General features: G+C 37.1%; 200 protein-coding genes, 5 tRNA genes, 1 other RNA gene, 2 pseudogenes, 1 riboswitch and 1 other annotated feature. Of the genes and pseudogenes, 94 read left to right on the forward strand and 114 right to left on the reverse strand.

Annotated features, from left to right (window positions below; genetic code table 11):
• The first annotated feature begins 109 nt into the window (after positions 1 to 109).
• The gene (gene rpe / locus BUE08_RS06690) at positions 110 to 763 is read left to right on the forward strand and encodes a ribulose-phosphate 3-epimerase (protein WP_059033836.1); all 654 of its coding nucleotides are present in this window, start codon (positions 110 to 112) and stop codon (positions 761 to 763) included.
• A 38-nt stretch (positions 764 to 801) separates the two neighbouring features.
• Here the strand turns inward: rpe and rpmB are convergent, their stop codons facing one another.
• Positions 802 to 990: a 50S ribosomal protein L28 gene (gene rpmB / locus BUE08_RS06695; protein ID WP_059033838.1), complete on the reverse strand. Its 189-nt coding sequence runs from the start codon at positions 988 to 990 to the stop codon at positions 802 to 804.
• A gap of 225 nt (positions 991 to 1,215) precedes the next feature.
• Between rpmB and BUE08_RS06700 the strand changes: the two genes are divergently transcribed.
• The 7 genes from BUE08_RS06700 to BUE08_RS06730 all read left to right on the forward strand — a co-directional run bounded on the left by BUE08_RS06700 (position 1,216) and on the right by BUE08_RS06730 (position 7,927).
• The gene (locus BUE08_RS06700) at positions 1,216 to 1,569 is read left to right on the forward strand and encodes an Asp23/Gls24 family envelope stress response protein (protein WP_059033840.1); all 354 of its coding nucleotides are present in this window, start codon (positions 1,216 to 1,218) and stop codon (positions 1,567 to 1,569) included.
• A 20-nt stretch (positions 1,570 to 1,589) separates the two neighbouring features.
• On the forward strand, positions 1,590 to 3,257 hold the full coding sequence (locus BUE08_RS06705; RefSeq protein ID WP_213995890.1) for a DAK2 domain-containing protein: 1,668 nt from the start codon (positions 1,590 to 1,592) through the stop codon (positions 3,255 to 3,257).
• Positions 3,258 to 3,269: 12 nt separating this feature from the next.
• Entirely contained in the window at positions 3,270 to 5,303 is a 2,034-nt protein-coding gene (gene recG / locus BUE08_RS06710; protein WP_213995889.1) for an ATP-dependent DNA helicase RecG, read from the forward strand.
• 67 nt (positions 5,304 to 5,370) lie between these two features.
• Positions 5,371 to 5,910, forward strand: coding sequence for a 16S rRNA (guanine(966)-N(2))-methyltransferase RsmD (gene rsmD / locus BUE08_RS06715; protein WP_213995887.1), 540 nt, complete (start codon positions 5,371 to 5,373; stop codon positions 5,908 to 5,910).
• Positions 5,911 to 5,915: 5 nt separating this feature from the next.
• Positions 5,916 to 6,407, forward strand: coding sequence for a pantetheine-phosphate adenylyltransferase (coaD, locus tag BUE08_RS06720; protein WP_059033847.1), 492 nt, complete (start codon positions 5,916 to 5,918; stop codon positions 6,405 to 6,407).
• Between the two features lie 22 nt (positions 6,408 to 6,429).
• Positions 6,430 to 6,876, forward strand: a complete 447-nt coding sequence (locus tag BUE08_RS06725) for a hypothetical protein (protein WP_059033849.1) — start codon at positions 6,430 to 6,432, stop codon at positions 6,874 to 6,876.
• A 46-nt stretch (positions 6,877 to 6,922) separates the two neighbouring features.
• Positions 6,923 to 7,927, forward strand: coding sequence for a YlbL family protein (locus BUE08_RS06730; protein ID WP_083497744.1), 1,005 nt, complete (start codon positions 6,923 to 6,925; stop codon positions 7,925 to 7,927).
• On the opposite strand, the gene BUE08_RS06735 is transcribed toward BUE08_RS06730, so the two are convergent.
• Entirely contained in the window at positions 7,906 to 9,165 is a 1,260-nt protein-coding gene (locus tag BUE08_RS06735) for a nucleotidyltransferase (protein WP_213995886.1), read from the reverse strand. The two genes, BUE08_RS06730 and BUE08_RS06735, sit on opposite strands and share 22 nt — an antisense overlap.
• 245 nt (positions 9,166 to 9,410) lie before the next feature.
• Here BUE08_RS06735 and pta point away from each other — a divergent pair, with 245 nt between their 5' ends.
• The 9 genes from pta (at position 9,411) to BUE08_RS06780 (ending at position 18,999) form a co-directional block, all read left to right on the forward strand.
• On the forward strand, positions 9,411 to 10,397 hold the full coding sequence (pta, locus tag BUE08_RS06740; protein WP_059033857.1) for a phosphate acetyltransferase: 987 nt from the start codon (positions 9,411 to 9,413) through the stop codon (positions 10,395 to 10,397).
• Between the two features lie 31 nt (positions 10,398 to 10,428).
• Positions 10,429 to 11,634 carry an acetate/propionate family kinase gene (locus tag BUE08_RS06745; RefSeq protein ID WP_274964095.1) on the forward strand — a complete coding sequence of 402 codons (1,206 nt, stop codon included), beginning with the start codon at positions 10,429 to 10,431 and terminating at the stop codon, positions 11,632 to 11,634.
• A 73-nt stretch (positions 11,635 to 11,707) separates the two neighbouring features.
• Entirely contained in the window at positions 11,708 to 12,217 is a 510-nt protein-coding gene (locus BUE08_RS06750; RefSeq protein ID WP_273038669.1) for a YceD family protein, read from the forward strand.
• 18 nt (positions 12,218 to 12,235) lie between these two features.
• Positions 12,236 to 12,427, forward strand: a complete 192-nt coding sequence (gene rpmF / locus BUE08_RS06755) for a 50S ribosomal protein L32 (RefSeq protein ID WP_059033860.1) — start codon at positions 12,236 to 12,238, stop codon at positions 12,425 to 12,427.
• A 209-nt stretch (positions 12,428 to 12,636) separates the two neighbouring features.
• Positions 12,637 to 15,162 carry a single-stranded-DNA-specific exonuclease RecJ gene (recJ, locus tag BUE08_RS06760; RefSeq protein ID WP_274964094.1) on the forward strand — a complete coding sequence of 842 codons (2,526 nt, stop codon included), beginning with the start codon at positions 12,637 to 12,639 and terminating at the stop codon, positions 15,160 to 15,162.
• Between the two features lie 31 nt (positions 15,163 to 15,193).
• Complete coding sequence (locus BUE08_RS06765; protein WP_059033863.1) at positions 15,194 to 15,712, forward strand: adenine phosphoribosyltransferase; 519 nt, start codon at positions 15,194 to 15,196, stop codon at positions 15,710 to 15,712.
• Positions 15,713 to 15,727: 15 nt separating this feature from the next.
• Positions 15,728 to 17,890: a RelA/SpoT family protein gene (locus BUE08_RS06770; RefSeq protein WP_059033865.1), complete on the forward strand. Its 2,163-nt coding sequence runs from the start codon at positions 15,728 to 15,730 to the stop codon at positions 17,888 to 17,890.
• 11 nt (positions 17,891 to 17,901) lie between these two features.
• The gene (gene dtd, locus BUE08_RS06775) at positions 17,902 to 18,348 is read left to right on the forward strand and encodes a D-aminoacyl-tRNA deacylase (protein WP_059033867.1); all 447 of its coding nucleotides are present in this window, start codon (positions 17,902 to 17,904) and stop codon (positions 18,346 to 18,348) included.
• Between the two features lie 72 nt (positions 18,349 to 18,420).
• A complete protein-coding gene (locus BUE08_RS06780) occupies positions 18,421 to 18,999 on the forward strand; it encodes an MBL fold metallo-hydrolase (protein ID WP_286680675.1) in 579 nt (192 codons plus the stop codon).
• A gap of 71 nt (positions 19,000 to 19,070) precedes the next feature.
• Here BUE08_RS06780 and BUE08_RS06785 read toward each other — a convergent pair whose 3' ends face one another.
• Positions 19,071 to 20,240: a S1C family serine protease gene (locus BUE08_RS06785; RefSeq protein ID WP_238142712.1), complete on the reverse strand. Its 1,170-nt coding sequence runs from the start codon at positions 20,238 to 20,240 to the stop codon at positions 19,071 to 19,073.
• Between the two features lie 461 nt (positions 20,241 to 20,701).
• On the opposite strand from BUE08_RS06785, the gene aspS reads away from it, so the two are divergent.
• The 11 genes from aspS (at position 20,702) to BUE08_RS06840 (ending at position 31,455) form a co-directional block, all read left to right on the forward strand.
• On the forward strand, positions 20,702 to 22,474 hold the full coding sequence (aspS, locus tag BUE08_RS06790) for an aspartate--tRNA ligase (RefSeq protein WP_286680627.1): 1,773 nt from the start codon (positions 20,702 to 20,704) through the stop codon (positions 22,472 to 22,474).
• 206 nt (positions 22,475 to 22,680) lie between these two features.
• Positions 22,681 to 22,866: non-coding RNA, 6S RNA (ssrS, locus tag BUE08_RS06795), on the forward strand.
• 26 nt (positions 22,867 to 22,892) lie between these two features.
• Positions 22,893 to 23,579, forward strand: coding sequence for a tRNA threonylcarbamoyladenosine dehydratase (locus tag BUE08_RS06800; protein WP_213995882.1), 687 nt, complete (start codon positions 22,893 to 22,895; stop codon positions 23,577 to 23,579).
• A gap of 78 nt (positions 23,580 to 23,657) precedes the next feature.
• Positions 23,658 to 24,080 (forward strand): SoxR reducing system RseC family protein, encoded by a 423-nt coding sequence (locus tag BUE08_RS06805; RefSeq protein ID WP_213995881.1) that lies wholly within the window; start codon positions 23,658 to 23,660, stop codon positions 24,078 to 24,080.
• 112 nt (positions 24,081 to 24,192) lie between these two features.
• Positions 24,193 to 26,835, forward strand: coding sequence for an alanine--tRNA ligase (gene alaS, locus BUE08_RS06810; RefSeq protein ID WP_213995880.1), 2,643 nt, complete (start codon positions 24,193 to 24,195; stop codon positions 26,833 to 26,835).
• Positions 26,836 to 26,862: 27 nt separating this feature from the next.
• Positions 26,863 to 27,120: an IreB family regulatory phosphoprotein gene (locus BUE08_RS06815; RefSeq protein ID WP_059033879.1), complete on the forward strand. Its 258-nt coding sequence runs from the start codon at positions 26,863 to 26,865 to the stop codon at positions 27,118 to 27,120.
• 27 nt (positions 27,121 to 27,147) lie between these two features.
• Positions 27,148 to 28,095 (forward strand): aldo/keto reductase, encoded by a 948-nt coding sequence (locus tag BUE08_RS06820; RefSeq protein WP_213995879.1) that lies wholly within the window; start codon positions 27,148 to 27,150, stop codon positions 28,093 to 28,095.
• A 15-nt stretch (positions 28,096 to 28,110) separates the two neighbouring features.
• The gene (gene ruvX, locus BUE08_RS06825) at positions 28,111 to 28,542 is read left to right on the forward strand and encodes a Holliday junction resolvase RuvX (protein ID WP_059033883.1); all 432 of its coding nucleotides are present in this window, start codon (positions 28,111 to 28,113) and stop codon (positions 28,540 to 28,542) included.
• Between the two features lie 51 nt (positions 28,543 to 28,593).
• Positions 28,594 to 28,905, forward strand: coding sequence for a DUF1292 domain-containing protein (locus BUE08_RS06830; protein WP_059033885.1), 312 nt, complete (start codon positions 28,594 to 28,596; stop codon positions 28,903 to 28,905).
• 66 nt (positions 28,906 to 28,971) lie between these two features.
• Positions 28,972 to 29,168, forward strand: a binding site (T-box leader).
• A 184-nt stretch (positions 29,169 to 29,352) separates the two neighbouring features.
• Positions 29,353 to 30,924 carry a phosphoglycerate dehydrogenase gene (serA, locus tag BUE08_RS06835; RefSeq protein ID WP_059033887.1) on the forward strand — a complete coding sequence of 524 codons (1,572 nt, stop codon included), beginning with the start codon at positions 29,353 to 29,355 and terminating at the stop codon, positions 30,922 to 30,924.
• Positions 30,925 to 30,975: 51 nt separating this feature from the next.
• Positions 30,976 to 31,455, forward strand: coding sequence for a Fur family transcriptional regulator (locus tag BUE08_RS06840; protein WP_213995939.1), 480 nt, complete (start codon positions 30,976 to 30,978; stop codon positions 31,453 to 31,455).
• A gap of 61 nt (positions 31,456 to 31,516) precedes the next feature.
• On the opposite strand, the gene BUE08_RS06845 is transcribed toward BUE08_RS06840, so the two are convergent.
• Entirely contained in the window at positions 31,517 to 31,918 is a 402-nt protein-coding gene (locus BUE08_RS06845; protein WP_059033891.1) for a bacteriohemerythrin, read from the reverse strand.
• 190 nt (positions 31,919 to 32,108) lie between these two features.
• Positions 32,109 to 34,814 (reverse strand): calcium-transporting P-type ATPase, PMR1-type, encoded by a 2,706-nt coding sequence (locus BUE08_RS06850; RefSeq protein ID WP_213995876.1) that lies wholly within the window; start codon positions 34,812 to 34,814, stop codon positions 32,109 to 32,111.
• A 438-nt stretch (positions 34,815 to 35,252) separates the two neighbouring features.
• On the opposite strand from BUE08_RS06850, the gene BUE08_RS06855 reads away from it, so the two are divergent.
• The 61 genes from BUE08_RS06855 to BUE08_RS07155 all read left to right on the forward strand — a co-directional run bounded on the left by BUE08_RS06855 (position 35,253) and on the right by BUE08_RS07155 (position 84,066).
• Positions 35,253 to 35,810 carry a QueT transporter family protein gene (locus tag BUE08_RS06855; protein WP_059033895.1) on the forward strand — a complete coding sequence of 186 codons (558 nt, stop codon included), beginning with the start codon at positions 35,253 to 35,255 and terminating at the stop codon, positions 35,808 to 35,810.
• A gap of 16 nt (positions 35,811 to 35,826) precedes the next feature.
• Entirely contained in the window at positions 35,827 to 36,903 is a 1,077-nt protein-coding gene (gene mltG, locus BUE08_RS06860) for an endolytic transglycosylase MltG (protein WP_286680628.1), read from the forward strand.
• Between the two features lie 27 nt (positions 36,904 to 36,930).
• A complete protein-coding gene (locus BUE08_RS06865) occupies positions 36,931 to 37,449 on the forward strand; it encodes a YqeG family HAD IIIA-type phosphatase (RefSeq protein WP_059033898.1) in 519 nt (172 codons plus the stop codon).
• 25 nt (positions 37,450 to 37,474) lie between these two features.
• Positions 37,475 to 39,115, forward strand: coding sequence for a GspE/PulE family protein (locus BUE08_RS06870; protein WP_059033900.1), 1,641 nt, complete (start codon positions 37,475 to 37,477; stop codon positions 39,113 to 39,115).
• Positions 39,116 to 39,131: 16 nt separating this feature from the next.
• Positions 39,132 to 40,337: a type II secretion system F family protein gene (locus BUE08_RS06875; RefSeq protein ID WP_286680629.1), complete on the forward strand. Its 1,206-nt coding sequence runs from the start codon at positions 39,132 to 39,134 to the stop codon at positions 40,335 to 40,337.
• A 23-nt stretch (positions 40,338 to 40,360) separates the two neighbouring features.
• The gene (locus BUE08_RS06880; protein WP_059033902.1) at positions 40,361 to 40,825 is read left to right on the forward strand and encodes a prepilin-type N-terminal cleavage/methylation domain-containing protein; all 465 of its coding nucleotides are present in this window, start codon (positions 40,361 to 40,363) and stop codon (positions 40,823 to 40,825) included.
• A complete protein-coding gene (locus BUE08_RS06885; RefSeq protein ID WP_273038681.1) occupies positions 40,800 to 41,180 on the forward strand; it encodes a type IV pilus modification PilV family protein in 381 nt (126 codons plus the stop codon). The genes BUE08_RS06880 and BUE08_RS06885 overlap by 26 nt, the downstream gene beginning before the upstream one ends.
• Entirely contained in the window at positions 41,155 to 41,616 is a 462-nt protein-coding gene (locus BUE08_RS06890) for a prepilin-type N-terminal cleavage/methylation domain-containing protein (RefSeq protein ID WP_213995874.1), read from the forward strand. Before BUE08_RS06885 ends, BUE08_RS06890 begins: the two co-directional genes overlap by 26 nt.
• A 48-nt stretch (positions 41,617 to 41,664) precedes the next feature.
• Entirely contained in the window at positions 41,665 to 41,946 is a 282-nt protein-coding gene (locus BUE08_RS06895) for a late competence development ComFB family protein (protein ID WP_059033906.1), read from the forward strand.
• 12 nt (positions 41,947 to 41,958) lie between these two features.
• Entirely contained in the window at positions 41,959 to 42,891 is a 933-nt protein-coding gene (gene pilM / locus BUE08_RS06900; protein WP_286680630.1) for a type IV pilus biogenesis protein PilM, read from the forward strand.
• Between the two features lies 1 nt (position 42,892).
• Positions 42,893 to 43,429 (forward strand): PilN domain-containing protein, encoded by a 537-nt coding sequence (locus BUE08_RS06905; protein WP_286680631.1) that lies wholly within the window; start codon positions 42,893 to 42,895, stop codon positions 43,427 to 43,429.
• A 7-nt stretch (positions 43,430 to 43,436) separates the two neighbouring features.
• The gene (pilO, locus tag BUE08_RS06910) at positions 43,437 to 43,985 is read left to right on the forward strand and encodes a type 4a pilus biogenesis protein PilO (RefSeq protein ID WP_213995870.1); all 549 of its coding nucleotides are present in this window, start codon (positions 43,437 to 43,439) and stop codon (positions 43,983 to 43,985) included.
• A gap of 136 nt (positions 43,986 to 44,121) precedes the next feature.
• Positions 44,122 to 44,679 (forward strand): elongation factor P, encoded by a 558-nt coding sequence (gene efp / locus BUE08_RS06915; protein WP_353682101.1) that lies wholly within the window; start codon positions 44,122 to 44,124, stop codon positions 44,677 to 44,679.
• A 21-nt stretch (positions 44,680 to 44,700) separates the two neighbouring features.
• Positions 44,701 to 45,096 carry a CD1247 N-terminal domain-containing protein gene (locus BUE08_RS06920; protein WP_059033917.1) on the forward strand — a complete coding sequence of 132 codons (396 nt, stop codon included), beginning with the start codon at positions 44,701 to 44,703 and terminating at the stop codon, positions 45,094 to 45,096.
• Positions 45,097 to 45,431: 335 nt separating this feature from the next.
• The gene (locus tag BUE08_RS06925) at positions 45,432 to 45,818 is read left to right on the forward strand and encodes an Asp23/Gls24 family envelope stress response protein (RefSeq protein WP_059033919.1); all 387 of its coding nucleotides are present in this window, start codon (positions 45,432 to 45,434) and stop codon (positions 45,816 to 45,818) included.
• Positions 45,819 to 45,874: 56 nt separating this feature from the next.
• Entirely contained in the window at positions 45,875 to 46,414 is a 540-nt protein-coding gene (gene amaP / locus BUE08_RS06930; protein ID WP_273038683.1) for an alkaline shock response membrane anchor protein AmaP, read from the forward strand.
• Positions 46,415 to 46,417: 3 nt separating this feature from the next.
• Complete coding sequence (locus tag BUE08_RS06935; RefSeq protein ID WP_373877519.1) at positions 46,418 to 46,645, forward strand: DUF2273 domain-containing protein; 228 nt, start codon at positions 46,418 to 46,420, stop codon at positions 46,643 to 46,645.
• A gap of 13 nt (positions 46,646 to 46,658) precedes the next feature.
• Positions 46,659 to 47,063 (forward strand): transcription antitermination factor NusB, encoded by a 405-nt coding sequence (gene nusB, locus BUE08_RS06940; RefSeq protein ID WP_059033926.1) that lies wholly within the window; start codon positions 46,659 to 46,661, stop codon positions 47,061 to 47,063.
• Between the two features lie 27 nt (positions 47,064 to 47,090).
• Complete coding sequence (gene xseA / locus BUE08_RS06945; RefSeq protein WP_286680633.1) at positions 47,091 to 48,308, forward strand: exodeoxyribonuclease VII large subunit; 1,218 nt, start codon at positions 47,091 to 47,093, stop codon at positions 48,306 to 48,308.
• Positions 48,305 to 48,547, forward strand: coding sequence for an exodeoxyribonuclease VII small subunit (locus BUE08_RS06950; protein ID WP_059033931.1), 243 nt, complete (start codon positions 48,305 to 48,307; stop codon positions 48,545 to 48,547). The genes xseA and BUE08_RS06950 overlap by 4 nt, the downstream gene beginning before the upstream one ends.
• A complete protein-coding gene (locus tag BUE08_RS06955) occupies positions 48,540 to 49,430 on the forward strand; it encodes a polyprenyl synthetase family protein (RefSeq protein WP_286680634.1) in 891 nt (296 codons plus the stop codon). Before BUE08_RS06950 ends, BUE08_RS06955 begins: the two co-directional genes overlap by 8 nt.
• Positions 49,431 to 50,109: 679 nt before the next feature.
• The gene (locus BUE08_RS06960; protein WP_059033937.1) at positions 50,110 to 50,736 is read left to right on the forward strand and encodes a hypothetical protein; all 627 of its coding nucleotides are present in this window, start codon (positions 50,110 to 50,112) and stop codon (positions 50,734 to 50,736) included.
• Between the two features lie 5 nt (positions 50,737 to 50,741).
• Positions 50,742 to 51,545 carry a TlyA family RNA methyltransferase gene (locus BUE08_RS06965; RefSeq protein ID WP_213995868.1) on the forward strand — a complete coding sequence of 268 codons (804 nt, stop codon included), beginning with the start codon at positions 50,742 to 50,744 and terminating at the stop codon, positions 51,543 to 51,545.
• Positions 51,546 to 51,554: 9 nt separating this feature from the next.
• Positions 51,555 to 52,079: a hypothetical protein gene (locus BUE08_RS06970; protein WP_274964091.1), complete on the forward strand. Its 525-nt coding sequence runs from the start codon at positions 51,555 to 51,557 to the stop codon at positions 52,077 to 52,079.
• The gene (locus BUE08_RS06975; protein WP_059033940.1) at positions 52,076 to 52,933 is read left to right on the forward strand and encodes an NAD(+)/NADH kinase; all 858 of its coding nucleotides are present in this window, start codon (positions 52,076 to 52,078) and stop codon (positions 52,931 to 52,933) included. The genes BUE08_RS06970 and BUE08_RS06975 overlap by 4 nt, the downstream gene beginning before the upstream one ends.
• 38 nt (positions 52,934 to 52,971) lie before the next feature.
• On the forward strand, positions 52,972 to 53,421 hold the full coding sequence (locus BUE08_RS06980; RefSeq protein WP_059033942.1) for an arginine repressor: 450 nt from the start codon (positions 52,972 to 52,974) through the stop codon (positions 53,419 to 53,421).
• A gap of 10 nt (positions 53,422 to 53,431) precedes the next feature.
• Entirely contained in the window at positions 53,432 to 55,156 is a 1,725-nt protein-coding gene (gene recN, locus BUE08_RS06985) for a DNA repair protein RecN (protein WP_213995867.1), read from the forward strand.
• Between the two features lie 17 nt (positions 55,157 to 55,173).
• The gene (locus BUE08_RS06990) at positions 55,174 to 55,713 is read left to right on the forward strand and encodes an NUDIX hydrolase (protein ID WP_281795406.1); all 540 of its coding nucleotides are present in this window, start codon (positions 55,174 to 55,176) and stop codon (positions 55,711 to 55,713) included.
• Position 55,714: 1 nt separating this feature from the next.
• Complete coding sequence (locus tag BUE08_RS06995) at positions 55,715 to 56,902, forward strand: endonuclease Q family protein (protein ID WP_286680635.1); 1,188 nt, start codon at positions 55,715 to 55,717, stop codon at positions 56,900 to 56,902.
• The gene (gene xerD / locus BUE08_RS07000; RefSeq protein ID WP_059033949.1) at positions 56,887 to 57,774 is read left to right on the forward strand and encodes a site-specific tyrosine recombinase XerD; all 888 of its coding nucleotides are present in this window, start codon (positions 56,887 to 56,889) and stop codon (positions 57,772 to 57,774) included. The genes BUE08_RS06995 and xerD overlap by 16 nt, the downstream gene beginning before the upstream one ends.
• Positions 57,775 to 57,918: 144 nt before the next feature.
• A riboswitch (Lysine riboswitch) is annotated at positions 57,919 to 58,108 on the forward strand.
• Positions 58,109 to 58,188: 80 nt separating this feature from the next.
• Complete coding sequence (lysA, locus tag BUE08_RS07005; RefSeq protein ID WP_213995847.1) at positions 58,189 to 59,523, forward strand: diaminopimelate decarboxylase; 1,335 nt, start codon at positions 58,189 to 58,191, stop codon at positions 59,521 to 59,523.
• Positions 59,524 to 59,756: 233 nt separating this feature from the next.
• Entirely contained in the window at positions 59,757 to 60,380 is a 624-nt protein-coding gene (locus BUE08_RS07010; RefSeq protein ID WP_059034344.1) for a site-2 protease family protein, read from the forward strand.
• Between the two features lie 31 nt (positions 60,381 to 60,411).
• Positions 60,412 to 61,398 carry a tryptophan--tRNA ligase gene (trpS, locus tag BUE08_RS07015; protein ID WP_059033954.1) on the forward strand — a complete coding sequence of 329 codons (987 nt, stop codon included), beginning with the start codon at positions 60,412 to 60,414 and terminating at the stop codon, positions 61,396 to 61,398.
• A 19-nt stretch (positions 61,399 to 61,417) separates the two neighbouring features.
• Complete coding sequence (locus BUE08_RS07020; RefSeq protein ID WP_059033955.1) at positions 61,418 to 62,185, forward strand: segregation and condensation protein A; 768 nt, start codon at positions 61,418 to 61,420, stop codon at positions 62,183 to 62,185.
• Positions 62,172 to 62,702 carry an SMC-Scp complex subunit ScpB gene (gene scpB, locus BUE08_RS07025; protein WP_213995850.1) on the forward strand — a complete coding sequence of 177 codons (531 nt, stop codon included), beginning with the start codon at positions 62,172 to 62,174 and terminating at the stop codon, positions 62,700 to 62,702. The genes BUE08_RS07020 and scpB overlap by 14 nt, the downstream gene beginning before the upstream one ends.
• 93 nt (positions 62,703 to 62,795) lie before the next feature.
• Complete coding sequence (locus BUE08_RS07030; protein WP_059033959.1) at positions 62,796 to 63,218, forward strand: DUF6917 domain-containing protein; 423 nt, start codon at positions 62,796 to 62,798, stop codon at positions 63,216 to 63,218.
• A 43-nt stretch (positions 63,219 to 63,261) separates the two neighbouring features.
• On the forward strand, positions 63,262 to 63,720 hold the full coding sequence (locus BUE08_RS07035) for a RidA family protein (RefSeq protein WP_059033962.1): 459 nt from the start codon (positions 63,262 to 63,264) through the stop codon (positions 63,718 to 63,720).
• Positions 63,721 to 63,738: 18 nt separating this feature from the next.
• The gene (locus BUE08_RS07040) at positions 63,739 to 65,205 is read left to right on the forward strand and encodes a hypothetical protein (RefSeq protein WP_213995852.1); all 1,467 of its coding nucleotides are present in this window, start codon (positions 63,739 to 63,741) and stop codon (positions 65,203 to 65,205) included.
• A 95-nt stretch (positions 65,206 to 65,300) separates the two neighbouring features.
• Positions 65,301 to 66,584 (forward strand): FAD-dependent oxidoreductase, encoded by a 1,284-nt coding sequence (locus BUE08_RS07045; RefSeq protein WP_281743425.1) that lies wholly within the window; start codon positions 65,301 to 65,303, stop codon positions 66,582 to 66,584.
• 160 nt (positions 66,585 to 66,744) lie between these two features.
• Positions 66,745 to 67,506: an FCD domain-containing protein gene (locus BUE08_RS07050; protein WP_059033969.1), complete on the forward strand. Its 762-nt coding sequence runs from the start codon at positions 66,745 to 66,747 to the stop codon at positions 67,504 to 67,506.
• 24 nt (positions 67,507 to 67,530) lie between these two features.
• Positions 67,531 to 67,764 carry a hypothetical protein gene (locus BUE08_RS07055; RefSeq protein ID WP_213951182.1) on the forward strand — a complete coding sequence of 78 codons (234 nt, stop codon included), beginning with the start codon at positions 67,531 to 67,533 and terminating at the stop codon, positions 67,762 to 67,764.
• A 15-nt stretch (positions 67,765 to 67,779) separates the two neighbouring features.
• Entirely contained in the window at positions 67,780 to 69,603 is a 1,824-nt protein-coding gene (locus BUE08_RS07060; RefSeq protein WP_286680636.1) for a cobalamin B12-binding domain-containing protein, read from the forward strand.
• Positions 69,604 to 69,631: 28 nt separating this feature from the next.
• Positions 69,632 to 70,720, forward strand: a complete 1,089-nt coding sequence (kamB, locus tag BUE08_RS07065; protein ID WP_286680637.1) for a lysine 5,6-aminomutase reactivase subunit KamB — start codon at positions 69,632 to 69,634, stop codon at positions 70,718 to 70,720.
• Between the two features lie 36 nt (positions 70,721 to 70,756).
• A complete protein-coding gene (locus tag BUE08_RS07070) occupies positions 70,757 to 71,428 on the forward strand; it encodes an NAD(P)-binding domain-containing protein (RefSeq protein WP_059033978.1) in 672 nt (223 codons plus the stop codon).
• A 76-nt stretch (positions 71,429 to 71,504) separates the two neighbouring features.
• Entirely contained in the window at positions 71,505 to 72,254 is a 750-nt protein-coding gene (locus BUE08_RS07075; protein ID WP_353682102.1) for a pseudouridine synthase, read from the forward strand.
• Positions 72,255 to 72,263: 9 nt separating this feature from the next.
• Positions 72,264 to 72,740 (forward strand): GNAT family N-acetyltransferase, encoded by a 477-nt coding sequence (locus BUE08_RS07080; RefSeq protein WP_238142717.1) that lies wholly within the window; start codon positions 72,264 to 72,266, stop codon positions 72,738 to 72,740.
• Positions 72,741 to 72,833: 93 nt separating this feature from the next.
• Positions 72,834 to 73,667, forward strand: coding sequence for a polyamine aminopropyltransferase (speE, locus tag BUE08_RS07085; RefSeq protein ID WP_213951186.1), 834 nt, complete (start codon positions 72,834 to 72,836; stop codon positions 73,665 to 73,667).
• An 8-nt stretch (positions 73,668 to 73,675) separates the two neighbouring features.
• Positions 73,676 to 74,539 (forward strand): agmatinase, encoded by an 864-nt coding sequence (gene speB, locus BUE08_RS07090; RefSeq protein ID WP_286680638.1) that lies wholly within the window; start codon positions 73,676 to 73,678, stop codon positions 74,537 to 74,539.
• A 6-nt stretch (positions 74,540 to 74,545) separates the two neighbouring features.
• The gene (locus tag BUE08_RS07095) at positions 74,546 to 75,814 is read left to right on the forward strand and encodes an ABC transporter ATP-binding protein (protein WP_059033984.1); all 1,269 of its coding nucleotides are present in this window, start codon (positions 74,546 to 74,548) and stop codon (positions 75,812 to 75,814) included.
• A gap of 25 nt (positions 75,815 to 75,839) precedes the next feature.
• Positions 75,840 to 76,301, forward strand: coding sequence for a hypothetical protein (locus BUE08_RS07100; RefSeq protein ID WP_059033986.1), 462 nt, complete (start codon positions 75,840 to 75,842; stop codon positions 76,299 to 76,301).
• A 17-nt stretch (positions 76,302 to 76,318) separates the two neighbouring features.
• Complete coding sequence (locus BUE08_RS07105; RefSeq protein WP_059033988.1) at positions 76,319 to 77,554, forward strand: BaiN/RdsA family NAD(P)/FAD-dependent oxidoreductase; 1,236 nt, start codon at positions 76,319 to 76,321, stop codon at positions 77,552 to 77,554.
• 15 nt (positions 77,555 to 77,569) lie between these two features.
• A complete protein-coding gene (cmk, locus tag BUE08_RS07110; protein WP_286680639.1) occupies positions 77,570 to 78,229 on the forward strand; it encodes a (d)CMP kinase in 660 nt (219 codons plus the stop codon).
• Positions 78,219 to 78,812, forward strand: coding sequence for a lysophospholipid acyltransferase family protein (locus BUE08_RS07115; RefSeq protein ID WP_059033992.1), 594 nt, complete (start codon positions 78,219 to 78,221; stop codon positions 78,810 to 78,812). Before cmk ends, BUE08_RS07115 begins: the two co-directional genes overlap by 11 nt.
• 102 nt (positions 78,813 to 78,914) lie before the next feature.
• A complete protein-coding gene (locus tag BUE08_RS07120; protein WP_286680640.1) occupies positions 78,915 to 80,951 on the forward strand; it encodes a bifunctional 4-hydroxy-3-methylbut-2-enyl diphosphate reductase/30S ribosomal protein S1 in 2,037 nt (678 codons plus the stop codon).
• A gap of 97 nt (positions 80,952 to 81,048) precedes the next feature.
• Complete coding sequence (gene fni / locus BUE08_RS07125) at positions 81,049 to 82,095, forward strand: type 2 isopentenyl-diphosphate Delta-isomerase (RefSeq protein ID WP_286680641.1); 1,047 nt, start codon at positions 81,049 to 81,051, stop codon at positions 82,093 to 82,095.
• Positions 82,096 to 82,228: 133 nt separating this feature from the next.
• Positions 82,229 to 82,603, forward strand: coding sequence for an adenosylmethionine decarboxylase (speD, locus tag BUE08_RS07130; protein ID WP_059033995.1), 375 nt, complete (start codon positions 82,229 to 82,231; stop codon positions 82,601 to 82,603).
• 202 nt (positions 82,604 to 82,805) lie between these two features.
• Positions 82,806 to 83,594, forward strand: a complete 789-nt coding sequence (locus BUE08_RS07135) for a CheR family methyltransferase (protein WP_286680642.1) — start codon at positions 82,806 to 82,808, stop codon at positions 83,592 to 83,594.
• A gap of 129 nt (positions 83,595 to 83,723) precedes the next feature.
• Positions 83,724 to 83,800, forward strand: a tRNA-Ile gene (locus BUE08_RS07140).
• Positions 83,801 to 83,803: 3 nt separating this feature from the next.
• Positions 83,804 to 83,879, forward strand: a tRNA-Thr gene (locus BUE08_RS07145).
• A gap of 18 nt (positions 83,880 to 83,897) precedes the next feature.
• Positions 83,898 to 83,982: transfer RNA gene (locus tag BUE08_RS07150), tRNA-Tyr, on the forward strand.
• Between the two features lie 8 nt (positions 83,983 to 83,990).
• A tRNA-Lys gene (locus tag BUE08_RS07155) sits at positions 83,991 to 84,066 on the forward strand.
• A gap of 100 nt (positions 84,067 to 84,166) precedes the next feature.
• Here BUE08_RS07155 and BUE08_RS07160 read toward each other — a convergent pair.
• Positions 84,167 to 85,813: a putative manganese-dependent inorganic diphosphatase gene (locus tag BUE08_RS07160; protein WP_286680643.1), complete on the reverse strand. Its 1,647-nt coding sequence runs from the start codon at positions 85,811 to 85,813 to the stop codon at positions 84,167 to 84,169.
• Between the two features lie 336 nt (positions 85,814 to 86,149).
• On the opposite strand from BUE08_RS07160, the gene surE reads away from it, so the two are divergent.
• From surE to lexA, 5 genes are all read left to right on the forward strand, one after another.
• A complete protein-coding gene (gene surE / locus BUE08_RS07165) occupies positions 86,150 to 86,950 on the forward strand; it encodes a 5'/3'-nucleotidase SurE (RefSeq protein WP_059034001.1) in 801 nt (266 codons plus the stop codon).
• A 1-nt stretch (position 86,951) separates the two neighbouring features.
• Complete coding sequence (locus tag BUE08_RS07170) at positions 86,952 to 87,140, forward strand: YpmA family protein (RefSeq protein WP_213951192.1); 189 nt, start codon at positions 86,952 to 86,954, stop codon at positions 87,138 to 87,140.
• 92 nt (positions 87,141 to 87,232) lie between these two features.
• A complete protein-coding gene (locus BUE08_RS07175) occupies positions 87,233 to 88,429 on the forward strand; it encodes a pyridoxal phosphate-dependent aminotransferase (RefSeq protein ID WP_213951193.1) in 1,197 nt (398 codons plus the stop codon).
• 88 nt (positions 88,430 to 88,517) lie between these two features.
• A tRNA-Trp gene (locus BUE08_RS07180) sits at positions 88,518 to 88,593 on the forward strand.
• Between the two features lie 374 nt (positions 88,594 to 88,967).
• Positions 88,968 to 89,594: a transcriptional repressor LexA gene (gene lexA / locus BUE08_RS07185; protein ID WP_213951194.1), complete on the forward strand. Its 627-nt coding sequence runs from the start codon at positions 88,968 to 88,970 to the stop codon at positions 89,592 to 89,594.
• Between the two features lie 15 nt (positions 89,595 to 89,609).
• On the opposite strand, the gene BUE08_RS07190 is transcribed toward lexA, so the two are convergent.
• The 108 genes and pseudogenes from BUE08_RS07190 to BUE08_RS10945 all read right to left on the reverse strand — a co-directional run.
• Entirely contained in the window at positions 89,610 to 90,851 is a 1,242-nt protein-coding gene (locus BUE08_RS07190) for a methionine gamma-lyase family protein (RefSeq protein ID WP_353682105.1), read from the reverse strand.
• A 148-nt stretch (positions 90,852 to 90,999) separates the two neighbouring features.
• Positions 91,000 to 91,256 (reverse strand): annotated as a pseudogene (gene hfq / locus BUE08_RS07195) (RNA chaperone Hfq).
• 55 nt (positions 91,257 to 91,311) lie between these two features.
• Positions 91,312 to 92,262, reverse strand: coding sequence for a tRNA (adenosine(37)-N6)-dimethylallyltransferase MiaA (gene miaA, locus BUE08_RS07200; RefSeq protein ID WP_286680645.1), 951 nt, complete (start codon positions 92,260 to 92,262; stop codon positions 91,312 to 91,314).
• Between the two features lie 23 nt (positions 92,263 to 92,285).
• Positions 92,286 to 93,599 carry a tRNA (N6-isopentenyl adenosine(37)-C2)-methylthiotransferase MiaB gene (gene miaB, locus BUE08_RS07205; RefSeq protein WP_286680646.1) on the reverse strand — a complete coding sequence of 438 codons (1,314 nt, stop codon included), beginning with the start codon at positions 93,597 to 93,599 and terminating at the stop codon, positions 92,286 to 92,288.
• Positions 93,600 to 93,639: 40 nt separating this feature from the next.
• Positions 93,640 to 94,404 (reverse strand): uracil-DNA glycosylase, encoded by a 765-nt coding sequence (locus tag BUE08_RS07210; protein WP_286680647.1) that lies wholly within the window; start codon positions 94,402 to 94,404, stop codon positions 93,640 to 93,642.
• 170 nt (positions 94,405 to 94,574) lie between these two features.
• Positions 94,575 to 95,975 carry an oxaloacetate decarboxylase subunit alpha gene (locus BUE08_RS07215; RefSeq protein WP_502689436.1) on the reverse strand — a complete coding sequence of 467 codons (1,401 nt, stop codon included), beginning with the start codon at positions 95,973 to 95,975 and terminating at the stop codon, positions 94,575 to 94,577.
• A 63-nt stretch (positions 95,976 to 96,038) separates the two neighbouring features.
• Positions 96,039 to 97,160: a sodium ion-translocating decarboxylase subunit beta gene (locus BUE08_RS07220; RefSeq protein WP_174221096.1), complete on the reverse strand. Its 1,122-nt coding sequence runs from the start codon at positions 97,158 to 97,160 to the stop codon at positions 96,039 to 96,041.
• A gap of 26 nt (positions 97,161 to 97,186) precedes the next feature.
• Positions 97,187 to 97,579: a biotin/lipoyl-containing protein gene (locus BUE08_RS07225; RefSeq protein ID WP_059034021.1), complete on the reverse strand. Its 393-nt coding sequence runs from the start codon at positions 97,577 to 97,579 to the stop codon at positions 97,187 to 97,189.
• Complete coding sequence (locus BUE08_RS07230) at positions 97,576 to 98,004, reverse strand: OadG family protein (protein WP_059034023.1); 429 nt, start codon at positions 98,002 to 98,004, stop codon at positions 97,576 to 97,578. The genes BUE08_RS07225 and BUE08_RS07230 overlap by 4 nt, the downstream gene beginning before the upstream one ends.
• Before the next feature lie 12 nt (positions 98,005 to 98,016).
• Positions 98,017 to 99,570, reverse strand: coding sequence for an acyl-CoA carboxylase subunit beta (locus BUE08_RS07235; protein WP_213997402.1), 1,554 nt, complete (start codon positions 99,568 to 99,570; stop codon positions 98,017 to 98,019).
• A 19-nt stretch (positions 99,571 to 99,589) separates the two neighbouring features.
• Positions 99,590 to 99,988: a methylmalonyl-CoA epimerase gene (gene mce / locus BUE08_RS07240; RefSeq protein ID WP_059034027.1), complete on the reverse strand. Its 399-nt coding sequence runs from the start codon at positions 99,986 to 99,988 to the stop codon at positions 99,590 to 99,592.
• Positions 99,972 to 100,928: a methylmalonyl Co-A mutase-associated GTPase MeaB gene (gene meaB / locus BUE08_RS07245; protein WP_286680649.1), complete on the reverse strand. Its 957-nt coding sequence runs from the start codon at positions 100,926 to 100,928 to the stop codon at positions 99,972 to 99,974. The genes mce and meaB overlap by 17 nt, the downstream gene beginning before the upstream one ends.
• Before the next feature lie 21 nt (positions 100,929 to 100,949).
• Positions 100,950 to 101,354, reverse strand: coding sequence for a coenzyme B12-dependent isobutyryl CoA mutase small subunit (icmB, locus tag BUE08_RS07250; protein ID WP_059034032.1), 405 nt, complete (start codon positions 101,352 to 101,354; stop codon positions 100,950 to 100,952).
• 13 nt (positions 101,355 to 101,367) lie between these two features.
• Positions 101,368 to 103,044: an acyl-CoA mutase large subunit family protein gene (locus tag BUE08_RS07255; protein WP_059034034.1), complete on the reverse strand. Its 1,677-nt coding sequence runs from the start codon at positions 103,042 to 103,044 to the stop codon at positions 101,368 to 101,370.
• A gap of 169 nt (positions 103,045 to 103,213) precedes the next feature.
• A complete protein-coding gene (locus tag BUE08_RS07260; protein ID WP_286680650.1) occupies positions 103,214 to 104,458 on the reverse strand; it encodes a Glu/Leu/Phe/Val family dehydrogenase in 1,245 nt (414 codons plus the stop codon).
• Between the two features lie 34 nt (positions 104,459 to 104,492).
• Positions 104,493 to 105,026, reverse strand: coding sequence for a 2-oxoacid:acceptor oxidoreductase family protein (locus BUE08_RS07265; RefSeq protein WP_286680651.1), 534 nt, complete (start codon positions 105,024 to 105,026; stop codon positions 104,493 to 104,495).
• Positions 105,019 to 105,846, reverse strand: a complete 828-nt coding sequence (locus BUE08_RS07270; RefSeq protein WP_286680652.1) for a 2-oxoacid:ferredoxin oxidoreductase subunit beta — start codon at positions 105,844 to 105,846, stop codon at positions 105,019 to 105,021. The genes BUE08_RS07265 and BUE08_RS07270 overlap by 8 nt, the downstream gene beginning before the upstream one ends.
• On the reverse strand, positions 105,839 to 106,987 hold the full coding sequence (locus BUE08_RS07275) for a 2-oxoacid:acceptor oxidoreductase subunit alpha (protein WP_286680653.1): 1,149 nt from the start codon (positions 106,985 to 106,987) through the stop codon (positions 105,839 to 105,841). The genes BUE08_RS07270 and BUE08_RS07275 overlap by 8 nt, the downstream gene beginning before the upstream one ends.
• Positions 106,980 to 107,189: a 4Fe-4S dicluster domain-containing protein gene (locus BUE08_RS07280; RefSeq protein ID WP_083497748.1), complete on the reverse strand. Its 210-nt coding sequence runs from the start codon at positions 107,187 to 107,189 to the stop codon at positions 106,980 to 106,982. Before BUE08_RS07280 ends, BUE08_RS07275 begins: the two co-directional genes overlap by 8 nt.
• Positions 107,182 to 108,012, reverse strand: a complete 831-nt coding sequence (locus tag BUE08_RS07285; protein WP_213997404.1) for a PHP domain-containing protein — start codon at positions 108,010 to 108,012, stop codon at positions 107,182 to 107,184. Before BUE08_RS07285 ends, BUE08_RS07280 begins: the two co-directional genes overlap by 8 nt.
• 100 nt (positions 108,013 to 108,112) lie before the next feature.
• Positions 108,113 to 108,373 (reverse strand): stage V sporulation protein S, encoded by a 261-nt coding sequence (locus tag BUE08_RS07290; RefSeq protein ID WP_059034048.1) that lies wholly within the window; start codon positions 108,371 to 108,373, stop codon positions 108,113 to 108,115.
• Between the two features lie 107 nt (positions 108,374 to 108,480).
• The gene (locus BUE08_RS07295) at positions 108,481 to 109,239 is read right to left on the reverse strand and encodes a TIGR00282 family metallophosphoesterase (protein WP_213951282.1); all 759 of its coding nucleotides are present in this window, start codon (positions 109,237 to 109,239) and stop codon (positions 108,481 to 108,483) included.
• 83 nt (positions 109,240 to 109,322) lie between these two features.
• Entirely contained in the window at positions 109,323 to 110,852 is a 1,530-nt protein-coding gene (rny, locus tag BUE08_RS07300) for a ribonuclease Y (protein WP_309297992.1), read from the reverse strand.
• A gap of 217 nt (positions 110,853 to 111,069) precedes the next feature.
• On the reverse strand, positions 111,070 to 111,753 hold the full coding sequence (locus BUE08_RS07305; RefSeq protein ID WP_059034054.1) for an ATPase: 684 nt from the start codon (positions 111,751 to 111,753) through the stop codon (positions 111,070 to 111,072).
• Between the two features lies 1 nt (position 111,754).
• Positions 111,755 to 111,997 (reverse strand): hypothetical protein, encoded by a 243-nt coding sequence (locus tag BUE08_RS07310; protein WP_059034056.1) that lies wholly within the window; start codon positions 111,995 to 111,997, stop codon positions 111,755 to 111,757.
• A gap of 24 nt (positions 111,998 to 112,021) precedes the next feature.
• Positions 112,022 to 113,464, reverse strand: coding sequence for an AAA family ATPase (locus tag BUE08_RS07315; protein WP_286680654.1), 1,443 nt, complete (start codon positions 113,462 to 113,464; stop codon positions 112,022 to 112,024).
• Position 113,465: 1 nt separating this feature from the next.
• On the reverse strand, positions 113,466 to 114,461 hold the full coding sequence (locus tag BUE08_RS07320) for a metallophosphoesterase family protein (RefSeq protein WP_059034062.1): 996 nt from the start codon (positions 114,459 to 114,461) through the stop codon (positions 113,466 to 113,468).
• 1 nt (position 114,462) lies between these two features.
• Positions 114,463 to 115,500 carry a recombinase RecA gene (recA, locus tag BUE08_RS07325; protein ID WP_059034064.1) on the reverse strand — a complete coding sequence of 346 codons (1,038 nt, stop codon included), beginning with the start codon at positions 115,498 to 115,500 and terminating at the stop codon, positions 114,463 to 114,465.
• A 79-nt stretch (positions 115,501 to 115,579) separates the two neighbouring features.
• Positions 115,580 to 116,137: an RNA 2',3'-cyclic phosphodiesterase gene (gene thpR, locus BUE08_RS07330; RefSeq protein WP_213951209.1), complete on the reverse strand. Its 558-nt coding sequence runs from the start codon at positions 116,135 to 116,137 to the stop codon at positions 115,580 to 115,582.
• Between the two features lie 28 nt (positions 116,138 to 116,165).
• The gene (locus tag BUE08_RS07335; RefSeq protein ID WP_059034068.1) at positions 116,166 to 117,422 is read right to left on the reverse strand and encodes a competence/damage-inducible protein A; all 1,257 of its coding nucleotides are present in this window, start codon (positions 117,420 to 117,422) and stop codon (positions 116,166 to 116,168) included.
• 62 nt (positions 117,423 to 117,484) lie between these two features.
• A complete protein-coding gene (rimO, locus tag BUE08_RS07340) occupies positions 117,485 to 118,840 on the reverse strand; it encodes a 30S ribosomal protein S12 methylthiotransferase RimO (RefSeq protein ID WP_213951283.1) in 1,356 nt (451 codons plus the stop codon).
• A gap of 57 nt (positions 118,841 to 118,897) precedes the next feature.
• Positions 118,898 to 119,809, reverse strand: a complete 912-nt coding sequence (locus BUE08_RS07345) for a helix-turn-helix domain-containing protein (RefSeq protein WP_286680655.1) — start codon at positions 119,807 to 119,809, stop codon at positions 118,898 to 118,900.
• A gap of 24 nt (positions 119,810 to 119,833) precedes the next feature.
• Positions 119,834 to 121,996 (reverse strand): FtsK/SpoIIIE family DNA translocase, encoded by a 2,163-nt coding sequence (locus BUE08_RS07350; protein WP_213996980.1) that lies wholly within the window; start codon positions 121,994 to 121,996, stop codon positions 119,834 to 119,836.
• Between the two features lie 100 nt (positions 121,997 to 122,096).
• A complete protein-coding gene (locus BUE08_RS07355; protein WP_059034073.1) occupies positions 122,097 to 123,773 on the reverse strand; it encodes a ribonuclease J in 1,677 nt (558 codons plus the stop codon).
• A 144-nt stretch (positions 123,774 to 123,917) separates the two neighbouring features.
• Entirely contained in the window at positions 123,918 to 124,370 is a 453-nt protein-coding gene (gene dut, locus BUE08_RS07360; RefSeq protein ID WP_059034075.1) for a dUTP diphosphatase, read from the reverse strand.
• Positions 124,371 to 124,410: 40 nt separating this feature from the next.
• Positions 124,411 to 125,541, reverse strand: coding sequence for an alanine racemase (gene alr / locus BUE08_RS07365; protein WP_059034077.1), 1,131 nt, complete (start codon positions 125,539 to 125,541; stop codon positions 124,411 to 124,413).
• A gap of 114 nt (positions 125,542 to 125,655) precedes the next feature.
• Positions 125,656 to 127,764: a polyribonucleotide nucleotidyltransferase gene (locus tag BUE08_RS07370; protein ID WP_059034079.1), complete on the reverse strand. Its 2,109-nt coding sequence runs from the start codon at positions 127,762 to 127,764 to the stop codon at positions 125,656 to 125,658.
• Between the two features lie 114 nt (positions 127,765 to 127,878).
• Positions 127,879 to 128,148: a 30S ribosomal protein S15 gene (gene rpsO, locus BUE08_RS07375; RefSeq protein WP_059034081.1), complete on the reverse strand. Its 270-nt coding sequence runs from the start codon at positions 128,146 to 128,148 to the stop codon at positions 127,879 to 127,881.
• 124 nt (positions 128,149 to 128,272) lie between these two features.
• Entirely contained in the window at positions 128,273 to 129,214 is a 942-nt protein-coding gene (locus BUE08_RS07380; protein ID WP_213951285.1) for a bifunctional riboflavin kinase/FAD synthetase, read from the reverse strand.
• A gap of 18 nt (positions 129,215 to 129,232) precedes the next feature.
• Positions 129,233 to 130,126, reverse strand: coding sequence for a tRNA pseudouridine(55) synthase TruB (gene truB / locus BUE08_RS07385; protein ID WP_286680656.1), 894 nt, complete (start codon positions 130,124 to 130,126; stop codon positions 129,233 to 129,235).
• On the reverse strand, positions 130,114 to 131,100 hold the full coding sequence (locus tag BUE08_RS07390; protein ID WP_286680657.1) for a DHH family phosphoesterase: 987 nt from the start codon (positions 131,098 to 131,100) through the stop codon (positions 130,114 to 130,116). The genes truB and BUE08_RS07390 overlap by 13 nt, the downstream gene beginning before the upstream one ends.
• Positions 131,100 to 131,486, reverse strand: coding sequence for a 30S ribosome-binding factor RbfA (gene rbfA / locus BUE08_RS07395; protein WP_059034086.1), 387 nt, complete (start codon positions 131,484 to 131,486; stop codon positions 131,100 to 131,102). Before rbfA ends, BUE08_RS07390 begins: the two co-directional genes overlap by 1 nt.
• A gap of 24 nt (positions 131,487 to 131,510) precedes the next feature.
• Positions 131,511 to 133,529 carry a translation initiation factor IF-2 gene (gene infB / locus BUE08_RS07400; protein WP_059034088.1) on the reverse strand — a complete coding sequence of 673 codons (2,019 nt, stop codon included), beginning with the start codon at positions 133,527 to 133,529 and terminating at the stop codon, positions 131,511 to 131,513.
• A gap of 60 nt (positions 133,530 to 133,589) precedes the next feature.
• Positions 133,590 to 133,856 carry an RNase P modulator RnpM gene (rnpM, locus tag BUE08_RS07405; RefSeq protein ID WP_059034090.1) on the reverse strand — a complete coding sequence of 89 codons (267 nt, stop codon included), beginning with the start codon at positions 133,854 to 133,856 and terminating at the stop codon, positions 133,590 to 133,592.
• The gene (gene nusA, locus BUE08_RS07410; protein WP_059034093.1) at positions 133,846 to 134,919 is read right to left on the reverse strand and encodes a transcription termination factor NusA; all 1,074 of its coding nucleotides are present in this window, start codon (positions 134,917 to 134,919) and stop codon (positions 133,846 to 133,848) included. The genes rnpM and nusA overlap by 11 nt, the downstream gene beginning before the upstream one ends.
• Positions 134,916 to 135,389 carry a ribosome maturation factor RimP gene (gene rimP, locus BUE08_RS07415; RefSeq protein ID WP_213951214.1) on the reverse strand — a complete coding sequence of 158 codons (474 nt, stop codon included), beginning with the start codon at positions 135,387 to 135,389 and terminating at the stop codon, positions 134,916 to 134,918. Before rimP ends, nusA begins: the two co-directional genes overlap by 4 nt.
• 132 nt (positions 135,390 to 135,521) lie before the next feature.
• On the reverse strand, positions 135,522 to 139,820 hold the full coding sequence (locus BUE08_RS07420) for a PolC-type DNA polymerase III (protein WP_213951215.1): 4,299 nt from the start codon (positions 139,818 to 139,820) through the stop codon (positions 135,522 to 135,524).
• A gap of 18 nt (positions 139,821 to 139,838) precedes the next feature.
• Positions 139,839 to 140,492 carry a glycosyltransferase family 2 protein gene (locus BUE08_RS07425; protein WP_286680658.1) on the reverse strand — a complete coding sequence of 218 codons (654 nt, stop codon included), beginning with the start codon at positions 140,490 to 140,492 and terminating at the stop codon, positions 139,839 to 139,841.
• Between the two features lie 45 nt (positions 140,493 to 140,537).
• The gene (proS, locus tag BUE08_RS07430; RefSeq protein ID WP_286680659.1) at positions 140,538 to 141,974 is read right to left on the reverse strand and encodes a proline--tRNA ligase; all 1,437 of its coding nucleotides are present in this window, start codon (positions 141,972 to 141,974) and stop codon (positions 140,538 to 140,540) included.
• 46 nt (positions 141,975 to 142,020) lie between these two features.
• Positions 142,021 to 143,100, reverse strand: coding sequence for a flavodoxin-dependent (E)-4-hydroxy-3-methylbut-2-enyl-diphosphate synthase (gene ispG / locus BUE08_RS07435; protein WP_213951217.1), 1,080 nt, complete (start codon positions 143,098 to 143,100; stop codon positions 142,021 to 142,023).
• 45 nt (positions 143,101 to 143,145) lie between these two features.
• The gene (rseP, locus tag BUE08_RS07440) at positions 143,146 to 144,171 is read right to left on the reverse strand and encodes an RIP metalloprotease RseP (RefSeq protein ID WP_373877521.1); all 1,026 of its coding nucleotides are present in this window, start codon (positions 144,169 to 144,171) and stop codon (positions 143,146 to 143,148) included.
• A gap of 10 nt (positions 144,172 to 144,181) precedes the next feature.
• Positions 144,182 to 145,261 (reverse strand): sporulation integral membrane protein YtvI, encoded by a 1,080-nt coding sequence (gene ytvI / locus BUE08_RS07445; RefSeq protein ID WP_059034104.1) that lies wholly within the window; start codon positions 145,259 to 145,261, stop codon positions 144,182 to 144,184.
• Complete coding sequence (locus BUE08_RS07450; RefSeq protein WP_059034106.1) at positions 145,261 to 146,070, reverse strand: phosphatidate cytidylyltransferase; 810 nt, start codon at positions 146,068 to 146,070, stop codon at positions 145,261 to 145,263. The genes ytvI and BUE08_RS07450 overlap by 1 nt, the downstream gene beginning before the upstream one ends.
• 13 nt (positions 146,071 to 146,083) lie before the next feature.
• Positions 146,084 to 146,833, reverse strand: coding sequence for an undecaprenyl pyrophosphate synthase (gene uppS / locus BUE08_RS07455; RefSeq protein ID WP_213951286.1), 750 nt, complete (start codon positions 146,831 to 146,833; stop codon positions 146,084 to 146,086).
• Between the two features lie 82 nt (positions 146,834 to 146,915).
• Entirely contained in the window at positions 146,916 to 147,449 is a 534-nt protein-coding gene (gene frr / locus BUE08_RS07460; protein WP_059034361.1) for a ribosome recycling factor, read from the reverse strand.
• Between the two features lie 30 nt (positions 147,450 to 147,479).
• The gene (gene pyrH, locus BUE08_RS07465; protein WP_059034109.1) at positions 147,480 to 148,193 is read right to left on the reverse strand and encodes a UMP kinase; all 714 of its coding nucleotides are present in this window, start codon (positions 148,191 to 148,193) and stop codon (positions 147,480 to 147,482) included.
• 98 nt (positions 148,194 to 148,291) lie between these two features.
• Positions 148,292 to 148,918 (reverse strand): translation elongation factor Ts, encoded by a 627-nt coding sequence (tsf, locus tag BUE08_RS07470; RefSeq protein ID WP_286680660.1) that lies wholly within the window; start codon positions 148,916 to 148,918, stop codon positions 148,292 to 148,294.
• A 67-nt stretch (positions 148,919 to 148,985) separates the two neighbouring features.
• Positions 148,986 to 149,687: a 30S ribosomal protein S2 gene (rpsB, locus tag BUE08_RS07475; RefSeq protein WP_286680661.1), complete on the reverse strand. Its 702-nt coding sequence runs from the start codon at positions 149,685 to 149,687 to the stop codon at positions 148,986 to 148,988.
• A 278-nt stretch (positions 149,688 to 149,965) separates the two neighbouring features.
• The gene (locus BUE08_RS07480) at positions 149,966 to 150,262 is read right to left on the reverse strand and encodes a hypothetical protein (RefSeq protein WP_162781001.1); all 297 of its coding nucleotides are present in this window, start codon (positions 150,260 to 150,262) and stop codon (positions 149,966 to 149,968) included.
• A gap of 9 nt (positions 150,263 to 150,271) precedes the next feature.
• Entirely contained in the window at positions 150,272 to 151,723 is a 1,452-nt protein-coding gene (locus tag BUE08_RS07485; RefSeq protein ID WP_273039499.1) for a flagellar assembly protein A, read from the reverse strand.
• Positions 151,724 to 151,741: 18 nt separating this feature from the next.
• On the reverse strand, positions 151,742 to 152,485 hold the full coding sequence (locus BUE08_RS07490) for a FliA/WhiG family RNA polymerase sigma factor (protein WP_286680662.1): 744 nt from the start codon (positions 152,483 to 152,485) through the stop codon (positions 151,742 to 151,744).
• Between the two features lie 14 nt (positions 152,486 to 152,499).
• On the reverse strand, positions 152,500 to 152,964 hold the full coding sequence (locus BUE08_RS07495) for a chemotaxis protein CheD (RefSeq protein WP_353682106.1): 465 nt from the start codon (positions 152,962 to 152,964) through the stop codon (positions 152,500 to 152,502).
• The gene (locus BUE08_RS07500) at positions 152,951 to 153,589 is read right to left on the reverse strand and encodes a chemotaxis protein CheC (RefSeq protein WP_059034121.1); all 639 of its coding nucleotides are present in this window, start codon (positions 153,587 to 153,589) and stop codon (positions 152,951 to 152,953) included. Before BUE08_RS07500 ends, BUE08_RS07495 begins: the two co-directional genes overlap by 14 nt.
• A 12-nt stretch (positions 153,590 to 153,601) precedes the next feature.
• Positions 153,602 to 154,057 carry a chemotaxis protein CheW gene (locus tag BUE08_RS07505; RefSeq protein ID WP_059034123.1) on the reverse strand — a complete coding sequence of 152 codons (456 nt, stop codon included), beginning with the start codon at positions 154,055 to 154,057 and terminating at the stop codon, positions 153,602 to 153,604.
• A gap of 12 nt (positions 154,058 to 154,069) precedes the next feature.
• Positions 154,070 to 156,100: a chemotaxis protein CheA gene (locus BUE08_RS07510; protein ID WP_059034125.1), complete on the reverse strand. Its 2,031-nt coding sequence runs from the start codon at positions 156,098 to 156,100 to the stop codon at positions 154,070 to 154,072.
• A 39-nt stretch (positions 156,101 to 156,139) separates the two neighbouring features.
• The gene (locus tag BUE08_RS07515; protein WP_286680664.1) at positions 156,140 to 156,781 is read right to left on the reverse strand and encodes a flagellar brake protein; all 642 of its coding nucleotides are present in this window, start codon (positions 156,779 to 156,781) and stop codon (positions 156,140 to 156,142) included.
• Positions 156,782 to 157,678 (reverse strand): MinD/ParA family protein, encoded by an 897-nt coding sequence (locus BUE08_RS07520; RefSeq protein WP_059034126.1) that lies wholly within the window; start codon positions 157,676 to 157,678, stop codon positions 156,782 to 156,784.
• A 1-nt stretch (position 157,679) separates the two neighbouring features.
• A complete protein-coding gene (flhF, locus tag BUE08_RS07525) occupies positions 157,680 to 158,819 on the reverse strand; it encodes a flagellar biosynthesis GTPase FlhF (RefSeq protein ID WP_281743467.1) in 1,140 nt (379 codons plus the stop codon).
• Complete coding sequence (gene flhA, locus BUE08_RS07530) at positions 158,816 to 160,849, reverse strand: flagellar biosynthesis protein FlhA (protein ID WP_286680665.1); 2,034 nt, start codon at positions 160,847 to 160,849, stop codon at positions 158,816 to 158,818. The genes flhF and flhA overlap by 4 nt, the downstream gene beginning before the upstream one ends.
• Positions 160,850 to 161,926, reverse strand: coding sequence for a flagellar biosynthesis protein FlhB (gene flhB, locus BUE08_RS07535; RefSeq protein ID WP_281795306.1), 1,077 nt, complete (start codon positions 161,924 to 161,926; stop codon positions 160,850 to 160,852). It abuts the gene before it with no gap.
• The gene (gene fliR / locus BUE08_RS07540) at positions 161,923 to 162,699 is read right to left on the reverse strand and encodes a flagellar biosynthetic protein FliR (RefSeq protein ID WP_281795303.1); all 777 of its coding nucleotides are present in this window, start codon (positions 162,697 to 162,699) and stop codon (positions 161,923 to 161,925) included. Before fliR ends, flhB begins: the two co-directional genes overlap by 4 nt.
• 27 nt (positions 162,700 to 162,726) lie before the next feature.
• Complete coding sequence (gene fliQ, locus BUE08_RS07545) at positions 162,727 to 162,996, reverse strand: flagellar biosynthesis protein FliQ (RefSeq protein ID WP_059034136.1); 270 nt, start codon at positions 162,994 to 162,996, stop codon at positions 162,727 to 162,729.
• A gap of 26 nt (positions 162,997 to 163,022) precedes the next feature.
• The gene (fliP, locus tag BUE08_RS07550) at positions 163,023 to 163,643 is read right to left on the reverse strand and encodes a flagellar type III secretion system pore protein FliP (RefSeq protein ID WP_059034367.1); all 621 of its coding nucleotides are present in this window, start codon (positions 163,641 to 163,643) and stop codon (positions 163,023 to 163,025) included.
• A 151-nt stretch (positions 163,644 to 163,794) separates the two neighbouring features.
• Positions 163,795 to 164,349, reverse strand: a complete 555-nt coding sequence (locus BUE08_RS07555) for a flagellar biosynthetic protein FliO (RefSeq protein WP_273039494.1) — start codon at positions 164,347 to 164,349, stop codon at positions 163,795 to 163,797.
• Between the two features lie 18 nt (positions 164,350 to 164,367).
• Positions 164,368 to 164,727 (reverse strand): response regulator, encoded by a 360-nt coding sequence (locus BUE08_RS07560; RefSeq protein WP_213951226.1) that lies wholly within the window; start codon positions 164,725 to 164,727, stop codon positions 164,368 to 164,370.
• Between the two features lie 16 nt (positions 164,728 to 164,743).
• A complete protein-coding gene (gene fliY / locus BUE08_RS07565) occupies positions 164,744 to 165,907 on the reverse strand; it encodes a flagellar motor switch phosphatase FliY (protein WP_213951227.1) in 1,164 nt (387 codons plus the stop codon).
• The gene (fliM, locus tag BUE08_RS07570; RefSeq protein WP_286680666.1) at positions 165,900 to 166,892 is read right to left on the reverse strand and encodes a flagellar motor switch protein FliM; all 993 of its coding nucleotides are present in this window, start codon (positions 166,890 to 166,892) and stop codon (positions 165,900 to 165,902) included. Before fliM ends, fliY begins: the two co-directional genes overlap by 8 nt.
• Positions 166,893 to 166,910: 18 nt before the next feature.
• Positions 166,911 to 167,390, reverse strand: coding sequence for a flagellar basal body-associated FliL family protein (locus BUE08_RS07575; protein ID WP_286680667.1), 480 nt, complete (start codon positions 167,388 to 167,390; stop codon positions 166,911 to 166,913).
• Positions 167,391 to 167,407: 17 nt separating this feature from the next.
• Complete coding sequence (locus BUE08_RS07580) at positions 167,408 to 168,088, reverse strand: OmpA/MotB family protein (RefSeq protein WP_238142724.1); 681 nt, start codon at positions 168,086 to 168,088, stop codon at positions 167,408 to 167,410.
• Between the two features lie 37 nt (positions 168,089 to 168,125).
• Complete coding sequence (locus BUE08_RS07585; protein ID WP_059034148.1) at positions 168,126 to 168,941, reverse strand: motility protein A; 816 nt, start codon at positions 168,939 to 168,941, stop codon at positions 168,126 to 168,128.
• Positions 168,942 to 168,970: 29 nt separating this feature from the next.
• Entirely contained in the window at positions 168,971 to 169,156 is a 186-nt protein-coding gene (locus BUE08_RS07590) for a flagellar FlbD family protein (protein WP_059034149.1), read from the reverse strand.
• A 60-nt stretch (positions 169,157 to 169,216) separates the two neighbouring features.
• Entirely contained in the window at positions 169,217 to 170,464 is a 1,248-nt protein-coding gene (locus BUE08_RS07595; protein ID WP_213951233.1) for a flagellar hook protein FlgE, read from the reverse strand.
• 75 nt (positions 170,465 to 170,539) lie between these two features.
• On the reverse strand, positions 170,540 to 170,929 hold the full coding sequence (locus tag BUE08_RS07600) for a TIGR02530 family flagellar biosynthesis protein (RefSeq protein ID WP_213951234.1): 390 nt from the start codon (positions 170,927 to 170,929) through the stop codon (positions 170,540 to 170,542).
• Between the two features lie 15 nt (positions 170,930 to 170,944).
• Positions 170,945 to 171,337, reverse strand: a complete 393-nt coding sequence (locus BUE08_RS07605; protein ID WP_213951235.1) for a flagellar hook capping FlgD N-terminal domain-containing protein — start codon at positions 171,335 to 171,337, stop codon at positions 170,945 to 170,947.
• A 12-nt stretch (positions 171,338 to 171,349) separates the two neighbouring features.
• The gene (locus BUE08_RS07610; RefSeq protein WP_286680668.1) at positions 171,350 to 172,678 is read right to left on the reverse strand and encodes a flagellar hook-length control protein FliK; all 1,329 of its coding nucleotides are present in this window, start codon (positions 172,676 to 172,678) and stop codon (positions 171,350 to 171,352) included.
• 34 nt (positions 172,679 to 172,712) lie between these two features.
• On the reverse strand, positions 172,713 to 173,291 hold the full coding sequence (locus tag BUE08_RS07615) for a MotE family protein (RefSeq protein WP_213951237.1): 579 nt from the start codon (positions 173,289 to 173,291) through the stop codon (positions 172,713 to 172,715).
• Positions 173,278 to 173,748: a flagellar export protein FliJ gene (fliJ, locus tag BUE08_RS07620; RefSeq protein WP_213951238.1), complete on the reverse strand. Its 471-nt coding sequence runs from the start codon at positions 173,746 to 173,748 to the stop codon at positions 173,278 to 173,280. The genes BUE08_RS07615 and fliJ overlap by 14 nt, the downstream gene beginning before the upstream one ends.
• 4 nt (positions 173,749 to 173,752) lie before the next feature.
• Positions 173,753 to 175,075, reverse strand: a complete 1,323-nt coding sequence (gene fliI, locus BUE08_RS07625; RefSeq protein WP_083497753.1) for a flagellar protein export ATPase FliI — start codon at positions 175,073 to 175,075, stop codon at positions 173,753 to 173,755.
• Positions 175,068 to 175,826, reverse strand: a complete 759-nt coding sequence (locus tag BUE08_RS07630) for a FliH/SctL family protein (RefSeq protein WP_286680669.1) — start codon at positions 175,824 to 175,826, stop codon at positions 175,068 to 175,070. Before BUE08_RS07630 ends, fliI begins: the two co-directional genes overlap by 8 nt.
• Positions 175,819 to 176,829 (reverse strand): flagellar motor switch protein FliG, encoded by a 1,011-nt coding sequence (fliG, locus tag BUE08_RS07635; RefSeq protein WP_213951240.1) that lies wholly within the window; start codon positions 176,827 to 176,829, stop codon positions 175,819 to 175,821. The genes BUE08_RS07630 and fliG overlap by 8 nt, the downstream gene beginning before the upstream one ends.
• A gap of 10 nt (positions 176,830 to 176,839) precedes the next feature.
• On the reverse strand, positions 176,840 to 178,414 hold the full coding sequence (gene fliF / locus BUE08_RS07640; protein ID WP_213996568.1) for a flagellar basal-body MS-ring/collar protein FliF: 1,575 nt from the start codon (positions 178,412 to 178,414) through the stop codon (positions 176,840 to 176,842).
• A gap of 31 nt (positions 178,415 to 178,445) precedes the next feature.
• Positions 178,446 to 178,739: a flagellar hook-basal body complex protein FliE gene (fliE, locus tag BUE08_RS07645; protein WP_059034171.1), complete on the reverse strand. Its 294-nt coding sequence runs from the start codon at positions 178,737 to 178,739 to the stop codon at positions 178,446 to 178,448.
• Between the two features lie 34 nt (positions 178,740 to 178,773).
• Positions 178,774 to 179,202: a flagellar basal body rod protein FlgC gene (gene flgC, locus BUE08_RS07650; protein WP_059034173.1), complete on the reverse strand. Its 429-nt coding sequence runs from the start codon at positions 179,200 to 179,202 to the stop codon at positions 178,774 to 178,776.
• Positions 179,203 to 179,204: 2 nt separating this feature from the next.
• The gene (flgB, locus tag BUE08_RS07655; RefSeq protein ID WP_286680670.1) at positions 179,205 to 179,609 is read right to left on the reverse strand and encodes a flagellar basal body rod protein FlgB; all 405 of its coding nucleotides are present in this window, start codon (positions 179,607 to 179,609) and stop codon (positions 179,205 to 179,207) included.
• Between the two features lie 251 nt (positions 179,610 to 179,860).
• Positions 179,861 to 180,646: a GTP-sensing pleiotropic transcriptional regulator CodY gene (gene codY, locus BUE08_RS07660; protein WP_059034177.1), complete on the reverse strand. Its 786-nt coding sequence runs from the start codon at positions 180,644 to 180,646 to the stop codon at positions 179,861 to 179,863.
• A 63-nt stretch (positions 180,647 to 180,709) separates the two neighbouring features.
• The gene (hslU, locus tag BUE08_RS07665; RefSeq protein ID WP_286680671.1) at positions 180,710 to 182,107 is read right to left on the reverse strand and encodes an ATP-dependent protease ATPase subunit HslU; all 1,398 of its coding nucleotides are present in this window, start codon (positions 182,105 to 182,107) and stop codon (positions 180,710 to 180,712) included.
• Between the two features lie 14 nt (positions 182,108 to 182,121).
• On the reverse strand, positions 182,122 to 182,655 hold the full coding sequence (gene hslV / locus BUE08_RS07670) for an ATP-dependent protease subunit HslV (RefSeq protein WP_059034182.1): 534 nt from the start codon (positions 182,653 to 182,655) through the stop codon (positions 182,122 to 182,124).
• Between the two features lie 20 nt (positions 182,656 to 182,675).
• The gene (gene xerC, locus BUE08_RS07675) at positions 182,676 to 183,581 is read right to left on the reverse strand and encodes a tyrosine recombinase XerC (RefSeq protein WP_059034184.1); all 906 of its coding nucleotides are present in this window, start codon (positions 183,579 to 183,581) and stop codon (positions 182,676 to 182,678) included.
• A 73-nt stretch (positions 183,582 to 183,654) separates the two neighbouring features.
• Complete coding sequence (trmFO, locus tag BUE08_RS07680; protein ID WP_059034186.1) at positions 183,655 to 184,998, reverse strand: methylenetetrahydrofolate--tRNA-(uracil(54)-C(5))-methyltransferase (FADH(2)-oxidizing) TrmFO; 1,344 nt, start codon at positions 184,996 to 184,998, stop codon at positions 183,655 to 183,657.
• Positions 184,999 to 185,014: 16 nt separating this feature from the next.
• On the reverse strand, positions 185,015 to 187,087 hold the full coding sequence (gene topA, locus BUE08_RS07685) for a type I DNA topoisomerase (protein WP_213951245.1): 2,073 nt from the start codon (positions 187,085 to 187,087) through the stop codon (positions 185,015 to 185,017).
• A gap of 74 nt (positions 187,088 to 187,161) precedes the next feature.
• The gene (gene dprA, locus BUE08_RS07690) at positions 187,162 to 188,259 is read right to left on the reverse strand and encodes a DNA-processing protein DprA (protein ID WP_286680672.1); all 1,098 of its coding nucleotides are present in this window, start codon (positions 188,257 to 188,259) and stop codon (positions 187,162 to 187,164) included.
• A gap of 18 nt (positions 188,260 to 188,277) precedes the next feature.
• Positions 188,278 to 188,808 (reverse strand): cob(I)yrinic acid a,c-diamide adenosyltransferase, encoded by a 531-nt coding sequence (gene cobO / locus BUE08_RS07695; RefSeq protein ID WP_286680673.1) that lies wholly within the window; start codon positions 188,806 to 188,808, stop codon positions 188,278 to 188,280.
• 20 nt (positions 188,809 to 188,828) lie between these two features.
• Positions 188,829 to 190,367, reverse strand: a complete 1,539-nt coding sequence (locus tag BUE08_RS07700) for a YifB family Mg chelatase-like AAA ATPase (protein WP_059034194.1) — start codon at positions 190,365 to 190,367, stop codon at positions 188,829 to 188,831.
• 21 nt (positions 190,368 to 190,388) lie between these two features.
• Positions 190,389 to 190,742: a YraN family protein gene (locus BUE08_RS07705; protein WP_059034196.1), complete on the reverse strand. Its 354-nt coding sequence runs from the start codon at positions 190,740 to 190,742 to the stop codon at positions 190,389 to 190,391.
• Positions 190,742 to 191,377 (reverse strand): ribonuclease HII, encoded by a 636-nt coding sequence (gene rnhB / locus BUE08_RS07710; RefSeq protein ID WP_059034198.1) that lies wholly within the window; start codon positions 191,375 to 191,377, stop codon positions 190,742 to 190,744. The genes BUE08_RS07705 and rnhB overlap by 1 nt, the downstream gene beginning before the upstream one ends.
• A gap of 37 nt (positions 191,378 to 191,414) precedes the next feature.
• Positions 191,415 to 192,251: a ribosome biogenesis GTPase YlqF gene (ylqF, locus tag BUE08_RS07715; RefSeq protein WP_286680674.1), complete on the reverse strand. Its 837-nt coding sequence runs from the start codon at positions 192,249 to 192,251 to the stop codon at positions 191,415 to 191,417.
• Between the two features lie 36 nt (positions 192,252 to 192,287).
• Positions 192,288 to 192,629, reverse strand: coding sequence for a 50S ribosomal protein L19 (rplS, locus tag BUE08_RS07720; protein WP_059034203.1), 342 nt, complete (start codon positions 192,627 to 192,629; stop codon positions 192,288 to 192,290).
• Between the two features lie 96 nt (positions 192,630 to 192,725).
• Positions 192,726 to 192,862: pseudogene (locus BUE08_RS10945) on the reverse strand (tRNA (guanosine(37)-N1)-methyltransferase TrmD); the annotation flags it as partial.

The raw sequence follows: 192,862 nt of genomic DNA on the forward strand, positions 1-192,862 counted from the left end.
AGGGTTAATCGAAAGTGGGTGCGATGAACAAGGAAGGAAACATAAACTTTGTAGAGTTTTGAAATACCTTATAAAGTTTTATAAGTTTTCTGTAACGGCTTGATGGTTTATGACAAAAATTGCACCTTCAATTTTATCTGCAGATTTTAGTTGCTTATTAGAAGATATAAAAAAAGTAGAAGACGGTGGAGCTGATCTGTTACATATAGATGTAATGGATGGACATTTTGTGCCAAATATAACAATTGGCCCCCCAGTTATATCATGTCTTAAAGGAAAAACTAATCTGCCCTTTGATGTTCATCTAATGATCGAAAACCCCGAAAGATATATTGATGAATTTGCTAAGGCAGGAGCAGACATTATTACGGTTCACGAAGAGGCAACGGTTCACTTGCATAGGGTATTAGGTTATATAAAGGATAAGGGAATGAAAGCAGGAGTTGCTCTAAATCCGTCGACTCCTATTTCGAGCCTGGAATATGTAATAAATGATATTTATATGGTGCTGATAATGAGCGTTAACCCTGGGTTTGGTGGACAAAAATTTATTCCTGCAATGATGGAAAAAATAATGGATTTAAAAAAGATGATTAGACAAAAGAACGCAGATGTCTTAATAGAAGTTGATGGTGGGATCAATGAGGATAACGCATCGGATATAGCAAAAGCCGGAGCGGATATATTAGTAGCAGGTTCTGCTATTTACCAATCTCATTGCCCTGCAGAAACGATAAGAAAGTTAAAAAACAATAATATTTGACAAAATAAAGAAGCGTGCTTTACCGGCACGCTGATTCTTTATTTGGCTCTTTTTACTTTTCCGGAGCGTAAGCAGCTGCTGCATACATTTATCCTTTTTATGCGGCCATTTAAATCAGCTTTTACTCGGAAAATATTCGGAGCCCATGTGCGTTTTGACTTTCTATGAGAATGGCTAAGCTGTATACCTCTCCTTGGGGCTTTGCCACAAATCTCACATTTTGCCATTACTACACCTCCCTATTATCTTTTGACAATCCACGCTCCATATATTTTTTTAAAAATTAGCATGGTCATGGTATGATTAAATACGCCAAAAGTATTGTATCATATAAAAAACAGCACTGCAATAAAAATGTCTTTCAATGGTTTTGCTTTTAATGGATTATGAAAAACCTATAAAATATATTATAATAAATCTAAAGTATTTATAATGCTTGGAGGGAGGCAATCTTGAAAAATATAATAAAGACTTCATTGGGAGAAATAGAAATATCCAAAGATGTTATAGCTGTGCTTGCCGGCAATGCGGCTGTTGAATGTTATGGTTTAGTAGGCATGGTTTCCAGAAAAATGAGCGATGGCCTGACTGAACTTTTAGGAAGAGAAAATCTGCACAAAGGCGTAGAAGTAAGGCTTGAAGGAGATTTGCTAATTATCGATTTACATGTGGTAGTACAATATGGCATAAAAATCCATGAAGTTGCAAATAACGTTATTGAAAAAGTAAGTTTCACATTGGAAAACTTCTTGGGATTTGAGCCTGACAAAATTAATGTAATAGTTCACGGCGTCAGAACAAAGTAAGGTACGGGGAGGTTGTAGCATTGGCTATTAAAAAAATCGATGGCAATTTGCTAAGAAAAGCTATAATAAATGCAGCTTTTGTTTTAAGGCAAAATAAGAAAAATGTAGATGCACTAAATGTATTTCCTGTGCCTGACGGAGATACGGGAACGAATATGTCCCTGACAATGGACCAGGCAGTAAGAGAATTGGAAAAAGTGTCATCAAATGATCTAAAAAAGATCGCTGACGCCTTGGCATGGGGTTCATTGATGGGAGGAAGGGGCAATTCCGGAGTTATTCTTTCTCAGCTCTTTAGGGGCTTTGCCCAGGGCATTCCTTCCAATAAGAAAAGCATTACCCCTTATGAACTTGCCACGGCATATAAAAATGGAGTTGATGCGGCATATCGGGCAGTAATGAGACCGGTGGAGGGAACGATCCTTACGGTAGCTCGAGAAACTGCTGACAAAATGATTATGGAAGCAAGACGGTATGAAGATTTGGAAACCGTGCTTGAAAACACTATAAAATATGGCGAGAAAGTCCTTGAAAAAACACCAGACATGTTAAAAGTCCTTAAGGAAGCAAATGTAGTAGATGCCGGAGGAAAAGGTCTTATATTCTTAATGAAAGGCTTTCTTGAGGCAATAAAAAATCCAAATTTAGATGTTGCGTCCCTTAAGGAAAAGAATTATGAGTCTTCATATAAAACTGCTTACGAAAGTGAAAAAATTCCTCAAGAAATAAAATATATTTATTGTACAGAGCTACTTATAATCGGAAAAGAAATAGATATAAATTCACTAAAACAAGAATTGGATGGCATAGGAGATTCTATGATAGTAACCGGCATGGGTGACCTCGTGAAGATACATATCCATACTAATAATCCAGATAGGGTCTTAAATGCTGCATTAAAAAGAGGAGAACTATCAAAAATTAAAATTGATAATATGAAAATACAGCATAATGAGATTATCAATAATGAAGTAGTAGAAGAAAATAAAGCTGATATCAAGATTTCTGAGAATAAGGAAACGACATCAAAGAAAAAAGTAGGCGTAATCGCGGTATCTCAAGGCAAAGGTTTAAATGAGATCTTCAAAAGCATGGGCGCCGATATAATCGAAGGCGGCCAATCTATGAATCCTAGTACAGAAGATATACTTTCCGCTATAGAAAATAGTAGTTATGAAGACGCAATTATTTTACCAAACAATAAGAACATAATATTGACTGCCCAGCAAGCAAAGAGCATTTCAACTAAAAACGTGTATGTTGTTCCTACCAAATCAATTCCGCAGGGTATTGCGGCGCTGTTGGCTTTTAATCCTGATTTTTCAGTACAAGAAAACATTTCGAATATGGAAAGAAATATTCAAAACGTAATTTCCGGTGAAGTTACTTATGCAGTCAGAGATACATCATGGGACGGAATCAAGATAAAAAAAGGGGATATTATCGGGATAAAGGAAGATGATATAGTCGTTATTGGAGATAACAAGGAGAAGGTTTTGCTGGATCTTGTAGATAAAATGGCCGAAGGTGCAATCGGCGGGATAATTACAATCTATTATGGCGATGATGTAAGCGAAGATTCGGTAAAAGAGGCAGTAGAAGCTTTAACAGAAAAGTATAAGGATTTTGATGTGGAATACTATTTTGGAGGCCAAAGCCTATATTATTACATTGTTTCTCTGGAATAAGGGTGTGATTGATTGGATTTAAACTCTAATGTTCAGAATATTAAAGGTGTTGGTCCTGCGCGGGCAAAACAACTTTCTAAGCTAGACATATATACCATTAAAGATGTGCTGTTTTATTTTCCCAGGGATTACCTGGATATGTCACCACTAACGTTTAAACAGGGAGCAGAAGATAAAACAGGAGCCTTTCCCTGTGTTGTAACAGGAAGAGCTGCAACTACAAAAACAAACTCCGGCCTTTACATTACAAAAGTGCCGGTTAGTGATGGCCAAAATAAAGGCTATGCTGTGTTTTTTAATCAGCCGTTTATTGAAAGAAGCTTTTACCCTCATCAAAAGCTAATACTTATAGGAAAAATAAGAAAAAATTTCGGAACCTATGAAATTTCTGCTCCTGAATGGATAAAGTTTGAAGAAATAAAACGGGGCGAAAAACTTGAAAAAATTCGCCCTATCTATCCTTTGACCAAAGGTGTATCCCAAAATTTTTTAAGAAGCATCGTAAAAAATGCATTGGAAGTTGTATCGAGTATAGAGGATACATTGCCTGAAGATATTATCAAAGAATATAATTTACTTTCCCTTAAAGAAGCTATAAAAAACATACATTTTCCACAAAGCTTTAATATGCTTGAGAAGGCAAGACAAAGATTTGTTTTTGAGGAATTGCTGTTGTTTCAACTATCTGCCGGTTTATCCAGATACTGCGTAAAAGCTGAAAAGCGCAAAAATATGTATAAGAACCTTGAATTAACACCTTTCTTATCATCCCTTCCTTTTTCACTTACATCCGGCCAAAAAAAGGTTTTAGAAGAGATAGTGGAAGATTTGCGAAGCAAAAATGTTATGAGCAGACTGGTGCAAGGAGATGTAGGCTCAGGAAAAACTATCATAGCATGTGCGGCTTTGTATCTTGCGGCAAAAAATGGTCTTCAAGGCGCAATGATGGCTCCTACTGAGATTTTAGCCGATCAGCATTATAATACATTGAAAAAGTTTCTCAAGCCTCATGGAGTAAATGTTGAAATATTAAAAGGAGGGCTTGCCGGCAAGGAGAGAAAAAAGATTTTATCGCAACTTAAAAACGGTAGTATAGATGTTTTAGTGGGTACACATGCTATTTTAGAAGAAGATGTGATGTTTAAAAAATTAGGAATGATCATTACAGATGAACAGCATAGATTTGGAGTAAAACAAAGGGAGAATTTGGTGAAAAAAGGTTATTCTCCGGATGTAATAGTTATGAGCGCAACTCCTATACCGCGTACTGCTGCTATGGCGCTTTATGGAGATCTGGACATTTCTATTATAGACACTCTCCCAAAAGGCAGGCAAAAGGTCGATACTTATGTAGTCCGAGATTCTATGAGAAAAAAGGTATATGATTTTGCGGCTTTAGAAATAAAAAAAGGCCATTTGGTTTATGTTGTATGTCCTGCAGTGGAAGAAAATGAACTGGATGTGGCAAATGTAGAGGAACATGCAGCTTGGTTAAAAGAAAATTATCCAAGCCTAAAGATAGGAATTCTCCATGGTAAAATGAAACAAGACGAAAAAGATGAGATATTAGGCCGCTTTTTAAGAAAGGAAATTCAAGCCCTTGTAGCAACTACAGTTGTAGAGGTAGGGATAGACGTTCCTGATGCTACACTTATTATTGTAGAAAATGCAGAAAGATTTGGTTTAGCCCAGCTTCATCAATTGCGCGGTCGAGTTGGTAGAAGCTTATTGAAATCTTATTGCATTTTAATGACTGCCTCTAGCCAACCTGAGGCTCTAACGAGGTTGAAGTTTTTAATGAAATGTCAAGATGGCTTTGAAATTTCGCAAAAAGATTTGGAAATGAGAGGACCCGGAGAATTTTTAGGCATAAGACAACATGGATTTTTTGAGTTCAAGTTTGCAAGCTTTGTTGAAAACACAGATATCCTTGAAACTACTCAAAAATTAGCTAGCGAAATATTGCAGAAAAATTATCTTCAGCTCCCAGAATATAAAAATCTCAAGGAATTACTCGAAAATAAGGCAAAGGATGCAATTAACTAATATTTTGTTTTAAATCATTAAATAATGTGTTAGAATAATGCTTAAAGAGGTCTGAGGTGCTTAAAGAGTGAGAGTTATTGGCGGCATGCATAAAGGAAGAAAGATTAAATCGCTAAAAGGGAAAAATACAAGACCTACAGCGGATATTGTAAGAGAAGCGTTATTTGATATATTGGGCGGCAAGATTGCGGGAAGTCGTTTTTTAGACTTGTTTGCAGGAACCGGAGCAGTAGGAATTGAGGCACTAAGTCGTGGATCAGAAAGTGCGATTTTTGTTGAAAAATCCCTTGAGGCTTGCTCGATAATTAAACAAAATCTTGAGAATCTAGCTCTTACCGAAAAATCCAGGATAATTAGGGATGATGCAGAGTCTGCCCTAAAAAATCTGCTAAAGCAAGGCGAAGAATTTGACATAATATTCATGGATCCCCCTTATTCGAAAAACAAAATAGAACCAATATTAACGATCTTACGAGATTTTGAGCCGCTAAAATCCATCATAGTGATTCAACACGCAGAAGACGAACTATTTAATACTGATGGTTTTTTATGCTATAAACGCAAAAAATATGGCAAGTCAATGCTGACATTTTTGATTAGGGAGTGACAGAATTGAAAATAGGTATATACCCAGGAAGTTTTGACCCAATTACATATGGCCATGTTGACATAATAGAAAGAAGCGCAAAATTATTTGACAGATTAATCGTAGCAGTGCTGTCAAACCCAAGAAAAACGCCGCTTTTTACTGTCGAAGAAAGAATTGAGATGATTCAGGAATCAGTAAAGAACATGCCGAACGTTGAAATTGACACTTTTTCCGGTTTGCTAATAGATTTTGCAAGACTAAAAAAAGCAGATGTAATAGTAAAGGGGCTTAGGGCTGTTTCTGATTTTGAATATGAGCTTCAAATGGCTCTTATGAATAAGAAATTAGATGAACACATAGAGACGATTTTTATTATGACAAGCAGCAAATATTCATATTTAAGTTCAAGTGTTGTAAAAGAAGTTGCAAGTTTTGGCGGATGTGTAGCAACTGTTGTGCCGCCATTAGTTGAAAAACGCTTAAAGGATAAATTTAAAATTGACAATAAAAAGTAAAAACCTTGAAGGGGGTTTTTCCATGAAATGTTTTCAAGCTATAGAGCAGCTTCAGAATTTAATAATGGATAGTCCAAAAGTTCCATTCTCTAATAAGGTAATAATAAATAAAGAACAGGCATTAAACTTGATCGATGAAATTGTGCGCAATATACCCGAAGATCTAAAAGATGCTAAAAGAGTGCTTGAAGAAGAGCAGCGAATTTTGTCTGAAGCGAAACAGCAAGGAGACTTAATAGTAAAAGAAGCTGAAACAACAATTGAAAAAATGGTAGATGAAAATGAAATAACCAGACTTGCCAGAGAAAAATCCGAACAAATCTTAGCTTATACTAAGCAGACTGCTCGCGATTTGCGTACCGGTGCCAATGAATATGCTGATGAAGTATTAGAAAATGCACAAAAATATCTTGAAGAATTGCTTGAAACATTAAAAAGAGGAAGAGACGAATTAAATAAAGCAAAATAATTTGTTAGTAATATTTAATAATACAATCAGAAAAGAAGGTAGGACAATGTCTGGCAAGCATAAAAAAAAGCTACTGCAATTTTTGGCGTTAATTGTAATACTATTAGGTATAAATTACTATTTAGCTCAGAATTATACAATAATGGCGCCGGGAATAACTGTTGATTTGAAAGAAATCGTAACTGTTGAAAATGGAATAAAGCACAAAGAAGGCTCTATTTTTTTAACAGCAGTATCAAGCAGAACTCTCAATATACCACTTTTTATATATGCTGCAATAGACCCTTACACTGATATTGAAAGAAAAGAAGATGTAATACCTGCTGGCTGGGATATTAATCAGTATATGGAATATATGAAAAGATGGATGGAAGAAAGCCAAAAAATAGCAGAAGTGGTAGCACTTAGGAAAGCAGGTTATAACCCTCAGATTTTAGGCGACGGAGCCCAAGTAGTAGAAATAATGCCAGAAAGTCCAGCAAATGGAAAATTAATGCCCCAAGACGTAATAATAAAGGTGGATGGCGAAAAGGTAAATTTAGCCGATGAGGTTGTAAAAAAGGTTTCAAGCCATAAAGTCGGCGATATAGTTAAATTCGAAATTGTAAGAGAAGGCAAGACTATAACCGTTTCTATACCCACAATTGAGAGCAAGACAGAAAAAGGGAAAGCCATAGTGGGTATATATATAACTACGCTAAATTGGAAACCAAATTTGCCACTGAAGATAGAAATTGATACGGGTGATATTGGCGGGCCTTCTGCCGGTAGTATGCTGACACTTGAAATTCTAAACCAACTTTCGAAAGAAGATCTGACGAAGGGCAAAAAAATTGCTGGGACAGGCACTATAAGTCTTGACGAGCAGATTGGTGAAATAGGCGGCGCAAAACAAAAAGTGCGAGCAGCCGCCCGGGATGGAGCACAGATATTCTTTGTTCCTGTAAATAATGCAGAAGATGCAAAAAAGGCGGCAAAAGGCTTGGATATAGAAATTGTCCCAGTAAGCACCCTTGATGATATGCTAAATTACCTAAAAGAATTAAAGTAGATAACTTTTCTAGAAAAGTCGGAGGCTGCTTTTCTAAATGAAGCATTCTCGTGGGCCAGAACATAAATATCCGTTGCAAGTATGTCTTTTTCGAACATTGCTCTTGCCAAAGGGTTTAGTTTCTTATACTCAGATGCACAGGTAATTATAGGCAGTGCAGCCTTTGCTTTTATATCTTTTAGCAAGTGAGCACCTTTTGAAGTAAATCCGAGTATCCTTAGATATTCCGGGGATCGCTTTGAAACCATGCTTTGATGAATATCCAACATTGAGTGAATAAGTATTCTTTGAATGCGAGTTAATGGATAACGTTTCGACCTTATTTGTAAAATAAGCTGCTTAAGATTTCCGCAAACTTTGGCAGCTTTTTTTATTCTATTTTCAAGGCCTTCTTCAACATCGAAATAATTTTTGAGTTCTTTTGCAGTCATTCTCCGCAAGTTATAAAAAATAATATCTTCAAAGTCGCTTAAAAAAACAGGAGAACGACCTGATTTTATTTCTCGCTCTATAATTTCAACCGTAGAAGCAGGAAGGCTTTCTGCAATTTCACTTGTCAAAAAAGCGGTTTCCTTTGATAGGGCTTCTCTTATAGCTGATGCACTGGAATATTTTCCTGTAAGGCTTTTATTGTTATAATCCGAACCTTTTCTTGCAACAGGAAAGATTGAAAAATCCGCTCTAAGCTTATTAATAGCTTTTATATACTCTATTGCCAAAATATAATTTGGTTTTTTAAGTAGCATGGACGCTGAATCTATGTCTAGATTCAAATCTTCTGCTAAAGCATATTTTATCAATGCCTTTTCTCTAGCTGCCGGAAACGATAAACCGCTTTTGAGATATTCATTTATAAATTGTTTAAAAAGTTTAGGTTCTGCGGATAGAGTTTCTCCTAACTGTACTAATTTTTTAGTATCACAATCTTCAACACCAAAACTTAATGTATTTACAATTTTGCAGCTTTGCAGCAATCTTACGGCACTTTCTGCAAAAATTTCGGCTGTTGCAGTCGAAAAACAAACAGGCAGCTCAATTACGAGATCTATTCCTTGAGCAAGAGCCATTTCGGCCCGTGCCCATTTGTCAAAGACAGCTGGCTGTCCGCGCTGCACGAAGTTTCCGCTCATGACAGTTATTATAGCATCTGGCCTCAGGGATTTTTTAATCATGTCTAATTGATATAAGTGACCATTGTGAAAAGGGTTATATTCTGACACGATTCCAACAACATTCAATTGGCTACGCTCCTCATAATTACTTTTGTTTATTATATAACAAAAATAAAAAACTTTTAAGAAGGAAATTTCAGTTTTGCTATAGAACAATTACTAAAGTTGAACACATTTTTATTGCCAGGTATTAGAACTTTGCTTAAACTTTCCGCAGATATTGTGTTATAATTAACAAGGTTTTATGAGACCGCAAAGCTAAAAATATATTAAAAATATTTAAGTGATAGATAAAGGGAGGAGTATTTAGTATGGATTTTATTAAAAAGATAAGGGAGCGGGCAAAAGCTTCACAAAAGACAATAGTGCTACCTGAAGGAAGCGATGAAAGGGTCATTAGTGCAGCAGAAATTATTGCAAGAGAAAAAATTGCAAAGGTTGTGGTACTAGCAGAAAAGGAAAATTTAGAAGCTTCAAGTAAGCTGGAATCCTTGGGAGTTCAAATTCTCAATCCTAAAACATCGCCTAAATCCGAAGAGTATGCAAATCTATTGTATGAATTGCGTAAAAACAAAGGCATGACTTTGGATAAGGCGAGAGAACTGGTAGAAGATCCTATATGGTATGGAGTTTTAATGGTTAAAAATGGTGATGTTGACGGAATGGTAGGGGGAGCTATAACAGCCACATCAGATATTTTCAGGCCGGCATTTCAAATAGTTAAAACTGCACCCGGCATCAGTGTGGTATCTAGCGCCTTTATGATGATAGTGCCAAATTGTGAGTTAGGCTCAGCAGGCCATATTCTTTTTGCAGATTGTGCAATAAATCCAAATCCTGATTCAGAACAGTTGGCAAGCATTGCTATTTCCACTGCCAATACATGGAAATCTCTAATGGAAGATGAGCCGCGTATAGCAATGCTGTCATTTTCTACAAAAGGAAGCGCACAAAATGAATTGGTAGATAAAGTTGTAGAGGCTACAAAGATACTTAAGCAACAAGCTCCTGACCTTCTTGCAGATGGAGAGCTTCAAGCGGATGCCGCTTTAGTTCCGCAAGTTGCCAAGTTAAAAGCACCCGACAGCCAAGTGGCAGGTAGGGCAAATGTTCTAATATTCCCTGATCTTAATGCGGGTAATATAGGATATAAACTAGTGCAAAGACTTGCCAAAGCTACTGCTATAGGACCGATAAGCCAAGGATTGGCTGCCCCTATAAACGATTTATCAAGAGGCTGCAATGCTGATGATATAGTAAATGTGGTTGCAATAACATGCCTGCAGGCGACTCAGTAATTTGAAAGCACAAAAGGAGGAGACAATTAAATTGAAAATTCTTGTTATTAACTGCGGAAGTTCATCGCTAAAATATCAGCTGTTTAATATGGAGGACAATTCTGTTCTTGCAAAAGGTTTAGTCGAAAGAATAGGCCTTGAAAGCGGAATGCTCAAACATACTCCGCAAGGAAAAGAAACTGTGAAAATAGAGGAGAATATTCCAGACCATAAAGTTGCAGTAAAGTTAATGCTGGATGCATTGATAAATAAAGATTATGGTGTTATCAATGATCTTTGCGAAATATCAGCAGTTGGTCATCGCGTTGTGCATGGTGCAGAGAAATTTTCGGGTTCAGTAATAATTAATTCGGATGTTATGGAAGTTTTAAATGAGTGCATTGAAATAGCTCCGCTACACAACCCCCCAAATATCATCGGTATTGAAGCGGTGCGTGAAATGTTACCTGACATTCCCATGGTAGGCGTGTTTGACACGGCTTTTCATCAAACAATGCCCAAGTATGCCTATATGTATGGCCTTCCTTATAAGATGTATGAAAAATACGCTATAAGAAGATATGGTTTTCATGGAACATCTCACTGCTTTGTAGCGGGGGAAGCCGCGAAAATACTAGGTAAACCTCTTGTGAATTTAAAGATTATAACGCTGCACCTTGGCAATGGTTCAAGTATAACAGCCATAAAAAATGGTAAATCAATTGACAACAGCATGGGCTTTACTCCCTTAGAGGGCGTTATAATGGGAACTCGTTGCGGCAGTATAGATCCCGCAATTGTACCGTTTATAATGGAAAAGGAAGGGCTCTCTCCGGATGAAGTAAACGACTACTTGAATAAAGAATGCGGCGTTTATGGAATTTCAGGGGTAAGTAGCGACTTTAGAGATTTGGAGGAAGCTGCAGATAACGGCAATGAGCGAGCAAAACTTGCTCTTGACATGTTTGCTTATCAATGCAAGAAATATATAGGCTCCTACGCTGCTGCTATGAACGGCCTAGATGCTATCGTATTTACCGGAGGAATTGGAGAAAATTCGAATACTGTAAGGAAAATGATATGCAGTGAAATGGATTATCTTGGCATAAGTATTGATGAAAATAAAAATAATACAACTGTGCGGGGTAAACAAGGAGATATCTCATCAGACGATGCAAAAGTAAAAACCCTTGTTGTTCCAACAAATGAAGAACTTATGATAGCATTAGATACAATGTCTTTAGTCAAAAACGCTTGACACAGACTTGCTGTAAATATATAATAAGACCGACTGCATTTCTTTATTGCTATCACAACAGGATGCTTTTGAGGTGAATTTTGTGAAATTAAGTTTGGTAGGAATGAAACATGTGGTTGGAAGTACGGCTGAATTTGCATTCACCCAGGAAAAGATGAATATTGATCTTTCACATGAGAATATTACTAAAGTAGGCCCTGTGCAAGTAACCGGAAAAATCGAGAATCTTGGCGATAGAATATTTCAAGCAGAGGGCCATATTGAGGTTTCTGCAGTCGGTTTGTGCTCACGATGCCTCGCTCCGACACCGGTCAAGTTTGGAATGGAGTTTTTGTTTAAATTTAGTGATATCTTAGCTGAAACGGATGATATTTTTGCGTTCAAAGGTGAGGAAATAGAACTTTATCCCCAGATAGTAAGTGAAATTATTTTAAATTGTCCTAGCCAAATTTTGTGTAAACCTGATTGCAAAGGGCTTTGCTCTAAATGCGGTGCAAATTTAAATTTAGGCGCATGCAGTTGCGAAACAGAGGATATAGATCCAAGACTTGCAGTTTTAAAAAAGCTGATAGACAGCAGATAGCGAGGAGGTGTTATAGCAATGGCCAATCCAAAACATAAAACCCCTAAAGCCAAAACAGGTTCTAGAAGAAGCCAATGGAAATTATCTTTACCGGCAATTTCAGAATGTCCTCGCTGCCGGCAGCCGAAAATGCCTCATAGGGTATGTCCTAATTGCGGATACTACAAAGATTTAGAAGTAATAAAAAAGGAAGCTAAGAAAGCAAAATAGTTTTATTCAAGAATACCTCCATAAAATTTATGGAGGTATTCTTGAAAGTAAGAAATTGTTAAAGATTCAAAGGGAAAATATCCACGGTCAACCGGCGGGTATTTTTCATTTTCATTGATATAAAAATCAGATTAGTTTATAATTATAGTTGTGCATACAGCTATTTATAGAACAAGAGAACATCTCGGTTAAAAAAATCGGAGGATACAATGATTAATGGCAATTATAAATGGGAAATAGGTACGAAAGAAGAAGTTGATATAGCAGAGAACAATCTTCATCCTGTAATTCTACAATTACTGAAAAAACGAGGCATAATTACACAGGAGCAGATTCAGCGATATATATACCCGAAACTTTCGTATTTATACGATCCGATGCTTTTAAAAGATATTGATAAAGCCGTAGAGCGGATTAAGAAAGCGATTTTAAATAAAGAGAAAATCGTGGTGTATGGAGACTATGATGCAGATGGCATAACAAGCTGTGCGATAGTTATAAAATTGTTGGAAAAATTAGGTGCCTTGCCTGAGTATTATATACCGTCAAGATTAGATGAAGGGTATGGGCTTAACACAGATGCCATACAAACAATAGCCGACACAGGAGCAAAACTTATTATAACAGTAGACAACGGCATAAGTGCGGCGGAAGAAGTAGAATTTGCAAAAAAATTAGGTCTTGATATTGTCATTACCGACCATCATGAACCTTCGCAAAATATACCTAATGCTGTTGCAATAGTAAATCCAAAACAAAGAGACTGCAACTACCCATTTAAAGAATTGGCAGGCGTAGGAGTTGCACTTAAACTTGCATGTGCATTTAAGATAAATGATGCAGCCCTTGAAAAGGAATTCCTAGAACTTGCAGCTGTTGGAACAATAGCTGATGTAGTGCCTCTTTTAGATGAAAACCGGATAATAGTTAAGAACGGTCTTGCCTATTTGGAAAATCCAACTAACAATGGCCTTAAAGCAATGCTGACACAAATGGGATTGAACAATGCCACTTTAGACACTGGAAAAATCGGCTATCTGATAGCTCCCAGATTGAATGCGGCAGGGAGAATAGGAAACCCGGAAACTGCATTAGAACTTTTATTGTGTAAAGATGAAGCTAAAGCATATGAACTTTCATCATCTCTTGAAAAAATCAATCAAGAAAGACAGGCAATTGAAGTCAAGATTTTCGATGAAGCTAAAGTAATTATAGAAAAAGAGAATCTTGCAGACAAGTCCAGTATTATAGTAATCTCAAACTCTAACTGGCACCCTGGCGTCGTAGGTACTGTCGCTTCAAAGTTAGTTGAATTATACAAGAGACCGTGCATAGTTATATCTGAAAACAATGGTGAGGGGCGCGGTTCCGGAAGAAGCATTCCGGGGTTTAATCTTTTTGAAGCACTAAGCGAATTCTCCGATCTTTTTATGAAATTCGGAGGACATGAACAGGCCGTTGGCCTTACTATAAAAACAGAGAACATTCGTAAACTAACAGATGAATTGAACTGTCGCTTTAATATAAAGGATATTGAGCTTACAACAGAGCCTATACTCAATATTGATTTGGAGCTTAATCAAGATGACATAAGTCTTGAACTTGCTAAGCAACTTGAACTAATGGAGCCCTTCGGTTACGGAAACACAAAACCGGTATTTGCATGCAAGAATTTACAAATTCAGACATCAAGAACGGTAGGCAGCGACTTTAAGCATCTGAAGCTGCGCCTTAAGAGCCGGGAAAACAATATTGAAGCAATTGGCTTTAATTTTGGAGGGTATAAAGAAGATTTAGACATGGCTTCCATAATGGATATAGCATTCTTTTTAGAAGTAAACCGATGGAATGGCAATGTTGAGCCTCAGCTTAATATAAAAGATCTAAAGGTTCCGTTTTTCAGAGATGAACTGCTCATTAAAATAGAAAACAAATATTATGCAAACTTTAATTCTTATTTAACATATCTAAATAAAAATGATAGGCAAGTCCCTAATGACATATATAAAAATAAATTTATTTTACCCGGCGAGAATCCAAAAGCTAAAATTGACTATATAAAATCAGTGCTTGATCCAAAACAAAAAACAGTAATAATTATAAATACACCCTATAAAGCCTGGGAATTTGCAAAACAACTTCAAGAATGCGATGATATAAGTTACAATGAGTTTGAAATAGTGTACAATATTGACTCGGAAATGCCGAAAATCTTTAGCGACAATATCGTTGCTATAAATCCTGCTTTTGACTGTGGCAAAGCATGCTGTGATAACATTGTTTTTTATGATGCTCCTTTTAATGAAAATATATTCAAAAAGCAGCTTGCGCAAATCTTGCCTGATGCAAAAATACACCTACTGTTTAATAAAGAGGATTTGCGTTATAATTATCTTGTATGTAGGCGAATTTTCCCGACGATTGATGAGCTAAAAATAATTTATCAAGTGCTATCAAGGCTTTTTTTAAACGGTTCTAATAATTTATTGGATCTTAATTTACTGGAAGACATTCTTAAAAAGCAATTAAAGATAGATTTTAATAAAGCTTACCTGTTAAATGTATTAAAAGTTTTTCAAGAGATGGACATTATTCGCTACAAGATCGACGGCAACTATATGCACATCTTAGATTACAAGAAAAACGGCAGAAAAATTCAATTAGAGTTTTCCGATACATATATGAATCTTTATTTACTTAAAAAAAGTATTATAGATTTTTATAGTAAATTATAAGCCTTTTATCTGAAAATATGGAGGAAATTGAATGGATTTAAAAGGAAAAATTAGAGTAATTGAAGATTTTCCCCAGAAGGGGATTAGTTTCAAAGATATTACAACCCTTATCAAAGATGGAGAAGCATTTAAATTCGTAATAAAGTCTCTAGCGGATTTGGTAAAAGATAAAAATGCTGATATTGTAGTGGGACCGGAAGCCCGCGGATTCATTATAGGTGCTCCTCTGGCGTATGAACTTGGGGCCGGTTTTGTACCCACAAGAAAAAACGGTAAACTTCCGGCAAAAACCCTAAATGCTGAATATAAGTTGGAATATGGAACAGATATTATCCAAATGCACGAAGATGCAATAAAACCCGGCCAAAGGGTAATAGTTGCTGATGATTTGCTGGCTACCGGTGGCACAGCTTTATCTAATATAGATCTTGTAGAAAGAGTAGGCGGAAAAGTTGTGGCGGTGGCAGTTGTGATAGAATTGACAGAATTAGGCGGCAGGAATGTATTGCAAAATTATGATGTATTCTCTCTCGTAAAATATTTAAGTTAGCCGGAGGGAAAGTATTTGAATTTTGATTCGCTAGAAAAACAGATTTTGTCTTATAGTCCGTCAGCTGACATTAATATAGTCCGAAAAGCTTATGAATTCGCAAAAGAAGCACATGGTGAGCAACGCAGAGTTTCAGGTGAACTGTTTATTTCTCATCCATTAGGCGTTGCTAAGATTTTAGCGGATTTAGAGCTGGACGTTCCCACTATTGCTGCCGGCCTGCTTCATGATGTAGTGGAAGATACCAGTTATACGATAGAAGATATTGAAAAGAATTTCGGCTCCGAAATTGCTACATTAGTAGACGGTGTAACAAAACTTGGAAAACTTGAGTATAAAACAAAAGAGGAACAGCAGGCAGAAAATCTAAGAAAAATGTTTTTTGCCATGGCTAAAGATATCCGTATAATCCTTATTAAACTGGCAGATAGATTGCATAACATGAGAACATTAAAATCAATGCCGGAAGATAAGCAAAAAGAAAAGGCAATGGAGACCCTTGAGATTTTTGCACCTCTTGCGCACCGTCTTGGAATATCTGCAATAAAATGGGAATTGGAAGACTTGGCTTTTAGATATCTGGAACCTGAAAAATACTATGAACTTGTAGAAAAAGTTGCAAAAAAGCGACAAGAACGTGAAAAACATATTAACGAAATGATAGCTATTTTAAAAGAAAAACTTTCGGCTGCCGGGATAGAAGCTGATATACAAGGGCGTCCAAAGCATTTTTACAGCATATACAAGAAAATGAAAGACCAAAACAAAACCTTTGAACAGATTTATGATCTAACTGCTGTCAGGGTGATAGTTGATACTGTCAAAGACTGCTATGGCGCATTAGGCGTTGTTCACAGCCTTTGGAAACCTATACCCGGAAGATTTAAGGATTATATAGCAATGCCAAAACCTAATATGTATCAATCGCTTCATACCACAGTTATAGATTCTTCCGGAGACCCTCTTGAAATACAAATCAGAACATATGAAATGCACAAGACTGCTGAATATGGAATTGCGGCTCACTGGAGATATAAAGAAGGTGGAAAGGATAGCAGTGATTTTGAACAAAAACTGTCATGGCTCAGAGAAATACTAGACTGGCAGCGGGAACTTCGCGATGCAAAAGACTTTATGGAAAACTTAAAAATCGATCTTTTCACTGATGAAGTTTATGTATTTACTCCCAAAGGAGATGTTATAGACTTGCCCATGGGCTCTTGCCCTATAGACTTTGCCTACAGGATTCATACTGATATTGGCAATAAGTGTGTGGGAGCCAAAGTAAATGAAAAGATGGTTCCCCTCGATTATAAGCTAGCTAACGGTGATATAGTTGAGATTATTACATCAAGCCATAGTCCGGGACCTAGCCGGGACTGGTTAAATATAGTAAAATCACCTCAGGCAAAAAACAAAATACGGCAGTGGTTTAAGAAAGAACGGCGGGAAGAAAACATTGCCAGAGGGAAGGATATGCTTGAAAAAGAAGGCCGCCGACAAGGTTACGATATTTACCAGCTGATGAAACTTGACTTTATGAACAATTTATTAAAGAAAATGAGTTTTGCTAACATTGATGATATGTATGCAGCTATCGGTTATGGAGCTGTTACGACAAAACAAATACTTCAAAAAATCCTTGAGGAATATAAGAAAAGCACAAAGCTTAAGCAAGAGACGATTATCGAAAAAGTTGACACAAAAGCTAAAAAGAAAAAGAATGTGGACCATGGAATAAAGATAGATGGCGTTGATAATCTCTTGGTGAAATTTTCACGTTGCTGCAATCCCGTTCCGGGGGATAAAATTGTAGGATATATCACGCGAGGCAGAGGCGTTTCTATTCATAGGCAAGACTGTAAGAATGTAGCAAGGGGAGATTTCGATAAAGACAGGCTGATAGATGTTAAATGGGAAGGATTTGAAGAAACTTCATATCCAGTAGAGATTCAGGCATCTGCCCATGATAGGCCGGGCATACTTTCTGAAGTGATAAATTTAGTCAGCGATATGAAAACAAATATTGACGCAATTAATGCACGCACAACTAAAGACGGAGTCGCTGTTATAGATATGATACTAGAAATCAATAATAAACAGCATCTTGAGAATGTTATGCAAAAAATCAAAAAAATAAATGGGATATATAGTATTCGAAGAGTGATGAACCAGTAAAGGGGGATATTATGCGGGCGGTAGTTCAGAGAGTAAAAGAAGCAGCAGTTTCTGTGAATGATGAGCAGATTGCCAAAATAGGCAAAGGAATGACGGTTTTCGTCGGAATAGCTGCCGGCGATACTATAAAAGATGTTGATTATATTGCAGAAAAAATTGTAGGGCTCAGGATATTTGAAGATGACGAAGGGAAGATGAATAAATCAATACAAGATATTGATGGAGAAATTCTTATGATATCCCAGTTCACACTGTTGGGGGATGTTCGAAAAGGACGCAGGCCTAGTTTTACTCAAGCAGCTCCGCCTGATGAGGCGCAAAAACTTTATGAGGCTCTTGTGGACGCCTGCAATCAGAAGGTTAAAACAAAAAAAGGCCAGTTTCAAGCCCAAATGCTCGTTTATATATTAAACGACGGCCCTGTTACGATATTAGTTGACAGTAATAAAAATTTCTAAATGAGAGATTTGAGGAGATATGTCATGTTTGTAAAACGCTTATCAGTCGGCCCATTATAAGCTAACTGCTACATTGTTTCTGATAAAAAAACCGGTGAAGCTGTTGTAATAGATCCGGGCGGAGATGCTGATAAAATTTTGGACGTCATAAAATCTAAGGACCTCAAAGTAAAGTATATAATTTTGACACATGGCCATATTGATCATATCGGCGCATTAAACGAAATAAAAAAGGCAACAAATGCTAAAATAGCTATTCATGAAAAAGATGCTAATATGCTGTTATCTCCGGCAGACAATCTTTCAATCTATGTAGGTGGCGGCTTTGCTCAAACTCCGGCAGATATATTTTTAAAAGGCGGCGAAAGATTTAAAGTTGGCAATCTTACCTTTGAGATAATTCATACACCCGGACATACTCCTGGAGGAATCTCTATTAGAGTCGATGGGATGTTGTTTACAGGAGACACTTTATTTGCCGGTTCGGTAGGCCGTACAGATTTCCCGGGGGGATCTTACGATGAGCTTATTAAGTCAATTAAAGAAAAACTTCTCCCCTTGGGTGACGATATTTCAATTCTTCCAGGCCATGGAGAAGCTTCCGACATTGGCTTTGAAAAGCGCACAAATCCATTTCTTGCAGAGATATAAGTATAAAATATACATCAATAGTAATAAAGCCCCAGCCTAAAGATTGTAAACTAGGCCGGGGCTTTAATGATTTATTCAGGCTTTTTGCCTACAGTTACTGTAACATATTTAGTTTGGCCGTTTCTGAGTATTACAAGAACGAGCTTGTCGTTTATTTTGGATTTACTAACTATTGTGCTTACATCGTTGGAATTTTTTATATCCTGATCGTTAATTTTTAATATTACATCTCCTCTTTGCAGACCGGCTTTTTCAGCAGGGCTGCCGGCGACAACATCAGCTATTATGGCGCCCTTGACTTCATCAAGCTTAAAATACTCAGCAAGATCTTTTGTCATATCCTGAAGAGCCACGCCGATATAGGGTCTTGTAATTGAACCACTTGTAATTAGTTCATCTAGCACTTCCTTGACGCTGTTTATAGGAATTGCAAAACCTATCCCTTGAGCCTGAGCATTTACAGCAGTATTTATGCCAATGACCTTTCCGTTTAGTGAAATTAAAGGTCCGCCGCTGTTGCCGGGATTAATAGCTGCATCTGTTTGGATAAGATTGTTATAAACTCTGGTAGTTCCGGTGCTTTGGTCTGCAATTGTGATAGGTCTTCCCTTTGCACTAATAACACCTACTGTTACGGTGTGATCAAGCCTGTAAGGATTTCCTATAGCAATTACCCATTCACCTACTCTTGCGCTATCGGAGTCACCCAAGGATATTGTGGGCAGTTTTTTTGAAGAATTAATTTTTAACACTGCCAGATCCATAGATGCGTCCTTGCCAACAACAGTTGCAGTAAAAGGCTCATCAAATCCTTTTACTGTGACAGAAATCGATTTTGCTCCGCTTATGACATGTTCATTTGTTAAAATATGTCCTTGCGTATCGATTATAAAGCCACTGCCCAAACCTTTGCTGATTTGAGGGGTTGTGCGAAAATTAAAATCGTCCCCAAAAAAGTATTTAAAAAACGGATCGTTAAAAAAGGGGTTTACACTTGTTTGAGTCTCTATCGTAGTTTCTATATAGACTACTGCGTCACTTACTTCATCGACTATATCGGGAATGTTAGTCGGCAAAGCAGCTGATGATGCAAGGGTAAGCGCACCCTCGGTCCCGTCTGCAGTTGCTGTTTTAGATGGATAGATGGAATTATAAGCAAAAATGCCTCCTGCTACTACTGCCATTCCAATTGTAAGGCCAATCAAGACGGCAACGAAATATTTATTTTTGATCAACTTCAATTTAATCAACCTCCATTTACTATGTTCTATCTTAATTATAACCTATTTAATTTATAAATTTCGTGTGAAATTTGTTAGGGATTTGTGAAAGTTTGAGATTTGACTCATTGACACCTCAGTCCAATTTAATTATAATTGTCTAAAAGGCATACGCCAAAAGCGAAGATGAGGAAGGAGCATGCAAAGTCTTCAGGGAGAAAAAGCCGAGACTGAAAGCTTTTTCGGCATGCGCATGTAATACCTAACACCTCGGAGCTTAAATCCTGAAGTTTCTATTTTGATTAGGGATTTACGCTGAGCAAGCGTTAGACTTGTAAGTGGGATTTTTTCCAAACAGGGTGGCACCGCGGGAGAGTTCTCGTCCCTGATAATATAATTTGTTATCAAGGATGGGGACTTTTTTATTTGTTAATCAGTCTGCTTATATTCGAATAAACTTACAGAAAAAGGAGTTGTTTCTTGTGGAAAAAAAGATTAAAAGGAACTTTTATTGCGGCGATTTGAGAGAGGAACATGAAGGCAATGATGTATGCCTTTCGGGATGGGTTCAGACTCGTAGAGATTTAGGAGGGCTTATTTTTGTTGATTTAAGGGACCGAAGCGGTATTATACAAGTAGTGTTTAATCCCGAATATGAAGAAGCTTTTAAAAAAGCTGATGAAATACGAAGTGAGTATGTTATCTCTGTGAGAGGAAAGGTATCTAAACGGCCTGAAGAAAATGTAAATCCAAAAATTCCCACAGGCTATATAGAAATAATCGGCCAGGAAATAGAAATTCTCAGTAAAGCAAAAACCCCGCCATTCTTAATTGAAGATGATGCAAAAGTTGATGAGATTGTAAGACTTAAATATCGTTATCTTGATTTAAGAAGACCGAAGATGAAGGAAAATATAATCTTTAGGAGTAAATTAAATAAGGCTATAAGGGATTTTTTAGATGAGAACGGTTTTATTGAGGTAGAGACGCCGATTCTTACTAAGAGCACTCCGGAAGGTGCACGTGACTATTTGGTTCCCAGCAGATTAAATCCCGGTAAATTCTATGCCCTTCCTCAATCTCCCCAATTGTTCAAACAAATATTGATGATAGGTGGAATGGAGCGTTACTATCAAATCGCTCGTTGCTTTAGGGATGAAGATTTAAGAGCTGACAGGCAGCCGGAATTCACTCAGCTTGATATGGAAATGTCTTTTGTGGATGTTGATGATGTAATTTCATTAAATGAAAAACTTATCAAATATGTTGTCGAAAGGGTTACTGATATAAAAGTTAATATTCCTTTCCCTAGAATTACTTACAATGAAGCAATGGAGAAATACGGTTCAGATAAACCCGATACACGTTTTGGCATGGAAATGGTCGATGTATCTGATACTGTTATAAATAGTGATTTTAAGGTGTTTAAAGATGCAGTTGAAAATGGCGGAAAAGTTAAGGGAATAAACATTGTAAATGGCAGCAATCTCTTTAGCCGCAGACAAATTGATGAATTGGTAGAAAAAGCAAAAGAATTCGGTGCAAAAGGGCTAGCATGGATAAACATCGCGGAAGAAGGAATAAAATCTCCAATTGCCAAGTTTTTCAGCAGCGAACAAATAGAAAATCTTATTAGCAAATTCAATGCTAAAACAGGAGACTTAATAGTATTTGTAGCTGATAAAGACCCCGAACTTGTTATGACATCACTTGGAAGCCTTAGACTGTATCTGGCCAAAACTTTAAACCTTATAGAAAAGGACAAGTTTAACTTTTTGTGGGTAACTGAATTTCCTTTATTGGAATACAGCGAAGAAGAAAGGAGATATGTGGCAAAACATCACCCATTTACATCTCCCATGGACGAGGATATTTATCTGCTTGAAAGCGAGCCCTGGAAAGCGCGGGCCAAGGCTTATGATATCGTCTTAAACGGAACGGAGTTAGGAGGAGGCAGCATAAGAATACACGATACTGATCTTCAGGAAAAAATGTTTGAAGTTCTGGGTTTCTCAAAGGAAAGGGCTTGGAACAACTTTGGATTTTTGCTCAAAGCCTTTGAATACGGAACACCTCCCCACGGAGGCATAGCCTATGGATTAGACAGAATGGCGATGCTACTTTTAGGGCTTGATAGCATCAGAGACTGCATAGCATTTCCTAAGACACAGAATGCTTCATGCCCCTTAACAGACGCTCCGAGCGAAGTTGACCAGAAGCAGTTAAAGGAATTACACATACAGCTGAAAATTTAAACACGAAAGAACACGAAGGGACAGTCCGAGACCACTAAAAAAGTCCCCCTAAAAGAAATCGAACACAAGGGGACAGTCCATCTGTGCTGTTCTGTTGCGCTATGCAGAAGAACATGAAGAAGAACACGAAAGAACCGTCACTCTGTGTTCCCAGCAATGAATTCTTGATAAATATCGGGTTTTATGGTAATATTAACTTAACAAAACAATCCCTGCTGTGTGCGTGTAAGCTGACATAGTAAAGAGCCAACACTCTGAGAAAGGGAGTCCGGACTCTGAATGTTGAGTATATGCCCTTGAGAGAGGGAAATACAAGAGACGTTCAGGAGGACACCCACCTGGTAAGCCGGGTCTCTATTTACGGTCAGTAAACACGGCATGGTGGGGTTTATTTAATTATATGGAGTTGTATTTTATTATGGATGAGAATATTTTTTCTAGAACCCAAATTCTTATAGGGGAAGCCGGCATTGAAAGACTTAAAAATTCAAAGATTGCGGTAATAGGACTTGGCGGCGTTGGCTCCTTTGCGGTAGAAGCTTTTGCCCGTGCCGGGGTGGGAGAACTTGTAATTGTTGACCATGATGTGGTCATGCCTTCAAACTTGAATCGTCAAATTCATGCTACGCATTCCACTGTCGGAATTTCAAAGGTAGATGCGATGAAAGCTAGAATTTCTGATATAAATCCATCTGCAAAAGTTATAGGTATAAAGGAATTCTATTCATCTGAAAATGCTTCCGCAATTTTAGACAGTAATTTTGACTATGTTGTAGATGCTATAGATACACTAAAATCAAAAATTGATCTTATTACATATTGTATACATTTAAGCATTCCCATTATTTCAGCCATGGGCGCCGGAAATAAGTTAGATCCTTTAAAATTTCAAGTAGCCGACATATCAAATACTCACACTTGTCCTATGGCTCGAAAAATAAGAAAAGAACTTCGGAAAATTGGTATAGAAAAAGGATTAAAAGTTGTATTTTCCACGGAAATTCCAATAACACGACATTATCCGCCTGGGAGCATATCTTTTGTGCCTTCTGCAATGGGACTTATAGTTGCAGGTGAGGTAATACGAGATTTGATAAAAAATTGACCGAGCTAGTGCAATGTTATATAATATGCCTATAGATTGGGCTTCATTTGATATTTCATTTTAAGGAAGGTATTAAAAGTGAGAGAAAAAGCTGTTGTAGTTGCGACAAAAAGCGGATTTGCCCAGTTGCAGATAGAACCGAAAGATTCCTGCGAAGGATGTAAAGCCTGCGCTGCTGGAAAAAGCGGAAAAGCAATAAAAATATGGGCTAAGAATTATGTTAATGCAAAAGTTGGTCAAACTGTAGAAGTTGAGCTTCGTGATTCTACATTCCTGTCGGCAACGATAATAATATATGCAATTCCCCTGTTAGCTTTTTTTATAGGGATAGGTTTGGGCTATAAAGTTTCAGGAATATTTAAAATCGCCATTATAGAACCTTTTGCTGTAGTAGTTGGCTTGGCCCTAATGGCCATTACTTTCTTAGTGATACATTTTTTAACTGAGCGTAAAAAATTTGGAGACACATATTCGCCATATATAACACAAATTTATGAGTAATTTTTAAAAAAATGCCCACTGAATATTGATAATTGATTTTTCTTTTTATATAATTCCAATCAGTGCAAAGCAACAATAAGTGAAGATTTAGTTGATTTTGGAGGTTATTCCTATGATGAGCAGCAATGAAATTAGAGAAAAGTTCTTAAGCTATTTCGAAAGTAAAGGCCATACAAGAGTGGAAAGTTCCTCTTTAGTTCCTCAAAATGATCCCACATTACTTTTTACTAATGCAGGCATGAATCAGTTCAAAGACGTTTTTCTTGGTCTTAAAACCCTACCTTATAAAAGGGCGGTCAGCTGTCAGAAATGCGTTAGAGCTGGCGGCAAACACAATGATCTAGAAAGCGTTGGAAGAACTGCGCGCCATCATACTTTTTTTGAAATGTTGGGCAATTTTTCCTTTGGTGACTATTTTAAAAAAGAGGCTATAGCATATGCATGGGAATTCCTTACAGATGTGCTAAAACTTCCAAAAGATCAATTATGGGTCAGTGTTTTCAAAGAAGACGAAGAGGCTTTTCAGCTTTGGCAAGCATATTTGCCTAAAGAAAGAATTGTCCGTTTAGGAGAGAAGGATAATTTTTGGAGCATGGGAGAGACCGGACCTTGCGGACCTTGCAGCGAAATATATATTGATAGGGGCATTGAGCATAAATGTGACGCCGAAGAATGTGCCCTTGGCAAATGTGACTGCGACAGATGGCGCGAATTATGGAATTTAGTTTTTATGCAATATAACAGAGACGAAAACGGTGTTATGACACCACTTCCAAAACCCAGCATTGATACGGGAATGGGGCTTGAACGTATAGCAACTGTGATGCAAGGGGTTTACAGCAACTACGATACAGACCTTTTAAGGCCATTGATTACTTTTATAGAGGATATGACAAAAAAAGAGTACAAAGATAATGAACAAGGATTTGCATTTAGAGTAATTGCTGACCATTCAAGAGCCATAACATTTTTAATCTCAGATGGTGTAATTCCGGGAAACGAGGGAAGAAACTATGTATTAAGGCGGATCATTAGAAGAGCCGCCCGCTACGGAAAGGAACTTGGTTTAAATGAACCGTTTTTGTACAAGGTAGTTCCTAAAGTGGTGGAATTAATGAAAGATGCCTATCCGGAACTTGAAAAGAATATGCCATATATACAAAAAGTAGTGAAAGCCGAGGAAGAAAAATTCCTTGAAACCTTAAACGATGGATTGAGGATTTTAAGAGAAAATATAGAGGATTTACTAAAAGAGAACAAGAAAGAAATACCTGGTAATATAGCTTTTGTCTTGTACGACACTTACGGCTTTCCGATTGATTTGACGTGCGATATAGCTCAGGAAAATGGAATGAAAGTCGATATTAAAACCTTTGAAGAATTAATGAATAAACAAAGAGAAAAGGCAAAAGCAGCACGCAAAAGCGAATATGAAATTGATGAACTAGCCTCGGTGCTATCCCGTCTTGCTCCAACGGCATTTGTTGGATATGAAAATTTTGAAACGGAAAGTCAAGTTCAATTTATTTTAGCTGGCAAAGCAGCGGTAGAAAAATGCGATGATACGAAACAGGATGTTATTGTAGTACTTGATAAAACACCATTTTATGCTGAATCCGGTGGCCAAGTGGGAGATACTGGCGTAATTGAAAATAAAGACTTTTTATTTAAAGTTACAGATACTCAAAAAACCCCCGATGGAAAGATTTATCATAGAGGCCGAATAGAAAGAGGAAGCGTAAGCATAGGCGAAAAAGTCACAGCTAAAATTGATGTAGAAAGACGGCTAAACATTTCTCGCAACCACAGTGCGACCCACCTATTGCACAAAGCATTAAAAGAAGTTTTAGGCGAGCATGTAAATCAGTCAGGTTCATTAGTTGATGAACATAAATTAAGATTCGATTTTTCACATTTTTCAAGTCTTACACCCGATGAAATAAGGCAGGTAGAGTTTAAAGTAAATCATGTGATACTTAAAAACTTGCCTGTATCAATATACCAAACAACTCTTCGAGAGGCTCGAGAGCAAGGAGTTATCGCACTTTTTAACGAAAAATATCAAGAAAATGTAAGAGTTGTATGCTTTGGCGACTATAGTAAAGAACTGTGTGGAGGAACTCATGTCAAGTCTACTGGTGAAATAGGCCTCTTTAAGATAATCTCAGAAAGCAGTGTAGGTTCCGGACTAAGAAGAATTGAAGGGGTATGTGGCTTTAATTTAATGAATTATTTATACGAGAATCTCGAAATTTTAGATAAAGCATCGAAACTTTTAAAAACATCTCCGGAAGAGCTGCTTAAAAAAATTGACGAGTTAACTGGTCAGCTTAAAGAACAGGAAAGAATGCTTGAGTCATTAAAACAGCAGTTGGCAAATTCAGAAGTTGAAGAAATAGTGCAAAAAGTAAAGCCCGTAAATGGTATCAATGTAATTTCTGCAAGAGCTAATGCAAAAAGCATTGACGATTTAAGGATGATGGTGGACACGCTGCGCCAGAAAATCAAAACCGGTATAATAGTTTTAGGAAGTTGCAGCGATAATAAAGTTTTATTTGTAGTTGGAGTAACCGATGATTTGACGAAGAAAGGCTATAATGCCGGAGAAATAATTAAAAAGGTAGCCAAAATAGCAGGTGGCGGAGGTGGCGGCAGACCAGACTTTGCCCAGGCAGGCGGCAAAAATCCTGATAAGCTTGATGAAGCGCTAAATGCTGTTTTTGCTATAATCGAAGAGCTCCAAAACAAAATTTAAAATAAATTGCGGAATGGAGGGATGAAAATGGAAGGAAAGATGGATGAAACTGTTAAGTTTAGAGTCGAAAAAGAAGCTGACATTGATGCCAAAACAATTTTGAAACAAGTCAGCAAGGCACTGGAAGAAAAGGGATATAACCCTATAAATCAGCTTGTGGGCTATATCTTATCCGGTGATCCAGCATATATTACAAGTTATAACAATGCCAGGAACTTAATTAGAAAGCTCGAACGGGATAAATTAGTAGAGGAGTTAATTAAGAGTTACATTGAAAGCGAATAATTTTAGCAGTTGTACGAGGTCTTGAAATTGGAGTATAACATTCTTGGAAATACAGGTTTGAGGGTATCCTACCTATGTTTTGGAAGCCTGTCAATAAGCCCGCTCCAATCAAAGTTTTCTTTAGAAGCGGGAGCCGATATTATAAATTTAGCAATTGATTTCGGCGTTAATTTTATTGATACAGCTGAGTTTTATCAAAACTACGATTATATATCTAAAGCACTTAAAAGAACAAAGAAAGATATTGTAATAACAACTAAATCTTATGCCTACACCTATGATGGAATGAAAAACAGCGTTGAGAAAGCGCGTAGAGAACTTGACCGAGATGTAATAGATATATTTATGCTTCATGAACAAGAAAGCCGGCTTACGCTCAAAGGACATCGCGAGGCGTTGGAATATTTACAGAACGCTAAAGCAAAAGGCCAAATAAAGGCAATAGGAGTTTCTACTCACACTGTTGAAGTTGTAAATGCCGCATCTTGCATGGATGAGATTGAAGTAATTCACCCATTGATAAATTTTAAAGGTATAGGGATTAAAGACGGAAATTTAGAGGAAATGGAGAAAGCGATACAAGCAGCATATGAGAACGGAAAGGGTATATATGCCATGAAAGCCCTTGGGGGAGGAAACCTCATAGGGTGCAAGCAACAAGCCTTTTCTTATATACTTTCATTTCCTTATACTCATTCTATAGCAGTTGGCATGAAATCATATGATGAAGTTGCAGAAAATATTGCTATATTTGAAAGAAGGCCCATTGAGCCTTCGGTTGAGGAAAGATTAAGTAGCCAAAAAAGAGAGCTTTTAATTGAAGACTGGTGCGCGGGTTGCGGAGAATGTGCAAGGCACTGCCGATATGGCGCGCTGGAAGTTAAAGGCGGCAGATCTATGGTTAATCCCAATAAATGCATCTTATGCGGTTATTGCGCAGGCTACTGTCCGGAGTTTTGTATAAAGATAGTTTAATTAAGGAGTATTTGAATGCGCATTTTATGTTTAGACGTGGGCGAGAAAAGAATAGGAGTTGCGGTATCGGACGAACTAGGCATAACTGCCCAGGGCTTAGGCACCGTTGAAAGAAAACAAAATAGCAAAGACGAAGATATAGAGGAAATACGAAAAATCGTTGAAAAATACAATGTTGATAAAATAATATTAGGTCTTCCAAAAAATATGGACGGGACTTTAGGACAAAGCGGTAAGATGGTTGAAGACTATGCTAAAAAACTACAAAGTTGTTTGAATATAGATTTAGGATTTTGGGACGAAAGATTGAGCACTGTTTCAGCTGAACGAGTTTTGATAGATGCAGATATCTCCAGAAAAAAAAGAAAGAGCGTAATTGATAAACTATCTGCGGTAATAATCTTGCAAAGCTATTTAGATTATAAATCAAGAGTTGACACAATGTAATAATTACTATAAAATATTCCTAATTCAATTGAATTGGAGTGGAGAAACTTTATGGAAGAGTTTGAAACAATAACCTTGCTGGATGAAAATGGAGAGGAAACTGTATTTGAGATATTAGGAGTTATAAATGTCGAGGATACGGATTATGCAATTCTGTCCCCTTTAATCGAAGACGAAGAAGATGAAGAAGAGGGCGAAGCATACATCTTCAGAATCGATGTGGATGAAGAAGGCAATGAGGTCCTTTTTGAGGTAGAAGACGACGAAGAATTTGAAATGGTAAGGGATGCATGGGAAATGCTGTGCATGGATGAATTGGAATCCCTTGACGAAGATGACGATTTTGATGGAGAAGATGAGTAGGTTTAATTTTTGATACTGTCTTGACAAACTTATCTAGCTGTTTTATAATATTCTAAAATTTAGTTAGTAAAAACTATGAAGGGGAAAATTAAAGATATTTTCTATAGAGAGTCAGTGGATGGTGCAAACTGACAGAAGATCTTTATTTCCGCCCCGGAGTTGTTGGCGATGAGCCAAACCGGTTTTAACCGTTAGATTTATAGAGGGTTGCATATTTTGGGAAACTGAAATAGGGTGGCAACGCGGTAATTTCCGCCCCTTGTACTGGGCGGTTTTTTTATTATATATTAATTTGGACTATTTTATATATTTAAGGAGAGGTGCACGGTGGTGATGAATTTTTTTATTAATGTGCTGGCAGCGCTAGAATCGGCATTGAATAATGAGAATTTATTTGGAGCAGGAATAGCTGCGGCAGAAAGAATTTTTGCAAAAGGGGAGATATAAATGAGGGTTTTAGTAAGCGATGATCTTGCTCAAGAGGGAATCGACATATTAAAAAAAGAATTTGATGTAGATGTTAAGACAAAATTAAGCGAAGAAGAATTAATGGAAATAATTCCTAATTATGATGCACTTGTTGTCCGCAGTGCGACTAAAGTTACAAAAAATATTATAGAAAAAAGCAATCTGAAGGTTATCGGAAGAGCGGGTGTCGGTGTTGACAACATAGATGTTGATGCTGCAACGCATAAAGGAATTTTGGTAGTTAATGCTCCTGAAGGAAATACCATAGCGGCCAGTGAACACACTATTGCACTTCTCATGTCTGTTGCACGAAATATACCCGCTGCTGTTATGAGCCTTAAAAATAAAAAATGGGACAGAAAAAGTTTTGTTGGAATAGAGGTTAGAGGAAAAACCCTTGGAATTGTAGGCCTTGGGAGAATTGGCAAAGATGTAGCAGCTAAAGCTATCGGCCTTGGAATGAATATTCTGGCGTATGATCCTTATATAATAAACAATACTCTTGAAAATACCCATATTAAAGTAACCGACTTTGAAACAGTGCTAAAAAATTCGGATTTTATAACATTCCATGTTCCTTTGACAAAGGCTACTTATCATATGATTGATAAAGACCAGATCTCAATAATGAAAGATAAGGTTATTTTAATTAATTGTGCTCGAGGAGGTATTATCAACGAAGAAGCCCTTTACGAAGCACTTGTTTCAGGAAAAGTGGGGGCGTGCGCTTTGGATGTGTTTGAGCATGAACCACCCCTTGAAAGCCCGCTTATTGATTTACCTAATGTAGTAGCAACCCCTCACCTTGGAGCATCTACCGCTGAAGCTCAGATTAATGTAGCTATAGAAGTGGCGAATGACATAATTCGTGCGCTAAAAGGGGAATTAGTTAAAAATGCCGTTAACATGATAACTGTTAGACCTGAAGAATATCACGAAATAAAGCCCTTTATAGAACTGGCGGAGAAAATGGGTTCACTTTATACGCAACTAAAAAACGGTCGTATAAGTGAAGTAGAAATGATATATTCCGGAAAAGTAACAAAATTTGATGTAAAACCAATAACAGTTGCCGCGATAAAAGGCATTCTGACAAATATGCTAGAATTCCCACCTAATTTAGTAAATGCATATTTGCTTGCGAAAGAACGGGGTATAAAAATTAGCGAGAAAAAAGTTAGCGAAGATCAAGATGCCCCAGGAACAATAACTTTGCAAGTGACTACCGATAAAGGAAAGAGCAGTATTTCGGGAACAGTTTTTGAAAAAGACGAAATTAGAATAACAGCTATAGATGATTATAAGATAGATCTTATTCCTCGCGGATATGCCCTAATGTCATTTCATAAAGACAGACCCGGTATTGTGGGACAGGTAGGAAGCCTCCTGGGCAACAATGATATTAACATAGCCTATATGCAGCTGGGCCGCAAATCTTTTAGAGGAGAAGCGCTAATGGTGCTTGGAATCGACGAAGAAGTTCCTGAGCATGTTTTAAATGAAATAAGAAAAATCGAAGATGTGTCTGATGCTCTATTTATAAAGTTCTAATTCCTTGACAATAATTGCTGTTTGCAATATACTATGAGCGAAGCAGCATATATGCCGGGAGTGGGTATTTTGTTGACAGAAGAAGAAAGAAAATACAGGATAAGTGTTATCGAGGATAGATTAAAAGAGAAAGACCTTAAATTAACTCCCCAAAGAAGAGTGGTTCTAGATGTCCTTCTCGATAATCAGTCCAAGCACCTTAGCGCAGAAGAAGTTTTTGAATTTGTAAGAAAAAAATTTCCAGATATTGGATTAGCTACGGTGTACAGAACTTTACAACTTTTTGATGACTTTGGCATTATCAAAAAGTTAGATTTTAATGATGGATGTTATCGGTATGAGTTAAGTGAAGACCAGCGGCATCAACATCATCATCTTATTTGTATAAAATGTGGAAAAATTTACGAATTTGATGATGATCTATTAGAGGACCTTGAAAAAAGAATTTATAAGAATAACTCCTTCAAAGTAATAGATCATGCTGTTAAGTTTTTTGGATATTGTAAGGATTGCCTTAAAGATTTGACATAGATCAACGAACAACAAACCAGCCTATAAAGAAAGGCTGGTTTGTTGTTTATAACATATTTGTTTATCGATTTGAAGATTGTGTAATAAGTTTATCCGCACCTAGGATATGGTCGCTTATCCAGTTAATTATAAAATCTAGTAGCTCTAGGATATATTGATTTTGGTTCTCGTCTATGCTGTCAAGGTTTACTGCGTTAAGTTTTTCTACGAAACTGTCATGAGCTGCCTTTTGCAAAGGATAGCCTTTATAACCGATGCTGAGCATGTAATTTTCTTCTGACTGAAAATGATAAATAGCATAATCTCTTAGCTCTGCCAGTATTTGTATTATTTGATCAAATTTGTCATAGCAAAAATCATTTTTTAAAAGATTATAAGCTTCATTGGCTATCTCGAATAATTTTTGATGCTGCTTATCAATTTGTTCCACGCCTATCTTGTAGTCATCCTTCCACTTAATCAAAACAATTCACCTCCGAGAATGTCTTATTTATCATGTCCTATATTACCATATTTATGCATTTATGTATATTTTTAAAGCTGAAGGTTATTTATTTGCTTCTAGATTTTTCGATATAAATAAAATGAACAGGCGGGTATATAAAATCTTTTTATTTCCGCCTGTTCATTCAAATTATAAAGTATATCTTAAATTATTTTTGGAGTCTTGCAAGAAATAGTTTAGTTATCTCAGCGGCAATAAAGGGCAGTATACCAAACAATACTATAATATCCCAGTCATAAAAAGATAATTTTACTGTATCAAATATCTCTCTTAATGCAGGTATATACAAAACTGCTATCAAGAGCAGGAAAGATAAAAGTGTACCGCCAACCATATATAAGTTACTAAAAAATCCTATTTTATAAATAAGAAGTTCTTCCGAACGAGAAGTATATGCCCTTAGAAGCTCGCTGAAAATTAATGTCGCGAAGGCGAATGTCCTGGCAACTCGAAGATCAGAAGTAGAGTTCAATGAAAATACAAATACTCCAAGAACGGCAATAGTCATAAACGTGCTTTGAACAGCAATTTGCCAATTCATTTTTTTGTCAAGTATCGGTTCATTAGGATTACGCGGCGGTTTTTTCATGATGCCTGGTTCCTTGGCTTCCATACCAAGTGCTAATGCGGGGAAAGCATCAGTCAGCAGGTTTAGCCAGAGTAACTGGATTGGTTTTAGCGGCACAGGCAAGCCGGCTAGCATTGCAACAAATATGATTAGTATTTCCGCTATATTACAGGATAAAAGGAAGAATATAAATTTGCGTATATTTGCATATATTGTCCTTCCTTCTTCTACAGCAGCAACTATACTGGCGAAATTATCATCTGTTAAAATCATATCTGCAGCTTCTTTAGCTACATCCGTTCCGGTAATGCCCATAGCGATTCCTATATCCGCTCTTTTAAGTGCAGGAGCGTCATTGACACCATCACCTGTCATTGCGACAATATGACCATTGTTTTTTATGGCGTCTACTATTCTAAGTTTATGAACTGGGGATACCCTTGCATAAACCGACACATTGTTAGCAACAGATACCAATTCTTCATCAGTCATCTTATCTAGATCAAGACCAGTAAGAGCTTGAGAATTCTCGTCGATCATACCTAGTTCTTTTGCGATTGCTTCGGCAGTATCCTTATAGTCTCCTGTAATCATTACAGGTTTTATACCAGCTTGTTTACAAATTTTTATTGCATCTTTTGCTTCAGGCCTTGCAGGATCAATCATGCCGACAAGACCTACAAAAATCATATCTTTTTCAACTTCTGCTGGATCGGGGTGCGATGGTATAGAATCTACCGGTTTAAAGGCAAAGCCTAAAACTCTAAGAGCCTGAGAAGCCATGCTGTGGTTTGCTTCTAATATTGTTTTGCGGTCTTCGTCGGTTATATCAAAAACTTGATTATTCTTTAGAATTCTATTTGACAAGCTCAGCATTATATCCGGTGCGCCTTTTGTAAAAGCAAAATAGCTATTATTGTATAGATGGAAAGTAGTCATTCGCTTGCGATCGGAATCAAAAGGTATTTCCTGAAGCCTTGGTGTCAAAGCATTCAGCTCTTCAGCTGAAAGACCCGCCTTTTCAGCTGCTACTATTAAGCAGCCTTCGGTAGGATCCCCCATGATGCGCCAGCTTTTTTCGGTATTTGAGCCGCTTTCTTCTAGCCTTGCGTCATTGCACAATGCGCTGATAGTTAGAAGCATCTTTAAGTCAGGATCAGATAAAGGATCATATTTTTGATCGTCTAGATAAAACTCACCTATGGGTTTATATCCCTCACCTGTAATCGAATAAAACTTGCCATTTACAAATACCTTTCTTGCTGTCATTTCGTTTTGCGTAAGTGTCCCGGTTTTATCGGAACAAATAACAGTAGTGCTCCCCAAAGTTTCGACTGCATGCAGTTTTTTTATGATAGCATGTCTTTTAACCATTCTTTGCATTCCAAGAGCAAGAACTATCGTAACTATTGCAGGTAAACCTTCGGGTATGGCAGCTACTGCAAGACTCACTGCTGTCATGAACATATCAAGAAGCGGATTACCTTCAAAAATACCCAAGACGAAAACTATACCACATATTACGAGACAGGCGATCCCTAAAACCTTTCCGAGATCGTCTAGTTTTTTCTGCAAAGGTGTTTCTTCTTCTTCATAAGACTCAAGCATTTTGGCAATTAGCCCTATTTCTGTGTTCATACCTGTTTCTATAACTATTCCCTTGCCTCTGCCATATGTTACCACTGTGCCCATAAATGCTGAATTATTTCTATCGCCTAATGGAACTTCTCCGCCTAGGACAACTTCAGCATTTTTCTCCGAAGGAACTGATTCACCGGTAAGAGAAGCTTCATCGATTTTTAAGTTTATGCTTTCGATAAGCCTTAAATCTGCAGGCACATAATTTCCTGCCTCTAGTATAACTATGTCACCTGGAACTAGTTCTCTTGCAGGAATTTCAACAACCTTGCCGTCTCTTATAACCTTTGCCTCAGGAGCTGCCATTTTTTTTAAGGCTTCCAAAGCTTTACTAGCTCTTGCTTCCTGGACAACACCTAAAATTGCGTTTAGAATAACTATTAAAATTATTACGATTGCATCAGTTGTCTCCCCTACAACAGCAGAAACAAGGCTTGCACCAATAAGGATTAGGACAAGAAAGTCTTTAAACTGTTCAAGCAGCATTTGCCAAATAGTTTCACCTTTTTTGCCAACAAGCTCGTTGTATCCCACTTCATCTAGGCGCTTTTTTGCCTCTTCTGAGGAGAGACCGCTTTTTAGATCAGTATTTAGCTTACTTGATATTTCCTCCTTTTTTAGAGAATACCAATTAGTTTTTTCGGCCAAAATAAAATCCTCCTTCTACTATTATTAGTTTATGTAATATTTTAATACTGATATAATAATTGCCAAAGCTAAATTACCTTTTAAAAGATCGCCGTCCTTTACTTATGAATTTTCATAGCTGTAAATAAAAAAGACCCTTACTGCAATCGATTATCGAATAATAGTTGATTGCGTCAAAGGTCTTGTCTTTTCAGAAAAAACTGAAATGATAAAAGCCAGGCATAAATGCCGTGCTGGTGACTTTCATCAAACGACTACTCCCCCTTAACGGAGTATGATGATTTCTATATATACTGTTATGATTTATTCGTAAATAATGATATAATAAAATCTACCTAGTGTCAACTCAAATCATATTGACCTCATTTAAAACTAACGTTAAACTAAGTCAAGGAGGCAAAGCCAAAACAACTCAAATAGAAAGGGCGATACATCAAAATGCTTTGGTTTGCAATACTTATATTCTTAATTGCAGCAATCGTTTTTTGGCTTGTATTTCAGCAACGAAAAAACAGCCAAACAAATCCTTCTGCGTATTTAATTTCAAGAGCAGCGCTTATAGCTGCTATTTACGCACTGGTTACTTACGTTTTTGAACCGATAAGTTATGGTCCTGTTCAAGTTAGGATCTCTGAGGCGCTTACACTATTGCCTCTTATGGATCCGGCAGCTGTTCCCGGTCTTTTTGTAGGCTGTTTGATTGCAAATATATTAGGCGGTTTAGGTTTATGGGATATCTGTCTTGGCAGCTTGATTACCTTTTTAGCCGCTTATATCACAAGCAAAATGCCAAACCCCTTTTTAGGAGCGGTTCCGCCTATAGTCCTGAATGCTTTAGGAGTAGCTTTTTACCTTTCCAAAATTTATAGCGTTCCCTATATTGCGACAGCTCTATATATTGGCCTAGGCGAGCTTATATCCGTTGCCGGAATAGGTATACCACTATTTTATTTGATACAGCGCACGAATTTAAGGAAAATCTTCAACAAAAAATAAAGAGGTGCAAAAATATTTGAGATATAAATTAAAATATTCAGGCCAAAGCCTGATAAAATATATTAAATCAAATAAAGCCCAAGCAGTGTTTTTAATAGCAATCATTTTAGTTTTGATTATAGCAATTTGGTTTAAAATTTCACTTTCTCCAAAAGACCCATCAAATAAGGCAGCCGTCGAATTCGAGGTAAAGAAAGGTGAAACAGCACAAGAACTAGCACTAAACTTGCAAAGTAAAGGCTTAATAAAGAATGATACAATTTTTATTCTTTATGCGAAAATAAAGGGGCTGGATATAAAGATAAAAAGTGGAAGATATTATTTAAGTCCCTCTATGACCGTCGGGGAAATCTTAAATAAGTTAATAGATGAAAAAAATTCAATTAATGATGTTCGAGTTACAATTCCTGAGGGAAGCACTTTAAAAGACATTGCCAACATATTAAAAGATAAGGGCTTGATTAATGATACAGCTGAATTTATCAGCTATGCTAAGGCGCAAAATTTTAAGGATAAGTACGACTTTCTTAAAGATTTTCCACAAGATGCTACTCTGGAAGGATTTCTATTTCCTGACACCTATTTTTTGCCTAAGGACAGAAGCGTGGAGTTTTATATCGATGTGTTTTTAAAGCAATTTGAGAAAATATATAAAACTGAATTGTCTGGAATATTAGAAGAAAAACATCCTAAGTATAGCATATACCAAATAGTTACATTAGCATCTATAGTAGAAAAAGAAGCAAAACTTGAAAGTGAAAGGCCGATAATTGCAGCAGTATTTTACAACCGACTTGAAAAGGGGATGCCCTTGCAGTCTTGCGCAACAATAGAGTTTTTGTTAGATGAACACAAGGAGAAGCTTTCCTTTGACGACCTTGAGATAAATTCGCCATACAACACTTATAAAAATACAGGCTTGCCTCCTGGACCAATAGGAGCACCTGGACTTTCATCGCTACTTGCAACAATTTCTCCTGCAAATGTTGATTATCTTTACTTTGTAGCAAAAGGCGACGGTTCGCATATATTTACTAAAACATATGCAGATCATTTAAACGCTCAAGAGAAGATTGAAAGTAGCAATAACTAAACATAAATTTTTTTATGAGGAATGATTATGCTAGAGCTATTTTGCCCTGATCTTTATATCGAAAATATCTATAAATTAGATTTAAACTATTTAAAGAAAAAAAATATCAGAGGAATACTTATAGACATTGACAATACTCTACTTCCGTGGAATTCAGCAGATATTGACAATAAGTTGATAAATTGGGTGAATTTATGTAAAGAAGAGGGATTCCTTCTATGCATTATTTCTAACAATACTGCAAGCCGCATAAGAGTGTGTGCGAATAAGCTGGGGATTCCCGCAGTATCAGGCCACTATAAGCCGCTTAAAAGAGCTTTTAAGGAAGGCTTGAATATACTAGGCACTAAGCCGGAAGAAACGGCAGCTATTGGCGATCAAATATTTACCGATATTTTAGGCGCAAAACGCAGTGGGCTATTTGCAATTTTAGTAAAGCCGATAGGCGATAAGGAATTTTTTGGAACTAAGATTATCCGAAAATTTGAAGGCCTAATCTTAAAATATATGGAAAGGAAGAATCTGATTTTTCTTAATCGGTATTAATATAAATTAGAGGAGCGAGGCTGTAGTGACGGGTGGAAAAAGACTCGAGGATTTTTTATCAGAAAAGGGTTATATTACGACAGCCGAATTGAAAAAGATTAAAAAAATACAACTTTCGAACGGCAAAAGATTAAGTGAAGTAATCGCAGATGAAGATTTGATTTCCGAGGGAAAATTAGCTGAAATTTTAGCAATTGCTACAGGGATACCGCAAGTGAGCTTAAGCAGGCTTTATATCAGTCAAAATGTAATTGACTTGGTGCCTGAAGATATTGCCAGAAAACATACTATCTTACCTATTGAAAAAGATGGCAACTCTTTAGTGATAGCAGTAAGTGACCCTTACAATATATTTGCCGTAGATGATGTAAAATTTGCCAGCGGCTGCGATATTAGAATTGTTATAGCATCAAAAACTGAAATACAAAAAGCCATAGATACTTATTACAAATCATATTCTAATTTTAAAATCAAAGAAACAGCACATACCAAAAAAGAGCTAAAGGATGCTGAAAAAGTTCCTGTTGTAAAACTGGTAGATACCATAATATACCAAGCAGTCAAAAAGAACGCCAGCGATATTCATATTGAACCTCAAGAAAAGAATGTTCGTATAAGATATAGAGTTGACGGAGAGCTTGTCTCAGTAATGTTCTTTGATAAAATCTTACTGCAATCAGTGATAGCAAGAATTAAGATAATGGCAAAGCTTGACATTACAAAAAAGAGGATTCCCCAAGATGGAAGCTTTAATTTAGAAATAGACGACAATCTGATTGATATAAGGGTATCCACTATTCCTACAACAAAAGGCGAGAAAGCTGTTCTTAGAATATTAAATCGCGACAAGTTTTTGCGAAATATAGATCAGCTTGGATTTAGCGATAGACAAAAAGAGCAGATTTACAGAATGTTGAGTTTTCCTTATGGCATGATTCTAGTATGCGGACCTACCGGGTGCGGCAAAACTACAACTCTTTATTCTATGATAAATTATTTAAATAAGCCAAATCAAAATATAGTTACATTAGAAGATCCAGTAGAATATGCACTTTCCGGCATCAACCAAATACAGATTAATCCTAAAAGCGGAATAACCTTTGCCACAGGTTTGAGAGCTATTCTAAGGCAAGACCCAAATATCATCATGGTCGGAGAGATAAGAGACAAAGAAACGGCGGATATTGCAGTTAGAGCGGCACTCACCGGCCACCTTGTTTTTTCTACGTTACATACAAATAATGCATTAGGAGCTATTACCAGACTTTTAGATATGGGGGTAGAATCTTATCTTCTGGCTTCATGCCTTGTAGGAGTTATTTCGCAGCGATTAGTTCGCAAAATTTGTCCCATATGCAAAGAAAAGTTCAAGGCATCAAAGTATGAAGCATCTTATCTGGATATAAATGATAATAAAGAGCATTACATCTTTAAGGGAAAAGAATGCGAGGCTTGTAATTTTACAGGTTATAAAGGCCGGACAGTAGTCGGAGAGATTTTTGAAGTTTCATCTCCTTATCGGGAACTCATATCAAAAAGGGCAACTTTGAAAGAAATTGAAAGTTTATTATATGCTAATGGCTATGATTCAATGGAATCTAGCGCAGCATCATTAGTTAAAAATGGTATTACCACGCTCGAAGAAATGATGCGTGTTGTCTTTTGATAAAGGATGGATAATAATGTCACTTTACTATTATAAAGGCAAAAATTTTGCCGGCAGCAAGGCAATTGGCATGGTAGAGGCAGAAAGCGATTACGCAGTTGCAAAAAAGATAAAAAACGACGGTTACATTCCTGTTAAGATTAAAAGCATAGACAAAAACAGTTTTATATATATTTTAGCAGCTCTTTTTAATAGAATAACTTTTTTTGAACTTGCAATATTTTGCAGACACCTTGCAATTATGCTCGATTCAGGTGTTGGTATTGTAGAAAGCCTTAGCTCTATAGCAAAACAGACAAAAAATAGTAAATTGCACAAGATTATTATGAATATAAGCCGACAAGTAGAGCGCGGCAGCTCCCTTTCTGACTCCTGCAAAAACTACCCATATGCATTTTCTGATGTTTTCATTTCCGCTATTGAAGCCGGGGAGATATCAGGAAATTTAAGCGAGGCGTTACAGTTATTATCTGAATATTATTCAAGTAATTCAAAGCAAAGTGAGAAAATAAAAAACGCACTGACATACCCTGCAATATTAGGCGTTGCATCAATCGGGACAATCATTTTCCTATCAACCAAAGTTTTGCCGGTCTACGCTAACATATTTTCATCAGCCGGAGTGCAACTACCTAGAGTTACTCGGATTCTTTTATCGGTAAGTTCAAATATGGTAGAATTTTGCTTGGGCATCCTTATTTTTTTATCTTCAATATTTTTTATTACTCTGCAATCCAAGAAGTCGTTTTCTATTGCATGCCGTATAGATGAATTAAAACTTTCAATTCCTTTGATAGGTAAGCTCATAAAAAACGAAACCTCTGCGCAGGTAATAAAGCTGCTAAATATTTTGGTATCTAGTGGAATACCTATTTTAAAAGCACTGGAAATTTCAATGGGCACTGTAAAGAATCAGTTTATTAAAAAAGAGCTATATGCCGTATGGGAGGGGCTGAAACAAGGGAAAAATTTAGCCGGTCTCATGCCTGATAATATTTTTTCTCCCCTGGCATTAGAAATGATATTTATAGGGGAGGAATCAGGGAATCTTGCAGAAATGCTAGATAAAGCAGCCTCTTTTTACGAAGAGGAAGTTAAGATCCTTTCCGACAAGATAACTGTCCTTATTGAACCTGTAATGATAATATTTATGACGATTTTAGTCTCATTTATAGTGATTTCGGTTGTAATTCCCATGTTTGATGTTTACAATTTATTTTAAAGGGGGTTTTAAACGAATTACAAATGATATATGACTATAAAGATTGCAGAGGATATACTTTAATTGAATTAGTTGTTGTCATATCATTACTCGGATTATTGGCCGGCATAGCACTTCCTGATTTTAAGAAAAACGCCGCAAATTCTGATCTTAAAACAGCTGCTTTTGAACTTGCAGAAAACATCCGCCTAGCACAGCAAAAATCTATGGTCGAAGGCATACCATATAAAATAGTAATAGACCTGGAACGTGGAGATAATTATCAAATACTTGCCGGCAAATACGGTAAATTTGTAAAACTACCGAAAAATGTAATTTTTAGCTGGACCAGCTATACAAATGTCGGCAAAACTATAATATTTGGCCCATCGGGAGCGCCTAATCAAGGAGGCACCATAGCACTGACAAATGGAGATGATACAATTTATGTAATAGTTTCTGTAGCAACAGGGAGGGTGAGAATTGATAAAATACCTCCAAGAATCTAACGAAAAAGGTTCGACGCTTATCGAAATAATAGTTGCTGTAACACTACTTTCTTTGATAACAATTCCATTTTGCGGACTTTTTTCTCAAAGCGTAAAATCAAATAGAAGAACAGAGGAGATGATGCTGGCCACGGCTTTGGCGCAAGATACAATAGAGGAGTTAAAATCGTTTTCTTTTGAGGAACTGCTTAAAAAACTTACGTATCAACAAAAAGACATTGTAAAATTAGATAATTATAGTTTTGCACGAAGCATAAAATATCTGGTAAAAAATGAAAATCTGTTGATGATAACTGTAACAATAAAGGGAGATAACCAGGAGGTAGAAGTTGCAACATATCGAGGAAAATACTGACAGAAGAGATGGTTTTACTCTTATTGAACTTATTCTTTCTTTAGGACTTTTAAGCCTTGTGCTTACCACGGCTTTTATGCTTTACAGCAGCGGACAAAAGTCCTACGATAGCGAAAATGCCAAGATTTTTGACAGTCAAAATATCAGACAAGCCTTTTTGTGGCTTTCAACTACCGTAAAGCAGGCCAAAACCATTGAGTCACTATCGGAAAATGAGATAAAAATAATAAGCGGCAGTGGCGAGAAAATTATATATTACTTTAGTAATGGAGTGCTTTATCGAAAAAAGAACAATGGAGTAAATCCTGTGGCTGAATTAGGCCAAGTAAGTTTTAGTCGATCAGGAAAACATTCTGTAGAAATTTTTTTAAAAGCGAAAAACAGCAATTCTGTGTTAACAACAAAACTTACGCCTTTTGGCTTATGGGTAAATTAAAAAGTTCTTAAAAAGTAATCTTATTCTAGTATAAGGGGTATTGATAAAATGGAGCAAAATAGCGAATTCAAGTTAAAAAACTATATGGAAGATATCGTTGCTTTACTTTTAGAAGAGCTTATGAGAGATAGGGATATTTGCAAGTGCGAGCATTGCCGTCTTGATATTATGGCCATTGCGTTAAATAATTTGCCGACAAAGTATGTGGTAACTAAGAAAGGCGAAGTATATGCCAAAACAGATCTTTTAAATAGGCAATACCGCACTGATGTCATTATACAGCTGCTAAAAGCAATGGATATTGTTTCAAGGAACCCACATCATGAGTAAGGAGTTTTATCAATGCTGCAAAGTTCGCTACATACAGGAATAGACATTGGAGCAAAAGATATAAAAATTGCAAATGTAACAATAAACAGAAGATCATATTTCGTCAAGAACTTTTATAAAATAGAAAATCCGATTGGCAAAATAATTCCGGAAACTCCATTGGAAAAGAGCATTATGAATAAATGCTTTATAGAAATAAAAGACATATTTTCCGGAAAAATTATTATTGGAATTTCAAGTAAGTATGCTCTCTTTCGGCAGATTCAATTGCCGCGCCTTAGTAAGAGAGAATTAAAAGAGGCTATATTTTGGGAAACTCAAGAGTTTTTGGCAACTTTTGGCATGAAATTTATCAGCGATTATGAGGTTTTATACCACGGCAAAAATACTTGCAGTATATTAATAGCAGCAGTGCCGGAAGGCATAGCAAAAAATTATGCCAAGATTGCTTTAGACGCCGGTATTTTTCCAAATTCCCTAGATGTATATCCTCTTGCAAATGCTTGTGTAATTCAGGTTCAAAAAAATTATGACCCAATTGCTATAATTGATTTGGATTTTGATTATAGCGAAATAACGATTTTAAATGACGGGGAAATTATTCTAGTAAGAAACCTTGATTTTTTTAATATAAACGAAGCTGATAAGCAAGCTGATTGGGAAAACATAGATTATTTTCCTATGTCATATAAAAATTTTATAATTGAAATCTCAAGGACTTTCGAATTTTATATGCGAAATGGCGGGCAAAAAATTGAAAAAATAGTTATTGCGGGAGAAGGAAGCAAATCAAAGTACTGTAAGGCCGTACTTGAAAAACACTTTCATGTTGAAGTTTTTATGGGAGCGGAATTTGCAGTAGACCATATTTCCGCAAACATAAAGTTAAATTCTGATATATTAGATTATTTCAGTGCAATCGGCCTTGCGTTAAGAGGTAGGTAAAATGCACAAGTTAAATCTTATGCCATCAGAAATGTTAACAAAAATGTCTAGAAAAACTCGCCGCCCAATTTTTGTTTTCGGAGCATGCATTTTTATTTTATTGTTCCTGTCTTCTACCGTTCTCATAAATAGATCTAACGATTTGCTCAAAGAGGAAATTAGAAGTGTTCATAAAGACATCCTGGAGATTAAAAAAACTGGAGAATTTGAACTTACGCCAGAGGATTTAAATAAAAGACAAAATGCATACAAAGATTTGTCTAAAACCAAAATAAATTATGCCCGCAAAATAGATGAGCTTGTAAAAGTGGTACCTGATAGTGTTTCCATAATTTCCTTAAAAGCCGGTGAAGACAGATTGCTCAACTTCTATTGCCATGCTGTTGATAACGCATCTGTGGCAGAAGCTATGGAGAATTTCGCAAATACCGAAGATGTTTCAGATATTCAATTAGGATTTGTTCGCCGCCGGGAAGCGAAAAGCGAATTTACGGCAAATTATGATTTTGAATTACTTGTAGAACTTGCTAAGGATTGATTTGCAATTGAAATTTAAATTTTTAAGTTTAAAGAAATATCTTAAAAGATCTGAAGACAACCTGGTAGTTTTGACAGCCATTTGCCTTCTTATATGTGCATTTTATTTTGTGCTATATCCGAAATTGATAAGGAATCGAGACTTAAAATCACAACTGGAAGAAGCTTTAAACACTAAAACAGAGTACATTAATATCTATGAAAACGATGCACACTTAGCTCAAAAAGCTGCAAAATACATCCCTAAAAATAAGGAGATTCCTAAGTTTCTCAAGGACATCGAAAGATGGAGCAACGATAAGCAGGTAAAGATAGTTTCGATTTACCCAGACCAGACAAGAATAGAACACATAGGGAATTCCGAAATAAATGTTATTCCTATAGAAATTAGCGCCGAAGGCATTTACGAGGTTTTGCTGGAATTTTTAGATGAGATGGAGAACTATTCTAGATTCTTAAAGGTTGAAGAATTAAGCTTGGAGGCTATTGATAGTCTGCCGCTTGATTCATTTACATTATGCAAACTTACCGCAAGAATAAGCCTTTATTATCTTTGAATATAACTTAAAACCTATATTCAAACAAACCAAAATATGATATATTATTAAATGACAAAGTCACAGATATGATTCTTGTTATGCTGCAAAAGCTAATTTGCAAAATGTGCTATAGTCAAAAGTGGAGGTGCTTTACTTGATATCAACTAATGATTTAAGAACCGGTGTTACTGTAGAGATTGACGGAGAAGTGTATACAGTAGTAGATTTTCAACATGTAAAACCAGGAAAAGGCGCTGCTTTCGTCAGGACAAAAATCAAAAATGTTAAGACGGGACAAGTCTTTGAAAAAACTTTTAGAGCAGGCGAAAAACTTAACCGAGCTATAATAGAAAGAAAAAATATGCAGTATTTGTATTCCGAAGGCGATGTATATCACTTTATGGATACAAAAACCTTTGAGCAGGTTCCGCTTACAAAGGACCAATTAGGTGATGCGGTCAATTATTTAAAGGAGAATATGGAGGCTGTTGTAACTTTTTATGACGGAGCTCCTATAGGAGTTGAAATGCCAACTTTTGTTGAGCTTACGGTCACTCAGACAGAACCTGGGTTCAAAGGAGATACAGCAACAGGCGGTTCTAAGCCTGCAACCCTTGAAACTGGAGCAGTAGTCCAGGTGCCGCTTTTTATTGAGATCGGCGATGTTGTAAGGATAGATACGAGAACAGGAGAATACTTAAGTAGAGTATAAAAATGAATAGGAGGAATTAACATGCGTGATGTCAGCTTAAAAGTATCTTATTTAAAAGGACTGGTAGATGGTCTTGATATTGAGGATGCAAAAACAAAAAGAGCCATAACAGAAATAATAAATGTAATGAGCGATATAGCAGAAGCAGTTGATGATCTAGAAGTGATGATGGAAGATACTCAAGAATATATGGAGAGTATTGATGAAGATCTTGGCGAGTTAGAGTCAGAAGTATACGGTGATGATGAAGATTACGACGATTATGAGGATGACGAGGACTACGAATTCGATGATGAAGGGTTTATCGAAGTCGATTGTCCAAATTGCCACGAAGTAGTATATATAGATAAAGATTTTATAGAAGACAATAAAGCAGAATGCCCGAATTGCAACGCAGTAATAGATATAGAGCAGTAATTTGACCCTCTTTAGCAATTTATCTCCCATCTTTTATAAGTGGGAGATAAATTGCTAATAACCATGGCGATAGCCAAACCATAGCTAAAAATTATTATTGGGGTAGGGACTACCCTTAGAGCTTGGGTAAACTTGGCAGGCTACTGTTATTGACCAAGAAGCTCCCATTTCAACGAATGAATGAATAAGTGGTGAATAGTTCACAAGCAAAAGTTTATAAAAAGAGGGATACCCCTCTTTTTATGCTAATATGCGTTACATGGGAGTTGTATTAAAATAACCAGCTTGTTATAATAACTTTGAAATGCAAGATCATTTTGAAAGGGGAGTTTGCGATGAGCGCAGATCAGAATTTTGACAGCGAAAAAGGTTCTATAAAAATTTCCGATGATGTAATTAGTGTTATAGCCGGCCTTGCTGCTACAGAAGTAGAAGGAGTAGCAGGTATGAGCGGCGGTGTTGTAGGAGATATTACTGAAATTTTAGGACGTAAGAATTTGTCAAAAGGTGTAAAAGTCGCGGTAAACGATAAAAATGTTACTGTTGATTTGTATATTATCGTGGATTATGGCGTGAGGATACCTGAGGTTGCATGGAATATTCAAGAAAATGTTAAAAAGGCTATTGAAAATATGACTGGATTGTCTGTGACAGATGTAAATATTCATGTGCAAGGTGTAAGCTTTGGTCTTCCTGCTGAAAAAGAAAATGACAGTAAATAATATATGCCCCCTGGCAACAATTCAGGGGGTTAACTTAAATTAGGGAGGTTTTATGCATGAATTTTTTTGATAGATTTTTACTTGCTATTTATTCCTTGGTTTTTTCTCTAGTTTCTATAGCCGTAATTATGTTTTCCTTAAAAACAATAAGATTCGAATATGCAATTGCGGGTTTAACTCTTTTATATGGACGAACCGAAGCGTTGGCAACAGGCATTGTTTTACTTCTAATTGGAATAAGATTTTTGTTTTACAGCCTAAAATCAAATAAAAAAGTTCGAGAAACGATAATAAAAAGTGATGAATTAGGAAAAATTGCTATTACGCTTGACGCAGTAGAAAGCTTGGTTCTTAAAGTTATTAAAGATAATGAGAATATAAAGGATTCAACTATAATTGTAAAAAGACAAGACAAGGGCGTATCAATAATATTGAAACTTGTTGTAAATTATGATGTTGTAATACCCGATATAGCTGCAGAACTTCAAAATACTATTAAAAACTTTATAGAAACTACTGCGGGTGTTCCGGTAAGTGATATCCAGATAAATATAATTAATATTTCTAATCAGTCCAAACCGAAAGCTTTAAAATGAGAGGTGATAATATTGAACTTCTTGCAAGAATTATGGGCCGAGCATCGCAATGAGATAATCGGTTGCATAATCGGTGTTCTAATTGGTATAATGATACTTGCAGTCGGATTTTTGAAAACTTTATTTATTGTATTATGCGGTGCTATAGGATATTATGTTGGCAAATATCTAAGTGGCGACAAAGATATTAGGGAAAAAGTAAATAATATTTTTCATTCCGCAAAAAGATGAGGAGTGTACTTTTTTGAGTAGGAAAACCGCACGAGAACAAGCTTTTAAAATACTCTTTGCAATTGATGTAGGAGAGAATACAATTGAAGAAGCAATGGAAATTGCTATCCCTTCTTTAAATGATCAAGGACAGAAAAAATTTGTTCTTGATGAGGTCAATGGTGTTTTGAACAATTTGGAATCTATAGACGAGATTATAAATAAGTATTCCGGCGATTGGAAAGTTAATCGCATGGCTTCTTCGGACAGGAATATTCTAAGGATTGCGATATATGAAATTCTCTATAGAGATGACATACCTGCAAGTGTCTCAATAAATGAAGCTGTTGAAATAGCAAAAAAATACAGTGATGAAAAGTCTTATAAATTTATAAATGGCCTTTTAGGATCGGTAGTCAGAGAATATGAAAGCAAATAAACCGATTTTGCTTAACGGAGGTTTATCTTGAAACCCATTTTTACAGTAAGCGAAGTTACAACCATTATAAAAAGTCTTTTTGATTCTAATGAAATTTTGCGACAGGTCTATATCAGAGGAGAGATTTCAAACTTTAAGCATCATGTATCTGGTCATATGTATTTTACTTTAAAGGATGAAAAATCTCAAATACGATGTGTGATGTTTAGGGATGCTAATAGGCTCCTTCCTTTTACTCCTGAAAATGGAATGAGGGTAATAGTCTTAGGCTTTATAAGCGTTTTTGCAAAAAACGGAGAATATCAACTTTATGCAGAAGACTTACAGCCAGACGGAATCGGAGCATTGCATATTGCCTTTGAAAAGCTTAAAGCTAAATTAGACAAGGAAGGTCTTTTTGGCGCAGAGCGAAAAAGACCTATACCTTTTTTGCCAAAAAAAATAGGAATAGTTACATCACCTACCGGAGCTGCGATAAGAGACTTGCTTACGGTAATAAAAAGGCGATTCCCTAACGTAGATATCGTCATCGCCCCTACTTTAGTTCAGGGAACCGGAGCCGCTGATGAGATCTGTGCTGCTATAGACGAATTAAATAAATTAGGTGACATAGATGTGATAATTGTTGGAAGAGGCGGAGGATCCATAGAGGAATTATGGGCGTTCAATGAAGAAAAAGTAGCAAGGGCAATTGCAAGCTCTGGCATTCCGGTTATTTCAGCGGTAGGCCATGAAACCGATTATACCATAAGCGATTTTGTTGCAGATAAAAGGGCACCGACTCCATCGGCCGCGGGAGAAATGGCGGTGCCCTCAAAAGCTGTTCTTAAAAATGAAATAAGGCACCTGAATTTGAGATTGCTTAATGCAATGGCAAGGTATATAGGCACCGAAAGACAAAAACTTGAATATTTAAGCAAACTTCCTGTTTTTAAAAGGCCGCAAACCTATATTATTAATAACCGCCTTGCATTAGATGAAATTATAAAAAAACTTCTAAGAGTAATGGATATATATTTATCAGAAAAGAGAGCCCTGCTGAATACCTATATAGATAAGCTTGAGGTTTTAAGTCCTATTTCTATACTAAAGAGAGGTTACAGTATTTGCATGGATGCTGATTCTAAAAGGATAATAAAAAGCGCAAAAGATGCCAAAGAAGGAGACATGGTTGTAATATTGTTGTCAGAAGGCAGCCTTGTATGCAATGTAAAGGAATGCAAAGAGGGGAATGAGAATACTTGAATACTGAGTACAAATACGAAGATGCGATAGCAAGATTAGAGTATATTGCAGGACAACTAGAGAAAGGTGATCTTACCTTAGAAGAAGCGCTTTCATTTTTTGAGGAAGGTATAAAGCTTATCAAAATATGCTCAAAAATTTTAGATGAGGCTGAGGGGAAAGTACAAGTTTTAACAAAAGACCTAAATGGCGATTTTGTGATAAAGGATTTTGACGGAGGCTTAGAAGCAGGTGAATGATTTTGAAAAAGAAATGAAGCATATGTCTCAGATTATCGACAATGAGCTTATAAACTATCTGCCTCAAAAGGATACGCTGCCTTTAAAGTTATACAATGCAATGACCTACAGCGTTTTATCGGGAGGAAAAAGACTAAGACCGATTCTGGTAATGAAGTCTGCAGAATTTTTTGGGCTTTCTTATAAAAAAGTTATTCCAACTGCATGTGGCATTGAAATGATACACTCGTATTCACTAATACATGACGATCTTCCTGCCATGGACAATGATGATTTAAGGCGCGGAAAACCGACATGTCACAAAAAATTTGGAGAGGCTATAGCGCTTTTAGCAGGAGATGCGCTGCTTACGCATGCTTTTTGCGCAATAGCTTCAAATTATGGTATAGATGGAATTTTACCTGAGGCAGTGATTGATATAGTGCGTGAAATATCGATTGCAGCCGGAGGATGTGGAATGGTGGGCGGGCAGACTGCCGACATCGATACAGTAGGGAAGGATATTGACATAGATACACTTTTTTATATAAGCACCCACAAAACAGGAGCATTAATTAGTGTTGCAACATGGGCGGGAGCCAGGCTTGCCGGTGCTTCTCCAAGAGATCTCTCTTTATTCAAAGATCTGGGAGATAAAATAGGGTTAGTCTTTCAGATTGTAGATGATATCTTAGATGTTAAAGGCGATGAATCTATTTTAGGGAAACCGATAGGAAGTGATTTAAGGAATCATAAAAATACCTTTGTCAGCATATTAGGTCTTGAAGAATCTTTGAGACTGGTAAATAAACTTTCGAACGAAGCTAAAGATCTAATATCAGATTATCCTAATAATGAGTTTTTTATGAATTTAATTGAATTTATAGCAAACCGAGACCACTAAGGCCTGAACTCCAATTATTGAATTTTAGCGTTTTTTGTGTTATAATAAATGTCAAAGCAGGAGCAGGCGGTGCAGTATTCTAGTCAAAACCACTCCTCTGAAGGCGGGGCTAAAAATCCGTCAAGGGCACATCGATGAAGTTCTTGGTGCTGGCCGCTGACGCCCAGTCGGGGGCTGGTGCTGGGAGTAAGGAGGATGGGGCGATCTACAATGGCATGTAGGCGTTGACCCTACCTCCGCGGAGACCTAAGTGCGTGGCTCCAAGAAAATACTGAAAGTTACGGCTTAGGGTGTGAACCTGCATCCGATGAATGTTGGGTGCAGCGTAGCCTGCCTTGAGTGGGATGGGCGGAAAAAGGATGTTACTTGATATGTGGTTTGGCCAAACCACATATCAAATCTTTGCCTTTGAAATCCATCCTGCAAAAGAGGCTAGGAAGAGTCAGGTTTTGGTGAGGAAAACTCCTAGACTGTTCCGCAAGGAGATAGACAGGGGATTACAGTGTGGACTAAGTGGCAATCTAGCCCTGTTTTTGGCAACAAAGCAGCGGTGGACTTAAAGGGGAACCGTCTTTTCGGCAACGATTAGATGTCTGCCGGGGAAATCCTGCTAGACCTAAGCCACAAAATTTACCCTGCCTATTACCGCCTGCTCACGTATAAAAATGGAGGTAATTTATTGAACCTCGATTCAGAAGACAAGAAATCTAAGAAGAATAATGAGAGTTCAAAAACCAGATGGGTATACAGAGCTTGTATGATGGCTTTTGGACTCTCTGTTTTTTTTAGTTTTATCTCGGAAATGTTATTAGATAAAGTGAATATAATTGTTTCGCTGATTATTTTGCTTATTATAATTGCTATTGGCATCATTTTTGATATAATTGGGATAGCTGTTGCGTCAGCAAACGAAGCACCTTTTCATGCTATGGCTGCAGATAAAACTCCCGGCGGCAAAGAAGCGGTGAGACTCGTGAAAAATGCTGATATTGTGTCAAATTTTTGCAACGATATCGTAGGAGATATTTGCGGGATTATAAGTGGTGCCGCAGGTGCCGCGATAGTAGTGAAAATAGCGGTCCAGGGAGGCAGCAATAAGGAAATTATAATCAAAATGATACTTACCGGTTTAATTTCTATGCTGACGGTAGGTGGTAAGGCTGCCGGCAAAAGTATTGCTATAAATAATTCAAAAACAGTTGTGCAAAATGTAGCACTGTTTTTATATATTCTAAACAACAAGCTACATATTGATATTTTGCCTAAGAGCAACGGAGCTAAGCGAAAAAAGCAGGAGAGAAATTGATCATAATGGACCAGAAAAAAGAAAGGCTTGATATTTTATTAGTCAAAAATGGTATATTTGAAAGCAGGGAGAAAGCAAAAGCAGAAATAATGTGCGGCAATGTGCTTGTAAACAACAATGTAGTTGATAAACCCGGGACATTAGTTAGCGTAGAAAGCAATATTGCGCTAAAACAAAAAATGTGTCCTTATGTAAGCAGAGGCGGACTGAAGCTGGAAAAGGCATTAGAAGTTTTTGCAGTAAACGTAAGAGACAAGGTTGTTTTAGACGCCGGTGCTTCTACCGGAGGTTTTACTGATTGCATGTTAAAAAGAGGCGCAAAAAAGATTTATGCCGTAGACGTAGGATATGGTCAGCTTGCTTACAGTCTCAGAGAAGATAATAGGGTAATTGTTATGGAAAGAAAGAATATAAGACATTTTACCCTTACAGATGTCGGAGAGCAGGTAGATTTAATTACAGCAGACCTTTCCTTTATTTCCTTATCAAAGGTATTTAATGTTTTTTATGAACTTTTAAAGCCAGAAGGTGATCTGATAACTTTGATAAAACCTCAATTTGAGGTAAAGCGTGAAGAAGTAGGCAAACATGGTGTGGTAAAAGACGCCAAACTTCACGTAAGAGCTATCTCTGATGTAATTTCAAGTGCTAATCAGTGCGGATTATACGTAATTAATTTAACCTATTCTCCGATAAAAGGCCCAAAAGGCAATATAGAGTATCTTGCTCATTTTAGGAAAGACAGGACGGATAATTCTATTATTGATATTGAAGCTATAGTCAATAAATCTCACAATGAACTGTCATAGGATAAAAAAATGGATTATATTTTTTTGTTAATGGCAGGTATTATATTCGGCGCAATTATAACCGTTAATATTTTAAGATTTTTAAAGAACCGCAGCTTGCGGAAAAAGATGGAAAAAGCGCGAAAAAGCGAATTTAAAGCTATTGAATTTGTTGAGAGCAAAGGTTTTGAAATAGTTGATTTACAAAGTGAAAGAGAATATATACTTTCTGTCGATGGCAAGCCTCATAAAATTACAGTAAGAGCAGATATGATAATAAAAAAAGGTAATAAGATATATATTGCCGAAGTAAAATCCGGTAAAAAAGTTACATCACCTAAACACAGCGGAACAAGGAGACAGCTGCTAGAGTATTTTATGGTATATAGACCGCATGGGTTAATTTTAATTGATATGGAAAGAAAAAAGATTCGCACAGTGGAATATTCTATATTGCAAGTAAAAAACAGCGGTCTCTCTTATATAAAGCGCTTAATATTTTACTTTATTTTGCTTCTTGCAGGTTTTATTATTGGTTTCTTGGCTAGGGGATGATACAATTGACAACACTTGGTTTATATCCTAATGTAAATAAAAAAAATTTAACTAAATTGGTAAGCGGATTGATAAATTGGCTTGAGAGTAGAGGCTATTCAGTAGTACTACCCAAGGATATTGCTGATGTTCTGAGCATATCAGAACATTCCATAGAAACTGAAGACTTTTTTCAAAGAATCGATATTGCCGTAACCTTAGGAGGGGACGGTACCCTCTTGAATGTTGCAAGGCATGTGGCACCATATAAAATACCAATACTGGGAATAAACTTAGGCCATGTGGGCTTTCTAACAGAAATAGAGCTTGCAGATTTATATACTGATCTTGAACGATTCAGCAAAAACTCTTACACTATAGATTATCGGATGATGCTAGAGACACAGGTTGTGCGAGACGGAGAAGTGCTGGAAAAGTTTCTAGCTTTAAATGATGCGGTAGTGACAAAAGGTCCTTTTGCAAGATTGATTCGCCTTAAAACATATGCAAATGAGGAATACATAGATACATATCCGGCGGATGGCCTGATTATTGCAACCCCTACAGGCTCTACCGCGTATTCTCTTTCGGCCGGCGGGCCGATAATCCACCCAAATATGAATCTGCTGTTGCTTACACCGATTTGTCCCCATACACTTCGCAGCCGCTCAATCGTAGTATCAGAGAATGATGTTATAAAAGTAAAGCTTCTGGCGGATCATCCGGAAATTATGCTCACCGTCGATGGCCAGCAAGGATACAAGCTGCTTCCTGGTGATCAAATTATAATAAAAAAGTCGAATTTTTTAACTCGCTTAATCCGTTTGAAGGAAAGAAGTTTTTATGATGTCCTCAGAAAAAAGTTGAGCGAGTAATTACATAAATACCATAAAACATCCACGGAGGTGCATTAATGAAACAAAAAAGGCACTTCAAAATTCGTGAAATTATAAAAGAAAAACCAATAGAAACTCAAGAAGAACTAGCAGCTGAATTAAGAAAAGCAGGTTTTGACGTCACCCAGGCAACAGTATCTAGGGATATTAAAGAACTAAAACTTATAAAAGTATTAAAAGATAACGGACGTTACTGCTACGCGGAAGCACCTGAAAATATGTCAGTTTCATCGGACAGGTTACTTAAAATTTTTAAAGAATCCATAACAAATTTTGCTTCGGCAGGCAACCTTATAGTAATAAAAACTTCTTCAGGGACTGCTCCAGCTGTGGGAGAAGCTATTGATGGTCTTAATTGGCCTGAAATACTGGGAACCATAGCCGGAGACAACACCATTTTAGTTATAGCAAAATCTAAAAAGGCCGTTGATGACATTTTAAATAAATTCGAAGAGATTATGAAATAGGAGGCATGACATGCTCCTTAACCTCTCTATTCGAGACTATGCGTTAATTGATAATTTGTCTATTTCTTTTGGTCCCGGATTAAATATTTTAACCGGAGAAACAGGTGCGGGCAAATCTATAATTATAGATGCGGTAAATCTTATCATTGGAGAGAGAGCTTCTACGGATTTTATCCGAACCGGAAGTGAAAGCGCAAGTGTAGAAGCAGTTTTTGATTACAAAAACCCTGCCATTGAAGATATTTTAACAGAATATGGCATAGACGCGGAAGACGATACTCTGATAATCAGCAGAGAGGTAAACAAAGAAGGGCGCAGTTTCGCTCGCGTAAATGGCAGGCTTGTTCCTGTTGGCGTGTTAAAAAAAATAGGAAAACTATTAATTGATATTCATGGACAGCACGAACATCAAGCGCTACTGGATAGTAAAAACCATCTTAATATTTTAGATTCTCTCGGCTCGAAAATTATATCAGACTCCAAGGAAAAAGTAAGCGAACTTTATAAAAAGTATCGACAAATAAACAGCAGAATCAGCACACTTGAAAAAAAATATCTGGATTTTTCAAAGCAACAAGAAATACTTAAGTTCGAGATTGACGAGCTAGATAAGGCTCAACTATTACCTGATGAAGATATATTACTAGAAGAAGAAAAAAAAGTCATCGAAAATGCTGAAAAAATATTTAGTGCTTTAGAATTTGCTTACACAACTTTGTATCAAAACTATGAAATACCTTCCATAAACGACAATTTGAGCAAAGTTATCGATTCTCTTGAGGATATCAAGGGGTTCTATAAACCGATTGAAAATATTTTAGAATCGTTGAAAAATATTTTATATGAGTTAGAAGATATCTCGTTTACAATAAGAGAACTCAAGGATTCAGTAGATTTCGACGCTGAAAAACTCAATACAATCAATGAAAGATTAGAATTGATAAACAGGCTTAAGTTAAAATATGGGAAAACAATACCGGAGCTATTAGATTATAAAGCTAATGCTATTGCGGAATTAGATAACGTTATAAATACAGGGGATGAAATCAAAGAACTAAAGATTGAATATGAACAGATAAAAAGATCCTTAGCTGAAAACGCTCTGGAGCTTAGCAAAAAGCGAAAAGTAGTGGCAGAAAAACTAGAGCAAGACATTTTAAAGGAATTAAGCGATTTAGGGATGAAAAATGTCAATTTTAAAGTCCATATGGGGTTAACCGAGGATCCAAAGGGCATAGAAATTGATGGCAAAAAGATTTCTGTGTCAGAAGATGGAATTGATAATGTAGAATTTCTAATCTCCACAAATTACGGAGAGCCGTTAAAGCCACTTGCTAAGATTATTTCAGGGGGAGAATCTTCTCGTATTATGTTAGCTTTAAAGAGCATAATAGCAGAAGTTGACAATATTTCCTGCATGATTTTTGATGAAATTGATGCGGGAATTGGTGGCAGAACCGCCCAGGCTGTGGGAGAAAAACTTTCTAAGATAAGCAGAACTCATCAAATTCTCTGCGTAACTCACTCACCACAGATTGCAAGTTTAGGTGATACTCATTTTCTAATTAAAAAGGAAAGCACAGGAGATACTACGGTTACCAAGGTTTATAAGATAGATGGAGATAAGCGTGTAGATGAACTGGCTCGAATGCTTGGCGGCGCTAAAATTACAGACAATACTATTGCTCATGCTAAGGAAATGCTAGCCATGGCTAAAAAGATAAAAGGAAACTAATAAATAGGAGAACAAAAATGGATTTTTATGAAACTACTTTAAACTCAAAAAATATTTTTTCCGGTCGCTTTATAAAGCTTCGCGTAGATGAGGTTATGCTTCCGAATGGGAGAAAATCTACAAGAGAGATAGTAGAACATCCCGGTGCTGTTGCGATAGTTGCAATAGATAACAACAATAATGTACTAATGGTAAGACAGTATAGAAAGGCTATCGAAAAAGTTTTACTGGAAATACCTGCCGGAAAGCTAGAAGAAGGGGAGTCAAAAGAAGAATGTGCAGTAAGAGAGCTTATGGAGGAAACTGGCTATTTTCCAAAGGCCATTAAATACGTTATAAGTTTTTATACCTCTCCCGGTTTTTCTAATGAGATAATTCATCTGTTTTTGGCTACTGACTTGGAAAAGAAAAGTTTAGAAGCCGATTTTGATGAGTATCTTCAATCAGAAGCCATACCTTTAGAAGAGGCCATTGAAAAAATATCTAACGGCCAGATTACCGACGGAAAAACAATTACCGGATTACTCCTTGCAAGATCTATCATTGGTGATAATTAAAATGGAATACTTTGCAGATTTACATGTCCACATTGGACGAGCAAAAAATAAACCAATTAAGATTACAGCTTCTCGCAGTTTAACTTTACAAAATATTTACGATTATTGTATTAACAATAAAGGCATCGATATTGTAGGGGTAGTAGATTGTGCTTCCCCATATGTTCTCGATGAAATAGCTGAGCAGGTAGAGTGTGGTCTGCTGACTATTTTGCCTGGCGGAGGTTTAAGATATAAAAACAAGCTTACAGTTATTTTGGGAGCAGAAGTCGAAACTACTGAAAAACAAGGTGCGGCGCACAGCATTGCTTTTTTCCCATATTATGAACAAATCAAAGAATTTTCAAAGGTTCTTTCCAAATACATTACAAATATAACTTTAAGTTGCCAAAAAGCGAAACTTTCAGCAGATAATCTAGCTGAAATTGTATACGAACTTGGCGGCAAGCTAATCCCAGCTCACGCTTTTACGCCATTTAAAAGTTTTTATGGTAGCTGTTATGACAGGCTTTCTCTAGCTTTTGAAAAACACTTCAATAGCATTGCAGCAGTAGAATTGGGGCTGAGTGCGGACACAGATTTTGCCGACACTATAGATGAACTATCAGAAAAAACCTTTATAACAAATTCAGATGCCCATTCTTTAGAAAAAATAGCACGAGAATACAACAAGCTTAACTTACAATTTCCCGATTTTGAAAACATTTTTTCTGCAATTAATCGATTAAATGATAATGCTATAATAGCAAATTACGGCCTAAATCCAAAACTTGGCAAGTATCACCGCACTTTTTGCAAAAAATGCAACTATATTGCATCAGAAGAACCACCTATAATAATATGTCCGAAATGCGGCAGCAAAGAAGTAACGCTGGGCGTTTTGGATAGAATAAATATGATATCTGATTTTAAAAATGCAATACATCCTGCTCATAGACCACCTTACTATTATCAGATTCCGCTAGAGTTTATTCCCGGAATAGGGGCAAAGACCATAAAAGAACTGGTTGCAAAGTTCGGGACAGAAATAAACGTATTACAAAATGCAAGTTTTAATCAATTAGCTCAAGTTATTGGGGAAGTCAGAGCAAACAGTATAATAGCTGCGCGAAACCAAAACCTTATTCTAAGAGCGGGTGGTGGTGGCTTGTATGGTAAAGTTGAGGCGACAATATGGAAAACCTTTTAAACGATTTTCTCGAGTATTTATCAGTTGAGAGAGGCCTTGCTAAAAATACAATATCTGCATATAATCAAGACCTGAAAGGCTACATAAGCTATTTAAGAAAAGCGAATATTGAAAGCATTCAAGAGACACAACAATCAAATATCGTATCATATTTACTTTTAATGCAAAAAGATGGCAAAGCCGGTAGCACTATATCTAGAACCTGTGCTGCTATAAAATCATTTTACAAGTTTTTGTTTAGAGAGCACATTATTAGCAGTAACCCTGCTGATAATTTAAATACTCCGAAACTCGAGCACAGACTGCCTAAAGTGTTAAGTGCGGAAGAAATTAAGACATTATTTTGCCAGCCTGATATGTCAAATCCGTTAGGCATAAGGGATAGAAGTATGCTCGAACTTTTGTACGCGACAGGCATGAGAATCTCAGAACTACTTTCGCTGTCGACAGATAGTATAAATTTAGAAACCGGTTTTTTACGTTGCATAGGAAAAGGATCTAAAGAACGAATAGTGCCAATAAATTCCTCTGCTATAAAATATTTAAAACTTTATCTTAATGATGCAAGAGAAAAAATATTAAATGGCAGGGAAAGCAAAGTATTATACTTAAACCGTTTAGGTAAACCCATGACTCGTCAGGGTTTTTGGAAAATATTAAAAAAATATTCTAAAAAGGCCGGCATAACAAAAAAGATAACTCCTCATTTATTCAGGCATTCTTTTGCTACTCATTTACTTGAAAATGGAGCCGACCTGCGTTCTGTCCAAGAAATGCTGGGTCATGCTGATATATCTACGACACAAGTATATACTCACATAACACGAAATAAAATTAAAGAAGTATATGACAAAACTCATCCGAGGGCGTAGTATAAGCTATTACTTTGAAGCTGATTAAAATTAAACCAAAAATTGCATTTAGCTTTTTGCGATTCGATTTAAAAAAGTCCTTGACACTTATGCTTACTTATGGTATAGTTATAAAAAATTAAATATGTACCTCATCTCAGAAAGAGTTGAGGTAGAGGTGCGATAGGTCAAGAGTAAATTTGTGGAGACTTGGGAAAGTCAATTAAACAAATCGAAAGGGACCATCGCCGAAGTGTGGTTTCCCCAAAGCCACGCTGGGCTTATGCCGAATAGGTATAAGACTGTCACCAAAGTTTTAATTTAACTAAGATTTTGGTGAAGCGCTACTTCAGGAAGAGAGAGGTATTTGCCTAAAAAACTAAAACAGTCGGCAAATATCCCGGCTGTTTTTTGTATTAAAAAGGAGGAAATCCTATGTATCATGGACCGTGCAAGATTAATGAACTTGGTCATTTGGAAATAGGTGGGTGCGATGCTGTAGAACTTGCAAAAGAATTTGGAACACCCTTATATGTTATGGATGAAGAATGTATACGTGAAAATTGCCGTTTATATAAGGAAAATTTAAATAGTTTATATAAAAACAGTGATGTGATATATGCCGGAAAAGCTTTTCTTACTGTTGAAATGTGTAAATTAATAGAAGAAGAAGGATTAAGCTTAGATGTGGTATCCGGTGGCGAACTTTACATGGCACTTCAAGCCGGTTTTCCTGCAAAAAGAATATACTTCCATGGGAATAATAAATCCTATGATGAACTCGAGATGGCAGTAAGGCATGGAGTAGGACATATAATAGTGGATAATTTCTATGAGTTGGAGCTGCTAAGAGATATTACCAGTAAACTTTCAGGCAGAAAAGTAAAAATACTTCTTCGCCTCACGCCCGGAATCGAGGCACACACTCATGATTATATAAAGACAGGTCAAATTGATTCCAAATTTGGCTTTGGTTTAGAAAATGGACATGCTTTTATGGCCATAGAAAATGCACTAAGCATTAAAAATGTAAAATTGATGGGATTTCACTGCCATATAGGCTCACAAATATTTGAAAAAGAGCCCTTTAGAGAAGCAGCTGATATAATGGTGCATTTTGCAAAGATGGTTGAAGAAAAATATGGATTTAAGACCCAAGAGATAGATTTTGGCGGTGGATTCGGTGTAAGATACACAGAAGAAGATAAGCCTTTAGAAGTAAGAGACTATCTTGAAACTCTTGTTGAATCGGTTATAGAATCCTGTGAAAAATATAATCTATCCGCACCCAAGATATTAATAGAACCGGGAAGAGCGATAGTTGGAGAAGCCGGCGTCACTTTATATACTATAGGCGCCATAAAGAATATCCCAGGAATTAGAAAATATGTCAGTGTAGATGGCGGAATGAGTGATAATATACGACCTGCCCTTTATAATGCAAAGTACTCAGCTGCTATTGCAAATAAAGCAAAATGGCCGGCCGAGGAAACTGTTTCTATTGCCGGAAAATGTTGCGAATCTGGCGACATGTTAATTTGGGACATAGATTTGCCTAAAATTGCTCCCGGCGATATATTAGCTGTCTTTACAACAGGTGCATATCACTATTCTATGGCAAGCAATTATAATATGCTGCCAAGACCTGCGGTAATTTTCGTAAGGAACAAAACAGCGCGGCTGGTTGTGCGCAGACAAACATATGAGGATTTACTAAGTTATGATATTTCGCTGCCTAGCGCAGCTAAAGCGTTTTCTGCAAGTGTTTAGATAAATTATCGATTCTTAAAAAAGTGTGCTCATGCACACTTTTTTCGTTTACCTGTTTTTCTTGCTTTTATCTTTATATTTTTTTATAATTAGGTTTAAGGCTCACAACTTATATTTTAAATATATCGTAGGCTACCACAATATATTTTATCTTAATTGCAGTAGTAGTATATTGTTTGATATAATGTGTCTAAAGCAATAAAATATAATAAGAAAGGCGATAATTGATTGTTATGACAAATTTTTTAGGACCCGAGATGCTACTTAGAATTCCAGCTTTATTGCTTGCAATAACCTTTCATGAATATGCCCATGCAAGAGTCTCGTACTCTTTAGGTGATCCGACGCCTAAATGGCAGGGAAGACTATCACTAAACCCGCTGGCTCACTTAGATCCGATAGGCCTCTTAATGTTATGGCTTTTTAAATTTGGGTGGGCTAAGCCTGTTGAGATAAATCCTAATTATTATAAGGAACCTAAAAAAGGCATGATGTTAGTTTCTGTAGCAGGTCCAATTGCAAATCTCTTATTGGCGTTTGCCAGTATGGTGATACTAAAATTGGATATCCTTCATAATGGCATTCTGGAAAATTTCATTTATATCTTGTTTATTTATAATCTTACGCTTGCTGTTTTTAATATAATTCCAATCCCACCCTTGGACGGTTCAAAGATACTTATGGGAGTATTGCCGGCGAAATACGCATATGAGTTTTCACAAATAGAAAGTTATGGCCCCTTTATCTTAATCATCCTAATATATCTTAACTTGTTAGACGTAATTTTAAATCCTTTAATGATATTTGTAAGCAATGGTCTGTCTATTTTATCAGACCTAATACTATTGCGGTTTTAGTAGTTAAATTCCAAATCAGGAGGCATATTTTATGGATAAAAATGTAGTGATGAGTGGGATGAGACCTACTGGGCGCTTGCACATAGGAAATATGATGGGTGCCCTTACTAATTGGGTAAAATTGCAGAATGAATATGATTGCTTTTTTGTTGTCGTAGATTGGCATGCGCTTACTACTGAGTATAAAAATACACAGGATATAAAGGAAAACATCCGGCAGATGGTAATCGACTGGATAAGCGTCGGCCTTGACCCTGAAAAATGTAATATTTTTGTTCAATCCCAAGTAAAACAACATGCTGAACTACACCTTTTGCTCTCTATGATAACACCGCTATCTTGGCTGGAAAGATGTCCGACCTATAAAGAGCAGTTAAAGCAACTGGAAACCCGAGAAATAAATACTTATGGGTTCTTAGGATATCCTGTGCTTATGGCAACAGACATTTTAATTTACAAAGCAAATAAGGTGCCCGTCGGAAAGGACCAGGAAGCACATGTTGAATTATGCCGGGAAATTGCACGAAGGTTCAATTACCTTTATGAGCCGGTGTTTCCTGAACCCGAGGCGCTTTATACTGAATTTATGGTGCTTCCCGGTATAGACGGTAGAAAAATGAGTAAGAGTTATGACAATTATATAGAAATCTCTGCAAGCCCTGATGTAATAAGAGAAAAAGTCAAAATGATGATTACTGACCCTGCAAGGATTCGCAAAAATGACCCGGGTCATCCGGATGTCTGCAATGTATTTGCATTTCATACAGTATTTAATGAACCTGCAAAAGTACAAGAGCTGAAGGAAGCTTGCCAAAAGGGGCAAATCGGATGCGTAGAATGCAAGAAGAACTTGGCCGACTTAATGGTTGCCAGGATGGAGCCGATCCATCAAAAGAGAAAAATGTTGGAGCAGAACCCTAAAATAATTGATGAAATTTTAAATACAGGAGCAAAAAATGCACGAGTAGTAGCTGAAAAAACCTTGGAAGAAGTCAGAGATGCTATGAAAATGCTATAAAATTTAATAGGTGGAGACTATGGCTTTAAATGTTAAAACAGAAGTTTTTGAAGGGCCATTTGATGTTCTTTTTCATTTGATAGAAAAAAATAGAATAGATATTTACGATATACCTATAGCAGATTTAACTGAGCAATATTTAGAGTTTATAAAGGATATGGATAGGGACAAGCTTGATTCGGCCAGCGAATTTTTGGTAATGGCAGCAACACTTCTCAGTATTAAATCAAAAATGATTCTACCATTACAGACTCAAAATAAAGGCATCGATGCGATAAGTGCAGATGAGGCGGCCGAATCAGCTGACCCAAGGGAAGACTTAGTCAATAGGCTAGTTGAATACAAACAGTTTAAGGAGATATCGGCTGCCTTAAAATCTGCAGAAAAAGAACAAAGGCTTGTAATGAAAAAATCTCCGGAAGATTTATCGCCTATCTTTAAGGATAATTTTTCAATGCCTGATATTAGTTTAAATGAATTAAAATCAAAATTCCTTTTAGTTGCTCAAAAAAACAAACGCGGCGAGGAAAAGATTACAAGAATATCAAAAGACCCACTGCCTGTTTCGCGCAAAATATCAGAAATCTACAGAATTCTAAAACGTGTAAAATCTAGAATATATTTTGATGCCTCATTTTACAAAAATGCAGCAAAGACTGAAATCGTAGTAACGTTCTTGGCTATTTTAGAGTTAGTAAGAATGAACCGTATTTTAGCTATTCAAAATAGGCAATTCGACAAAGTTGTTGTAAGATACAGGGAGGATAAAACTAATGAATATCGATGAAGCCATGGGCATAATCGAAGGCATCTTATTTGCGTCAGGAGATCCTGTGAGCATAAAAGACATACTCAAAGCGACAGATCTGACTGAAGAGGATATAATGAAATGCGTCAATCGCTTAGAGCAAATTTATAGCAAATCCTCTCATGGCATTACAATTTCTAAGGTTGGCGAAAACTTAAGACTTACAACAAAGCCAGAGATATTTCCATATTTAGAGGCTGTATTTGCGCCAAAAGCAAAGGCTCAGCTTTCTGAAGCAGCACTGGAGACTCTGGCTATTATAATGTTTAAGCAGCCTATAACACGAGCTGAAATAGAAGCTATAAGAGGTGTAAATACAGAAAAGGCTCTTGTAACCTTACAGGAGCGGAACCTTATATTTGAAAAAGATAGACTAAATGTTCCGGGAAGACCTATACTCTACGCAACAACTGATTATTGCATGGAGTACTTTGGCTTGGAAAGTATAGATGATGTAAAAAAAGCAGTTGAAAATACTTTGCAAAAAAAAGAATAAAAAATTTAATTTAAAAGAAGGATTTTCCGAAATAATGTCGAATCTATATAATATAGAATAGCTCATCAATGATGAGGAGGTTAAAATTAAAAAATGGGAGATCCTTATAAGGATAAAATGTTTAAGTCAAATCCATATGCCAAGAAAAAACCCTTAAAGGGAAATCTTGTTGTGGTGCTAGACGGAAAATATGAAAACCGCGGCCTAAATCTTATTCAACAGCCATCAAGATGTCTTGCCGCAAATGACGTGCATGAAATGATTTTAACAGATGAAGACAAGAAACCCGGAGAAGTAGTAAATAAAATTGCATACATAGGTTTTTTTGCCGTTAAGGAAAGTGCAGTCATTGTTGCAGGTGACGAAGTTAAAATTAACGGAGAGATCATCGGGAAGATTGCAGGATTTGATGAGACGCACATGCCTAACCATTACAATATCGTAATATATGGCAAGGATCGCATTTCCGGAAATGAAAGAAATCTTAACCTTGATGATGAAGTTATCATTGGTTAGTTTTTAACAATATTGTTTTAATCTTTGAAAGGAGGTGTATTGAATGTCTTTTGAAAAAAAATTGCAGGAAATGGGAATTACCTTACCTGAGCCACCGAAACCCGTAGCAGCATATGTTCCCGGCGTTAAAGTCGACAAATATATTTATACTGCCGGCCAGATACCTTTTGTAGGCGGCGAACTGAAGTACAAGGGCAAAGCTGGTAAAGAGGTATCGGTTGAAGAAGCTTATGAAGCGGCAAAGATATGTGCATTAAACTGCCTAAGTATTGTTAAGTCTTTGGCAGGCAGCCTTGATAATGTGGAAAAAGTAGTTAAAGTAGTTGGGTTTGTAAATAGTGCAGATGGATTCAACCAGCAGCCAAAAGTTATAAACGGTGCTTCTGAATTGATAGGCGAGATTTTCGGAGAAGCAGGAGCTCATGCTCGTTCAGCTGTTGGCGTAAATCAGCTCCCTATGGATGCTACTTGCGAAGTTGAGCTTATAGTAAAGTTAAAATAATTTTTAGGAGGATTTAGAATGGCTAAATTTACAAAGAAATTTGAGATGTATAAATCTTTACAGGCAAATATCCAAAATATTTACGCCGATGCTAGAAAAGCAGCTGACGAAATAGGCATTCCTGCAGAACTAAGAGGAAAGTTTGGGCTTACAGGCGCTGTTTCAGGATGCCCCAGTCCTTTGACAAAAAAAGTAAGAGAAGCAATGGACAAAGGTGCAACCGAAGTTATTCCTTTGGCTACATTAGTAGATCAAATAAGAGGCTTAGTTAAAGATGTATATGGCGATGATTATGACGCAGCGCCTATAAATACTTGTGAAGCCGGACTGTGGGTTGCATTTGACGCATTATTTACTACTCCTATGCAAGGCCGCGGCGATGGTTATCAAGCCCGCTACATCATTCCTTATGAGAAACATTTACACCACCATGGTGGATACGGAAGACCTTTCCCCGGCAGATTTAAAGATATTTTAGCAGACAGAGGCGCAACCGCCGGTGAACTAGGCTTTTACGGAAAAAGACAAAATAATCTAAGTGTATACATCGCACCTTTGGTAGGTGCAGATTACTCAGTGCATGGCATTAAGTATCATCCCGCAATTCAGCTTACAAAGGTTGATCCTGAAGCTTCCGCTAAGAAGATTAAGACGATAGCTGAAAGACAGGCTTCAATGCTTACAGGTATCACATCTCTTGCATATGATACTCCGGGCTATGGATATGGCGTAAAAGATAGCGACGGTGTGCCTGTGCTCCAGAAGCGTTTGGCAGAGATAGCCAAAGATTTTGATGTGCCATATGTAGTCGATAATGCATGGGGAGTTCCGTTTATTGGTCATGATATCAGAAAGAGCGGCGCTGATGTAATTATCTACAGTATGGATAAGGCAAGCGAATCACCAACAGGCGGCCTTATCATAGGTAAGGAAGAGTTTATGGTACCTATTCGCAGAGCTCTTGGTATGCACGGTGACAGATATGGAACCACAGCATCATATGGCAAAGCAGCATATGTTACAAATGATCCTGGCAAAGAAGCAATGTTAGGCATGATAGCTGCACTAAAAGAAATAATAGATAATCCGGACGAGCTAAAGAAACCGGTAGACGATATGTACAAGATAGTTAAAGAAGAATTTGACCAGATACATCCTAAGATTCGTAAAGGCTTAATAATATCAAAATCCTACAATTCAAGAGCAATTGAAGTCAACTACGAAAATACTTGGAATGACGGCGAGCTTGGACTGCCAATATTCTCAATAGAAGATATGTATGCCGGCACCCAGCTGCTGCAGACAGGTCTTTCTCAGATGGGCGTAATTCCTACAGTTGCATATGATGCCAATATAATGATTTCTCCCGGCCTTGGAACAACCGATGAGAAGGGTCAAATTATTGAGAGCAACTTCAGATATGCTGTAAAAGCCCAGGTTAAGCTCATGGAGATCGTTGCAAAATACAGCGGTTTCATCGACTAATTTAAAAAGAAGTAAAACTTTAAAGGTAATGCTAAAAATTTAGCATTACCTTTAAAGGCTAAATAATTTTTTATAAATAAGGGAGGTTTGTAAGTATGCCAAAAGTAGTTGTTATTGGTGGTGGCTGGTCTGGTTCAGGTGCTGCTTTGGCAGCAAAAAAAGCAGGTGCTGATGTAGTGCTTCTTGAAAGAGCTGATATGCTCTTAGGCACTGGCCTTGTGGGCGGAATCATGAGAAATAATGGAAGATATACAGCAGCTGAAGAAATGATAGCAATGGGCGGCGGCGAACTGTTCCAGTTGATGGACAAGGTTTCTCGACATAGAAATATTGAGTTTCCGGGACACAAGCATGCATCTTTATATGATGTGGCATTAGCCGAACCTGCGGTAAAGAAAGCGCTAATAGATGCCGGTATTGAAGTTCATACCGAAAGCAGGGTAACTGATGTAGAAGCTGACGGCAACAAAATTTTAGCTGTTGTAACTGATGATGGAAGAAAATATGAAGGCGATGTTTTTGTTGAGTGTACAGGTACTGCCGGTCCTCAAGTAAACTGCACAAAATACGGCAATGGCTGTGCCATGTGCATATACAGGTGCCATAGCTACGGAGGAAGAGTCAGTGTTGCAGCTAAAATGGGCGTAAAGGAAATGATGGCAAAGAAGGCCGACGGCACATATGGTGCAATGAGTGGATCGTGTAAACTCTTAAAAGAGTCGCTTTCAAAGGAGATCGTCGACAAGTTAAATAGTACAGGCGTTGCAGTTATACCGGTACCGGAACATGCTAGAGAAGATGCAAAAATCCTTACAAAAAAGGCATGCCAGCAATATGCACTCAATGAATATGTAGAAAATGTAATTTTACTTGACACAGGCCATGCAAAACTAATGACACCTTTCTTCCCCCTTGATAACTTACGGCAAATTCCCGGCTTTGAAAATGCTCGCTACGAGGATCCATATGCAGGAAACCTAGGAAATTCAATAAGATATATGGCAATGTCGCCCAGAGATAATCATCTAAAGACAGAAGGCGTAGAAAATCTCTTCTGCGGCGGAGAAAAAGCAGGACCATTAGTAGGCCATACAGAAGCTATTTGCACAGGCACTTTAGCAGGAGCTAACGCAGTTCGTTGGGCAGTAGGCAAGAAGTTGCTGGAGATCCCGACAGAACTTGCCGTAGGTGATGCCATAGCTTATGTTAAGGAACAAATGAAGACTGAGGAAGGCATATCCAAGAAATATACTTTTTCAGGCTCTGTGTATTTTGAACGGATGAAACAACTGGGTTCTTATACAATAGATATAGATGCAATTAAAGATAGGGTAGAAAAAGCAGGAATGACAAATATTTTCAATCAAAAGATCATATAAAGCTTATAAACCATTATCAACGTTTACTCAACACTAAAGGAGTCATTTTGCATGACTCCTTTATTTTAAAGAATTTGTATTAAATGTAGAAATTAAAGATAAGTAGTGTTATGCTAATAGAAGTAAATTTAATTTTTGCAAAAGCAAGCGGAGGGTTAAAATGCTACACGAAAAGCAGCGATTGCTGTTTTTTATATTAAAAATTATCGATAATTCAAAAGAAACTCCAGTAGGGTCAGGCTATATACGCAATATGCTAAAATTGCAAGGGTTTGACGTAAGTGAAGCCACTATCGGCAGAATGCTAAAAGAAATGGACTTTGAAGGATATACTGAAAAGATTGGATTTAAGGGACGCAATTTAACGCCAAAAGGCAAGGAAAAGCTAGAGGAACTCGAACACGAAAATACAATCAACCGATATGGGAAAGAGTTAATGAAAGCGATAAAAGGAACAGGCAAACAAGAACTTATTGATATGCTTATTGCGCGAAAGGCGATAGAAAGTCAGCTTGCAAAGCTTGCTGCAATGTATGCTACCTATGATGAAATTGAAAAAATGAAAAAGGTTATTGAAAGGCAGCGCGTTCACGTAGAAGAAGGAGTTTCTATAGCTGAAGATGATGTGGAATTTCATAAACTTATAGCCAAGGCTGCAAGAAATAAAGTTTTGGATGCCGCGATGGATCTCATAAGACAGCACGGCCAGCTTTCACCTATGTTAGAGTATATAAGAAAAGAAGTAAAAGGTTCGGTACTTTTAGAGCATGAAAATATTTTTAAGGCTATTGCCGCAAGAAAACCTGCTCAAGCAGAAAAAGCTATGATACGTCATATTGAAAGACTTGAAAATGATGTTAGAAAGTACTGGGAAAATTTTTATGAGGAAAATAGTCAAACCGGTAATAGCGATATCGTTTAGCAAAAGACGATTAGGAGGGTTAAAATGCCTGATGTTTTAAAAAAAGTTATGGATGCTGTTGATATAGAAACTTATTTAGTATGCAAAGATGAAGATGAGGCAGAAAAACTAACCTTTGCTTTAATGGAGCAATTGGGCTTTAAAGATGTATCAATTGTTTTTCTTCAACACCAGGGACCGGGAGCAAGGGTTAGGGCACGGGGATATGTTTATAAGCCCGGTGACCGCTATGGATGGCTTTCGGATGAGACTTGTTAGGGAGGGCAAATCAACATGGAAAATGAATTTATAAAAAAGAAAGTACTTTTAGCACCCCTTGATCCAGTGCACGATATTGGCCTTAAGATGATAAAAAGAGGATTAGAGAAAAGAGGCCATGAAACTATACTTTTGCCACCAGATTATTCTGCTGAAGAAATAATAAAGACGATAATAGATAAAAATGTTGATGTAGTTCTTGTCAGCCGCACAATTGGTTACGGCGTTGCGGAAATATTAGGAAAATTCATTGACTTAGCTGAAGCTGCAGGAATCAGAGATAAAGTGCGCATAGGCATAGGTGGCATGGCGATACGACCGGAACTTGCTGCAGAACTTGGATTTGATGCCGGCTTTGGTCCCGGTACCACAGTTGAAGAAGCTATTGCTTTTGTGGAAGGAAGGGAATATGTTCCGGCAGAAGGAAAAAATGCAAAGGTTAAAAAAGATATAACAAAAGGATATGACTATGAATTCCACAATAAACGTATTGAGAAATTACTTGACTCAATTGTAGATGCCATCCTTTCTTATGTAAGCGATAAAACCAGTCCCGCCGTTTTAAGAGCGCAAATTAGAAGGCAAATGTTAGAATCTAGCGATGAGAGTGAAATACAGAGTCTCAGAAAGGATTACGCAGCTTTGTGCGATGATACGATAAAATCCTTTTATGAGGCCGGAAAATATCGCCAAAAAACTCGCCCCATGACAGAAGATGAGATAAATTCACTTACAAGATATGTGGATTCGGTAAACGAACGGATGAAACCTCTTAATTTGCAGCACACCGGAAAAAATCCCGTAGTTTTTATTCAATATGGCACAGGGTGTCCTTTCATGGATATTGCTCATATTAAGTCATGTGAAGCATGGGGAGCTGATGGAGCAGTCCATTTTGACCCGTCTTGGGGAGCTAGAGCCGAGGGATTTTTGGAAGGCTATATAACTCATGAAGAAGATGGTTCTGTAATAACATATGAGAACCTTAAAAGCATAAAAAATTCGCTGCTGCCAAGCACACTTTGGCAAGTAAGGGCTCACCGAGGCTTAAATACCCCCGAAACTGTCCTGCTCGCGGGCAAAATTGGCGCTGATCTTACAAAAATAAACATCGCCTACGGATCCCTTGGAGGAGGCACTGACCCTGAACGTTTAACAGTAGATGCAGTAGAAGCCATCAAGTATGCAGCTGAGTTTAATATGCCCTTTGATGTTGTAACAAACGAAGAACTATGTGGCGTTCCGGCTTACAAAGCCTTTGCAGGAATGCTTATAGTATCAAAATTAGGTCTTAGGCTTGGGGGAAAGCCTATTTTACAGCCACTGTTTTGCTATTCGCCGGAAGTTATGATAAGCGGCCAAATGGAAGACAACTATGTAGACTTTAATGCCGCAAAAATTTATTGTCTCAGAAATATCGTTAATGCCCCTATATGGTGCGGCGCTCCCATAGGATTTTTGACTCAAACCGAAGATCGAGTTCAATCATCCTTAATGACTGCACTTCACGCATCTCTTGCTTCTTCACTAGGCGTTGACGGAATTTCCATAGCATCGTCTGACGAAGCATTTTCAGGAGGACCGATTACTGCTCCAGCGAGAATAGACACGCTAAGGGCAACTCAGGCATCTTTTAGATTCTTCGGTCAATCCAATATTATTCCTACAGATAACGCTAAGAAATGGGCGGCAGATATCGAAGAAGGTATAGAAAAAACATTGGAACTTGTGGAAAAAAATGGCAACTTTGTTGATGCTTTGTATAAAGGACTACTAGGAAGCCGCGAAGACGGAGCATATCCCGGCAGAGCCGGAAGAAATTCTGTAACAAAAAAATAATGGTCAAGCCACCGGGGGTTATCTGATAATGAGTGTAACAATAGGAATAGCCGGAACTGCAAAAAATACCGGAAAAACAACAACTACAGCGGCGATATTGAACGAGCTTTATAATCAAAAAATAAGTGTCGGGCTAACTAGTATCGGATATGACGGCGAGGAAATTGACAACATTACGAGGCTGCCAAAGCCTCGCCTGTTCGTAAAGAAAGATACTGTTGTTGCTACTGCTAAAAAATGTCTCCAAGCAGGAAGCGCCGGCTATGACATACTAGAAGTCACTGACATCTTGACTCCCTTGGGAAAGGTATGCATTGTAAAAATTACCGCAGAGGGCATGGTGGTTATCGCAGGCCCAAACAAAGGCACCCAATTAAACTATATTAAATATAGAATGATAAATGATTTAAAATGTGAAGTTGTGCTAGTTGACGGGGCATTAAATCGGCTGGCCCCAATGACCGAAACCGATGGTATCATTATTGCAACCGGCGCTTCACGAACCACTAATATTGACGATCTGGTTGATGAAACAAAAGCACTTGCGGAATTATTTAATCTACCTGCTGTATCCAAAGACGAGAGCAAATATCTTTCAAACTTAGACAAAATAACTCTTATCTTCGACTTTAACAAAGAGCCTGTTCTATTGAAGTATGGTTCGCTTTTTGACAGTAAAATAGCAAGAGATATCTGCAAAAAAACAAAAGAAGAAAACAGAACCGTAAAAATAATTTTTGTACCTGCGCTGATATCGGAAGCAGCTTTAAAAAATCTAAATAAATGTATGTCAGAATCGTGGAATGGCAAAGATTTAATATTAAAAGATTCTATAAAACTTATAATTGGCGGAAATCCGGAATCCATCTTAATGGAAATAAACAAAATAGAAGCTGAGGGCGGAAACGTCAAAATATTAAAAACTATACCATTGCTAGCTATAACAGTAAATCCCTTTTATCCTAAATATTATTCGGCAAGCTGCACCTATGAAGCTGACTATATAAATAGGGAAAAGCTTTTAAAAAGTATGAGGGCATGTATTAATGTTCCTGTAATTGACATAGAATCAGACGGGCCACTGCCCTTGCTTGAAAATATAATAAGCCGCATTTAAGTTAAAAAGTTTAATTCAGCACAGGGAGGATAAATTATGGAAACTGTATCAATTATAGGCGTAGGTCGTATGGGCAGCCTTTTAGCTCATAAAATATCTTATGATTATAATTTAATTTTAATTGACAAAGACTTGAGAAAGTGCGGACTGTTAGCGCAAGAAATAGGCGCTTTAGCAACCGGAGAATATTCAATGCTAAAGCTTTCGGATTATATAATCACAGCTCTTCCTGCTAGTATAATACCGAATGTTTTAGAGGACATCAAGCCTTATCTTTCCGAAAATCAAATACTAATAAACATTTCTACCGATACAGAAAAGGATACCTTTAAACCAATACAAGGATTATGTAAACTTGCATCTGCAAAAATAATAGGTCATGCATTAAACATAGCTACAACAGGTGAACTGCCCTTGGTCTTAATAGATGCAGATGACGAGAATGTGCGCCAAAAAACCGCGGAAATTTTTGCGCACCTTGGATGCACTTGCTACGGAAGTGAGAAAACAGTAAAACTAATCAACAATATCGCAAGCGAAGAAGGAATAAAGGCCGCACTAACTATCGAAGCGCGCCTTAAAGAATTAAACATTCCTCCTGAATATATAAGTTTTGCAATAAGAAACGTAGCTTGTGGAACGATGAACGCGTATGCATTAGGGGAAGCCGGTCCTTTTGTCCAAAAAATTATAGAAAAGCTTAAGTAAACCACTCCCGACACTATCCTTAGTAAATACCGAAAGAAGTGATTGTTGATTTTAATCATTTCTTTCGGTATTCTAAATGTACATACATTATTTACAAAGGAGCTGTCATCTATTGCAAGTCAGGCTGCAAAAATATTTATCACAGGCAGGGATTGCCTCAAGAAGAGCGTGCGAAAAGTTAATTCTAGACGGCAGAGTAACTGTTAACGGAAAAATTATAAGAGAACTTGGGACAAAAATCGATCCCGAAGTCGATAAAGTCAGGGTAGATGGAAAAGCATGCCGTCTCGAAAGTAGATTTATCTATATTGCTATGAACAAGCCTGAGGGAGTGATTACTACTGTAAAAGATACCCATGGCAGGCCCACTATTCTCGATTTGCTGCCAAAATTTCCCGAAAGGATTTTTCCGGTAGGTCGCTTAGACAAGGATACAAAGGGTTTGATACTGCTTACGAATGATGGTCAAGCAGCATATAAAATTACTCATCCAAAATTTAATATAACAAAAACGTATATTGCTCGTATTAAAGGCATTATCGATAATAAAAAAGTTACCACATTGGAAAAGGGCATTAAATTGGAAGATGGAATTACTGCCCCGGCAAAAATTGATATAATAGATGTTTCAAGAGATTCAACTGTTGTAAAAATAAAAATACACGAAGGCAAAAAGCGGCAAATAAGGCGCATGTTCGAATCAATAGGGCATCCGGTGTTAGAGCTTACAAGAACGCATATTGGCAATATATCGCTTTGCGGCCTGCAGCCCGGAAAGTGGCGATATTTATCTCAAGATGAGATAAATTATATTAAAAATTTATAGAAGGGCAAGGTGAGATTTTTGATTATAATTAGAAAAGCCTTACCAAGCGAGATAGGTCTTATTCAGAATAGGTTAATCCATGATGCCAAAGAGTCAAATGTTCAGCTCTTAAAGGTAGACGATATTGAAGATGCAATGATTATTGAAGTAGATGATTTAATCGCAGGTTATGGTATACTGGACATATACGGTGATAAAGCACTTCTAAGATTTGTCTATATTTTTCCGGAACATCGGGGCGACGGTTTAGGTGACGGCCTTGTAAGAGCATTGATAAATTATGCTGACAGGAGGGGTGTTAAGAAAATTTACCTTTGCGGCAGTGAAGATACAGATTATTTTACGCGTTTTGGTTTTAAGCACGTATGCTGTACTAAATCTGATTGCCCCATAAACAATAATATTGATTTTAAAACAGCAGCTAATTGCTGTACAATGGAACTGGATGTGGAGGAATTTTTTAATACGCCTCAATGCCGTTTTTAATGAAAAGAAATTATTTGAGTATTGTTTTTTTATTTGATATAATTTTTTCAATAGAAACTCGTAACGTATAATGCTATCAAAGGAGTGAAAAGTTTGGAGCTTTGGTTTTCTGAATATCAGACAAAAAATGTAAAACTTTCTTTTAGAGTGAAAGATTTAGTTTATACCAAACAAAGTAAATATCAATATATATCTGTTTTTGATACTGAGGATTTTGGAAGGGTATTAATGCTTGATGATACTGTAATGCTTACAACCAGAGATGAGTTTATGTATCATGAAATGATTTCTCACGTTCCGCTTTTAACACATCAAAATGCGTCTAAAGTCTTGATTATAGGCGGAGGAGACGGCGGCACCGTAAGGGAAGTTTTAAAACACCCGGTAAAAGAGGTGCACCTTGTGGAAATAGATGAAGAGGTTGTTGAAACTTCAAAAAAATATTTTCCCACTATAAGCTGCGGATTATCCGATGAAAGAGTGAAAATCTTTTATGAGGACGGTATCGAATTTGTTAAAAACCACAAAGGCTACGATATTGTTATTATAGATTCCACCGATCCGGTAGGTCCTGCCGTAGGCCTATTTTCGGCGCAATTTTATAAAGATGTCTCCAATGCTTTAAACGAAGATGGAATTATGGCTGCTCAAACAGAAACGCCGGTCTTGTTTCCTGAACTTGTTAAAAGGATTTATGACGGAATATCTTCGGCTTTTACCTTTACAAACCCATATACAGCAGTGGTGCCCACATATCCCGGAGCATTTTGGACGTTTACAATGGGCTCTAAGAGCATAGATCCTTTATCTAGAGAGATTATTCCCGAAACAAATTTTGATACAAAATATTATAATCCTAAACTTCACAAAGCGTACTTTACATTACCACCGTTTTTAGAAGATATAATTTTACCTGTCAAGGAGTGAGCCATATTTTGAAAGAACTAGATTTCGTATCCGGACATAATGGGTTTTTAGGGGCAAAAGAAGACTATGATAGAGTAAAAATAGTAATTATAGGCGCTCCTATGGACTTTACGGTAAGTTTTAGGCCAGGGACAAGATTTGGACCGGAAAGAATACGAAGTGTTTCTTACGGCCTTGAAACTTATAGTGTTTATGCCGATGATGCCCTGGATGATAAAAGCTTTTGCGATATAGGAGATATTGAGCTGCCCTTTGGTAATGTCAAAAAGAGCCTAGATATGATAGAAGAAGCTGCAAATAAAATATTAAACGATGGAAAGATCCCGTTTTTTTTGGGAGGAGAGCACCTTGTAACTTATCCGATAGTCAAAAAAGTCGCAGAAAAATATCCTGATCTTGTAGTCCTGCACTTTGATGCTCACGCAGACTTAAGGGATACTTTTTTCGGCGAGAAGTTATCTCATGCCACTGTTTTACGCAGAGTATCTGAACAAGTCAAAAATAAGCATATTTTTCAATTTGGCATAAGATCAGGTGTAAAGGAAGAATTTTTGTATGCCCAGCAGCATACAAACATGTATCCGTTAGAAGTTAAAACTCCATTTCTACAGGTTTTAGATTCTTTAAAAGGAAAGCCGGTATATATAACTCTTGATATAGATGCGGTAGATCCTGCATTTGCCCCCGGAACAGGAACACCCGAACCCGGCGGGTGCACTTCTTGCGATATCCTTGAAGTAGTTGCAAGTTTTGGCAAATTAAATGTAGTAGGGATTGACTTGGTAGAAGTTTCTCCTGCCAGCGATCTATCTGATAGAACAGCGCTTTTAGCGGCAAAAATAGTAAGAGAAACAATAATAGGTATAGGATAAAGATCTATGAAGTCTTCTGAACAGATACTTAAAGTTGAAAATCTTGGTTTTAAATACAATGAAAAAGAAATCCTCAAAGACATATGCTTTACTTTGGAAGTTGGCGATTTCGTAGGTATTTTAGGCCCAAACGGCTGCGGTAAAACAACCTTGCTTAAAAATATTAACCGCTGGTTAAAGCCTGATACAGGAAATATATATGTTAATGGGGAAAGTATCTATAGAGTAACAATTAAGGATTTGGCAAAGCGAGTAGCTACCGTTCCTCAAGACACTTATTTGGATGTAGCTTTTACAGTTGAGCAAATAGTGCTAATGGGAAGGAATCCCCATCTAAAAAATTTTGAATCAGAGCAAAAAGAAGATATAGCTATCGTAGAAGATGCCATGAAGTCCATGGACATATTGCACCTAAGAGATAAGCCTGTACATCAATTAAGCGGCGGTGAAAGGCAAAGAGTTCTGATTGCAAGAGCACTTGCCCAGCAGCCATCTCTTCTGCTTTTAGACGAACCTACATCCCATCTTGATATTAACTATCAATGGGAATTATTAGGCCTTTTAAAGGATTTATGCCTCAAAAAGAGTTTGACGATATTAGTTGTGCTCCATGATATAAATTTGGCGTCAATGTTTTGCAACAAGATAATTTTGCTAAAGGATCATAAGATATTTAAAATGGGAGATTTAAATGAAGTCCTAAATGAAGACAATATTAAAGCAGTCTTTGACATGGATGTAAGAGTTGTTACTCCTAAAGGCAATCCTAAACCTGTAGTTATTTTTTTGAATACGTCAGATGAGAATGAGGCAATATTTGCAAAAAAACCTAAGCCTTTTCATAAACTTCATGTAATATGCGGCGGAGGAGAAGGCGAGGAATTACTGAGTTATCTGGGACAACGTGGGTATGAAGTATCCGTAGGAGTTCTAAATAAAGGAGATAGTGATTGGGAAACAGCTCGCCGCTTAGGCTTTGATATTGTTGAGGAGATACCTTTTTCACCAATAAGCGATGAAAATGCGGCAAAAAACATCTCTTATATAGAGAAAGCCGATGCGGTGATTTTAGCAAATATTCCCTTCGGTCTAGGCAATTTAAAAAATATTATGTGTCTTGAAGGCTTCATAGGTCGAAAAGATATTTACATTTTAGAAGAAAACGATATAAACGAAAGAGATTACACCAATGGAGCAGCAGTCAAGATTTACAACAAAATCAAAGACAAAGCAGTTGTTTTTAAATCAATGCAGGAGCTTAAAGAAATAATATAAAACGATAATAATTGGAGGCCTGCAGATGGTGAAAGTAAAATTGGGCGAAGATATAATTCAAAGCAAGATACGTTTTAAGGTCAGATTTGACTTTAAGGCGGACAATAAGCCGCGAAAGTTTTTCTTTGGCGGCAAATCCTTAGAGCAGGCAGCCCAAGACGCTAGAGAAGAACAAATAGCATTACTAAAAAACATACCGGTTCAAGGGGTTTATTTTTTAGATTATGATATATCGCTAGAACCTTATGTCATATATGATGATTTATTAGGTGAGAAAGTGGCTTATGCTCCTGCAGAAATCACATTAAACGCCGATTCTATTGAAGATATAATACGCTTTGTGATGCGAGAAGAATTCAGAAAGCTTGAGATTTTAGAACCTCCTCAAATGCTTATTACTAGTAATGATTTAGAGAAGATACTCTTTAAGATGAATGAAGAACTTAGAAATCGTTTGATGATTTTAGATAGAAAAATAAAGCGATAAGGTAATGAGATGATTTTATGAGCAGAACAATAGTTGCAGTCATTGGCGGCGGAGCAGCAGGCTTAATGGCCTCTTTACAGGCCGCCCTTTATGGTGCGGATGTCTACCTATTTGAAAAAAACCCAAATCTTGGAAGAAAAATATTAATTTCAGGTAAGGGCAGATGTAATTTTACCAATGAGAAAATGATGGAAAATTTTCTGGAGTGCTTTCCCGGCAATGGTAAATTTCTTTTTAGTTCCCTTTCTGCTTTTTCAAATACTGATTTAGTAACTTTTTTCGAAAAAATAGGCGTAAAATCGAAAGTAGAACGGGGAGGCAGAATATTTCCAAAGTCCGATAAATCATCAGATATCGTACAAGCGCTTCAAAAAGCAGTTTTAGAAGCCGGTGTTCATATTTGTTATAAAACCTGTGTCAAAGATTTAATCATCAAAAATAACCAAATTAAAGGTATAATAATTAACGATAAAAAAGAATTTTACTGTGACAGCGTTATAATAGCAACAGGTGGCATGTCTTATCCTGCTACGGGCTCTACGGGAGATGGCTATAAATTTGCAAAAAAGGCAGGTCACAGTATTGTAGAGCTTAAACCTTCCCTTGTGCCCCTTATAACTAAAGAAAAATGGGTAAAGGACCTTCAGGGCCTTAGCCTGAAAAACGTTTCTGCAACAGTCTATGTCAGCGGAAAAAAAGTTGCGTCAGAATTTGGAGAAATGCTTTTTACTCATTTTGGCATTTCAGGCCCGATAATTTTAACCTTAAGTAGATATGTTGTAGATAATTTAGAAAATACTCCAATAGTGTCTATAGACTTAAAACCTGCCCTTAGTGAGGAGGAACTTGACGAAAGACTTCTTAGGGATTTTGAACGATATAAAAATAAATTGTTTAAGAACTCTCTTAATGATTTACTTCCGAAAAAACTGATTCCCGTATTTATAAATTATTCGGAGATAGATCCTGAAAAACCGGTAAATCAGCTTACTCAAGGCGAAAGAGTGAAAATAAGACAGAGCCTGAAAAACTTTGCAGTGACCGTAGTTGGCTGTAGAGAAAAAGAAGCAATTGTCACCAGAGGTGGAGTATGCGTAAAAGAGATAAATCCAAAAACCATGGAATCCAAGTTAATTAAAGGATTATTTTTTGCCGGCGAAGTAATAGATGTAGATGGAGTTACAGGAGGGTATAATCTGCAGGCGGCTTTTTCTACCGGCTTCGTTGCGGGTAAAAGTTCGGCAAGCCCTTAAAAGGAGGTAAAATACTTGGACTTTAATATAGCTATAGATGGTCCTGCAGGGGCCGGTAAAAGCACAACAGCTAGAATAGTCGCAGATAAGCTTAAAATGACTTATGTTGATACCGGCGCAATGTACAGAGCTATAACATTGCTTACTATCAGACATAACAAAACAAATCCGGAAGACGTTATAAAATTGGCATCTGAAGCGGAGATTGATTTTAAGGAAAATCGCATATATCTTAACGGTGAAGACGTTACAGATGAAATCAGAAACCTTGCCGTAACAGAAAAAGTATCAAAAATAGCGGCGATACCTGAGGTAAGAGCTGCATTAACGAAACTTCAACGCCAAATAGCAAAAAATGGCGGAGTTGTGATGGACGGCCGGGATATCGGCACTACTGTCCTGCCTGATGCAAAGTATAAGTTTTATTTAACTGCTTCAGTTAAGGAGCGGGCTTACAGGCGCTACAACGAACTTATTTCAAAGGGATATAACGTAACTTTCGAACAAGTAGAAAAAGATATCATAGATAGAGATTACCAGGACAAGAAAAGGGATTTTTCTCCCATGGCTATAGCGGATGATGCAATAATCATTGATACTACAGGTAAAACCATAGATGAAGTTGTAGATGAGATAATAGGCTGTATAAAAAAGGGGGAGGGCAGTGTTCTATAATGTTGTAAAATTTATCTGCAATATTGTTATCCATATTATATTTAAAATTCGTGTTATAGGTGGTGCGGATTTTCCTGAAAGAGGCCCGGTAATAATATATTCTAATCATAAAAGCATGTGGGATCCTATAATTATAGGCTGCCTTGTAAAAAGACCAGTTGTTTTTATGGCAAAAGAAGAATTATTTAGAATTCCCGTTTTGGGATTTATCATAAAAAACCTCCACGCATTTCCTGTAAAGCGTGGAATACCTGATAGAAAGGCTATTAAAAAAGCGCTGGAGGTATTAAACAATAATCAAGTTTTAGGAATTTTTCCAGAAGGTACAAGAAGTAAAGACGGGAAACTTCAGGAGCCTGAGCCGGGACTTGCTCTCCTTGCTTCAAAGGCAAAAGATGTAACTCTGGTTCCGGTTGCTATAAGGGGAAATTATAAATTTTTTTCTCATATAGACGTGATATTCGGCGAGCCTAAAAAATTTAGCGAATATCATCAAGAAGACACTAAATTAAATTCGGAAAAACTAAAGGAAATAAGTTCTGCTCTTTTTGAAGAAGTATCGAATTTGATGAATGTTAAATAATGATTTCTAATTATAATTTACTGAATAAGCAGGAATTAAGACCTTGCTTATCGAATTTAAGACCTAGAGTCTTTGTAATAAATTTTAGGAAGTGAAGGGAAATTGATTGTAAGTGTTGCAGACTATGCAGGGTTTTGCTTTGGCGTAAAAAGAGCCGTAGAAAAAGTTGAGGAGTTAATAGATAATGGCGAAAAAGCTTATATGTTAGGGCCTTTAATTCACAACTCTCAAGTAATCGAAAGATTTAAAAAAGCCGGGATAAATGTTGCGGATCTTGAAGATATTAAAGAAGGAAACGTAATAATCAGGACCCATGGTGTAGAACCAAGTTTAATAGCTCAACTAAATTCATTAAATTTAAACATAATTGATTGCACATGCCCTAATGTAAAAAGGGTTCATAAAGCTGTGCAAAATTTTTCCGATAAGGGATATTTTACAATTATAATCGGTGAACACAACCATCCTGAGGTTGAGGGAATCAGGGGTTGGTGTGGTAAAGACGTAAAAATCATAGAAAACGTTGAAGAAGCTAAAAACTTTTATACGAACAAAAAAGTAGGGATAGTTGTTCAAACTACCCAAACAGAAGAAAATGTAGAGAAAATTATGGAAATCCTTGGCAAGCGGCTAGACATAGCATCTTTTGAAAATACCAGATGTGCAGCGACTCAGCAAAGACAAAAAGCAGCGTCTGAGTTAGCTAAGAAAGTTGATATAATGCTAGTTGTGGGAGACAAACAAAGTGCAAATACTAAAAATTTAGTTAAAGTTTGTCAGAAAGCAGGAGCCAGGGTTTACCATATTCAAACAGCGGCAGATATTCGAAAAGACTGGTTTACTGCCGCAGATAAAGTTGGCATAACCGCAGGTGCTTCTACGCCTGATTGGATTATAAAGGAGGTTATCTTTAGAATGGATGAATTAAATAAAGAACTTAACAATCAAGAAAATCAAAATGAATTGGCAAAACAAGAGGAAGGTGAAACAGTTAATTACGACAATACCTTTACTGATTTAAAGGAAGGAGATATAGTAGAGGGAACTGTTGTAAAAGTAGATAATAATGAAGTACTGGTAAATATCGGCTATAAGTCTGATGGAATTATACCTGTAAGCGAACTTTCGAATTCAGCCTTTGAGTCTGCCGAAGATGTTGTAAAAATAGGAGATAAAATTAAAGCCCTTGTATTAAAACTTGAGGATAATGAGGGCAATATTATTCTTTCAAAGAAAAAGGCAGATGAAGTAATTGGCTGGGACGAACTAGAAGAAATATATAATAATCAAGGCGAAGTTGAAGGAACAGTAACTGAAGTAGTAAAAGGCGGTGTTTTGGTAGATGTGAAGGGTGTCAAAGGCTTTATTCCGGCTTCACATTTAGATTTAAGATATGTACCTGATTTGAACGCATTTTTAGGCCAAAAATTAAATCTAAATATTATTGAGCTAGACAGAAATAAAAATCGCCTAGTACTATCTCATAAGCATGTTCTAGAAAAAGAAAGAGATGCCCTAAGAGAAGAAACATGGGCAAATATCCAAGAAGGCCAAGTTATAAAGGGAGTAGTGAAAAGATTAACTGATTTTGGCGCTTTTGTTGATATTGGAGGCGTGGACGGACTTATTCATATTTCAGATTTATCATGGCAAAGGGTAAATCACCCTTCCGATATCGTAAAAGAGGGACAAGAAGTTGAAGTAGTTGTGCTGAAAGTCGATAAAGACCGCCAGCGTATTTCTCTAGGCTTAAAACAGGCACTGTCCGATCCCTGGGAGGATATTGAAAAGAAATACAAAGTAGGTTCTGTTATAGAAGGTAGAATTGCTAAATTAGTAAACTTTGGCGCATTTGTAGAAGTTGAACCAGGTGTTGAAGGCCTCGTTCATATATCTCAAATATCTAACCAGCACGTTAATAAGCCGGAAGATGTTTTAAAAGAAGGGGATATAGTTAAAGTTAAAATCCTTGAAATCGATCCCGAGAAAAAGCGCATGAGCCTTAGTATTAAAGAGGCTGAAAATGAGCTAAATAAAGAAGAAAGCAAGCAGAGCTTTGAAAAACCCAAAGATAATGGTATAACAGGCATAACAATTGGAGAAATGGTAGGAGACATTTTTGAGAATAAAAAAGAATAATCACTGAAGCTTTTAAAAATTTGGGGCAAAAAAGCCCCAAATTTTTTGCTACAAGCATGGCGAAGAATCTTAAATTGGAGTTAGGGGTTTGGATATAATGGACGAACATAAAAGGAAACAAAGAAAAGACGAGCATATAAAATACGGCATGCTGCTAGAAAAAAAATTAAAGCGCAATGCATTTGATGATATAACCATTTTGCACAATTGTTTGTCTGAAGTGGATATGGAAAGTATTGATATTTCTACAAAACTACAGAGCATAAATTTAGAAAATCCGATAATCATAAATGCAATAACAGGTGGAACAAGCCAAGGAAAAATTATTAATGGCAAACTTGCAGGTATTGCAAAAAAATTAAAGGTTGCATTGGCTGTGGGCTCTCAAAAGATTGCCTTAAATAATAAAGATGCTGTAGACAGCTTTAAAATAGTAAGAAAAATAAACCCAGATGGTGTTGTATTTGCAAATCTAAGTGCCGATTCTTCTGTCGAGGAAGCAAAATCAGCCATTGAAATGATAAAAGCTGATGCTATACAGCTGCATTTAAACGTGCCTCAAGAAGTTGTAATGAAGGAAGGCCAAAAGAAATTTACAGGTTTAATAGATAATATAGCAAATTTAGTCCAAAACATAGATATTCCGATTATAGTAAAAGAAGTTGGTTTTGGAATAGCCAAGGAAGAGGCACTTATTCTGGCTGAAAGTGGCGTAAAAATTATAGATGTAAGTGGAAAAGGTGGAACAAACTTTATTGAGATAGAAGGCATGAGAGGCAAATCTCAAGCATCATATCATCTTAGAAACTGGGGAATACCGACTCCGATAAGTTTAATAGAGACAATTGACGCCACACAAGATAAAGTTGATGTAATTTCATCAGGGGGTCTTAAAAACGGTGTAGATGCTGCAAAATCTTTGGCACTGGGAGCTAAAGCGGTAGGGTTTGCAGGATATTTTCTTCATATTCTATTAAGTAAAGGTTCGCTAGCTTTGGAAAAATATATAATAGAAATACAAAAAGAGATAAAATACGTTATGGCAATGTCAGGAGCAAGGAATTTAGAAGAGCTAAAGCAAAGACCTGTAATTATCAACGGGAAAACATATCATTGGTTAAAATACCGAGGAATAAAAACTTAACTGCAGATAAACCAGTATTTCATCAATTACCAAAGGATTTTAGCTGATTCTATTGACAAAATGCGATAATCTGCTACAATTTAATTTGATTGTTATTTAAAAATAATAATTTAGAGGGGGTATTGATGGAAAAATGAAAAACTTAGGCCGCCATGTATTGGCGGAAGTCTACGATTGCGATCCAAATATTCTAAACGATGCTGAAGAAATTGAAGAAATTTTAGTTAAAGCAGCTTTAGAAGCAGGAGCAGAGGTAAGAGAGGTTGCGTTTCACAAGTTTAGCCCCCAAGGGGTTAGCGGTGTGGTTATAATTTCTGAATCTCACCTCACCATCCATACCTGGCCCGAATTTGGATATGCTGCGGTTGATGTTTTCACATGTGGTGAGCGAGTAAATCCATGGGATGCTTGCAATTATATTGCAGACAAACTTTGTGCAAAGCATATGGATGCTACTGAAATCAAAAGAGGTTTATTTGATGCGCCTGTAAAGGCGATAAATTTTTAAAGGTAGGAGATATTTTGAGTATTAAAAAATCTCTAGATTTTTCTTTCGTGTATGTCTAGCAGAAAAAATGCGTGAGCAGTAAGGCGCGCATTTTTTCTATTTATAAACAAAAAAATTAAAACTTGCTTGATTTTACATATCAGGAAGATATTGCTATAATTATTACAACACATTTCAATTAGAGGGCAGAGGAGGATTTTCGTTGGATTATGAAGAATTTTCAGCACAAATAAAGAAAATATGCAATATTGACCTGTCTAATTATAAAGAAAAACAGATGAAACGAAGAATAGATTCGCTTAAGAAAAGAAACGGACATGATAATTACGAATCGTATTTGAAACAGTTAATACATAGCAAGGAACACTTAAGAGAATTTTTGAATTACATAACAATCAATGTATCGGAATTTTTTAGAAACCCTGCTCAGTGGGAGATTTTGGAAAAGGAAATAATTCCTGAGCTTATATCAGGTAAAAGTACATTAAAAATATGGAGTTCAGCATGCTCTACAGGAGAAGAGCCTTATTCACTTGCTATGATGCTGGATAAAATGAACTTGCTTAATAGAGCTGTAATCATAGCAAGCGATATTGATAAAGAAGCTATAGAAGATGCAAAAGAGGGAATCTATACACCGAAACAAGTAGCCAATGTCCCCAAACAAATGTTAGATACATATTTTACAAAAGAAGGCAATAATTATGTTATAAAAGATAAAATCAAAAAATCAGTGGATTTTAAGATAATCAATTTATTAAATGATCCATTTCCTTCTAAATGCGATTTAATATTGTGTAGAAATGTGATGATATATTTTACAGAAGAAGCAAAAGAGAAACTATATAAGAAATTCTATGATGCCCTTTCGGATGATGGGATATTTTTTGTAGGAAGCACAGAGCAGATAATAATGCCTCAAAAGTATGGATTTACAAGTCGTAGGCACTTCTTCTACCAAAAGATTATTGCCGGCAGGACAAATAATTGATTATATAAATTTGGTATAAATAACGCGCAATCAAATAGTTTGCCGCGATTTTGTTAAAAAATCCTGCAAAAAGCACCCTACAAAGTCTTGACGATATAAAAAAAATAATGTATACTAATAATTGCGTCTGGGCCCATAGCTCAGTTGGTCAGAGCAACCGGCTCATAACCGGTCGGTCCTAGGTTCGAGTCCTAGTGGGCCCACCATTTGCCGACGTAGCTCAGTTGGTAGAGCAGCTGATTTGTAATCAGCAGGTCGCGGGTTCGAGTCCCATCGTCGGCTCCAGATATCTATTTTACCTATGGAGAGGTTCCCGAGTGGCTAAAGGGGGCAGACTGTAAATCTGCTGGCAGTGCCTTCGGTGGTTCGAATCCACCCCTCTCCACCATAATTTAAGGGCCATTAGCTCAGTTGGTAGAGCACCTGACTCTTAATCAGGGTGTCCCGGGTTCGAGTCCCTGATGGCCCACCATGTTAAAGACTATTATAACCCTTTAAACAAGGGTTTTTATTATTTTAATAAATCATCTTTGGTTACTAAAGCAAATTAAGAAGCAGGTTATAACCTGCTTTTATTTTTTAAGTAATTTTACAGCCTTTACAATAGGTGGAATTACCTGGTTTTTTCTCGACATGATACCTGGCAGATAAAAGATGTTTTCATTAATATCAATTGAAAAGGCCTTTTCAATTACGTTTTTGTAATCTGAAACCCATAAAATTTCAGAGCCCTCCTTGATTATGTTCGTTAGCATCAAAAGTAAAATATCATATCCGCCTTTTTCTTTTAAGTCTTTCATAAATGAAAGTATTTCATTCTTAAGTTCGCCTATATCACTCATTACATTTATTTGACCTACGCCTATTTTAAATTCATCTACATGAAATTCCTTAAAGTCTGTAAAAAATATTTTTTCAGGACTTTTATCAAGTAGTTCCGTTCCTTCTTTAAACATTCTACCGGCAAAATCTTCGATATCAATTTCTGCTATGGCGGCCAGATTTAAGGCGGCCTTCTTGTCCCTTGGGGTGCAGGTAGGAGATTTGAATACCAGTGTATCAGATAATATAGCTGCACACATAATTCCGGCTATTTCCGGCGGCGGCGTTATTTTGGCATTTTGATAAGTTTCGTATATGATAGTAGATGTACAACCTACCGGCTGATTTTTAAAAAGTATCGGTTTATCAGTAATAATTCCGCCAAGACGGTGATGGTCTATTATCTCCAAAATAGCAGCTTCGTTAATACCCTCAACTGTTTGGGAAAATTCATTATGGTCAACGAGTATTACATTTTTGGCTTCATATTCTAATATATGTCTTCTAGAGATAAGGCCTAACACAGTGCCGTATTTGTCTAGTATAGGGAAATTTCGATATTTATATTTAGACATTGTATTCGTTATCTCGTGTATATATTCTTCCTCGCCAAAAGAAACTATATCTGAAGATTTCATAATATATGATAGCGGAATACTTTGGCTTATACACTTTACGGCATCAAAGGCATTGTAGGGAGTTGATATAAGGTTTACTTGATGTTCTTTAGCAAGATTTAGAGTTTCATTGTCAGGTTTTGCTCCTCCAACGATGATAAGTGTGCCTACATTGTTTTTTATAGCGGCTTTTTGTATATGCGGCCTATCTCCGACTATTATTGTATCCCCGGATTTTATTCTCTTTACAACTTCTTCTAAAGACATGGTGGCAACTATTATATTGCCCCCTAAGGTGTTGCTGCCTTTATTTATTACTTCTCCAGAGAGAACGCTTACAGCGTTTTTAAGAGGTATACTGTATTTTTCTATATTATTCATTTGTGAAAGATAAACTTTTGCAAGATCACCGAGGGTGGCAAGACCGATAAATTTATCACTATCATCTACAACACATATCGTTCTTATTCCGGAGTCTTGGATAAGCTGCCATGCGGCCAGCATTGGCCAAGCCATGTTAGCGCATAGTGGTTTTTCATAATCTATGTCTTTTATTTGAGTATATACGTTTTCGATGTAGATAGGTTCTTCTATGTTAAAGTAGTTTAAAACAAATTCGGTTTCCCTATTTATTGGGCCTAGTTTGCAAGGGATAGCGTTGATGCCATCATATTCTCTCTTGAAATATGAATACGCAATGGCAGAGCATATAGAATCTGTATCCGGATTTTTATGACCTATTACATATACCGGATTTTTAGAAGACTGGTTTTGCCGCATAAGTATCACCCTTCTTATTCATTTTATTATTATCGATTATCGGCCTACATATGGCTATGATACGCCAAGAGCATTATCTTGACAATTAATAGAATATCAGATATACTAGGTAAAATAAAGATAGATGGAAGCAATAACTAATATTATTTAGGAAATCTGCCGGAAATTCTATCTATTTCAATAGAGGGATAAAAGGCAAAACTGTTTTAAACCAACAATAAATTATGAATCTCGGTATTTTAATGCCGAATAGTTAACTTAGGCAGTCGATTAATTTTAATAGATCGAAAAACTGCCTTTTTTGTATTAATTTTTTAAGTTGGGAGTGCTTAGAGTTTGAATATACTAATTACGAATGACGACGGCATTAATTCCATAGGATTAAGAACCCTTGCTGAAGAAATATCTAAAATAGCCAATATAGCGGTAGTAGCCCCTGATAGAGAGCGAAGCGCTATTAGTCATGCAATAACAATGCACAAACCGTTGCGAGCTGATAGGGTTATAATTCCTGATACAGGGATTTCAGGGTGGAAAATCAATGGCACGCCTGCCGACTGTGTGAAACTAGCTCTTGAGGCTTTGCTTGATTTTACACCTGACCTTGTTTTATCGGGCATAAACAGCGGACCTAATCTTGCAACAGATGTTATATATTCAGGGACGGTTTCTGCTGCAAGCGAAGCTGCAATGTCGGGTATACCTGCGATAGCATTATCAATTGCAGGACATGAACTAGATGATTTTTGCTTTATAAGCGCAGCAAGCATCGCAAGTAAATTGCTATTACAAATCATAAACCAGAATCTGCCCGAAAACATGTTGCTGAATATCAATATACCGCCAGCAGATCCAAGCATTATAAAGGGTATAGCAATAACACGGCTTGGCAATATAAGGTATGTAAATAGCTTTGACCGGCGCATCGACCCAAGAGGCAAGGCTTACTATTGGTTAAGCGGCCAGCCTGTTGACAATACGAACGATAAAGGTTCAGATGTTTGGGCTGTTAAAAATAATTACGTATCAGTTACCCCGCTGCATGTGGATCTTACAAAATATGAAGCAATTGATACTATAGAAAGCTGGAATCTGGAGATAGCTGATGAAAATGGAGTAGGGAGGGGTAATGAGTAAAATGAGTGAAAGCAGTGACATAAAAAAAGAAGCAAGTAAACTTGAGCTAATCGCAAAAAAAGAAGTGGCATATAGCGATGAATTATATAAAGTAGTAGATTTTTTAAATAAGAATCTAAAAAACAAAAAGGTTATTATAGGTATTTCTAAAAACGGTGATATGGCTACAATATCAATTTATGAAACGTGATAATTAAATTTTTTTAGAATCCTAGAAGGAAATTGCATTTTTTTGAAGAATATAAGAGAAATACTTAAAAGTTTGTAGAGGGGGTAACGCATTTGATTATTTCACAAAAAGCCCAGGGCATAAGTCCATCTCCAACTCTTGCCGTGGATGCAAAGGCAAAGCAAATGAAAAAAGAAGGCCATAATATCATAGGATTTGGAGCAGGAGAGCCAGATTTTGATACGCCGGAATTTATTAAGACTGCGGCAGTATCGGCTATTAATAGCGGTTTTACAAAATATACGCCGGTTGGGGGTATTGAGGAACTCAAGTCGGCGGTATCAAATTATTTCAAAGATGAAATCGGAGTAAGTTATGCCACAGATCAAATATTGGTGTCAAACGGTGCAAAGCACAGCGTCTATAATGCTTTATACTGTCTTTTGAACCCAGGAGATGAGGTTTTAATTCCGGCTCCTTATTGGGTAAGCTATCCAGAAATGGTGAGATTGTGTGAAGGAGTTCCTGTTTTTGTACCAACATCTGAAAATAATAATTTTATCCTTAATTCGGAAATTTTAGAAAAATATATAACTGACAAAACTAAAGTTCTTATTATAAACAGTCCTAATAATCCATGTGGAAATGTTTATCCTGAAGAAAATATAAAACAAATAGCAGAAATTGCGGCGAAGCATAATATTTTTGTTATATCAGATGAAATATATGACAAATTGATATATGATGGATTAAAACACACTAGCATTGCAGCAGTCAAAGATATGGCCGATAGAACTATAGTTATAAACGGAGTGTCAAAAACCTTTGCAATGACAGGGTGGAGGATAGGATTTGCTGCGGGGCCTAAACAGCTTATAAAAGCCATGGAAAATTTCCAAAGTCACGCTACGTCCAATCCAAATTCAATTGCCCAAAAAGCAAGCGTTGAAGCTTTAACAAATCCCCTAAGACATGAAACAATTGAAAAAATGGTTAAAGAATTTTCAGATAGAAGAATATATATGGTTAATAAAATTAATCAAATCAACAATTTATCTTGCAATATGCCTAATGGAGCATTTTACGTATTTGTAAACATCTCAAAAACCTTTGGGAAAGAATGTCAAGGCAAGATAATTCAGAATTCTACAGATTTCAGTGAAGTATTGCTGGAAAAATACGAAGTAGCTGTTGTCCCAGGGGTGGCATTTGGAGCAGATGAATATATAAGATTATCGTATGCCACATCTATGGAGAATATCAAGGAAGGCCTTGATAGGCTTGAGAGTTTCGTCAATATAATCAAATAAACTTGTTTAACAGACAAATAGAACGAATACCAAAGGCATATTCCTTTGACATTATAAAAAAATTATTGTATAATAAAAATTGTCACCGAGGGGAGTAGCTCAATTGGTAGAGTAGCGGTCTCCAAAACCGTTGGTTGCGGGTTCGAGTCCTGTCTCCCCTGCCATTTTAAAACTAAATATTTATTAAAAATGTGTATAATGTCCTTTACATTCAAACAAACATAAAATAATTTGCCTCTTTTAATAACCACAAAAAGAGGCAAATTATTTTCTACATCTTTACTAGCTTATAAGCTCCTGGCCTTATCTGGCTTGCGTTTTGCACTTTTTGATAAATTTTATCTCAAGTTTACATAAGATATATTATCGGACGTTGTATTTAATTAATTATTCCTCCTCCCTCCTCTATTATGAGATAAAGCTTCATTAAAACCGCTAAATTTGCGTTTACAGCCTTTTTATATGGTATAATAAATGTTAATATACTTAATATACGCAAACTTTTAAGTAAACTTTTTTTGGAGTGATTTTTAAAATCATGTGGGATGATCTAACTGCACGGCAAAAACAAATACTTGATTATATATGTAGCTATTCGAGTTTAAAGGGCTACCCTCCCTCCGTTCGTGAAATATGCAAAGCTACTAATTTGAAATCCACTGCTACAGTCCATGGCTACCTTACTCAACTAGAGAAAAAAGGTTATATTAAGCGTGAAATGCAAAAACCAAGGGCTATTGAAGTTACAGATGCAAATTCTCCATATACATCTGTAAGCAACAATAATGTAGTTAAAATACCCCTTGTTGGAAAAGTCACAGCAGGTCTGCCTATTCTCGCTCAAGAAAATATTGAGGAGTTTTTTGCTTTCCCTAAAGAAATGATACCAACTAGCGATGATAATGTATTTATGCTACTTGTAAAAGGCGATAGCATGATAGGTGCCGGAATTTTAGACGGCGATTATGTTATAGTGCAATCAACAACTACTGCGGAAAACGGTGATATTGTAGTTGCTCTTATTGAAGATGAAGCAACTATAAAGAGGTTTTATAAAGAAGAGAATCATTTTAGACTTCAACCTGAAAATCCTTTTATGGAACCTATAATAGTAAGCAGTCTTCGCATATTAGGTAAAGTAATAGGCCTTTATAGAAAGTTTTAGCAGTGATTTTAGTTTTTAAAGATTTCTCAAAGCTTGAAGACCGCTTAAAATTCCAAGTTTTGCCTGAAAAAAGTTTATACCTCCTTGAACATACACGATATAAGGTTCCTTAAGAGGAGCATCAGCGCTAAACTCAATCGAAGAACCTTGTATAAAACTTCCTCCTGCCATAATTACCTTATGATTATATCCCGGCATTTCAGATGGCTCAGGTTTTACGTGAGAGTCTACAGGACCTACTTTTTGTATTCCCTGACAAAAATTAATCAGTTTGTCCTTACTACCTAACTCAATAGCAGTTACGATATCGGTTCGCTTATCGCTGTATTTTGGATAAACCTTAAATCCCATATCTTCCATGATTTTAGAGGTAAAAACTGCACTTTTTACAGCTTCTCCTACTACCATTGGTGCGTAAAAAATCCCTTGGGCTATCAGACGATTTGTAAAAATAGATGGACCGCAATTTTTATTAAGTCCGGGAGCTGCCAGTCGATAAAAGCACTGCTTTATAAGCTCACTTTTTCCTACTACATATCCTCCGGTAGGCGCTATTCCGCCGCCAAGATTTTTTATCAGCGAGCCGGCACATAAATCAGCTCCTACTTCTATCGGCTCTCGCGTCTCTACAAGTTCCCCATAGCAGTTATCAACAAAACAAATTATATCGCTTTTCAAACCTTTAATATAAGAGATAAGCTCTTGAATAGTATCTACACTTAAAGATGGCCTTAAACTGTAGCCCCTTGATCGCTGAATCAGTACCATTTTAGTTTTTGATGTTATGCAATCTTTAATTGCTTCGAAATCAGGTTTACCGTCTTTTAAGTCTACTTCCCTATACCCTATCCGATAATCCGCTAAAGAGCCGCAATTTTTTCCATAAACTATACTTCCAAGAGTATCATACGGCGCACCTGTTGCGCTTAAAAGCTCATCATATGGTCTTAATACCCCTAAAAGACATAAAGTAATTGCATGGGTGCCGGATATTATTTGAGGTCTTACAAGAGCATCTTCGGCCCTGAAAATGCTTTTAAAAATCTCTTCTATGGCTTCCCTCCCCATATCATTGTATCCATACCCCGTCGAATCTGTAAGGTGATAATCGCTAAGCGAAGACTTGCGCATAGCATCTAAAACCTTTATTTGGTTAAATTCAACGTTTTCTTCAATTGCTGCAAATATCGGAGCAATCTCTTCTTCTATTTTTCTTGTTTTTTCAATAATATCAGCATCTATTCCATAATTTTCCATTGCAATTTTATCTGCTTCATTAAATACATGTTTCACCTTATTATATTCCCCTTTATAAAAAGTATGCAAAAGAATAAGTATTGCAAACCACAAGGCAAGATTGCAATACTTATCCAATAGTTATCTTACTCAACACTCGTTTTTAGATCTAGCTTTCTTTTTCCTGTTCTATTAGCTGATTTAGATTAATATTTACCGTTTTTGAAGGTGCTATAGTTGAAACTGCATGTTTATAGACTAATTGTTGCTTATTGTCGGATTCTAACACAATTGTAAAATTATCAAAACCTCTTACTACACCCTTTAACTGAAAGCCGTTTACTAGATATATATGGTTATTGGGATATTGTCCTTTCGAATTTGATTTAGAAAATTGTCTTGAAGATTTATTTGAGCTTTTGCCATTTTCGTTCTCCTTTCGCATCGATTGCAATTATTTTTTTTACTTGTATTTAATATTCTAGGTATTTCTCGTTTTTCCTTCAATACTTTCAATTATCTTTGCTGCGATCTTTTCTTTCCCCTGTTCTAATATATCAAGCCAAATAATGTTTTGATCACGCAAAAACCATGTGTACTGCCGTTTTGCATAGCGCCTTGTATCTCTTGCAATCAAATCTATTGCCTCATCTAAAGTAAGTCTTCCTTCTAAATACTGGATAATCTGACGGTAACCTAAACTTTGCATTGATTTTAGATTTTTATCATAGCCCATTTCTAAAAGTTTTTCTACTTCATCAATAAAGCCCTTTTCTATCATAGAAACTACTCTTTTGTTTATTCGCCTATAAAGTTCATCTCTGGGCATTGTAAGGCCGAATATAAGTAAATCATAAGGGCTTTTTCCCATTTTCGTCATTTTTACATAATATGAAAAGGGCTTACCGGTAGTTTTGCACACCTCTAATGCCCTTATAATTCGTCTTAAATTGTTAGGATGAATTTTTGCTGCAGCTTCAGGATCAATTTGTACAAGCTGGTTATATAAATAATCGACTCCCTTTTCCTCAGCTTCCTTTTTTAGGTGCTCCCTTAGACTTTCGTCTTTTCCAGCAGGTGAAAAAGTATAATCATAACACAGAGCGTTTATATAAAAACCTGTACCTCCCACTACTAACGGTATCTTATCGTTCTGGTATATTGATTTTATGCATGATTTTGCCCTTTTTTGAAAGTCAGCAGCGCTAAATTCTTCATCAGGGTATACGATGTCAATCATATGGTGAGGTACCAATTCTCTTTCTTCTATTGTGGGTTTGGCTGTCCCGATATCCATGTAGCGGTATATTTGCATAGAATCAGCAGAAACTATCTCAGAACCAATCTTTTGAGCAATTTCTATAGCAACCTCGCTTTTGCCTACTGCAGTAGGACCGACTATAGCTACTAATAAATCTTTTTTATTCTGCATAAAATTTACAATCCTTTTAGAAATTAATTTACAGCCTCGCCGATTAAACACCAGGTATGTGACTCGGTAATTTTTACATCAGCAAGGTGACCGATTAATTCTTTTGGGCCGACAAAATTTACTAATTTATTTGTTCTCGTCCGGCCGGAGAGTTTTTGAGCATCGTTTTTGCTCTCTCCCTCAACTAGAACTTCTTGAACAGTTCCAACTAATTCATTGTTTTTCCGCTTCGTTATGGAATCTTGCAGTTCCATAAGCCTTTTTAGACGCTCCTTCTTTATTTCATCATCTATCTGATCTTCCATTTGAGCTGCAGGGGTTCCGATTCTTTTTGAATATATAAAAGTAAAAGCAGAATCAAATTCTATGGTTTTCACCAGATCTAGTGTATCTAAAAAATCTTCTTCAGTTTCTCCCGGAAAACCTACTATTATATCAGTGGTAATAGAAATATTCGGAATGGCATCCTTTAATTTATTTACTAATTCTATATAATGTTCTCGTGAATAATGCCTATTCATTTTTTTTAGAATTCGACTGCTTCCCGACTGAACCGGTAAATGAATATGTTCGCATACTTTTTCGCATTCTTTCATTGCAAGTACTAGTTCATCAGACAGATCTTTCGGATGAGATGTTATAAACCTTATTCGCTCGATACCTTCTATTTCGTTTATCCTTCTTAAAAGTTCCGGGAAATCAAAAGGCTTATCTAAATTTTTACCATATGAATTTACATTCTGCCCCAAAAGATTAATTTCCATAAATCCTTCATCGGCAAGCGTTTTTACTTCCCTTAGAATATCCTCCGGCAGGCGGCTTACTTCTCTTCCTCTTACGTATGGTACTACGCAATAAGTACAATAGTTATTGCAGCCATAAGTAATTGGCACCCATGCTTTAATCGAGCTTGTGTGCTTTACTTCAAGGTTCTCAGCAAGATCAGAATTACCGGCCAAAGCAGCCGTTATTGAATCAATTCGCCTGCATTCCTCTATAAGCTCTGGCAGCTTATTAACATTTTTAATGCTAAAAAGAATATCTACATAAGGAAGCTTTTTTGAAATATATTCTACCACATGAGGTTGTTGAACCATGCATCCTGAGATTGCAATAGTAAAGTTAGGATTTCGCTGCTTAAAGTATTTAAGTTGGGCAATTCTGCCATAAACTTTTCTTTCGGCATTTTCTCGAATGCAGCAGGTGTTTAGTACAACAACATCTGCGTCTTTAAGCGTTTCTGACGGCTCATAGCCTGCTTTTTCTAGCACTCCTGCTATAACTTCACTATCATGTATATTCATTTGACATCCATAAGTAAATATTTTGTACTTCATAAATACCACTTCCTTACTTTACCCTTACTGCAAAAATAGTTTATGGGTCCGCGTAATTATATTCAGGACAAAGTTCCTTTGCTTTTTCCAAGGCTTTATTAAAGTCGCTCCAGACCAACCATTTAACCTGAGTTAAAGCCTTACCGCCTTGCCTTAAAATGTATGCCGGGTGAAAGGTAGGCATAATCCAATAATCCCTTACATTTATCCACTGTCCCCGCTCCTTCATTATACTGCTTCCGGGTTTAAAATAGTTAAAAGGCACGGCACCTAGTGCGATTATTACCTTGGGCTGGATTATAGATAATTCCAATTCTAATATATGAGAACATGCTTTAATCTCTTTTTGTAGCGGAGTCCTGTTTTGAGGAGGGCGACATTTTATTACATTTGTTATATAGACTTTTTCTCTGCTTACATTCAATTTGTCTAAAATAGTTGTAAGCAGCTTACCTGCTTTTCCTACAAAAGGACGTCCTTCTTTATCTTCATCAAAGCCCGGACCTTCGCCGATTAAAACTAAAGGGGAATTAAGGGCTCCTTCACCGGGCACTTTTTGAGTATGGGTTTCTAAGGTGCAGAGCATACAATTATTGCACTTATTTGTATACTCTATCAGTCTTTTATATAAGTAATCCCTCTCTTTGACAGCTTGGTCATTATCGAGCCTTAATGTGCGAAGAATGTCATCAGTATTAGTTTCATTCAAGTTAAATTCCATCTTTAAATCTAAAAGCAGTTTTACTATTTCCGGAAGCTTTATTTCATCAGCAGCAAGTGTCTTTTTTATTTCATTTTCAAGCACAGCCTTGTCCCTCTTTGTAAACTGATTTTAAATTGCTATGGTATATTATACCATATGGCGGTGTTTAAGTGAACCGCTTAAAGATATTCACTAGTTCATATTAAACCACTAAAAGCGGCTTGAAAGTTGGAAAATTCAAAGCCGCTTTTGTTATAAAATAATATGCTACTTCATACAGGATATACGTCAAATTTATCTTTTTGAACTAGGTTACTGTCAATCTTATATTTTTTGGCTTGACGCTCTTGAAAAAACTTAAGGGCAATTTGCGGGAATAATGCATATGTCAAAACATCTTCTTCTTGCTCCATATAATAGGAAATTTCTTTGCGGTATTTATCTAAAGCCGGTTCTAACAAGTCTGCAGGTCGGCACTCAATTACTTCTTCATCTCCTATTATTTTCTTCTTTATTTCTTCTTTTATTGGTGCCGGCGGTCTGCCGTAAAGCCCTTTTACGTAATTTTTAACTTCATTTATAACTACTTTGTAACGTTCCCCGGTAATAACATTGACAACTGCTTGCGTGCCAACTATTTGGCTTGTAGGTGTGACTAGCGGAGGATAGCCCAAATCTTCCCTTACACGCGGTACCTCTTTTAGCACTTCAGGAAGTTTATCTAAAGCATTTTGTTCCTTTAATTGGCTGGTTAAATTAGAAAGCATACCGCCCGGTATTTGATAATTGAGCACCATTGTATCCACCATTGTTATAATGCTGTCGATTTTATAATGGCTTCTAACTTCTTTAAAATAATCCGAAATACTGGAAATATACTCTAGATCAAGCTTTGTATCGTAGGGTGTGTTTCTCAACACTGCTACCATAGTTTCCGTTGGGGGTTGGGATGTGCCAAGAGCAAATGGCGATAAAGCCGTATCTATTACATCTACTCCGGCTTCGATAGCCTTGAGATAACTCATAGAAGCCATGCCACTGGTATAATGGCTGTGAAGTTGAATTGGGACACTTACTTCCTTTTTTAGCTTGGAAACCAGCTCATAAGCATCATATGGAGCCAAAAGGCCTGCCATATCTTTAATACATATGGAGTCAACGCCTAATTTTTCTAACTCCTTTGCCATGCTTACATAATACTCATTATTGTGAACAGGACTTATAGTATAAACAACTGTTCCCTGAGCGTGTGCCCCCACTTGCTTAGTTACCTCAATTGATTTTTCTAAGTTTCGTATATCATTTAATGCGTCAAATATACGAATGATATTTATACCATTTTCAACTGATTTTTTTATAAATAACTCTACAACATCATCAGGGTAATGATGATAACCTAAAAGGTTTTGACCTCTAAGAAGCATCTGCAGTGGGGTATTCTTGATGGCCTTTCTCAATTTTCGAAGCCTATCCCATGGATCTTCGTTTAAAAAGCGAATACATGTATCAAAGGTAGCTCCGCCCCACATTTCAAGAGAATAATAACCAACTTTATCAAGCTTTTCAGCTACCGGCAGCATCTCGTCTGTTTTCATTCTAGTTGCTACAAGGGATTGATGAGCATCTCTTAAGATGGTGTCGGTTATTCTAACTTGCTTTTGCTGCAATTTAATTCCCCTTTACTAACTATATTTAGGTTTTTTACAGGAAAGCCTATAAACCCTAGGCGGACGATTTTATCCACCATATAATGAAAGCAGTATTCCTGCGGCAATTGCAGTTCCTATAACTCCTGCCACATTCGGTCCCATAGCATGCATCAAAATAAAATTACCGGGTTTTTCTTCTTGAGCCACAACCTGAGATACTCTAGCCGCCATAGGCACAGCTGAAACTCCGGCGGAACCAATCAAAGGATTTACTTTTCCACCTGAAAAAATGTACATAAGCTTTCCGAAAAGGATACCCGCTGCAGTTCCTACTGCAAAAGCGGCAAGTCCGAGTAATAATATTTTGATAGTTTCCCATCTGAGAAAATTTTCGGCGTTTGCTGTAGCGCCTACAGTCACACCTAAAAATATTGTAACAATATTTATAAGTTCATTTTGCGTGGTCTTTGACAATCTATCGACTACGCCACACTCTCTAAAAAGATTACCTAACATTAAGCAGCCGATAAGCGCTGCAGCGCTTGGAACCAAAAAGCCGGCAAGTATTGTAACTACTATTGGGAACACGATTTTTTCAATTTTAGATACAGGTCTTAACTGTTCCATAGTAACTTCCCGCTCTTTCTTTGTGGTAAGGGCACGCATAATAGGCGGCTGGATTATAGGCACGAGAGCCATATAGGAGTAAGCGGATATTGCTACAGCTCCAAGGAGATGAGGAGCAAGCTTACTTGTAAGAAATATAGCTGTAGGACCATCTGCTCCACCTATTATTCCTATGGAAGCAGCCTCTTTAAAATTAAAGCCCAAAAGCGCGGCACCTAAAAAGCTCGTAAAAACGCCGAACTGGGCAGCAGCTCCAAGCAGCAGACTTTGGGGATATGCTATAAGCGGGCCGAAGTCTGTCATAGCACCTACTCCCATAAATATTAGCGGCGGATATATATCAAGTTCCACCCCTCTATAAATCCAATAAAGAAAGTTGCCTTTTGCCATAAGATTTGCCTGAGGGATATTGGCAAGCAGCATTCCAAAGCTTATCGGCACTAGAAGAAGCGGCTCATATTTTTTTCCTATGGCGAGATAGAGCAAAAAACATGCTATCCCTATCATTATGGCTTGCTGAAAGGTTAGGTTTGCATAGCCGGTTCCGGCAAAAAAATTTATTGCTTTATCAAGCACATCCATCACTCCATTGATGCTAATTTTGTGTTTTATTCAAAAGTTGCAAGCAGATCACCGGTATTTACTGATGAGCCTTCCACTACGTCAATGGAGACTACTGTACCATCTTCCGGAGCCAGGATTTCATTTTCCATTTTCATGGCTTCAAGCACCATAACTACATCACCTTTTTTTATCACATCACCGGGTTTTTTCTTAATAGATAGGATGGTGCCTGGCATTGGAGCCACTATTTTTTGTGCGCCTGAGGCTTTTGAAGAAGCGGGCTTGGCTTTAGGTTTAGCTGTTTCTTGAGATATTTGTGCTGTATTAATAGATTCTTGCTTTTTGTTTCCTAGCTCATCTTGAACATTTTTTACGCCCACTTCCTCGACTTCAACTTCGTAAGTCTTTCCTTCGACAGTTATCTTATATTTTTTCATTTGCAGATTTCTCCTTTCTTTATGTCATGGACTATGTGGCTTCTTGTGTTCTCGATTCGAGAAGTTACAGCCCATACTGGGGATTTTTGATGAATCTGGCGTATTGAATTTACCTTAAGGTTTATGGTGGAAGTTTCCAAATAAGCAGCAACTGCAGCAGTAATTATTGCGATAAGCTCGGAATCATCTTGCAGATTCTCAGATTGTGTTTTGCCATTAATAACTTCATCGACAAAATTCTCCTCTTTTACCTCGGCAGATGCTTCTATCTGAGAAATTTTTGCCCTTTTTAAACTTGCTGCAGGGTAAAAAACTATCCTTGAAAGCTGTAAAATAATCGATAATACATAGAGCGTAAGTATTACAAGGCCCATGCCAAATAGCGTGGTTTTTAAAGATTCAGTAATTATTTGTAAAGTCGTCATGGTTATGCCTCCTTATACAGGAATATTGCCGTGTTTTTTGGCCGGCCTTGTCTCAGATTTTGATATTAGCATTTCTAGAGCTGATATAAGTTTTGTTCTGGTTGCAGCAGGAGCTATTACATCATCTACATAACCCCGAGATGCAGCTTGGAATGGATTTGCAAAGTTATTCCTATATTCTTCTATTTTCTGATTCCTTGTTTCAATGGGATCATCAGAGCTTTCAATTTCTTTTTTAAATATTATATTTGCAGCTCCGTCAGGACCCATTACTGCTATTTCGGCAGTAGGCCATGCAAACACTTGATCTGCTCCAAGATGTCTGGAACACATAGCTATATACGCACCGCCATAAGCCTTTCTGGTGATAACAGTAAGCTTTGGAACAGAGGCTTCTGAATATGCATATAAAAGTTTTGCCCCATGCCTTATAATTCCTCCTTGTTCTTGGGCAACGCCAGGAAGATAGCCGGGAGTATCAGTAAAAGTAATGAGGGGTATATTAAATGCATCACAAAAACGAATAAACCTCGAAGCTTTATCTGATGCATCTATATCAAGGCATCCGGCAAGATAGCGAGGCTGATTTGCAATAATCCCCACACTGTGGCCTGCAAGCCTTGCAAAACATGTTACGATGTTTTGAGCATACATCGGCTGAACTTCAAGAAACTCTTGATTATCAACTATATGTCTTATTATATCCTTGATGTCATAAGGCTTATTTGGATCTATCGGTATTATATCGTTTAATTCTGGCACCATCCGTGTTGAAGGATCATCTGTTTTCTTATAAGGAGGATCCTCTAGATTGTTGGAAGGTATGTATGATAGAAGTTTTTTTATTTGTTCAAAGCATTCCTCTTCACTACTACTTATAAAGTGTGCGACTCCACTTTTTTGGCTGTGGGCCGCAGCACCTCCCAATTCTTCATCGCTTACTTCTTCTCCTGTTACTGCCTTTATTACCTGGGGGCCCGTTATAAACATTTTGCTTATACCTGAAACCATAAACACAAAGTCTGTAAGGGCGGGAGAATATACGGCGCCGCCTGCACATGGACCTAATATTACGGAAAGCTGAGGTATAACGCCTGAAGACATAGTGTTTCGGTAAAAGATCTCCCCAAATCCCTTTAACGCATCTACACCTTCCTGAATCCTTGCACCTCCGGAATCGTTAAGACCGATAAATGGTGCCCCTGTCTTTTGAGCCATATCCATTACTTTGCAAATTTTTGCCGCATGCATTTCTCCAAGGGATCCGCCCATTGTTGTAAAGTCCTGGGCAAATACAAAAACCAATCGTCCGTCAATTGTTCCGTAGCCTGTGACAACACCTTCTGCAGGAACTTTAGTATTTTGCATGCCGAATTGAATAGAGCGGTGTTCAACGAATGCATCAATTTCGACAAAACTGTCTTTGTCTAAAAGTTTCTCTATTCTTTCTCTTGCAGTAAGCTTACCGCTTTCATGCTGTTTTTGTATGCGTTTTTCCCCACCACCTGCTTCTATTTCTTTTCGTTTTTGCTCAAGCGCCTTGATTTTTGCTTCAATGTTTTCCATTGTTGTTTGCTCTGCCTCCTTATCGTTCGCATAATTCGATTAAAATGCCATTTGTGCTTTTGGGATGAATAAATGCAATTTTAGCACCGCCTGCTCCCATTTTTGGTTCTTCATCTATCAGGCGGATACCTTTTTGCTTTAAATCATCTAACTGTGCTTTTATATCATCAACTTTTAAAGCTATATGTTGAATGCCCTCACCGCGCTTTTCTATAAATTTAGCAATGGGGCCTTCGGCGCCCAATGGCTCCAAAAGCTCTATACGCGTATCGCCTAATAAAATCCCTACAGTTTTTACTTTCTGTTCCTCAACTGTTTCAATTTCAGAGACTTTAAGGCCTAGAGCTTCTGTATAAAATTTTGCTGCATCTTGTATATTGCTTACTGCTATGCCGATATGGTCAATTTTTTCTATCATTAGAATATTCTCCCTCCATTCTTGATAATATGATATGAGCTGCCGAATAAGGATCAGTTTCTCTGTTTAATATTTTTTCAGTAAATACCTCAAGTTCTGCAGAAAATCTATTTTTAATTTTATCTATATAAATCTCATAGACTAATTCTTGAAGCTCCTGTTTTAAATGGTCCTTACGCCTGCCATAAAGCATGTTTGTGCCCATTAGTATATTATATACTTGGTTTATGGCAAGCTCAAGCTCCTCTATTCCAAAGGCGGTATGGGCAATAGTCTTTAAAATTGGAGGAACAAAAGAATTTTTAGCATAAGAAAGTTCAAGGTTCATTTTTATTTGGCTTACAAGGCGGTCTGCCCCATCTAAATCTGCTTTATTTACTACAAATATATCTCCGATTTCCATGATACCCGCTTTTATTACTTGGACTTCATCGCCCATTCCCGGCACAAGCACTAATACTACGATATCAGCTAGACTTATTATATCTACTTCTGACTGTCCGACACCCACCGTTTCTACTATTATATAATCCATTCCGGCAGCATCAAGGATTTTTACTGCGTCAAAACAGGCATGGGCAAGCCCGCCGAGTCTTCCTCTGGTGCCCATGCTCCTAATATATACCCCTTCATCTTTTGTAAGTTCCTGCATTCTTATTCTGTCCCCTAGGATTGCGCCTCCCGTAAAAGGACTGGTAGGGTCTACTGCAAGAATCCCAACTGTTTTATTTTTTTCTCGCAACCTTTTTGCAAGCTGGCATATCAATGTACTTTTACCGGCGCCGGGAGGACCAGTTACTCCTAAAACCAAAGCTTTTCCGGTAAATCTATATATTTCTTTTAATATATCAAAAGCCTTTTCAGGCTCGCTTTCTATGAGAGTAATTGCTTTTGCAATACTTCGCTTATCTTTTTTTAAAATTCCATCTACTATATCCATAAAGTGAGCCTTCTCTATTATCTAATCTTTTTTAACATTATCTTTAATAAACTCTACTATTTTAGAGGTAGGTGTGCCTGGAGTAAATATTTCTTTGATGCCTATTTCCTTTAGGTAGGGAATATCTTCTGCAGGTATAACACCACCTGCAATAACCATAATGTCAAGAGCATTCTTTTCTTTTAAAAGCTCCATTATGCGAGGGAAAATAACGTTGTGAGCACCGGAAAGGATCGAAAGCCCTATGACATCTACATCTTCTTGGATAGCAGATTCTACTATTTGTTCGGGAGTTTGCCTAAGGCCTGTATAAATAACCTCCATACCTGCGTCGCGGAGTGCTCGTGCAACAACCTTTGCTCCCCTGTCATGGCCATCAAGACCGGGTTTTGCTACTAGGACCCGTATGGGTTTTGAACTTGCCAAAAAATCACCCTCTTTATATGTTTATAGAAGCCTTGTATTCGCCAAACACACTGCGCAGTGCGTCACATATCTCACCTAAAGTGCAGTAGGCTTTAACACATTCTATTATTGGCGGCATTAGGTTTTTGCAAGTCTTAGCGCAGTCTTTTAGGTTATTTAAAGCCTCACTAACCTTTGAATTATCCCTTGATGCCTTAAGTTCCCTTAATTTTTCTATTTGAAACCTTGCTACTGCAGGGTCAACTTTTAACAAACCTCGAGGCGGCTCTTCCTCAATTTGATATTTGTTCACGCCAACTACTATGCGATTTCCTGATTCTATCGCCATTTGATAGTCGTAGGCACTATCCTGTATTTCTTGCTGCATGAAGCCATTTTCTATAGCTTTTACTGCTCCGCCCATTTTATCGATTTTTTCAATATACTTGTTTGCGCTTTCTTCAATCATATCTGTAAGATTTTCTATATAATAAGAACCGGCAAGAGGATCCACAGTTTCAGTAATCCCGCTTTCATGAGCTAATATCTGCTGAGTGCGCAGGGCTATCCTTACAGAATCTTCAGAGGGTAATGCAAGGGCTTCATCCCGAGAGTTTGTATGAAGAGATTGAGTGCCGCCAAGAACCGCCGATAAAGCTTGAATAGCTACTCTTACGATATTGTTGTCAGGCTGCTGAGCCGTCAAAGTAGAACCTGCAGTTTGTGTATGAAATCTGAGCATCATTGAACTGGGGTTCTGGGCATTAAATCTTTCTTTCATTATTTTTGCCCACAGTCTCCTTGCGGCTCTAAATTTTGCAACTTCTTCGAACAAATCATTATGGGCATTAAAGAAAAATGAAAGTCTTGGGGCAAAATCATCTATCGCAAGGCCGGCTTTTATAGCAGCTTCGACATAAGCTATGCCGTCAGAGAGAGTAAACGCTACTTCTTGAACGGCTGTAGCACCTGCCTCTCTGATGTGATAACCGCTAATACTTATAGTATTCCATTTTGGCATGTAACGCGAGCAAAATTCAAATATGTCCGTTATTAGGCGCATTGAAGGTTCTGGAGGAAAAATATAGGTGCCTCGAGCTATATATTCCTTTAGTATATCGTTTTGGATAGTTCCTGAAAGCTCCTCTAATGGCACACCCTGATTTTGAGCAAGAACTATGTACATAGCAAGCAACACGGCAGCAGGAGCATTTATCGTCATTGATGTGCTTACCTTATCTAATGGAATTCCATCAAATAAGAGTTCCATATCTTTTAGGGAGTCAATTGCAACACCAACTTTACCTACTTCTCCTTGAGATAGAGGGTGATCTGAATCGTATCCCATTTGAGTGGGCAGATCAAAGGCCACGCTAAGTCCTGTTTGACCCTGTGAAAGTAAAAATTTATATCTATTATTAGATTCCTCGGCAGTTCCATATCCTGCATACTGTCTCATAGTCCAGAGGCGACCTCTGTACATGGTAGGATATATCCCGCGCGTGTAAGGAAATTCTCCCGGAAATCCTAAATCCTCTAAATAATCGAAATCCTGCATATCTAATTCTGTATACAATCTTTTAATCTCTATTCCGGAATTCGTGTAAAAATTATCACATCTTTCCGGCCTTTTCTCCAAAGCCTTCCTCGTTTTTTCTTCCCATTTCTTTTGGCATTCCAAAAGTTTTTCGAAGGAGTCTTTGTCTTTCATAAGATATTCCTCCTCCTTATTTTTATTCTTAAATTTAATAGTATAATACTTTATAAAAAAAGGCAATAAACCAAATCATCAAAACTGCTATATTAACAGTAGCATTTATTTAGCAATTAGCACTACCCCTGCTGTACAAACAGAGATAGTGCTTGCTTTGCTGTATTGTTTATATTAATCCTCTAAGTCTTATAGTCTCCGAAATTCGATTAATAGCTGCCAAATATGCCGCTTGTCTTAAAGTAACATTTAAACTGCAATGCATATCATAAACATTGTCGAAGGCCTTAACCATTAATGAATCTAATCTTTGTATAACTTCTTCTTCAGTCCAGTAAAAGTTCATCAAGTTTTGAACCCATTCAAAATAGGATACAGTAACGCCACCGGCATTGCTTAAGATATCAGGAAATACCAAAATTCCTTTTTCTTCTAAGATTTTATCAGCCTCCGGAGTAGTTGGACCATTTGCGCCTTCAACTATAACTTTAGCTTTTATTTTAGGAGCAACATCTTTGTCTATTGCATTTTCCAGTGCTGATGGAACTAATACATCTACATCAAGTGCCCAGAATTCATCAAGGCTTATTCTCTTTACTTCCGGATAGTTCTTAACACTTCCGTATTTAGCTTTGTAGTCGAAAAGTTTTTCTACATCAAGACCATTTTCATCATACAGCACATAATCCTTACCTGCCACAGCAACTATTTTTGCTCCAAGCTCTTTACAAAAGAGTGCTGTGTAACCGCCTACATTGCCAAAGCCTTGGAGGGCTATTTTAATTTTAGACATATCTAAGTTGAGCTTCTCGCATGCTTTTTTAATTACCACAGTCACTCCATATCCAGTTGCCTGGGTTCTTCCCAAAGAACCTCCTAATGGCACAGGTTTTCCGGTTACTACGCCGGGAACAGTATAACCTTTCAGCTTACTAAATTCATCCATAAACCAAGCCATGATTTGGGGGTTTGTGTTGACGTCGGGAGCGGGGATATCTTTTTCAGGTCCTATAATTGAACTAATCGCTCTTACATAACCTCTTGTCAGTCTTTCCAGCTCTCCTTTTGAAAGTTCGGCAGGATTGCAGCAGACTCCGCCTTTAGCTCCTCCATAAGGTATACCGACCACATTGCACTTAAATGTCATCCACATTGAAAGACTTTTAACTTCATCAAGACACACATCCGGATGATACCTAAATCCGCCTTTTACAGGCCCCATAAAAGAACAGTGCTGAGATCTATAGCCGGTAAACATCTTTACTGAACCATCATCCATTTTTACGGGAATTTGAACTACAAGCACCTTTTCAGGCTCTTTGAGCAGTTCATAATAGGATTTGTCAAGGCCCAGTTTGTCGCATGCCAGTTTAATCTCCTTTTGAACGGATTCAACTAAATTTGTTTCGGGCATAACGAAAACCCCTTTCATGTTTAGATTAAAAAATTTATTTCAATTTTATCAGTTGAAACCCCTCCTGTAAAGCGGTTTTATTAATTTTTTCTGTGCCTTTTGGCACCCTGTCAAGTACCGCTTTTTCAATTGCTTCCCTTGATATAGCACCTGTAGCTTCTGTCAGGACTCCGAGTGCTACAATATTTGCAACGATTATTCTGCCTACTTTTATTTGAGCAGTTTCTAATATAGGAACGCTAAGAACATTTAAAAAATCTTTAGGGGGTTTCATAGTTGAATCTATTATAAGGAGACCGTTTTCTTTTACATCGTTGACGTATTTTGTCATTGCTTCCTCAGTCAGGGCTAGAAAAACATCAGGATTTGAAACTTTAGGATAGTAAATCTCTTCATCGCTAATTATTACTTCAGCTTTACTTGCGCCGCCGCGAGCTTCCGGACCGTAAGACTGGGTCTGTACTGCATTTTTCCCGTCTAATATTGCAGCCTCAGCAAGTATGATTCCGGCTAAGATAAGTCCTTGGCCTCCTGAGCCGCTCAATCGTATCTCTATTGTGTCACTCATTTTTGGTTCCCCCTTGAGCTTTTTCGATGACCTTAGCATATTCCTTGGTATATTCAGGTGCGCTTTCTTCATAAAACTCTCCAATGACGATTTTGCCTGAAAGCTCCTGACTAGAAAGTTTTGCGGCCGTTTTGACTGTGACAGAAAGATCTCTGATATTTTCCATCATAGCAGCAGGAGAACCCATTTTATTTTTGCGGCCAAAATATGTTGGGCATATAGCTACGGCGTCTATTACCGAAAAGCCATCGTGATTTATTGCCTTTTCTATTAATTTTATTAATTGAGGAACATGATAAACAGTTCCTCTTGCTACATAAGTAGCGCCTGCGGCCTCAGCCAGTTTGCATAAATCAAAGCTTCTGTCAATGTTGCCATAGGGAGCTGTGGTAGCATATGCACCTTTTGGCGTCATTGGAGAATATTGGCCGCTGGTCATTCCGTATATATTGTTATTAAAAACTATCGTAGTAATATCTATATTCCTCCTGGCTGCATGAATAAAGTGGTTGCCGCCTATGGCGGAGCAATCTCCATCACCTGTAAGAACTATAACTTTAAGGTCCGGATTTGCCATTTTAATGCCGGTAGCAAATGCCAGCGCTCTTCCATGAGTAGTATGAAGCGTATTAAAATTTAAATAACCCGTCGCTCTAGATGAGCAGCCTATACCGGATACGATGCATACTTTGTCTTGGTTGAGCTTTAGATTATCAATAGCTCTTACAACAGCACCCATTATGATGCCATTGCCACAGCCTGGGCACCATATATGAGGAAGTTTATCTGTTCTGAAATACTTTTCTAATTCCTTACGCATCTTTGGCCACTTCCTTAACTTTATCAATTATTTCCCATGGAGTTATTAATTCACCGCTGTATTTGTTAAGACCATCAACTTTAAATGCGCCTTCGGCAGTGGCCTTAACTTCTTGTATGAGCTGACCGTAATTCATTTCAGCTACTATTAGGTGCTTTACAGAAGTATTGACAAGTTCTAAAATAGCCTTACTGGCAAAGGGCCAGATTGTTTTTAATCTCAGCATGCCGACTTTCAAACCCTCTTGCCTTAAGACCTTTATTGCCTGCAATGTTGAACGAGCAGTGGAACCAAAAGTGACTATAACTATTTTTGCATCATCTGTATAAACATTTTCATAGTCTATGATATCATCTAGATTATCATATATTTTGCTCATCAGTCTTGAAATCAGTTCTTTTGTAACAGCAGGATTCGTAGACGGAAATCCTGAAGCATCATGAATAAGACCAGTTACATGAAAAGGAACTCCCTTACCGAAATCTACTATTGGAGGAATTTTATCCCCATCATAATCCATATAAGGTTTATACGGAAGAGGTGAACCTTTAAATCTTTTTCTGTTGACTATTTCTACGTTCTTAATATCATCTAGCTCAACTCTTTCTCTCATGTGAGCTACAACTTCATCCATAAGTAAAATACAAGGCACCCTGTACTTTTCGGAAAGATTAAAAGCTCTTATTGCCATATAATAGGTTTCCTTTACAGAATAGGGTGAAATGACTATTATAGGATGGTCTCCGTGAGTTCCCCACCTGGCCTGCATAACATCACCCTGGGCAGGAGATGTGGGCAAGCCTGTGCTCGGTCCCCCTCGCTGCACATCTACTATAACGCACGGCACCTCAGTAAGAGATGCAAATCCTATATTTTCTTGCTTTAGAGAAAATCCAGGGCCGCTAGTTGCAGTCATAGATTTTACGCCTGTAAGAGATGCCCCTATTACTGCTCCCATACTTCCAAGTTCATCTTCCATTTGAATAAATTTTCCTCCGACTTGAGGCAGCCTTTCTGCACATAATTCAGCAATTTCAGTAGATGGAGTTATGGGATATCCGGCATAAAAGCGCATACCGGCAGTTATGGCTCCTTCTACACAAGCTTCATTACCTTGCATAAGTATTGCTTTGTTATTCATCATCTTCACCTCCGACTACTATAGCATAATCCGGACATCTAAGTTCGCACAACTTGCAATTAGTGCAAGCGCTTAATCTGGCAACTGCCGGCCTGCCGTCTTCAGATGAGACGTAAACCTTTCTAGGACAAAAGGCTATACACAAACCGCACTTTTTACAAGCCTTTTCATCAATAATGATTTTTATATGTTTTTCAATCAAGATGATCATCGCTCCTGTCTTTCATTTCCTTTAACTTATAAAAATACTCTACCGGCACATTGAAACTCCCTAAAAGAAGGGGTGTTTCTCCGTGAGAATCTGAGCCCCCTGTCAAAAGCAGATTATTGTCTTTAGCCAATTTAGCATACAGCTGGATATCTTCTTTTGTGTGATCTTTATGAATCACCTCTATTCCTTTAATACCATATGAAATTAATTCGCTTACAATATTTTTATTTTTTAAGAGGCCTGGGTGCGCCAATATAGGTATACCGTGCTTTTTATATATTAAATCTACGGCGTAAAATGGAGTTATTTTTTCCTTTGGCACATAAGCAGGAGCATCTTTACTTAAATACTTTTCAAAGGCTTCTTCGATAGAATTTACATATCCCTTATCGCAAAGCACCATTGCTACATGGGGCCGGCCTATGGACGCACCTTTTGATTTTGCGAATACTTCATCTTCAAAAATATCAATCCCAAGAGATTGAAGCTTAGAAACAATTTTGTATATCCTTTTTTTGCGACCTTCTTGTAAATCTGTCAGGAATTCGTTTAAATTTTTATCGCAAAAGTCAATATAATACCCAAGGATATGAACTTCTTCACCAAAATATTCCGTACTAAACTCAATTCCCGGCACTACTTCTATATCTTTGTAAGATTTGGCTGCGTCTAGTGCCGGCTGTATTCCCTTGACAGTATCATGGTCTGTAATAGCTACTGCTTTTAGCTTAAGCTCAAAGGCTTTTTTTACTACTTGCTGTGGCGCAAGCAAGCCATCTGAAAATGTTGTGTGTACATGAAGATCTACATACATGAGTACATTTGCCCCCTAAACAGAAAACGACATTCAACTGATTAAAGCTGAATGTCGTAAACTTTTTTAAAAATTGTTACCCGCTTTTTAAACTTGAATTTTAACGCGGTTCAACGATCAGCTTTATGGCTGTCCTCTCCTGACCGTCAATTTCAATGTCAGTAAAAGCTGGGATACAAATTAAATCAACCCCGCTAGGTGCTACAAATCCTCTTGCTATAGCTACGGCCTTTACTGCTTGGTTTAAAGCTCCCGCGCCAACCGCTTGAATTTCGGCACCGCCTTTTTCCCTTAAAACACCTGCTAAAGCTCCTGCTACCGAATTAGGATTGGACTTAGCTGATACCTTTAACACTTCCATTGTTTAATTCCTCCCTGCATGATTTGCTTTTAATACTTTATTCTATATTTTTATAAAAAGTCCTTGTTTTTTTTAAAACTTTTGAGGAAATATTTTAATTTAAATATTTATTCCTTAATTCGTTGAATTCTCAAAGCTCGCCCTGTATTTTTATCTATATCCGCAACTACGCCATTTATTTCGGAGGGCCCTCCGGCAACTTCAAATCTTACCGGCATTTGTGTAAGAAATTTGTATAATACCTTGTCTTTTTCCACACCTATGACGGAATTTATAGGACCGGTCATACCTATATCTGTTATATATGCAGTGCCATTTTCCAGGATTCTTTCGTCAGCTGTCTGTACATGTGTGTGTGTCCCAACAACTAGAGATGCACGGCCATCAAGATACCAGCCCATAGCGATCTTTTCTGAGGTAGCTTCAGCATGAAAATCTACCACTATAATTTTTGTTTCTTTAGCTATTTCATTAATTATTTTATCCGCAGTTCTGAAAGGACAATCAAGAGGAGGCATAAATGTTCTACCTGAAATATTCAAAATACCAATCTTGCAATTTTGTCCGATTCTAGCTATTTGATAACCTTTGCCCGGACTTGCAGGATAATTAGCAGGTCTGATTATTCTTTCTTCAGAATCTATAAAATTAAATACATCCTTATTATCCCATATATGGTTTCCTGTTGTCATAAAATCTATGCCGCTTATAAAGAGATCTTGTGCGACCTTTTCAGTTATTCCGTTGCCGCCTGCTGCGTTTTCACCGTTTGCTATGGTAAAATCTATCTCGTATTTCCTTTTTAAAAAAGATAATTTTTCATAGATAACTGTCCTTCCGGGCCTGCCCACAATATCTCCTATCATTAAAATTCTAAGTGGTTTCAATAAGTTCAGCTCCTGGCTTTTTATCTATAAGTTGTAAAAAAGTGCGCAAAACGCGCACTTAATTATTTTGCATATTCTGTAACTCGAGTTTCTCGTATTACATTTACCTTAATCTGACCCGGATATTCTAACTCATCTTCGACTTTTTTAGCAATATTCCGCGCAATTTCTAAAACGCCTAAATCATCTACATCTTCAGGCTTAACCATAATTCGAATTTCTCGTCCCGCTTGAATTGCATAAGATTTTTCCACACCTGCAAAAGAATTCGCTATTTCTTCAAGCTTTTCCAAACGCTTTATATAAGCTTCCAAAGTTTCTCTTCTTGCTCCGGGTCTTGCAGCGGATATAGCGTCTGCCGCTTGAACTAATATAGCCTCAACAGTTTCCGGCTCCACATCGCTATGATGTGCTGCTATAGCATTTATTACTTCTTTAGATTCTCCGTATTTTTTAGCAAGCTCAGCTCCAAGCAAGGCGTGAGGACCTTCTGTTTCCTGATCTACGCTTTTTCCTATGTCATGCAAGAGACCTGCGCGCTTTGTAAGTTTTACATCCACGCCTAACTCTGCAGCCATAGCGCCGGCAAGATGTGCAACCTCTATAGAGTGATGGAGCACATTTTGACCGTAACTTGTTCTGTAGTATAGTTTTCCAAGGTATTTTATAAGATCGCTGTGAAGACCGTGAACGCCGGTATCAAATGTGGCCTTTTCGCCCTCTTCACGTATGGTATTTTCCACTTCTTTCTGGGCCTTTTCAACCATTTCTTCAATCCTTGCAGGATGGATCCTTCCGTCTAAAATCAGTTTTTCTAAGGCAATTTTAGCTACTTGTCGTCTAATAGGATCAAATCCGGAAAGGATAACTGCTTCAGGAGTATCATCAATAATAAGGTCTACACCGGTAAGAGTTTCTAATGCTCTAATATTCCTGCCTTCTCTGCCGATGATTCTCCCCTTCATTTCATCACTTGGCAATGCAACTACAGATACCGTTGTTTCTGCAACTTGATCTACTGCACATTTTTGTATGGCATATGAAATAATTTCTTTTGCGCGCTTCTGCGCTTCTTCCTTTGCCTGAGCTTCAATTTCCTTAATCATTATAGCTGCATCATGACGAACCTCGTCTTTTACCTTATTGAGCAAAAATTCTTTTGCTTCTTCGGTGGTCATAGATGAAATCCGTTCAAGCTCAGCAATTTGCTTCATATATAATTCATTGACCTTTTCATGAAGCTGATTAATTTCAGCTTGCTTTTTGACGACTAATTCTTCCTTTTTTTCTATTGATTCCATTTTTTTGTCGAGAGATTCTTCTTTTTGAATTAATCGTCTTTCTGAGCGCTGCAATTCGTTTCTTCTGTCGCGCAGCTCCCTTTCGGCATCGTTTTTAAGTTTTAATATTTCTTCTTTTGCCTCTACAAGAGCTTCACGTTTAATAGATTCGGCTTTAATTTCTGCATCTTCCAAGATTTTCTTAGCCGATTCTTCTGCGGACTTTATCTTTGCTTCAGCAATATATTTTCTAATAAAATATCCCAAAGCCAAAGCTACAAATCCAATAACAAGAGTTGCTAGTACATTTATGCTGCCGATACTTCTTCACCTCCTAGATTGTGAATAAAACAATAAAACCGAGGGAACTCGGCTTTATTAATTAAATAGAGATATAAATGCTCTAATTAATTTACATTCGCGCCTCCCGAATCAATTAAAAACCGAAGTTCATCAAGGTTTTATCACAATTTAATTTTATACTTTTTTAACACTTGTGTCAAGAAAACCTGATATGGGCAAAACTGTTTCAAAGCTTGTTTTGCTCTTTTTCATCCACTAATGTTACATCGCTGATTCCGTTTTTCAGCTCAACTTTGTATGCCGCATCCGCAATTTCGCTCAAATAGTTATTATGTGTAACCATGATTATCTGGCGATGAAAAATATCGCTTATTTGCTTTAAAAATTGTGCTACATTTGCTATATATTCGCTGCTTACATGTTTAGCTGGCTCGTCTAAGATTAATGGTCCGTTTTTATATGCATTAGTGCTTTGTATTACCGCTATTCTGAGAGCAAGTGATATAACATCAACTACTCCGCCACCTCGAGCATCTTGAGGTTTTGTTTTAACTTTAAAATTATCGTAATCAGAAATTACATAAAATTCAGCATTCGTTTTATTCGCGGCCTCGGAAAGTTCAATCTGGAACTCGATATTTGGGCCAAAAACAAACTGTAGACAGTGAGTGACAAGCATTTCTATTTGCTGCTTTATTTGCTCTCTGGCATATTCGGATGCTCTTTGAAGTAAAAACTTTACTTGTTCTAAAACATCCATTAGTTCTCTTATTTCTTCAAGCTCGTTTTCCTTGGCTGACAAATCATTTTCCAGTTTCTCTTTTATACTCTTTTTAACATTAAACTCTATGAGCAACTGCTGTGTTTCTTTCTCGATATCATTTATAGTCCTATCCAAATCTTCAAGCATTTTATGCCTCCAGGTCTTTCGGCAAAAGCTCCTTTGCTTTTTTTAATAAATCCTCTATCTCTTTGCTTGCCTTTTCGATTTCTTTATCAAGCTCTTCAGGCTTTACGTTTAGTTTTTCTAACTCATCCAAAATAAGTTGTCTTTGTTTCTGTAGCTCTTCTAAACGCACCTCTGCTTTGTATCTCATAGCTTTAGCTTTGTCTATTTTTTGTTTTAGTTCGTGAATTTCTTTTTCTGCATCCATATCTTCACCTCATATAATTTAAAGTTAATTGAGGATATCCGAAACGATCTTTTTGACAGTCTCCTTATCTATAGGCTGAAGGCACAAAGGACATATAGCAGCTTCTTGCAAAATTTGACTATATTTTTTTGCCATGATACTTAAAGCCTCATTGGTAGTTTTTAAATACTCATATCCCTTTCCAATAGCATCTTCCACGGATTTTTTTGAAGCCCTTAAACTTTCCAGTGCTGCAAGCCGAGCCGATTTTTCGGCGATTGTTTCCAAATAGTCCCCTGCTTTTTTTGCAGCCTCATATTTTTCAAGATCTGCTTTTTGAGAAATAATTTGGTTATTAATAGATTTTAATAGATCCAAAGTTGAAAGGAGCTTCCTTTTTGATTCAACAACTTTTTCTAACTCCGGCAAGATTTCCTCGGCTTCGAAAATATTTTCGGTTCTCTGCTTTAATCTCATCATGGCATTTAAATCATTTGTGATTTTGGCAAAACTTGTATTAAGTTTTACAAGACTGCTAAGCCTTAAAGCAAGACTTTGTGTATAAGAATAGATCTCTTCGACATTTGGAAGATTCCTCATATTTTCTATTATATGCAATTCAATTTCTTCATTCTGCCTGTTTTGTGCAAGTTTTATCGAAAGCTCTTTTAGATAGCGGTACTTTACAGACAGTGCATCTAAAAAAGTAATGTTCTGCTCTACTTTATCTATAAAATCCAACTTCTTGATGGTATCCGTATTTTTTTCTATCTCAGAGTCAAGCTCGCCAAGCTCCTGCCTACTTTTCATTAAAATCGAAAATATAGCTCTTGTTTCCTTTAATTTTTTTAATATATCTTGGAGCGATGATATTCTTATTTGAAGCTCACCAATGTCTTTGTATGATTCCAATTGACTATTTAAGCTCTCTATATCTTTTTGAATTGATTCAAAGTTCTGCTTGGCGTTAGTTATATCTTTTAGAACAGTTCTTTGAGCCGCATCGATTATGTGTATCCCTACAAGTCTTCCTAGCGCTTTTGCTCTATTGCCGCCGCTTTCTGATATGAGAAAAGGAGGTTCTAACTGTTCAGCAAGATTTACAGCGGATGCCGCATCTTTGTCGATACGTATTTTCGGTATGCCGTGAGCCCTTGCTATTTCAAGAGGCACGGTATTCCCAAAACCTTCAAAAACTTCTTCTTTTCCATTTTGTATTAATATGTAACGATTCCGCTGTCCTTCCCTTTCTCGAATTATTACGGAACCGTCATCCATTTCCAGGCTAACTCGACAAAGCTTGCAACCGGCCATTATAAAATCAGTGCCTCTCGGCTCGTTATACAGAACCCATTTTAACGCCCGGATTATAGCACTTTTACCCTGATCGGTTTGCCCTAATATTACCGTAAGACCTTCATCAAAGTCGATTTTGGTATCTTTATGCGATTGAAAATTAATAAGTCTTAAGCTTTTAATCAAGCCCAAATCAATTCACCTCTGACATATCCTCATCACCTAATTGCTCTTGGGCGTAGCCGATTCTTTTGATTGCTTCCAAGACGACTTTTTCGCTTAAATTCTCTTGCTTGGAAATTTGTTCTATTATGCGGTTGATGTCAAAAGTTTCATAACTGCCTGCAGAATGCACGCTTTGAATGAAATCAGAGAGCTTTTTCTCTCTGAAGGCAAGGGCTTCGACTTTTGAACGGTCTAAAATTTCTTCACCCGGCAATGCGCTTTTAAGAGGAATTTCCTCAACCTTAATCTCGTCTTCTATTGTCAAAATTACAACCTTCGGCTTCCTGGAAAGCTCACTTATGCTATTGTTAATTCTAACAAGACTGCCGGGATTTATAAAATACTTGCCGTTAATATATTTTGTGGCAAAACCGCTGTGATAATGTCCACTCAAAGTAATATCAGCTTCAGTGCCTAATATTTCGTCTATAAGGGTATATGCAATACCTTCTATAAAAGGCTTTTCAAGAAGCATACCGTGAACCATGTGAATTGCCACATCAATTTCAGGGTCTTTTTTTATAATATAGCTTCCTTTTTTATCATCAGAATCTATGCCATAAAAGTAGTGGCATCCGGTAAGCTGTATTTTTTTATTTTTTGATTTAAACAAAAGCTTTTCATTTGGGTTTATAAGTTTTAATGTTCCGGCCTCACTTAAAAGCCCAAGCATTGTCCGACTTAAGGTTACAGGGTTTTGCCCGTATATGTCATGATTTCCCGCTATAGCATATACAGGCAGCGAATATTTATTAATTAAGAACACAAATTCTCTTGCTAGGGAAGGTGAAATATCCGGCCGATCAAAAATATCTCCTCCATGTAGGATTATATCTGCATTACTTTCTTTGGCGATTTCAAAGACCTCTGTAATTTTTCGGTATAGAGTTTCTAAAAAATTATCTTTTCGATTAGGAGGATTGTTGCCGCGAATATGTGTATCTGTAAAGTACAAAATCCGCATTTTATGCGCCTTCTTTAGGCTCTGCACCCTTATTTCCTGACTTTTCAGGTCTTACCATGTTGTATTTTTGCCTTATTTGCAATTCCACTTCATTTAGTATTTCCGGGTGTTCCTTAAGGTACTGTTTGGCATTTTCTCTTCCTTGCCCAATTTTTTCTTTTCCGTAAGAATACCATGCACCGCTTTTTTGAATCAGCCCCTCATCTACCGCAAAATCAAGAATACATCCTTCTCTGGATATACCTTCGCCGTATATAATATCAAATTCAGCCTGCTTAAATGGAGGCGCCACTTTGTTTTTTACCACTTTTACACGTGTTCTGTTGCCTAACATATCCTCGCCTTGTTTTAAAGTTTCTATCCTCCGTACATCAAGCCGCACTGAAGCATAGAATTTAAGGGCCCTGCCTCCCGGGGTAGTTTCCGGATTTCCAAACATAACTCCTACTTTTTCTCTGAGCTGATTAATAAATATAGCCACTGTATTAGATTTGCTGATAGCCCCTGAAAGCTTTCTTAAAGCCTGAGACATAAGGCGAGCCTGAAGACCTACATGAGCATCTCCCATTTCCCCTTCTATTTCAGCTTTAGGTACAAGAGCTGCCACCGAGTCTATGACTATAACATCTACAGCACCGCTCCTTACAAGGGTCTCTGCTATTTCAAGCGCCTGCTCTCCTGTATCGGGCTGAGAAATTAGCAGATTATCTGTATCCACTCCTAAATTTTTAGCATAGGTAGGATCCAGGGCGTGCTCCGCATCGATAAAAGCCGCTGTGCCGCCTTCCTTTTGCGCCTCAGCGATTATGTGGAGTGCCACCGTAGTTTTACCGGAAGATTCAGGGCCGAATATCTCTATTACCCTTCCTCTGGGAACTCCGCCTATTCCTAATGCTATATCCAGCGGAAGAGCCCCGGTAGGAATGCTTTCTATATTAAACCGCGATCCTGCCTCTCCTAATTTCATTATTGAACCTTTGCCAAACTGCCTTTCAATTTGGCTTATAGCAGCCTCTAAAGCCTTATCCTTTTCGGCCATTTACCAAAACCTCCAAACAAATGTTCTTAGATATAATTATATATTATAAATAAAGCAAGTCAACAACTTCATGTTTGCGTCAAGAAATCTCGCCAAGAGCAGAACTGAATAAAACTGTGTAGGATGCTCCTTTTGGCGATAAATTACTTTCCATTAAAAATATTTCCTGAACCGGGAAAGAAGCGGTAAAATTTAGCTTATTTATAAACTCCGGCTGAATCTTAATTGGCGACTTTACACGTCCGATGGTAAGATGTGGCAAAAATGGTTTTTTGTCATAGAAAATACCGGCAGCATCAAGGCCTTTATTTATGTCTTCCCTTACGCTTAAAAGTTCAGGCTCATCCTTTATCCCTATCCAAACTACTCTCGGTCTTCTAATATCGGGAAAACATCCTAAGCCTTCAAGCTTTATAGTAAAAGGGTGATGATTTAGTGTGCCTTCCGCGACTATTTTTTTCACATCCGGAATTCTTTCAACTGCAACTTCACCTAAGAAAGCAAGGGTTATGTGCAAGTTTTCAGGATTTACCCATCTTATTTGCTGTAAGTTTTTTCTCAAGTTATTTTCCTCTATAAAATCGCCTATAGCTTTTTTAATCGAAGACTCGATTTCAATCGATATAAAACATCGCATTTTTCTCACCTGCTGCTTTTGATTTTAATTATCTATTACTAGGATTTTCTAGTTTTTGCAGCATCTTTCTTACAAGGTGTAGAGCGCTGTTTGCAGAGCGTTCTTTTATGTCGATTCTTCTGCCGCTGAAAATATGTCGCTGGGCACATACAGTGCTAGAATCAGCATATCCTATATACACAAGACCTACCGGCTTTTCGGCAGTTCCACCGTCAGGGCCGGCTATACCGGTGACGGAAACTCCTATGTCAGTGCCTGATGAAAGCCTTATTCCTTCAGCCATCTCTTTTGCTGTTTCCTCACTTACAGCACCATAATTTTCTAAAGTCTCATTTTTGACATTAAGCAATTCATGTTTCGATCGATTACTATAAGAAATTATTCCTCTATCGAAGCTTGCTGATATTCCTGGTATATTTGTAAGTTTATGGGCCAAAAGACCCCCGGTGCAGGATTCTGCAATAGAGATCGTCTTATTTAGTTTGATTAACAGTTTTGCCACAATCTCTTCCACTGAATCATTGTCAAAACCGTAAAAATATTCTCTTGTTCTTTTTATAATCTCTTCTTCTGTCGGACGGATGATTTTTTGCGCTTCCTCTTTACTGCCAGCTTTTGCAGTAAGCCGAATTGTAACTTCACCAGCCCTACCTACCAGAGGCGCAATAGTAGGTACTGTTTGCGAGTCTATCAAATCTTTAAGCCGCTCTTCCAAATCTGATTCTCCAATGCCATAAAACTTCAAAATTCTTGAAAATATAGTGGTTGTTGACATCTTGGAAAGATAAGGTATAACCGTTTCTTTTAACATCGGCTCCATTTCTCTCGGTGGGCCGGGTAACATTACGATTATTTTATCACCATATTTTAACAGCACGCCCGGCGCTGTTCCATTTTTATTTTCTATAGCAATTGCGCCTTCAGGAATTAATGCCTGTTTATAATTATTATTAGCTATTTGGCGGCCTGTTTTTTTAAAGTAATCCTTCATCCTGTTAAGGGAGTTTTCATCAAGCTTAAGCGGCAAATTTAAATATTCTGCTACAGTTTCTTTTGTAAGATCATCTTCTGTGGGGCCAAGGCCGCCTGTCAAGATAATTATATCCGAGCGTTTAAAACTTGTTTGGAATACTTCCTTAAGCCTTTCTTTGTTATCTCCTACACATATATGATAATAAACGTCTATACCTATTTCCTGTAATGCTTGAGATATAACTTGAGCATTAGTATTAGGTATTTGCCCTAAAATTAGTTCAGTGCCGACTGCTATTATTTCTGCCTTCAAAAGCATCACCCCAAGATTATAAAATTGAGTGTATATCCAGTAACATTATAGCATTTTAAACATCAATTGTCCCTTAAAACTTCTGGCGATTTCTCCAATTTTCCTGCAAGATCATATTCATAAGCCTCGATGATTCTGACCCGGTAGAATTTGCCAATTTCTATTTCATCTCCATTATTCATAATTTCAACTACACCATCTACAAAGGGAGCATCATTTTCGGAACGTCCTATGAATACATCTTTTTCAGGATCGTATCTTTCTATAAGCACATTAAGCACTTTTGTCTTAAATCTTTGATTCCTCTTCTTTGAGATCATCTTTTGAAGTTCCATAAGTCTTTCATACCTTATTTGTTTTATCCTGGCAGATATTTGAGGTGAAAGTTCCGCTGCCAAAGTTCCATCCTCTTGAGAATATTTAAATGCTCCAACTTTATCAAATTCATATTTTTTTATAAAATCGAGAAGCTCATTATACTCTTCTTCTGTCTCAGTCGGGAAACCTACGATAAAAGTTGTTCTTAACGTTATTTCCGGTATTTGTCTTCTTATATTATCAATCAGGTTCTGTATGAATCTTTTATTTCCAGGCCTTCCCATAAGTCGCAAAATCCTATCGTTTACATGCTGCAAAGGGATGTCGAGATATTTTGCTATTTTGTCACTTCTTTTAATTATTTCCAAGAGTTCATCATTTATATTTGTTGGATAGGTATAAAGAATTCTTATGAGATAGTCGCCTTCAATTTTTATTAATTCTTCAAGCAAACGGGGAAGAGATGGTTTTCCATAAAGGTCAATTCCGTAGTTTGTGGTATTTTGCGCTACAAGGTTTATCTCCTTTGCTCCTCCGGACACAAGCAATTTTACCTCTTTTTTTATAGCTTCGATATCTCGGCTTTTATATGACCCTCGGATGTTTGGAATCGCACAATATGAGCAGCGATTATCGCATCCTTCGGCTATCTTAACAAATGAAATATAAGGATAAATTTGGATTCTGCTGTATATATCATAGTCAATAAAACTACAATTATTTGTAAAGTTTATTTTTCTTTCTCCCGCTTCAAGTCTTTGGATTACCTCGGATATTTCATTGAAATTTCCTGTGCCGACAACTGCATCGATTTCAGGCATTTCATCTAGAAGTTCGTCTTTATATCGTTGAGAAAGGCAGCCGGCAGCTATAAGTAATTTGCATTTGCCTTTTTCTTTTAATTGCGCCATTTCTAAAATCGTATCTATGGATTCTTGTTTTGCTTTTTCTATAAAACCGCATGTATTTATTATTATTACTTCAGCTTCATAGGGATTATTTGTAATTTCATAACCGCTCTTTTTTAATGTGCCAAGCATATACTCTGAATCTACAAGATTTTTGTCGCATCCCAATGAAATAAATCCTATTTTTTTAATTTGCAAATTAATCCTCCTAACAGCGTATAAAGATTAAATAAAACAACAGAAGAACATTTAAGCTCTCCTGTTAAAGATGAAGTTCCTGGTTTGACCTTTTAATCTGCCAAAATCCTTTCCGTTTATGGTTAAATTGACGACAGGCGGATTTCCTATTTTAATCTTTAGGCTTTGATCCGCTCTCCATGTCCTTGTGTCACCGGCATTTAGGATACCCTCGAATTCAGCTGAGCCATCTTTTGATACCGAAATCCAACATCTTCCCTCAGGAATATTTATAGTAACTTCAATGTATTCATCCTGGATATCATACACGGTCTGTGTAGGCAAATCTTCTACTAGCTCTATTACTGCCTCTTTCGAATTTTCTACAGGCTCATTGTCAATATCTTCATTTTCATTTAAAGGCGGATTATTTGTATTGTTTTCGCTACCATTTTCATTCAAAGGCGTGTTCTGGGAAACCGGAGGTTTAATTTCTTCTTTGGGCTTAGACTCCTGCAGTCCGCTCATCTTAAAAACAAGCAATGCTCCTATCACAACTATTATTGCTATAATAACTAAGCCTTTTCGATGCCTGGCTTTGGGTTCTACATGAATTTTAGGTATCGGAGGTCTTAGTGGAGTCTGTAGCTCTTCTGAGTCAGCGCTGGATTCATCCTCTTTTGCTTTTTCTTCAGCTTCTTTTCTCTCGGATTCAATTATCGACTTATAGATTTCCAAAATTTCTTTGTCATCTATTCCTATGGAGCGGGCATAGTTTTTCAAAAAACCTTTTATATATACCTGTCCACCGGGTATTGCAGAAAAGTCGCCGCTTTCAAGAGCTGCCAAGTATCTTATTTGTATATTCGTGTTCTTTTGAACTTCTTCTAAAGAAATATTTTTTTGTTCCCGAAGTTTTTTTAGATATTCTCCCAGTTGCTCTGTTGTTTTTATATCATGCTCATTATAACTCAGTTTACTCACCGCCCTTACATAAAGTTCTAAAACCTAATCACTTTTGTTAAAATATTGCTGGAAATACTCTTTTGTAATAAGTATTTCTCTAGGCTTTGGGCCGTCATAGCCACTTATAAAGCCGCGTTCTTCCATTTCGTCAATAAGCCTTGCTGCTCGAGCGTAACCTATCTTTAATCGCCTTTGCAGCATCGAAATAGATGCTTGACCATTTTCAAGGACTATTGACACAGCTTCCTCAAATAGCTCATCAGTTTGTGCAAGATTCTTTTTCATTTCCATTTCATTAAAATCTGAAAGATTTTTTTCATAAAGAGGTTCTTTTTGGTTTTTGATGAAATTTACGAGCTTTTCTACTTCGGCTTCTGAAATAAATGCACCTTGTATGCGAAGCGGTTTGGCGGCTCCTACAGGGAAAAACAGCATATCTCCCTTTCCCAGCAGTTTTTCAGCACCTGAAGTATCTAATATCGTCCTGGAATCCACTTGTGACGATACAGCAAATGAAATCCTTGAAGGAATATTTGCCTTAATGAGGCCTGTTATTATATCAACAGATGGCCTTTGAGTTGCAACAACTAAGTGAATTCCGGCAGCTCGTGCCATTTGGGCAAGCCTGCAGATATTGTCTTCGATTTCTCGTGGAGAGATCATCATTAGATCAGCAAGCTCATCTATTATTACTACTATTTGGGGCATAGGTTTTTCAGAATTTGTTTCATTGTATTTTGCTATATCCCGAACGCCTTCCTTAGCAAATGTCTGGTACCTTCGCTCCATTTCCTCAACTATCCAATTTAGGGCGGCAGCAGCTTTTTTAACATCAGTCACTACAGGAGAAATAAGATGAGCAATACCGTCATAAACTGCTAATTCCACGACTTTTGGGTCTATCATCATAAGTTTGACTTCACTGGGAAGTGCCTTATACAAAATGCTTGCTATGATTGTATTTATACATACGCTTTTACCTGAACCTGTAGCACCGGCAATAAGAAGATGAGGCATATCGGCTAAATCTGCAACTACGGAGTTGCCACCTACGTCTTTTCCAAGGGCTATTGTTAATTTAGAGGGTGAAGAAGTAAATTCAGCTGACTCTATTACATCCCGCAAAAAAACCGAACTTCTTTTCTTATTTGGAACTTCGATTCCAACTGCCGCTTTTCCCGGAATAGGAGCTTCGATTCTAACATCAGAGGCCGCAAGGCTTAAAGCAATATCGTCAGCTAAGTTTACAATCCTGCTTACTTTTACGCCCGGCGACGGCTGAACTTCAAAGCGTGTAATGGTAGGACCGCAATTTACCTGAACTACTTTTGCATCGATGCCGAAGCTTTCTAATGTATTTTCAAGTATTTCCGCATTTCCAAGCAATTCTTTTTCTGTAAAACTACTCTGTTTTGCCGTGCTTTTTGAAAGTAGTGATACCGGAGGCAGTTTATAATCTTCCTCTTCTTTATCTTCGTTAATTATGATAGGTTCAGATTCTGCAGTAGAAGAGTTTTCTTTTTGTTCTTTTCTTTGCTTTTTAGGTGCTTTGCTTTCTTCTACTGCTGCTTTATTAAGCGGAACTTCATTTTCCGGCGTAATGTTTGTTATAACTTTTATATTTTTAGCCGCTGAATTTTTGCCCGACATATCAGACTCACTTTTAGCCTTTCTTTGCGGCCTTATTTTCAAAACTATATCTGACAATGATTTTTCACTCAACAAAATAATTCCTATTATTGTAGCTGCAACAATAACTATTTGCAGACCGGCAGTGCCGAAGATGTTTATAAGAAGCGATGTAATTACTTCTCCAAATATACCGCCGCCTTTGCTATTTGCCGCCATATCCGCACTGGCTCGTAATCTATTTAAAAAGTTCATTCCATTAAGCTCGCTGTGAGGTCTTAGGTGAAAAAGCGTTACAACTACTGTAAAAATAATAAAGAGTCCTATTGCCCTAAATTTCGAAGCTGGTTTCTTTTTATAGTAAACAAGATAAATACCGGCAAAAATCACAATCAACGATGCTAATAAAGCTCCCTGACCTACAAGGCCCTTCAAATTTTTGCTTATTAAAATTCCCGCAGCACCAACCCCATCTGTATAGAGCGAAAAAATCCCCAGCAATCCAAGTGAAATCAAAATAATGCCCTTTATTTCCCATTTTATCTTAATCTTAGCCTTTTCACTTGACTTTGCCATTTATTACACCTCAGTAATTCTATTATTCTTCATAACTTAGAAAAGTCCTTTCTTTTAATTAAAATATACGCATAATTATGGAAGTATGACAAGTTCCTTGTCATACTTCCATAATTATAGGCAGTATCATAGGCCTTCTGCGGGTTTGTTCAAATAAAAGCTTTCCTAAGTCTTCCCTTACCTGTGATTTTATTGTAGACCATTCACTTATATTTTCTTCATGACATTTTTTCAGCGATTGTTTAACCTTTTCTCTAGCTTGTTCCATAAGTGTTTCAGATTCTCTGACATAGACAAAACCCCTTGATATTATATCAGGGCCGGAAACAACTTCTCCCGTTTCCTTGTCTATAGCGACAACCACGATTAAAATACCGTCTTGAGAAAGCTGTCTTCTATCTCGCAGCACGATGTTACCTACATCACCTACGCCTAAACCATCTACAAGCACCTTACCGGCGGTAACTCTTCCGGCAAATCTACAAGAATCTTTTGTAAACTCTAAGATCCTGCCATTTTCGGTTATAAATATATTTTCTTGTGGAATACCAACTTCTTCTGCAAGACGGGAATGATGAACCAAATGCCTGTATTCGCCATGTACAGGTATAAAAAACTTCGGCTTTACAAGATTGATCATCAGTTTTAGCTCTTCCTGACTGGCGTGGCCGGAAACATGGACGCCTGAAATAGGCTCATATATTACATTAGCACCGCTTTTAAATAAGCGATCTATTGTCCTTGATATAAGCTTTTCATTTCCGGGAATAGCGCTGGCAGAAATAAGAACAGTGTCCCCCGGAATAATTTCAACCTTTTTATGCTCAGACATAGCCATCCTTGTCAAAGCAGACATAGGCTCTCCTTGGCTGCCGGTTGTGATGATTACAATCCTTTCCTTTGGCAGGCGGCAAATCTCGTCTAATTCCATCATTAAAGACTTGGGGATTGTCAAATAACCCAAATCCAGCGCAATGTTTACGGCGTTTACCATACTTCTTCCTACTACTGCTACTTTTTTATCATTTTTATATGCGGCATCAAATATTTGCTGAATGCGGTGTATGTTCGATGCAAAAGTAGCTATGATTATTCTGCCCTTGGCACTTCTAAATATATCATCGATTGTGTGCCCGACAACCTTTTCAGACATTGTATATCCTTCCCGCTCCGCGTTGGTGCTATCGGACAAAAGGGCCAAAACACCTTTTGTGCCTAGTTCGGCGAATTTATTAAGATCGGCTTTTTCGCCGTCAACAGGTGTTTGATCCAATTTAAAATCTCCTGTATGGCAAACGATACCTACCGGGGTATGAATGGCAAAAGCAACTGAATCCGGTATACTGTGATTTACCCTTATAAAATCTACTGTAAAACTTCCTAGGTTAATACTTGCCGGCGGCTTTACAACGTTCATGGAAATATTTTTCTTGTTTAGTTTTGTTTCCTTTAGTTTTCCCTCGACCAGCCCTAATGTTAATTTTGTTCCATAAAGCGGAGCATTCAGCTGCTGAAGAATATAAGGCAAAGCTCCTATATGATCTTCGTGACCGTGGGTTATTAGAATTCCTTTTATATAGTCTTTATTTTCCAGAAGATAAGTTATGTCGGGAATAACAATATCTATTCCCAGCATTTCCTCTTCGGGAAACATTAGCCCTGCATCTATTAGCAAAATTTCTTTTCCGTACTGAATTATAGTCATATTTTTTCCTATTTCGCCAATTCCGCCTAAAGGAATTATAAGCAGTTTATTATTTTGTTCATTTTTTGACAATAACGGAACACCTCCAATGATTCCATGTTTTTGATAAGTTTTAATTGATTTTTAGCTTCCATGATTTTGTTATAAAGCTAGAATTGACCTATAAAGGATAATTCTAATTTCCGCTCGAAAGTTTTTTGATTTAAAGGATAAAAGCTAAACGCCCGTATGGCCGAAGCCGCCCTCGCCCCTGTCTGTTTTAAGCAGATCTTCACTTAGACAAAACTCTGCCCTAATTACACGTCCTATAACGAGTTGAGCTATTCTGTCACCTCTCTTTATAGCAAATCTATCTTTGCCATGATTTATTAATATAACCTGTATCTCACCCCTAAAATCACAATCAATTGTGCCGGGGCTGTTGAGCACTGTAATTCCATGTTTTGCAGCAAGACCGCTTCTGGGTCTGACCTGAGCTTCGAAACCTTGCGGGAGCTCTATCTTTATTCCGCAGGGTATCATCTTAAATTCGCCGCTATTTAAATAAACGGTTTCTGTAATATTTGCAACAAGGTCCATGCCTGCCGCTCCTTGCGACATATATTCAGGTAACGGCAGATCTTCGGCTCCGTCCACCTTACAAACAAATACCTTGATTTTATCGTCCAACAATGTTGCCTCCCTGTTTGCAATAAATAGTTGCTGAAAATTATTCTGTAAAAATCCTATTTTCTTTATGATAAACACGCGCAACACTAGAAGATATATTTATGCGACGAGCATTAAGCTCTGCAACATCTCCTATAGAAACCTTATCTCTTATGTCGGTTACGTCTATTATAGAATTCTGCATGCTTATTTTACCTAATATATTGCACTTAACACCCTTTATCGTAACGATTCGGTCCTGCTTTCTTATCCCTAAAGCAGTAAGTAGATGTTTTAGCAGATATTTTAAAACATCTACTGCATTGCTAGGTTGATGAACTGTAAGACCGAGACCCTCATAATATCCAAATGGAATAATTGCAATAGTCGTGGTTTTTTTAGTGGTAAACTTATTTCCATAGCCTACGTGGTGGCCTTTTGGAAGTGTCTTGAGAAAAACTATTTTAGAGTATAGCTGAGAAGGGTTTTTCGTTTTTATCTTGCTTGTGGGACACATACCGTACACAAGATTTCCGCTTCTTACCATATCAAGATGCATATCTTTGTAATTCAAAAGCGCGGTACTGTTGCAAGCATGTTTTAAGGGTATCTCGATACCTTTCTTCTTTAATTCGTTTATTAACGAAGAAAATAGATTGAACTGTTTGCGAGTATTCCCTTCATTACTTGCGAGAGAAAAATGAGTATAAAGCCCCTCTAAATAAATATTATTAAAACCTGAATAAATTTTTGCCGTAAATTCAACTACATCTTTTGGTAATATACCAAATCTGCCCATCCCTGTATCGATTTTTAGATGAACACGCGCCTTTTTCCCACATTTTTTTGCTGCCTCATCAACAGCTTTTACAGATTCTATTGAGCAAATCGTAGATGTCAAATTAAAGTTTACCACATCTTCTGCTTGTTCCGGGAGTATAGTGTTAAAGATGAGCACCGGCGCAATTATTCCTTTTTTTCGCAGAAAAATACCTTCCTCAACGGAAGATACACCTAGATAATCAGCTCCATTTTCAACAGCGCAAGATGCTACCGGGAATATTCCGTGGCCATATGCATCAGCTTTCACAACTGCAAGAAGTTTAACCGGTCCTATATATTCTTTAATAGCCTTGATATTATCGGCTATTATATCCAAATCCACATAAAGCCAAGAGGTTAAATTTGTCATGATATTGCCTTTCTCATATTTGTATTAAATAAAGTATACATGAATTAAGGCTTTATTTCAACTTTTTATTATATGGAGTAAAAATTAAGAAGGCATAAGCCGCACTTATTCGGATTATGCCTTAGAATTCTTTTTGTTTTTTGATTGAATTTCATCGAGGGCATCTTTATGTGAGAGGTTAATTCTACCCTGTTTGTCAATATCGGTTACCTTGACAAGGATTTCATCGCCGACCTTCACAACATCTTCAACACGCTTAACTCTTTCCGAAGACAACTTAGAAATATGGATAAGGCCTTCTTTGCCCGGAAGAATCTCGGCAAATGCTCCAAAGTTAGTTGTACGCATGACTTTACCCATATATATTTTACCGACTTCCACATCTTGAGTTATCTTATTTATAATTTCCAAAGCTTTTACGCCTGCAGACTCATCTGGAGCCGCAATATACACTTTTCCATCTTCTTCTATATCTATCTTTGTATTAGTTTCCGAGATTATCTTATTTATTGTCTTTCCTCCGGGTCCGATAATATCTCTGATTTTTTCCGGATCAATTGTTGTTGTAAATATTCTCGGCGCATAAGGCGACAATTCTTTTCTAGGTTCGGGGATAACCGCAAGCATCTTGTCCATAATATATAGTCTGCCTTCTCTTGCTTGCTCTAAAGCAGTTTTTAATATATCTCTGTCTATTCCCTTTATTTTAATGTCCATCTGGATTGCCGTAATACCATTCCTAGTGCCTGCAACCTTAAAATCCATATCTCCATAAAAATCTTCCATACCTTGGATATCCGTTAAAATGGTTACTTTATCTTCTTGCTTTATGAGCCCCATAGCTACGCCGGATACAGGAGCTTTTATGGGAACACCGGCATCCATTAAAGCTAAGGTAGAACCGCACACGCTTGCCATAGAACTTGAACCGTTTGAACTTAGGACTTCAGAGACTAGCCGTATAGTATATGGAAAGTCTTCTTCCGGAGGTATCATTGGCTCTAATGCCCTTTCAGCCAATGCTCCGTGCCCAATTTCTCTTCGGCCGGGGCCTCTCATCGGTCTTGTTTCACCAGTGCTGTAAGGTGGAAAATTGTAATGGTGCATATACCTTTTAGATTCCTCGATACCCAGACCATCTAAAATTTGTACATCTCCTAAAGCACCAAGAGTTGCAACTGTAAGAACTTGTGTCTGGCCGCGAGTAAATAGTCCTGAACCATGGGTTCTTGGCAAAACTCCAACTTCACACCAAATAGGCCTTATCTCCTTAGCTGTCCTGCCATCAGGTCTTATTCCCTCATATGAAATCATTTTTCTGACTTCTTCTTTTGTGATTGTAGTTAAAATCTCAGTTATTTGTTTGTCTGATTCCGGATAAGCTTCCTGGAAATTAAGAATAGTTTCTTCAGCTATTTTATCTAGACAATCTTCTCGCTCGGTTTTATCGAATATCCGTATGGCCTTTAATATCTTTTCTGTTGCAAACTCTCTAACGGCTTTTTCCAGTTCCTCATTCTCATCATCGGTAACTATCTCCATCTTGGGCTTTCCAACTTCTTTTATTATTTCTTCTTGAAAAGCTATGATTTTTTTAATTTCTTCATGACCATAGAGTATTGCATTTAGCATTTCATCTTCCGATACCTCATCGGCGCCGGCTTCAACCATCAGTACTGCATCCTTTGTTCCTGCAACAGAAAGCCTTAATCTGCTTTTTTCGCTTTCCTCCACAGTTGGATTTATAACGTATTCGCCGTTTACTAAACCCACAGATACCGCACCTACAGGTCCGTCAAAGGGTATGTCTGAAATGCAAAGAGCGCAAGATGCACCGTTTATAGCAAGTATATCAGGCATATTATCTTGATCTACAGATAAGACGGTTGCTATTACCTGTACATCATTTCTTAAATTCTTCGGAAAAAGCGGCCTCAACGGTCTGTCAATTAGGCGGGCTGAAAGAATTGCTTTTTCGCTGGGCTTTCCCTCTCGCTTAATGAAACCGCCGGGAATTTTGCCAACAGCATATAACTTTTCTTCATAATCTACGGTAAGTGGTAAAAAATCTACGCCCTCTCTCGGTTTTTTTGAAGCAGTAGCTGTTACCAAAAGAACTGTATCTTCGTATTTTATCATAACTGAACCATTAGCTTGCTGAGCTACCTTACCTGTTTCTACAACCAGTTTACGTCCAGCTACTTCTGTTTTAAATTCTGGCAAGAAATAATCCTCCTTTATTTAGTTTTTATATTTTTATTTTGCGCTTTATCAGAATTTCTACATTACATTATTGTGCAGAAATAGCTGATAAAATTTAAGCGGGGAAACCCCGCTTTATTTTCGTAATTCCAATTTTTCAATAAGACTTCTGTAACGTTCCGGGTCGTTTTTCTTCAAATAGTTCAATAAAGCGCGCCGCTTGCCTACCATCTTAAGCAACCCTCTACGAGAATGATGATCCTTTTTATGCTCCTTCAGATGCTCTGTAAGCTCGTTGATTCTTTCTGTAAGCATAGCAACTTGAACTTCCGGGGAACCCGTGTCTGTCTCATGTATCTTATATTCATTTATTATTGACTGTTTAATCTCTTTAGTTAATGCCATCTTTTCACCTCCTCATTGCTGCAAAATCCCCAATTGCCAAGTAAATCGTCGGAGCCTACGATTAACCGAGCAAGGGTTCATGTGTCACAAACAAATTTTATCATAGTATCGGAAAAAAGTAAATTTAAATTAATTCCACAGCATTAATTTTAAAAATTTCTTTGGCCTGCAGAATGTCCTGCTGAATTTGCCTTACAAGATCTTTTACAGTTGCAAACTTGAATTCGGGACGAAGTCTTTCTATAAACATAATCTCTAAATTTTCCCCATATAATTCTCTGTTAAAGTCGAAAAGATGCACTTCCAGGACTAAGTTACTGCCGTTAAAAGTTGGCTTCACTCCCAAATTAGCGATACCTGTGTGCACATTGTTTTCTCTGCGGGCTAAAACTGCGTAAACTCCCTTTGGAGGCAAAACAATATTTTCTTCGGGTGCAATATTTGCAGTTGGAAAACCGATTTTTTTGCCTATAGAGTTTCCGGGCTTTACTATACCCTCAATCGTAAAGGGACGCCCTAAAAGCTCTGCAGCCGTTTTTACATCGCCTTTTTCTATAAGTTCTCTAATTAAAGTACTGCTCACAGTATAACCATTGTAGGTGACTTGAGGGATTATAATTGTATCGATTCCGTTTTTGCCGCATATTTCTTTTAAGGCTTCTGCCGTTCCTCTTCCTTTATAACCGAACCTATAATTATAGCCTACAACTACAACTTTTGCCCTGCACTTTTTTATCAATATGTCATAAATAAAATCAGTGTAGTCTATCTTTGAAAACTCATCGGTAAACGGTGCAAGTACAAAGTGGTCAATTCCGTAAGAACGCATTATCTTTTTTTTCTGTTCCAATGTTGTTATAAGCTTGATATTGCTGTTTGGTGAAAGAACTTTTAAAGGATGAGGTTCAAAAGTAAGGATCAGCGAATCTAAATACTTCTCTTTTGCGGTACAAAGCAATTTTTTGATTAATTCCTGATGCCCCTTGTGCACCCCGTCAAAGTTACCTATTCCGCAAACTGTATAATTTGGCAAGTTCATCGATGTTAAGTCGTTATATATTTGCATATGCTTCACTCAATCCTGCTATAAAGATTTGTACACTTGTAAAACAACCTGCTGTTCTATGGATTTTACAACCGCGATGCCTAAGAATTTTTCAAAATTATAAACACGAACAAATTTCCCTTCCTGTTTTGCCAGATGGCTAAAATCTTCATGGATTAATCTGCCTTTTATAAAAAAACTATCATCCGGATATTCTAATATGACAGCCGGCATATTGCATAGATACTTATCAACAGGAAGCAGGACTTTTTCAAGGGTACCATTCTTAATATTTTCCTCTATTTGTTCGAGGGTAAAAGCATTTTGTATGTCAAAAGGCCCTGATCGCGTTCTTCTAAGCTTTAAAAGATGCGCCCCGAAACCTAGTTTTTCTCCTATATCTTCGCAGAGCGTTCTTATATATGTGCCCTTTGAACATATAACCTCTATTACTGCCGAGGCAGAACTTACACTCATAACTTTTATTGAATAAATTCTCACTCTGCGCGGCTCTCTTTCAACTGTGACTCCTTGTCGGGCAAGTTCATACAATTTCTTGCCCTTATAATGGACAGCTGAGTACATTGGGGGAATTTGTTCAATTTCTCCAATAAATTCTACAAGTATTTTTTCTAGCTCCTCTCGATTAATTTCAAAAGGATGAGGGTATATATTTACAACTTCTCCCTCTGCATCTGCTGTGCTCGTAGTAATTCCAAAGCAGATTTCAGCTATATATTCTTTATCATCTTTTTCAAAAAATTCTATTGCTTTTGTAGCCCGCCCTACAAATACAGGTAATACACCAGTTGCTGCCGGATCCAATGTTCCACTGTGTCCTATCTTTTTTATATTCAATAGTTTTCTAAGACGTTTTATTATATCATGGGAAGTCATACCAGAAGGCTTTAATACATTAATTACTCCTTGCACAAAATCCCTCCGTTATCAGCTAGGGCGGCAGATACCGCATTTAAAACAACGGCACGGGCTTGATTTATAGGAAGTTCTACAATACAGCCTGCAGCTCTCAAGTGACCGCCACCGTTAAACTTTTCTGCTATTTTGCTTACATCTACCCACTCATTTGATCTTAATCCTACTTTTGTTACAGACTTTTCCTTCTCCCTGAAAAGCACTGCCACCTCTACGCCGTCGATTTCTCTTGCATAATTAATTATACCTTCGGTTTCTTCTTCCATAGCTTTACTAACTTCTAACATTTCTTGAGTAATATACATAGCAGCTATCTTATTGTTTTCTAACAGTTCTAATGTATCTAAGGCGAGCTTTAGAAGTTTTATGGAGCTCAAAGTCCTTTTTTCAAAAACTTGTCTGCTTACATAATCAGGCTTGACGCCAATGTCAACCAAATCTGCTAAAATTCTAAGGCATAAAGGAGTAGTGTTTGAGTACCTTGCAGAACCTGTATCTGTAATAATTGAAGTGTATATATTGACTGCAATATCATGGTCTATTTTGATCTTATCTTTAATTAATTGGTAAACAATTTCTCCTGCTGATGAAGCGCTGCTGTCTACGATGTTCAAATCGCCAAAAAGCGCATTATTTTTGTGGTGATCAATATTTATAATTATATTTCCGTAATCCCTTATATCTTCGTTTAAACCAAGACGATTTATGTCGCTGCTGTCTAGAGAGATTAAAACATCAGATTTTGAGGAAAATTGATTCGAAATTAGTTTATTTCCAGGTAAAAATTTATATTTCTCGGGTATTTTATCAATTATAACAGGTTCTGCACATTTCCCCATTTTTTTCAAGGCAAGGGTCAAAGAAAGTACAGATCCTATACTGTCTCCATCAGGGTCCACATGTGATGCGATCGTAAAACTTTTATTTGATTTTAAGATTTCATTGAAACTGCCAAGATTTGCAATGCTCATCAATCGTCCTCGTCCCCATTTTCCTTTTCTTCGCCTTGTTCTTGCTGCTTTATTTCTTCCAAAACCTTGCTTATATGAATTCCATATTCAATAGATTCATCCATTTTAAAGGATATATCCGGCATATACTTAATCCTTATTTTGCTTGCAAGCTCTCGCTTTATAAAACCCTTTGCGCTTTGAATAGCGTCAAAGGCGGCCTCCTTTTCGATTTCGTCACAATAAAAACTCAGAAATATCGTAGCATGACTTAAGTCTTTCGTGACTTTAACTCTCGTTATGGATACCAAGCCCTTTACGCGCGGATCCTTTAAATTAGTGCTGATAATTTCACTCATGCCTTTTTTTATTTCTTCTGCAATTCTTTCATTTCTTGAAAACTCCACAGGTCTTCACCTCTAAATACCATATTACTCCTTGACTTGTCTTACTACAAAGGCTTCAAGAATGTCTTGTTCCTTTATATCATTAAATCTTTCAAGAGCTATGCCGCATTCATATCCACTTGCAACCTCGCGAACGTCATCTTTAAAACGTTTTAGTGAAGCTATTTTGCCTTCGTGTATGACTATTCCTTGTCGTATTACCCGGATTTGTGAATTTCTCGTGATTTTTCCATCAGTTACAAAACAGCCGGCAACAGTGCCTACAGAAGGCACTTTAAATAAAGTGCGAACTTCTGCTCTGCCTTGAACGACTTCTTCATATTCCGGCTCAAGCATTCCTTCCATTGCTGCTTGTATGTCATCTACCACATCATAAATAATCCTATAGGTCCTAATATCTATTTGTTCTTTTTCCGCCATTTTTTTAGCGTTGGGATCAGGTCTTACATTAAATCCTATAATAATAGCATTAGACGCTGAGGCAAGCATTACATCGCTTTCAGTGATAGCGCCGACGCCGCCATGGATTATTTTGACTTGAACTTGATCGTTTGAACATTTTTCCAAAGCTTGTTTAATTGCTTCAACTGAGCCCTGGGTGTCAGCTTTTACAATTAAGTTCAGGTCTTTAACTTCGCCTTTTTGCATCTTCTCGAACAACTTATCTAAAGAAATTCGCTGAGGCGTATCATATTCCGGTTCTTTTTGCAGATTTTTTCTCTCATCAGAAATAGACTTTGCTTCTTTTTCGCTGGATACAGCAAGTAAAATATCTCCCGCAGTTGGCACTTCGGATAATCCTAAAACCTCTACAGGTGTTGATGGCCCTGCTGATTTTATTCTTTTTCCATGGGAATCAAATAGTGCCCTGACCTTTCCGTAGGCGGTACCCGCAACTATCCCGTCACCCAACTTTAATGTTCCCCGCTGGACTAAAACAGTTGCAATAGGTCCACGGCCTTTATCCAGCTTAGCTTCTATTATTACACCCCGTGCCCGACAATTGTAATTGGCTTTTAGTTCCTGCATCTCGGCTACAAGCAATATCATTTCTAAAAGCTGTTCAATTCCTATTCTGGCTTTTGCGGAAACATTTACAAAAATCGTATCCCCGCCCCATTCTTCAGGAATCAAGCCGTAATCTGAAAGCTGCTGCTTTATTCTTTCTGGATTTGCGTTAGGTTTATCAATTTTATTTATTGCAACTATAATAGGAATATCAGCTGCTTTTGCATGGTTTAAAGCCTCTACTGTTTGAGGCATAACCCCGTCATCAGCCGCTACCACTAAAATTGCTATATCTGTAACTTTAGCTCCTCTTGCGCGCATAGCTGTAAATGCTTCATGTCCCGGGGTGTCCAAAAATACAATTTTTTTGCCGTTTACCTCTACTTCTGAAGCACCGATATGTTGAGTGATGCCTCCGGCTTCTTGCTGCGTAACATTTGTCTGCCTTATTGCATCAAGCAAAGAAGTCTTTCCATGATCTACATGGCCCATTACTGTCACAACAGGTGGACGAGGTTTCAGGTCTTTAGGATCATCAACTTCTTCAAGCATAAACTCTTCATTATCTTGTTTTTCTTCAACTATATCAACATCAAATTCATTTGCAATTTTTTTCGCAGATTCAAAATCTATTTCTGCGTTAATGTTAACCATAAGGCCGTAATTCATCAGCCTTTTAATTATTTTTACAGGTTCTATTCCGAGTAAAGCGCCTAAATCCTTTACACTTATTTTGCTCGGTACTGTAATTGTTTTTTGTTTATCCTCTGCTTTTTCATTCTTAGCAGTTAGGACCTTTTTCTCCTCTTTATCAGCCGGCTCTGCTTTTTTGTCATCAGAAGCTTGAGCGGCTTTCTTTTTATTGCTTTTACCAGATTCTTCTTCAATCAATTCAGTTACTAGCTTTGCTATATCATCATCAATTGTACTCATGTGATTTTTTACAACTACATCCAAATCTTCTAGGGTTTCAATCAGCTTTTTGCTTGAAATTCCTAGTTCTTTTGCTAATTCATATACGCGCAGTTTCGTCAATATACCCCACCTCCGTTAAAGGATTCTTTAATACTAATAGAGAAAAAAGATTATAATATTTCATAAATTCGATAACTCCTCTTTAATCTTCGAAACAATTTCTTTAGTCACATTGATGTCTAATGCTTTAGAAAGCTGATTTTCTTTCATAGAGGCCTCTATACACTTATCGTTTTTGCAAACGTAGGCACCTCGGCCGGACTTTTTGCCCGTAGGATCTATTTCTACATTATTGTCAGGGGTTTTAACTATTCTAATCAATTCATTTTTTGGTTTCATTTCTCTGCATCCGATGCACATGCGCATTGGTATCTTCTTACGTTTCATCTTCATCCCCTCTCTTATCCTCGGCCGGCTTCGATTTTTCATCATCGCTCTTGATATCTATTTTCCAACCGGTAAGTTTTGCTGCAAGCCTAGCATTTTGGCCTTCTTTGCCGATAGCAAGCGACAGCTGATTTTCTGATACGGTAACTCGTGCTGTTTTATTGTGTTCTTCGATAATTACATTCAAGACTTTAGCAGGACTTAGAGCATTCGAGATAAAAATCGCAGGATCCTTGTCCCACTTGATTATATCAATTTTTTCACCGTGCAGCTCATCTACAACAGATTGAACTCTAGAACCTTTCGGTCCGACACAAGCGCCTACCGGATCTACGTTCTCATCTTTTGAATACACAGCTATTTTAGTTCTTGAACCAGCTTCCCGCGCTATTCCTTTAATTTCCACAATACCTTCGTAGATTTCGGGCACTTCAAGCTCAAACAGCCTTTTTACAAGGCCAGGGTGGGAGCGAGAAACAGTTATTAGCGGACCTTTTGTAGTTTTCTTAACTTCTAAAATATAGACTTTGATTCTGCTGCCCGGGACATATTCTTCAAAACTTATTTGCTCTGTTGCCGGAAGAATAGCTTCAATTTTACCAAGATCAATTATAACATTTTTTTTATCAAATCTTTGAATTATGCCTGTGACTATATCCGTTTCTCTGCCGGCGTACTCCTCGAATATTAAATCCCTTTCAGCTTCCCGTATTCTCTGCATTACAACTTGTTTTGCAGTTTGCGCGGCGATTCTGCCAAATTTTTTCGGGGTTACCTCTATAGAGACAATATCACCTATTTTTGCAGTAGGGTTAATTTCTCGTGCTTCTTCTATACTGATTTCCAAAAGTTCGTCCTTAACATCGTCTGTTACTATTTTCTTCGAAAATACTTTAACCTCTCCGGTGTCTCTATCGATATTGACGGCTACATTTTGAGAAGAACCGTAATTTTTTTTGTAAGCTGATATAAGAGATGCCTCAAGCGCATCTAGCAATATGTCCTTGGAGATTCCTTTTTCTTTTTCGATTTGTACCAAAGCTTCGATAAATTCTGTATTCATTCTTGCTCCTCATTCCATTCAAATTTAAGTTTTGCTGCCGATATTTTGTCTTTCGGAATTGAATAAGTTTTCCCATCCTCGATGGTGACGGTATCATTTGAATAATTTTTTAGGATCCCTGTAAAATTCTTTTTGCCGTCTATCTTTTCAAAAGTCTTAATTTCTACCATAGAGCCGATATATTTTATAAAATCTTTATCTTTTTTAAGGGGTCTTTCAACACCCGGAGATGATACCTCTAAAAAATAGCTGTAGGGTATTGGGTCCATTTCGTCCAGCATCTTACTGAGCTCCATGCTTACCAACTGACAATCATCAAGAGTTACTCCTCCAGGTTTATCAATATAATACCTTAAATACCAGTTTCCAGATTCCTTTACAAATTCCATATCAACCAACTCAAATCCCTTATTGTCAGCTACTAAATTTCCAATGTCCAGCAGCTTCTTAAAAATTTTTTCATTCAGCATAAAAACCACTCCTAAATCTAAAACGATAAATATAATATTAAAGAGTGGGAATTTACCCACTCTAAGTTTCTGCCCGTTAAAATGTCTGCTTGTCACGGTATAATTATACCACAGGATATCGATGAATGCAACTTAAAACAAGCTTATTTGGTCCGTTTCCTGTAAATTAGCCAGCACCCCGTTTTGTCTTAAAATCTGAACAACATTTTTTGTTATTCTCGCCCTTCGCTGAAGATCATCTATTGATGTAAATCTTCCTTTTCGCCTCTCTCTTTCTATATTTTGCGCTGCAGTAATTCCTAAGCCTTGCAGTGATTTTAAAGGCGGCAGTATTCCGGCTTCTGTTATTTTAAATCTCTTTACATCCGACTTATATAGATCTATCTGAGCAAATTGTATACCTCGTGCATACATTTCATTTGCAACTTCTAAAATCGTAAAGAGGTTTTTCTCTTTTGCTGTTGCTTCCTTTTCGTTTCTCTCAATTTCAGCCATCTTTTCTCTGATTTTCTTAGGACCCTGTAATATAAGTTCAGCATCAAAATCATCTGCTTTAACGGTAAAATAAGTAGCATAAAATGCCTCGGGGTAATGCACTTTAAAATAGGCTATCCTAAATGCCATTATTACATATGCAACGGCATGGGCCTTAGGAAAAAGGTACCTTATCTTCTTACAAGAGTCAATAAACCAGCTATTTACATTTTTATTTTCACTTAAAATTTTTTCATATTCGGGCTTTAAGCCTCTCCCTTTTCTTACGTCTTCCATAATACTAAAGGCGATTTTTGCATTAACGCCATTATTGATTAAGTAAATCATTATGTCGTCTCTTGTAGCAATTACATCCTTTAAAGTGGCTATCCGGCTTTTTATTATATTTTGTGCGTTATTTAGCCACACATCTGTGCCGTGGGACAATCCGCTTATTCGCACCAATTCAGAAAAAGTTGTCGGCCTGGTATCTTCTAACATTTGTCTTACAAACTTAGTGCCGAATTCCGGTACCCCTAAAGTTCCCACAGTAGTTCCTAAAACCTTTGGATCTAGGCCTAGTGACTCTAAGGAAGAAAATATTTTTAAAGTTGCAGGATCATCAAGAGGAATCTTGCGCACATTTATGCCTGTTTCTTCTTCGAGCATTTTAATTACCGTAGGATCATCATGGCCCAGTAAATCAAGCTTTAAAAGTCTGTCGCTTATAGAATGATATTCAAAGTGAGTTGTAATGACCCCCGACCCCTTATCGTCTGCAGGATGTTGAATCGGTGTAAATTCAAAAATCTCCTTGTCTTTTGGAACTACTATAATTCCTCCGGGATGTTGGCCGGTTGTTCTTTTGACGCCTGTAATTCCTTCTGAAAGCCTTGTTAACTCAATATTAGGCAGCTGAACATTTTTTTCTTCCAGATAAGCCCTTACAAAGCCAAAAGCAGTTTTTTGTGCAACTGTTGAGATCGTGCCTGCCCTAAAAACATGATGTTCACCGAATAACTCTTCTACATATTTATGCGCCTTTGACTGATACTCTCCGGAAAAGTTCAAATCTATGTCGGGAATTTTATCGCCTTCAAAGCCCATAAAAACTTCGAAGGGGATGTTAAAACCTTCTTTTCTCATAGGCGTTCCACATTTAGGACAATTAATATCAGGTAAGTCAGGACCTGTTATGTCATTTTTATCTTCTTCAAAGATCGACAGCTTGCATTTTGGACATATATAGTGAGGGGGCAGGGGGTTTACCTCGGTAATTTGGCACATGGTCGCAACCAAAGAGGAACCTACAGAACCTCTTGAGCCCACAAGATAACCATCTTCCATGGATTTTTTCACTAATTTGTGCGCAATAAGATATATCACAGCATAGCCGTTATTGACTATTGAATCTAATTCATGCTTTAGCCGATCTTCGACAATTTGCGGCAATTCTTCGCCATAAATTTGCTTTGCTTGCCGATAAGTCATTTCTATTATTTCTTCTTCAGCGCCATCTATTTTAGGCGGATAAAGACCCTCAGGAAAAGGAACTATATCATCTGCAATCTCATTAGCTATAATATTTGGATTTTCAACAACTACTTCGTAGGCTGTTTTCTCCCCTAAGTATTGGCATTCATTTAGCATTTCATCCGTAGTGCGTAAATACAGTTTTGATTCTTTATCAGCATCTTGAAAACCCTGAGCATTTAAGAGAATTTTTCTAAATATCTCATCTTGCGGATTTAAAAAGTGCACATCACCTGTCATGACAACAGGTTTATTTAATTTTTTCCCAAGATCGCATATTGCTCGGTTTATATTTTCTAATCTTTCTATTCCACTTACATATTCTCCGTCAATTAAAAACATATTATTTTGGAGAGGCTGAATCTCTAAAAAATCATAGAACTCAGCTATTCTTTCGATTTTAGCAGGATCATCGAAATGAAGCAGAGATTGATAAAGTTCACCTGCCTGACATCCACTTCCAATTATTAACCCATCTCGATAACGCTTGAGTAACGATTTTGGTATTCGGGGATGTCTGTAAAAAAAGTTCAAATGAGACATAGAGACAAGTCGATATAAATTTTTTAAGCCTTCATTGCTTTTTACTTGAATAATTGCATGATATGAGCTTAGGGTTACCGTTCCCTTTTGCAGCTTATAAATATCATTTATCTTTGAAAGATTATTTATACCGGCTTCATTCACCCGACCCAGCAGTTCTTTTAATATGAGAGCTGCTGTGTTTGCATCATCGACTGCTCTATGATGAGAGCCCATCCCTATATTAAGATCCTTTGCGATGGTATCAAGTCTATGGTTTTTTAATTTTGAAAGGATAATCCTGGCAAGAGCTAGAGTATCCAATACACCGTTCTTAAAAGATAGTCCGAGTCTTTCGGCATCTCTGCGGATAAATCCAGAGTCAAAATCGGCATTATGGGCTACAAAAACTGCATTACCGAGAAAATCTATAAATTGAGGCAAAACTTTTTCTATAGGCTCTGCAGACTCTAACATTTCGTTGGTAATACCTGTTAAATTTACAATATTTGGCGGAACCGGATGCTTCGGCTTAACAAATGAACTGAACCTGTCGATGATTTCATTATTAATAACTTTAACCGCTCCGATTTCTATTATTTCGTCTCCGTCAAAGCAAAGACCGGTTGTTTCGATATCGGTAACAACAAAAACCGTATCCTTTATCATTTTATCCGGAGGTTGAGCCATAACCGGGTTTTCATCATCAAATATATAGGCTTCTACTCCGTAAATCGGCTTTATGCCAAGCTTTTTCGAAACAGAATATACTTCAGGAAAGGACTGAAGTACTCCGTGATCTGTAAAAGCAACTGCCTTATGTCCCCATTTTTTGACTGTTTTTAATACCGATTCCGGAGAACATAAGGCATCCATAGAACTATACCGTGTATGTAAGTGTAATTCCACTCTCTTTTCAGGGCTCGTATCTACTCTTTCAGGTTTATCGTCAATATTAATATCAAGTGGGACTAGTTCATGCTCTTGAGTATATTTGCTAATTTCAATCTTGCCTCTTACCTTAACCCACATACCCTCTTTAATGGCCTGCTCTAAAGATTTTTGCTTCTCGGACAGAAAAATCTTTACCGGAATTGAGCCTGTATAATCAGTTAATCCAAAGGTAAGAAGAAGTGTCCTATTTCTAAGCTCTCGCTTTTCAATATTAAAGATTTCTCCCATAAAGGTTATATTACTATTTTCAGTAATATTTTCGCCTATAGGAATCGGCCTTTCTTCGATTTTTTTACCCAGTAAAATAGATGAATATTGACCTGTTACCCCGTTAGAAACTAAATCAACTGATGATTTTTCATAGCCGCTTCTTTCACTATTCTGCCTTAAGATTGATTCGATTATTTCTTTTTCTTCTTCATTTATATCATATGTATCTTTTTTTCTACCATTAGATGGAATTTCTTTGAAAGAAACCTTTAATGGAATACCAGAATTTGCAAGGTAATGCTCTATCAATGAAGAAACCTTGCGTTCTTTTAAAAATTCAGCACCACCGGGTTCTACATAAATATTTATTCGCTTTTCGTCTAATTCCCAATAACTGTCCAATAGCCACATTTGCGCCGCAGGAGCTTTGAGAAAAACGCGCTCTAACAATTTATCCCATATCTTTGTAATAAGTATTTGGAACTTATTTTGGGAATTAAGTTTAGTAAAACCAAGTTCTATTTTGCCAGTAGCTGGCAAATGTTTGAATATTAGTTGTTTGAGTTTTGATAATATGCTTTCAGTTAGTTCTGATTCTGCAAGTATAGACAATTTTAGGTCCTTATTTTCCTTAGAAACTGTTACATTTTCTAACAATATGTTATCAAGCAGTTTTTTTTCTTCAAAATTAAAAATGTCTAAATCCTGCTCGGTAAATATATTCTTAATTTTAATCATGCCACGATCCTTCTTATTCTATGAAGATGCATTTTCGTTTATTTTAAATTTTACAACACTGGTCATTATGTCAAAGTACATCTTCATTCTCGACAAAAAGCCTATTACTAAACCTCTTTTCTCTTCTTTCATAACATGTGTAAGATTTGAAAGATAAACTTGCTTAACATTTATTTTTTCTTTCGCAGCCACTAGAGTTAGCGCCATTTCTATGCCATAATCTTGCACATTGTGTTTTTCAAGCTTGCAAAAAAGCGTTCGCTTTACACCTCTCTGGCCGGAAAGAAATGGGGCAATTTTTTGAGCAAAATCTGTTGCACCTCTGCCGAACTTAAATATGCCTATGGTCATATCGGCCTGGCCATCTGCTACCGGCCAAATGAGCTGAGTTATATGTTCGCGCTTAAGTCCTATTAAATCTGCGTCAAGCATTAAAATAATGTCAGCATCAGTACTTTTTACTCCTAATAGTACCGCATTTGTTTTTCCTTGATTTTTCTCAAGTTCGATTACGATAGTTCTATACGTTTTTGCTATTTTTGCAGTATTATCGCTTGAGCCGTCACTTATAACAATAACTTCATCTATTAGCTCATGGGCGCATAGCGGCTCTAGAACACCGCCTATTGTTTTTTCTTCATTATAAGCGGGTATTACAGCAGCGATCTTCATATATAATACCACCTTTTTAAAGTGTTTGAACCCGTAAATTAAATCCTAATAAGATTTTGCAAAATAAGCAGTTGTGTTAGATTCTTTTCCACATATTATGCACTTACCGGTATTGAGCTCCTCTGAAAACGGAATGCATCTTAAGGTTGCTCCCGTTTGCTCCTTTATATGTTTTTCGCAATCAGGGCTGCCGCACCAGTGAGATTTTATAAAGCCGCGTTTTGCTTCTATGATTTCTCTAAATTCTTCAAAGTTGTCAGTTTCTCTAATGTTATCGTCCATGAATTTTTTAGCCTGCAAGAACATGTTGTTTTGTATGTCATCCAGTAATTCTTTTAATCGAGAAAGCAGCTCTGATTCATCAACAAAGTATTTTTCTCCGGTATCTCTTCTTACAAGAACTACCTGATGTTTTTGAATATCTTTAGGCCCTATTTCGATGCGCACCGGTACCCCGCGCATTTCCCATTCATTAAATTTCCATCCGGGAGTATATTCATCTCGGCTGTCTATTTCAATTCTTATGTCGTCTTTCAGTTGAGCTAAAATCTCGTCAGCTTTAGCAAGCACTGTTTCTTTTTGCTTGCCTAAAATAGGTACGAGAATTGCTTGAATAGGAGCTATAACAGGCGGCAATTTTAGGCCGCGATCATCGCCGTGAACCATAACAATGGCTCCTATCAGCCTAGTAGTAACACCCCAGGAGGTCTGCCATACATATTTTAGCTGACCATCTGTATCTAAATAAGTTATATCATATGCTTTTGCAAAATGCTGTCCAAGATTATGGGAAGTTCCTGCCTGAAGCGCTCTACCGTCTCCCATGAGAGCTTCAATGGTATAAGTTTTTAATGCCCCTGCAAATTTTTCACTCTCGGATTTTACTCCTTTTATAACCGGCAGGGATAAATCTTTTTCCACAAGATCTTGATATATATCAAGTATTCTTAAAGTCTCTTCTTCTGCTTCTGTATCGGTGCGATGAGCTGTATGGCCTTCTTGCCAAAGAAATTCAGCAGTGCGCAAAAATGGTTTTGTGCTTTTTTCCCAGCGGACCACATTGCACCACTGATTTATAAGTACCGGCAAGTCTCTCCACGACTTTATCCATTTGGAATACATATTGCATATTATCGTTTCAGAAGTGGGTCTTACAGCTAAACGTTCAGCTAATTCTTCATCGCCTCCATGAGTCACCCACGCCACTTCCGGAGCGAAACCCTCCACATGCTCACTTTCTTTTTGCAAAAGGGATTCTGGTATAAATAAAGGGAAATAAGCATTTTTATGTCCAGTAGCCTTTAAACGGCCATCTAAAAGCTTTTGTATATTTTCCCACAAAGCATAACCATAAGGCCTTATAACCATGCAACCTCGGACGGGGGAATAATCTGCCAATTCGGTTTTAAGTATGACATCTACATACCATTGCGAAAAATCTTCGGTTTTCGATGTAATCTCTTTTACAAAATCATTTTCCATAATTATAAAGTATTTCCTCCTTCAATTATCCTACGTTGTATCACATTCATGAATTAATAATATCATATATTTCATGCATAAGTTCTGAAACTGCATCTTCCTCCGGCACAGTTTTTATTATCTCACCTTTTTTAAATATTGCAACCCTTTTTTTACCTCCTGCAATCCCTATATCAGCTTCCTTCGCTTCGCCCGGCCCGTTTACTATGCAACCCATAACCGCAACTTTCAGAGGCTGTTTAATAGAAGATAATTGTTCCTCTACTTTTTTTGCTATATTAATTAAGTCAATCTCTGTTCTAGCACATGTAGGGCAAGATATTAATGTTACTCCATACTCCTTTAAATTCAGACTTTTTAATATTTCAATACCGACCCTAACCTCGTCCAAAGGCTCACCGGTCAAAGATACTCGTATAGTATCGCCAATTCCTTCGTATAATAAAACTCCTAAACCTATTGCAGATTTTACAGTGCCTGCCATAAAAGTTCCTGCCTCTGTAATACCTAAATGAAGAGGATAATCGGTTTTATCGGCTATCATTTCATAAGCCATGATGCCGGATATAACATCAGAAGATTTTAGCGAAAGAACTATATCGCTAAAATTCATATCTTCAAGAATATTAATATGCCTTAGAGCACTTTCGACCATTGCTTCAGCGCTTGGCCTGCCGTATTTTTGAATTAAGTCTTTTTCTACAGAGCCGGAATTAATCCCTATTCTTATCGGAATTTTGTAATCTTTTGCATAATCCACAACTTGTTTTATTTTATCCTTACTGCCAATGTTGCCGGGATTTATACGTATTGCATCTGCCCCGTACTTAATAGATTCAATAGCAAGTCTGTGGTCAAATTGAATATCGGCCACAATAGGTATATGAATTTGACTTTTTATCTTAGAAATCGCAATTGCGCTATCTTCATCTGGAACTGCAACACGGATTATATCACAACCGGCATCTTCAAGCTTTAATATTTGAGATACAGTATTTTCTATATCATATGTCTTTGTATTGGTCATAGACTGAACACTTATAGGAGAGTCACCGCCAACTGCTGTGTTACCTACTGTAATCTTTCTCGTCTTACGCCTTTTTTTTATGCCGTATTTTTCCTCCATAGCCTAATCAAAACTTCCTTTCCTATTCCTATGATAATATAAGGTTTACTTTATCCACTTGATTAAATCGAGCTTACTAATGTCTTTAAACAAAACTATTATCATAAAAATCATCAAAATTACAAAACCTATAAAATGTATAAATCCCTCTTTTTCTAAATCTATCGGCTTGCCTCTTAAAATTTCTAATATAATAAATACGCATCTGCCGCCGTCAAGGGCAGGAATAGGAAAAATATTAAATAGTCCCAGATTTATACTTATGAGAGCCGCAATGTACATAACCTGAAAAATTCCATTCTTCGCAGCTTCTTCTACTATTTGGAAGATACCAACAGGCCCTACCACGTCAACCGCTGCTTTACCTGTTAACATCTGAGCTAGACCGACTAATATCATTTTAGTTATCCAAAAGGTTTTCTGAATTCCAAATTGAAGACTGCGGCTCAAAGAGTGCTTTACAACAACTGTTTTAATCCCTATTATACCTCTTTTTGTGTCGGGATCTTCTTTTGCCGTTACATTATATGTTATAAGGGTATTGTTTCTAGAGACTGTTATTTCTACTTGTTCTTTTGGCCTATTGCTTATTCTATCGACTACATCTTCCCATGAATTTACTTTAATGCCGTCAACAGCATAAATTACGTCTCCGTCGCGTATCCCGGCTTCTGCAGCAGGCTCGCCGGGAATGACAGTAACCTGCGTTGTTGCAATTCCTGAAGAAAAACTTATAGCAGAAAGCAAGATAGCGGCAATAAGAAAATTCATTAGGGGGCCTGCCAAAATAACAGCTAATCTTGTAAGTGGCGGCTTATTGTTGAAAGCGCGGGGGTCGCTGGTGGCAGCATCTTCGCCTTCCATTTTAACATAGCCGCCCAAAGGCAATAATCTTATGAAGTAATCAGTCTCTTTACCTTTAATTTTCAAAATTTGAGGTCCGAATCCCATACTGAATTCGTTGACCTTTATACCTGAAAGCTTTGCAACTATAAAGTGTCCAAATTCATGAAAAAAAATTATCGCTCCCAGAACTATTATTGTCGGAATAAGAGTTAACAATATTTCCACCTTCTGAAACTTAAACTTTTTTTGTAGACTTATTTAATGGAGGTATTATCCCTGAATGAATCAATGCTCTTACTACTACTACAACAAGAGGGCCTATAAACAAGCCTATCCAGCCCAAAAATTCTATACCAAAATATATGGAAATTAAAGTTAGCATAGGGTCAACATTCAGGTTTTGTCCTATAATTTTTGCTTGCAGGACCTGCCTCGTTCCAAGTACCACAATATATAATATAAGCAAGCTTACAGCAAAACCTATTTTATTTACTATCACTGAAAAAATTATCCATGGTATAAATATCAAGCTTGGTCCAAATATAGGTACAAGGTCTAATAGCCCACAAATCAATCCTAAAATCAGCGCATAGTCCACCTTTAAAATGTAAAAACCCGCAATAGTGATTATAGTAGAAATCATGACTAGTATTATCTGCGCTTTTATCAAACGAAAAAACGATAAAATAATCTCAATTTGTACAGAACGCACCCTTTCCTGAATTTGCTCAGGAAAAAGATTCTTTATTGATTCAATAATTTTATTTTTGTCTTTGGTAAGAAAATAAGTAAACAAAAATACAAAAATTATTACGAAGAAAATATTAATAAATAAATTTGGAACAAGCCATATCTTATCAACTAAGAAACTGTAGTACTCAGATATTTTGTTAGTGATCATTAATAATATTTGATCTACATTAGCCTTTAAATAAGTTATGACTTCATCGGGTATACTTGATGAAAACTTACCTATGGATTGTAATATTTTATCAAAGATCGAATTGAAATATTCCCGCTGCATAGGCAGTAAATTTATCAGCCGCGCAAGCTCGAAAACAAAACGTGCAGCCATTACAAATAAAAGATAGCCTAATCCACAGAATAAAAGAGTAAGAAAGATTATCGTAACTACTCCCCGAGAAAAACCTGTCTTTTTTTCAACAAAACTCACCGGTGTATCAATTATTATAGCAAAAATTACAGCAATAACTAAAGGAAGTAAGTGCCTGAAAGATAAGATAATCAAAAACGCGCTTATTATTACAGCTAAAATCAGCATGATTATAGGCGCATACGGACTTTTTGTTTTCATCAAAAACCACCCTTTTGAAGTATGAACAAAATATAAATATATGCTACGGGAAAGGAAAACAGGGCACTGTCAAGTCTATCAAGCACTCCACCGTGACCGGGAATTATATTGGAAAAATCCTTTAAATTGCAATAGCGCTTAATTAAGGAAGCTGCCAGATCACCGGCTTGCGAGAAAAGTGAGATCAAAAAGCCCAATGCAATTACGTAAACCATAGCTGCTTCGGGTATAAAATACTTAGCAAAAATGGCACACGCAAGCACACTAAATAAAATGCCACCCATACTTCCTTCTAAAGTTTTTTTTGGACTAATAGTAGGGGCTAACAGTCTTTTTCCAAACACAATTCCTATAAAAAATGCACCAGTATCACATGCCCAGATTGTAATGAATATCCACCAAGTAAGAATTGTTCCATTCGGAAGATTTCTAACTAAAATAATACACATAAACAAAAAGGATGTATATGCAAAAGAAAAAATACTAAAAACAGAATCAGTCAAAGACTTTTTATTATTGTTGAGCAGATTATATAGAAATGTTATAATAATAATCAAAATTATAGCAAAATACGCCAAAATAAAATCAAAGTCTACCGAAAAATTAGCAAAATAAAGTAATATTGCGGCTACAGCAGCATCTAAAACAAGATTTATGCTGATGCCTTTTTGTTTAAAGGCATTGCTTAGCTCATAAAGTGCGCATAAGTTTAATATATAGATGCCAAGATAAAATATCCAGTTGCCTGTATTTATTATGTATCCTAAAAGCAGTATTCCAATAACAGCGCTGATAATTCTTGTAAGCATTAATCCACCCGCTTTACTTTTTTAAACCCCCAAATCTTCGTTCTCGCGTTTGGTAATCATAAATTGCACAAATCAGATCTTCTTCTTTAAAGTCAGGCCAATATGTTTGGGTAAACCATAATTCCGAGTAAGCAATTTGCCATAATAAAAAGTTGCTTATTCTCAGTTCTCCACTTGGCCTTATCAGCAAATCCGGATCCGGAAGTCCATATGTGTATAAATATTGCTCAAACAATTTCTCATCAATCTTATCAATGCATAAATCTCCATTTAAAACATCAGTGCATATATTTTTACAGGCAAATAGGATTTCGCTGCGTCCTCCATAGTTTAAAGCTATATTTAAAATTAGGCCTGAATTATTTTGAGTTTTTATCATGCTCTTTCTTATCTGATCAGCAATTTTTTCAGGTAGTTCTTCCCAATTTCCGCTTATTACTATTTTAACATTATTTTTATGGAGGGCATCTACCTCTTTTTTAAAATAATAGAGCAGTAGATTCATTAGTGAGCTTACTTCTTCAATGGGCCTTTTCCAATTCTCTGTAGAAAATGCAAAAACAGTTAATACTTTAATTTTAAGTTTTGAGCAAGATTCCACAATACTTTTTAGGGTTTCTGCGCCCGCCCAATGGCCAGCTATCCTTGGAAGCCCGTTTTTTTGCGCCCACCTGCCGTTTCCATCCATAATAATTGCTATATGCTGTGGCATTTTATCGGGTGATAGTTTTTTTATATTATTTAACGTTTCTTTCACGGATATACGCCCCCAGTTTGTGCAAAAAGATCCCCTCTCCGGCGAGGGGATCGCAGATTAAATATTTAGCCTCGGCTGGAATCAAGTTTTACACTTCCATTATATCAGTTTCTTTAGCTGCTAGCATCTTGTCTACTTCTTCTATGTATTTATCGGTTAATTTTTGGATTTCTTCCTGAGAACGCTTCAACTCATCTTCAGAAATTTCTCCACTTTTTTCCATTTTCTTCAAATTTTCATTGTATTCACGGCGAATATTTCTTATAGATACTCTAGCTTCTTCGGCCTTTTTCTTGGCCAATTTTAAAAGTTCCTGCCTTCTTTCTGAAGTAAGTTCAGGCAAAACAAGCCTTATAACTTTACCATCGTTATTCGGGGTAAGTCGAAGATCTGATTTTAAAATTGCCTTTTCTATGACTCCAAGCATTTTAATATCCCAAGGTTGTATCACTATCATCTTTGGTTCCGGAACGCTTATTGAAGCGATCTGATTTATCGGAACCGGCGAACCGTAGTAATCTACATATATCTTGTCTAAAAGTGAAGCCGACGCCCTGCCGGTTCGTATAACGACAAATTCCGATTTTAACTTTGACAGCACTTCCTTCATTTCTTTTTCCATTTCCGTATATATGCTCTTATCCAAGCAAAATCAACTCCCTTTTACTGTTGTTCCTATATTCTCCCCCATTATTACTTTTTTTATATTTCCCGGCGTATTAATGCCGAAGACAATAATAGGTATCTTATTGTCCATGCACAGCGAAGTTGCTGTAGAATCCATGACTCCCAAACTTTTGTTTAAAACATCAATATAGTCAAGCGAAGTAAATTTTTGCGCTGTAGGATTTATTACAGGATCTGAATCATATACGCCGTCAACTTTTTTTGCCAGAAGAATAACTTCTGCATCGATTTCAGCCGCTCTTAAGGCTGCAGCAGTATCTGTAGAAAAAAACGGATTTCCCGTGCCTGCGGCAAATATAACAACTCGCCCTTTTTCCAAATGCCTGATTGCTTTGCGGCGAATATAAGGTTCTGCAATTTCTCGCATTTCTATAGCGGTCTGGACCCTGGTTTGAACTTCTCTGTTTTCCAATGCGTCTTGCAGTGCAAGAGCATTAATAACGGTAGCCAGCATCCCCATATAATCCGCCGTTGCTCTATCCATTTCTTTATAATCTCTACCTCTCCATATATTACCACCACCCACTACGATTGCAATTTCTACATTAAGGTCATGAATTTCCTTGATTTGATCTGCAATCGAATTTAGTGTATCCTGATCTATGCCAAAACCCTTGTTACCGGCTAATGCCTCTCCACTTATTTTTAATACAACTCTCTTGTAAATTGGTTTTTGCATTAAAAACCCTCTCTTTACTAAAATAATTCTCTATTTAATTGGTAAAATCCTCTTTTTTAAAAAAGAGACACTTAAAAAATAGTGTCTCTTTTTGCTGTTTAACTGCAGCAGCATCCACTCTCGGTGTTTCCCAGTGTTTCTCCTTTTTCGAATCTTACAAAACGGCTAATAACTATATTCTCACCGAGTAATGCAATTTTTTCCGTTAACAGCTGTGAAATGTTTTTATCAGGATCTTTAATAAAAGGTTGTTCCAAAAGACAATTTTCTTCGTAAAACTTTTCAAGTTTTCCATCGACAATTTTATCAACTATATTCTCGGGCTTGCCTTCGTTTAAAGCTTGTGTCCTAAATATTTCTCGTTCTTGATTAATTACATCAGCAGGAACCATATCCCTTGAAAGATATTTAGGATTTGAAGCAGCTACCTGCATCGCAATGTCTTTTGCAAACCTTCTAAATTCTTCGTTTCTTGCAACAAAGTCAGTCTCACAGTTAACCTCTACCAAAACTCCAATTCTTCCGTCGCCATGGACATATGCTTCTATAACACCTTCGGTGGCTACTCTGCTTTGCTTCTTTGCAGCTTTAGCCAAGCCTCTTTCCCTCAAAATTACTATAGCCTTCTCTATATCTCCGTCTGCTTCGGTTAATGCATTCTTACAGTCCATAATTCCTGCGCCTGTCTTTTCGCGCAGCTCTTTAACCTGTTGTGGAGTAATCATAAAGCACAAACCTCCTCATTTTTGAAATAAAAGGTAAGGGTAGTTAACGCCCTTACCTAAAGTGTGTTCATTCAGCCGCTAACTGTTCTCCCTGTCTACCCTCGATTACAGCATTGGCAATCTTTTCTGTTATCAATTTAACAGCTCTTATAGCATCGTCGTTTCCGGGTATTACATAATCTATCTCGTCTGGATCACAGTTTGTATCGACAATTGCGATTAATGGTATTTGCAGTTTTCTCGCTTCCTGAACGGCTATCCGTTCCTTTCTGGGATCAACAACAAAAACTGCTTGGGGGAGTTCTGTCATATTTTTTATACCGCTTAAGTTCTTCTCTAATCTTTCCTTTTCATGACGTAAATTAATTACTTCTTTTTTTGGAAGAACTTCAAAAACTCCTTCTTCCTCCATTTTCTCTAGCTCATGGAGCCTATCAATTCTTTTACGGATAGTCTTGAAGTTTGTAAGCATTCCGCCGAGCCAACGCTGATTGACATAGTACATTCCACATCTTTCGGCTTCTTCTTTAATAGATTCTTGGGCCTGTTTTTTTGTGCCCACGAATAAAATGGTGCCGCCCTCTGCGGAAATATTTTTTACAAACTCGTAAGCTTCCTCCATTTTCTTTACCGTTTTTTGAAGGTCTATGATATATATTCCATTTCTTTCGGTAAAGATGTATTCCTTCATTTTGGGGTTCCATCTTCTTGTTTGATGCCCAAAATGAACTCCCGCTTCTAATAGTTGTTTCATTGAAATAATTGACATTTTTTCACCTCCCGGTTTTATTCCTCTACCGGCTTCATTGATCAAAGGAACCTAAAAGGTACCGCCTTTGAAAATCCACCGATATGTGTATTTTTACCGTGTGTTAGTATACCATAAAAGCTTCATCAGCGCAAGGACCTAAAACTAAAATTTTTATGTGATTTTATCTCTTTTCTCCGATTAACTGTAACTTGCAAAATGTTTATTGTAATAAAAAAACGCCGTATATTCGGCGAATAAATATTGGGCAGCATGATTTTACGAAAATTTACCAAGTACTAAATCCTTACATCAAGATGACGATTAAGTTTTTTATTAGCTTCTTTCGTTTCTTCCTTTTTCTTTTTGCCTTTCGAACTACCTTTTTGGTTACTTCGTTGCTCTTGTCGAAACTCTGCCTTTTCGATCTGGTCTCGTTCAGTGATTTTTTGTCTTTTAGTTTTAATCTGTTCTTGAAATCCTGCGGCAAGAATAGCCTTGTTGTCATCAATATTTTCATTTATAACATTTTGTACTTTTGCAATTTCTGTAGCTTTTGGTACAATCATCTGCATATCTATCGGTTTTATCGCCATTATAAACACCTAACCTTCATAAGGTCCAAATTTTATTTGGCCTCCATAATTGTAAAAGGTTACATGGTCAATTTTATCTCTAATTTTTAAACTGGCATTGCCAATAATTATATTCACGCCTGCATAGCATACATCAGAAGCAGATATGCTCGCTTTATCTGAATATGAAATTGCAAGGTCGAGATTTTCTTTTTCAATCAAAAGCTCTGATTTTTCTTCAACTAATACATCTTTAGTGCTAAGAAGTTTTTCAAGGAGGGTTTCTTTTTCGGGTGAAAGCTGATCTGCTTCCTTGAGTTTTTCCAGCACCGGCACAGCCTGTTCAATTTTATGCAAATCTGATTCGATTGCATGAAGCTTATTACATATTTCTTGATATTTGAGCTTTAAGGACGGGTTCATGCCTACCTCGAGTTCTGTATAGGTGCACATTGGAGAACCTATTGTTTTGGCAACAATTTTTTCTCCTGCCCTTGCAACACCCCCTACTATCAGACCCTTTTTCCCTTTTGCCGTTATATTTTTGCCGGCCGAAAGAGAGCTGTGCATAGATGCATCTAAAATCTCAATATTTTCCCCAGCTTCAGCAGTTGCATTTTCTATGTATCTTGCTGTAATTGAGCCATTGGCTTTCAAATATCCCTTTCCCTGTCCCTGCACTCCTCTTTTTATTATAATATTGCCCTCTGATTCGATCTCGGCTGCCTCGACTATTCCGTTTATCTCTATATCTCCTGCAGATTTAATGCTAAAACCGCTTTTTACATTCCCAAATACAGTTATGCTCCCTAAAAAATCAATATTTCCCGTTGCAGGCCCTACATCACCTTTTATTTCTAAAACAGGTAAAACACTTATTTTGTTACCGCTAATAATAGGCTGGCCGTCTATGTTCGCAAAAAGTTTCTTCTTATCATCTGACATTACTACATTTTTGCCTATAATAATTCTTGCTTCTCTTCCGTTTTTCGCCTTAACAGGCTTGCCCTTTACAGTTTTGCCCGGCGTCCCTTTTGTTGGTGGAAATATTTCTGCAATCAACTGGCCTTTCTTAACATTGATTATGATGTCAAGATTATAATAATCAACGGTACCATCGGCAAGTATTTTGGGTTTTGCTTCTTGTTTAAGATCAAAATGGTATTTCACATAGCCATCCTTGCCATCAACGGGCGCAGTGCCTGACGCTATCTTGATAGGCTTGTTCAAAATTCTTTTTGTAAGTATTTCTTTAATTAAATCATAATTTAGCCCATAAGTTATATTTTTTGCATCTAGCTCTTTCAAAACGGTATCAAAGTCAGGCAAATTTTCGGTGCCTCTTGGCGAAATTATACACAGCGTAGCTTCCATTTCATCTTTACTTATATCTATTTCTATTTTTGCGTCATTTTCTGTATTATTTTTGCTATCTTCAGAAACATTTGCTTCTTCTAATTTTTTATTGTCATCAGCCCCCACTATCCAACACTCCTTTGATTATGAAACTTTTTTTCGACTCAGATGGCCCCGCAATCTAAGTATAGCCTTTGTATGAAGCTGAGATATCCTTCCTTGAGAAAGTTCCATAACTTCCGCAATCTCTTTAAAATTTAAATCTTCATAGTAATAAAGAGTTATTACTAGCTTTTCTTGCTGCGGAAGTTTGTTAATTGCATTTGCGAGTATTCTCTTGGTTTCCTCCCTTTCCGCTTGAATATCGGGCCGCTGAAAATGATTTTTTTCTATATCTTCGTCTGAAATTATTAAGTCGTCAAGAGACAGGGCATAACCGACTTTAGATATCTCATTATAAATTTCGTCAAGTTCCCTTTTGGTTATACCAAGATATTCACATATATCACTGTCGTCAGCGGAACGCCCTAAGATTTGTTCTAATTCTGAAAAAGTGTTTTGGATCGTTTTTGCCTTTTTTCTCGTTTCTTGTGGCACTCCATCTATTTTTCTCAATTCATCTATTATTGAACCTTTTATTCTTGCATATGCGTAAGTTTCAAATTTGACGCCTTTATTTACATCGTATCTTTCAATTGCCTGGATAAGACCGAATACGCCGTAGCTGATAAGATCTTCGTATTCCAAATACGGAGGTAAATTTATATTTAACCTGTTTACTATGTGTTTTACTAATGGAAGATACTTTTCAATCAGCTGTTCTTTGATATATTTGTCCTTTGTAGCACTGTAATTTTGCCACAGCTTTTCGGTATTTTGAATTTGCATTCCTACACCCCAGATTATAAAATCCTTGTACCATGTCCGATGGTTCTGACCGCTAGTCTGCCGTCTTCGCAAAAAAACTCTATCGTACGGCCGTAATTACCTTCTACGTCTTCGGCAACTATTCGGATATTGAGTTGGTTTAATTTATTTCTTACCGCTTCAACATTTCTCTTTCCGATTTGCATAATATTATTTTCAGACTTTATTTGAAACATTTGAGCTCCACCGGCGATTTTGCTTACCATGCGATTTTTACTAGCACCTAGCTTCAGCATTTCTTCAATCAGCACATCAATGGCTGTGTCTGCAAATTTTCCCGGATTGTAATCTTTTTTGCCGCTAAGAGTGCTGTCGGGCAACATTACATGGGCAAGACCTCCAACTTTTGTTAAGTTGTCATACAGCGTTACTCCGACGCAAGAGCCAAGACCCAATGTGATTAAACTGTAAGGAGACTTTGCAGCTTTATATTCTGCCATTCCTACTCTGATTGATGTGTTCAACGGTATTCACTCCAATAGCTTTTAAAAGTAACTGTAACGACTTGTCGTCCGGGATTAGGAAATAATGTAGCCTGATGCCATCCAAACCTTCCGTAAATTCGGTGTCAATTAAAAATGCAGTATCTCCTATATATCCATAAAGACTTAGCGGAAAACTTATAATTGCTCCAGCCATATCAAAAGCAAAGCTTGGAACCGAAATTTTTAAAGAGAGCTTTGTAAAATCTGACAAAGCAGTAACATATGAGCTTCCCACAATATTTCCCAGTTCCAATAAGGCGGATTTTTCCATTTCTGAAAAATCCATACCATTCTCTCGTTTTGCGTTCAGTAAGATTTCCGTAAGATGGTATGCATCAATTTCAGGAATCACTATTAAAATATTTCCTTCTATATCTCCGCTTATTCTCATAAAAATTCCTGCAACAAGCTTTTCCGGTCCGCCAACAGATTGAGAAACTTCATCAAAAGGGATAATCTTTATCTGCGGAACTTTTATTGTAATTTTTTTGCAAAGAAGCATAGATAGGGCTGTAGCTGCATTACCTGCGCCTATATTTCCTATTTCTCGCAATGCATCCATCTCTAAATCAGAATACATTTTTAACCACCTTCACATTTGAGCAAGCTGATTTATTTCTTGAGGCTTTAGCAATTTAGCAACATTAAGTAGGATTAATAATCTGCCGTCAATTTTACCTACACCGTCAAGATAATTAGCATCAATACCGCCTATAATAGGTGGCGCAGGTTCAATATCATCTTGAGAAAGTTGGATTACCTCTGTAGCTGCGTCTACTATCATTCCCACAGTTATATCGTCGATTGAAGCTATTATTATTCTTGTGCTATCTGTCACTTCACCGGGAGGGAGGTCAAATCTTTTTTTAAGATCTATAACCGGGACTATTTCTCCTCTAAGATTTATGACTCCTTCCACAAAATCCGGCGTTTTAGGCACTCTAGTTATAGGCATCATTCTCTCGATAGTTTTTACTTGCAGTATATCAATTCCGTATTCCTCGTCGCTTAATTTAAATTCTACAAATTGCCGAATATCCTCTGCCATAAAAATCCTCCTTTAAACTAATTTGTTAACATCTAAAATTAAAGCCACTTCACCATCGCCAAGTATTGTAGCTCCGGCAATAAATTTAATATCCTTTAAAAAGTTACCCAGTGTTTTAATCACTATTTCCTGCTGGCCAAGAAGCTCATCCACCGCAAGGCCTATATCTTTTTCTCCTTTTTTTACAACTACTAATGTCATTTCATTATAATCAGAATCACTTTTAACATCTAAGACTCTGTTAAGCCTTATTACAGGAATTACATTGCCTCTTAAAATAGTGACTTCGGTTTTTTGAACCTTTTTAATTTCTTCTTTTGAAACAATAACAGTCTCCTTAATCGAGCTCAGCGGGATAGCATATTTTTCACTTCCAACCATAACCATAAGAGCCTGAATAATAGCTAATGTAAGAGGCAGGCGTATTGAAAATATAGTTCCTGCATCCTTTTTACTCGTAACATCAATAGAGCCGCCCAATGACTCAATTTTAGTCTTTACCACGTCAAGACCTACCCCACGGCCTGAAATATCTGTAACCTCAGCTTTCGTGCTGAACCCCGGTTCGAAAAGAAATGAGGTTATTTCATGCTCTTTAAGGCTCTTTGCCTGTTCTTTGTCAATTAATCCCCTCTCAACAGCTTTTTTTACTACACCATCTAAATCAATGCCTTTACCATCGTCAGATACTTCTATAACTACATTATTTCCGTCGTGATAAGCTTTTAACTTAATTGTTCCATGGGCAGGCTTTCCTTTTTCAATTCTTTCCTTTGGATTTTCTATACCGTGGTCTGCTGCATTTCGAATCAGGTGTATTAGCGGATCTCCGATCTCGTCTATTATAGTTCTATCTAATTCGGTGTCAGCCCCCTCGACCACAAGATCGATTTCTTTAGAAAGCTCTCGAGACAAATCGTGAACCACCCTGGGAAATCTATTGAACACATTTTCTATGGGAACCATTCTTGCTTTCATTACAGCATCGTGGAGGCTTGATGTTATACGTTCAAGATATTCTATGGCTTCACGCTGCTTTGCTTGGTAATCCTTTTCGCCCTTATTAATATCGTCTAGACGTGTTTTTATTATAATAAGCTCGCTGACCAAATTCATTAGCGTATCTAAACGTTCTATATCTACCCTTAAAGTTTTCCCTGTTTTTTTAAACGTATTTACGCTTGTAGTCCTGTTTAAAGCATCGTTCTGCGATTCCGAAGTTTGCGCAGTATCTTTATCATCTGGCTTGTAATTAAAGGAACTGGTTTCCTTAACTGATATTGACTCTTGTACAATCGGTTCTATTACAACACTTTCTAATTCCGAAACAGTGTCCAATGCTTTATATATTTCCTCTTTACCTTGAGATGTTACCAGGTACATGGTAAACTCATTGTCGAATTTTTCGTCTTCAATATCTTGGGCTATTGGCTCAGTTTTAATTATTTCTCCAAAGGCTTCCAGCGTTTTAAATACTAAAAATGCCCTTGCTGATTTAAGTAAACATTCATCAGCTAATCTAACAACTATCTGCCAGACATTAAGTCCTTTATCAAGCGCATGAGTTACTAACCGGCCTTCATACTCATTAAAACTGTGCACCGCAATATTTCCTGCGGATATCTCTTCGGCCGCGTCTTTATTGTTAGTATTATTGCTTAAAAATTCATTATTTCGCGCTTTTAAACTATTTATAAGTGCTTGGATGTCGCGCTGGCTTTCTTCACCATTGAGTTCTATGTCATTTACCAACTCTTCTAAAATATCTACACATCTTAATAAAGTATCGATTATTTGTGGTGTCACAGTTAACTGATGGTTTCGCAGCTCTTGAAGCAAATCTTCCATTTCATGGGTCAGCTCTGAAAGCTGCGTAAAGCCCATGGTACCTGACATGCCTTTCAAGGTATGAGCTGATCTAAATATTTCGTCTATAACCTCTTGCGCCGGATTATTTTCCAATTCTAAAAGGTATGTATTAAGACTTGCAATATGTTCTTTGGCTTCCTCTAAAAATACATCCAAATATTGATTATTATTCATTTTTTTCACCTCGACAGTTGATTACTGACCGAATAAGCACTATTTGATTCCCTTTCTTATAAGCTTTCTTTGTGTAGAAAAGATAAATTTAGCTATAGTATCTTGCGCATACTCATCGATTTCTGTAAACTGGGCTGCTATATCGTATTTATGTGAGTGCTGAGCTTGATAATTTTTTTCTGTGCGGACTATTATTGCTCTAAGCCATAAATCATCTAAAATTTCCGGAATCATTATTTCGATCAAAGTTCCTTCTTTTATAAACAGTGAACTGGAAAATTTTGCGCCGCCTGCACTTATATCCTTTGTATATACCTTTATCGGGTTTTGGCAATCAGGTAATTTTATATAAGCTTTTAAAGCGATATTTAGCCGGAAATAATTTCGCTTTTGCTTTTTACAAGGCTCTCCAACCGGCTTTACAATTATGACAGGAATCGGTTCATATTGTTTACCTTCGACTAAACCTTCCATACAGTAAAAAGAAGTTTTTGAAGGAAAATATATGTTTATTTTTTCGCCTTTTTCTATATAATATATTCTTCCCTGCTTCATGGGCATTCCTAAAATTATATGATCGGTTAGAACATCTTCAACTTTTGATGGAAAAAAATGTTCTGCGTCGTTATTAAAGATTCCTAAAGTCACCTTCATTCCTATGTCTAAGTAGCATTTCTCCAATCAGATAACCCCCGTATTGGCTTTGATTATAGATACAAGCCTTGTAAACCAACTATTAAGCGTTACATTTGTCTTAGGTAATAGCGGCTCGCCATATACCAGTTTTCTGCCAATGTCCATTAGACACTTTGATGCCAGGCTGTTTGGGTAATTTACAAAAAATGCAACTTGCTCCATATTTGCTTTATGAACTGTCTCGTCTTCTAAAACAAAACCCAGATAATTCAGCTGCATGTTTAAGAATTTTTTGGCTGACCTTGACAGCTTTTCCATTGTTCGATTTGCTTCTTTGTAATTGTCGGCTTTGTTAACTACTACATGAATTTTATCGCAAAACTCTCGCGAAATTTTAATTATGGCATAAGCATCAGCCAATGCCCCGGGTTCCGGAGTTGTAATGACTATCGTTTCGTTTGAAGATGTAATAAAGCTTGTTACATTTTTTGAGATGCCGGCGCTTGTATCAATTATAATTATATCAAAGTCATCGGCTAAGGTATTGAAACTATTAATTAGTAATTTAATATCAGAATTGCTAATATTTGCAAGTTCATATAGGCCGGAAGCTCCCGGCAGTATTGATATTCCCAAAGGACCTTCCAAAATTATATCGCGAATACTTTTTCCAATAGACAATATATGAGAAAGGTTGTACTCAGGGAACAAGCCTAACAGGACGTCTATATTTGCAAGGCCCAAGTCTGCGTCAATTAGTAAAACCTTTTTCCCTAAACTTTGCATGGCAAGACCTAAATTAACTGACAAATTAGTTTTACCGACTCCGCCTTTACCACTTGTTACACAATATACTTTAAGATTTTTTCCATCGCCGGAGATGTCGCTTATTGAATTCTTTTCCGCAACTATTTTTCTCAATTTTGAAGTTTGTTCGTACATCTTAAATTTCCCCCAAAATCATGTCTGCAATTCTGTCAGCCGAAGCTGCCTCGATATCATCAGGGACATTTTGACCCATCGTCAAATAAGAAAGTTTGCAATTTTTTGCTGCTTTCATCGTGTTCAAAAGTACACCATACGATTTCGTCTCATCTAGTTTTGTCACTATTATTTTTGTATACTGAAGTTCTTTATAATTATTCAAGATATCTATTAAATCACAGGTTTTAGTTGAGGCACTTATTACCAAATGAATTTCAGTAGGGCATATGTTATCTAAAAGACCTTTGATTTTCTTAATTTGCATTCGGTTATTAGGATTAAATCCCATAGTGTCAACTAGCAGTAGATCATAATTTGATATATCTTTATGGATAAGTTTCATGTCTTCTAAATTGTAGACGACAAAAACTGGAATTTCCATTAAATCGCCGTAAAGCCTTAATTGTTCTATAGCTCCAACCCTAAAAGTATCGGTAGTCAGCATAGCTACCCTCTTATTTTTGTATAACGAGAAATGTGCTGCAATCTTTGCAATTGTAGTTGTTTTGCCTACACCTGTAGGGCCCACAAATGCTATTATATTGTTTTCTCTTGAAAGCTCTATTGGCTCAGTTGCGTCAACTAAAGAGGCTATTTCCTTTTTAAAAATATTACGAAGGTCGATTTCACTGCTGCCTTCTTTTATCTCAGCGCTAATACCGCTTATTACCGCATTTATGATATCTGTCTCTATTTCCATATCAGACATTCTGTTGTAAATGTCTTTGAGTGGAGAAGATATGTTGCTCTGATCTGCTTTTATGTCATTTGTAGGCTGTTTTTGGACAGAAATCAATTTATTTATCATATCCTTTAGTTCTTTTACTTCACTTTTAATTTGAACAAGTTCAGTTGTAGCCGCTGCCTCTGGTTTTATTATATCAGGCAATACTTGAATTGTGGGCTTTTTAGGAGCGCTTTGCACACTACTTATATCATTGGCAGCAACTACTTCTACCATATTTTTTGCGAAAAAGCCTAAAAGCCCGCCCTTTTTAATGTGCTTTGTTTGGAGAATAACGGCATCTTTACCAAGTTCAGTTTTTACTTTATAAAAAGCCTCTTGAATATTGTCAGCTACATAGGTTTTAATTTTCATTTTAAGCTTACCACTCCTACTGACCTGACTTCAACATCAGGCTCCAATTCATTGTATGATAAAACCGGCACCAAAGAAATGTAATCTTCCACTATTTTTTTAAAATATACTCTAACCATTGGGCTCGTTAAGACTATTGGAGATATGCCTTTGGCGTGCAATTCATTTACGGTTTGCACAAAGGAATTTCTAATCTTTTGAACTACTACCGGATCTAAAGCTGCGCGGGATCCGGTTTCATCTGATGTTATAGAATTTAAAATCATTTCTTCAATTTGCCTATCAAGTGTAATAACCTGGGCTATTTTATTTGGAACAAATCTTTCAGTTATAACGCGTTTTAGTCTTTGTCGTACATATTCGGTTAGTATATCAGTGTCCTTGGTAAGCATCGCATAATCCCCTAACGTTTCAAGAATCGTTACCAGATCGCGTATTGGTATATTTTCTTTTAATAAATTCGACAATACTTTTTGTACTTCTCCTATTGTAAGCAGTTTCGGCACTATTTCATCCACTAAAGCCGGGTATTGTTCTTTTAAATTGTCCAGTAGATTTTTGACCTCTTGACGTCCTAATAGTTCATGGGCATATCTTTTTATAATTTCCGTAAGGTGCGTTGCCAGCACTGACGATGCATCAACCACTGTATATCCTTTCATTTCGGCAATTTCCTTTTTATCTGCCGATATCCACATAGCAGGTAATCCAAAAGCAGGCTCGCGAGTTTCTATCCCTTCTATTTCTATTGATTCTCCTGTGGGATTCATTATCAAGTAACTATCGATTCTAATCTCATATCGGCCCGCTTCAACGCCTTTTATCTTTATTATATATTCGTTTGGTCTAAGCTGCATGTTATCTCTTAAGCGTATCATAGGAACTACTATCCCCAAATCAAGAGCGCACTGTCTTCTTATCATAACTACTCTGTCGAGCAAATCTCCTCCCTGGCTTGCATCAGCTAAGGGAATTATATTATAGCCAAATTCGACTTCTATAGGATCTACCTGAAGAAGCGAATATATATTTTCGGGTTTTTTCATCTCTTCCAATTCTTTTTCTTTTTGTAATTCTTCTACTTTTTGGCTTTCTCTCTCAGACGATTTTTTAAGAGTCGTTCCCGCATATCCCAGCATTCCGGCAAGAGCCATAAACGGAATAAACGGCAAACCCGGTATAATTGCAAATAAAGCTAAGACTCCGGAGGATAGCAAAAGTAATCTTGGGTATGCCGTAAACTGCTTTATAATATCTTTGCCCAGATGGCCTGAAGTTGCTGATTTTGTAACAACTATACCTGTTGCTGTAGAAATAAGAAGAGCAGGAATTTGACTAATAAGGCCATCACCTACTGTTAATAGGGTATATCTGTTTAATGCCTCTGCAAATTCTAATCCCTGAAATACCATGCCGGTAATAAATCCGCCTATGATATTAATTATGGTTATGATAATGCCGGCTATGGCATCGCCTTTAACAAATTTGCTGGCACCGTCCATGGCCCCATAAAAATCTGCTTCCCGTTGAATCTCCTCTCGCCGGGCTCGCGCCTGCACTTCATCAATAATACCTGCATTTAAATCAGCGTCTATACTCATTTGTTTACCCGGCATAGCATCTAACGTAAATCTGGCGGCAACCTCTGCAACTCTTTCGGCGCCTCGGGTAATTACCATAAATTGAATAACTTCTATTATAATAAAGATTATGAATCCAACTAAGGGGTTTCCTTTGACGACAAAATTTCCAAATGCCTCAATAACCTTTCCGGCATAACCATTTATTAAGATAAGTCTTGTTGAAGATATATTAAGGGAAAGCCTAAGCAGCGTTGTTATAAGCAAAAGAGAAGGAAATATTGAAAAATCAAGGGGTTTTTCGGTGTTCATAGATATTAACAGAATCAATAATGCCAGTGTTATATTAAAGGTCAATAAAAGATCAAGCAAAGCAGCCGGAACCGGTATTATCATCATAATAACTATAAGCACGGCTATTACAGCCATTACAATGTCGCCAATCTGCATTTAACTAAACCCCCTTTCCTTCAAACTGTATATAAATGCCAAAACTTCTGCAACTGCATTGTATAGCGACTCAGGTATCATGTCACCAACTTCAACAGTTTTATATAAAGTTCGGGCAAGCATTTTATTTTCTACAATAGGAATATCCTCTTTTATTGCTATCTGCTTAATTTTTTCAGCAACCTTGTCAGCACCTTTAGCTAAAACAACAGGTGCGGGATTTGTAGAGGCATCATAACCTAATGCTACAGCATAGTGTGTAGGATTTGTAATAACAACATCAGCCTTACCTACATTTTGCATCATTCTGCTTCGAGCCATTTGACGCTGTACCTGCCGAATTCGTGATTTTATCTGAGGATTCCCTTCCACTTCTTTATATTCTTCCTTTAACTCCTGCTTTGACATCATTAAACTTGTTTCATATTCACGCCACTGGTAGAAATAATCAACCGCGGCTATTATTAAAAGAATAGCTGATGCCTTGATTCCAATTTCAAAAGCAATTCCTGCCGTCAAACTCAAAGTGTCTGTAAGCTGCATATCTAGCATAAGGGAAAAATAAGTCCTATATTTGTTTATTACCGTATAGACTATATACGCTACACCAAGAATTTTTACAATTGACTTTACAAGCTCGAGTAAACCTCGTTTTGAAAATATTCGTTTAAAACCTTCTAAAGGATTTATTCTTTCAAGTTTTGGAGATAAGGGTTCGAAACTTATCACAAAACCTACTTGCATGTAATTTGCTATAATCCCAACTGCGCATAAGCCTAGAGCAATAGGTGCAAGGCCTTTTGCTATAAAGATAATCACCTCATAGAAAAAAGCTTTTATGGATTGGATGTTAAAGATATCTAAATTAATAACGTCAGTCAAAATATATTCAAAAAAATCCATAGAATTTGCGATTAAGTTTTTCCCTGTGATTTTAATAAGTAAAAAACCGGTAAAAAGTAATAAAGCAGAATTCAATTCTCTACTAGAAAAAACCTGGCCTTTTTCCCGAGCCTTTTGACGCTTTCTCGGTGTGGCTTTCTCTGTTCTTTCTTCTGAAAATAATTGCAAATTCATGGCCTTACCTGCATTTCCATTACAACCATCAAGATTTTTCTATAAACTTCATCATACATAGAGCCTAAAACCACAATAAACATCGGGAAAATTATAATCATTCCTATCATTCCTATTGCTATCTTTAAAGGAAGACCTAATATAAATACGTTCATCTGTGGAACAGTCCGCGCAATTATTCCAAGGGAAAGATCTGTCAGAAAAACAATTGCGGCAATCGGCAGTGCTATCTTCACACCAAGTGCAAACATATCACCAAACCCTGCAATCATAATATTGAGTAATCCCTTGCTGTATGTAGCTGTCCCTAAAGGTATCAATTCATAGCTCCTAATAACTGCTGTAATCAGCATATGGTGTCCGTCAAAAGTTAAAAACATTAAAAGGGCTAAAATATAGTAATAATTCCCCATAAGCGGAATTTGTGTGTTGCTTTGAGGATCTAAAACATTTACCATTCCAAAACCCATCTCAAAATCTATAATTCCCCCAGCAAGATACAGTGCAGAAAATACTAAAAAGACAGCATATCCCATCGAGATTCCTGTTGCAAATTCTTTTAAAACACATGAAGCGATATCCCAAAAATTCATGGCCAGATTAGGGGCAGAAATAAAAGGGTATACTATAAAAGAAATCAGTGCCGCAAGTCCTATTTTGGCTTGAGCCGGAATTTCTCGCCTACCAAAAACGGGAGTAAGCATAAAAAAGCTAGAACATCTAAATAAAATTAAAAGATATTTGATTATAGCAATTTCGTTTTCTGTACTCATATTATCTGCCTAATGACTATAGAATTATTAATAAATAAAATTTGGGATGCTCGAAAAAAGATTGTATGTAAATTGCGTTATAATATTTAGCATCCATGGACCGAATATAACCATAGAGACCATTACCGCTATGATTTTCGGGACAAACGTTAATGTTTGTTCTTGAATTTGAGTTGTGGCTTGAAAAATACTGATAATAACACCTACTACCATACTTAACACCAGCGCAGGTGCTGAGACCAGTAAAGCTACTGATAGGGCTTCTTTTGCAATATATATCACCGTTTCTTGAGTCATTTTGCCCTCACGTCCTTTTAAGTTTTTTAATGAAAACCTGTAAGTAACGAATTAATCACCAGATTCCAACCGTCCACCATTACAAAAAGCAGTATTTTAAACGGTAAAGATATCATTATTGGAGGCAGCATCAGCATACCCATTGACATAAGTGTGCTTGATACTATCATATCTATAACTAAAAACGGTATGAATATTATAAAACCCATCTGGAAAGCGGTTTTTAGCTCGCTTATTACAAAAGCCGGAATCAAGACATATGTAGGTATATCGTCAAGTGTTTTTAGAGGCTGTTCCAATTTAGCATAATGGACAAATAAAGCCAAATCTTTTTCTCTAGTTTGCCGGAACATAAAATTTCGTAAGGGAACCTGAGCTTTCTCTAAGGCCTCTTGCGTATTTATTTCTTGTCTAAGATACGGCTGCAATGCATTGTTATTTATATCAGTCCAGACAGGAGCCATTATAAAAACAGTAATAAATAATGCAAGACCTATCAAAACTTGAGTTGGTGGAACTTGCTGAACTCCTAAGCCATTCCTTACAAATGAAAGCACTATAATTGTGCGGGTAAATGATGTCAATAATATTAATATAGAAGGTGCAAGGGACAATATTGTCAAAATCAAAATTATTTGCAGTGTCATTGCAGTTTCGTTTGCGGTTTCAGCAGGCTTAATAAAAGGAAATGCCGGTATAGGAATAGGAATTTCTTCCGGAGCCGGAGCAGCATATACAACTTTTTGGCCGACTATAAAGAATAACAGCATTGCAGATGTTATCAAAAATATGTAACGTTTAAGATTTTTCACTTTTGTTCACCGTACTTGTCTTTGTTGAGCCGCTTTTTAGCTTTTTTAAATAAGAATTCAAATGATCAGAAAAAATTTTATCATGAGCATCCTTATTTGACTCGGCAGCTTTTATAAGCTCCTCTTCATTTTCTCCAAGTCTTTCAATTAAAGTTATATTTTCTTTAGTCACACCTAGTATAAACATTCCCTCTGGAGTTTTTACAATGTACAGCCCCTTGTCGCTTCCGAAAAATAAACTATCAACTACTTCCATATACTTGCTTTTTATATTTACCTTAACTTGATGCTTTCCCACCCACTTAACAGTAAAATAAGCCATGAAAGATACAATTATAAAGAATAAGAAATAAACTAAAAGCGTGGTAATACCCTTAAAACTACTATAACCTTGATTGGTCCCATTTCCATTTATATTAGGAGTATCAAAGTCATAATTTTTAAGATTATCAATGTTTATTGAGTCACCATAGCTGTAAGTAGCCGGCAACGCCATAAACAAGATAAAAAATACTATAATGCAAACTGTATATCTTTTCATATAAGAACCTTCTTCAGTTTAACTTAAGGCCTTCTTTACTGCTTCAATGACTCTTTCCGGTTGAAAAGGTTTTACCACAAAATCTCTGGCTCCGGCCTGAATAGCATCTATTACCATGGCTTGCTGGCCCATTGCTGAGCACATTATGATTTTTGCCGAAGGGTCAATTGCCTTTATTTTTTTAACAGCTTCAATTCCATCCATTTCCGGCATTGTGATATCCATTATTACAAGATCTGGCTTTAATTCATTGTACGCCTGAACTGCTACCGCTCCATTTTCTGCTTCTCCTGAAACTTGATAACCGTTTTTAGTCAATATATCTTTAATCATCATTCTCATAAAAGCGGCATCGTCTACTATTAATATTCCTCCCATGAAACTCATCCTCCTGTTACTGTAAACTTTTAACCCTGTCAACAGAATTAATTATTTCCGTTATTCGAACTCCGAAGTTTTCGTCTATTACTACAACTTCACCTTTGGCTATTAGTTTGCCATTAACTAAAATGTCGGCAGGCTCTCCTGCCATTTTGTCCAGTTCTATTATTGTTCCTGAAGAAATTTCCAGAATCTCTTTTACCGTTTTTTCTGTCCTGCCTAATTCGACAGTGACCTCTAACGGGACGTCCAATATTAAATCCAGGCTTGATGGTGGGCTAAACACTGCTTCCTCTTGAAGCGGATGAAATTCTACAGGTTTAACTGTGACATTTTGATTTTGCGTGTTAGCCGAGTGCTCCTCTGTTTTTGATTTTTGCGGTACCTCCTGCTTTATTGGCTTATTTGGCTGAGGTTCTTTTTTAGGCGGTTCATTATTATAGGTGCTATTTGCCGTAAGATCTGTATCAGTATCTTCGCCGCTTGCAGGGCTTTCCTCAGGCACAGTTTCTCCCATCGAAAGCGAATAAAGCTCTGCGGCAAGCCTTTTTGCAAAGGTTATGGGCATAAGCTGCATTATTTCGCTTTTTAGAAAATCGCCAACTTCCATTGTAAAGGATATATCTACTATATCTTCATTTTCATCAAAATACCCTTTCAAAGAATCTGCCGCTAAATCTACCCTAGTTAAAGTAGGCGGCGAAATACTTATGTCCTTTTTAAGCATTATCGACAAAGAAGTGGCAGCAGATCCCATCATCTGATTCATGGCTTCTCCAACGGCACTCATTCTTATATCATCAAGTTCCAAATCGTCGACGTTTCGTCCATCTCCGCCCATCATAAGATCAGCTATAATTTTGGCATCTTCTTCTTTCATTATCATCAAGGTACTTCCGTTTATGCCCTTAGTATATGAAACTTCAACACTTATAAATGGGATGGGATATGCCTCTTTTAGTTTTTTAATAGTTGTTATCGATACTTTCGGAGTTGTGATGACAACTTTATTCTTAAGCAAAGAATAAAGTGTGGTGGCAGATGTTCCTATTGATATATTTCCTATTTCTCCTAGCGCATCTATTTCTTCTTTTGTAATCTGGATATTTTTATCTGCACCATTCGGATCATTGATAAGCTCTTTAATCTCTTCCGGCGACAGGAAGTGATCATTCATAAGATCCCTCCTTTTCGTAATAAATTTTTTGAACTTTTACAGCCATTTTGTTGCGATGTATACCTACGGAGCCTGAAAATTTTAATTTATCCTTTATGCGAACATCTACCCCATCCTTTATATCTCTGTTTAGTCTTATTACATCCCCAACGGAAAGGCCAAGAAACTCCCCTATTGTTATACTTGCTCGACCAAGCTCAACTCTCAATTGTATTTTAGTATCATGGACCTTATCAATAATTACTTCTTTTGCACTACTCGATTGCTCTTGACCGGTTGTGGCCAACCAAATTCTTGTTGACAGCTTAGGCATTATAGGCTCTAAGACTATATGAGGTATACAAATGTTTATCATGCCTTCGGTTTTTCCGATTTTTGCATTGAAAGTTATTAGGGCTACTGCCTCGTTAGGGGAAACAAGTTGAACAAATTGAGAATTTGTTTCAAGTTTTTCCATTTTGGTTTGAATATTTTCTATGTCCTTCCATGCCTCATTTAGTATACTTGTCATTTTTGTAAAAATCTTTTCTATAATAGTTGTTTCAATTTCTGTAGGCTCCCGCAACTTGCCGCTATAATCCCCCGGTCCTCCTAGTAATCTATCAATTATTGAAAATGCAATAGATGGATTTATTTCCATTATTGCCGCACCCTTTAGCGGAGAAAAATCTACAACAGATATCAAAGAAGGATTCGGGAGAGAAGATATAAATTCGTTATATGTCATTTGCTCAACAAAAAATACATTTATTTGAACAAAAGTCCGCAATTGAGCAGATAAATAAGTAGTTAAAAGGCGAGCAAAATTTTCATGTATCATGCTGAGGGTATTCAGTTGTTCCTTAGAAAATTTATTCGGACGCTTAAAATCATATAGTTTTACTTTTTTTTCAGATTCTTTTTTTATTTCCTCAGCTTTGACTTCCCCTGTCGACAGAGCGGCTAGAAGAGCATCTATCTCATTTTGTGAAAGTATATCTGACAAAACTTACCGCCTCCGTCTTTAGTTTACTATGATACTGGTAAAATAAACCTCTGCGATACTTCCTTCGCCAAGAATCTGGTTCAATGAGCTTTTTATTTCTTTTCTCAGGTCTTCCATGCCATTACTGTCTTTCACTGAATCATAAGTTTTCGACCTTAGTATACTGAATATCCTATCTCTTATTTCACTGTCTTTTTGTGTAACTTGTTCTTGCACTTCTTTGCTTTCTAATAAATAGACTAATGAAAGTTTTATATATCCCTTATCAGATAAATTAGTAAGAAATTCTCCTGCATCATGAGTAACATAACTTTTTGCAGATTTTTCCGAAGAACCATTTGCGTTATCTGAACTTCGACCTACTGTATTTGTTGCAACAAAGTATGCTATACCGGTTGTAAGGGCCAATAATACTATAGCTATAAATATAATAATTAACAAGTTGCTGAACTTACCCTTTTTAGGGTTAGTATTTGCATTTTCATTTTGGGCTGCCAAGTTTGTATTGTCCTCCTTTATCTAGGCTCTTGTGCTTCTGATGTTGATTTTAAAATTATAATATCAACGCGCCTGTTTAAGGCCCTGTTTCTTTCGGAATCATTAGGTGCTATCGGTCTGTATTCACTATATCCGGCTGCTGATATGATATAAGGCGACATATTGTGCCGCTCTATAAGGTATTTTACCACATTCACCGCTCTAGCAGTTGATAATTCCCAGTTTGACGGAAATTCTTTTGTATGTATGGGAAGATTATCTGTATGACCTTCTATTCTTATTTGCCTATGGCTTTCAATAAGAATAGGTGCAAGCTTATCTAGTATCTTTTTTGCATCGTCTTTTATTTCTGCTTTTCCTGAATCAAACAGCACTCCTTCCACAAATCTTACTACCAACCCTCTTTCGTCTAAGCTTAAATGCACGCCGCCGATGTCGCCTTCATCTATTACTTTTTGTATCTTCGACTCCAGCTGCTCGAATTCTCGCTGTTCCTCAGCAGAAATCAAGAATTCGCCGCTATTGCCGGCCTCCGTAAACTCTCCACCCATAATAGCAGAACCGCCATCTAATATGCCTAAAGAGCCTTGAAGAGATGTCATTGCAGAGCTGAATTTTCCGCTGTCTAAATTCGAAAGAGAAAAAAGTAAAACAAAAAATAAAAGAATTTGAGTTACAAGATCTCCGTAAGTTGTCATCCAGGCAGGAGAACCCCCGCCTTGCTTTTCGTTATTATTATTTCGCCGTCTGCTGCCAGGCAACGTCTTCACCGCTTTCAGTATTTTTATTAGAACCCATACGTTTTCGATTGTCTGGAGCTAAGAACGCTTTGAGTTTTTCTTCAATGATCCTTGGATTTTCGCCGGCCTGTATGGAAAGTATCCCTTCTATCATCACTTCTTTAACCAATATTTCTTCGCGACTTCTTACTTTGAGTTTTCCGGCCATAGGAATGAAAAACATATTAGCAATCAGCGCACCGTAAAATGTAGTAATAAGGGCTACCGCCATCCCCGGACCTATTAATTCAGGTTTATCAAGATTTTTTAACATATTTATAAGTCCTATTATAGTTCCTATAAGTCCAAAAGCCGGAGCCAAGGTACCCATCGTTTCAAGTATGCCTTGGCCTTCGCTGTGGCGTTCCTCTAAAAAAGCAAGCTCAGTCTCCATTATATTTTTTACAAGTTCAGGATCTGTACCGTCTACAATAAGGAGTATCCCTTTTTTCATAAAATCATCTTTAAGCTGATATGCGGCATCTTCTAGGGCTAGTAATCCCTCTCTTCTAGCAGTTTCGGCAAGTCCTATTATTGTGTGTATTACATCCCCTGCCTCAATGGGTTTTTCAGTAAAGACGATTTTAATTATTTTCATTAAGCTAGTAAGTTTTGACAGCGGATAATTAATAAGAGTTGCTGCAATAACGCCGCCAAAAACTATCATAGCTGAGGGAATATCAATAAATGCAGACAGGGTACCGCCTGTGAAAATCGCCCAGGTCATTAGCGCAATGCCGCTGATGATACCTATAATTGTAGCTAAATCCATTTTTGCCAGTCCCTTCGAAATTGCAAGTTTTACTTTAGAAAAATTCGTCTTTTATATTCTATTACTTTATCAATAATTTCATCCTTGTTTTCCAATACTACAAGCTTTTTATCGGTTGTTAGCGTTATAACGGTGTCGGGAGTTGATTCTATAATTTCAATTAGTTCGGCGTTTAAAAAAAATTTTGTGCCATTTAATCTGGTAAGTTCTATCATGTTTTGACACCTCTATCCCGGGCTTAGCAAAATGCTAAGCCCGGTTAATAAAAGATTATCCTATCTTTTAAGGTTCACAAGTTCTTGAAGCATCTCATCCGATGTAGTAATAATACGAGAATTAGCCTGAAAACCCCTCTGAGTTATTATCATCTGGGTAAATTCTTCCGAAAGATCCACATTAGACATTTCAAGATAACCGGGAGAAATAGCGCCGCGACCGCCGGTGCCGCTTTCTCCTATTTGAGGCTCACCGGAATTGTTAGATATGCTGTACATATTCTGACCTGCCTTTATAAGACCCCCCGGATTATCAAAGTTTGCGATGGCAACTTGAGCAAGCTGTTTGCTGTAGCCGTTGTCAAAGATTCCGGTAATTACTCCGCTGGCATCAGTAGTAATATCTGTCAATGTTCCCGCCGGATAGCCATTTTGGTAAGAAAGATCGGCGGTAGTCTCCTTTGCATATTGAGTCATGCCTGAAAAATCAATATCAATTGATATATCGGCAGCTACATTATTAAGCGTTATAGTCAGCGGATTTTGTGCATTTGCCGGAGGAATATATTTGCCATTGACATCAAAACTTAAAGTACCTGTGTTGTTTTGCAAGCCGGTTAATGCGCTGTCTGCAGATGTTATCTCATAAGACCATTCATTTGCAGTAGCAGTTTTAGCAAATTTAATATTTAATGTATGTCCTGAGCCTAAGGAGTCGTATACCTTAAATGGCAATGTATAAGATTCATTAGCCGCTGTTTCTGCATTGAGATTTTTTGCAAACTTCACTTCGCTTGTAGCGGATGCCGGTATCATCATGCCTTTTCTAATCTCAATGCTCGTTATTGACCCGGGTGATTTATCTTGAGGAACTTCATGTTTTTCCGCATCTTGCCATCCCATTACTTTAAGGCCGCTTGCAGTATTTATAAGATTTCCGTTTGCATCAAATCCGAAATTCCCAGCTCTTGTAAAATATGTTTGAGCTCCATCGCCAAGTATGAAATATCCTTCACCTTCGATTGACATATCTGTCATATTCCCTGTATATTCTGCACTGCTTGGAGAATGTATCGTGTCAATAGAAGCTATTTGCATACCCAATCCGACCTGCATGGGATTTGTACCTCCTCGGTTTCCCTGAGGAGACGACGCTCCTTGCATAGTCTGACTTAATGTATCTTGAAAAATTACTCTGCTCTTTTTAAATCCAACTGTATTAACATTTGCGATGTTGTTCCCTATAACATCCATTTTTACTTGATGATTTCTAAGGCCTGTTACCCCAGAAAACATTGACCGCATCATGCTAAATCCCTCCTAATAATTTTAGCGCCAGCTCCTTCAGTCAGTCGGGAGCTTAAAGCCTCCTTGCGGTCCGGCTTATAAAATTACGGCGCCATCAATATTTGTAAATACGTTTTCTTTTATGCTCTCCCCGTTCATAGCAGTAATCACAGTGCGATTTTTTACGCTAACAACAAAGGCCATGTCTTGCATTAAAACTAGAGACTCTTTCACGCCTTTTTGGCTTGCTCTGTCAACGGCATTGCTGAGCATCTTCTTTTGTTCTTCTGTTAAATTTATATTACGCATATTCATACGCATCTGGGCGTGTTGAGATATCTTTAATTCATTCTCTTCTACTTTTTGCTTGAGTATATCGCCAAACGTCCCGTTTTTTGCAACAGCATCCTGTTTTTTTGTACTTTCTGAAGCAGGAAATATCTGCACATCGTTTATACGTTGTTGTATCTTTAAATAATCGTCCATTTTCACAACCTCTCTTTATCTTATTTCGGCTACATTAGCTATAGGAACTTTTACTTCATAATCTCCTGTGTCTATAATCAAATTCACTGTGCCCTCATTAAAAGCAATTCCGGTAATCACACCTTCTATTTCGCTTTGTTCAACAATAGCCGAGGCTGACTTTCCTATAGTACTAAGAGCTGAAAGATTTGCTACTTGTAAATTAAGATTCTGCATTTGCTCTAATGAGCTAAACTGAGCCAATTGAGCTATATATTCATTATTATTCATAGGTTCTAAGGGGTTTTGATATCTTAGCTGTGTTACTAATAATTTTAGAAAATCATCTTTGTCTAATTGTGACGCCTTTGATTCTTGCTGCTTGTTTACAGCGCCATTATAGTAATCTGTATTGATTGATGTAGACATACAACGCACCTCCTAAACAATGTAATTGACTTGGCTTATGTTTCCCCACTGATCATAATGATTTTCCAGTAGAGCTTGCCTTCCGTCTTCTTCTAAACTGCCAAAAATATTGCGCACCCCTTTTGCCTTATTGCGATTGTAATTATTACTTTGTCGCTGGTCGGATGTGCTCAAGTCAAGTCCATCAGACAAATTATAAACATTAATTTCCGAGACCTCGTATCCTCGCTCTTTTATTTGACTTTGAAAATCAATAGCATGCATTTTTAAAGCATCCCTGAGCTGGGCATTTTCCACAAAAAACTCTGTTCTCAGTTTATCTTTACTTGATGTCAGTTTAATTAAGATATTTCCGAGATAATCAGGCTTTAATCTAATATTTACTTGCTGCATATTTTCTTTTATAGCAAAATTTATTTTGTCGATTAATTGATTAAATATCTCATAATTTTGATCGGTTTTTGCAGCAGATGTTAATTCAGAGCCAAATTTAGCCGTGGCAACTGTCGAAGATTTTTTTAAAAATATGTCTTGCAAATTCACATTAGATAAATCTTGAAAACTGTTTTTATTAGCGGTATTCGTAATATCCAACGTTTTCGCAGAGATCGTATCGCCTTTGCTTATCAAAACATTTGCGGAATTTTTGTCCAAGGTTTGCCTATCTTTCCGATTTTCATTATTTATTATCTTATCTTCTTTAACGTAATTTACATTATCTGCCTTTTTGCTATCCTTTGTCAAGAAATCGGATATGAAAAATTCGGGCTTATTTGGTAAAGAGTTTATATCGTCTGAAACATCACTACCATTGTTTTTATTTGAATCCAGCGTAGCTATCAAGGTCTTATTTAGTAAATCGGCTGTTTCGCCTTCTGTTATTGAAAAATCAGGAAAGATATCCTTTAATATTTGATAAAACTTACTGATATTTTCAGTGTCGATTTTTCCACTGGAGTTAAACTCATGAAGTATATCTTGCCAGCATTCTGCAAGGTTTTTTTCACAAGATTTTAATGTCATTTCCAAGACAGGAAAATCTTTTTCAAAATTTACCAAGGCTCCAAAAACGTTTGCATCTAAAGGTAAATTCGAATCCTTTGTTTGCCTGTGTTGGTACAAAATTGTAAGTAGCTGACTTAAAACTGCTGTTTTTTCTTCTTTTATACCATCTTCGCTATCATCTTTAGCTTGCCGACTGCTCTCAGTCGTGTCCTGATTTACGCTTTTTAGGCAATCCTGGAAACTTTTTGTCTTCTTGTCATTTGGGCTAACTCTTGCTTTAGTTGAACTGTTTGCTGATGCAGACGCCGGCTCTGAAAGTTGAAGAACCATATTCATCTTTATCACCTCCTTTCACGCACATTGTTTTTAATTACTGTAATCCGCTCATTTTCTTAGTAACTGAAGCGGCTTTTTTAGGATCAAGATTGGACAATATTTCGGCAACGGCATCTTTTTTCATGTTCTGAAAAAGTTGTATCAAAAACTCATCTTCTACATTTTGAAGGATTTTAGCAGCGCTGCTTGCATCCATTAGTTCGTAGTACTGGGCTAAGTTTTTAACATTTGCTATTTGTGTCTCAAGTTTTTCGTTGTTGACTTGAATTTCCTGTTCTTTTGCTTCAAGCTCTGCTTCTTTTTGCTTTAATTCTGCCTCTTTATTTTGCAGCTCTAACTTTTGTTTTTCTATTGCAGCCCATTCTTCCTTTATCTTCTCTTTTTCTTGAAGTATCTGCTGTTTTTCTTCTTCTTTGTTTGCATCAGCGCTTGCATCTTGCTGTATAATCTTTTTATTTAAAATAGGCACTTTTGATAAAATCGCTTTTAAAGATGGATTGAGTTTATTTATATCATAAAAATTAAAATAAAGTATTATGCCTGCTGCAAGCGCTATTAATAGTATTATTGCTATTATAATCAAAACAATGCTTCTGCCCTTACTGGTTTCCATTGCCGTTTGTATCCCTTTCTAATCGGTCATAGTTTATGTTAGCAACCTCATCGGTGATTTTTTGTTCCTCAGCATTCAGGTTTTTATTGTATACTGCGAATTTTTTTTCTTTTACTTTTTCTAGGATTTGTTTTTCTCTTCTCGAAATTATATATGAATGCACTCTCTCTTCATAAAATCTGTGCGTGTTTTTTACAACGATTTTTTGCCTATCAATTTTAGAAGAAATATGAGCAGAATAAACACCAAAGTCTGATAAAACATTTGTCTTTATAGAATCATATAATTGTTTTTCTATTTTCTCCCATGTATCTTTCTTTGATAATTCTAATTGGGTCAAAGATTTTTCTGCCTTGTTTTTTTCATTAATAGCTTCGGCAAGCTTTTGTTTTTCAATTTTTTCCTTTAGTTCTTTAATTCGAAGAGGGGTTTCTAACCTAAAAGAGAATTTTTTCATATCACTAATTCTCCTCTTCAAAGATTTTTTCTAAAGCCTTTAAAGTTTCATCAAAATCTAGTTTTTCACTTACTTCCTGGAGTAAGAAATTCTCTATTTTATCTATATATTTTATCGCTTCGTCTATTTGAGGATTATTCCCCTTAACATATGCTCCGATATTTATCAAATCTTCTGCTTCCTTATAAACCGAAAGTATATTTTTAACCTTGCCTGCAAGTTTTTTATGGCGGGGGCTGACTATATCGCTCATAAGCCTGCTTATACTTGCCATAACATCTATTGCCGGGTAATGATTTCTGTTAGCAAGCTCCCGAGAAAGCACTATATGACCGTCTAAGATTCCGCGGACAGCATCGGATATTGGCTCATTTAAATCATCGCCGTCCACCAAAACTGTGTATATACCGGTTATAGTTCCCTTTGAAGATGTGCCGGCCCTTTCTAGAAGTTTTGGCAGTGTTGCATAAACAGAAGGAGTATAACCTCTGGTAACCGGTGGTTCTCCAGCTGCAAGCCCAACTTCTCTTTGAGCCATAGCAAATCTTGTTACAGAGTCCATCATTAATAAAACATTTGCCCCTTGGTCTCGAAAATACTCTGCAATGGCTGTAGCTGTAAATGCGGCTCTTGTTCGCACCAATGGCGGTTTTTCAGATGTAGACACTACAATAACAGACCTCTTTAAGCCTTCTTCACCTAAGTCTTTGTTTATAAAAGAGTTAAGTTCTCTTCCTCTTTCGCCGACTAAAGCTATGACATTAATATCTGCTTTTGTGTTTCGGGCGATCATGCCCAAAAGTGTGCTCTTGCCTACACCGCTTCCGGCAAAAATGCCCAGCCTTTGACCCACTCCACATGTAAGTAGTGCGTCAATGGCTTTAATCCCCATGGGTAGCGGCTTGCTGATAACAGGTCTTTCAACAGGATTAGGCGGATCGTTAAATATCGGGTAGCGAAGTTTCGTATTTAGCGGTCCTTTATCGTCAATTGGACTTCCGAGGCCATCAAGAACTCTTCCTAGAAGCTCAGTGCCCACAGGAGTTGTAAGCTTTTTTCCTGTTGCCTCTACATCCCACCCTGGTCCCAGGTCTTCCATATCACCTAGCGGCATTAAAATCATGGTCTTGTCTCGAAATCCGACGACCTCTGCTAAAACCGTTTTAGGATTTTTCGAAGATTTTATCACACAAATTTCGCTTATTTCAGCAGGAGGACCTTCTGATTCTATGGTAAGGCCTACGATTTTAGATATCTTTCCCTTTGGCTTTATAGTGACTATATCGTCTAAAACAGAATAAACGTAATCAAAACCACTTTTAGGCATCACTTATTACTCCTAATTCTTTCAAAGATAGCCTGATATTCTCAATTTGAGTGTGTATCCCTGCATCAATTTGGCCTGATGGAGATTCTATAATGCAGTCTCCGCAAGATAAAAATGGATCCTTTATAACTGTGATTTGTCTTAAATTATTATCTCCCGCCAAAGCCAGCTCGTGCACTTTGTCGTAATCGCTTTCGGAAACTCTTATTATAGCGCCTTTTTCTTCTCCTAATTTTTTAAGGCTGTTTCTTACCAAATTAACAAGATATTCATTATTCGGTTCTTCTATCTTTTGCTGCAGGATTTTTTCAGCAACCACAAGGGAAAGCTTAATGCATTCTTTCTCGAGGTGCTTTTTATAAGACTCGTTTTTGGTCAAAACATTTTGAAGGCTCTCTTTAAAGTTTTCCGTGTATTCATTCCATTTTTCCTGCTGATCTTTCATGGCCGCTTTTAGTCCTTCGCTATAGCCTTTATTAAATGCCTTATTTTCAATATCCTCTTTTTGCTTTTCGGCTTTAGAAATAATTTCAGCAGCCTGAGCTTTAGCGTCTTCTATAATTTCCCGTGCTTTAGATATTGCTTCTTCTAATAGTTGAGAAGCTTCATCTTCATAAATTTTAGGATACGTTAAATCCAGATTATTTATGGATTTTGTGCTACCTGTTCCGGCTTTTTTGGCGTTATAGTGTTCTTTTAATTTTAAGGGGTTTTCGCTTGTAAAAGTAACGCTTTTGATTACATTAGACAATGATCTCGTCACCTCCGCCGCGTGAAATTACAATTTCGCCCGCATCTTCCAATTTTCTTATTATATTTACTATTTTTTGCTGGGCTTCTTCTACATCTCGCAATCTGACAGGCCCCATAAATTCCATATCTTCGCTTACCATCTCTACCTGACGCTTTGACATATTTTCAAAAATCCTCTTTTTAACCTCATCGCTTGCTCCTTTTAGCGCCAATGTCAAATCACGAGTATCAACTTCGCGCAATGTGCGCTGAATTGACCTATTGTCCAATGTAAGTATATCTTCAAACACGAACATCCTTCGCCTTATTTCTTCTGCTAGGTCGGGATTCTCTGCTTCTAAAGCCTCTATGATATTTTTTTCGGTTCCTCTGTCTACATTGTTTAAAATATTAACTACAGCCTGAACTCCGCCTACATTTGTATAATCTTCTGTTACTACAGATGCAAACTGTCTTTCTAAGACTCGCTCTACCTCCATAATTATATCAGGAGATGTTCTGTCCATTGTAGCTACCCTTTTTGCTATATCAACCTGCTTTTCAGGTGGCAGGGAAGAAAGAAAAGATGCCGCCTGTTCAGGCTCTAAGTATGTAAGTATTAATGCTATTGTTTGTGAATTTTCATTTTGCAAAAAGTTCATTAATTGAGAAGGATCGGCTTTTCTTACGAAATCAAAAGGTCTTACTTGAAGTGATGAGGTAAGCCTATTGATAATTTCCAAAGCTTTTTGAGTGCCCAAAGCCTTTTCCAATACCTGGCGCGCATAATCTATGCCGCCCTCAGTTATGAAATTTTGGGCAAGCAGCATTTGGTAAAACTCGTCCATCACTTCATTTTTTTCTTCCTGATTTATTTTCCTCATATTAGCTATTTCTAAAGTCAGTTGCTCTATGTCTTCCTCGCTTAAAAAGCGGTAAATATTTGCGGCTATTTCCGGCCCTAGAGAAACTATTAATATAGCAGCTTTTTGCTTTCCTGTTAATTTTGTATGTTGCGCCACGCAATCACCCCTAATCTTCTTTCAGCCAACTCTTTAAAACTTTGGCTACATCTTCCGGCTTATGGCGGGCTAATTTTTCAATTTGGCTGTAGACAGTGTTTTCTTGTTCCTCTATTATTTCCGCAGTTCCTTCTCCTTGAGCTTTTGCGGAAGCTGCTTGTTGTATCTCTAGCATAGCTTTGGAAATTTCCTCTTCTTCAGATTTGGCCTTTCGTCTTGCAAAAAATGTTCTTGCCCCTATTGCTGCAGCTAAAATCAGGAGTATAATTCCGGCAATCTTTATATTTCTTGCTCGCTGGGCCGCACTTTGTTGTCGAGTCATTTCGTCAGTAAGAGATTTCATTAAATCATTATTAAATTCCATAGATTCTACAGAAATCTGATCTCTTTGCGGATCATACCCTATGGCATTACCAACCACTTGAGTAATAGCATCTCTTTCTGCATTAGTCAATTCTTTATTTATGATAACAGAGACAGTCAATTTATCCACAGCACCAGGAGCAACAGTCAGATTCTCATTGGTTTCATTTATCTCAAAGTTTTTTACAGTTTCTGATTTTTGTTGTTCAGATTGTCCTGTTTGTGCCTGAGCGTACCCGGGAACATTTGCATCCACGCCGGGAGTTCCGCCGCTTGCGTTTCCAGTGCCTGTAAAATGCTCTTTTAGCTCTTGGATGCTCCTTACTATGCCTTCGCCTGTGTCTTGGCTGACAGGACTAAACAACTTGTTTTGTACAATTTTCTTATCAAAATTCAATTTCGCGTTTACTCGAACTGCTACATTACCGGGACCGAAAACCTGTTCCAAGAGCGATTGAACATTGGCTTGAAGTTGATTTTGAAAATTATCTTGAATGGCGAGTCGATCGTTCAAAAGGCCGCTGTCATCGCCTTCGTCTTTAGATGTTACCCCGGTAGAAAGAGTTCTTCCGTATTGATCTACTACAACTACGTTTTCACTCTTCATATTTTTTACAGAATGTGTGACAAGATTTATGATACCAAGTATCTCCTCTTTTGTAGGTTGTGCACTCGGTTTTAGCTGGAGAAATACTGCTGCTGACGGCTCATAACCAGAATCAGTTTCGATAAAAAGTGATTTTTCTTGCTGGACTATGTACACTTTTGCAGATTCGACTGATTCCATCATTTCAATGGCTTTTGCAAGCTCTCCTTGCAGCGCCTGATTGTATCTTACTTGCCTTTCCCAATCTGTAGTACCTAACTGTGTATTGTTAAACAGTTCGTCGAATCCTGATGAACTGCTTTTTGGCAGTCCTTCTTGAGCAAGTGTGAGCATGGTTTTATATTTTTGCTCAGGAGTAACTAAAATACTCTTCCCGCCGTCTGCGATTTTATAGGGTATATTTAAGTCGTCAAGCTTTTTGGCTATTTCTCCCGCATCTTTTATATCAAGATTAGTATAAAGTGGAACATATTTAGGTTGATTTATTATGTACAGCATTATACTTACAAGTATAATAACGGCTGCAATAGAAACTACTATCCTTATCTTCTGTGCCCTATTTCTACTTTGCCAAAATTCAGTAACTTGCTGCCTGATTTTTTGTAAAAAATTCATACCTTACACCTGGCCTACCATTACTTACTACTTATACCTGCATCCTCATTATTTCTTGGTACGCATCTAGGGCCTTGTTCCGTATCTGTAGAACAAGTTCTAGTGAAATTTTGGCTTTTTCGCCGGCAATAGCAACATCGTGCACGTCCACATCGTCGCCTGAAATCTGCTGTGTTACTAATGATTCGTATTGTTTCTGATATGTATTTGCAGATTCTAGCATGCTGCCTAATATTTCGCCGAACGATTTATTTTCCCGTGTTTTAAATGCCCCAAAGTTGTTAATACCCAAATCTTTTACTATATTATCATTGCTGATTTCCATGTTTAGAAATTGCTCCTTCCTAATATTCCCAAGATTATATCTTACTAATTTCAAGGGCTTTGTTCAACATGTCTTTTGCGGAATTTATAGCTGTAGCATTTGCCTCATAACTTCTTGTTGCGGATATCATATCTACCATTTCTGTTACAATATTAATATTAGGAAGACTTACATATCCTCTTTCATCCGCATCCGGGTGTGTGGGATCATAAACTAACTTAAGCGGAGAGGTATCTTTTTCAATCGCAACCACCTTAACGCCGGCTGGTTTTTCTCGGCTTCCGTATTCTGAAGATGTGTTTGTTTTTCGTTCTTGAAAGACAACTCTCTCTCTTTGAAACGGATTTCCATCTTCTGTTCTTGTAGTGTTTACATTTGCTATATTATTTGAAATAACATCTAATCTAAGCCTTTGTGCAGTGAGACCGGAAGCGCTTATGTCTAAGGAATTGAAAAATCCCACCTTTATTTCCTCCCTTCATTAATTGCAGTCTGAAGAAGTTTTAAGCTCGTTTGTAATTGTTCCGAGATAATATCATAAGAAAGATTGTTCTTTAAAAGTTCAACCATTTCCCTATCAACATCCACATTATTTTCATCATTTCTTATAACATAATCTTGCTGTTTATATATTTGGGGCTCTATTTCCTCGGCTTTTGACACTAAATTTATGTGTTTGTCATTTGTTATGGAAAGCGGAAGAATTCTTTGGTCCAATTTGCTCTTTAAAATTTCTTCAAATGCTATATCTGATCGTTTATAGCCAGGCGTGTCAACGTTAGCCAAATTATTAGAAATAAGCTCATGTCTTTTTGCCTTTACATCAAGCAATTTCCCCATTAATTCTATATTGTCAAACAAACCGGTCAAACGCATCACCACCTTATCCATTTTTACATATTTTTGCTGTTATATCAATGTAAAAGTATATATAACATGGTATAATATAGTTTTTTTGGTTATAATGGAATTTATTTCTTACTTATAGTATAGGATATATATTAGACAAAAACAAACAAAATCCTTCTTTAAAATATAAATCTTTTAAAATAAATAGATTATACATTTTAAAAGCAGCACACCATTGGTATGCTGCTTTTAAATAAATATCTATCCAATTATTATCCTCTTACTTTTTTTAATTCTTCCAACAGTTTATCATTAAGTATTTTTATATATGTGCCTTTCATGCCTAAAGAGCGTGATTCTATAACGCCTGCACTTTCCAATTTTCTTAAGGCATTTACAATTACCGATCTGGTAATTCCAACTCTATCGGCAATTTTGCTTGCAACTAAGAGTCCTTCAGTGCCGTCTAATTCTTCAAAAATATGTTCAACAGCCTCTAGTTCTGAGAAAGACAAAGTACCAATAGCTAGTTGAACCACTGCTTTCTTCCTGGCCTCTTCTTCAATTTCATCGCTTTTAGATCTTAAAATTTCCATTCCTACCACAGTCGCGCTATACTCTGCAAGCACTAAATCTTCTTCTGTAAACTCTTTTTTGAATCTGGATAGCACTAAAGTTCCAAGTCTTTCACCGCCGCCATTTATAGGCACTATCGTCATAAATTTTTCGGCATTTGCCTTTGTTTTTTCTCCTAAAAAGATACCTTCGGGTGAATCCTTGGTGATATTAGGTTTAGTTTCGCTGATATCAAGCAGTTTATCATTGTAATCTTTCGGGAACATTTTTTCTTCTAAAATCTGCTCTTCCATAGGATCGCATTCATAGTTTTCCAGTAAATAATATCCTAAAATTTTACCTTTGCGGCTTACTACATATGCATTTGATGATAAAACCTCTCCCAGTGTTTTACAGACATCGTTAAAATCCACCGGATATCCTGCAGACCTCTGCAAAAGCTTGTTAATTCTCCTTGTTTTTTCTAATAAGCTTTCACTCATTTTTAAATTCCTCCTAATTTTTAATAGAATATTTTCAATTTAATAGTATTTATGTTTGGAATGTCATAGAATATACATGCTTAAATCTTTATCCTCTATGACTCCCTTTAGTTTGCTATTTACATATTCTTTATCAATTATTACTTCTTTTTGAGGCAAATCAGGCGCTTCAAAAGAAATGTCCTCCAACAATTTTTCCATAACAGTATGGAGTCGTCGAGCTCCGATGTCCTCAGTTTCTTGATTTACAGCAACTGCAACTTTTACTATTTCATCAATGGCATCTTCTGAAAAACTTATATTTACGCCTTCAGTAGCAAGAAGTGCAGTGTATTGTTTAATCAAGGAATTTTTGGGTTCGGTCAGAATTCGCTTTAAATCTGTTTCGTTTAGGCTTTCTAGTTCTACGCGAATTGGAAAACGCCCTTGAAGCTCAGGAATTAAATCCGACGGCTTCGATACATGAAAGGCTCCTGCTGCTATAAAAAGGATATGATCTGTTTTTATGGGGCCATACTTTGTAACAACAGTCGAACCCTCTATAATTGGTAAGATATCTCGCTGAACGCCTTCCCTGGAAACATCTGGTCCATATGATTCTTTTCCGGCAATTTTATCTATTTCATCTATAAATATTATCCCTGATTCTTCAGCTTTTTTAATGGATTCATTTATCACTTCATCCATATCAATTAATTTTTGGGCTTCTTCTTGAGTCAGGATTCTCCTTGCATTTTCTATTGTCACAGTAGTTTTCTTTTTTCGTTTCGGTAAAAAGCCTTCAAACATATCTTTAAAATTAATCCCTATCTCTTCCATGCCTGAACCAGAAAATATCTCAAACATCGACGGTAAATTATCTTCAGTCTCAATCTCAATTAATTCCTTATCCAAGCTGCCATCAGCCAGCTTTTTCAGGATTTCTTTCTGTTTTTCTACCGCAGTACTTGTTTCTGCTGTATAAAACTCTCCGCTTTCAGTATGGTCCTGCCTTCCTGCTCCAAAAAGCGTCTCAAAGGGATTTGCGGAAGACCTTTGTCTTGGCATAGGAGAAAGTATCTCTGCAATTCGTTTATTAGCAAGTTCTGTCGCTTTGTCTTTCACGGCTTCCATTTTTTCGCTTTTTACCATTCTAATGGAGGTTTCAACTAAATCCCGTATCATCGAATCTACGTCTCGCCCTACATAACCTACTTCTGTAAACTTGGTAGCCTCGACTTTTATAAAAGGTGCATTCACAAGTTTTGCAAGGCGCCGTGCTATTTCAGTTTTTCCAACGCCTGTAGGACCAATCATTAAAATATTTTTTGGTATGACCTCTTCTCTCATCTCATCAGAAAGCTTTTGACGTCTATATCTGTTTCTGAGTGCTATTGCAACAGATTTTTTTGCTTCATCTTGACCGATAATATATTTATCAAGTTCTTCAACAATCTTCTTTGGAGTTAAATTTTCTTCCATAAATCCTGCCCACCTCACTCCAACGATTCTACTGTAATGCAATTATTGGTATAGACGCAGATTTCAGACGCTATCTTTAGAGATTCTTCAACTATTTGTTTTAATGATAAATCGGAATGCCGTTTGAGAGCCCTTGCAGCTGCTAAGGCATATGATCCGCCGGAGCCTATTGCTGCGATGCCATCATCAGGTTCGATAACCTCACCGCTGCCTGAAATAACTAAAATATGTTCTTTATCTGCTGTAATTAGCAATGCTTCTAATTTTTGCAGCATTTTATCTTTACGCCATTCTTTTGCAAGTTCCACTGCGGCTTTTGTAAGATTTCCATGGTTTTCATGAAGTTTTTCTTCGTATTTTTCAAATAAAGTAATCGCATCAGCTACAGAACCTGCAAATCCTGCCAAAATTTCATCATTGTAAAGCTTCCTTACTTTCTTTGCATGGTGTTTCATAATAGTATTCTCGCCAAATGTGACCTGCCCGTCCCCCGCAATTGCAGCACTTGTTCCGTTTGCCATCGCAAGTATCGTTGTTGCTGTAAACATCTTAGTTCTCCTTTCAAATTTCACGTGCTCTCTTCATTATCAGGAAATGTTTTATCATATACCTCCTTAAGTTTTTCTTTTGTAACATGAGTATAAATCTGTGTTGTAGATAAGCTCGAATGGCCTAACAACTCTTGAACTGTTTTTAAGTCCGCGCCGTTATTAAGCATATGTGTTGCAAATGTATGTCGCAGGGTATGGGGGCTTATATTGCTGTTAAGAGCAGTTTGCTTTACATATTTGTCAATCATTCTTCGAATGCTTCTATCCGAGATTGATGTGCCGTTTTTGTTTAAAAACAGGTATTCCTCAGAAATATCTCTTAGTAAAAACGGCCTGCTTTCTTTTAGGTATCTTTCTAAGCTCTCCTCGGCTTTTTTTCCAAAAAATACAACACGTTCCTTCGAACCTTTACCAAAAACAATAATATAGTTTGAACCAAAATTAACATCTTCAGTTTTTATAGATACCAGCTCGCTGACGCGGATACCGGTAGCATATAAAAGCTCTATTATTGCTCTGTCTCTGATGCCGAGAACGTCATCCTTTGGAGCCTCAAGAAGCGCTTCAATTTCCTTCGGGTATAAAAACAGTGGAAGCTTCTTTGACATTTTAGGTGATCTTACGGCCTTTGCCACATTTTCTTCAACTAAGCCTTGAAGCATTAGATAATTATAAAAGCTTCGAAGCGTTGAAAGCTTTCGGGCAGCACTTCTTTTTGAAACTTCTTCTCGGCGAAGATATGCCAAAAAGCCTCTTATGTCAAGGTGTTTAGCGTTGAGTAATGTTGGTTCAGACAGTTTCCTTTGTTTTAAATATTCAAGAAACTGAGAAAGGTCTCCCGCGTAGGATCGTAGGGTATTTTGCGATTGAGTTTTGGTAGCTTTCAGGTAATCTAAAAAGCTGTCTATCAGTGCCTCATCCATGGAAATCAAACCTCTCAACTAACATTTAATATAGTATCATAAGATTTTAATTAATGCAAGATTAAATTCTAAATTATTTATATATTATTTTGTTATTTTTTTTTGCAAAAACTTCCTTAGACTCTATAAATTGTTCAAGTGATTTTAGTGCTCTTTCACTAAGGAGTTGCTTCTTTAGTTTGTTATCTTTTGATCGAAAATCTTCTAAGGGTGGTAAAATTCCAAAATTCGCCTTCATAGGTTGGAAGTTTTCTGCACTAGATGACGTTATATAGCGCAGCAAAGCACCTATTACTGTTTCAACAGGCAAACTTATAAGTTCTTTTTCTTCCAGATACCTTTTCATGTTTATTCCTGCAATTATACCAGAGGCCGCTGATTCAATATAACCTTCCACGCCAGTTATTTGGCCGGCGAAAAACAGTCCCTTTTCTCCTTTAAATTCTAATGTGGGATTTAAATAAATAGGGCTTGCTATAAATGTATTCCTGTGCATAAAACCATAACGCACAAATTCCGCATTTTCCATACCGGGAATAAGCCTGAAAACCCGTTTTTGTTCGTTCCACTTAAGGCTGGTTTGAAAGCCGACCATATTAAATAAAGTACCTTCCTTATTCTCTTTCCTAAGTTGTACCACTGCATATGGTTGTCTCCCTGTTTTTGGATCGGTAATACCTACAGGTTTTAACGGTCCGAAAAGAAGTGTTTTGTAACCACGTTTTGCCATTACCTCTATAGGCATACAGCCTTCAAAAAAAATTGCTTTTTCAAATTCTTTTACAGGATGAGTTTGAGCGCAAATAAGCTCATTATAGAAAATATCATATTCTTCCCGGGTAAAAGGCAAATTTACGTAATCGGATTCACCTTTGCCATAGCGCGAACCCCAAAAGGCTTTTTCCCAGTTGAGAGATTCACCGGTAACAATAGGCGCTGCTGCATCGTAAAAATAAAAATGCTCTTTTTTCAGCAGCCTACCTAAAGCGTTAGAGAATTTATCAGATGTTAAAGGTCCTGTAGCAATTATCGAAGGCGGGCAGGGTACCTCGGTAACTTCTTGAACATGAACTTTAATGTTCGGGTGACTTTTTATTATTTCTGTAATCTTTTTTGCAAATAATTCCCTGTCTACTGCAAGGGCTGAACCTGCACCAACTTTTGTCATATCTGCAACTTTCATTATAAGTGAGTTTAAAAGTCTCATTTCGGCTTTTAAGAGACCTGCTGCGTTTGTCACTTCATTGGATCTTAGTGAATTGCTGCATACCAATTCACATAGTAAATCAGTATGATGGGCCGGTGTTGTTTTCTCCGGCCGCATTTCAAAAAGGTCAACTTTAATGTCACTTTCAGCCAGATACCATGCTGCTTCGCATCCGGCAAGCCCTCCGCCTACAATTGTAACTCTTTTCATAAAAGCTCCTTACTTTCTATTTAGAAGTATATCCACATTCTTTATTAGTACAGGCTTCATATTCGCCTGCCTTTGCTCTTTTTTTAACCATAAGGGAACCACATTTTGGACAAGGTTTGTCAATAGGTCTTTCCCATGAAACAAATTTGCAATCGGGGTAATTTGAGCATCCATAGAAGGTCCTTCCACGTTTTGACCTTTTGACAACAATATCGCCTCCGCACAAAGGACACTTCACCCCAATTTCGGTTACTATCGGCTTAGTATTTTTACACTCCGGAAAGCCGGGGCAAGCTAAGAATTTGCCGTATCTTCCTGTTTTTATAACCATATTTCGGCCACAGAACTCACATTTCTCATCAGTTACTTCATCTTCTATAGTAATTTTTTCTAATTCCTGTTCTGCGATTTTAAGCCTTTCTTCAAAAGGAACATAAAAAGACTCTAAGACTTCTTGGCGATTCTGTTGGCCGGCTTCGATTTTATCCAGCTTTTCTTCCATTTCTGCAGTAAAGTCAATGTCGATAATATCCTCAAAAAATTCCTGTAATACTTGCACCACAATTTCTCCGAGCTCAGTAGGCTTGAAACGGCCCTTTTCCTTTTCTACATAACCACGTTTTTGTATAACATCAATGGTAGGTGCATAAGTACTGGGCCTTCCAATTCCCTTTTCTTCTAAGGTCTTTACCAGCATAGCCTCCGTGTATCTCGGCGGTGGTTGAGTAAAATGCTGTTCAGGGAGCAATTTTACTAATTTGAGAATCTGTCCTTCCTTTAAGACAGGTAGCTTGCTTTCTTCATTTGCAGTTTCTTCATCAGAACCTTCTGTATATAGTAACATAAAACCGGGAAATTTCATAGTTGATCCTGAAACCTTAAAAAGATATTCTCCGGCTTTGATACTTATGGATACTGTGTCATATATAGCAGGAGACATCTGGCTGCTGACAAATCTATCCCAAATAAGCTTATACAACTTATATTGATCTTTTGTCAGAGAATCTTTCACCTTTTCAGGCGTTCTCATTACCGATGTAGGTCTTATACCTTCATGGGCGTCTTGAATGTTCTTATCATTTTTCTTGCGTGTAGGCGCGCCGTTGCTTACATATTCCTTACCATACGTTTCGCCAATATAGTTTTGAGCTTCTTTTTTCGCCTGTTCGGATATTCTTGTGGAATCTGTTCGCATATAAGTTATTAATCCTACGGTTCCCTCGCCTTTAACATCCAAACCTTCATACAACTGTTGTGCTACCATCATGGTTTTTTTAGCTGTAAAACCTAATTTTCTAGCTGCTTCTTGCTGCATACTGCTTGTTGTAAAAGGGGGATAAGGCATCTTTTTTCTTTCGCTTGTTTTTATTTCAGCAACTTGAAAAGTCTTATCTTTCAAGTCCTCTACTATTTTGTCGGCCTCGTCTTTATTTTCTATTTTTAATTTTTCATCGCCTTTTGAGTAAAGACGAGCCCTTATTTTTTCCTTACCGTCTTTTAAGTCTGCATCAATTGTCCAATATTCTACAGGAACAAATTCTCGTATTTCCTTCTCTCTGTCGCATATAATTCTGACGGCAACTGATTGAACTCTTCCAGCGCTTAGCCCTCTTTTTATTTTTTTCCAAAGTATCGGGCTTATTTTGTAGCCTACCAATCTATCTAAGATTCTTCTTGCCTGTTGAGCTTCAACTAAATCTAAATTTATTTTTCGAGGTTTCTTAATAGACTCTAAGACAGCATTCTTTGTAACTTCGTAAAACTCTACCCTATACGGATCATTTTCCGGAAGGCCAAGGGCGTTTGCAAGATGCCAAGAAATTGCCTCTCCTTCTCTGTCCGGGTCTGTTGCAAGCAAAACTTTATCTGCCTTTGCCGCTTCCTTTTTTAAGTTATTCAGCAGCGGTCCTTTTCCTCGTATTGTAATATATCTCGGCTCAAATCCGGCTTTTATGTCTATTCCTAATTGACTTTTTGGTAAATCTTTAACATGTCCCATCGAAGCTGCCACTTTATAGTTTTTGCCCAAATATTTAGTTAAGGTTTTAGCCTTTGCGGGAGATTCGACTATAATCAAAGTTTTAGCCATTTAATACCACCCTTATTTATTAAGCACTTACTATTAACTGTTCTTACATTATAATAACTTTTTTTAGATAAAAGTCAAATTTTTGCAAAATAGCCTCCGCCCAGTGCTGAAATATAGCCTTTAAGTTCAAGATGTGTAAGCAAGATGTTGATACTGCCCGGCGTTTTATGGCTCAGGCTTATAATTTCTTCAATATAAGTTGGTTGATAATCAATTATATCTAAAATGCCCTTTTCTTCGCAAGTAAGATCAGGCTTATTTGCCTTACCTGAGGAAGCTATAGATTCCGGAAGATTTTCAAGATAGAGTTCATCAAGTATATCCTCAACATTTTCTACAAGTTTTGCTCCCTGCTTTATTAGTTTATGAGTACCTGAGCTATAGGGATTGAAAATACTGCCGGGCACTGCAAAGACCTCTCTGCCTTGTTCTAGTGAAAAATCAGCAGTTATCAGGGAGCCGCTCTTTTTTGCAGCCTCTACTACTAGAGTTCCTAAGGAAAGTCCGCTGATAATTCGATTTCTTGCAGGAAAATTCGCACCCTGTGGAGGCGTACCTAATGGAAAACTTGAAATTACACAACCACTTTCTACTATATCTTTCATTAAACCGGTATTTTCCGGAGGATATACAATATCGATTCCGCATCCCAAAACGGCAATTGTAAAGCCCTTTGCTTCTAAAGCTCCTTTATGGGCACAAGAATCTATCCCACGTGCCATACCGCTTACTATGTTTATATCCACGGCAGCTAGCTCTCTTGCAAACTTTGCTGCCACATTTTTACCATAAGCAGAGGCTTTACGGGAACCGACTATAGCAATAGAATGAGGGCTTAGAGGCGTTGTGCCTTTAAAATAAAGGACCGGTGGCGGATCATATATTTCTTTGAGCAAAAAAGGATATTTATCGTCCTTTAGAGTAATGACTTTTATGTTTAGATTATTTGCCTTTTCAATCTCTTTATATGGATCGAATTTGCTTCGATATTCTAATATTTTCTCACAGATTATTTCGCCAATACCGTTAATTTCCAAAAAATCTTCACGCTTAGCTTCTAAAAAAGTTTTATAATTTTTAAAACGCATAGCTAGTTTTTGAATTTTCCTAGGACCTAATCCGGGAATAGCATTTAATGTAACTAAAAGCAGCTTATCATCTTTTTCTGTCATATTTTTACTGTTTTAATATTAATATTCTATGCCGGGCTGTGCCTTAATTCCCTGCTTATAATGATGCTTAATTTCTCTTACCTCGCTTACCATATCAGCTGCTTCTAGGATTTTCTCAGGAGCGTATCTTCCCGTTAAAACAAGTGTCACATGTTCAGGTTTTATAGATATTAGATCTAAAACATCTTCTTCCTTTATTAGACCATAGTCCACAGCTACATTTATCTCGTCTAGAATGACTAAATCATATTCACCTGATGATATGACATCTTTTGCAAGATCAATACCTTCTTTGGCAAGTTTTAGGTCTTCCTCTAAAGGCTTTCCCTTTTTAACAAACTTGTCCAAACCTTTTTGCACCAGTTCGGCATTGGGTAGATACTTTCTTACTGCCTGGACTTCTCCGTATTTTTCATTGCCTTTCATAAATTGGATTATGTAAACTTTTTCATCATGTCCTACGGCGCGCAATGCCAAACCTAATGCTGCTGTGGTTTTACCTTTTCCGTTGCCGGTATAAACAAGCACTAAACCCTTTTTGTTTTCCATTTAATTTTACTCCCCTCATTTTAATTTACGATTTGATCTTCTTCTCTACCATGATACTGCAAAGCTTCAGCTACATGATATTCTTTAATTAAATCCTTTTCTTCCAAATCAGCTATAGTTCTCGAAACCTTCAATATTTTATTATAGGCTCGAGCACTCAGCTTCATTCTATTAAACGCTTGCTTCAGCAGCACTTTTCCATTCTTGTCAAGTCTGCAATATTTGTTTATCATGGCAGGCGTCAGCTGAGAATTCCAGTATACATTGCTATTTTTATACCTTTCTAGCTGAAGCTGTCGCGCTGCTTCCACTCGCTTCCTAATTGTAGCAGAATCTGTTGTGGACGGTCCCTCAAGTTCTGAAAACTTGACCGGCGCAACTTCTAAATTCATGTCCATTCTGTCAAGCAACGGTCCTGAGATTTTCCCCCGATACTTATGTATTTGGCGCATCGTGCAGCTGCACTGATGAAAAGGACTGTTATAAAACCCGCAGGGACAGGGATTCATCGAAGCTACCATCATAAATTTAGATGGAAATGATACAGTTGCATGTGCTCTTGCTATAGTAATTTTTCCGTCTTCCAAAGGCTGCCGCAAAAGTTCAAGTATCTCCCTCGGAAATTCCGGAAGCTCATCTAAGAATAAAACGCCGTTATGAGCTAATGTGATTTCCCCCGGTTTTGGTATGCGGCCACCTCCTACCATCCCGCTCGGCGTAATTGTGTGATGGGGAGATCTGAAAGGCCTTGTTCTTATAAGCCCCGAATGATCAGAAATAAGACCTGCTATACTATAGATTTTAGTAGTTTCCAGTGATTCTTCAAAAGTCATAGACGGAAGGATAGTGGGAATCCGTCTTGCAATCATGGTCTTACCGGAGCCCGGTGGTCCTGTCATTATCAAATTATGCTGGCCCGCTGCGGCAATTTCAAGGCATCTTTTTAAGTTTTCTTGGCCTTTAACTTCCGAGAAATCTCCTTCAAATTTTATTTCGTCTTCGTTGTTCCTGTTTTTGTGCAAAATATCGTTACGCCTTTCGGCTTTATGTTCACCTTTAAAATACAATGCTGCTTCTTTTAAAGAAGTTACACCTACAGCTTCTATACCACTAACAACTGAGGCTTCTTCTACATTTTCAATTGGCACGATAATTCCCTTAAGCCCTTGCTGTTTTGCTTCAATGCTCATAGCCAAAACACCGTTTACAGGTCTTACACGTCCATCTAATGAAAGCTCTCCTATTATTGCATATCCCTTTAATGCTTCTTGCGGCAATTGGTCTGTTGCGGCAAGAATGCCTATTGCTATCGGCAGATCAAAATGGGGACCTTCCTTCCTAATATCGGCAGGGGCTAAATTTAAGGTAATCCTTTTGATGGGAAAATCAAATTCTTGATTTTTTATAGCCGATCTTACTCGCTCTCGTGATTCCCTTACAGCTGTATCAGGCAACCCCACTATGTCAAAAGATGGTAATCCGTTTGAAATATCTACCTCTACGTCTACCAAAAAGCTTTCCAGACCATATATTGAACAACTTTTTGTTTGAGCCAACATTTTACCAAATCACATCCTAAATTAAAAGGCATTTTCAATATGCTCTATTTCAAATTTATTATTGTTATTAAGCATAATGTCTATGACATCAAATCTGATACCGTCAAAATAGCCGGGATTCTCTTTGAGGTAGTATAAGGCAACCTTCCTTATTTTTTGCTGTTTTACATAATTTACGGCTTCCATCCCTCTTCCGTAGTTTGTAGATTTTCGTGTCTTAACTTCTACAAAGATTATAATTCCTTTGTTTTCTGCTATAATATCTATTTCTCCATACTTACAATTGAAATTCATTTTAAGTATTCTGTAATGTTTGCATTGTAAATATTGTGCTGCATACTGTTCACCTAAAGTTCCAAGTTTTTTTGGGTTCATTACTTATTCTCGAGGGATTTTACTGAAAAACTCTGTCTATGAATAGGACACGGGCCATATTTTTTTAGTGCATCAATATGCTCTTTGGTGCCATAGCCTTTGTTTCTTATAAATCCATAATCGGGATAAAGGGTGTCATATTCTCTCATTATTCTATCTCTATTAACTTTTGCTACAATCGAGGCTGCGGCTATACATGCGCTAAGGCTATCTCCATGAATTATGCTTTCTTGGGGTATATCTATGTCAGGTATTTCTTCAGCATCCACTAGAATATATTCTGGCCGTATAGGCAGCTTATATATAGCATTTCTCATTGCAAGCAGTGTTGCATTTAGAATGTTGTTTTTATCAATATAATCAGGCTCTACTATGTCAAAAGAATATGCAAGAGCTTTTTTACAGATATCTTCATAAACCCTTTCTCTCTTCTTTTCGCTTATTTTTTTAGAGTCTTTCAAATCAATTATTTCTGTGTCAATAGCTAAAATGACGGCTCCGGCCACTACCGGGCCTGCCAGTGGTCCGCGACCCGCCTCGTCTACTCCCGCAATCAGCATATAGCCCTTCTTGCTAAGACTTCTTTCCTTTTCATAAAGTTTTGATATTCGAATCCTTTCTTTCTCCAGATCCATCTGTATCACCTCTTTAAAAATCCTTAGCCGTATTTATTCAATCTTTTTTATCTGGCATTTCATCGGGTCTCTCTAAAGATATGCGACCGAGTTTCCCCTCTTGAAATTCTTTTATAACAGTCTTTGCAGTTCTTTCTATATCAACAGAACCGCCGCTTGTCAAAAAACCTCGAGCTTTTCCTATGCTTTCTAACACTTTTGAAGAATTGAAGTCGAGGCTGACGCCATATCTTTTCTCAATATTTGTAGGATAATTTTTTAATAAATATTCAATTAAAGTTTTTGCAAGCTCCTCAAAATCTAAGATATCAGGATTAATCGTTCCCAATATCGCAAGCTTTGCAGCTATAAATCTGTCTTCATACTTTGGCTGCAGGATCCCCGGAGTATCAAGTAGTTCTAAATCATCGCTCGCTTTTATCCACACAATATTTTTTGTTATACCGGGAAAGTCTCCTGTTTTTGCAGTCTTTCTGCCCTTTATCTGATTAATGAATGTAGATTTTCCTACATTCGGAGCACCTACCACCACGCACCTTAAAGGAGCGATGCGAGATTTATTTTTGGGTTTAGATAGAAGGCCATAAAGTTTATTTAATTCCGATTTTTTTAAAGCGTTTATAGCAATTGCCATAATACTACCAGAGTTAAAATATTCAAGCCACATTTGAGTTATCTTCAGATCGGCAAGGTCTGCTTTGTTAAGGACTATTATGATATTTTTGCCGGAGGCGAGTTTTTCTATGTTTTTTATCCTTGTAGAAACAGGCGCCCGAGCATCAACAATTTCTATGATGCTGTCTGCCAGCTTTAAATAATTTTTGATTGACTTTTTTGCCTTTTCCATATGGCCCGGGTACCATTGAATATCCAAAACTCTCACCTCTTTGAAAAGTTAAAGGGACTGCTATCAGTCCCTTTCTTTTATTCTTGCAGCCTTACCCCTTAATTTACGCATGTAATAAAGCTTTGCCCGACGCACTTTACCTTTTTTAACAACTTCAATTTTGTCAATTCGTGGCGAGTTCAAAGGAAAGACTCTTTCAACGCCTACACCATATGAAATCTTACGAACTGTAAAAGTCTCTCTTAAGCCGCCGCCTTTTCTTGCAATTACAATGCCTTCAAAAACCTGAATTCTTTCGCGGCCGCCTTCTACAACTTTTGTATAAACTTTAACGGTATCGCCCGGTCTAAAATCAGGGATATCGGTTCTTACTTGTTCTTGTTCAACTGAAGTAACTAAATCCATTTTTCTCCCCTCCTTTTTGCTTTTATAATCAGTAGAAAAACTTGTCTTTGAAACAGGACAAGCTGTTGCAGCATACCGGATAAACTTACATAAGTTTTACTCAAGCAGTTTCCTATCTTCTTCAGTCAGCTCTATCTTCTCAAAAAGATCCGGCCTTTTTTCTTTGGTTCTTATTAGAGCTGCTTTTCGCCTATAGATTTCAATTTTTTTATGATCGCCCGATAAAAGGACAT

Origin of the sequence: Tepidanaerobacter sp. EBM-49, assembly GCF_001896645.1 — a bacterium.
Classification (GTDB): domain Bacteria; phylum Bacillota; class Thermosediminibacteria; order Thermosediminibacterales; family Tepidanaerobacteraceae; genus Tepidanaerobacter; species Tepidanaerobacter syntrophicus.

What these genes read in the sequence shown, in the direction of transcription:
- BUE08_RS07380 (WP_213951285.1), bottom strand. Translation starts at nt 129,214, where the DNA reads ATGCAAATATATAACGACTTAACATCGATGAACTTGCCAAATTATACA.
- xerC (WP_059034184.1), bottom strand. Translation starts at nt 183,581, where the DNA reads ATGGATGAGGCACTGATAGACAGCTTTTTAGATTACCTGAAAGCTACC.
- amaP (WP_273038683.1), top strand. Translation starts at nt 45,875, where the DNA reads ATGAATTTTTTTGATAGATTTTTACTTGCTATTTATTCCTTGGTTTTT.
- BUE08_RS07285 (WP_213997404.1), bottom strand. Translation starts at nt 108,012, where the DNA reads ATGTATGTAGATCTTCATGTACACACAACATTTTCAGATGGCTTGCTT.
- BUE08_RS07160 (WP_286680643.1), bottom strand. Translation starts at nt 85,813, where the DNA reads ATGCGGCAAAACCAGTCTTCTAAAAATCCGGTATATGTAATAGGTCAT.
- BUE08_RS07265 (WP_286680651.1), bottom strand. Translation starts at nt 105,026, where the DNA reads ATGAGTGACACAATAGAGATACGATTGAGCGGCTCAGGAGGCCAAGGA.
- recN (WP_213995867.1), top strand. Translation starts at nt 53,432, where the DNA reads ATGCTCCTTAACCTCTCTATTCGAGACTATGCGTTAATTGATAATTTG.
- BUE08_RS07590 (WP_059034149.1), bottom strand. Translation starts at nt 169,156, where the DNA reads ATGATAGAACTTACCAGATTAAATGGCACAAAATTTTTTTTAAACGCC.
- BUE08_RS07500 (WP_059034121.1), bottom strand. Translation starts at nt 153,589, where the DNA reads ATGTATTCTGATTTAGAGATGGATGCATTGCGAGAAATAGGAAATATA.
- codY (WP_059034177.1), bottom strand. Translation starts at nt 180,646, where the DNA reads ATGAGTGAAAGCTTATTAGAAAAAACAAGGAGAATTAACAAGCTTTTG.
- rplS (WP_059034203.1), bottom strand. Translation starts at nt 192,629, where the DNA reads ATGGATTTAGTTACTTCAGTTGAACAAGAACAAGTAAGAACCGATATC.
- alaS (WP_213995880.1), top strand. Translation starts at nt 24,193, where the DNA reads ATGATGAGCAGCAATGAAATTAGAGAAAAGTTCTTAAGCTATTTCGAA.
- BUE08_RS07450 (WP_059034106.1), bottom strand. Translation starts at nt 146,070, where the DNA reads ATGCTTACAAGAATTATCAGCGCTGTTATTGGAATACTGCTTTTAGGA.
- BUE08_RS06970 (WP_274964091.1), top strand. Translation starts at nt 51,555, where the DNA reads ATGGATTATATTTTTTTGTTAATGGCAGGTATTATATTCGGCGCAATT.
- cobO (WP_286680673.1), bottom strand. Translation starts at nt 188,808, where the DNA reads ATGGAAAACAAAAAGGGTTTAGTGCTTGTTTATACCGGCAACGGAAAA.
- rnpM (WP_059034090.1), bottom strand. Translation starts at nt 133,856, where the DNA reads ATGAAACGTAAGAAGATACCAATGCGCATGTGCATCGGATGCAGAGAA.
- scpB (WP_213995850.1), top strand. Translation starts at nt 62,172, where the DNA reads ATGAATATCGATGAAGCCATGGGCATAATCGAAGGCATCTTATTTGCG.
- BUE08_RS06995 (WP_286680635.1), top strand. Translation starts at nt 55,715, where the DNA reads ATGGAATACTTTGCAGATTTACATGTCCACATTGGACGAGCAAAAAAT.
- trmFO (WP_059034186.1), bottom strand. Translation starts at nt 184,998, where the DNA reads ATGAAAAGAGTTACAATTGTAGGCGGAGGGCTTGCCGGATGCGAAGCA.
- rimP (WP_213951214.1), bottom strand. Translation starts at nt 135,389, where the DNA reads ATGCTGAATGAAAAAATTTTTAAGAAGCTGCTGGACATTGGAAATTTA.
- xerD (WP_059033949.1), top strand. Translation starts at nt 56,887, where the DNA reads ATGGAAAACCTTTTAAACGATTTTCTCGAGTATTTATCAGTTGAGAGA.
- rpmB (WP_059033838.1), bottom strand. Translation starts at nt 990, where the DNA reads ATGGCAAAATGTGAGATTTGTGGCAAAGCCCCAAGGAGAGGTATACAG.
- BUE08_RS07035 (WP_059033962.1), top strand. Translation starts at nt 63,262, where the DNA reads ATGTCTTTTGAAAAAAAATTGCAGGAAATGGGAATTACCTTACCTGAG.
- pyrH (WP_059034109.1), bottom strand. Translation starts at nt 148,193, where the DNA reads ATGCAAAAACCAATTTACAAGAGAGTTGTATTAAAAATAAGTGGAGAG.
- ispG (WP_213951217.1), bottom strand. Translation starts at nt 143,100, where the DNA reads ATGGAGGAAAAATACGGCATAAAAAAAAGGCGTAAGACGAGAAAGATT.
- flhA (WP_286680665.1), bottom strand. Translation starts at nt 160,849, where the DNA reads ATGCAGATTGGCGACATTGTAATGGCTGTAATAGCCGTGCTTATAGTT.
- frr (WP_059034361.1), bottom strand. Translation starts at nt 147,449, where the DNA reads ATGGAAAAAGAAATGAAGGAAGTGCTGTCAAAGTTAAAATCGGAATTT.
- meaB (WP_286680649.1), bottom strand. Translation starts at nt 100,928, where the DNA reads ATGGATATAGTAGATGGAATTTTAAAAAAAGATAAGCGAAGTATTGCA.
- fliY (WP_213951227.1), bottom strand. Translation starts at nt 165,907, where the DNA reads ATGAATGATCACTTCCTGTCGCCGGAAGAGATTAAAGAGCTTATCAAT.
- BUE08_RS06975 (WP_059033940.1), top strand. Translation starts at nt 52,076, where the DNA reads ATGATACAATTGACAACACTTGGTTTATATCCTAATGTAAATAAAAAA.
- BUE08_RS07100 (WP_059033986.1), top strand. Translation starts at nt 75,840, where the DNA reads ATGGTGAAAGTAAAATTGGGCGAAGATATAATTCAAAGCAAGATACGT.
- fliF (WP_213996568.1), bottom strand. Translation starts at nt 178,414, where the DNA reads ATGAATTTTTTACAAAAAATCAGGCAGCAAGTTACTGAATTTTGGCAA.
- BUE08_RS06800 (WP_213995882.1), top strand. Translation starts at nt 22,893, where the DNA reads ATGGATGAGAATATTTTTTCTAGAACCCAAATTCTTATAGGGGAAGCC.
- BUE08_RS07070 (WP_059033978.1), top strand. Translation starts at nt 70,757, where the DNA reads ATGGAAACTGTATCAATTATAGGCGTAGGTCGTATGGGCAGCCTTTTA.
- BUE08_RS06865 (WP_059033898.1), top strand. Translation starts at nt 36,931, where the DNA reads ATGCTAGAGCTATTTTGCCCTGATCTTTATATCGAAAATATCTATAAA.
- BUE08_RS06895 (WP_059033906.1), top strand. Translation starts at nt 41,665, where the DNA reads ATGGAGCAAAATAGCGAATTCAAGTTAAAAAACTATATGGAAGATATC.
- BUE08_RS06925 (WP_059033919.1), top strand. Translation starts at nt 45,432, where the DNA reads ATGAGCGCAGATCAGAATTTTGACAGCGAAAAAGGTTCTATAAAAATT.
- BUE08_RS07595 (WP_213951233.1), bottom strand. Translation starts at nt 170,464, where the DNA reads ATGATGCGGTCAATGTTTTCTGGGGTAACAGGCCTTAGAAATCATCAA.
- BUE08_RS06855 (WP_059033895.1), top strand. Translation starts at nt 35,253, where the DNA reads ATGCTTTGGTTTGCAATACTTATATTCTTAATTGCAGCAATCGTTTTT.
- dtd (WP_059033867.1), top strand. Translation starts at nt 17,902, where the DNA reads ATGCGGGCGGTAGTTCAGAGAGTAAAAGAAGCAGCAGTTTCTGTGAAT.
- rpsB (WP_286680661.1), bottom strand. Translation starts at nt 149,687, where the DNA reads ATGTCAATTATTTCAATGAAACAACTATTAGAAGCGGGAGTTCATTTT.
- BUE08_RS07170 (WP_213951192.1), top strand. Translation starts at nt 86,952, where the DNA reads ATGAGTGAAAGCAGTGACATAAAAAAAGAAGCAAGTAAACTTGAGCTA.
- BUE08_RS07560 (WP_213951226.1), bottom strand. Translation starts at nt 164,727, where the DNA reads ATGGGAGGAATATTAATAGTAGACGATGCCGCTTTTATGAGAATGATG.
- BUE08_RS06965 (WP_213995868.1), top strand. Translation starts at nt 50,742, where the DNA reads ATGGACCAGAAAAAAGAAAGGCTTGATATTTTATTAGTCAAAAATGGT.
- BUE08_RS07060 (WP_286680636.1), top strand. Translation starts at nt 67,780, where the DNA reads ATGGAAAATGAATTTATAAAAAAGAAAGTACTTTTAGCACCCCTTGAT.
- BUE08_RS07030 (WP_059033959.1), top strand. Translation starts at nt 62,796, where the DNA reads ATGGGAGATCCTTATAAGGATAAAATGTTTAAGTCAAATCCATATGCC.
- BUE08_RS07510 (WP_059034125.1), bottom strand. Translation starts at nt 156,100, where the DNA reads ATGAATAATAATCAATATTTGGATGTATTTTTAGAGGAAGCCAAAGAA.
- BUE08_RS07420 (WP_213951215.1), bottom strand. Translation starts at nt 139,820, where the DNA reads ATGATTAAAATTAAGAATATATTTACCGAGCAGGATTTAGACATTTTT.
- BUE08_RS07310 (WP_059034056.1), bottom strand. Translation starts at nt 111,997, where the DNA reads ATGGATGCAGAAAAAGAAATTCACGAACTAAAACAAAAAATAGACAAA.
- BUE08_RS07305 (WP_059034054.1), bottom strand. Translation starts at nt 111,753, where the DNA reads ATGCTTGAAGATTTGGATAGGACTATAAATGATATCGAGAAAGAAACA.
- BUE08_RS07505 (WP_059034123.1), bottom strand. Translation starts at nt 154,057, where the DNA reads ATGGCAGAGGATATTCGGCAATTTGTAGAATTTAAATTAAGCGACGAG.
- BUE08_RS06815 (WP_059033879.1), top strand. Translation starts at nt 26,863, where the DNA reads ATGGAAGGAAAGATGGATGAAACTGTTAAGTTTAGAGTCGAAAAAGAA.
- BUE08_RS07010 (WP_059034344.1), top strand. Translation starts at nt 59,757, where the DNA reads ATGACAAATTTTTTAGGACCCGAGATGCTACTTAGAATTCCAGCTTTA.
- fliQ (WP_059034136.1), bottom strand. Translation starts at nt 162,996, where the DNA reads ATGACTCAAGAAACGGTGATATATATTGCAAAAGAAGCCCTATCAGTA.
- BUE08_RS06830 (WP_059033885.1), top strand. Translation starts at nt 28,594, where the DNA reads ATGGAAGAGTTTGAAACAATAACCTTGCTGGATGAAAATGGAGAGGAA.
- BUE08_RS07255 (WP_059034034.1), bottom strand. Translation starts at nt 103,044, where the DNA reads ATGAAAGACAAAGACTCCTTCGAAAAACTTTTGGAATGCCAAAAGAAA.
- BUE08_RS07225 (WP_059034021.1), bottom strand. Translation starts at nt 97,579, where the DNA reads ATGAAAAAATATAAGATAACTGTCGAAGGAAAGACTTACGAAGTTGAA.
- mce (WP_059034027.1), bottom strand. Translation starts at nt 99,988, where the DNA reads ATGATAGAAAAAATTGACCATATCGGCATAGCAGTAAGCAATATACAA.
- BUE08_RS07610 (WP_286680668.1), bottom strand. Translation starts at nt 172,678, where the DNA reads ATGAATATGGTTCTTCAACTTTCAGAGCCGGCGTCTGCATCAGCAAAC.
- BUE08_RS07520 (WP_059034126.1), bottom strand. Translation starts at nt 157,678, where the DNA reads ATGTACGAACAAACTTCAAAATTGAGAAAAATAGTTGCGGAAAAGAAT.
- lexA (WP_213951194.1), top strand. Translation starts at nt 88,968, where the DNA reads ATGTGGGATGATCTAACTGCACGGCAAAAACAAATACTTGATTATATA.
- pta (WP_059033857.1), top strand. Translation starts at nt 9,411, where the DNA reads ATGGATTTTATTAAAAAGATAAGGGAGCGGGCAAAAGCTTCACAAAAG.
- BUE08_RS06840 (WP_213995939.1), top strand. Translation starts at nt 30,976, where the DNA reads ATGCCGGGAGTGGGTATTTTGTTGACAGAAGAAGAAAGAAAATACAGG.
- ruvX (WP_059033883.1), top strand. Translation starts at nt 28,111, where the DNA reads ATGCGCATTTTATGTTTAGACGTGGGCGAGAAAAGAATAGGAGTTGCG.
- BUE08_RS07055 (WP_213951182.1), top strand. Translation starts at nt 67,531, where the DNA reads ATGCCTGATGTTTTAAAAAAAGTTATGGATGCTGTTGATATAGAAACT.
- BUE08_RS06880 (WP_059033902.1), top strand. Translation starts at nt 40,361, where the DNA reads ATGATATATGACTATAAAGATTGCAGAGGATATACTTTAATTGAATTA.
- BUE08_RS07295 (WP_213951282.1), bottom strand. Translation starts at nt 109,239, where the DNA reads ATGATAGGAGATATTGTGGGCAGGCCCGGAAGGACAGTTATCTATGAA.
- BUE08_RS06730 (WP_083497744.1), top strand. Translation starts at nt 6,923, where the DNA reads ATGTCTGGCAAGCATAAAAAAAAGCTACTGCAATTTTTGGCGTTAATT.
- BUE08_RS07615 (WP_213951237.1), bottom strand. Translation starts at nt 173,291, where the DNA reads ATGGAAACCAGTAAGGGCAGAAGCATTGTTTTGATTATAATAGCAATA.
- BUE08_RS07270 (WP_286680652.1), bottom strand. Translation starts at nt 105,846, where the DNA reads ATGCGTAAGGAATTAGAAAAGTATTTCAGAACAGATAAACTTCCTCAT.
- lysA (WP_213995847.1), top strand. Translation starts at nt 58,189, where the DNA reads ATGTATCATGGACCGTGCAAGATTAATGAACTTGGTCATTTGGAAATA.
- serA (WP_059033887.1), top strand. Translation starts at nt 29,353, where the DNA reads ATGAGGGTTTTAGTAAGCGATGATCTTGCTCAAGAGGGAATCGACATA.
- BUE08_RS07390 (WP_286680657.1), bottom strand. Translation starts at nt 131,100, where the DNA reads ATGAGCATTGCAAATCTTGGCAGTTTCAATGAAATCTTAAAATCAAAT.
- BUE08_RS06980 (WP_059033942.1), top strand. Translation starts at nt 52,972, where the DNA reads ATGAAACAAAAAAGGCACTTCAAAATTCGTGAAATTATAAAAGAAAAA.
- speD (WP_059033995.1), top strand. Translation starts at nt 82,229, where the DNA reads ATGAAAAACTTAGGCCGCCATGTATTGGCGGAAGTCTACGATTGCGAT.
- fliE (WP_059034171.1), bottom strand. Translation starts at nt 178,739, where the DNA reads ATGGAAATCAGCAATGATAATATAGTAAAAGATTTGGGTATTAACAAC.
- fliP (WP_059034367.1), bottom strand. Translation starts at nt 163,643, where the DNA reads ATGACACTGCAAATAATTTTGATTTTGACAATATTGTCCCTTGCACCT.
- miaB (WP_286680646.1), bottom strand. Translation starts at nt 93,599, where the DNA reads ATGAAGTACAAAATATTTACTTATGGATGTCAAATGAATATACATGAT.
- rpe (WP_059033836.1), top strand. Translation starts at nt 110, where the DNA reads ATGACAAAAATTGCACCTTCAATTTTATCTGCAGATTTTAGTTGCTTA.
- rnhB (WP_059034198.1), bottom strand. Translation starts at nt 191,377, where the DNA reads ATGGATCTGGAGAAAGAAAGGATTCGAATATCAAAACTTTATGAAAAG.
- BUE08_RS07350 (WP_213996980.1), bottom strand. Translation starts at nt 121,996, where the DNA reads ATGGCAAAGTCAAGTGAAAAGGCTAAGATTAAGATAAAATGGGAAATA.
- BUE08_RS07290 (WP_059034048.1), bottom strand. Translation starts at nt 108,373, where the DNA reads ATGGAAGTGTTAAAGGTATCAGCTAAGTCCAATCCTAATTCGGTAGCA.
- BUE08_RS06725 (WP_059033849.1), top strand. Translation starts at nt 6,430, where the DNA reads ATGAAATGTTTTCAAGCTATAGAGCAGCTTCAGAATTTAATAATGGAT.
- BUE08_RS07585 (WP_059034148.1), bottom strand. Translation starts at nt 168,941, where the DNA reads ATGGATTTAGCTACAATTATAGGTATCATCAGCGGCATTGCGCTAATG.
- hslU (WP_286680671.1), bottom strand. Translation starts at nt 182,107, where the DNA reads ATGGAAGAAAATTTAACTCCAAAGAAGATTGTTGAAGAACTTGATAAA.
- topA (WP_213951245.1), bottom strand. Translation starts at nt 187,087, where the DNA reads ATGGCTAAAACTTTGATTATAGTCGAATCTCCCGCAAAGGCTAAAACC.
- BUE08_RS07020 (WP_059033955.1), top strand. Translation starts at nt 61,418, where the DNA reads ATGGCTTTAAATGTTAAAACAGAAGTTTTTGAAGGGCCATTTGATGTT.
- dprA (WP_286680672.1), bottom strand. Translation starts at nt 188,259, where the DNA reads ATGACAGAAAAAGATGATAAGCTGCTTTTAGTTACATTAAATGCTATT.
- flhF (WP_281743467.1), bottom strand. Translation starts at nt 158,819, where the DNA reads ATGAAAATTAAAACCTATGTAGCTGACAATATTCAAGAGGCTTTTTAT.
- ytvI (WP_059034104.1), bottom strand. Translation starts at nt 145,261, where the DNA reads ATGAAAACAAAAAGTCCGTATGCGCCTATAATCATGCTGATTTTAGCT.
- hslV (WP_059034182.1), bottom strand. Translation starts at nt 182,655, where the DNA reads ATGTTTACAGCAACAACGATACTTGCGATGGCAAACGGAACAAGTGCT.
- BUE08_RS07495 (WP_353682106.1), bottom strand. Translation starts at nt 152,964, where the DNA reads ATGGCAGAATATAAAGCTGCAAAGTCTCCTTACAGTTTAATCACATTG.
- BUE08_RS07040 (WP_213995852.1), top strand. Translation starts at nt 63,739, where the DNA reads ATGGCTAAATTTACAAAGAAATTTGAGATGTATAAATCTTTACAGGCA.
- rpsO (WP_059034081.1), bottom strand. Translation starts at nt 128,148, where the DNA reads ATGGCATTAACTAAAGAGATTAAACAGTCAATAATAAATGAATATAAG.
- BUE08_RS06920 (WP_059033917.1), top strand. Translation starts at nt 44,701, where the DNA reads ATGCGTGATGTCAGCTTAAAAGTATCTTATTTAAAAGGACTGGTAGAT.
- recJ (WP_274964094.1), top strand. Translation starts at nt 12,637, where the DNA reads ATGATTAATGGCAATTATAAATGGGAAATAGGTACGAAAGAAGAAGTT.
- BUE08_RS07045 (WP_281743425.1), top strand. Translation starts at nt 65,301, where the DNA reads ATGCCAAAAGTAGTTGTTATTGGTGGTGGCTGGTCTGGTTCAGGTGCT.
- fliI (WP_083497753.1), bottom strand. Translation starts at nt 175,075, where the DNA reads ATGCCTAAAAGTGGTTTTGATTACGTTTATTCTGTTTTAGACGATATA.
- BUE08_RS07075 (WP_353682102.1), top strand. Translation starts at nt 71,505, where the DNA reads ATGTACATACATTATTTACAAAGGAGCTGTCATCTATTGCAAGTCAGG.
- BUE08_RS07275 (WP_286680653.1), bottom strand. Translation starts at nt 106,987, where the DNA reads ATGAATAACAAAGCAATACTTATGCAAGGTAATGAAGCTTGTGTAGAA.
- miaA (WP_286680645.1), bottom strand. Translation starts at nt 92,262, where the DNA reads ATGCAGAATAAAAAAGATTTATTAGTAGCTATAGTCGGTCCTACTGCA.
- BUE08_RS07260 (WP_286680650.1), bottom strand. Translation starts at nt 104,458, where the DNA reads ATGCCCGAAACAAATTTAGTTGAATCCGTTCAAAAGGAGATTAAACTG.
- BUE08_RS07580 (WP_238142724.1), bottom strand. Translation starts at nt 168,088, where the DNA reads ATGACAACTTACGGAGATCTTGTAACTCAAATTCTTTTATTTTTTGTT.
- thpR (WP_213951209.1), bottom strand. Translation starts at nt 116,137, where the DNA reads ATGCGATGTTTTATATCGATTGAAATCGAGTCTTCGATTAAAAAAGCT.
- alr (WP_059034077.1), bottom strand. Translation starts at nt 125,541, where the DNA reads ATGACAAATTTAACCTCTTGGCTTTATGTGGATTTGGATATAATAGCC.
- fni (WP_286680641.1), top strand. Translation starts at nt 81,049, where the DNA reads ATGGACGAACATAAAAGGAAACAAAGAAAAGACGAGCATATAAAATAC.
- BUE08_RS07705 (WP_059034196.1), bottom strand. Translation starts at nt 190,742, where the DNA reads ATGAACCCAAAAAAACTTGGAACTTTAGGTGAACAGTATGCAGCACAA.
- fliJ (WP_213951238.1), bottom strand. Translation starts at nt 173,748, where the DNA reads ATGAAAAAATTCTCTTTTAGGTTAGAAACCCCTCTTCGAATTAAAGAA.
- BUE08_RS06765 (WP_059033863.1), top strand. Translation starts at nt 15,194, where the DNA reads ATGGATTTAAAAGGAAAAATTAGAGTAATTGAAGATTTTCCCCAGAAG.
- BUE08_RS07600 (WP_213951234.1), bottom strand. Translation starts at nt 170,929, where the DNA reads ATGGACGATTATTTAAAGATACAACAACGTATAAACGATGTGCAGATA.
- kamB (WP_286680637.1), top strand. Translation starts at nt 69,632, where the DNA reads ATGAGTGTAACAATAGGAATAGCCGGAACTGCAAAAAATACCGGAAAA.
- BUE08_RS07605 (WP_213951235.1), bottom strand. Translation starts at nt 171,337, where the DNA reads ATGTCTACATCAATCAATACAGATTACTATAATGGCGCTGTAAACAAG.
- BUE08_RS07555 (WP_273039494.1), bottom strand. Translation starts at nt 164,349, where the DNA reads ATGAAAAGATATACAGTTTGCATTATAGTATTTTTTATCTTGTTTATG.
- recA (WP_059034064.1), bottom strand. Translation starts at nt 115,500, where the DNA reads ATGGCCGAAAAGGATAAGGCTTTAGAGGCTGCTATAAGCCAAATTGAA.
- BUE08_RS06875 (WP_286680629.1), top strand. Translation starts at nt 39,132, where the DNA reads ATGTCACTTTACTATTATAAAGGCAAAAATTTTGCCGGCAGCAAGGCA.
- fliR (WP_281795303.1), bottom strand. Translation starts at nt 162,699, where the DNA reads ATGAGTACAGAAAACGAAATTGCTATAATCAAATATCTTTTAATTTTA.
- BUE08_RS07490 (WP_286680662.1), bottom strand. Translation starts at nt 152,485, where the DNA reads ATGCAAATTCAAAATACCGAAAAGCTGTGGCAAAATTACAGTGCTACA.
- BUE08_RS07700 (WP_059034194.1), bottom strand. Translation starts at nt 190,367, where the DNA reads ATGTTGGCTCAAACAAAAAGTTGTTCAATATATGGTCTGGAAAGCTTT.
- BUE08_RS06990 (WP_281795406.1), top strand. Translation starts at nt 55,174, where the DNA reads ATGGATTTTTATGAAACTACTTTAAACTCAAAAAATATTTTTTCCGGT.
- nusA (WP_059034093.1), bottom strand. Translation starts at nt 134,919, where the DNA reads ATGAATACAGAATTTATCGAAGCTTTGGTACAAATCGAAAAAGAAAAA.
- BUE08_RS07105 (WP_059033988.1), top strand. Translation starts at nt 76,319, where the DNA reads ATGAGCAGAACAATAGTTGCAGTCATTGGCGGCGGAGCAGCAGGCTTA.
- BUE08_RS07230 (WP_059034023.1), bottom strand. Translation starts at nt 98,004, where the DNA reads ATGACGACTTTACAAATAATTACTGAATCTTTAAAAACCACGCTATTT.
- BUE08_RS07480 (WP_162781001.1), bottom strand. Translation starts at nt 150,262, where the DNA reads ATGGCGATAAAACCGATAGATATGCAGATGATTGTACCAAAAGCTACA.
- BUE08_RS07095 (WP_059033984.1), top strand. Translation starts at nt 74,546, where the DNA reads ATGAAGTCTTCTGAACAGATACTTAAAGTTGAAAATCTTGGTTTTAAA.
- BUE08_RS07050 (WP_059033969.1), top strand. Translation starts at nt 66,745, where the DNA reads ATGCTACACGAAAAGCAGCGATTGCTGTTTTTTATATTAAAAATTATC.
- BUE08_RS06905 (WP_286680631.1), top strand. Translation starts at nt 42,893, where the DNA reads ATGCACAAGTTAAATCTTATGCCATCAGAAATGTTAACAAAAATGTCT.
- tsf (WP_286680660.1), bottom strand. Translation starts at nt 148,918, where the DNA reads ATGATTACTCCACAACAGGTTAAAGAGCTGCGCGAAAAGACAGGCGCA.
- BUE08_RS07220 (WP_174221096.1), bottom strand. Translation starts at nt 97,160, where the DNA reads ATGGATGTGCTTGATAAAGCAATAAATTTTTTTGCCGGAACCGGCTAT.
- BUE08_RS07190 (WP_353682105.1), bottom strand. Translation starts at nt 90,851, where the DNA reads ATGGAAAATTATGGAATAGATGCTGATATTATTGAAAAAACAAGAAAA.
- trpS (WP_059033954.1), top strand. Translation starts at nt 60,412, where the DNA reads ATGGATAAAAATGTAGTGATGAGTGGGATGAGACCTACTGGGCGCTTG.
- rpmF (WP_059033860.1), top strand. Translation starts at nt 12,236, where the DNA reads ATGGCCAATCCAAAACATAAAACCCCTAAAGCCAAAACAGGTTCTAGA.
- flhB (WP_281795306.1), bottom strand. Translation starts at nt 161,926, where the DNA reads ATGAATTTGCAATTATTTTCAGAAGAAAGAACAGAGAAAGCCACACCG.
- proS (WP_286680659.1), bottom strand. Translation starts at nt 141,974, where the DNA reads ATGGAAAATGATTTTGTAAAAGAGATTACATCGAAAACCGAAGATTTT.
- BUE08_RS07320 (WP_059034062.1), bottom strand. Translation starts at nt 114,461, where the DNA reads ATGCGGATTTTGTACTTTACAGATACACATATTCGCGGCAACAATCCT.
- BUE08_RS07235 (WP_213997402.1), bottom strand. Translation starts at nt 99,570, where the DNA reads ATGGAAAACATTGAAGCAAAAATCAAGGCGCTTGAGCAAAAACGAAAA.
- pilM (WP_286680630.1), top strand. Translation starts at nt 41,959, where the DNA reads ATGCTGCAAAGTTCGCTACATACAGGAATAGACATTGGAGCAAAAGAT.
- BUE08_RS07425 (WP_286680658.1), bottom strand. Translation starts at nt 140,492, where the DNA reads ATGAAGATCGCTGCTGTAATACCCGCTTATAATGAAGAAAAAACAATA.